The following is a 230,686-nucleotide window of genomic DNA, read 5'->3' as shown; positions in this document are numbered from 1 at the left end:
CCAATAATTATTCACAATGCCTATTACGATGCGCATGGCATTACAAAGCGTTTTAATCTCAATTTACTAATCCGAATTAATAGAGAGCTGGATGCCGATTTTAAAATTGATGATTTCGATTTCTACAGTTATTACAATCCTGCAACTGGAAATGTGAAAAGTTATCTGGTAAGTTTAAGAAAACAGACCGTGGAACTGAAAGCTTTAAATAAATCCATAGATTTTGATTATGACGAATTAGTATGGACTGAGCTTTCAAAAAAATATGCTATTGAAGAAATCCATAACTTAGCAAAGCAAACGGATTTTGCATTAAACTCAAATTTCTTGGATTGTAAACACTACTTCACTGATAGTCTTTGGGAAAAAATGGCATAAGGATTAATATCGGTAGGAATATGGCTAAGAAACTAACTCAAAAAAAGGGTTATTTACGACAAAAATTAAAATATGATTAAGTTATACAAAATAGCGGTATTATTTATTGCTGTTGCTTTCTTAATAGGTTGTGCCACTTCTAAGGCACAATATAAAGAAGAAGCTGATAAAACCAACGAATTACCAGATAAAGACATAGAGAAAACCTTTTATTTAATTGGTGATGCTGGTAAGTCGCCACAAGGTGGTATGTCTAAAGCCTTAACAGCGTTTAAGAATCATACGGCTGATAAAAATACAACCGAAGACTTTGTGCTCTTTTTAGGAGATAATATTTATCCAGATGGATTGCCAAAGAAAGGTGAAAAAGGGCGTTCGGAGGCGGAAAATGCTTTAGATGGACAACTGAAATCCATTGAAGGTTTTAATGGTGAAGTACTCTTTATTCCAGGAAATCACGATTGGTATGCTAACGGCCTTAAAGGTTTGAAACGCGAGGAAAAGTATATTGAAGATGCTTTAGTCAAGAAGGCTTTCGAACCTGATAATGGTTGTCCTCTTGAGGATTTTGACATCGGAGATGATATTAAGCTTATTGTCATAGATACACAATGGTATTTAGAAAATTGGAACAATCATCCCACCATGAATGACGAATGCGAAATAAAGACGAGGGAGCGGTTCTTCCTAGAGTTAGAGGGCGAACTGAAAAAAGCACAAAACAAAACTATAGTATTTGCCATGCATCATCCTATGTATACCAATGGTGTTCATGGAGGTCAGTATGCATTTTCCAAACATTTGTTTCCAACACAGAAAAAATTGCCGCTGCCTGTTTTAGCCTCATTGGCAACTCAGATTAGAACACAAGGCGGTGTTTCTATTCAAGACCGTTATAATGAGCGTTATAACAACCTGATGAACCGTTTGGAGACGATGACTTTAGATACGGAAAACGTCATATTCGTTTCAGGCCATGAGCATACACTTCAATATTTGGAAAAAGGAAAGATTAAACAAATCGTTTCTGGTTCTGGAGCCAAAGAAGGGTATGCATCCCTAAAGAATACTGGTTTATTTAGCTATGGAAAACAAGGTTTTGCAGAGTTAACCGTTTTTAAAGATGGTAGTAGTTGGGTTACCATGTATGGCGCAGAAAATGGTAATGCCACCAAGCTCTTTGTAAAAGAAATTTTTCCACCAACAGCGCAATATGATGTATCTCAATTACCAGACAGCTTCCCTCAAGAAATTGAAACTTCGGTTTACACAAAGGAACAAACTGAAAAAACCGGCTTTTTTGAATCTATTTGGGGAGATCATTACAGAGATGTTTACAGTCAGAAAATTAAAGCAGATGTTACCACTTTAGATACGCTTTATGGTGGTTTGGAAATTGTAAGAACTGGTGGAGGTCATCAAACACGCTCTATAAGATTAAAAACAAAAGATGGCAGAGAGCTCAATATGAGAGCGCTTAAAAAAAGTGCCACACAATATTTACAGACCGTTTTATTTAAAGACACTTACATACAAGATGAGTTTGAAAGAACGGCTGTTGAAGGTCTGATTCTTGATTTTTACACCGCAGCGCATCCCTATGCATTTATGGTGGTACCAGATTTGTCTGATGCTGCCGAAATATATCATACCAATCCTAGGATTTTCTATATTCCAAAGCACAAATATTTAGGGAAATATAATAAGGATTATGGAGATGAACTCTACATGATTGAGGAGCGTCCGGAGGAAAACTATACCGACGAGCGTAATTTTGGTTATGCTGATGATATTGAAAGTACGCATGATATTATAGAAAAGGTACGGGAAGATGAAAAGTATAAAATAGATGATAATGCTTATGTAAGAGCACGTTTATTTGATATGCTGATTGGCGATTGGGATCGCCACCAAGACCAATGGCGTTGGGCGCAATTTGACCAAGAAAATGGCGATAAGCTCTTTAGGCCAATTCCAAGGGATAGAGACCAGGTGTTTTCAAATTTTGATGGTGGTTTATTGGATGTGATGAGAGTCATTGCAGGTCCAACAAAACAGCTTCAGGTCTATGATGAAACATTGGAAGATATTAAATGGATGAATTCCGCAGGTATAAAATTAGATCGTGTATTGGTGCAACAATCAACTAGGGAACAATGGTTAAAACATGCTAAATTTCTCCAAGATAATATTACGGACGATGTCATTGAAGAAGCATTTTCTAAGGTGCCAGAAGCTGCTCAAGATGAAACACTTGACGATATAAAAAAGAAACTTAAAGGACGACGCGGTAACCTTGTGGATATTGCCACACGATATTACGAATACTTAAACGGTTTGGTGATCCTTACAGGTACAGATAAGGATGATTACATCGAAGTAACTAGAATTGGGGACAACGAAACCCATGTTAAGATATCTAGAATTAAAGATGGTGAAAAAGGGGAAGTTATTGTCGATAGAACTTTTAATAAAGAAGTGACTAAAGAAATTTGGGTCTACGGTTTGGATGACAAAGATATATTTGAAGTGAGCGGCAAAGCCAATAATTTAATATTTACGAGATTAATTGGCGGACAGGAAAATGATACGTACATCATTAATAATGGAAGACGTATTAAAATATACGATCACCAAAGTAAACCTAATACCATACAGGAGAAGAAAGGAGGAACACTAAGATTGACTGATGTTTATAAATTGAATCTTTTTGATTACCAAAAAAACATAGTAAACACTGGTGTAATCACGCCAGCCATCGGCTTTAATCCAGATGATGGTTTTTCTTTGGGCTTATCTTATGTTTCAACCATAAATGGTTTTCAGCGTAATCCGTTTTCGCAACAACACCGTTTTAAAGGTGGTTACTTTTTTGCTACAAGCGGATTTTCCCTTAATTATGATGGCGAATTTGCTAATATAAAAGACGATTGGAATTTACACGTTGGCGGTCAATTTACCTCAGAAAATTTCGCCAATAATTTTTTCGGTTACGGTAATGAAACAGAGAATTTGGACGATGAATTAGACTTAGATTATAATCGTGTAAAAACCAGTATTTATATGGCTAAAGTCGGAATTTTGAAGAAAGGTAATTTTGGTAGTGATTATGGTTTCCGAGCAATAATAGAAGGTATTGAATTAGGTGAAACGCCTGATAGATTTATAACGAGTTTTACTAATGCTTCAGAAGATGGTTTTTTCGACCGTAGAATCTTTGGAGCACTTGAAGCAGAATACAATTATGAGAGTTTTGATAAAAAACTTGCGCCAACGAGAGGGATGACCTTTCTTTTAAATGTAGGAGCAAAAACTGAAATTGACAACACTAAATATACTTATGGTTATATCAATTCCAATTTAGGATTTTATAATGCGATTTCCAGAAATAGAAAATTAGTTTTGAAAACCGATTTACGAACACAGTTTAGGATAGGTAATGATTTAATATTTTATCAGGCTGCAAATATTGGAGGGCAAAACGGACTAAGAGGTTTTAGAACAGAACGCTTTACCGGTCGAAATTCTTTAGTCGGAAGTACGGATTTGAGATATGCCTTTAATCAATTCAAAACAGGTATATTGCCATTGCAAGTCGGCGTTTTTGGTGGTTTCGATGTCGGAAGAGTTTGGCTTAAAGACGATTTTTCAGATAAATGGCACAACGATTATGGAGGTGGTTTTTGGGTAACGGCCGCAGATAGCCTTTCAGGTACATTTAACTTATTCAATAGTGTGGAAGGCTTGCGTTTTTCATTTGGATTTGGACTCAATTTTTAATTCGGTAATGTGAAAAACTATTTTTATAGAATTTGGAATTCACTAGGTAAACTAGAGAGCAATATTGCTTTCTATCCTTCAATTATTAGTCTTTTTGGATTGCTTTTTGCTTTTTTTATGATTTATTTAGAAAGCAAAGGTGTTTCTAAATATTTGGTGGAAAACGCACCGATTTTAGTAGTTAATAACACCGAAACAGCAAGGGCACTTCTTACAACATTTGTAGCAGGTTTAATCTCCATTATGGTGTTTAGTTTTTCGCTGGTAATGATTTTGCTGAATCAAGCGTCGAGTAATTTTTCGCCAAGGGTACTACCAGGATTGATTTCCAACAGAAGGCATCAGATTATACTCGGTATCTACAACTCCACATTGTTGTACTGTATTTTCACACTGGTATCCATTACACCAAATGGCGACAAATATCAAATGCCTGGTTTTTCAGTGTTATTGGGAATTATTTTCATGACTGTCAGTTTGGGTGCTTTCATTTATTTTATCCATTCCATTTCGCAAGAGATTCAAGTGAATACCATAATGGACAAAATCTTTAGAAAGTCTAAAGCACGTTTAGAAAAGTTGGTGGAAGCTGAAAAACATATTGACACTGACTTTGAAGATTCGTCAGATTGGAAAAGCATCATGGCAAATACTACAGGTTACATGCAAGATGTAAGCTTAAAATCACTTGCTGGTTTAGCAGAAGAACATAATTTGAAAATAGCAATTGTTCCTATAAAAGGTGCATATATCCTAAAAGGGATTCCCGTACTTAAATACAAAGGCGAACTGAATGAAGATATCGATGGTAAAGAGGATTTAGAAACACAGTTAATAGAAGCATTTACATTCTCCAATAATGAACTAATTGAAGATAATTATATCCTTGCCTTTAAGCAAATTACGGAAATTGCACTGAAGGCTATGTCGCCAGGTATAAATGATCCAGGCACATGTATCAATGCCATTGATTACCTAACGGAACTTTTTGCATTACGAATGACTAAAAAAGACAATAGCTATTATTTTAATGACGATAAAAAAGCAGTTATCCATATTAAAACCGTTAGTTTTGAAGAGTTGTTATATAACGTTATGGCAGCTATGCGTAATTATTGTAAACACGATATTATTGTAGTTCAAAAATTATTTATTATGTTTCAATATTTACTTCAACAGAATAATGTATTGAATGAAAACTATAAAGAAGTCCTTATAAAAGAAGTGATCAACCTTAAAAAAGATGCTCTAAATAATCATAGCAACGAGGCAGATATCAAAACCATAGAAGATTATATGGCCAAACTTCAAAATGTAAATCCTTCGGAATATACTTTTGAAACTTAACATAAAGGATTTTAAAATCAGTAACCTTCAATTCATCATGTCGAATTTAATTACCGAATGGCAAACCATAAAGATATCATTATAATTGGAGGAGGCGCAGCAGGTTTTTTTGCCGCTGTCAACATCGCAGAACAGCACCCAGAACTATCAGTTGCTATTTTGGAACGCGGAAAAGAAGGCTTGCAAAAAGTCAAAATCTCAGGTGGTGGACGATGTAACGTTACACATGCCGAGTTTATCCCTTCGGAATTAGTACAGAATTATCCAAGAGGAGAAAAAGAGCTTTTGGGACCCTTTCATAGTTTTATGACAGGCGATACCATTGCTTGGTTCGAAGAACGCGGTGTAGAGTTGAAAATTGAAGAAGATGGAAGAATGTTCCCTGTCTCAAATTCATCACAAACTATTATTGATTGCTTTTTAAATGAAGCCGAAAAACATCAGGTTGAGGTATTGTATAACCATGCTGTGAAAACTATTCATCCTTTAGAAACTGGCTTTGAAATTGAAACTTCACAAGGCCTTTTTCAATCCAAAAAACTATTGGTCGCCACCGGAAGCAATCCTAAAATCTGGAAGTTGCTTGAGAATTTAGGCCACACTATTATTCAACCAGTTCCATCTTTATTTACTTTTGATATTAAGGATAAACGCATCAAGAATATTCCCGGAGTCGTTGCTAAAAATGTTGACATTAAAGTCGTAGGAACCAGTTTAGAATCCAATGGCCCATTATTAATTACGCATGTCGGCATGAGTGCGCCTGCCATTTTAAAACTATCAGCTTTTGGAGCTGTTGAGCTGGCCAAACGCAAATATAATTTTAAGATTGAAGTGAATTTTATTCAACTGGATTTTGAGATGTGTTTAGAAGCACTTAAAAATTTTAAACAAGAGTTTGCTAAAAAATCAGTGGTCAAATCCGCGCAATTCGATTTGCCAAAACGCCTCTGGAAAACGTTGGTTTCAGCTTCAGACATAGCCGACATAGAACGATGGGCAGATATCAATAAACAACAGTTAGAAGCCTTAAGTTCTCAATTAACCCAAGCTATTTTTCAAGTGACGGGAAAAAGTACATTCAAGGAAGAATTTGTGACAGCAGGCGGTGTAGATCTAAAAGAAGTAAACTTTAAAACCTTTGAAAGCAAACGAATTCCCAATCTTTATTTTGCGGGTGAAGTGATAAATGTAGATGCCGTTACAGGTGGATTTAATTTTCAGAATGCATGGACAGGCGCTTATATTGCGGCTCTGTCTATTATGCTACAATAATTTTCGTTATTTCCTGCATAAGTCAAAATGATGGCTTTAAAATCTTCAAAAATATAAGGTTTGGTAATAATCTGATCAAAACCTGCTACTTCAGCTTTAGTGGAAATTTCGGACGAATTTAGAGCGGTTAGTGCCAGTATAGGAATATGAGAATTAAACATTCTAATATGCTTGGTCACTTCATAACCGTCCATGTCTGGCATATTAATATCCATTAGAATCATGTCAAAATCCTTCTGTTTCACTAGAGATATCGCTTCTCTGCCATTGGCAATGGTTTCACAACTAAACCCGTTTATTTTTTCGATGTTCTTTTGTGTAATCAGCAGATTGATTTTGTTATCATCGACGACTAAAACGCGTACATCACGTTTCGGTAAAATTGATGCTCCTATACGTTGTTCTAACGCTTTTGATAGTTTAAATTCTATGTCAAAGAAAAAACAGGTGCCTTCATTTGGTGTGGATACAAAATCGATATCGGCATTATGGCTTTCCAATAGGGTTTTTACAATATATAAGCCCAGACCAGAACCACTACTGTTCTTATTTAGAAACGCTTTGTTTTCAAACGCACTAAATACTATTGAGCGATGCTCCTCTTTTATGCCAATACCAGTATCTTTAATTTCAAAACGTAATGTGACGTCATCGTTAGTTCTTTCCTGTTCAAAAACGTTTATGGAAATAGACCCTTTTTTAGTATAACGGATGGCATTAAAGGCCAAATTGATGAGTATTTGACTAAACGCCACTTTATCGATCAAGATATATTCGTTATCATCAGATGCGTCAATATGTACTTTGAGTTCTAAACCTTTGTTTTCTGCTGCTATCGCTACTGTGCTTAGAACATGACCAACAATTTTCTTGATTCTATCTGGTTTTAATCGCAGGTTTTTTTTCTCAAATTTAAGTCGGTTGGCCTGTAAAATGTTATCGATTAAAATGGACATATAATTACTTGATGATATCAGCGAGTCCAAATAAGACTGTTTTTTAGTATCGTCATTTTCTTGATCTATAAGCGTTGCCAAACCACTAATACCATAAATCGGTGTACGAAGTTCGTGACTTAATACGGAGAAAAATTCAAGTCTATCTTTATCAATAGCCTTAAGTTTAGAGTTTGAGGCTTTTAACGCTTCATTGATATTAACAATATTCTTTCTTGCTTTAAAATAGAAGTAAAAGATGGTCAAAATTACAATCAAGGCTATACTCATCACAATTGTACTTATTAAGAATATCTCTGAATTTCTAGCATTTTGATTTCTTACTTCATTTGATAATTTTAGTTCTTGTTCAGCATTTATAATTTTAGAAATCAGCTCACCATTTCTGTTATTTTGTTTTTCAACATTTGTAAGTGCTTTATATTTATATGCGTCAGATTTTAAGAGATATTTAGTAGCCGAATCTAAATTTTTAATATTGTTGGTGTAATAGATGTATTTATAATAGTTAAAAGTGGCTAATTTGCGGTAAGAGTTGACATCTGTACCCAATGATGTTTTAAGTTTTTCTTCATTGATTAAAAATAGCAGATCATAACCATTGGCTTTGAATTTGGATAATTTTACCTTTGCCAAGGCTCTGTGGTATTGATAGGATTGGAATAAATTCTTTTTTAAATTTTCAGTACGGTAACTTTTGGAGTAATTGAGTTTTTCAAAATCTGTGGAGTTTAAAGCTTCTAGACCTATTTTACTATAGGCTAACATACTTTTGTTATCATTACTGAAGTAGTCTTTTTTTATTTTATATTCCAGATTGATGAAATAAATCTCACTATTTAGAGCTTTGGAAACCGCTTCGGCTTTAGGAAAAATACTGTCAAATTTCTTGTAGTTCTTTTCATAAACATAAGTATATAGCAAACCAGATAATGATCGGTCTATTCCTTTTTTGTCGTTAAGGGAATCGTATATTTTAAAGGCTTTTTTGTGGTAGGATTCAGCAGTTTTGAAATTAGACAATTTTGCCAACACATTGCCTAATGCATTATAAGATTTAGCTTCCGTCGGTTTTAAGTTATATTCTTGTGAAAAGCTAATTGCTTCGTTAAGTAATAGTGTGGCTTTATACAAACTGTCGTTTTTTACCAATAAATCAAGTTTATAGGTGTCAAAGGTACAATTAGAACTGCTATCAGCTTTTGTAAGTGGTTCTTGTGCGCACACAATTAAGCCATTATATAGTAGGCAAACAAACAAAATAATAACAGTGTTCGATTTGGGAAAACACATGACATTATAGTATTAATGCAGTAAAACTACACCATTTCTTTAATTCAGCAACGTTTTGTCGTGTTTATTTGCGTTTGGTGGATTTTATTTATTAGGTTGCTTTTATCAGATAGCAGTTAATTTAAAGATTTTGAATGGGTTAGAATGAATTGTTAAATTTTGAAAAAATTATATATACAATATATATATTTGATATATAAAAAATGTATTAATGATGGGAAAGACAAAAAAATTGATAGAGTTAGACGATAAAGCCATCGCTATTTTAGAAAAACAAGCTAAACTACAAAAACGCTCGTTAAAAAATTATATTGAGTTTACGCTTGAAGATATTGCCATGCGCTACAGCGAACCATCAGAAGAATATAAAAAGATGATGGATGATATGTTAGATAGAGTAGATAGGGGAGAAATAGAATTTATACCAGTACAAGACTTTAGGAAAAAGTATGATTTATAAACTGATTATTAGTCCTGAGGCTTTTCGTGAAATTGAATTAGCAGAATGTTTCTTTAAAATTAAAGGCGTCGAACAATCATTTTTAAATGACTTAAACAAACAGTTTTTGTTCTTGGAAAAAGCACCATTATCTCGCCAAATTAGGTACAGGAACATTAGAATTTATCTTTTAGAAATCTATAATTACGCTATTCATTATAAAGTTAACGAGGGACAAGTTATGATTTTACATATTTTCAATCAATCTCAAGATTATTAAATGAAAACCTACATCGCACTTTTAAGAGGTATCAATGTTGGTGGCCATAAAAAAGTCCCAATGGCAGAGCTCAGGGAATTATTAGAGAAATCGGGATTCGAAAATGTAAAAACCTATATTCAAAGTGGCAATGTTATTTTCCAATCTTCGGAAAACGAAGTCAATGCACTAGAAGACAAAATCAAAACCTTGATATTAGACTACTTTGGTTTTGAAGTTCCGGTTTTAGTAAGAACGCGCCAAGAATTGCTAACTATTTTTAATAATTGCCCTTTTAGTGAAGCAAAAAAGGTAGAAAGCTACTTTATAATGCTTAGTAAAATGCCACAAAAAGAGGTGACAAAAGAAGCATCTCAAAAAACATATCCAGATGATGAGTATGCCATTATAAACGCTTGTATTTATTTGTTTTGCGCCAAAGGCTATGGACGTGCAAAATTCAATTTGGGGTATTTTGAAAATAAATTGAATGTCAATGCGACTGCTAGAAACTATAAAACCATGGTAAAACTACTCGCATTGTCAGAAGAATAAAGTAAGACAAATTCAAAAAAGTTTGCGAAGCAGAAGAATATAAAATTATAAATGATTGTATTTATTTCTTCTCTGGATATGGGTATCGAAAGGCCATAATTAGTTCTAAGTTTTTGACGTAAACTAAAAGCAGATGCCACTGCTCGAAATTTTCGAAGAATGGCAAAGCTATTAGAATTACTATTGATTAATTCCCACTATATGATATAGTGATCAGACTACTAGAAATAGAATTACCCCTAATATTCTTATCAATTAATCTTTGTTTTTATAAATAGAACGTCTGAGATCAACTGAATAATCAATTAAAAAGAAACGATTAGTTCTGCTTCACCTGTAGCAGAGCTCATTTCATTTACGTAATAATCGTATGAAATCGTATTCAAGGTATTTACGGATGCGCTAGCGAATCTAATAACATATTTATCAATAGATGCCACATATTCAATAGGGCCAGTATGTGTCTGTGAATCATTAGTCCAAGTGTAAATGTTTCCGGCAACATAAGTATTACCTTCATAGACAAATCCATCTTGAGATACTTCGACTTGATATAATGTTGCATCATCATCTACAGGAATTTCAAAACCGCAACCTAATATGACACGTTCTCCATTACCCTCAGGAAAACGATTCTTTTCCCAATAAGAAATATTTATAGTTGATATTACGGTCTCAGGTTCTGTTTCAAAAAAGAAAGCGGCTTCAGAAATTCCACCTTTACCATCGTCAGCAATAATATAACCATCATAACTGGTTTCTGGTTCTAAACCTGTAAAGTTATAAGATAATGCAGTACCTCCTGTTGAGATCAGCTGATCTTCTAAATAAATTGAATAGGTAATAGGGTCATCGTCAATATCAATGGCTTCTGTCCATTCTATATTGGCGCCGTCCATACGTGTTTCTAAGATGGTTACAGAAAATGGACCTGGATCAAGGTTATCTGGGTCGTTTTCTTCAGATGAGCAATTAAATACTAAAAATAGTATAGCGAATACATAACTGAATTTTTTCATAATATTTTGGTTTAATTAGATTATTTGTTTAGACATCGAAAATTTTAAAGAATGTCATCCTATTTTTTAATTTTTAACCGAATGAGAAAATCATAATACTATTTTTAAACATTATAAAACCATTATCTTTGTCAGATATCTACAAGTAATGACAGAACAAGATTTTATCCTCAAATCCTACAATACCAATATTGAAAACGGTACCGTAAAATGGGAATCACCAAGTAATATTGCTTTGGTAAAATATTGGGGAAAAAAGGCACATCAAATTCCAGAGAATCCATCGATAAGTTTTACGCTTTCCGATTGTAAAACCATAACGGAAATCTCATTTGCTAAAAGAGACCTTTCGACTGGTTTTAGCTTCGAAGTATATTTTGAAGGAAAGAAAAACGAAGCTTTCAAGCCAAAAATTCAAACCTTTTTTGAACGTATTGAAACCTATATGCCATTTTTGAGGGATTACCATTTCAAAATTGAAACCTCAAACACATTTCCTCATAGTTCAGGAATTGCCTCTTCAGCATCTGGCATGAGCGCCATAGCACTTTGCTTAATGAGTATTGAGCGGTCGCTGAGTGAAGTCGAAGTGACAGATAAGTCATTTAACCAAAAAGCCTCATTTCTAGCGCGTTTAGGTTCAGGAAGTGCGTGCAGAAGTATAGAGGGCGAACTCGTGGTATGGGGAAAAAATGAAAGTATTCCTGAGAGTTCAGACTTATATGGTGTAAAATTTGAAGGCGATGTGCATTCAAATTTCAACAATTTCCAAGACACTATTTTATTGGTCGATAAAGGCGAAAAGCAAGTCAGCAGTACTGTTGGTCACCAATTAATGTATGGTCATCCTTTTGCTCAAGAGCGATTTATGCAAGCACATGAAAATTTAGCGCAGCTGAAAACAATTCTAGCTTCTGGCAATTTAGACGAATTCATAAAAATTGTGGAAAGTGAAGCCTTAACGCTACATGCCATGATGATGACGAGCATGCCTTACTTCATTTTAATGAAACCTAACACCCTGGAAATCATCAATAAAATTTGGTCCTATAGAGAAAAAACCAATTCTAAAGTCTGTTTTACACTTGATGCAGGAGCAAATGTCCATGTGTTATATCCGCAAAAAGAAAAGGAATCGGTTCTCGAATTTATTAAGAATGAATTGATTAGGTATTGTCAAAATGAGCACTATATTTGCGACCAAATTGGCAAAGGGGCTTTGCAAATTAATAATTAATAATGACAAAGTAATAATTTATAATTTGGAATTAAAAACCTATATTACAGGGGTTTAACTTAAATTATTCATTATGAAACCAAATATCATTAAAGAAAAGAGTTTTGATTTTGCTGTTAATATCGTAAATCTGTACAAAGATTTGGCATACAACAAAAAGGAATTTGTAATGTCGAGACAACTATTAAAATCGGGAACATCGATAGGAGCAAATGTCCGAGAAGCCGAGTTTGCCCAGAGCAAATTAGATTTTATTAGCAAAATGTCAATTAGTTTAAAAGAGGCTAATGAAACAGACTATTGGCTAGACTTACTTCATGCAACAGAATTTTTAAGTGAAGACGAATTCGATAAATTTAAGCCTAAATCGCAGGAAATGTTACGATTATTGGTTAGTATTGTAAAAACATCTAAAGAATAATCATTAACTTTGCATTATTAATTTTTCATTATACATGAAGGGACCATTATTTTACTCAAAGATTCTTTTATTCGGAGAATACGGAATCATCAAAGATTCTAAAGGCTTATCTATTCCATATAATTTTTACAACGGCGCTTTAAAAGTGGATGAAAATCCTAATAAATTGGCTCAAGATTCTAATGCCAGTTTAAAACGTTTTGTAACGTATTTAAAAGGTTTGGATAAAGAATTGGTAACTTTTGATATTGACAGCTTACAACAAGATGTGGATACCGGAATGTATTTCGATTCTTCAATTCCACAAGGCTATGGTGTAGGAAGTAGTGGTGCTTTAGTTGCTGCGATTTACGATAAATATGCCATCGATAAAATTACCGTTTTAGAAAATCTGACTCGTGAGAAACTCTTGAAGTTAAAAACAGTTTTCTCTGAAATGGAATCGTTTTTTCATGGAAAATCTTCAGGCTTAGACCCATTGAACAGTTATTTAAGTCTTCCTATTCTAATCAACTCTAAAGACAATATTGAAGCTACAGGAATTCCTTCTCAACAAACAGAAGGAAAAGGAGCAGTTTTCCTGTTGGATAGTGGAATTGTTGGGGAAACGGCACCAATGGTCAGTATTTTTATGGAAAGTATGAAGAATGAAGGGTTTCGTAGCATGCTTAAAGATCAATTCATAAAACACACCGATGCTTGTGTAGATGATTTCTTAAAAGGCGATATAAAATCCTTATTCAAAAACACTAAGCAACTCTCAAAAGTGGTGCTTAATAATTTTAAGCCAATGATTCCTGCCCAGTTTCACGAACTTTGGAAAAAAGGCATTGACACAAACGATTACTACTTAAAACTTTGTGGCTCTGGCGGTGGAGGCTATATTTTAGGCTTTACCGAAAATATCGAAAAAGCTAAAGAAGCATTAAAAGGACAGAAATTGGAAGTGGTATATAGCTTCTAATACGAATGATATAATATACAGACCTCACAGGTTTTTATAACTTGTGAGGTTTTTTTAATTAAAGCCATGTTAACAAGACGGCAGAAACACATTCTTCTAAAATTTTTCAGCCTGTTCTCGGTCGTTCGAGGTTATAATATTCTTGTTATCGTTATTGCCCAATACTTAGCTTCCGTTTACATTTTTGGTCATGATAAACCGGTAAAAGCTGTACTGTTAGATGTCAACCTCTTAATGTTGGTATTAGCGTCTTCAGCGACGATAGCAGGTGGTTATATTATCAATAATTTCTACGATTCTGAAAAAGACCTCATTAATAAACCAAGAAAAACGATGTTAGATCGTTTGGTAAGTCAGAATACCAAATTGTCGTTTTATTTTGTGCTGAATTTCTTATCTGTAGTTTTTGCGAGTTATGTGTCATTCAAAGCGGTTATCTTTTTCGCCATTTATATTTTCGCCATTTGGTTCTATTCGCATCGTTTAAAGAAACAACCGATGGTTGGTAATATAGTGTCTGCCATATTAACGGTAACGCCATTTTTTGTCATTTTTATCTATTATCAGAATTTTGAAAAAGTCGTTTTTGCCCATGGTATATTTTTGTTTCTATTGATTTCCATGCGCGAACTCACAAAGGATTTAGAGAACATAAAAGGCGATTTGGCCTTAAATTACAGAACGGTTCCTGTAGTTTATGGCGAAAAAGTATCAAAAACGATGCTAACCGTTGTTGGTGTTTTAACCATGGTTTCGGCCGTGTTACTTATTTCGTTTTTCAAGATTGGACACATGTATTATTACTTCTATCTTAGTATAGGCTTATTGTTTCTCTATCTCATTTTACTGTTAAAATCAAATAAGAAAACCCATTATTTGATTCTTCATAATATCTTAAAGTTTATCATTGTCGCTGGTGTATTCTCCATACTATTGATTGATGTTTCTATTGTTTTGAATAGGATATAGATACACGTTTTATGGTTTCGAGTTGTTTCACTCAAACAAGTTAAGGATTTACGTAGATGCTATTATCTAAAATTATACCTTTGCATCTTATATCATTAGTGTTTAACACAATGGTAGAATTTATAGTAATAATTAATAAAATTCCCGTTTTCACGGGGAATGTATATGAGCAGACATCAAGATAGCAAAGGAAAAGGAAAAGGGAAAACTTCAGGAAGAGGAAATGCTAATAGCAAAACCAAAAGTTATGCTAGAGGAAACGCTCCTTCTAAAAAGAAAAAACAACCAGCAAAGCAAACCTCAAATCCAGATGAGATGCGTTTAAATAAATACATTGCCAATTCTGGTGTGTGTTCGCGTCGCGAAGCGGATGAGAATATTGCTATTGGCTTGGTATCCGTAAACGGTAAGATCATTACCGAAATGGGCTATAAAGTAAAACGAAGCGACGAAGTGAAGTTCGATGGGCAACGCATTACTCCAGAACCAAATGTCTATGTGCTATTGAATAAGCCTAAAGGCTTTGCGACCACAACAGCTGAAGGAAAAGGTAGAACCGTTATGGATTTGGTGGCCAATGCGACCAATGCCAGCATAAAGCCAATAGGGCGTTTAGGGCGTAATTCGTTAGGATTGTTGTTGTTTACCAATGACGATAAGGTGGTACAGAAATTTACCAATTCCAAAAAAGGCGTTGAGCGTTTATTCCAGGTAGAGTTGGATAAAAACCTAAAATTTGAAGACCTTAAAAAGATTCAAGAAGGTTTTAAGGTCGAAGGGAAGTTAATCACGGTTGAAGAAATTAGTTATATACAAGGGGAATCTAAAAACCAAGTCGGCATTAAAATCAAAAACACAGGGAACACCATTCTACGAACCATCTTTGATGAGCTTAATTATGATTTGGTGAAAATCGATTGCGTTGCCATTGGTCATTTAACCAAAAAGGATATTCCTCGTGGGCACTGGAAACATTTAACGGAGCAGGAGGTTAGTACTTTAAAGATGCTTTAGCGAAAAGATTTATACTTTACCGCCATAGATTGTTGTGCTGAGTTATCTCCAACTTTAAAATCTATTCTTAAATTTTATTTGTTATATCCGGATGTTACCTGCTGGCTTTTTTCAAATATTCAATTCCATAACGTTTATAATTTTCCGAAAAGTCAGTTGAATCGGAATTCAGTAAGCCATAGGAACCATCCCAAAATGAGTCAGTAAATCCACCGAATTCAGATTTGAAAGAAACAGGTCGTTTTATTTTTCCACCTATTTTCCAATTTAGTAATTCACCAATTTTTTCAACTTGTTTTTCGATTCCAATCAAGCTACTTTTCTCGATTAATTTATTTTCAACATGTATTGTTATGGATTGGTCAATGATTGTTTTTTCTTTTTCTGTTAAATTTTCATTGTGAACTGAAATAAATAATTTTGGATTTATATTGTTTTTATGGCAATTACTCCTTGTCGGAAAAGCAATTTCAGTATCAAAAAATGTCCATTTGTCTTTGTCAGCATATTTAGTTGTCCATTTTTTATTGTTGGATTCATTCCAAATCATTCTTCCAAACCTTAACGAACCTTTGTCATACGACACGTTCTTGTTGTCTTTTCCATATTTCACAGGTATGCTTTGAGAAGATTTAATAAATGGCAATTCAGGACTTAAATCAATTATTGGCTGTAATAATTCAGCAACATGTTTCCAATTATTCCATTCCCAAATTGGTTTGTCAATTGATTTTCCAAAAATGTAATAACTATAAAACATATCAGTCTTTTCATTTTTAGAATTAACTCCAATTTTAGACATCAAGTTATTAATTAGTTCCATAGTTTTTTCAGCTTGCAGGTAACGTGTTCGTGTATGGCTTGTTGCGGAAAATTAGTATGATTTTCCGATTAAGGAAACAAGATAGCAAATTGCGCAAGAATTTCCGAGTAGGAAATTCAGAAGCAATGAGCTATACACATCTTAAGTTTACAATTCATTAAATTAGAGCATAAATCAGAAAAGACAAAAGAGAGGTATAAGGTTAATATACACGCAGAGACTTTAGATCTCGTCAACATTGAAAATCCCCTCTCTTTTCTACACAGATTTCGAACAGTTCCCCGCCTGAACGGACGGGCAGGTATGAGGCTTTTAGACCTCGATTTTAAGTCGTTGAAACTCGCGTAGATTGTCCTTTCATAAAAACATTTTCTTATGAATAAAGATATTAAATATTTTGGGATGACATCAGTCATTTAGTTTTCGATGTCACCGATTCTGATGGTAATTATTATCAGTTTAAAAACAATGAATTTGGCTTTAAAAAGTTCACGAAACTTTTAAATAATAAGAGTCATTGCGTCATGGAAGCCACAGGTTATTACCATTATCAGTTGGCTTATCATTTACTGGAATCTGGTATAAAAGTATCGGTGGAAAATCCATTGTCAGTGAAACGCTTTATCCAGATGGGACTATCAAAAATTAAGACGGATAAGAGCGATTCAAAACTTATATGTGCTTATGCTAAGCAAGTAGAATTAAAGCTTTGGAAAGGCAATTCCAAGAATGAGATAGAATGCCTCCAAATCGTCAGAACCCTTTCTGTGTATACAAAACAAAGCACTATGCTAAAAAACAAAATACACGGTGAAGCTGTTTTGGGCAATCCAAGTAAGATTGTTGTAACGTCTTTAAAACGTAGCTTAAGGCAACTGACAAAAGAGATAAAAACCTTAGAGGAAATGCTTTTGGTTTTAGTAAAACAATCGCATCAGGATCTGTTTACACGTTTAAAGACTATTCCAGGTATCGGTCCAAAAACAGCTATTATGTTGGTGGTTTTAACAGGGGGTTTTGATCGTTTTACAAGCGCAAGTGAGCTGTGCAGTTACGCAGGTCTAACCCCTATAATTAGGAAAAGTGGGAGTAGTGTAAGTGGACGACCGCGAATCAGTAAAATAGGAAACCAGAAACTGAGAAATTTATTATTTATGTGCAGTTTTAATGCATGTAAATACAACAAGGCTTGCCGAGATCTTTATGAGCGAATCGTAGCCAAAGGAAAGAGCAAAAAATTAGCATTAATTGCCGTGTGTAATAAACTACTAAAACAGGCCTTTGCAATCGCAAAATCAGTCTTGATATATGATGCAGAATATAAAAGTACTTTAGTGAAAAAATTTTGGTTTTTCACTTTTCTTTAAGGCCTGTAACTTATTTAGCAAGTCCAGCTCTGTTCTTAACAAATAATTAACCAATAAATAGTTTCTCTTCACGAATTAAGTGTTTGGTGGTCTTCTTTTTAATCTCTAATCTAGCAATAGTAAATACATGCTCTATTATCTTACAATGTTTTAAAAACTTGGCTTATTTATTAGTGGTGTTTTTTATTATCACTTCTCTATGTCTAATATCAATTGTTTGATACGTCTAATTTCATTTTCATTTGAATTAAATTCCAACGATTTTTTGAAGTACTTTAATGCTTCTGGAGACTTGCCAGCATTGCTATATGCATAAGCTAACATTTCGTAAACTGTATTTGATGTTGGGTAGTTATTAATATTTAATTGAAACAAAGTATATGCTTCTTCTCGTTGATTATTATTAAATTTTGCCCAAGCAACCCTATTGATGACATTTTCTGGTGGTAAAAAACTAACACCTAAGCTACTTGATATATCTTTATAATGCTGTTTTATTTGAGCCATAGTTTTGGTTGTTATGTCTTCTAAAACATAGTCTTGAAAAATAAATAGTAAACCATAATAGAGGCTTATAAGCGGTATGCTATTGTGGTTTTCATCTTTATAAACATCAAACTTTACGTTTTTATGAGAAATGCCAGCGTTTTTGAGTGATGATATAAATAGTTCTTGACTATTTCTCATATTAGTTATCATTCCTTTAGTTTTCTCATAACTATTCGCACCAGAAAAATAGAATTTTTTATTTTTTATATTCTTGGATAATACGGTGTCTATTTTTTTTACTATGTAATGCTCGTCCCACCAAAAACTGGGATCCATTGCTATGTACGATTTAAAAACGCTATTATTCAAATAAGCCTCTGCAGCCATCAATCCGCCTAATGAGTGGCCAACTAACATAGCATAATCTTTTGTCCTATAGTTTATTTTAACCTCAGGCAATACTTCTTGTTCTAGGAATTTTAAAAATAATTTTCCTCCACCACTCGTTTCTTGCCATTGGGAGTTATCCTTACCATTATAGCCAACAAGAGATTTTGTTGGTGATAAATCTCTTGTTCTATTTTTATCTGTATTTACGGCAACAACAATCATTTCTGGTATTTGCCCTTCTTTACTCATTACTTCTATTGTAGTCATTGCATGGTGTAAGTGATAGTTACCATCAAGAATTAGCATTATTGGGTAATCATTCTCTGCACTATTATAAGATGGAGGTAAGCCTACTGTAAACGATCTTTTTTCTTTTAATTTTTCAGATTTTATAGTGTGTTTAATTGTAGGTAAAAATATATCTGTTTCGTTTTGCTTACTTATGTTTTCATTAATACTATTTGATTCTGAAGTCCTTAGCTCTAGTGTCTTTTTATAATTTATTTCTGAAAAGTTATCATTACCCAACGCTTTATACGCCTCACTTAACTTTTCATAATTAATAGATGAAGGGTAATTTAAGGTATTCATTTCTAAAAGGGAGATAGCGCCATTATTATCATTACCTACATTTAACTTGTATTCTGCAATTTTCTGTATTAATTGATCGGGTGGTAAAATCTCTTTTCCTTTTTTTATTGATAACCGGCTGTAATGATCTGTAATTTCGTCTGATGTTTTGTTGTAGATGTTATCGAGCATAAAATCTTTAAAAACAAATTTGATACCGTTGTACCAGCTCATATAAGCAGATGTGCCATGGTTTTCATTTTCAAAATAGTCGAACTTAATATTTGAGTTTGCAACACCAAGTTGTTTTAAATGTGCATAGAACAATTCTTGTGCATTTCGCATAAAAGTGACCACGCCCTCATTTCTTTCATAATTATCTGCACTTGAAATGTATATTTTTTTGTTTTTAATTTGTTGTACCACATCACTATTAATTTCATTTACGACATATTGATTATCCCACCAAAAACTGGGGTCTGAAGCTATAAATCCACTAAATGAATTATTAGTTATATAACTATATCCTACCAAAAGCCCTCCCAACGAATGTCCTGCTAGTACATTATAGGAGTTAGTTCTAAATTTACTGTCTACTTCTGGTAACAGTTCGTTTTCTATAAACTTTAAAAAGTTTGCTCCACCACCACCACCCATATTATTAAAGGTTATTGAAGTTGGAGTTAAATCTCTTGTTCTATCTATATTGGGTATAGCTACAATAATGGTTTCTGGTATTTCATTATGCTTGCTTAAAAATTCTATAATTCCAGAGGTGTATAAAAACCTATAATCTCCGTCAGTTAATACTAATACAGGATATTTTGTTGATGATTCACTATAGGTCTTTGGTAAGGCTACGATATAACTTCTTTTTTCATTTAAAATCTTAGAGCTTATACTGTATTCTGTGCCTATTTTTAATTTATTATCATTGTTTTTTTGACCAAACGTGTAACTTACTACTAGTAAAAACAAACAGGTTATTTTAGCTTTCATATTTAGTTGTTATTATTAGCTAGTAAAAATTCTAAAGGAATATATAATCGTCTACTCCATGATGCTTCAGAATGGTCATCTCCTTTAAATTCTTTTGTAATCCAATTCTTAGTTGTGTAACCTTTCTTGCTCATAGTCTTGTCTATTATAGTTTGATATGGTTTATATAAGCTATCAAGCCCTACAGTACCATAATCAAAATAAAATTTATGATTCTTTGGTTCTGGCAAATTGTTAATTAAGTATTGATTGAACGCTAATGGAATCTTATCTCCCTTTACATTTACATCTCCAACCCAATGTGTAGATAAACAAGCTGCTCCACCATACACATCTGGATATTCGGACATGGCGTACATGGATATTAACCCTCCCATACTAGAGCCTGCAATAAAGGTATTTTGCACATTTGTATGGGTTGAATAATTTTTGTCTATGTATGGTTTTAGCTCTTCTACTAAAAATTTTAAATAATTATCAGCTTGCTGCTTTCTTTTCAAGTCTGTTTTAATAAGATTGCCCTTTAATTCCCTATCAAGATAGCTGATTGGTTTTTGGGGAAAATATTCTGAATGCCTATACGCTCCATTATTCCAAACACCTACTACTATTGTATTTCTTATTTTTCCGTCAAAGATTAATCTTGCTATAGTTTCGTCCACTTTCCATTCTTGATTATTCCATGTTCGGGTAGAATCAAAAAGCATTTGTCCATCGTGCATATATAAAACAGCACATCTTTCAGAATCATTATAATTTGGAGGTAACCAAACATCTATATTTCTAGAGTCAACATAATTAGATTGAAAGTTTTTTACTCTATCTACCTTACCATAGGTAACCGTTAAGTTGGGAATTCTAGTTATGTCCTTGTAACGTTCTTTAAGCTTTATTTTCGCTATTGTAGCTTCCCAATATTGTTTTTTTGTGTCATATGGTTTATGCCAATATGGGTCTGGTATTTGCTTTTTTATTTCATTCCACGATTTATTTTTAAAAAAATCTTCATCGATTGTGCAATCTTCCATTTTTTGAAACGGAACTAAAAAAATATATCCATCAAACAAATCTCCTATTGTAAAATCATTGTAGCAATTACTAAACCAACTATCTTCTTTTAACTTACCTATAGGGCTTTTTCCTAAATCGAAACCTAACGGTTCGTTGGACATTAGTTTAAAAACATTTTCAATCTCACCATTTGCTGGAGATAAAAAGAAAGGCGATTCATTGGGAAAATTATATATAGGTCCATGTAAAAAAATAGAAAAAACTTGATCTTTATACTTATCTAAAAGTAAGTTACCTAAACTTACGCTTCTATATGTACAATTACCCTTAGCATCTTTAACACCTTGTGAATATTTTGTAAAAGCATGAGGGAGTCCGCATAATATCAGACCTTTTTCACCTTTCTCTAAAATTTCATTTATAATAACTTCTTTTCTAAACTGATTGACTTCTCCTTTATGAAAAACACCAGACATATCTTCCCTAGAACCATTATAAGCAGTCCAATCATATTGATAGCTTATATTAACTATTCTAAATTTTTTTGAGTTTTCTGGCAAGGTGTTATTAAATGCCCAGGCAGCTTTTAATATGTCCTGATACTCTTGGTAAGGCCATCCTACGTTATAGAAAAACATTAAATCTCTTGATACCTGAGCGTCAAAATTTTCTCCTAATATTAAGTTGTCTAATTCTTTTTGCTTCTCATAGGCTCCAAATTCCATACCTATGTTGTAAACTCCGGCTTTATATAATTTTGGAATTATCTGGGCAACAAAATTCAAATTGTTTTTAACCACATGGTCTTCACCTAGAAGAATTAAACTCTTATCTCCAAACTTATTGATAATGTATTCTGATGGTTCTAAACCGTTATCCTGAAGATATTTTAATTCTTTATGGTAATTGGCTTCTTGTGAACGAGCAATTAAACAAAACAGGATAGAAACAAAGAGAAATTTATATTTCATGATAACTAGTTTTTATTTAGAACAATGATTTAACTCTAATACAATCCTATAAAAAATTAAGCGCTATTCAAAAAACAAACAATCAAATAGCTTAACAATAAGGACAGACAACAGCTAATACGCAATTAAAAGGCACACCTTGCATTATAGACGATTTACACACTACAAAGTGCTTTATTCATAATATAAAATGTTGTTTGTCCTTATTGTTTTCATTCATTGATTAAATTTAGAGTTTTACTATTAAATACATAATACATCATATGAATTATTTAATTGAGAATGGCCTATTGAAAAATAGAATATTAAGACATGTTCTTTATTGGGTGGCGTTTAATTTATTCTTTGGTTTTATTTGGGGAACTTACGATAGTAATTTTTCTAAATCCATTATCATACAACTATCTTTATTACCATCAAGGATTTTACTTGTATACATCACGCTTTATTACTTAATCCCTAAATTTATTTTAAAGAAACAAATAGTCTTATTCTTATTTTTTTATAGTGCCCTTTTAGTTTTTATTACTATTTTCATTCAAAAACCTATTCTTTGGTATTTTGTAAGACCCTATTACCTTGTTGACTGGCAAGAAGAAGATTATTTATCGATTATTAGTGTAGTGAATACACTTTTTGAAATAAATCGTGCCGCTATTATTCCTATGGTTATAGCATTTTATAGAATATATTATACTAATCAAAAAAAACTATTGATGTTAGAAAAGGATCAATTAAAATCTGAATTAACTCATCTCAAAAATCAAATACACCCACATTTTTTATTTAATACATTAAACAATTTATATTCTTTAATCCTTAAGAGATCTGATAAAGCAGAAGATGCCATTTTAAAACTCTCAGATTTAATGAGGTATATGCTATATGAAACAAACCCGAACAGAGTTTCACTTTACAAGGAAATCAATTATTTAAAAAATTACATAAACTTGGAAAAGCTACGTTTAGAAGAAGGCAGTAACATTAATTTTATAACAGAGATTGATAAAGACTATAGGATAGCTCCTTTTATCTTAATACCTTTTATTGAAAATGTTTTTAAACATGGTGCTATAAACCATAAGATCAATGGGCCCTCTATAACTGTAATTGCAAAACACAACACCCTTACACTGCATACGGTAAATTACAAAAGAACAAAAAACTATTATGATAAGGGTGTTGGGCTAGAAAATGTAAAAAAACGTTTAGGTTTGTTGTATACAGACAAGTACACCCTAGAAAAAAAAGAAACTGAATTTCAATTTGAATTAACTTTAAAATTACATCTTATTTAAAACGTTATATGAAAAAAGTAAATTGCATTGTTGTAGATGACGAACCTTTGGCCAGAGATGTAATTGAAAATTATATTTCAAGAATTGAGAGCGTAAACTTAATAGCTTCTTGTAAAAATGTTTATGAAGCTTTTAATATACTTCAGAAGCATAAAATAGACTTAATTTTTCTTGACATTCACATGCCAGAAATAAAAGGAACAGATTTTTTTAAAGAACTCAATCAAGCACCTGCAGTCATATTTACAACAGCATATTCAGATTATGCAGCAAAAGCTTATGATTTAGGTGCCATAGACTATTTAGTTAAGCCTATTGAGTTCACAAGGTTTTTAAAGTCAATTGGTAGAGTGTTAAAGCACATCGATTATCCAGTGATAATGAATAATAAAAAACCTCATGGAATTGAAGATTTTATTTACCTTAAAATAGAAAAAAAATTGCAAAAAATATTTTTAAAGAATATTCTATATATTGAAAGTTCTAATAATAACATTAAGGTGAAAATGATATATAGAGAAGTTATTGCTCATAAAAAAATTTCAGAAATTTATGAATCACTACCAAAACATAAATTCATAAGAGTACATAGATCTTTCATTATATCAATAGACCATATTGACTCTTTTTCACCAGTTGAGATAGAAATAAAAAAAATAAAAATACCTGTAGGTAGAAAATATCGAGAAAATGTTAAAACTCAGCTTGGTTATTATTAAAGTTATTTATGTAAGAGAGTATAATTGTCTAGTTCTAAAATATAGATATAGGTTGAAATTGATTTTAAGCTGATAACTCATATTCCATAATGATAATTTATCTCATTGCAGTATCCAACGGATATTATTCTACTCTAAATATTTTATTTTTAACTGCAGATCCACTTTTCAATATGAGCTAAAAAACACTAAATCTCAACACCTCAATAAACAATTCAAAAAAAATAAAAAAAAGTACAGCATATTAAAAAATAATATACATTTGTATTGAAAATTGGTGTCCATCTAACCAGATGATAAAGCCAATTTTAGCTGAACACATTGAAACATGTTTTTATGTTCGGGCTTTTGAAAATTAGGAAGTCATATTCAAAAGCAGCTTACAGGTTAAGTAACCGAATTTTAGAGCTAACTTCCGCTTCTGTAATTGCTGCCAGCCAGCATATCTATGGTTTTGTACCTACTACTCAAAGCCAAATCCAAGTATGATATTATGATATAACGTAATCTTAACATAATTTACGCTTATAATCTTTATTTTACACCTTCATTTCTCGTGAAAACGGAATCCATTTAAATACATCACATGAACAATAAATATATTGATCTCATCGATCAATCCTTTCACTTTCCACAAGACGAATTTAAACTTGAGGACAAAGCGCTGCAATTCCATGATATCGACTTAACGCAATTAATCGAAGACCATGGCGTACCGTTGAAATTCACCTATTTACCGCAAATATCCAATAACATCCAGCGTGCCAAAACATGGTTTGCAGATGCCTTTAAAAACCATAAATATAAAGGCAAATACAATTATTGTTATTGTACTAAAAGTTCGCACTTTAAGCATGTGTTGGATGAAGCCTTAACCAATGACATTCATATTGAAACCTCTTCGGCTTTTGATATCGATATTGTAAAAGCACTAAAAAAGGAAGGTAAAATCACGGATAAAACGTTTGTGTTGAGCAATGGTTTTAAACGTGAACAATACATTAGCAATATTGCGGATCTTATCAATGATGGTCACAAAAATGCGATTCCTATTATAGACAATTATGAGGAACTCGATTTATTGTCGCAGGAAATTAAAGGCAAGTTTCAAGTTGGAATTAGAATCGCTTCAGAAGAAGAACCAAAATTCGAATTCTACACTTCGCGTTTAGGTATTGGATATAAAAATATTGTGCCTTTTTATAAAAGTCAGATTCAAGACAATAAAAAAGTAGAGTTAAAAATGCTGCACTTTTTTATCAATACGGGAATTCGTGACAATGCCTATTATTGGAACGAATTGCACAAATGTCTGAAGGTCTATACAGCGTTGAAGAAAATTTGTCCAACATTGGATAGTCTGAATATTGGAGGCGGTTTCCCAATAAAGAACTCGTTGGCTTTCGAATTTGATTACGCCTATATGGTCGATGAAATCGTGAACCAGATAAAATTGGTTTGTGAAGAAGAAGAGGTGGATACACCAAACATTTTTACGGAGTTCGGTAGTTTTACCGTTGGCGAAAGTGGTGGCGCACTCTATAAAATCCTATACCAAAAACAACAGAACGATCGCGAAAAGTGGAATATGATCAATTCCTCTTTTATCACAACCTTACCAGATACTTGGGCCATAAACAAACGTTTTATCATGTTGCCCATTAACCGTTGGCACGATAGTTACGAACGTGTGTTGTTAGGTGGTTTAACTTGCGATAGTGACGATTATTACAACAGTGAGCAACACACCAACGCCATTTATCTACCAAAATACAATAAGGATAAAGATTTATACATCGGCTTTTTTAATACAGGTGCATACCAAGAAACCATTGGTGGATTTGGAGGACTGCAACACTGCTTAATCCCAACACCAAAGCATATTTTAATTCAAAAAGATGCCGAAGGCAACTTAACCACTGAGGTTTTCGCAGAGCAACAGAAGAGTGAGAATTTGTTGGGTATTTTGGGTTATAGTTCTTGAATTAAAAATGAAGAATTAATAATTAAAAATACTGAGTTACAAAATGAAATCTCAATACTAAACCAAGATATAATTTATATAAAAATGGTTCTCGTTTAAATTGTCCCCTCGAGGATTATTGAAATAAAAGCAGTAGCTTTTGTTGAAGATACCGAGCGTAGCTCATTAGGGGAGTTTTAAAATAAAGTCTAACAATTAATAAGATTCCTGCTTTCGCAGGAAGTAAACATGAAAACAAAAACTTACGCTGGAATCCCAGAAGAATTAGCAAAATTAGAAACTGCTAAAATCGTATTAATTCCTGTACCTTATGATGGTACAAGCACATGGCAAAAAGGTGCCGATAAAGGCCCTGAGGCTTTTTTAGACGCTTCAGCAAATATGGAGCTTTATGATATTGAAACCGAATCTGAAGTTTACCAACAAGGGGTATTTTTAGCAGATGCGGTAACTGAAAATTCATCACCAAAAGCGATGGTAGAAGCGGTTCATCAAGCTACAAAACGCTATATTAAAAAAAATAAATTTGTGACGATTTTTGGTGGCGAACATTCAATATCCATCGGTACCATTAGAGCATTCAACGAAATGTTCGATGATATTACGGTGTTGCATATTGATGCGCATGCCGATTTACGCGAAAGCTACGAAGGATCGAGCTGCAATCACGCTTGTGCAGTATATGAAGCGAGCCAAACCACGAATTTGATTCAAGTCGGTATTCGTTCAATGGATAGCATTGAAAAAACCGTTATGGACGAGGAGAAAACTTATTTCGCTCACGAAATGGCAGTCGATGATAGTTGGATGGATTCAGCTATTGACCAAATGACGGACAATGTATTCATTACATTCGATTTGGATGCTTTAGATCCTTCAATTATGCCAAGTACAGGCACACCAGAACCAGGCGGTTTGTTGTATTACGAAACGCTGGAATTCTTAAAGCAAGTGTTCGCAGAAAAAAATGTGGTTGGATTTGATATCGTGGAATTATGTCCAAATAAAAACGATAAATCATCAGATTTCTTAGCGGCTAAATTGTATTACAAAATGTTGAGTTATAAATTTCAAGATGAAAATATAGAAGACGGTTTTGAAAGTAACTTTAACGATTCAACAAACTCAGGAAACAAAAAATCTAAATTTGATACAGAAGATGACTACTAATAAAGGAGAGATTTCAAAATTTATAGAAAAATATTATTTACACTTTAATGCAGCAGCGTTGGTTGATGCGGCCAAGGGTTACGAAGCGCAACTCAATTCGGGTGCAAAGATGTTAGTGTCTTTGGCTGGTGCGATGAGTACGGCAGAATTAGGTAAAATATTTGCCGAAATGATTCGCCAAGATAAAGTGCAAATCATATCGTGTACAGGAGCAAATCTTGAAGAGGATATTATGAATTTGGTAGCACATTCGCACTATAAGCGAGTGCCAAACTACAGGGATTTAACACCTCAGGATGAATGGGATTTGCTGGAAAAAGGCTTAAACCGAGTAACGGACACTTGTATTCCGGAAGAGGAAGCGTTTAGAAGAATCCAAGAACATATCGTTAAAATTTGGAAAGATGCCGAAGCCAATGGTGAACGTTATTTGCCACATGAATATATGTACAAATTATTATTATCTGGTGTTTTAGAAGAATACTACGAGATTGATTTGAAAGATTCTTGGATGTATGCTGCCGCAGAAAAAAACCTACCGATTATTTGTCCAGGTTGGGAAGATAGCACCATGGGAAATATTTTTGCAAGCTACGTGCTTAAGGGCGAATTGAAAGCTAGCACCATGAAATCCGGTATTGAGTATATGACCTTTTTAGCGGATTGGTACACGGATAACTCTGAAAATGGTATTGGCTTTTTCCAAATAGGAGGAGGCATCGCAGGCGATTTTCCAATATGTGTGGTACCTATGTTATATCAAGATATGGAACGACCAGAAACACCATTCTGGAGCTATTTCTGCCAAATCAGTGATAGTACCACCAGTTACGGATCGTATTCTGGAGCTGTTCCAAACGAAAAAATTACTTGGGGAAAATTGGATATTAACACGCCAAAGTTTATCATAGAAAGTGATGCAACTATTGTAGCACCATTAATTTTTGCTTATCTCTTAGATATGTAATGGAAGAACAGAAAATTGAAAATATAGAATTACAGTATTTAACGGTTGATGATTACGCAGAACTAAAATCGGCAACCTTAGAATCCTATGGCGGTGTATTAAATTCCTATTGGAAAAAGCATCACATAGAACGCTTGACCTCCATTTTTCCGCAAGGTCAGGTGGTCATCAAAATTGATGGTGTAATTGCTGGATGTGCGTTGTCGTTAATTGTAGATTATGATAAGGTAGAAGATAACCATACTTATGCCGATATTATTGAAGGCGATAAATTTAATAATCACGATGAATTTGGCGATGTGCTCTATGGTATCGATGTTTTTATTAAACCTGAATTCAGAGGTTTAAGATTAGGAAGACGTCTGTACGATTACAGAAAAGAGCTATGTGAAAATTTGAATCTTAAAGGCATTGTATTTGGAGGACGAATGCCAAACTATCATAAGTTTCAAAATGAACTGACACCAAAAGAATATATTGAAAAAGTTAAGCATAAAGAAATTCATGATCCGGTTTTAAACTTCCAAATATCCAATGACTTTCATCCCTTACGAATCATAAAAGGTTATTTGGAAGGTGATACGGCATCAAGCGAATATGCGGTTTTGATGGAATGGGATAATGTGTATTATACCAAAAAAAGTAAAAAAGCGAGCAGTGTAAAAACCATCGTAAGATTAGGTTTGATCCAATGGCAAATGCGTACCTATAATAGTTTGGAAGAACTGATGCAACAGGTAGAATATTTTGTAGATAGTGTTGCCGCTTATCGATCGGATTTTGCGTTGTTCCCAGAGTTTTTCAATGCACCATTGATGGCAAAGTTCAATCACATGTATGAGCCAGATGCTATTAGGGAATTGGCAAAATATACCGCTATTATCGTTGAAAAAATGCAGCAATTATCAATCTCGTATAATATCAACATCATTACAGGTAGTATGCCAGAGCTTATTGATGATAAACTTTTTAACGTCGGATATCTTTGCAGAAGAGACGGAAGTTTGGAACGTTATGAAAAAATTCACGTTACACCAGATGAAGCCAAAGTTTGGGGTATGCAACCTGGACACCAGCTAAAAACCTATGATACCGATTGTGGTAAGATAGGCGTTTTAATTTGTTACGATTCTGAATTCCCTGAGCTATCACGATTATTATCCGATGAAGGTATGGATATTCTATTTGTGCCATTTCTAACAGATACACAAAATGGCTATTCGAGAGTTCGTTTGTGCGCTCAAGCCAGAGCCATAGAAAACGAATGTTACGTGGCCATTGCTGGAAGCGTAGGAAATTTGCCAAATGTGAATAATATGGACATTCAATATGCACAATCAGCCGTGTTTACACCATGCGATTTTTCATTTCCTAGTAATGGAATAAAAGCGGAAGCCACAACCAATACTGAAATGATATTGGTTGCCGATGTGGATTTGAGCCTGTTAAGGGAATTACACGCTTTCGGAGCCGTGAAAAATTTAAAAGATCGCAGAAAAGATGTTTATGATGTTATTCGAGTAAATAAATAAGTATTATATTTAAAAAAAAATAGCTACAGAAATATTATTTAAACAATGAAACCAAAAGACGCACATTTAAAACGAGTAATAGTTGACTTCAAAAAATTAACCCCTGAGATTTTAGCCCTTTTAGTGGAAAAATATCCAGATGGTTATGATGATGGTCAAATAGTTTCGTTTAAGAATGCAAAAAATGAAACCGTTGAAGCTGTTGAAGTCACTACTGAAGATACCAAGTATTTGGTAAAAGTGAGTACAAAGCTAGAACAGACCATGGAAAATTATGACGAAGAGGATTATGAAGACTTTGAAGATGATGATCCAGATGCTGTAGTGGATCCAGAATTGGAACCAGGCGCTGAGGACGAAGATTTTGATTAAATCTTAGCGATTAGCTCAATTATTTTGTAATTTACTGTATAATAAAGGGTTATAAATTTAAAATGGTTGAATTATGAATACTTCATTTCACATGTCCTTACCGTGTTTAAATGTAGAAGAAACCAAAAGCTTTTACGTGGATAACATCGGCGCTTCCTTGGGAAGAACAAACGATAATTGGATAGATATCAATTTATTCGGTCATCAACTAACATTTATTCAAGCTGAAAAATTTAACTTCAATAGTCCAAATTATGTATTTGAAGGTAAAATGCTACCCTCATTTCATTTTGGCGTTATTGTAGATGTTGACCAATGGGGAGAACTCTATGCAAAATTGAATCATTTAAACTTAAAAGTGGTCACCCAAACCACATTCTTAAAAGATAAAACGGGCGAGCATTTGTCTTTTTTCATTAAAGATTCTAACGATTATATGTTGGAATTTAAAAGCTTTAAAGACGCTGACGAAATGTTTAAAGCCTAATATATCGAGATTATTTTTAAACGGAATAACTAAAAAAATTCTTCAAACGTATCCACAGTAATTATAACCAAGAGGTTGTAATCTAAAAGCATTTGGGCTTGAGGTGGCAAAATCCCAAAACCACAAATCAAAAAATTTAATTAGTGTCGGATTATTTCGACATAAAAATGTAATGCGATGAATGCTAAAAAAATAACAGTATTTGTGCTTATGGTAATGGTTTTAAGCGCAAATGCAATTTCAATTTCTAAAGGGAAAACTCAAGATAAAATGAAGGTAACATCAACCGCTACCTTTGATGGTTACGATGAAGACGATGGTTATGCTTTTATATTACAATCAGATATGGATGATGAAGACAGTGAAGAAACCATCTATTTTTCTGAAATTACTGAGGAAGCATTAAAAGCAGGAAACCTTAAGTCTGAAGAGATGATCGGTAAACGCTTTGAGATCACTTATGAAGTGACCGAATACGAAGAGGAAGATGAAAATGGTTATAAAGAAACTTTTGAGAGCTTTAAAATAATTGAGGTAAAGAAGTTATAAATTAATTTCAAGTCGAATTAAATAATTAGACTGCTGGGCGACTGGCAGTCTTTTTTTTGATAATAACTTCCCATACGAAAAAGGATAACACAACGGCATATTCCAAAGCAATAACCCAAAGATTTTCAGAATTATCAGTATTTGAATACGCTAAATAACTTAGAACAACCACTATAGACCAGACCAATGGAAATTTGTAATTGGTAAACACAACCAATAGGACTAAAGTTGCAATATACCAAGGATGAACGGTTGTGCTCAAAAGCAAATAAAAGGTGAATACCAATACCATCGATGTGATTAATTTAGGTAAACTATTGTTCCTTTTGAAAAACGAAAACCCAAGAATTATAAGTACTGAAATTAGAGGTAGAATTTTACCGATAATGGCAATTTCATTATAGCCAGTTATGGCATAACCGATAGCTCTTGCGAGATAATAAATACTCGCATTAAACTCAAAATTTCCAAACCATAGACCCACTGTTTTTGAATAGTTATCGACGAATTCCATGGAAAAGAAAGGGAGGAAGAGTAGGATTGTGGTAACTCCAGTTATTGCATAGAATTTGATTAATTTCCTGAAGTTTATTTTTTCATAAATGTTACCTTGAATGCAGTCGAAAGAACCTTTAGATTTCTCAACTGTACTCGAAATGACTTGAGAGGTCCTAAACCAACCAAAAAACAAAGGCAAAAACATCAGCGGAATCAACTTCACGGAAATAGAACAAGCCAAAACCACAGCTGCCCCTTTCCATTTTCCAGCATGTAATAAATACAATGACCAAACTAAGAAGAAAATCATAATTCCTTCAAAATGAAGATTACCTGTTAATTCTATAATAATAAATGGATTTAAAATGTACCAAAAGATTCTGTTTGAAGGCAGTTTGAGACGTTCCAATAGCTTTTTACCGAAATAGAGTATGCCAATATCAGCCGCAATTATAAGCAATCGCATGCCTATTACTGAACTTAAAATACTGCTTCCAGGAAATAGATTTCCTATAACAAAGCAAAGTTGTTTTAAAGGTGGATAATTGGTGTAGTGGGAAGCACTTAATGCTCCCATGCCCTTGTATAGTTCTACTTGATTTGGAAAACCCGAAAGGATGCCCATTTCCATTTGAAAATCAGGTGTGGTCAAGTAAGGATTGAAACCACTCATGATCATTTGACCATCCCAAATAAAACGGTAAAAATCCTGTGATAGATTCGGAATGGCAAACAGAAACAAAAGCCGAAATAGAATGGCTGAAATGGCAAGTATCCTAAAACCTGAAATTTTTATAATTTGAAAAGCAAAGACAAAAAGTGCAACATATAACAATACTAATTTTGACATATCTGTACGAACCAAATCATAAGCAAATGACACATAAAATAGACTGCTCAACATCATGAAGAGGAGAGGTATTTTATGATATTTAAATACGTTGGTTAATGCTTGCATGAAATCAAAGATATAATTAATTAGAATGCGCAAAAACCAGTTACGAAAAAGATTATTTGGAAAATGGAAGTATTATTCCGTTTGAAAATAGAAACTAAATCTTAGAACTTAAGGATTTAAAAAACACATAGCCAAAACCAATAAAGAGCATAAGGTGAAACGGAAACAACCCAAAATCACCACCTTGATCACCAACAATAAATGCACTGTACATGCCAAAGCCAAAATAAAGCATCAGAATACCTTCTATAACCACATTAGGAGAGAGGTTTTTTCGTAAGTATTTATTGTTTTTCCAGTTGTCTTTGTACTTACTTAAATTGAATTTTGGCGTACGTACAAAATCACTGCGTTTACCTGCATGACCTTCAATAACTGCAATGGAATTATGTAACGAAAAACCCATAGCTATGGAGAAAAAGGTAAAGAACATACCTATATAGCCGAAAAATCTTTTGAAGCCACTGCCATAAATACTTTTGTACATAAACCAATAGCACACAAAAAATATAATTGTACTCATTACAAAGAAGCTCATCACATAAAAATAGTTACGCAAATGGGCATATTCATTCTTAATATACAACATTGGGATACTCAAAACAGCAACGGTAAATATGCTCAAAAACATGGTACTGTTCAAAAGATGCAATAAGCCATGAATTTTTGTTTTGGTAGAAATATTATCTGATGTGACAACCCGTTTCAACATTTTTCGAAAGTTCTCCGCACCACCTTTATTCCAGCGAAATTGTTGCGAGCGTGCGGCACTAATAACTATTGGTAATTCTGCAGGCGTTTCAACATCTTCAAGATATTTGAATTCCCAATTTTTTAATTGTGCCCTATAACTTAAATCTAAATCTTCCGTAAGTGTATCACCTTCCCAGTTCCCAGCATCGAGAATACATGTTTTTCGCCAAACACCAGCTGTACCATTAAAATTAATGAAGTGACCTTTGCTATTTCTCCCGACTTGCTCTAATGTGAAATGTGCATCCAAAGCAAACGCCTGAATTTTTGTCAACAATGAATAATCTCTATTGATATGTCCCCAACGTGTCTGTACAACACCGATTTTTTCATTCTTAAAATAAGGAATCGTTCGTTTTAACCAATTGGGCTGAGGTAAAAAGTCGGCATCAAAAATGGCTATATATTCACCTTTCGCAATTTTTAGACCTTCTTTTAGTGCACCAGCTTTGAAACCACTTCTATCTGTTCTGGTAATATGTGTAATATCCAAACCAGTTTTGGCCAATGTATTTATGTGTGCTTTTGTAGTCTCAATCGTTTCGTCAGTTGAATCATCTAAAACCTGAATTTCTAATTTGTCCTTAGGGTAATCCAACAACGCTATGTTGTCTAGCAAACGCTCCATGACGTACATTTCGTTAAATACGGGAAGCTGAATGGTAACCATTGGAATTTCTTCAGCATTTGAAAAATCGAAGGTATCACAATCTTGGCGTTTCTTTTTTGAAGACAGATAGTTGTAGAGTAGATTTAACTGCGCCAAAGCATACAAGAAAATAAGTACTATGGCAATTGTATAAATTACAATTATGGTATATTGAAGGTAGATCACTTAAAACTATATTTAAAAATCCATATCAAGATTTTTATGCCTGCAAAGATAGCACCTTTTATGGTTCCTGAAACTTTTGAGACACCTATTCTATTTCTATAATTTACAGGGATTTCCCTATAAGTTAGGTTTTGTTTTAAAGCTTTCAATTGCATTTCAACCGTCCAACCATAAGTTTTATCTTCCATCTTCAGGTCTAGGAGCTTATCGTATTTAATGGATCTAAAGGGTCCTAAATCTGTAAATTTTGAACGGAAAAAAAGTTTCATTAAACTTGTTGCTAGCCAATTACCAAATATTTGTGGTGTGGTCATTGAACCCGCGTCACGTAATTCTTTTGTACGGGCACCAACTACAAAGTCAATATTTTCTTCTAAGATGGGTTGGACTATTTTGGTTAATTCTTCAGGATAATCGCTGTAATCACCATCTAAAAAAACAATAATATCTGGTTTAATTTCTAGTTTGGAAATATAATCCATTCCTTTCAAGCAGGCATAGCCATAGCCTTTTTGTTGCTCTGCCAACACAGTTGCACCAGCATTTTTGGCGTTAATTTCTGTATGATCTGTAGAATTATTGCTCACTACAATAACTTCATCAACAATTTCAGGAATGTCCTTAATGACTTTTGAAATGGAATCCTCTTCATTAAAAGCAGGAATTATAACTACGATTTTCGCCATTAAATTAATTTGAAGCTGCAAAAGTACAACTTTGAAAGTGTAATTTGTCTCTTATTTTTTTGAGCGTAACTATCTGTGCTAATTGGTGTAATTTCCGAAAGAATTGGGACAAGCTATGTTTATTTTTTATTCTTTTACTGCGACTGCGACTGCGACTGCGACTGCGACTGCGACTGCGACCCGCCCGAACGTATCTTTTCGGTGCGGGCAGGCTGCGACTGTGAACTATTTCTCATTTACCAAATCCATCAAATCCACATCATTTCCTAATAGAATTTCATTCGCATTAATACGTCCTTTCAAACTATCATTTTCCAATTTCAATACGCCTCTCGGGCAGACTGCAGAACAAATGCCACAACCCACACAACTAGAGCGTACAATATTTTCGCCTTTCTGCGCATAGGCCCTTACATCAATTCCCATTTCACAATAGGTAGAACAATTACCGCATGAGATACATTGACCACCATTGGTCGTAATTCTGAATCTTGAAAATAAACGTTGCTGAAAACCAAGAATAGCAGCCATAGGGCAACCAAAACGGCACCACACACGATTACCAAAAATAGGATAGAATCCAGTGCCAATTACGCCAGAAAATATAGCACCAATTAGAAACCCATAACTCTGACGTAATGTCTCCGCTTTAAATAAAAATAAATTGGATCCGTTAAAAAAGTGAATCGCCAACAAAACCAATATGATCACAAAATAGCCAATGGCACCATATTGGGCATCTTTAGCTAATTGCTCTCGTTTAAAAATCATGACCCAGGCAAAAACTACGGTTAGAAGCGCTGCCACACCAATTAAAAACGTATTTTTTGTCAGCCAATATTTGCTAGAATCATCTCCTAAGTACGAATAAACAACTGCAGTAGTCATTAACACGACAAAAACCACAACACTGTGTACAACCCAACGTTCTATTTTCCATGCAAACTGTCGCTTGTCGCTTAAATGCCTAAAAGAATCTCCTGCGGTCTCAGCCAAACCTCCACAGCCACAGACCCATGAGCAGTACCATCGTTTGCCGTACTTAAATGTGAGAATTGGTGTAATGACAAATATGGATAGAATTCCAAAAATTAATAATGCTAAACCAATATCGCCTGCTTCGATAAAGGAATTTACTCGGTATTGTTCAAAATTATAATAATTGAGCGGCCAAATATTCTTTAAATCATAATAGGGTAAACTGAACGAATCTGAATTCAAACGTGCCATAAACTCAGGAATTAAAAACGCAAATGCCAGTTGAAAGAACATTACTGAAAACGTACGTAAGCGTTCATATTTATTGTGACGGTATTTCAATAAAAATTTATACCCAAAAACTAAAATCGCAATGGTGTACAATGTACCATATACAAACCACTGACTGGCTTGTCCGCCATTCAAGAGTCGGCTCAATGGGTCAAAAAGGGCTACTAAACCTGTGTTTTCTGCACCATCAGTTCCAAGGCCGAGCCAAGTTGCCTTAAAATAAAGAAGAATATAAAATCCCGTAAATGCTAGTCCTGAAACCCAAGCCCAAAGGCCTCGAGAGGATATGGACTTAAACATTACACCATCGTTTTTAATGCCTGGAAGTTTTTTAATATACATATCATTTGCAAACAAAACAACACCAATACTAATGGATAGCAATGCGATAGATAGTACTATGGTTCTATAGGGAAACGTGACATTGAAGGTCGCTAATGCTAAAATTATGAGTCCAATCATTCCAATAGCAACATAGATACGCTGCTTGGTAGTTAAATCAAACGCCTCTGGTTTTGTAAGCGACATGCTTGGTTTTGGTGTGTTCATAGTATGGCCTGCGAAAGCAGGTAGCCTTTAAATTTATTATTATATTTTTCCTGACCTCACAGGTTTTCAAAACCTTTGTGAGGTCTTTACGTTATTAAACAAGCAGTGATTGCCTCTTATATGCAGCTAGAATCTCATCTTCATGTCTTGCATAAAATTCAGGATCAAAATTGGCGTCTTTTAAATTTGATATGACATAATCCACATCACGTTTTTCCGTCAACCATTTGTCAAAAGTTTCATGTTTTAGTCGTATCCCAAACGTATTGATTCCTAAAAATTCATTGGTGTCTTTATGATACGCAACGGTAATACATTTAGTGTCATCGCTGTGTTTCCAATGAAAATGTTGTTCATAATCTGGTCGTCCTTTTTCGCCAAATACCCAACCATAAGTCTGATATTCGATATCCATAAATTTTGCAGAATTGAACCAATGCCCTGGATTGTAAGGCATTCTATTGCCACATATGGTTTGCGCTAAAACCTCGCCCATCATTCGTCCTGTGTACCAAACGGCTTCAACCGGTCTGCGATTTCCAGAAGGTTCTTGCTGTTCGGCGCAATCACCAATGGCATACACATCTGGTATATTGGTTTCCAAAAAACGGTTTACTTTTACGCCTATATCAGTTTCAATTTCAGAATCTTTAAGAAAATCAATATTTGGTGTCACACCTGCTGTTAGTCCAACAACATCACACGATATTTCCTCGCCTGTTTCTTCAATAATTATAGATTTTACTTTTCCGTTCTCGTCCGATTTTATTTCTTTTAAGTTAGTGGAAAGGCGCAAATCTATATGATGTGCCTTAATATGTCTGTTTATCATTTGGCTTTCGCCTTCAGGCAAAATACCATTCCAAAAACTGTCTTCCCTTACTAAAAATGTGACAGGAATGTTTCTGGAATTAAGCATTTCAGCCAGTTCAATACCGATTAATCCACCACCAACAATTACAGCGTGTTTACAGACGTTATTATTTGGTGCATGTTTTTCAAGATTATCTAAATCTTGTTTGTGGTACATGCCCATAACACCTTCCAAATCTTGTCCTGGCCATCCAAATTTATTGGGCTTACTTCCTGTTGCAATCACTAACTTATCGTATTGCAAGGTGTCGCCTTCGGCAAAGTGAATTGTTTTAGATTGGGTTTCCACCTTTTTCACATAGCCTTTTTTTAGTTCAATTCTATTCTTTTCCCAAAACCAATTTTCGTAAGGTTGGGTGTGTTCAAAGGTCATATGACCCATATAAATGTACATTAATGCCGTACGTGAGAAGAAATAATCTGTTTCTGCTGAAACAAGGGTGATTTTTTTACCTGCCTGTCCCTTAGGCTGGCCGGATAGCTTTCGGATATGTCTGGCTAGTGTAACCCCAGAAATTCCATTGCCAATAATGACGATGTGTTCCATATTTATTATCCGAGAAATCGGATATCTTTTTAAATAGTTAGTCGATCTTTATGTCGAAGCTTTTGTTAAAACCTTAAGCGATTCACCTAATTTCTTTAAATTTAGGAATAAATTTCAACGTATGCGACCTTTTTTACATGGGCTTTTAGTTCTTATTTTTATAGGTTGTGCTGCCGCTCCTTATAAAACTGGAAAAATCAAAGGTGTGAGTTTCGTCGCTGCTAGAAGTGCCATCGACACGACACATACCATACCTGTAGTTGACATTAATGCCAATGCGGCTGCGATAATGCCTTTCGGTTTTGTTAGGGATAAAAGTCGTCCTGAAATAATACATAACTCAGACCGACAGTGGTTTGGCGAAACTAGAGCTGGTGCAAAGCAGTATATTGAAGAACTCAGAAAACATGATATAAACATCATGATAAAACCTCAATTATGGCTTTGGCACGGCGAGTTTACAGGGTATTTAAAGATGGATTCTGAAGCTGATTGGACACGACTTGAAAAGTCTTATTCGGATTTTATCTTGGAATATGCAGCATTGGCAGAAGAGGTCAGAGCAGAAGTTTTTTGTATTGGCACCGAACTTGAAGAATTTATTAAAAACAGACCAGCATATTGGTTGGCGCTTATTAAGGATATTAAACTAATTTATACAGGTAAACTGACCTATGCGGCCAATTGGGATGAGTTCTGGCGAACGCCTTTTTGGACAGAATTGGATTATATTGGCATCGATGCTTATTTTCCGGTAAGCGATATGCAAACACCAACTATTGAAGATTGCCTAAAGGGTTGGGAAAAACACAAACAAGGTTTAAAAGGCTTTTCCGAAAAACTTAACAGACCAATATTGTTTACGGAATATGGGTATAGAAGTGTGGATTATACGGCAAAAGAACCTTGGAGATACGACCGTTCTATGACGTCTGTTAATCACGAAGCTCAAAATAATGCGACGCAAGCTTTATTTGATGCGGTTTGGAATGAAGATTGGTTTGCAGGAGGCTACTTGTGGAAATGGTTTGTGGAACATCATAATGTTGGAGGTATGGAAAATAATCAATTTACACCACAGAATAAGCCTGTAGAGCAAATAATCAAAGCACATTATAAACAAGAATAAATTTAGTTTTCAGTGTCAAGCACCTTAAAATCCTTTAGTGCTTTATTGGGCTCAATGATATTATAACCTTTCCAGAACTCAGGATCATATTGGCTTAAATGTGTTGGTGTCACCAATACTTTTTCTTTAAAATTGGTATAATCTGATGCTGTAATAATATCTGTCTCAAAAACAACCAGTTCTGTTTTTTCAATATTTCTACCTATAAAATGAATCTCAGCTTTTATTTCATTTTGTTTGCGTCTGCCACGAACATTTTTATTTTTTTCGACAATTTTAAGCGGTCTTTTAATGCCGAATTGTTCGCCTAAAGTTTCATCTCTATATTTCAGTACATACTTCTCATTGTTATTTTTACGAAAGATGATCGTCCCTTTTTTCAAGTATTTTTTACTCGAAATCCCGAGTAATGAAAAATCACTTAGGGATTCTACATTATTATAGTCCACTCTCACTACGGCAAAATCTTCGGTATTCACATACATAGTGCCAGCAAAATCCTCACGTCTTTTGGGCTCAAAAGTGATGACATATACAAACATATCATCGATATACGCATAATCCGTAATTTCAAATTCGTAACGTCTCGATTTATGGATAAAGTTGAGGTCGTTATCGTCATCAATAAAATTGTTGTTTTCAAATTGATGGATCATTGTTTTTTTCTCAGGTAAAAAATTGAGTTTTTGAATGGAATCCCTTTTGTTTTGTTCGGCAAGTAGCGGTTTGGAAACTGTTTTTTCTTGATTTTCGTCAAATAACGTCGTATCTATATCCTGTTTTACACTAAACCATCCCGATTTTATTTTAAAATAAGAATCCCGTTTAATGTGCTTTTTAAGAATGCCGTTTAAGCGTTCCGCATAATTATTCAGATCCACTTCTGTAGATTTATCAAAAAGCCGACTGGCTTTTAAAATTTCCATCTTTTGAGGTTTACCTCGCGTAATCTCACCATATAGTTCGCCAAGAATCTCTGTGTGGTTATCGATGCTTTCTGGTATAATCTGAATTAAACTATCTACAAAATGCTGATTGATTTCTGGAATGGTCGATTCTTCGAGATCCACATAGCGCTTGTCCATATGAATATATTTGGAAGCCCTGAAAAAGAGTTTCCGTTTTGCATAACCAAAATCGTAATTAGTATAAAGTCCTTCCTCTATTTTATCTAAAATCTCGTCGATGGTGTAGTTTTTATTCGTGACTAAAACTTCCGAAAGGTCTACGGTTTTAGGTTTTAGATAGATGTTGGAATTATCAAAGTTAATTAATGGAATTCGTTTTTCTTCGTAGCCCAAGCAACTTATCATTAGTGAATCGGTTGCGTTGACATCACGTTTTATGGTAATATTGAATTCGCCGTTATCATTACTGATTACACCAGTTTTGTAATTAAATTGAATGGTAGCAAAAGCGATAGGTTCCTCGGTTTTGGAATCCAATAATCGTGAAGAGAACGTTTCCTGCCCATAGGAATACGATAGGGTAAATAAAATTATGGCAATGATGATACTTTTGAAATAGATTAATATAGGCTTCACGATACCGTATAAGTTTGAATAATTAGGAAATTCAATTTAAACTATTATTAAGTAAGAATTGTTCTAAGTTCAAAAACTTTAAGAAAAATTAAGAGATAATTGCTAACTTTAATTAAAAATAAACAAAAGATAGATGCGAACATTAGTGATTGGAGATATTCATGGAGGATTGAGAGGGTTAATTCAACTTTTCGAAAAGGCAGATATAACAAAAAATGACACTTTGATTTTTCTTGGCGATTATGTGGACGGATGGAGTGAGTCTGCTCAAGTCATTCAATACCTGTTAGAGGTTTCAGAGAAAAACTCATGCGTATTTATAAAAGGAAATCATGATGTTTGGTGTGAGGAATGGTTGGCATCTGGTACACTAAACGACGTGTGGTACAATCATGGTGGAAAAGGAACTATTGAGAGTTATCACGGTTATTCTAAACCAGAAAAAGCAAAACATCTTCAATTTTTTGAGGCCATGCCATTATATCATATTGACAATGAAAATAGACTTTTTATACATGCAGGTTTTACTTCTATGCATGGTGTTGAAAAGGAGACCGACATTAGAAATTTTTATTTTGATAGAACCCTATGGGAAATGGCTTTAACAATGGACAATCGTATTAAAAAGGACTCCGTAATTTATCCCAATCGATTAAAACATTATTCTGAAATTTATATTGGACATACACCAACGATAAATTTTAATAAACATATACCAATGAATGCCATTAATGTTTGGAATATTGATACAGGTGCTGCATTTACAGGACAATTATCTGCTATAGATGTTGAAACGAAAGCAATTTTTCAGAGTGATGGTTTGAAAGATTTGTATCCTGAAGAAAAAGGACGGAATTAAATTGATCTAACAAACATACTTACTATAATAAGCCAACAAGTCGTCAGCCGAAGCACCAAACCATTTTTTTACATAAATGGTCCAAAAGTGATATTGCAATTTCCAAACGCCATGTTTGCGATACAGTCGTGCTGAGGTTTTAAGTTTTTTATTGATGACTATAAATTCTTTACGAGCATAGAGCTCGTTGATTAGCATATTGTCCTCATAAATGATATAATCCTCATCATAACCACCAATAGCATCAAAAAGTGCTCGCGTAACAAACTGGCTTTGGTCACCACCTCTGCAAGCGCGCCAAGAAAACTGCGTTAACCAACTCGCCAATCGTAACCACCAATGGTTGCTGTCAAACTGCATTCTAAAACAACCTGCTTTGTTGCCTTTTTTGACTTCATTAATTAGGAGTTGATCAAAATCTTTAGGAGGCAAAGAGTCCGCATGAAGAAAGTATAAAATTTCACCTTTGGCATGTTTTGCACCTGTGTTAAGTTGTTTTGCTCTTCCTTTATCTGATGAAATTAGTCTGACTTCAGGCCGTGTGTTGAGACTTTTCCGTCGGGATGTATCAAGAATAGTCGTACGGTCTTCTCTATCGTTCTGCCAACCTAAACTAAAGCGCAATTCTGAGGTAGGTTCAGAATCTTTTGAAGTGATAAAATCCTTGACCACAGTCATGGTTCCATCCGTACTGCCACCATCAACCACAATAATTTCTGAAATATTCGACGAAGTTCCATTGTCATTGAGGTGATTGAGTAAATCACCAATAATTTCAACTTCATTTAAAACAGGAATAATTATGCTTATCATATAGTTATTTACGGAAAATATAAAATAAGGGTTTTAATCGTTTAAATCCCAATTATAATCTGTGTAACTTTTTTTAGCAGATTCTGAAATGGCAACCGTTGCGTATTGATTTAAAAAACCAATTAAACTTCCATTTTGCTCAAAGTCTTTTTTAAACCATTTAAAAATTTTAGAAATCTTAATGTTATCTTTAGAAAGTTGATTTTTAGACGTATCAGCCAAAAATTCTTTAGTAGCATTGGTTAATTGCGCTTCTAAGTTTGAAGCTGTAAAAGCTTCATTCTGTAATTTTGGACAGGAAACCGATGCACAAACAATAGCAAAGTGGATTCGAGGTTCATCCATCTTTCTTAAGATGTCGTGTTCAATAGCATTAAGATTCTGCCAGTTATTTCCAAACTGCCATAAACGCTGATCCCAAGGATCTTTAATGTCCTTGATACTCTTTGTTGGGTAGTTACGTAGAATTAAATCCACAGTTAATGCATTGTAGGCGTTAATCCAATAGGCTAGTTTATCTTCTTTAGACCAGTCATCTTTAGGTTCATATGTTTTGAGTAAGTCTATATAATTTTGTAAGGTCTTAGAGTCATTTTTGAAACCTTTATAATCTACATTTCCATTTTTAGAGACGTGCTTTTTGAGTAATGCGTTGAAAATAGAATGATCAAATGCTTCAGTATAAATTACCTCAGTGGTTATTGAAATACCATCATCGCTCACAGTTCCGTCTTCACTTAAACTTATCTGAACAGAATTATCTTCTTTAGGAAATTGTAGAGATTCGCGAATTACAGCTGTTTCAATCGTATTTGGTAATTCAGTTGCAGCAACTATTTCTTTTGTTTGCTGAGGTTGATTATCAATGACTTTATTTGTTCCACAACATGATGAAACTATAAAAGTAAATACGAATAATAAAATCGCTTTCATTTTTTTAATGGATATAATTCCTGACTCAAAAAATCTTTGGGAAATTTATCATCACCATCAAAACCCAATTCAATATCCCTTCCGTTGTGTGGCACATAGTCGGTTTTAAAAATATAATCCCAAAGACTTAATGTTAGTCCATAGTTTACGCCATACCTTACATGCTGAGGTAGTGCTTTAGCATGATGCCAAATATGCATCTTTGGATTGTTGAAAATATACTTTAAAAAGCCATAGTCCCAACCCAAATTGGCATGATTCAAATGGCCAATAGCAATGCTAAAGAAATAAACAATAGCGACATCTTGTGCATCAAAACCACCAATGATAGCAATAGGAATATACAAAATGGATTTATAAACCACTGGTTCCATCCAATGGTAGCGCAAATGTGCAGCAAAGCCCATTTCTTTTACGGAATGATGGACTTTGTGGAAATTCCATAGCCATGGCACGCGATGTAATAGGCGATGTGTATTCCATTGCACAAAATCTGAAACTATAAAAAAGATAAATAAGCCTAACCACTTCGGAAGTTCATCCACATCGAACAATTGAAAATTTGAAATTGATAAACCAACAATTCCCAAAATATCATTAAACAGTTCTGAAGCTGTATTGGATAAGGCAATAAAAACGATGAGGTTCAACAAAAAGAAATTAAAGAACATGTAAAATGTATCCAACCAAAAATCCTTTCTAAAAATCGCTTGACCTTTTCGCCAAGGAAAGGCGATTTCAAGTAGCCATACCGCAATTGAGATTACAATAAGGCCATAAAAAAAGTTGTCCCAATGATTGAGGTCAATGAGTTCGTGTTTGAGATAATTCCAATATCCCGAATAGGAGTTTTTTATGATGTCTAGGTACTTCTGCATGTTAATGTTGTTTGACCTTTCAGATTTTCAAAACCTGAAAGGTCTCTATTTATTCTAACCACAATTTATTAGTTTCGACAGCATTGGTTTTATTCATTATATACCTTTAAGATCGAAAAAAGTCCTTGAAGAGTATTTCTCGATATAAATTTAGATCCAATTAAGGGATTCCTGCCTTCGCAGGAATTTAACAACATCCTCCACCATCATAGTGAAAGGTAGATTCACTGATAAAAATGTCATCCCTTCCTAAAGTTGCCAGCGCACCAGCAGTTTTATCACAAACCGCCATAGGTTGATTCTTTAGTAAAACATGTCCTATTTTATCATCAAAATAATCTTCGTCGCCATAATAAATAGCTGCTTTGCCAGTAAAAATACAAGGACCATCTGCTGGCATAGGATCTTTTATGGCTGCTACTTCTATGGATTCGATATAAATCAATTCGTCGGTTGGATAATGCTTCGGGTCAAGAATTCTATAGGGTTTACGAGCTCTGATTTCAATAGTTCCAAAACCAGCATCAGTTAAAGCTTTTACATAGTCAGCAATGGGTAAACTTCCACTTAAACATAGCGCACGTAATCTGTCATCGTTCCGAAGTTCTTCATTCATAGGTTGCTCACAAGTAGGATCGCTCATTACCAAACGACCATGCGGTTTTAAAACACGATACATTTCTGCAATGGCTTTCTTCAAATCTTCAGCCTTAAAAATGTTGAATAAGCAGTTTTGAGCGGCAACATCGATACTATTATCTTCAACAGGAAGATGCATAGCATCACCTTTCTTAAGGTCTACAAACTCTGATTTAAACCAATCGTTTTGTGCTTCGGCTTCCTTAAAGTTTCTACGGGAGGCTTCTAGCATTTCTTCCACAACGTCAACTCCAATAACACCACCTTTTTGTCTATTAAAATATGAGAATTGTAATAATTCCATACCGCCACCAACACCAACATAAAGCATTTTTGGATTGTTGGTTAAATCACGAGCATGAACCGTAGAGCCACAGCCATAGTTCATTTCTTGCATGATTTTGGGGATTTTTAATCCTGGTAATTCCCAAATCGGATTTGTAGTACAGCATAATCCAACATCTGGTGTTAGTGCTGCTTCTTTGTATAGGTCGTTTGTAGCTTCTAAGTAACTCATTTTTTTTAGTATTCAGTCTCAGTCTCAGTTTGCAGCAACAGTAAGCCTGAAAATTGCGACTGCGACTGAAAACTTGTTATATGCTTTTTATCAACTCTTTAAATAATGTAATCATATTCGGTTCGGCTTTTTCGGCCATGGCAATAATCTCTGAAATATCTACAGGTTTAAGGTTATCTGGATCACATTCGTCCGTAAGCACGGAAACTGCAGCTGCTTTTAGATTCAAATGATTTGCAACTATAATTTCTGGAACTGTACTCATGCCAACAGCATCTGCACCAATAGTTTTCAGCATTCTGTATTCCGCTCGTGTTTCGAGTTGAGGGCCAACGACAGATGCATAAACCCCTTTATGTAATGTCATGTTGTGATCTTTAGCGATACTTTCAAATTTCGAATTGATTTCAGCATCATATGGTGCGCTCATATCGGTAAAACGTTCACCCAATTCCGAAACACCTTTAAAAGCTAATGGCGAACCGCCTTGAAGATTAATATGATCCTCAATAAGCATTAATTCGCCTTTCTTAAAGTTGAGATTAATAGCGCCTGAAGCATTGGAAACCAAAAGGGTTTTTATGCCCAATTTTTCCATAATACGAACAGGAAACGTGACATCTTGCAAGGTATAACCTTCATAAACATGAAAACGCCCTTGCATCACAACAACTTTTTTACCTTCTAGAATGCCGTAAATCAATTTGCCTTTATGAAACTCAACGGTTGCTGTTGGAAAGTTAGGTATGTGGTTATAACTTGCTTCTGCTAAGATCTCAATTTCATCAATCAATTGTCCTAATCCTGTACCTAAAATGATACCGATTTCAGGATTTTCAAAACCTTTGCTTTGTAAGTATGCTGTGCTTTCAGTAATAAATTTAATCATATATATCTTCCTTGAAAAAGGAAGTCTGTTTTATGGGTTAAAATTTCTACTTGTATTTTTTCTTGTAATTTTAAGTTGGATTTATAAAAATCTGAAGCAATTAAATCTTCATAATTGTCTATGTCATTTAGAGTGTCCAAGGTACTAACTGCAATATTATTTTTATGTAACTCTTGTAACGTTTCTGCTAATAGATGAGGTTGACTCCAAGGTTTATTCGTAAAAATTGAAGAATTCATTTTAGACAAACCGACTAAATAATATCCACCATCTTCCGCTGGTCCGAAGACGACGTCGTTGGTTTCTAAGGCTTTCAATCCATTGGTAATATGAGTAGAATTAATATCAGGTAAATCGGAACCAATCAAAACAATTTTTTTATAACCTGAATCAAATCCATCTTTAAAAGCATTAAGCATGCGTTCGCCTAAATCCTTTCCTTTTTGAACGGTTTTAAAATCGTTTTTCCACTTGCTTTCGACCACGGCATTTGAGAAATAAATACGTTTGTCAACCGTTAATGCTTCAGTGGCGTTTTCTGTAATCTTAACCAATTCCGAATACACCTCAAAAGCTCCAAAGTCTCCAATGGTTTTAGCAAGTCGTGTTTTTACAGTACCTAATTTTATGTTTTTTACAAACACAATTACAAGCGAATCAGTCATATATTTTATTGCCTTTTAGGAGCCACTGGCTCCAAGTTTTTGAAAATGCATGGACATTTTCTGTGGGTTCATCTTTGTTATTATAAACCTTAAATTCATTATTTTTCCATTCAAAAATACCACCAAATAAATTAAAAACATTCGTGTAGCCAGCTTTCTCAAGTTGTTCAGCAATGTTTTCAGAACGTATGCCTAAGGAGCAATACACAACTATCGTTTGTTGTTTGTCGTTAAGTTGATTTGTTGTTTCCTGTAAATCAAAATCATTATAACCAACATGAATGGCATCTTTTAAATGACTTACATTATATTCTTCAGCTTCTCGAGCATCTAAAAGGATGGCTTCCGTTTTTGGCATCGCCAATTCCTTCACAGAGATATAAGGCACGCTTTCAGAATTATGTCTATCCAATAATTCAGTAAGTGTCTCTTGCGAAAAACCGAACGCAGTAAAAAATAGGAATATGTATATAATTTTCGTTTTCATAATTATGAGATTCCTGCTTCCGCAGGAATTGTATTTCCCTGACAACTACTTCCTGCACCAGCCGTACAGCCATAACAATGTTGCGAGATGACAATATTTCGACCTTCAAGCAGTTCTTCATTATATTCTGAAATATGTTTAACCTTGCTATTCACAGGTAATTCCAACATTTGGTTAAAATCACAATCAAACAAATAACCATCCCAACTTATGGATAATGTATTGGTACACATCACATTTTTTACAGCCGCAGGATTATAAGCTTCTACTAGTGAAAACATATAATCCTCATAATTTTCAGAAGCGATTAAGTAATCCAGAAAACGTGCAATTGGTAAATTAGTAATGGCAAATAGATTATGAAATTGAATATTAAAATCTTCAAGTAAAGCTTTCTTAAAATCCTTTTCCATGGAAGCTTGGTCTCCAGGTAAAAATGCGCCTGAAGGATTATAAACCAAGTCCAATCGTAAATCAGAATTGGGCATGCCATAACCCACTGCATTTAATTCTTGTAAAGCTTTTATGGATTTGTCAAAAACACCATCGCCACGCTGTTTGTCAGTTTTACCTCTTGTCCAATGTGGCATTGAGCTCACTACATGAACATTATGCTTCTTGAAGAATTCGGGTAAATCGTAATATTTTTTATTGGCACGGATAATGGTCAAATTAGAACGGACTATAAAGTCCTTGATGCCTACTTTTGCAGCCTCTTCAACAAACCATCTAAAATCGGGATTCATTTCCGGTGCGCCACCAGTTAAATCTAAGGTATGGGCTCCAGAATTTTTAATCACTTCGAGGCATTGTCGCATGGTGTCCCGTGTCATTATCTCTTTTCGGTCTGGACCAGCATCTACATGGCAATGATCGCAAACTTGGTTGCACATATAACCCACATTAATTTGAAGAATCTCTAATTTTTTGGCTTTAAGTGGAAACTGATTGGTTTCAGAAATCTTATTTTTAAAAGTAGGCAATTCACCACTTTGAAAAATTCCATTCGAGAGAATTTCGAGTTGTTTGTTGCTCTGTGCTAAATCGCTTCCTTGTTTTTTTAGTGATTTTACTGCCATATTTTGATTTATGAATTACAATTTACGATTTACGAATTATGGAAAATCTAGAATCGTAAATCTGCAATCGTATTTCGTGTTTATCCATCCAGTTTATTAACCTTATTCATCATTTGGACACCATGAACAAGTGTCGCTCCACTTTTTATCGCAGCTCCAACATGAATAGCCTCCATCATTTCTTCTTTAGTAACGCCACGTTGAAGCGTATCTTTAGAATAAGCATCTATACAATAAGGACATTGTTCGGTATGTGCAACTGCTAATGCAATTAATGATTTCTCTCGTGCGGTTAACGCACCTTCTTCAAACACTTTTCCGTAATACTCAAAAAACTTATTTCCAAGTTCTTCACTCCATTCGGTAATGTTTCCGAATTTTCTTAAATCTGCAGGATCGTAGTATGTTTTAGACATTTGTATGGTTTTTCAGTTCTTTATATTACTTACGTAAAAAATACGTATTGGGTTTTTGTCGAAAAATAAACTCAAACTTAACAGAAAAAATAGCAGAAAGCTAATTTAATTTAAGGCAACAATTGAAATATAGAATACACTAAAAAAGTCTTACTTTTAATTCCTGTTTTTAAATAAATGAAACACTGGATTGAACTTTTATCAGAATTTAAAGCGAAACAAGAACCTGTGGCATTATTAACAGTTTCAAAATGCTTAGGGTCAACACCTTGTAGGGTTGGTTCGCGAATGCTAGTGAGGAAGGACAAAGAAACTTACGGGACCATAGGAGGAGGGAAGCTAGAGTTTAAAGCTATTGACGAGGCTATTAGGGCATTAAAAGAGAACAGAATTATTGAATCTACATACACTTTAGGACCTGAATTTGAACAATGCTGTGGCGGAAAAGTTGAATTTATAATAGAACCCATGAACCAATCACCAGAATTATACTTATTTGGCGCGGGACATATTGGTGTTGAAATTGCCAAATTGTTAGTCGATACACCTTTTGAAGTCCACCTTATAGATTCTAGAGAAGATTGGTTTTCTAATTTAGATTTGGATGAAAGCATTAAGACACATCAAGCCACGGAAACCGATTTTAAAACCTTCAGTGATATTGTAAAATGGGGAAATCGTTGTTATATTTTAGTGCTCACACATAATCATGCGATTGACTTTGATATTATTGCGATGGCCTTGCAAAACGAAACCAAGTTTTTAGGATTAATAGGTAGCAAAACCAAAAAAGTGCGTTTCAATAATATGTTAATTAAGGACATGAATATGGAAGACGGTATGAAAAATGTGGTTTGCCCAATCGGGTTGAATATTGGAGGCCATACACCAAAAGAGATTGCGATTAGTGTGGTGGCACAGTTGCTTCAGGTTCATTATAAAAACTCAGTTGATTTGTAAGATTGTCTTTTTAATGCGATATTCAACTCATTTGAATCTAAAGATTCGCCACTTGAAAGGATGTGAGGGATGTTCGGAATGAATTTATTATTTATCACATCAAGTTTTAATACTGAAAATTTGGGAGTTAAGTGTTAATTATCTTCCATAAATATAAGGTCGAAAAAAGACTGTTCAGGCTATTTCGTTTAGACCTTTCAGGTTTTTGAAACCTGAAAGGTCTGCATTTGTTCATCAAACAAAAATCACCTCACTCAAAGCATAATAAATAGCCATAATCGCGGAAAAAACAGCAGATCCCAAAAACCGCCATTTAATCTTAAATCGATTTTGAATGATATAATTCGCCAAAAACGAAATAGGAATATTAACTAAAAATGACCAAAAAGCAATTTCTAAAAGACTAAAGTTAATATCACTAAACTGACCAGAAAACAATTGAATAAAGAATAAATGCCTAGCAATCCAAAGTGGATTAAAATAAGCGATAGCTAATAAGGTTTTAGCCAATGTCGCTTTTAGACCTTTTAGATGGATGGTTTTTTTTACAATCCAATCGAAATAATTTGGGATTTCAAACGCATAGAATGTGGCACCAATGAACATCATTCCTAACAATCGATATATGGAAAATTCATCCAATAACAATGCAGCAATGGTATCACCAGCACTGTAGATAAGTGCGCCTTTGATGATGTTTTGTTTTTTGTAATGTAGTGCGATGATGTGTTTGATATTAGTTGTGATTTTTTTTGAACGCTGATGACGCTGATTTTTTAAGATTAAATATGATTTCTTTATCTGCGAAAATCATAACAATCTGCCTCATCAGCGTTCTATTTTTTATCCGCATAAATCATATAAATCTGCGTCATCTGTGTTCTTATTTCCCATACAATCCCATCAAAACCTTCTCAGGTGTCATTGGTGCATGAAACTTCATATCATATTTAGGATTAAAAGCTTTTATGGCATTCTGAATCGCAAAATAAGCGCCAATACCATACATTAAAGGTGGCTCACCAACGGCTTTCGATTTTAAAATGGCCAAGTTATGACCTTTGGTTTGTAAGGGTAAGGTTTCTACACGTTTTGGAACTGAAAAAATATCAGGGATTTTATAAGTCGATAAAGCATTGGATAATAATTTTCCCTCGTGATTATAGGCTATTTCTTCCATCGTCATCCAACCAATACCTTGAACCAAAGCTCCTTCAACCTGACCTAAATCAATGCCTTCACTCATACTTTTACCATAATCATGAACGATTTTTACCGAATCAAATTCATAAGTGCCACGCATACAATCTACTGTGGTTGTAATGATGGAAGTTCCGTAAACATGATAAGCAAACGGATGGCCTTTTTCCTTGGTTTTATCAAAATGGATTTCTGGTGTGGCATAGTGTGCGTTTTCAGTTAAAGCCACACGTTTCAACATGGCTTTACTGATGAGTTCTGTCCAAGACAATTCCGATTTTTTATTATTGATATGGACAAATTCATACCGTAAAGTGATATCCTCATTTTTAGTTTTTAATTCTTCTTTCGCAACTTTTTTCAAGCGTTCCAAAAGTGCCTTGCAGGCTTTTAAAGTCGCTTTTCCATTTAAATCGGCAGTAGAACTAGCAGCAGAAGGCGAGGTGTTGGCGACACGAGTGGTATTAGTCGTTTCAATCTTAATTTTTTCAATAGGAATCGAAAATACATCGGCCGCAATTTGCATCATTTTGGTATTGACGCCTTGTCCCATTTCTACAGCAGCTGTGCTAATCCCAACGCTGCCATCCAAATAAATATGAACTAAGGCACGTGCATGGTTCATTGGTGTGTTGGTAAATGAAATGCCAAAGCAAATTGGCATAAAAGCAATGCCTTTTTTAAAGCTTGAGTTAGTTTTATTGAAATTTTCAACCTCTTGTTCTAAGGTTTCAATATCAAATACATCTTTAGCCGAATGCCATGAATTTTTGGCCTCTACCAATTTGGCAATTTGTCCATAAGAAAAACTATCATTTTCACCCAATAAATTTGCTTCTTGAATCTGTCTTGGACTCACACCTATTTCATGAGCTGCCTTTGCTATGGCAGACTCAATAACGAACATCCCTTGCGGACCACCAAAACCTCGAAAAGCGGTGTTCGGTGGTAAATTGGTTTTACAACTTGCTACGGAAACGTTCACATTGGGAACAAAGTAACTATTTGTGGCGTGGAATAAGGTTCGCTCAGCAACGGCAGGAGACAAGTCGGCTGCAGCACCCGCATTTTGTAGAAATTCAGCTTGATAAGCCAATATTTTTAAGTCTTTGGATAAGCCGATTTTATAGGTGCTTTCATAAGGATGGCGTTTGCCTGTCATGCGTAAATCGTCGTGACGGTTCAATACTAATTTTACGGATTGATTGAGATGAAACGTTGCTAGAGCAGCCATCACAGCCCAAGGTGTTGCTTGGTCTTCTTTGCCGCCAAAACCACCACCAAGACGTGTGACATCTACTTCAATTTTGTGCATCGCAACACCCAAAACTCTGGCCGTTGTAGCTTGTACAGCGGTTGGCCCTTGTGTTGACGAGGTGATTTTTATATGGCCATTTTCCATCGGTTCAGCGTAAGCACCTTGCGATTCGATGTATAAATGTTCCTGTCCGTTTGAAAAGGTTTCGCCTTCAAAAATATAATCGCAATTCTTAAACGCCTCTTCTGCATCACCTAAGGAAAATGAACGTGGTTTGTTAATTAAACTGCCTTTGGCTTTGGCATCTTTGGCAGTAGTAATCACAGGGAGTTCTTCGATGTCGATGTCTATCAATTCTCTTGCTTTTCTGGCAATAAATTCGGTTTCTGCAACAATCAAAGCAATAGGCATACCCCAAAAATGGACTTCGTCTTCTGCAAATAATGGTTCATCTGCAATGATACCACCAATTTCATTTTTGCCAGGAATATCTTTATAAGTAAAAATACGTTGCACACCTTCCAAAGCTTCGGCTTTGGAATAATCGATGCTTTTTATTTTTCCATGAGCTTTTGGCGAATCAAAAACCACAGCGTGAAAGGTGCCTTGTCTAATATTTACATCGTCAACATAGAGAGATTCGCCACGAACGTGCGTGTAAGAATCCCTGTTTTTAATGCTTTTTTTGAGGGATTTTGAAACCGCATCCAATTCAGAATTCAACGTGTTTTTTGATTTGTTTTTATGCATGTTGAACAAAGTGGTTTAAAGTGAATTGCTCTGGAAATAATTCCGTAAAATGCGCAAAGAATAATTGTCTTGCCAACAACCGTTTATAATCGCTTGTACCGCGAACATCGCTAATTGGTGAAATTTCATTTTGAAGGCTGTCATTGGCTTCCAATATGATTTCAGAAGTCAATGATTTTCCTATTAAAAATTTTGAAGTTTTATGTAAATACTTCGGAATTGCAGCAACACCTCCAACAGCCACATGTGCTTCCGAAATGGTATTATTTTCTATAGAAATATGAATGGCAGAATTGACACTGGCAATATCTAAATGGGTACGCTTACAGACTTTTTCAAAATTGAAATAGGATTGATTTGTTGGTAATTTGAACTTGATATCTTGGATAAGTTCGCCTTCGCTTAAATCGAATTTTTTATAATCTTGATAGAAATTTTTAAGTGCAACCGTTCTTTCGTTTTGGTTCTTGTCAATGATTGTAATGTCACTATTTAAAGCTAAAAAGAAAATCGTCATATCGCCAATTGGCGACGCATTGACTAAGTTGCCACCAAAGGAAGCCATATTTCTAATTTGCTCTGAAGACACTAGCTTTAGATGCTTTTTGAGATTTGGAAAATAGCTGTTCAATTCAGAATGGTTCCATAAATCGGAGACGGTTGAGTTTGTCCCAATCGTGCATATCTCATTTTCAATTGTAATACCTTTTAAATACTCTTTTTCAGCAATAAGATGGACTGAATTAGCGATGAGATTATCAGCTTGTTGAACGTATAAATCCGTTCCACCTGAAACATATTTTCCTTTGGGTTGGCTTAAATCTTTACGTTCTAAATCTTTCACTCGTTCAGGAATAGTTTCAAAATACTCTGGAATAAAGCCATTATCAATCAACCAACCAAAGGACTGAAAATCCTTATGTCCCTCCAAATTCTCAACCAATTGATGCGCTGCTCTTTCAATCGATTTATAGCCTGTACATCTACAAATATTTCCGCTAATGGCATCTAAAGCGTTGCTGTAATTCTTCTCGGAATTCGATAAGGCAAAACCAGTTAATGCGACTACAAAACCTGGTGTGCAAAATCCGCATTGTGTGGCGTAATTGGCTTTCATAGCTTCTTGCGCTGCGGTTAATTTGGTTTTTAAATTGGTGCCTTCAACGGTCACAATATGTTTGCCATGTGCATTTCCCAATGGCGAAATACAAGAAGTAATGCTTTGATATTCTATAATCCCGTTCGCTTTTAATGTACCCACTAAAACTGTACAAGCACCACAATCGCCTTCACGACAACCAATTTTGGTTCCTGTGAGGCGTTGTTGGTAACGCACAAAATCCAATAAGGTCATTCCAGAATTTTCTGATGTTTTTATGGTTTTGTTGTTTAGGATGAAGGTTATCAATTTTTTTATTATTTTTTTCGTCTAATTTCATTGTTCCGACGTTATCGGAAATTAGGACTTGCATTTTTGCTTTCTCTTCGCTTATTCCTAGTTTTGTTCAGTTGATAAGTATTGAAAAGAAAGAAATATTATCTCTAGATTTGTTTGCTATTACATCTGAATTAATAAATATTAATTCAATACTCAGTCTTATCTTCTTTCTTACTCCATTCTTGAAAAGGCTCCAAAGCAATTTCATGTGCCAATTGTAAAAATGGAATTTTTCGCTCCGCATACGGCAAAGGAATTTCATCATAAATAAATTGATCATCGAAGCCAATATTGGCGGCATCAACTTGGGTACTTCCATAGTAAACCTTATCTACTCTAGACCAATATATGGCTCCCAAACACATAGGACAAGGTTCGCACGATGTATATAACTCACATCCATCTAATTGAAAGCTATTGAGATTTTTGCAGGCATCGCGGATTGCCATGACCTCACCATGTGCAGTGGGATCGTTGGTTGAAGTGACCTTGTTGTTGCCTCGTCCTACAATTTCTCCGTCCTTTACAATCACACAGCCAAATGGACCACCTTCGTTATTATTCAATCCTTTTAGTGCAGCATTGACTGCTTCTTGCATGTATTTTTCTTTATCTGTCATGTATAATTAGTGTCTATTTTTTAAATTTTGATTTCAATAAAGGTATTAAATTCAATCAAAATAAAAGAGTTAGTCTATTTGAAAAGTTTGTTGCATAATTAGCTGTTGACTTGCCTTGCAAGGTGCTTTCAATAAAATATGTTATATTTCAACCAATGCTCAACCATACAGGCGATATTAAAACGAATATCCAATGGCAAAGTTCAGCACAGGTTCATCAGCTTTAAAATCCCAACGTTGTCCTTCCGGCAATGATGGGTCATGAAAAGGTGCGGCCAAATCAAACCGAATAACGAAACCTTGCACATCTACTCGTAATCCAAAACCTGCTCCCATCCCTAATTCGTTTATAAAATTGGATGTAAATTTATCTGGTGCAGTACCATCTTCATCCTCAAAAGTCGGATTTGCTACGGAGTTCCAAACATTTCCTGCGTCAGCAAAAACAGCACCCTTAAAAAACGAAAAAATAGGAAAACGGTATTCTATATTGGCTTCTAGTCGTATGTTTCCAGTTTGGTCAAAGAACGTTCCATCACTATCTGGATCGGCATCCTCATCGTAAGTTCCTGGTCCCAATGAACGAATCCTAAAAGCTCTCACGCTATAGGGTCCTCCAGAAAAATATTGCTTTACAAACGGAATCACATCAGAATTACCATAAGCTAACCCGTAACCAGCAAATAGTCTTGTCGCTATAGTTTGTTCTCTGTTTTTTCCGAAATTTAGATGAAATCTGGCATCAATATCCGCTTTGGCATATTGGGCATATTCTAAACCTAAAAACTCCTTGGGTTCTCCTGCGTTTTTTTCTTGTCCGAAAAGACTAATTGAGTTTCCAGCGACATCTAAGGTGGAATTTACATAAAACTGGTTAGGATCTTTGGCATCGACCATGCCATTATATGTGAATGAAAATGTCAATCCTGAAATAAACTGTTGGTCAAAACTGCGTTGTAAAAAGGGATTGTCATCTAAAATTTCCTGAAACTCTTCAGTTGTATTCGATAAGCTTGTATAGTTAACTGAGATCGGGTTGAGCTCATAAGTGATGTAACGATTGGCATTCCATACATAGCCAAATAGCGCATTTCCGGAAAGTAGGGAATATAATTTGCTTCGGTTTAAGAATGTAACGCCCAAACTGGTCTTGGTCTTGGGAATGGAATACTCGAAAAAATCGTCGTTGATATTAAAAGGCGAAATTACCCTTGGAAAAATGAGTTCGCCTTTCAGTCCTACTTCCAAGCTGCTCAATCCTGCGTTTTCTCCACTTCCAAATTGTGTTTCGTAACCAACATTAGTACTAAGGTTAAGCGTTTCACCACCTTTAAAAAGGTTTCTGTTGCTATAGGTCAATGCCAAATTTGGACCTGTAAAATTGTTGGATTTTGTAACTGCTTGTAGTTCGGTCCTCAAAGCACGTTTGGTCAATGGTGATAAGAAAATATTGGCTTCCAAAGCCCCTAAACTATCCGTTAAGGCCGAATCGATTTCTTTATATTGAATGTTTACATATTTATAAGCACCAATGGTGGATAAACGTCTCGCTGTGTTTTTTGAAGTTTGTGGATTGTAGAATTCTTCTTCTTCTAAAGTAATAAACTTATCGAGATATTTTGGCTTGAAAAACAACGAATCCTGAATATAATTTTTCTCATTAAAACGTTCTGGTGTTGCCCGTGTGGAATCTTGCAGGTCATGATTAGGGTAAATATTGACCTGTTTTATAATATAAGGCACTAAGGCTTTTTTAGGGACTTCGGCTTTTAACTTCAAGAACAAATCAAACCGTTTGTTATTGTACTGATTGGTGTCTGCTTGAAAAATGAAAAAATCAGGATTGAAATTGTAATAACCTTTTTTCTTTAATTCTGAATCTATACGTTGGCGTTCCAGTTTCATATTGGATAAATCGAAACGCTTTGTCTCTTGAAAAGCCGCGTTGTTTGTTACCTGTTTTACATCGTTTTCAATTGGTAATGGCATCGAATCCAACTGGAAGCTAGCCATCGTATAAGGTTTGGGAACTTTTAAATTATAAGTCGCAGAGGCTTCTATTTCCTTTTCTTCAAATGAAGAGCTTGCCGTACTGTAAAAAAAGCCGTTGTTTTCTAACCTGTTGCGCAAAATCTCTTCAACTTCAAAAGTTTCCACATCTGATTGATACACTGGTTTTTCGCCTACTTGTTTGAATAACCAGCGGTTAATAAATCCTGGTTTCTCTTTTTGGTTTTTGTAATAAAAATACAAACCTGGACGCACGCCCAAGAATTTTGAATTCGGCTCTGGGCGTAAAACCGTTTCCAATTCGCTTTTTAAATCTTCAAGATTCTGAACCGTGGAATCTGCATCAATCTCTATCGTGGCGCCTGTGTATAAACGTTCGTTTTCAGGAATGTATTTTCTAATGCTACATGAGTATAAAAACAGTCCTATAATGGAGATGATGGTTATGTATTTCGTTTTTAAGTTCAAGTTTTAATTCTTTTTCTGTTCAATGCTTTTATCTGTTGCTTCTTCTTTGGCTTTTAGTTTTTCCTCAGCTGCTTTTTTATCAGCTTCCAGTTTTTCTTCTTTCTCATTTTGTGAACGGAAAATAGCATCCCAAAGTTCGTTAAATTGGTTGAATTCCTGTGTAAAAATAAGGGCTATTCCACTTACAATGGTTTGGCCATCAATTACGTTTTCAAATTCACTTTTTCTGAAACCTTTTAGTCGGTATCTTCCATCCTCAGAAAGGGTGTATTCTAAACTCACATTACCAATTAATGGTGTTTCTTCTTCTGTAGAACCACTACCTTCAATGTCAACTTCACTACCAACTCTTACCGTTAATCTATCATTAAAAAGTTTCTTTTGGGCTGCGACATCCAATTGTGTTCGGTTGGTTGGCGTATCTCCTTGGTAATCCGTATAACTATCAAGTCCAAAATCGAGCTCAATACCTGTGTTGCCTAATATTTTATCTGAAAATGCATTTAGTTGTTCAGAAACGGCATCGTTAAGGTTGTCTCTAGCAATGGTTGCGAATCCTCCAGTACTTCCGTCACTTCCGGGTTCTGGGTAAAAACGGTTAAGCACTAATAATGAAAACACTTGTCGGTTAAGTTCACCTTCTTGTGAGTTAACTTGTTGTACTCTCCCATAAACTTGGCCACCAATGGCACCTTGTTCTTCTTCCGGCATATCCAAAGCAAAAGAGATTTTAGGTTGTAATAATTCGCCATCAATATTAAGATATACTTTAAACGGTAAAACCTGTCTGTATTTACTTTTCACGGATGGATCTGCTCCAGAAATTTGGGGTGCCATAAGTGCTGAAGCCGAAGTTTCTAAATTGTAAATGGCGCGGACATCCAATTTCGCATCAAATGGATCTCCAGACCATGTCACGCGACTTCCAGGTGCAATTAAAAATTTTCTGTTGACCAGATTATAAAGATTAAGTTCATAATGGCCATCTGATATTTCATAACCACCTGTAAGTGTAATGCGTCCGTTTGGTACCATAGTAAATATGAAATCGCCCTCTCCTGAAACCCTGAAATTATCACCAGTTTCTTCATCTATAATAATGGTAACTGCGGCTTCTTTCCCAACTTTAATCTGTGTTGAAATATCAAAACCTTTAATGGTTGCCGTTTGTTCTTCGGTTTGTGTAAGAATGGCATCAGGATTTTCACGATTGACAAAAACAACGACACCATCCCGTTCCTCAACACTAGCGAGACTTGAAGGTAATACATAGGTAAGGTCAGTTTTAGAACCTAAAGTCAATTTAGCGCTTAATTTTGGTATTTGTAAATCACCAGTAAGAGTGGCATTGGCGTCAAAGGTCACTTTTCCGTAAAATTCTTCATTATCTTCTTGTGTGGCATTTAGTACTTGGAAATTTTTTGCCTGTACCTTTAAATTAAATGTTGGATTAATAAAACTTTCGGTACCTATGTCACCAGATAAGATCAGATTATTATTGTTCTCGTCGCTTATGGTAAAATTGGACATGGAGAGGCCATCGTTATTGATGTTTAGCGTTTCATTGGCCATCGTGAATTTTGTATTCAGTTTTACGATATTGAAATCCGCATTATTAAACGTTACTGAACCATTATATTGTGGGTCAGTAGTGGTGCCTGTAACCTTAAAAGCACCAGAAAAACTCCCATCTGTCTCTTTTATTTCACCTAACGAAAGGGTGTTGAGCGCTTTCATTTTAAAGGTGTTGATATCTAAATTCAAATCGAGATTGGTTATGTTATTATTGACCATATAATCGCCAACCAAATCAAAATCGATATCACCTCCTTTTAATCCTGCGTTAAAGGCATAACTACCTTCTCCAAGAGAGTTTCCATTGACGCTCAATATGCCTAAATCTGTGTTGAGAACATTGAATTTTTCAATACTTAAATCTGCAACAAGACCCGTGTTTGTAAAAGGATCTTCGAGAATAAAACTGCCATTGAGTTTTCCTGATGCTATTTCAGATTCAGGATTCAAATAATTGAAGACCTCATTGATTTCAAAATTAGCAAACTCAACAGCTATATGTTGCTTTGAAAAGTTGGGCAATTTATCCGTAATTTCAATGGTTTGATTGTTTTTAGTGATTTTAAAATCCGTAAATTCCAGATTTTCGTCCTCATAAACAATTTCATTTGACGATGGAATCATCCATTTTTCCTTATTCAATATTAAACTATCAGGATTAACTGAAAATTGTAAGCGTTCACGATTTCCCGTAATTTTTGTATTGACATTCATCAGTTTTTCATCATCGTGAAAGCCTAAAAAATTCAATGATAATTCATTATTGGTCTGATTTCCCGTAATGATGGTTTTAGGTATGTCTAAAGGTCCAGCGGTTATATTTTTAAAGCCAAGATTAAATTTGAAATTGTCCTTATCCGTATTCATGGAAAACGCTAAACTATCGAGTTCATTACCACTATAATTTATATGTGGTGCGGTGATATTAGCCTTTAATTTTCGAGCTTTTTCGTTAAAATCTATGGAAATATCAATAGTGTCCAAATCCTTTACATTTACCAAAAACACATCATTTAGTAAGGGCGATTCTGAAACTTTACCTTCAAGTTTTAGATTGACGAATTGGGTAATGGAATCTGGGAGTTTCTCATCGCGATAAAAATAACTGGACACATGACGTCTTAAGGCATTACTAAAAGTCGCGGGATCGGCATTTGACTTTAAGTCTAAATCAATCATTTTATTGCTTAAAGACACAGAAGACGTGTCCGTTCTAACATGGGCCAAAGCCTTAAGTGAACCCAATAAATAGGTTCTGTTATCATAGACTACAACACCATCATTAACAATTGCCGACACGTCATAACTCTCGCTATTTCCTTTGAAATCTACATATATGTTCATACCAGTTTTTACGTTGCGACCCATTAGACCAAGTGCTTGCAAATTGGCGCCAATGACGTTCAACTCTAATGTGGCTTCTGGTGCAACAGAATCTAGAACTACAAAAGCATCTAGATTTACATTTAGATTTTCGTCTTTGTATTTTGAAATCACATTACCACTGCCATCTTTTATATTTCCTTTGATATTAAGATCTTTAATGGCATAGTCATTAAGTTGGAATTTTGAAACGGTCGCATCCAAAGAGGCATCCAAAGTGTTGATGGTTTTTCCGCTTCCTTTGGAATCAATAGTTAAGCTTAATGCTCCAAATTGAGGATTGTTAAGCAATTCGTTGACTTTATAATCTTCAATGGTAAGAGTAGCATCGTAAGCGATGGTATTTGCATTTTTGAAATTCCCATCTATAGTCGCAATACCTTGGGTCGTTGTTAGTTTTGCTTTTGCTGAAATATCATCTGGACTTCCGTTGAAATTACCTGCGAGTTGAACGTCGTTAGGTAAACTCACTCCTAAATCTTTTTCGCTTACAAATTGAATTAAATCCGAACGTTTTGTTTTTGCAGAAAACTGCGGAATGTTGAATTGAAGAGTTTCAGGATTTGTAACATTTTGAATGGATCCTGTAGCGGAAATTTGGGTTGATTTTCCCCAATTGACTTCAGCTTTCGTTAGATTTATGGACGCTAAAGTTCCTGAGGCATTGAGATATCCTTTAAACGGTTTTTCGCTTATTTTTTTTAGGTATTCGTTATTTTTTAAATCAGGTTGAAATTTGAAAAGTTCTGATAATGATAATCGAAACGCTGGCAAATTCAATTTCACTTTGGTGGTTTCAGGTGTAGCCATTAATTGCGAAAGCGACTGGTAATCTAAATGCGCATAACCCGAAATAGCATTATCGTTTAATTGGAATTTTAAATCCTCTAGACGCATATTTTGGTCCGTAGCCTTAAAATTAACAGCCAATTGCTTGAGGTTAAATCCCGAGATTTCATTAAATTTTAGTTGCGCTAAGTTGAGTGTTGCTTTTTTATTTTCTAACAAAATGTCTTTGGCTTGAAGCGTTAAGTTAGAAAGTGAAATAGCGTTTGGATTAAAAACATCTGATTCCGATTCTGCATTGCCGACACGATAATCAAATTGATTGTTTTCAAAATCTATTTCGGAAACATTTAGTTTTATTTGAGGCCATTCAAATTTATTGATATCACTTTTGGCATCGTCTTTTATTTCTTCTAATTTTTGTGTGAGTCCATTGATATCGGCTTCTGTTGTTAAGCTGATTCTAGAGTTTTTGAGTGTTATTTTTTTAAGGTTGAAATCACTAGCTTCTAGATTGATAATTGGAACTTCCGTAGCAAACTCCGAAATGTCTACATCTGCGATGATTCGGTCGGGTTGGGATTCGTAATAAGCGACCACATTATTCAAGCTTAAATTGTCAAACGAGAATTTTGGCAAAGGCACGTCTGAAGCTGTTGAATCAATCGCTACAGGTTTTTGGATAAATTTAATATTGGCATCGCTAAGATTAATGGTTGAAGCCTTAAAAACCATATCCTCTACATTGGTGGTTTCCATATCAGCTTCCAGATTGCCGATTTTAAATCTGGAATCGATGCCTGCAACCACATCATCAAAAATGATATCAAAATTGTTAAAGTTTAAGTTGCCAAGAACAAGGTTCAGTGGTGTTGAAGTTGTATCTGTAGCAACAGTTGTACTGTCTGTTGCTGCAAAAGCATCAATCAAAAACTGAAAATTATAGCCTTCGATGGAATCTTTTCTAATAATATTGACGCGCAAACCGTCCCAATCAAGAGCATCGACACCGACGGCTTCGCCTCTTATCATTTTCCAGAGTGGAATATTGGCTTCTAGGGATTTGGAATAGACCAAGGTATCGCCTTTTTTGTCTTCCAAATAAAGGCCGTCGAGTTGCACGTCGCCATCGAAAGTGATAAAAAGTTTCTCTATGTCAACTTTAGTATTGGTTTTATTGGAGATATAGTTTACAACTTTGTCCACAATTATACTTTGTCCCCAAGGACTTCTTACAAAAAGAATAACCAAAAATAAAAATATAAGAATTCCCAACAACACGCGTAGAGTTCTGCGTATCCAACGATAGTCTCGTTTTTTGGATGTTTTGGGTTCTATGTTTTCGGTGCTGTCCAAGTCTCAAAGATAAATGGACAAATGTATTATAATTGTCTTTATTGCTATTAATATTAACGCTGACACTCCAATATTTTAACTAAAAATAAATGCTGTTCAGTTAAAATTTCGTTTCAAAAATTCATCAGGATTAATAAACATCAAGCGATCAATAATTTCCACAGCAGAAATTTGATGTTTAGCTATAATTTTGAAGCATTTTACTGAAGATGCTTTTCCACTTTTTCGATGAGATACGATTTGATGTTTTCAATGTGTTAAGCAGTACAAAGCCCTTTTATCGAATCAACAATGCCATCAAAATCTGATGCGATTACCATGGTTTCCCAACAAAACGACCTGTTTATGTCGAGCGTTACTGCCGTTTGCTGCAGCTGGTTTCAGATTAATTGGGACTTGAATCTAGAGTCCAAAATCTGATTTAACTATGCCACTTGCTTATCTGAAGTTTCAGAAGTTTTTACTTTAACTTTAAAAATAGGTTTTAAAAAACGCTCTAACTGATCAAATTCAATTAGAAAGGCATCATGGCCATGAATTGATTTTATCTCATGAATATGGACATTTTCTTTTCTACTCTTCAGTTCAACAAAGCTATTCCAGTTTTCTTCGGCTTTAAAAAACAAATCGGAATTGATGGTAATGATATGTACATCGGATTCAATTTTTGCAGCTACGTCTATAAAATCACCTCGTCCTTCAGTAATATCAATAGTGCGTAAGATTTGATTCATCATTTTATAAGCCGATAGGTTAAAACGATTATTCAACGCATTACCATGATAATTTAACCAAGATTCGATGTTAAAAAGGTCCTTGTTTCTTTTAGTTCTTTCAAACTTCTGCTTTAATGATTCTGGTGTACGATATAACGTCATAGCATGCATTCTAGCATCTGCCAGTGGATCACTTGAATGATTGAGAATTGCATCTTGAATATGGCAATTAGCAATCAACCAATCCGTAGATTTCCAATCGGTTGCTATTGGAATTAAATGTTCTATAAGTTGAGGTTTTAATGCAGCCAATTCCCATGCAATACCACCTCCTACAGAACCACCAATAACCGCAAAAAGCTGTTCTATATTTAATTGCTCTAATCCCAAGGCAAACAATTTAGCGATATCGCGAGCCGTGAAATCTTTGTAGTTTTCGATTAAGTTTTCGGCATTAGTGTCGTAGCCATTTCCAGGAATATTGAATGCTAAAATGCTATATGAATTGGTGTCTATACATTTGTTTGCTCCAATTAAATCATTCCACCAACCATGTTCTCCAATCACATTAGAATTAGCGGTAAGGGCATGATTTACCAAAACAATAGGAGCTTCATGTAGCGCCTTTCCAAATGTTTGGTAAGATAGATTTATAGCATAAGCCTTTCCGGATTCGGTATTAAAATCTGATAGATATATATAATTTAATTTTCCCATCTCTTAGCTCCCATGACAATGGGAATCCTTTTAAATTTTTAAGCGATTAAACAGATACCTCTATGAAAGAGATATCTGTTTTTTTAACATCAACTGTGTTTGTAAAGACTAATTTTGAAGTGCTTGCTTCTCTTTTACAGCCGCAAATGCTTCTTTTAAGTCTGCTTTTAAGTCCTCAATATTCTCTAGTCCAACAGATAGTCTAATTAAATCCTTAGTCACGCCAGTCGTTTCTTGTGCTTCATCACTTAATTGTTGATGCGTCGTACTTGCAGGATGAATAATTAATGATTTTGTATCACCAATATTGGCTAATAGAGAAAATATTTTGGTGGTATCTGCGATGGTTTTTGCGGCTTCGTAACCGCCTTCATATCCAAAGGTAACGATACCACTTTGTCCTTTTGGCAAGTACTTCTTGGCAAGGGAATTATATTTGCTAGATTCTAGACCAGGATAATTGACCCATTTCACTTCGGATTGTGCTTGTAACCATTTTGCTAATTCCAATGCGTTTTCACTATGTTTTTGAATACGTAATTCTAAAGTCTCCAAGCCTTGAATAATTTGAAATGCATTAAACGGGCTCAATGCACCACCATAATCACGCAAGCCTTCAATTCTGATTTTTGCAATAAAGGCAGCAGGACCAATGACTTCACTATATACTAAGCCATGGTAACCTGCAGAAGGTTCTGTGAATTCCGGGAATTTACCGTTAGTCCAATCAAAAGTTCCAGCGTCAATAATAATTCCACCTAAGGACGTTCCGTTACCATTGATATACTTGGTCAACGAATGAATGACAATATTGGCGCCATATTCAATTGGATTTAAAAGCGAAGGCGTTGCCACTGTATTGTCAACAATTAAAGGTACTTTATGTGCTTTTGCTGCTTTTGAAATCGCCTCTAAATCTAAAACATCGAGTTTAGGGTTTCCTAAAGATTCAACAAAAATGGCTCTTGTGTTTTCCTGAGCGGCTTTCTCAAAATTTTCTGGGTCAGAGGCGTCTACAAACGTCGTTGTAATACCATGTCTTGGTAGTGTAACGCTTAATAAGTTGTACGTTCCTCCATACAAACTACTAGATGCCACAATATGGTCTCCAGCACGTAAAAGTGTTAGTAATGTCGTTGAGATGGCTGCGGTTCCGGAAGCTGTTGCAACAGCGGCAATGCCGCCTTCCAATGCTGCCAATCGTTGCTCTAGAATATCGTTTGTTGGATTATTTAATCGTGTGTAAATAAATCCAGGAACCGATAGATTGAATCGCCCTGCAGCATCATCCGAATTATCGAAAACATAAGATGTAGTTTGGTAAATAGGAACAGCTCTTGTTCCTCCTGTTTGACTAACGTCGTGTCCTGCGTGCAACGCTTGTGTTGCGAATTTTTGTGTACTCATTTTTCTTGTTTTTGAGTTAATAATAATTAAGTCAAACCAATGATGAAATAAAATTCCATGAATGGAAACACCAATTAATGGCGTTTATACTAGAAAAATGTTATAAAGAAAATGCTAATTACAGATGGGTAATTAGTCTTGAGTTATCTATCCGAATATGCAAAAAATGACTTGCACTTTCAAGTAGAATTTAGCACCTTCATAGTAAATCTAAGGGTTGCTAAGGCTTCGTCGAGTCTATCTCTCCGCCTTTCTTGATAACATTTTAAGAACAATTTTAAAAGCAAATTTCTGCGTTACTTCAAAATTTTTAAATCTTCATTTGCATATGCAAACTGCGGTTTATAAATTTTTTGCGCCTTGAACTTTATTTTTAAAAGTTATTCTTTTTTCAGTAAGTGTTTGAACTTTGTGAATACAAATATTGCAACACAAAAGTTAGAATTCCAAATTTATTATGACTTTTTATGGGTTTTTTATGAAATTCCGCTAATTAAGAAGGATTTTTTGCCAAATATTTGGCTTTAATTATTTCGCCAACAGGCTTGTTTTCAATTTTGCTTTCCAACCAAGAAATAATATCTAGATATAAGAATGCTCTGCGTTCGTAAGGATGGTCTTCGTATGTTTTTAATGTTTTATGAAGTTCCTTAAACGCATTTTTAAGATCGTGTGGGTAAATATATTGAAGTCCTCTAATAAATTTTATCATTTCTTTCTGCACTTCATGCAAGTCATTCATCTTTATCAAAAACTTGTAGGTACTTCTTAAAAGCGTTTCTAAATGATAATCTAATCCAGCTTCATAATGAGCCACAAGATTTAATACTCTAGAAAAACAGAGTAAGTCCTCTCGCATGGAAAGCGATTTGTTGGAAATAATCTTGTCTAAATATTTTATACAAGCTTTATTGTTTCCTGCGCCAAAATGTAAACTGGCAAATTTGTAATAAAAAATCATTTTATGATGCGGATCAATTCGGTCTTTGAATTGAATGAGTTCTTTTTCAATTTGTGGAATTAATGCCAGTCCATCTTCAAAACTACCATCAATAAAGTGTTGATTAATGCTATGGAAATTGGTATAAAGAAACACCAAGGTTGAAACATTTTCATCTTTATTGAATTTTGAATTGTTTACGGTAGCTTTAAAATGCTCTAATTTCTTTACAAATTTTTGTTTGTTTCCAATGAAAAATAAGGATTCCAATAGGTAATTGTTCCCTTTGAGATAAAAAACCGGATTTAGGTTGATCATGCTAGGATTTTGATGAAATAAATCCACCCATTTTGAAGCGTATTTATAGCAGTTCAAAAAATCCTGAAGTAAAAAACTTTGCCATAAGTTGGCTTTGTAGAGCCAAAGCTTTTCACGAAACCCTAATTTAGCCAAGTTAATTTTAGGTAAACGGTCATCAAAATATTTAGTGACCATTTGGCTCTCTTGTTCATTTTTTACATAGCCCGTTTTAAGAATGGTACTGTATAACTGTAAGGATAAGTTAGAGAGTTTACTAGCAATGACATTGAGTGAACTTAGTTCTTTAGCTTGTATGGCCAACTCATCGGCACGTGTACTGATGCTACGCGTTATGTATTGTGATTCAATTACTTTTTCAAGTTCTACAATTTCAAAAGCTGAATTTTTTTCTTCATACGAAATCGCTAACTCCTTCGCTTTGTCTAATATTTTTAAGCTTTGTTTATATAAGCCTTTGTGATATAGAATAGAAGCAAAATCGAGTTGTTCCCTAATTTGTAAGCGCACATTTTGATGCGAAGGATTCAATTTCAAACTAATTAATATCTGTTTGTACAAATGCGCTTTTACATTGGCAAGTTGCTGCTTTTTTACAATACCACTTTTTATGATCGACGCTTCATTATAGCCTTTTGCTTTATCTAAAAAACTGAAAAGTTTCATGAATTTTGAATCAGAATTCACACCAAGCCGCCCTACATAAAGTTTGAATTGTCGTTTTTCAGACTTTGTTAAGGACTTTACGAGTGAAAATAAATTATCTTTTTGGTCTTTAGTTGTCAATATAAAATAGATTTATTGTGTTGATAATCAATAAAATAGTAACTCTTTTTGCTTTTGAACATCGTAAAACAATGCAATCGGAAACAGATTATTCAATTTCAAAATATAAATTCGTAAGACAATACTATAAATATATTTTGATATATGTCTGATAACAATATACAAATCTTCGATACAACTTTACGTGATGGTGAACAAGTTCCGGGTTGCAAACTTAATAAAGAGCAAAAAGTTATTATCGCAGAACAATTAGATGTGCTTGGTGTCGACGTGATTGAAGCTGGTTTCCCTGTGTCAAGTCCTGGTGATTTTGAATCGGTTGAAGCGATTTCAAAAATTGTAAAAAATGCAACGGTCTGTGGATTGACACGATCAGTTCGAAATGATATAAAAGTGGCTGCAGAAGCGTTGAAATATGCAGCAAAGCCAAGAATCCATACTGGAATCGGAACTTCAGAATCACACATTATCCATAAATTTAAAACGACTCAAGAGGATATTTTGGAGCGTGCGTTTGCTGCTGTAAAATATGCAAAGTCCTTTGTTGAAGATGTTGAATTCTATGCTGAAGATGCTGGTAGAACGGATAACGAATATTTAGCAAGAGTCTGCGAAGCGGCGATTAGAGCTGGTGCAACTGTATTGAATATACCAGATACGACAGGTTATTGCTTACCGAGTGAATACGGCGCAAAAATTAAATACCTAAAAGAAAATGTAAAAGGTATTGAAAAAGCGATTCTTTCGTGCCATTGCCATAATGATTTAGGTTTGGCAACGGCCAATTCTATTGAGGGCGTGATAAATGGTGCAAGGCAAATAGAATGCACAATAAACGGTATTGGTGAGCGTGCTGGTAACACAGCTTTGGAAGAAGTGGTAATGGTATTAAAACAACATCCTTATCTTAATTTAGATACCAATATTAATACGTCGTTGCTTTATGGAATGAGTCAACTTGTTTCGGATAGCATGGGTATTTATACGCAACCAAACAAAGCCATTGTTGGGTCTAACGCTTTTGCGCATAGTTCTGGGATTCATCAAGATGGTGTCATTAAAAATCGTGAAACTTACGAAATTATTGACCCTAAAGATGTTGGTGTCACTGAGTCTGCAATTGTTTTAACCGCAAGAAGCGGTAGAGCTGCTTTAGCATACAGAGCTAAAATTGTAGGTTACGAATTAACAAAACTTCAGCTAGATGATGTCTATTCCAACTTTTTAAGATTTGCGGACAGAAAGAAAGAAATCAATGATAGCGATATCCATCAAATTATTGAAACCAGTAAGGTTTACGAACAGATAATTTCTGCATAGTTCATCAACGAGCCTTTAGTAAAAATGAGATTACCGCTTTCGCGGAAAATAAATATGACAACAAAAAAAACACTATTCGATAAAGTCTGGGATTCACACGTGGTCAGCACCATAGAAAATGGGCCTCAGATTCTATATATTGATAAACATTTAATACACGAAGTTACAAGTCCGCAAGCTTTCAATGAATTGGAAGATCGCGGAATTCCTGTTTTCAGGCCTGACCAAATTGTGGCAACGGCAGATCATAATACACCAACTTTAAATCAAGATCAGCCCATTAGAGATGCGCTTTCTAGAAAACAGTTAGAGCAACTTTCTGAAAACTGTAAAAAAAACAATATTACATTATATGAGTTAGGACATAAATATAATGGAATTGTCCATGTGATGGCTCCTGAGTTAGGAGTGACGCAACCAGGCTTAACCATGGTCTGTGGAGATAGTCACACGTCAACACATGGTGCCTTCGGAACCATTGCATTCGGCATTGGCACAAGTCAGGTCGCACAAGTCTTTGCAAGCCAATGCTTGTTGCTTACAAAACCAAAAAGCTTAAGAGTTTCCGTTAATGGGAAATTAAAGAATGGTGTGTTACCAAAAGATGTCATTCTTTATATCATTTCAAAACTAGGAACCAATTCAGGTACAGGTTATTTCTGTGAATATGCAGGAAATGTGTTCGAGGACATGAGTATGGAAGGTAGAATGACGGTTTGTAATATGAGTATTGAAATGGGAGCACGAGGCGGCATGATTGCCCCAGACGACACCACTTTTGAATACGTAAAAGGACGAAAATTTGCGCCGCAAGGTGACGATTTTGATAAGAAAGTGGCCTATTGGAAAACCTTGCCAACGGATGAAGGCGCACAATTTGATAAGGAATATAGTTTTGATGCCGAGGATATAGAACCGATGATTACCTACGGAACGAATCCTGGAATGGGAATTAAAATTTCTGAAAACATTCCGGTTGATGAGAATCCATCATTTAAAAAATCATTGGCTTATATGAATTTTGAAGCTGGAGAAAGCTTAATCAATAAGCTCATTAATTTTGTGTTTATAGGAAGTTGCACCAATTCTAGAATTGAAGATTTTAGAGTGGCAGCAAATTACATAAAAGGTAAAAAGAAGGCTGAAAATGTTACGGCTTGGTTAGTGCCAGGAAGTAAGCAAGTTGAAGCCCAAATTATAGAAGAAGGCTTAAAAACGGTGTTTGATGACGCAGGGTTTGAGTTGCGTCAACCAGGTTGTTCGGCATGTTTGGCTATGAATGATGATAAGATTCCAGAAGGAGAATATTGTGTTTCTACCTCAAATAGAAATTTTGAAGGTCGCCAAGGCCAAGGATCCAGAACAATATTAGCCAGTCCTTTGGTTGCTGCGGCAACTGCGGTAGAAGGAAAAATAGTTGATATTACTAAACAATTGAATTAAAGAATGTTTAGCCCTCAAAGGTTTCAACAACTTTTGAAGGCTAAACGTATATGCTGCGAGGCCTGTGCTGAACTTGATTTAGTATCTAAACCTTATAGGTATGAATAAAAGAATAAAAAAGTTTAATTAAAAATAGGACAGTGGATTCCGAATACTTTCGGAACTGCTTTCCTGTCTGCCGACATGCAGGCGCAGGAAGTATCATGGAAAAATTCACAAAATTACAATCTAGAGCCATTCCTCTAAACATAGAGAATGTGGATACAGACCAAATAATACCAGCACGTTTTTTAAAAGCCACGGACAGAAAAGGATTTGGTGACAATGTTTTTAGGGACTGGAGATATCATAAAGATGGAACCGTTAATTCTGATTTCGTTTTGAACGATTCAAAATATTCGGGAAGTATTTTAGTTGCTGGCGATAATTTCGGTTGTGGATCGAGTAGGGAACATGCGGCTTGGGCCATTACAGATTTTGGATTTAAAGTCGTGGTGTCTAGTTTTTTTGCAGACATTTTTAAAGGCAATGCGCTCAATAATGGTTTGTTACCAGTGCAGGTTTCAAAAGAATTTCTAAGTGACTTATTTGAACAAATAGTGTCCAATCCAAATACAGAATTAGTGGTTGATCTCGAAAAACAAACGATTTCTGTAAAGAATTCCGAATTATCTGAGAATTTCGAAATTGATGCCTATAAAAAGACCTGTATGATCAATGGTTACGATGATATTGATTATCTTGTAAATAATAAAGAACAAATTGAGGCTTTTGAAGCCCAAAAAATATATTAATTGAACTGCGTTAAGGATAGAAGCGACATCCTCTGACATTTTTCGTCAGAGATATAGCGGATAGCCTGACTTTTTGCAATCTTTTTAGGTTTTATTGCAATTGAAAGGTATATGCAAAAAGTAACGCCATAAAAAATAATAACGAAAAGTTTTTTCGATGAAATTAAACATTGCAGTTTTGCCAGGTGATGGTATCGGTCCAGAGGTGACCTGCCAAGCCGTAAAAGTTCTAAAAGCGATTGCTTCAGAATTCAATCATAATTTTAAGTTTACCAATGCCGATGTTGGTGCTATAGCCATAGATAAGCACAATGATCCGTTGCCAGAGGAAACCTTAGATTTGTGTCGTTCTACGGATGCTATTTTATTTGGTTCTATTGGTCATCCAAAATATGATAACGATCCTTCTGCGAAAATACGACCAGAACAAGGATTGCTTAAGTTGAGAAAAGAATTAGGTCTTTTTGCTAATATTAGACCCGTAAAAGCTTATGAAGCGCTGTTGGATAAATCGCCATTAAAAAAGCATATTATTAAAGGCACAGATATTAGTATTTATCGCGAACTGACTGGTGGAATCTACTTCGGAGAAAAACAATTAAGTGACGATGGAAATGTGGCTTCAGATTTATGTGAATATTCACGTGAGGAGATTGAACGAATTTCACATTTAGCCTTTAAAGCGGCGCAAACCAGAAGACGCAAAGTAACTTTGGTTGACAAAGCCAATGTTTTGGAGACGTCGAGACTTTGGAGAAAAGTGGTAACTGAAATTGCAGATAACTATAAGGACGTAACATTAGATTTCTTATTTGTAGATAATGCGGCCATGCAAATGATATTAAACCCTAAACAGTTCGATGTGATTTTAACAGAGAATTTGTTTGGTGATATTATTAGCGATGAAGCTAGCGTTATTGGAGGTTCCATTGGTCTTTTGGCTTCGGCATCAGTTGGAGACAAATATGCGATGTTTGAACCTATTCATGGTTCATTTCCACAAGCTACAGGAAAAGGAATTGCTAATCCGGTAGCCTCTATATTATCTGCAGCGCTATTATTAGACCATTTTGGTTTATTTGCTGAAGCTGACTTGGTAAGACAAGGCGTTGATAAATCGTTAAAGCTGAATATTTCTACGCCAGATATAAATACAAAATACGATAACATCACTACAGGGAAAGTCGGCGAGTTTATTGAAGATTTTATCAATAATCCTGACGACACCAACATGAATTTCACTAATATCCATTTAGGACAATCAACAATCATATAAATTATATGCCTACACAACCAAAGCTTACAAGATTCAATCAAAACGTAATGTCAAAATATCAGATATACAATAGTATATTTATGACTTTGCCGTTTGATAGCATCACGAAAACAGGAGCATTATTACCATTATTTCACGAGACTTGTCAAAAAGGATTTGCTAATAAAGAAAATCCCACGGCTATAGTGGAATCATTTTTTAAGAAATATCAAGCAAGACGCTCGCCTGAAAGTCAGATTAATTTGTTGTTTCGATTTATTCAATATATAGAAAGACAAGTAGTTTTGTTTGACGCTATTGAGGATGCAGCTTTTCCTATCGTAAATAATATGGATGGAATTGGGACGTTGCGAAGTCTGAAAGAATCCACAACGGCAGAAAACAAACTCGATACGCTACAGAAATATCTCGAAGAATTTAAAGTGCGAATCGTTTTGACGGCGCATCCAACACAATTTTATCCAGGTTCTGTACTAGGAATTATTACAGATTTAACCGAAGCCATTCGTGAAAATGATTTGTTGAGAATCAATGATTTATTAGCACAATTGGGAAAAACACCATTTTATAAACAAAATAAACCATCACCTTTTGATGAAGCCGTGAGTTTAATATGGTATCTGGAAAATGTGTTTTATAAATCATTTGGTACGATTTTCGATTATATACAGCAGAATATATTTGATGGTAAGCAAATTGATAACGATATCATAAATATTGGATTCTGGCCAGGTGGAGATAGAGATGGAAACCCATTTGTAACACCAGAAATTACCTTAAAAGTTGCTGGTAGATTGCGACTTTCAATTATTAAGAATTATTACAGAAATGTCAGACAATTAAAACGAAAGTTGACATTTACTGGAGTGGAGGACCGCATGATGAATTTGGAGCGTGAACTTTATAATATCATTACTAATGAACCTTCCGACTTAACGTTGGATTATTTTATATCTGAATTAAAAGCGGTAAAACAGGTTATTATTGATAAGCATCAGTCACTTTATTTGGATGAGATAAATAGTTTAATCAATAAAACACACCTATTTGGATTTCATTTTGCGAATTTAGATATTCGTCAAGATAGCAGAAAACACAACCAGTTTTTTAATGATATGGTAGACGCTTTAATTGAAAGTGGAAGCGCTATTTTTCCAAAGAATTATCACGATTTATCAGAAAAAGAACAAGTTCAGATTTTATCCAAGGTTGAAGGAAAGGTCGATTTGTCTTTAATTAAAGATGATGAAACTTTAAAGGCTTTAAATACAATGATAGCTATTAAAACCATTCAGGAAACTAATGGTGAAAAGGCAGCAAACCGTTATATTATAAGTAACAACCAAACCACGCTCAACGTCATGCAATTATTTGCCATGTTGAAGTTAGTGGCATTTCAAGAAGATTTAACCGTAGATATTGGGCCCCTTTTTGAAACGATAACGGATTTGGAAAATGCACCTACCGTGATGGAGGAATTATATACGAATCCAGAATACGCAGCACATTTAAAGTCAAGGGGAAATAAGCAGACGATAATGCTTGGTTTTAGTGATGGCACAAAAGATGGTGGGTATTTAATGGCTAATTGGGCGATATTTAAAGCAAAAGAAGCACTGACTACAGTATCTAGAAAATACAATGTAAAAGTGATTTTCTTCGATGGACGTGGCGGACCACCTGCACGTGGCGGTGGAAAAACCCATAATTTCTATGCCTCTTTAGGGCCAACGATAGAAGATGAGGAAGTGCAGTTGACCATACAGGGACAAACCATAAGTTCTAATTTCGGAACTTTAGAATCGTCCCAATATAATCTGGAACAGTTAATAAGTTCTGGAATTGGAAATAGTATAAGCGACAAAAATTTGACCATGTCGGATGAAAATAGGGAAGTAATGACAGATTTGTCTAAACGCAGTTACAAAGCCTATTCAGATTTCAAGGCACATTCAAAATTTATTCCCTATTTGGAACATATGAGTACCTTAAAGTATTATGCAAAAACCAATATTGGTAGTCGTCCATCTAAGCGAGGTAAATCTGAAGGTTTAGTTTTCGAAGATTTAAGAGCCATTCCATTTGTTGGGTCTTGGAGTCAGTTGAAACAAAACGTACCAGGTTTTTTCGGAGTGGGAACAGCCTTGAAACATTATGAAGATTCCGGCGAATTCGAAAAAGTGCAAAACTTATTTAAAACTTCAGACTTCTTTAAGACACTCATTGAAAATAGTATGATGTCCTTGTCCAAATCCTTCTTTGATTTAACAAGATATATGGCAGAAGATCCTGAGTATGGAGAATTTTGGACCATAATTTATAACGAATATGAAACTTCAAAGCGTTTAATATTAAAGTTAACAGGATATAAAGAATTAATGGAGGAAGAACCAGCAGGCAAAGCGTCCATTGCGGTTAGGGAATCCATTGTATTGCCATTGTTAACCATTCAGCAATATGCATTGAAGAAAATTCAAGAGCTTGAAAAATCTGGTGTCAAATCAAACGATGCCCAAATGAAGATTTTTGAAAGTATGGTAACCCGTTCATTGTTTGGTAATATCAATGCTAGTCGTAATTCGGCTTAATTTGTTATTCCTATGAAGGCAGGAATCTAATTTATATAAACCTGACAGGTCTTTTGTTTTAAAAAAAACCTTATTTAACTAAAAACAGAACTAGTTTTTATAGCTAAAAAAAACCCTTCAAGCAATAGCTCAAAGGGTTTTTACTAACAACTAGTTATCTAAACAACAATTAACAATTCTTAGTTTTTAGTGTTCATTTAATCTAAAGTCTGGATAAGCATCCATTCCATGTTCGTGTGCATCCAATCCTTCTAACTCTTCACGTTCAGAAACTCTGATACCAACTACTTTTTTCAGGATGAATATGATTAAGAACGAAGATACGATGCATAAACCAGCATAAGAAGCGACACCAATAAGTTGACTCACAAATTGTGCTCCACTAGCTAAAGCACCAAAGATGCCCACGGCTAAAGTTCCCCAAATACCACAGGCTAAATGCACAGCAATGGCACCAACCGGATCATCTAATTTTATCTTATCAATTAACGCGACAGCAAATACGATAATAACGCCTGCAACAGCACCAATAATGATGGCATCTGTTGGGCTCATTTGATCTGCTCCAGCAGTAATACCAACAAGACCTCCTAATATACCATTTAGAAACATTGTTAAATCTAAATTTTTATACTTCAATGTAGAAACTAGAGAAGCAACCACACCACCAGCTGCAGCAGCTAAACAAGTTGTTACTAAGGTTAATGACGTCAATGCAGGATCAGCTGATAGTACCGATCCACCATTAAATCCAAACCATCCTAACCAAAGTATAATAACGCCAGCAGTAGCTAATGGGATATTATGGCCAGGAATAGCCTGTGGTTTGCCATCTTTAAATTTGCCAATTCTAGACCCTAAAAGAGCAACGGCAACTACAGCAGCCCAGCCACCAACAGAGTGCACTAATGTAGAACCTGCAAAGTCATAAAACGGTGTTTCTAAAGTTTGTAAAAATCCGCCTCCCCATTTCCATGAGCCTGCGATTGGATAAATCAATCCAACATAAATTACTGTAAAAATCATAAAAGGCCCAATTTTCATACGTTCTGCTACGGCACCAGAAACGATTGTTGCTGCAGTGGCCGCGAACATGCCTTGGAATAAGAAATCCGTCCAATACGTATAACCTTCGTTATAAGTTAGATCTAAAGCGCCGTCTGCCGTTAGCGGCGAATCTAAACCGAAACCTGCGAATCCTAAAAAGCCGTTGAATTCTCCTGGATACATAAGGTTGAAACCTACCAAGGCATAAAGTAGTAGGCCAACGGTAATTATAAATATATTTTTAAATAAAATGTTAAGCGTATTTTTTTGACGTGTCAATCCAATTTCTAAAAATGCAAATCCTAAGTGCATAAAGAAAACCAGTGCTGTACAGATCATCATCCATACATTATTTGTAGTTAATAATTCCATGTGTTTTATTTTAAAGTTTGTGCTCCTTTTTCTCCTGTTCGTATTCTATAGCATTCTTCAATATTGGATACGAAGACTTTACCATCGCCAACATCTCCCGTAGATGCAGACTCCAATATGGCTTTGATGGCTACTTCTTCAAAATCGTCATTAACGACTATTGATAAGTAACGTCTTTGTATGTCACTTGTGCTATAAGACACGCCTCTGTAGACATGACCTTCTTTTTCATTGCCGAGTCCTGTAACATCCCAATAAGAGAAAAAGTTTACACCAACTTCATGAAGGGCATTTTTCACTGTAGAAAATTTTGATTTTCTAATAATTGCTTCAATTTTTTTCATTGTATTATTGATTAGTTAGAATTTAGTTAATATCTAATGCTATTAGATAATTAAATATGGGTTAATTCGCTTCAAATCTATATAATATTAACCTATACCCTATAAAAAAATAGGGTTAAAATGTAATTTTTGTGAATTTCTGAATTTATACCCTATAAAATTTAGATTTAAATTCTAAACATTCCTTTTTTTGAAAAGCTTGTAAAAACAAAAACCTTCAGAACTTAAGCTCCGAAGGTTTTCTTTCTAACAACTAAATTATACAATAATCAATTTTAGAATTTATATGAAAGAATTACTGATTATCCTCTATCTCGTTTTCCTGGATAGGCAATTTCGCCATGTTCAGAAAGGTCGAGACCTACTTCTTCTTCTTCTTTACTAACGCGAAGTCCCATTGTAGATTTCAATATCTTAAAAACAATGAAAGATAGTACAACGGCCCAAACGGCATAAGCCAAGCTTCCTAATGCTTGTACGCCTAATTGTGCAATTCCTCCGCCATTAAAAAGTCCGATACCTGTATCTCCATCGACTCCCCAAAGACCAATAACCACAGTTCCCCAAACACCAGCAACACCGTGCACAGAAGCAGCACCAATGGCATCATCAATTTTTAATTTCTTTTCAATAAATTCAATTGAGAATACCACGATAATACCACCTATTAGTCCTGCGACAATGGCACCAACTGCAGTCATGTTTCCACAACCAGCTGTAATACTTACTAGTCCTGCCAAAGCGCCATTTAAAGTTTGTGGTAGATTAGGTTTTCCATACCATATCCAAGTGGTTATTAATGCTCCTAAACCACCTGCTGCGGCTGCTAAATTTGTAATCAAGACAACATTTGAAGCTCCGATGGCATCAGCGCCTCCCCAAGCTAGTTGAGATCCACCGTTGAAACCAAACCAACCTAACCATAGAATAAAGACCCCTAAGGTTGCAAGAATTTGATTGTGACCAGGAATCGATACTACTTTTCCGTCAACATATTTACCCAGTCTTGGGCCGACCATAAAGGCAGCGACCAATGCAGCCCATCCACCAACAGAGTGTACAATAGAAGAACCAGCGAAATCAATAAATCCTAGATTCGTTAACCATCCAGATCCTTGCCACTGCCATCCGCCCGCGATTGGGTAGATTAAGGCAGTCATTACAATTGAGAATATGACGTATGTTGAGTATTTAGTTCGTCCAGCAATAGCTCCAGAAACAATTGTAGCAGCGGTAGCGGCAAACATAGTTTGAAAGAATAAATCCGCGCCTTCACCTTGCATTAAACCGCTCCAGAAAAACCATCCGTTAGAAGTGTCGCCATACATTAATGAGTATCCGACTAACCAGTAGGTTAAAGATCCTACACAAATATCTAGCAAGTTTTTCATTGCTATGTTGGCAGCATTTTTAGAACGCGTCATTCCAGTTTCCACTAGTGTAAAACCAGCTTGCATAAAGAATACTAAGATACCAGAAAGTAACATCCAAAGCATTCCTAAATCGCCGTTTATTGCGCTTACCGCATCTTCAACGTCTTTTGTGGTTGCAGCTACTGTGTCTTGTACAATAGCTAGATTTGGGAGTATAGTTAAAAAATTATCTATCATAATAGTTGGTGTTAGTTAGTATTGGTTTAGAACGAGTAGATTGCAGCAAGTACAAAAGACCCTAAGCTTTTGGAAGGCATCAAATCTGTATCAACAAATGCATTATCCGAAGCGCTATCTAATCTAATTTCAGGCTTAATAATCAAGTTGTCTATAGTAAAACTACCTGTTAATGTTGCAGCAAAAACACTAGAGTCTTCAACAGGGTTACCGAATTCATCATAAGTTCCAATAGCTCCAAAAGCTTTGTCTTCCTTAAAATATTCACCTCTAAGACCAAGTGCAAATGAATCTGATATGGTGTACTGTGGGTAAAGTGCGCCTCCCATGAAGCCTCCTGCATCATCTTCAAGACTTAAATATGCGGCGTTAATTCCCAAGAAGAAATCTTCTGATAAATCAAATCCTCCAGTAAAGTCAATTTCAAAGAAAGAAGGGTCGTATAGAACATTTAAATATTGTCCTTTGTAACCTATTTGAGCACCAGCGGCATAATCACCTGTGGCATTGAATTCTGTTAAATCAGTATCGTTAAATACGCCTACCATCAAACTTAAGTCATCTGATAAAGCAAAATCTGCTTTTAGACCTGTATGACTAAAAGGGCCATAAGAAAACAAGTAGGAGGTGCTGTAATTGAAATTAGCAACTGGGGAAATTACTTCGTAGCCTAAAAAGGTATTAAAATTACCCATGGTTAAGGTTACACTCTCGGTTACATTCCAATAAGCATATAATTGATTGACGATGTCTCCAGTATTGGAATACATAGGTGATGCAAAAATGGCATCGGTTCCTCTTGGGCCAAATACTAAATCAGCGACAAATCCTACTTTTTCGCCTTCGTAAGAAGCGACTAAGTTTGCCATACCAAGTGCAAAACCAGGTAAGTTAGCAAAGGATGTTCCTGGAGCAATCGCATTTTCGTCATTTGGTGCGGTAAAATTTGTTCTGTAATATGCATCAATACTTCCGCTAAACGTAAAAGACTTTTCTTTTTTAACTTCTGCTGTAGTTTCTTCGGTTTCTTGAGCCGTTAATACTATTGAGATCAGTAGTAATGTTAGAGTAAAAAATTTTTTCATAATAATATTAAATTTAAAACAGTTAGTTCGAGCCAAATCTATATAATATTAATTTGTACCCCCTAAAAAAATAGGGTTAAAATTTAATTTTTATGAATATGAAATTTTACACCCCTAAAATTTCAGGGTTAAAATTTATTTCAGCTGTTTTTTTGTTATATCAATAATTTTTATTTTGATAAAATGATTGATAAATAAACATTTTGTTAAATTATTTTCATTAGTTAATCCTTTTCGAAAACGTTTTCGCAGTAAATACGCTTTTTTGTTAAATATTATTCATTAGCTAATTATTAGTAAATCCCGTTATTATTGCAAAATTTTCATTTAGAATCCACATTACTATCGATATGAAAAAAGTGTTTCAACAATTTTATAAATCAATTATTTGCGTCTATATTAGAGCATAAATAAGGTGCAAAACCTTTAAATTTTAATCGAATATGTTTAAGCAACAAGGCCTCTATTTACCAGATTTTGAACACGAAAATTGTGGTGCAGGATTTATATGTAATCTAAAAGGTGAAAAGACGAACCAAATTATTCATGACGCTCTAGAAATATTAGTAAAACTAGAGCATCGTGGTGGCGTAAGTGCAGACGGAAAAACTGGTGATGGTGCTGGTCTTTTAATAGATATTCCTCATGCTTATTTTAAAAGGGTTTGTGGTTTCAAAGTTCCTGTAAAAGGAAAGTATGCCGTAGGAATGGTGTTCTTACCAAAAAATAGAAATCAGTACAAATTCTGTAAAGATACGTTCGAGAAAGAAATCATCGCCCAAGGACTTACTGTTATAGGATGGAGGGAAGTTCCGGTGGATTCTACGCAACTGGGAGAGATAGCTGCAGCTTCAGAACCTAATATAGAGCAACTTTTCGTCGGAAAATCCAATGAAGTTTCAGAAGCGGATTTTAAAGCGAAACTCTATGCTGCTCGAAAAATAACAGAGCACACGGTTCGGAAATCCAAAATGTCACAAAGTTCTTATTTCTATGTGTCCAGTTTATCCATGAATACCTTGATATATAAAGGGATCATAATGCCCGAAGATATCGGCCCTTATTATAAAGATTTACAAGAAGATGATTTAGTGACACGTTTGGCATTGGTGCACCAACGATTTTCAACCAACACTATGCCGACTTGGGAATTGGCACAGCCATTCCGATTCATGTGTCAGAATGGTGAAATAAATACACTTCGTGGAAATGTGAGTAGAATGCGTGTGCGTGAAGAAATCATGAAAAGTGATGTCTTTGGTCCTCAAATCGATAAATTGTTCCCAATCATTTTACCAGGAAAATCAGATTCGGCATCCATGGATATGGTCGTCGAATTATTAACACATACAGGACGTTCGTTACCAGAAGTGATGATGATGATGATTCCTGAAGCATGGGAAAAACATGCAACGATGTCTCCAGAACGTAAAGCGTTCTACGATTACAACGCTTGTATCATGGAACCTTGGGATGGACCCGCTTCGGTGCCGTTTACAGATGGCAACTATATTGGTGCATTGTTGGATAGAAACGGATTAAGACCTTCAAGATACACAGTTACTAAAAGTGGGAAATTAATAATGTCTTCTGAAATTGGAGTTGTTGACATTGATCCAGAGGATGTGGAAAGTCATGGTCGTTTAGAACCTGGAAAAATGTTTTTGGTAGACATGAATCAAGGACGAATCATAAATGACGAAGAAATTAAAAGTAAAATTGTTAAGGAAAGACCATATCAAGAATGGTTAGATAAAACAAGATTGCACCTGAAAGATATTCCATATACTGGCGAAACTTGTCCGGTGGAATTGTTAGATATAAAAACGAGACAACGTTTATTTAACTACACGTTCGAAGATATTCAAGAGGTTATTACTCCAATGGCTCAAAAGGCTAAGGAAGCTTTGGGCTCAATGGGAATTGATACGCCATTGGCCGTTCTATCTAACAAACCTCAGATAATTTCGAACTATTTTAAACAATTATTCGCACAGGTTACAAATCCGCCTTTAGATGGAATTCGTGAAGAAATTGTAACGGATATCAGTCTCTCTTTAGGCAAGGATAGAAATATTTTCAGCATAACAGAACGGCAATGTAGAAAACTGAAAATTCAGAATCCTGTAATTTCTAATGACGATTTAGCTAAAATTAGAAATATTCAGGTGGAAGGGTTTAAGGCCGAAACCGTTGAATTATTATACCAAAAAGACAAAGGTCTTAATGGATTGGAGGATGCTTTGGATGACATTATTGTTCAAATTGAAAAAGCCTTATTACGAAAAACAAACATTATCATATTATCAGATAGAGGTGTAAGTAAAGAGATGGCACCAATTCCGGCGTTATTGGCGTGCTCTTATGTCAACCATCAAATGAACCGTTTGCGAAAGCGTTCTTATTTCGATATTATCATCGAATCTGCAGAACCACGAGAGCCGCATCATTTCGCTACATTATTCGGCTATGGAGCAAGTGCCGTAAATCCTTATATGGTAAACGAAATCATCCGAGCACAAGTGAAGGAAGGTTTTATTACTGATATGGATGAGCAAAAAGCTGTGGATAACTTCAACAAGGCTATTGGAAAAGGTATCTTAAAAGTGATGAACAAAATTGGGATTTCTACTTTACATTCTTACAGAGGTTCCCAAATATTTGAAATCGTTGGTTTCAATTCGCAATTTGTTGAAAAATATTTTCCATATACAGCTTCAAGAATTGAAGGTATCGGCTTATATGAAATCGAAAAGGAAATCGATAAACGATATAAATATGCTTATCCAAATACCGAAGTAGATAAACGATTAGGTCTAAATATTGGTGGCGATTACCGTTGGAGACGTAATGGCGAAAAGCATTTGTTTAACCCAACAACGGTTGCAAAATTACAACAAGCCGTTAGATTGAGCGACCAAGCGAGTTATAATCTATATGCGAAAACGATAAATGAACAGTCTGAAAATTTAATGACCATTCGTGGGTTATTTGAATTTAATAATATCGACCCAATTCCGATTGAAGAAGTGGAGCCCTGGACAGAAATCGTAAAACGTTTCAAAACAGGTGCCATGTCTTATGGTTCGATTTCGCGTGAAGCACATGAAAACTTAGCCATTGCCATGAATAGGATTGGAGGGAAATCCAATTCTGGAGAAGGAGGAGAGGACCGAAAGCGTTTTCAGCCTGATGTTAATGGCGATAGTAGGAATTCTGCGATAAAGCAGGTGGCTTCTGGTCGTTTTGGAGTAACATCCCATTATTTAACGAATGCAAAAGAGATTCAAATAAAAATGGCTCAAGGTGCAAAACCTGGAGAAGGTGGTCAATTACCAGGCGAAAAAGTGTTGCCATGGATTGCAGCAGCCCGAAATTCAACACCATTCGTTGGACTGATTTCGCCACCACCACATCACGATATATATTCCATTGAGGATTTAGCACAATTAATTTACGATTTAAAAAATGCCAATCGTGAAGCTAGAATAAATGTAAAACTAGTGTCTGAAGTTGGCGTAGGTACTATCGCAGCTGGTGTGGCTAAAGCAAAAGCAGATGTTGTTCTCATCGCTGGTTATGATGGTGGAACAGGTGCTTCACCGTTGACCTCATTAAAACACGCAGGTTTACCCTGGGAACTTGGTTTGGCAGAGGCACAACAAACACTTGTACTTAATAATTTAAGAAGTAGAATCGTAGTCGAATGTGATGGGCAATTGAAAACAGGTCGCGATGTGGCGATAGCTGCTTTATTGGGAGCAGAAGAATTCGGATTTGCCACAGCACCTTTAGTAGCTTCGGGCTGTATAATGATGCGTAAATGTCATCTGAATACCTGTCCTGTTGGTATCGCCACACAAGACAAAGAGTTGCGTAAAAACTTTAAAGGTACACCAGAACATGTTATTAATTTCTTCTATTATATCGCTGAAGAATTGAGAAGCATTATGGCGGAATTAGGTTTTAGGTCCATGGCCGAAATGATTGGTCAAACCCATAAGATAAACGCGAATAAAGCTATTAAACATTACAAAGCTAAAGGTTTGGATTTATCCTCCATTTTGTACCGACCAGAAGCATACAGTAAAATGACCGTTAAGAATACTGAAAAGCAAGATCATAATTTGGACAACGTATTGGATTTTCAAATCCTGAAAGATTCGCATCGTGCTTTATATCGAAAAGAGCAAATGACGTTGTCTTATCCAATCAAAAATACAAATCGTACCGTTGGCGCTATTGTGAGTAATGAGATTTCAAAAATATATGGGCATTTAGGTTTACCGGAAGATACTTTGAATATCAATTTCACGGGTTCTGCAGGTCAAAGTTTCGGAGCTTTCGGAGCGCATGGATTAACGTTTAAACTGGAAGGTAATACCAATGATTATTTAGGAAAAGGGTTGTCTGGCGCAAAGCTGATTGTTAAAAAACCAGTAAAAGCAGATTTTAAAGCTGAGGAAAATATCATAGTTGGTAATGTCTGTTTGTTTGGTGCTGTGGAAGGACAAGCCTACATTAATGGTATCGCTGGAGAACGGTTTGCCGTTAGAAATTCGGGATCAATAGCAGTAGTGGAAGGTGTCGGAGATCACTGTTGTGAGTACATGACTGGTGGAAAAGTGGTTGTTCTTGGTAAAACAGGACGAAATTTCGCAGCTGGTATGAGTGGTGGAATCGCTTACGTTTATGATCCGGAAAACAACTTTGTCAACGGCTTGTGTAATATGGAAACGATAGAGTTTGAAAAGATTCTTAAAAAAGATGCTAATGATCTTAAGGGCTTAATTGAGAAGCATGTGAAATATACGGACAGTCAATTGGGTAAATCGCTATTGGCAGATTGGGAAACAAGCTTAAAGAATTTTGTTCGCATCATGCCGACGGAATACAAACGTGCTTTAAAACGTTTAGAGACAGAAGAACAAATGGTAGAAGAATTAGAAACAGTATAACATTAGTGTTTCCAAAAAATAAAATAATAGTACAATAAAAATTTAGAAAGACGGGAAGAGATTCCTGCTTTCGCAGGAATAACATGGGAAAAGTAACAGGTTTTAAAGAATTTGAAAGAAAAGATGAGCCATACAAGCCAGTAAAGGATCGTGTAAAACATTACAATGAATTTACTGTGCCTTTAAAGGAGGATGACATGCGAAAACAAGGCTCGCGTTGTATGGATTGTGGCATTCCATTTTGCCATAGTGGTTGTCCATTGGGAAATCTTATTCCAGATTTTAATCACATGGTACACCAAGGCGAATGGCAAAAGGCCTCATGGATTTTACATGCTACAAATAATTTTCCGGAATTTACTGGTCGTTTATGTCCTGCACCATGCGAGCAGTCATGTGTATTAGGAATTATTGAAGATCCGGTATCTATTGAAAATATCGAAAAAAATATTGTCGAACGTGCATTTAAGGAAGGTTGGATAAAACCACAACCACCAAAAACCAGAACAGGAAAAACAATTGCTGTTGTCGGTTCTGGACCAGCAGGTTTGGCCGCTGCCCAACAATTAAACAGAGCAGGTCACACAGTTACCGTTTTTGAACGTGATGATGCTATTGGAGGCTTGTTACGCTACGGAATCCCGAATTTTAAAATGGAAAAAGGCATCATCGATCGTCGATTAAAGATTTTAGAAGCTGAAGGTATTGTGTTTAAAACCAATGTTAATGTCGGTGTGAATTACGATGTGAAGGAACTTAAAAAATTTGATGCCGTTGTCCTTTGTGGAGGTTCTACTGAAAGACGAAGTTTGCCAACACCAGGCATTGATGCCGATGGTGTAGTGCAGGCTATGGACTTTTTAACGCAACAAACTAAAGTGGTTTTCGGACAGAAAGTAAAAGATCAGGTTTTAGCAACAGGTAAAAATGTGATAGTTATTGGAGGTGGAGATACAGGTTCGGATTGTATTGGGACATCCAATCGTCAAGGTGCAAAATCGGTTGTTAATTTTGAAATTATGCCTAAACCACCAGGACATCGCTCACCAGCTACACCTTGGCCATATTGGCCGTTACAATTAAAAACATCGTCTTCCCATAAAGAAGGTGTTGAGCGTAATTGGTTGATTAACACCAAAGAATTTGTAACGAATGCAAAAGGAAAATTAACAGCTTTAAAAACCGTAAATGTAGAATGGGAAATGGTGCCTGGCGAACGCCCTAAACTAAAAGAAATTGCAGGAACAGAAAAGACTTGGAAATGTGATTTAGCTCTGTTAGCACTTGGTTTTACAGGGCCAGAGTCAACAATTGCGGATAAACTGGGTTTAGATAGAGATGTTCGTTCAAACTACAAAGCGACTTACGGAAAATACCAAACCAATGTTCCAAATATTTTTACGGCAGGCGATATGCGAAGAGGACAATCCTTGATTGTTTGGGCAATTTCTGAAGGAAGGGAAGCCGCACGTCAAGTGGATATTTACCTGATGGGTAAATCGGATTTGGCGACTAAAAATGAAGAAGGCGATTTGGTGGCGTTGTAAAAATGAATCAATGTGTATATATATTCTGCAAGGTCAAAAAAAGACCTTGCAGAATTGTAACATTAGACTTTTGAATAAAGTATAAAACATTGGGGAATTGATAGTGGCTTTTTTAGAAGAATAAACTTATTAATGCCTACCCTTCAAAACACCCTCAATATCTTCAAGTGTAAACCCTTTAGCTTTCAATAAAATTAAATAGTGATACATTAAATCAGCAGCTTCGTTTTTAAACAAATCATCATCATTATCTTTGGCTTCAATAACCAATTCTACAGCTTCTTCGCCTACTTTTTGAGCGACTTTATTAATGCCACTTTGGTAGAGTTTGTTGGTGTACGAATTCTGGTCGTTGGTATCAATACGGTCATTGATGGTTTGCTGCAATTCATATAAAAAACCTTTAGCGGTTTCTTCTTTAAAACAAGAGGTGCTTCCTGTGTGGCAAGTTGGTCCTTTCGGTTCTGCTTTTATTAAAATGGTATCGTTATCGCAATCGATTTGGATATCTTTGACCGTTAAGAAATTACCAGATTCTTCACCTTTTGTCCAGAGTCTGTTTTTACTTCTGCTGAAAAAAGTGACTTTGTTTTCTGCTTTGGTTTTGTTGAAGGCTTCCAAATTCATGTAACCTAACATTAACACTTGTAATGTGTTGTTGTTTTGAATGATAACAGGAACCAGTCCATCTCCTTTTGAAAAATCTATGTTCATCGTATTGCTATGTTTTCGTTTTTTAAATACTGTTTTAATTCCGGAATTGGTATTTCGCCATAATGAAAAATACTGGCAGCCAATCCTGCACTAGCTTGTGTCGTTTCAAACAAGGTTTTGAAATGTGTTTTAGTTCCTGCGCCTCCTGAAGCTATAACGGGAATATTAACCGATTCACTCACGGCTTCCGTAATATCAAGAGCAAAACCAGCTTTGGTGCCATCATTGTTCATGGAAGTAAGTAAAATTTCGCCAGCGCCTAAAGCTTCCACTTGCTTTACCCAATCTAATGTTTTTAATGCTGTTGCGGTTCGTCCGCCATGTACAAATACTATCCATTCATTATCTACAAATTTAGTATCAATGGCAACGACCACGCATTGACTACCAAATTCTTTAGCGATTTGGGTGATTAACTCAGGATTCTTAACGGCTGAAGAATTCACGCTCACTTTATCCGCACCAGCTTTTATAATTGCGGAAACATCTTCAATGGAATTGATGCCACCTCCAACTGTAAATGGAATATTGATTTCTTCGGCAATATGAGTTACCAATTCCACTAATGTTTTTCGCTTTTCAACGGTTGCTGTAATATCCAAAAATACCAATTCGTCTGCTCCATGTGCCACGTATTGTTTGGCGAGTTCAATTGGGTCGCCAGCATCTCTGATGCCGATAAAATTAATGCCCTTAACCGTTCTGCCATTCTGAATGTCCAAACATGGTATAATTCGTTTTTTTAGCATAGTTTTTGTAATTCTTTTAGTGATATGTTGCCTTCATAAATGGCTTTTCCGAGAATGACGCCTTCGCAACCTATAGCTTTTACGTGTTCTAAATCGTGTAAAGAAGATACGCCACCACTGGCAATTAATTTTACATTCGATTTTGAAATGATTTCTGCGTATAATTCATTTGAAGTGCCTTGTAACATGCCATCTTTTGCAATATCTGTGCAGATGACATACTGAACACCTTTAGATTCATAATCTTTTATAAAATCAACAACATCCAATTCAGAAGCTTCCAACCAACCATTGGTGGCAATTTTTCGGTCTTTGCAATCGGCTCCTAAAATTATTTTTTCAGAACCATAGGTTTTTAACCATTCTAAAAACACTTTGGGATTGTTCGCTGCGATACTTCCACCTGTAATTTGATTCGCACCACATTCAAAAGCGATTCTCAAATCATCGTTAGATTTTAATCCGCCTCCGAAATCGACTTTTAAGTTGGTTTTAGAAGCTATGCTATCTAAAATGTCGTGATTCACGATGTGCTTCGATTTGGCGCCATCCAAATCCACTAAATGTAAATATTGAATGCCATTGTCTTCAAATTCTTTCGCGACTTCTAAAGGGTTTTCGTTATAGACTTTTTTAGTGTTGTAATCACCTTTTGTAAGTCTTACACATTTTCCGTCTATGATATCTATTGCTGGTATGATTCTCATCTTAGTTCCTGCGAAAGCAGGAATCTATTTCCATACTTTCTTGTTTTTTTATTTTAATACTATTGCTTTTCCATTTCATAAGGGTTGATAGATTGATAATCCATAAAAACACCCCTAAGAGCTTCGCTCGGTAATTTCTAAACAAAAGATATTTTGTTTCTCATTAATCCTCAAGGGGACAATCTAAGTAATGAACTTTTTTTAGTATTGATTAAAATTCATTATTGTTTTAACTTAATTCCAAAAAATTCTTCAACAACCTAGTTCCAACATCAGCCGATTTCTCTGGATGAAATTGGGTCGCATAAAAATTATCATGCTGCATGGCTGTTGCAAAGGGCAAAATATAATCACAAGTTGCAATGGTTTGCTCATTTTTTTCAGCATAATAACTGTGGACATAATACATGTCATTATCCGTATTTATATGTTGAAAAAGTTCACCTTTTACTTCAGAAAAACTATTCCAACCCATATGTGGTACTTTTTCTTTTGGTGGAAATTTTTTTACTCGGGTGTTGAAAATCCCCAAACACTTAGTGTCGCCTTCTTCACTATAATCGCACATTAATTGCAGACCTAAACAGATACCAAGCATTGGTTTTTCGATAGACCGAATAACGTCGTCAAGACCTTTGTCTTTTAAATATTTCATGGCAGAACTCGCTTCGCCGACACCAGGAAAAATGACTTTGCTAGCATTTAGTATTTCGGTTTTATCATCAGTAATAATACTTTCATAACCCAAACGGTTTAAAGCATTTTGAACTGAACGAATATTGCCAGCGTTGTATTTTATGATTGCAATCATTTTGACTTACGATTTTAGATTTACGATTTATGAATTTTAGTTTATGATAACAATTATTTATTTCTCAATTTTCGTCCCGTGAGGGACTTTATATGGGTAATAACTTGTAATACTCATGGTCAAGTGTGCCTTTAGGTACACCTTATGCAATACCCAAAGGCATTGTGGATAAAAAACTAAAGCTTTTTTACCCATATTTTGTCCATAAATGGACAATTTACGATTAAAAAAAGATTGCGAAACCAACCATTTAAATGTCTCTCTTGCATCGATTTTTTCGTGAACTATTATTTGTTTCATCTGATACTTTAATTAAATCTGATATCGTAATTCAAAAATCATAAACTTCCTTTCGTACTTGGAATGGAAAAATTATTGGTTTTTGAAACTGCCATTTTTATTGCTTTTGCAAAAGCCTTGAAAATAGATTCGATTTTGTGATGTTCGTTATCGCCTTCTGCTTTTATATTTAAGTTACATTTAGAGGCATCGCTAAAGGATTTAAAAAAGTGCATAAACATCTCTGTTGGCATTTCTCCAATCATTTCACGTTTAAATTCTGGTTCCCACACCAACCAAGGTCGTCCGCCAAAATCAATAGCAACTTGCGCTAAACAATCATCCATTGGCAATAAAAAACCATAGCGTTCAATGCCACGTTTACTTCCTAAAGCCTCAATAAATGCTTCTCCAAATGTTATGGCAACATCTTCTATGGTGTGGTGTTCGTCTATTTCTAAATCGCCTTCAACGTTTACAAACAAATCGATATTCCCATGTTTTGAAATTTGCTCTAACATGTGATCAAAAAATCCTAATCCCGTGGAAATATTACTTTTTCCAGAGCCGTCCAAGTTGATTTCGACCTCAATATTCGTTTCATTAGTTTTTCTAACAACAGTAGCCGTTCTCGGAATCGCTTTTAGATAATTGTAAATTTCCTCCCAAGATGTCGTATTTAAAATGGCATAATCGCTGCCTTCTACATTCATAAAGATGCCTTGACTTCCTAGGTTTTTGGCTAACTCGATATCTGTTGCTCTATCTCCAATGACAAATGAATTCTTTAAATCGTAATTCCCGTGAATGTATTTACCTAATAATCCTGTTCTTGGTTTTCTGGTAGGTGCATTATCTTCTGGGAAACTCTTATCGATTAATATTTCCGAAAATTCCACACCTTCATTTTTAAAAGCTTGAATTAGTTTGTTTTGCGCAGGCCAAAAGGTGTCTTCGGGAAACGAATCTGTACCCAAACCATCTTGATTGGTTACCATGACCAATTCGTAATCGAGTTCTTTGGCGATTCGTGATAACCATTGAAAAACACCAGGATAATATTCCAATTTCTCCAAACTATCAAGTTGAAAATCGATTGGTGGTTCTATGGCTAAGGTTCCGTCTCTATCTATGAATAGTACTTTTTTCATTTAACTTTAGTTAAATGTCCTGAATTTATTTCAAGACCTGATTAATTTATATCTGTTGTTTTTAATGATGGATTAGTTGCTTTTATAAGATTCCATTTCCATTCTTTATGCCAATTTTTTAATTGTCGTTCTCTTTTTTTTGCGACTTGTATATCTTCATATTTTTCAAAATATACAAGATATGAGATGTTATATTTTTTTGTGAACAGAGCTCCTTTTCCTGCTTTGTGTTGTTTCAATCTAATATTTAAATCTTCTGTATAACCAGTATATAGAACGGTTCTATTTTTATTGGTCAATATATAACAGTAATAAGATTTAAGAGTCATGGTATTTTAATTTAAAGTTCCTGAAACAAGTTCAGGATTTCGAAATTGATAAAAGGCTTTTTATCAATTTCTCATTCTCTTCAGGTTTCCCAACTGTAATTCTAATACTGTTTTTTACCAAGCTATTCCGGTTCCGAGTAATCACTTTTTGTTCCACTAAATTCAAATATATATGATCGGCATCGTCAACTTCAACTAACAAAAAGTTCGCATCCGAAGGATATATTTTCTTTATGATGTCCATTTTTTGCAATGCTTGAATTAACTTCTCTTTTTCTTCAAGAATAATTTGCTTGTTGGCTTCAAAAGTTGTTCGATTTTCTATGGCTTCAATAGCTGCAGTTTCATTCAGTTTACTAATGTTGTATGGCATTTTTACTTTGTTCAATAGTTTAATAACTTCTTGGCTAGCATAGGCAATTCCGATTCGTGCAGCCGCCAAGGCCCAAGCTTTACTGAAGGTTTGCGTGACAATTAGATTTGGATACGTTTCAATGGATTGACTCCAAGAAAGCTTGTCACTAAAATCAGCATAGGCTTCATCAATAATCACCATACCGTTAAAATTCTGTAATATAAATTCAATATCAGATTCGTTAAAACAATTTCCGGTAGGATTATTTGGCGAACAGATAAAAATGAGCTTGAGAGTTTCATCCTTAAAATAGGGTTTCAAATTATCTGTATTAATCTGAAATTCGTCATTTAGCGGAAGCGTTATTAATTCAATAGCATTGATATCTGCAGCGACTTGATACATACCAAATGTTGGTGTAAACGTGAGTGCTTTATCTTTTCCAGGAGTACAAAAAATACGATAAATTAAGTCGATAATCTCATCGCTACCATTACCTATAAAGATGTTTTTACTAGCAATTCCATTATATTGAGATAGCTTTTCTTTTAGTAATTTTTGGTCTGAATTTGGATAGCGATTTAAGGTGCCGAAGGGATTTTCATTGGCATCTAAAAACACACCTTCGTTACCTTTAAATTCATCGCGAGCACTTGAATAGGGTTTAAGTCCTAAAATATTTGGTCGAACTAAAGTTTTTAAATCAAACATTGTTAATGGCTTTTAGTCGTAATGTTACGGCATTTTTATGTGCATCCAATCCTTCGGCATCAGCCATTAATTCTATTGCTGGTCCAATATTAATGATGCCTTCTTCGTTTAAATTTTGAAATGTGATTTTCTTTACAAAACTATCTAAAGAAACGCCACTATAATTTTTAGCATAACCGTTTGTAGGTAAGGTATGATTAGTACCACTTGCATAATCACCAGCACTTTCGCAACTGTATTTTCCTAAGAATACAGAACCTGCATTTGTAATTTGGTCTATATAATTTGAAGCATTAACGGTTGCGATGATTAAATGTTCAGGTGCATATAAATTACTGAAGTCGATGCATTCGTTCATTGAATTTAGCAGAATAGCACGACTATTTTTTAAAGCTTCTGAAGCCATATTTTGTCGAGATAATTGATGCAGTTGCTTATCTAATTCTTGTGTCGTTTTATTTATGATTTCCGCATTGTCAGACAACAAAATCACTTGACTATCGGAACCATGTTCTGCTTGTGACAATAAATCTGATGCTACAAATGCAGGATTACTAGTGTTGTCGGCAATAACTAAAACTTCACTTGGTCCAGCAGGCATATCTATAGCAACACCTTGCTGTTGAATTAATTCTTTGGCTTTCGTCACAAATTGATTTCCTGGCCCGAATATTTTATAAACTTGAGGTACAGATTCCGTACCAAAAGCCATGGCCGCAATTGCTTGTGCGCCACCAACTTTATAGATTTTTGAGATACCAACCAGATTAGCCGTATATAAAATGGCGGGATGTATGTCGCCTTTTTTATTTGGAGGCGAACATAAAATAATGTCTTTACAACCAGCTAATTTGGCTGGAATTCCGAGCATTAAAATTGTTGAAAATAAAGGTGCCGAACCGCCTGGAATGTATAAACCGACTTTCTCTATACCGACAGATTTTCGCCAGCATTTAACTCCTTTCGTGGTTTCTATAACTTGTTCTTTTTCTCTTTGTGCTGCGTGAAACGATTCAATATTTTGCTTTGCAAGATTGATAGCTTGTTTTAAATCCTCAGGAACTTGATTAATTGCTGCTTCAATTTCAGGAATTTCAACTTTAAGTGACTTTAATTTAGTGTTGTCAAACTTCTCAGCATATTTAAATAGAGCTTTGTCTTTATGCATTTTCACGTCCTCTAGAATATCTTTAACTATTGTATCTAGGGTTTGCTGTTCTAAAACTGGTCGTTTTGCCAACGCATTCCATTCGGACTTATTTGGATTTTTATAGACCTTCATTACATTACCATTTTATCAATTGGAACGACTAAAATACCTTCTGCTCCTGCATTTTTTAGGGCGTCAATGCTATTCCAAAATTTATCTTCATCAATTACAGAGTGCAAAGAACTCCAGCCTTCTTGTGCCAAAGGCAGAATTGTTGGACTTTTTAAAACAGGTAGAATTGCTGTGACTTCGTCGATTTTATTGTTTGGAACATTCATGAGAACGTATCTTGAATTATTAGCTCTTAAAACGGCCTGAATTCTGAATATGAGTTTTTCGAGAATCGCTTCTTTTTCAGCATTCAGATTACTGTTTTTTGCTAAGACTGCTTCCGACTTTAGAATCACTTGTGTTTCCCGTAAGCCATTTTTAAAAAGCGTACTACCAGAACTCACTATATCGCAAACGCCATCTGCCAATCCGATATTTGGTGCAATTTCCACAGAGCCAGAAATCACATGAATATCGGCTTCAATACTATTTTCGTCTAAATAAGTTTGAAGTGTGTTAGGGTAGGAAGTGGCAATTTTTTTGCCGTCGAAATAGGATGCATTATCTGTTTCCACACGTTTTGGAACCGCTAATGAAACACGACATTTCGCAAAACCAAGTTTTTCAACAACTTCGGTTTTTTTCTGTTTTTCGATAAGTATGTTCTCTCCAATAATGGCAATATCGACGACACCATCTTCGATATATTGTGGAATATCTGAATTCCGTAAATACAAGACTTCTAATGGGAAGTTACGCGCTGCAACTTTCAATTGGTCTTTGCCATTATCTATTTTAATGCCGCAATCCTTTAAAAGTTTTAACGAATCTTCATTTAATCGACCGCTTTTCTGAATGGCAATTTTTAGTTTACTCATTTTTAATTTTTTTAATCTGAATAAACCAAACGTGAGGAAATAAAAAACCCGTCTGATTTATTCAGACGGGTTTTGAAATATATTAAACTACATATATCAATTCCAGCTCGCCTGAATGCAAGTATGAAAATGATGATGATGTATTTGACTAAAAGTCATTTGTTTCTTATTTGAGAACCAAAGGTAACATTAATTTTCAACTAAGGAAATTATTCAAAATCATTTTCAAAATATTTAACATCAATTAGGAAACTTTGCCCGAATATCTTCCAAACACAAATTATGAATACTCCCAATATGTGAGTGTTCTTTTCCTAAATCTGGTTGGTAAGTTCCTGCTTGCACTTGACTTCCAATTTTTTGATAGGCTTCCCTAAAGCTCATACCTTCAACTACAAAATTGTTTATACTATCTACTGTAAAAAGGTATTGGTATTTTTCGTCGTTGAGGTCAATATCTTTTACGATGATTTGTTGAATGGAATAATTAAAGATGTCTACAATATCTTTTACATCTTCAAAGGCATTGATGATGTTTTCTTTCAACAATTGAAAATCCCTGTGGTAACCACTTGGTAGATTATTTGTGATTAATAACATTTCAGAATGTAAAGCCTGAATTTTATTGCACTTACCTCGTATTAATTCAAACACATCAGGATTTTTCTTGTGTGGCATGATGCTACTTCCTGTGGTCAATTCATCTGGAAACGTAATAAAGCCAAAATTCTGACTCATATACAAGCAAATATCCATAGCAAAACGTGCCATGGTATTGCATAAACCTCCTAATGCACTTGCAATGGCACGTTCACTTTTCCCTCTACTTAATTGTGCTGCAACCACATTATATTTTAAAGTTGAAAACCCTAATTCTTTGGTTGTGATATTTCTATCAATAGGAAAAGAACTACCATAACCAGCAGCAGAACCTAACGGGTTTTGGTCCGCAATTTTTGAAACCGCATTTAGCACATAAACATCATCTATTAGCAATTCAGCATAAGCAGAAAACCATAATCCAAATGAAGAAGGCATAGCGACTTGCAAATGTGTGTAACCAGGTAATAATTGGGTTTTGTGTTTTTCTGCTAAATTTAATAAGGTGTCAAAAAATGTTTTTGTTTTGTTATTAATGATTTGCAAATTCTCTTTATAGTAGAGTTGAAGTGCCACTAAAACCTGGTCATTTCTAGATCGTGCGGTGTGGATTTTTTTACCGACTTCGCCTAGAGTTTTTGTAAGTTCATGTTCAATTTTAGAATGGACATCTTCAAAGGAGTCTTCAATATTAAAAGTGCCATCTTCAATAGATTGGGCTAAAATCTTTAATCCTGATTTCAATTGTTCTAACTCATCAGAATTTATAATTCCGATAGATTCTAACATAATAGCATGCGCTAAGGATGCTTGCACATCGTACTTGGCAATATGCATATCGATTTCTCTGTCGTTGCCAACGGTGAATAATTCTATTTTTTTATCTATTGAATAGCCTTTGTCCCACAATTTCATAATATAAATTTTAATTCTTAAAATTTAGAACCAAGATGCTAGACCGCTTCGCTGTTAGAATATAGACGGCTCATTCATGTTTTTGAGGTTTTAGTCTAGATTCTAGTCTCTTGATTCTCCTGTTTTTTTTACAATACCTTTTTTAACAATTTAATATACAACTCAACACCTTCTTCAATTTCAGCAAGATAAATAAATTCATCTGCCGTGTGAGATCGTGTGCTGTCGCCTGGTCCTAATTTTAATGATGGACAAGTTAAAACGGATTGGTCCGAAAGTGTTGGCGAACCGTATGTTTTTCTTCCAAGTGCAATACCGGCTTTTACTAAGTCGTGATTAATTGGAATAGACGACGAATTTAACCGTAAGCTTCTTGCCGTAATACTCGTACAAGGCGATTTCTGTGTTAAAATATCTGCAATCTCTTTATTAGAATATTTATCATTCACACGTACATCAATTACCAAATCAACTTCAGCGGGAACAGCATTATGTTGTTTACCAGCATTGATTTGCGTAACGGTCATTTTTACATCACCTAGAACTGGCGATTTTCGTTCAAACTTATAATCTTTAAACCATTTTAAAACATCAATTGTGTTGTAAATGGCATTATCAGCATTTGGATGCGCCGCATGGCTAGCAGTTCCTTTTACCTTCGCATCAAAAACAACTAAACCTTTTTCGGCAACGGCTAACTGCATTAAGGTTGGTTCACCAACAATCGCTACATCAATTTTTGGGATGATACTTAACATGCTATTCAATCCGTTTGACCCACTGCTTTCTTCTTCGGCAGAAGCGACAATGACCAGGTTATAATTCAGATCTTTTTTGTCGTAAAAATAAGTGAACGTAGCAATTAAAGACACCAAGCATCCGCCTGCATCATTACTGCCCAGACCATATAATTTACCATCTTCAACAATGGCTTTTAAAGGATCTTTGGTATAGCCACTATTTGGTTTTACAGTGTCGTGATGAGAATTTAATAAGAGCGTCGGTTTACTCTTTTCAAAATATTTATTGGTCGCCCAAATATTGTGATGGTCTCTTTTGAAAGGCATATGATGTGTAGTAAACCAATTTTCAATAAGCAATGCTGTATTGTCTTCTTCCGAAGAAAACGACTGTGTCTCTATCAATTGCTTTAGTAAAGCAATGGCATCTTGCGTTAGTTTTTCAATCATTGTGTTATGGTTGTATGTTTGTTTTTGGTATTGAAAAGCATATTTGATGTTCCGATACAAACTTTTTGAACGTTTTGATTTATTGCATGAAAACAGTTATTTAATTTGGGTAACATGCCTTCGTAAATAATACCGTTTTCGATTAGTGTTTTATAAGTTTCAGTGTCGATGTGTTCTATCACAGAATCATCATTATCGACCTCTTCAAGAACACCATTTTTTTCGAAACAATAATATAGTTCTGTGTTATAGGTCGACGCAAAACCGATGGCTATTTCAGAAGCAATAGTATCTGCATTGGTGTTTAGTAATTGACCTTTTTTATCATGAGTTATGGCGCAAAACACAGGTGTGATATTGTTTTTTAGTAGTACCTCTAAAGTGTTTGTATTCACTTTTTTAACATCGCCAACAAAGCCATAGTCAATAGTTTTAATCGGTCTTTTTTCAGAAATAATGGTATTACCATCTGCACCAGAAAAACCAATCGCATTACAGCTATTAGCTTGTAGTTGCGCCACAATATTTTTGTTGATTTTCCCAGCATAAACCATAGTGATGATATCTAAAGTGTCTGCATCTGTAATACGTCTGCCCTCATTCATTTGCACAGGAATATTCATTTGAGTCGCTAATTTGGTCGCTAATTTTCCACCTCCATGAACTAGTAGTTTAGGACCTTTTAGAGTTGAAAAATCTTTAATGAATGCTGCCAATGCATCTTCATTATCGATGATATTTCCTCCTATTTTTATGACTTTTAGTGTTTTCATCCCATCCTAACCTTCCCATATTTCGATTGCGCTCAGCACAAGCGTGAAGGAATTTCTATTTTTTTGAGACCTGCTAGGTCTTATTTGAAAATTATAAATTTTCTAAAATTTGCTTCAATACTACTTGTGCCGCATAGGTTCTATTATTTGCTTGCTGTATAACCACAGATTGTTCGCTATCTAAAACGGCATCTTCAACGACAACATTTCGTCTCACTGGTAAACAATGCATAAATTTTGCATGGCCTAATTTTGCTTTCGTCATCATCCAATTTTCATCTTGGTTAATTACTTTCCCATAGTCATTATAACTGCTCCAGTTTTTTACATACACAAAATCAGCATCTTTTAATGCATCATCTTGATTGTAATTAATAGGTGTATCTTTTGTAATTGCTACGTTTAACTCGTAACCTTTTGGATGTGTAATGGTTAAATCGATCTCAAGGTGTTGCATCATTTCTATAAACGAATTTGGAACCGCTTGAGGCAAAGCTTTGGGATGTGGTGCCCAAGAAATAACCACTTTAGGCTTTGCTTTTTCTGTTAATTCTGATATTGTAATGGCATCAGCTAAAGCTTGTAGAGGATGCGCTGTCGCACTCTCCATATTTAAAACAGGAACCGTTGCGTATTTTTTAAAACTATTAATCACATATTCTGATTCGTCTTTAGCTTTATTTTTTAATGTAGGAAAGGCTCTAACCGCAATAATATCGGCATATTGTGAAATAACCTGAGCAGCTTCCTTAACGTGCTCTGATTTATCCAAGTTCATTATGGTGCCATCTTCAAATTCTAAATTCCACGCGTCGTTCACGTTTAAAATCATGACTTCCATGCCTAAGTTTTTTGCTGCTTTTTCTGTGCTTAATCGCGTTCTTAAACTCGAATTAAAAAAAAGCATTACTAAGGTTTTGTATTTTCCTAAATCTTGAAATTCAAAAGGATTCATTTTTAATAAAATGGACTCCTTTATAGTTTCCGAAAGGTTAGAAATATCTTTTATTTTGGTGTAATTTTTCATGTTTAGTTCCCGCGAAAGCGGGAATCTGTATTTAATTAAACTTAGTTTAAACCTACAAGGTTTTTAAAACCTTGCAGGTTGCCTCAAAAAACAAATCAATATGCTTTTTCTGAATAGTTAAAGGTGGAAGAATTCTCAGTAAATTAGGATTCTTAGCACTTCCTGTAAATATATGATGTTCAAAAATGAGCTTTTTACGTAAGTCTGTAATCGGAAAATCAAACTCTAAACCTATCATTAATCCTCGTCCTTTAATGGATTTTAAATTTGGTAATGTTTTAGCCTTTTCTTGAAAATAGTTTGACATGTTTTTTACATTTTCCATTAACTTTTCCTCTTCCAAAACGTTTAAAACTGATAGTGTTGCAGCACATGCTAAATGATTTCCACCAAAGGTAGTACCCAGTAAACCAAAGGATGCTTCAATGGATGGATGAATTAAAATGCCACCAACGGGAAATCCATTTCCCATGCCTTTGGCGATAGAAATAATATCTGGTGTAATGTTGTGTTTCTGAAAGGCGAAAAAGTCGCCTGTTCTACCAAAACCCGATTGAACTTCGTCTGCAATTAAGGCTGTATTGTATTGCTTGCAAAGTGTTTCTAGTCCTTTATAAAATTCTGTAGTGCTTTGATCTAATCCGCCAACACCTTGAATACATTCTACAATTACAGCACAAGTGTCGTTTTGTTTTAAAATGGTTTCAACAACATCTAAATCGCCTAAGTCCACAAAATCAACCTTTTGTTGCGCATTTATTGGTGCTACAATCTTTGGGTTGTCGGTGGCAGCTACAGCAGCAGAGGTTCTACCGTGAAACGAATTTCTAAAAGCTAAAATTTTCTTTTTCCCATTATGGAATGAGGCTAATTTTAAAGCATTTTCATTAGCTTCTGCACCAGAATTACATAAAAACAGTTGATAATCTTTACAGCCAGATAATGCTTCAAGTTTATCTGCTAATTCAACTTGCATCGGATTTTGAATCGCATTACTGTAAAATCCCAATTTGCTAACTTGGTCCGAAATCGCTGCAACATATTTCGGATGTGAATGCCCAATGGAAATCACGGCATGTCCACCATAAAGGTCTAAAAATTCCAAACCTTTGTCATCATAAACGTAAACGTCTTTTGCGCTTACTGGTGTGATGTCGTATAATGGATAAACGTTAAATAAACTCATTTGTTTTATAATTTTCTTTGTTGTCATTCAGAGGGAAGAATAACCGAAGAATCTAAATGATTAAGAGATTCTTCGCGATGCTCTGAATGACAAATTGTAATCTTAAATCTGTTCCTTTTTGATATTACTAATTTTATTATAGGATGCCACCATACCTTGAATTAAAGACGAACTCAATCCTTTGTGCTCCATTTCATTCAATCCAGTAATGGTGCAACCCATTGGTGTGGTTACTCTGTCTATTTCTTCTTCTGGATGATCTCCGTTTGTAATTAATAAATTGGCAGCGCCTTCACTTGTGTACATCGCCAATTCCTGAGCTTCTTTAGCGTCAAAACCTAATTGAATTGCGGCTTGAGTTGTCGCACGAATCAGTCGCATCCAAAACGCTATGCCACTGGCACAGACGACTGTTGCTGCTTGCATTTGAGATTCAGGAATCGCCAAAGTATGGCCCAATCTATTGAAAATGGCTTCTGCGATTGGTATACGTTTTTTACCTTTTTCATTACTACACATACATGTCATAGATTTACCAACGGCAATTGCAGTGTTTGGCATAGCACGAATGATAAAGTTATCCTCACCAACCTGTGATTCAATTTTTGGAATGAGGAATCCTGTAATGGTTGAAATCAACACGTGATTTTCTGTTAAATACGGTTTTATATCATTTAGAATATTTTCAAAATGTGCTGGTTGAACTGCAAATATTAATATATCTGATTGCTTTACGGCTTTAATATTATCGGTGGTTAGAAACACATTTTTGTAACCATCAAATTCCTTGATGCCTTCTAAGTTTCTTTTGGTTAAGTATAATGTTGTTATGGCATTGTTAGTGATAAGTCCTTTGGCTATGGACTTCCCTAAGTTTCCTGTTCCTATTATTGCTATTTTCATCTTTAGTGACCGCGAAAGCGGTTATCTTTTTAATTAAACTTTCTTTATCTAAAAGCATTTCGCCTGCGCTCTTAATTCATACCTAACAGGTCTGAGTATATGTTAAAAATAATTAGCTTTCAATTGTAAGCCTTCGGTTTCCTTAAATCCGTACATTAAATTCATGTTTTGAACTGCTTGTCCTGATGCGCCTTTGAGTAAATTATCAATAATGCTTGTCACTAATAATTTGCCTTCATGTTCATGTAAATGCAGGATACATTTATTGGTGTTTACGACTTGCTTTAAATGAATGTCTTCATCTGAAATCAAAGTAAAAGCAGCATCTTTATAAAAATCGGAATACGAGGTTTTTGCGTCTTCGATTGTTCCTTCATATTTTGTGTAAAGTGTAGCAAAAATTCCTCTTGAAAAATTCCCGCGATTTGGCATAAAATTGATGTCAGATTTAAAATCAGTTTGTAATTGATTTACGGTTTGATTGATTTCACCTAAATGCTGATGCGTAAAAGCCTTGTAGTGTGAAAAATTATTATCTCTCCATGTAAAATGTGTGGTTGCTGATAAGGAAGTTCCAGCTCCAGTTGCACCCGTAACAGCATTAATATGGACGTCGTTTTTTAAAACTTCAGCCTTAGCTAACGGTAATAATGCTAATTGAATTGCTGTGGCAAAACAACCTGGATTCGCCACGTAATTTGCCTTTTTAATGGCTTCTTTGTTCAATTCTGGTAAGCCATAAACAAAAGTTTCTCCATTAAATCTTTCATCTTTTGTTAATCTGAAGTCATTGCTTAAATCAATAATTTTTGTCGTATCAGAAAAAGTATTTTGTTCTAAAAATGATTTTGAATTACCATGACCTAAACACAAAAACAACACATCAACATCAGGATTGATTGTACTTGAAAATTCTAATTCAGTTGACCCAAATAAGTCTTGATGTATTTGATAGATTTTGTTTCCAGCATTTGATGTGCTGTAAATAAAATCGATGTCTACTTTAGAGTGATGGATCAATAGTCTAATCAATTCTCCTGCTGTATAGCCTGCGCCTCCAATGATTCCTGCTTTTATCTTTTTCATCTTAGTGACCGTGAAAACGGTTATATTATAAATTGAACCTTTATTTAAAACTACTAGGTTTTTTAAAACCTGCTAGGTCAAGTCAGTCTTAATTATTTACTTGTTGATATATCTTATTTTGATTTCCAAAGATTTTAATAAACCCTTTAGCTTCTTCAGCCGTCCAACCTTTGTTTTCTTCGCCATAACTTCCGAATTTAGCGTTCATTAAATCGTGCTTAGACTTAATGCCATCTAATGAAAAATGATAAGGTTTTAAAGTCACGATAACATCGCCCGAAACTTTATCTTGACTACTTTGTAGAAAAGCTTCTATGTCTCGCATCACAGGATCTAGATATTGACCTTCGTGCAAATGCATGCCGTAAAAACTTGATAAATAATCTTTATGTTGCAATTGCCATTTGGTTAAGGTGTGCTTTTCTAATAAATGATGTGCTTTGATGATGATTATAGCAGCTGCAGCTTCAAAACCAACACGTCCTTTGATGCCAACAATTGTGTCTCCAACATGGATATCCCTTCCAATAGCATAAGCTGACGCCAAATTGTTTAAGACTTGGATATTGATTTCAGGATCGTTTCCAATCCCATTAATAGCGACTAATTCTCCTCCAGAAAATGATAATACCAACTTTTCAGGGTCTGAGTGTTTTAATTGTGAAGGATAAGCCGAATCTGGTAAGGGTTTTTCAGACGTTAAGGTTTCTTCTCCACCAACACTTGTTCCCCAAAGTCCTTTGTTAACTGAGTATTTGGCTTTGTTCCAAGACATGTCTATTCCGTTTTCAATGAGGTAATCAATTTCTTGTTGTCGTGTTAATTTGCCGTCTCTAATAGGTGTAATGATTTCAATGTCTGGTGCTAAAGTTTGAAAAATCATATCAAAACGTACCTGATCGTTTCCTGCGCCTGTACTTCCGTGTGCAATATATTTTGCATTAATACTTTTAGCGTATTGGACAATTTCGATGGCTTGGATAATGCGTTCTGCACTTACAGACAAAGGATAGGTATTATTTTTAAGTACATTTCCGAAGATTAAATACTTGATGACTTTGTCATAATATGACTTAATGGCATCAATATTTTTAAAAGTCGAAACGCCCATTTTATAGGCATTACTTTCAATACTTTTAATTTCTTCAGTTGTAAACCCACCTGTGTTTACACTTACTGCATGGACATCGTAACCAGCTTTTGATAAACTTACAGCGCAGTACGATGTGTCCAATCCTCCACTATATGCTATGACTAACTTTTTCATTTTTTATCTTTTTTTAGGAACATGTTTTGTTTTATGAGTTTCAATCTTGTCCATACTTTTTTATCGTAATTATGCTCATGTGATTTTGTTGTTTCTTTTTTTAAAGGATCATAGAGCATACCTGTACATAAGCACATTTTTTGTTCAGTTCTTGTTAGAACGTCGAAATTTTTGCAGGTTTGGCAACCTTTCCAGAAGGATTGATCATCTGTTAATTCTGAAAAGGTCACAGGCTTGTATCCCAATTCACTATTCATTTTCATAACCGCCAACCCTGTTGTGATACTGAAGATTTTAGAATCGGGAAATTTAGTTCTAGAATGTTCAAAAATCACTTGTTTTATCTGTTTGGCAAGACCTTGATTTCTAAAATCGGGATGAACAATGAGACCGGAATTGGCCACAAATTTCCCATGACTCCAGGCTTCTATATAACAGAACCCTGCAAATTTATCGCCATCTAAAGCGATCACAGCATTACCATTTTCCATTTTTGTAATGATGTACTCTGGTTTTCGTTTAGCAATACCAGTTCCTCTGACCTGTGCGGCTTGTGCGATAGTTTCGCAAATGAGTTCTGCGTAAATGCTATGTGATTTATCAGCAATTACAATTTTCATTGTGATTGTTTTTATTAATTATGTATTTTTTTATTGTCTTGGAATGAAGAACTGGACACACCTTAGTTCCTAATATAAATCGTACCCAAAAGGGCGACGACTGCGACTATTGCGCAAAGCAGGTCGGTTAGTAATTGAAAATACTAAAACTAAAAGTGGTAAAAAATGTGATGAATTGTTCAATGTAAAAAAATTAAAATTGATTAACTAAATGGTTTAAAGTAGATCCATTAGCGACGGCGCCTGTTGATGAACAAGCGTGTGGGTCTTTCAATTCTATTTCTTTGAATTAACATACTGTAAATTTATAATTATTATTTAATAATGTCCTTAGTATCATTGATTTTTTTAAAAGATTTACGAAATTCTTAATTGTTTCAATTAAAATTGTAAATATTTCACTGATAAGCGATTTCCATCCCATTCCATTAAAGAATGTAATCCGTACTCACAAAATTGGAAGCTTTAGAATCCATTAAATCCTTTAAAATAGCATTGTTATAATCGTTGTCTTTTGAAGCAACGAAAGTTCTGATTGAAAACGATCGTAAGGCATCATGTACACTTAAAGTTGCAACTGCTGAATCTTTCCGTCCTGTAAAAGGGTAAACATCTGGTCCACGTTGACATGAACTGTTTAAATTCACACGACAAACTAAATTCACTAATGTATCAATTAAAGGTGCTAAGGTTTTTACGTTTTTACCAAACAAACTCACTTGTTGTCCGTAATTGGATTCTGCCATATCATCTAAAGGCTCTTCAATGTCTGAAAATGGAACGACAGGAATCACAGGTCCGAATTGTTCTTCTTGAAACACCCGCATATCCTTAGTAACAGGATATAAGACGGCAGGGAAAATATAGTTTTCTGTAGTTTCTCCGCCTTTGTCATTTATGACTTTTGCGCCTTTTTCAGTTGCGTCGTCAATTAACCCTTGAATATAGATCGGTTTATCTGGTTCTGGTAAAGGTGTTAATTTTGCGCCATCTTCCCACGGATTTCCGAATTTTAAAGCATCAACTTTAGCAGAGAAACGTTTGTTGAATTCTTCAACAATGACTTCATGAACATACAATACTTTTAATGCTGTACAACGCTGACCGTTAAAAGAGGTTGTTCCTGCAATACATTCGTCAATAGCTAAATCCAAATCCGCATCAGGTAAAACAATGGCTGGATTCTTGGCTTCCAATCCTAAAACTAAACGCAATCTATTACTTTTTGGATGCTGATTCTGTAGGGCATTGGCAGATTTGCTGTTACCTATTAAAGCTAAAACATCGACTTTTCCAGATTGCATAATAGGTGCGGCAACGGTTCTTCCACGTCCAAAAATAATATTTACAACACCTTTTGGGAAACTATCCCTAAATGCTTCCATCAAAGGTGAAATTAATAAAACACCATATTTTGCAGGTTTAAAAATAGCAGTATTTCCCATAATCAAAGCTGGAATCAACAGCGCAAAAGTTTCATTTAAAGGATAATTATAAGGCCCTAAACATAATACAACGCCTAAAGGTCCTCTTCTAATATGTGCGTAAACGCCAGAATTTTTTTCAAATTTAGCGCTATTACGATCCATTTGTTTGTAATCTTCAATGGTATCGTAGATATATTCGACTGTTCTATCAAATTCCTTTTCAGAATCTGGAAGATTTTTGCCGATTTCCCACATTAATAGTTTGACGACTTCGTCACGTTTGGTTTTCATTTGCGTTACAAACTTTTCCATACATGCAATTCTGTCCACAACTTTCATAGTTGGCCATAACCCTTGTCCTTTATTGTAAGCGGAAACCGCAGAATCCAAAGCCTTTAAGGCTTCTTTTTTTCCTAAAGTTGGAATAGACCCTAGAAGTGTAGGCTTGTAATCTTCGGTAGAAGAAATTGTGGAATACACATTAGAGGTTTCTCCTCGCCAAGGTATCAGTCCTCCATCTACTAGATACGTATCTTGGTTAACTAAATTTTTAATTTGAAATTGCTCTGGTATCTCCACAAAGGTTGAAGTCATAATAACTTATTTTAACTATTAATTATTAGTAATAAAGGTACCAATAACATTTTTTGATTCGGTTAAGTCTATGTTAAGCTATACCAAAAACTGAAATAAATCTGGCTTATCATTAAGATAATCTCCAAAGAAGTTATGAAGCTTCATTTTAGTAATGAGCGGCTCCAAATCTTTAGGGGATTTTAATTGTAAACCAACAACCGCAACATCATTTTCACGATTGGCTTTTTTGGTGTATTCAAAATGGGTAATATCATCTGTAGGTCCTAAAATATCGACAACAAATTCTCTTAAAGCGCCTGCACGTTGCGGGAATTTAATGATAAAATAGTGTTTTAAGTTGGTGTAAATAAGAGCGCGTTCTTTGATCTCAGCCATTCGAGTGATATCATTGTTGCTTCCACTAATAACACAAACTACATTCTTACCTTTTATTTCATCTTTAAACTGCTCTAACGCACAAAGGCTCATAGCGCCTGCTGGTTCTACAACGATGGCATCCTTATTATAAAGGTCTAAAATTGTCTGACAAATTTTACCTTCATCAACCGTAACCACGCGATGTAGGGTTTCTTTACAAATAGCAAAGCTTAAATCGCCAACACGTTTTACAGCAGCACCATCTACAAAGTTATCTATAGACTTTAAAGTGATATTTTTATTGTTTCTGATGGAGTTCAGCATTGCTGGAGCACCTTTTGGTTCTACGCTGATAATTTTGGTTTGTGGTGATAAAATCTTGAATACTGAGGATAAACCAGCCGCTAATCCACCACCACCAACAGGGACAAACACATAATGAATAGGATGCGTTTTGGCTTGGTCTATAATTTCCAAACCAACTGTTGCCTGACCTTCAATAACCTTTTCGTCATTAAAAGGATGTACAAATGTTCTGTTGAGTTCTTCGCTTTGCTGCATCGCTGCATGGTAAGCATCGTCAAAAGTATCTCCAATTAAAACTACATCCACATATTCTTCGCCAAACATTTTTACCTGCTCAATTTTTTGATTAGGTGTTGGTGAAGGCATAAAAATAGTACCTTTTATTTTTAAAAGTTTACAAGAAAGTGCCACACCTTGTGCATGATTTCCTGCACTAGCACATACAATTCCGTTTTCAATTTGATCACTGGTTAAGGACGAAATTCTATTATAAGCACCTCTAATTTTATAGGAGCGTACTTGTTGAAGGTCTTCTCTTTTAAAATAAACGTTTGCATCAAATTGCTTTGAGTAACGTGCATTTTTAATTAAAGGTGTTACCGAAGCCACACCGTTTAGTTTTTCAGCGGCAGCTTCAATACCTTTTAATGTTGGTCTGTATGTGGTTTTGGTTTCTTTCATTCCCCTAAATCCCCAAAGGGGACTTTTTTGTTTTAATAAGACCTGTCAGGTTTTTAAAACTTGACAGGTTTGAAGCATTTAGGCTAAAACAGATGTTTTGGCATCCTCAGTTTTAATCACTTTCATGGCTGTCATTGCCGCACGTAAACGTTGGCCAACGGCTTCGATAGGATGATTTCTTATCGCATCGTTTATGGCAATTAACTCTATATTATCAACACCATTTGAATTTGAAAATGGCTTTCCAATAATAGATGTGTCAACGGTTGTCATGAAATCCGTTAATAACGGTTTACAAGCATGGTCAAATAAATAGCAACCATATTCAGCCGTATCTGAAATCACACGATTCATTTCGAATAATTTCTTTCTGGCGATGGTGTTCGCGATTAATGGTAATTCATGTAAGGATTCGTAATAAGCAGAATCTTCAATAATACCTGCAGCAACCATGGTTTCGAAGGCTAGTTCTACACCAGATTTTACAAAAGCAACTAATAAAACACCATTGTCAAAATACTCTTGTTCAGAGATATGATCTGAAGTTAACGCTGTTTTTTCAAAAGCTGTTTCACCAGTTTCTGCTCTCCATTTTAATAAGTTGACATCATCATTTGCCCAATCTTCCATCATGGTTTTTGAGAAATGCCCGGAAATAATATCGTCCATATGCTTTTCAAACAATGGACGCATAATTTCTTTTAATTCTTCAGAAAGGTTATACGCTTTGATTTTTGCTGGATTAGATAAACGATCCATCATGTTGGTAATACCACCATGCTTCAATGCCTCGGTAATGGTTTCCCAACCGAACTGAATTAATTTGGCAGCATAACCAGGTTCAATACCTTCTTCAACCATTTTGTCAAAAGATAAAATAGCACCTGTTTGTAACAAACCACAAAGAATGGTCTGTTCTCCCATTAAATCAGATTTTACTTCGGCAATGAATGACGATTCCAATACTCCGGCTCTATGCCCTCCAGTGGCAGCAGCATAAGCTTTTGCTTGTGCCCAACCTTTTCCTTCTGGATCATTTTCTGGATGTACCGCTGTTAATGTAGGAACTCCAAAACCGCGTTTGTATTCTTCTCTAACTTCCGTTCCAGGACACTTAGGTGCGACCATAATTACGGTTAAATCTTCACGGATTTTTGTGCCTTCTTCAACTATATTAAAACCATGCGAATAGCTCAAGGTTGCGCCTTTTTTCATTAAAGGCATCACAGCTTTTACAACGCTTGTATGTTGTTTGTCTGGTGTTAAGTTTAACACCAAATCAGCCGTTGGAATTAATTCTTCATAAGTCCCAACAGTAAATCCATTATCAGTTGCATTTTTGTAAGATGCACGCTTTTCGTCAATGGCCTTTTGTCTTAGGGCATAAGAAATATCAAGTCCCGAATCGCGCATGTTCAATCCTTGGTTAAGGCCTTGAGCTCCACAACCTACGATTACGATTTTCTTTCCTTTTAAAGCGTTTACGCCATCTTCAAATTCTGAAGCGTCCATAAAACGACACTTTCCCAATTGCTCTAATTGTTCTCTTAATGGTAATGTGTTAAAATAATTTGACATTGTTCTTCTTTTAGAAAATAGACAATAGACAACTAGAATATAGACTTATTATGGTAAATTTTAAAATCTTTCCTGTTGTTTAAAATCTGTTTTTATTTATAACCTTTTAATTTATTCCTCTAAAATCTAGCTATCTCTAATCTAGACTCTTATTTTTTAATCTTGAAATGCTTTTAGCAATGTTGATATTTTCATTTCGTCTTTAGTGACCGCAATTCTACCTGAACGTGTAAATTGCATAATACCAAATACGGATAATTCCCTATGCAATAAATCTATTTCTTCTTTTCTTCCAGATTTTTCGATGGCAAAAAATTCTTTGTTAACGGTTACAATTCTGGCATTGCTTTCTTTGATGATATTCTGAATCTGACGTTCATCGAATAATAATTCGGATTTAATTTTGAATAAACACGATTCCTGATAAATGATTTCATCTTCTGTATGATAGAAAGCTTTGATGACTTCAACCTGCTTTTCAATCTGACCGATAACCTTTTTCATTTGAGACTCGGTAATATTAACAACCAAAGTGAATCTTGAAACGCCGTCAATTTCAGAAGGCGAGGTGTTAAGACTCTCAACATTCATGTGTCTTCTTTGGAAAATTGCCGAAATTCTATTCAACAATCCAATGTTATTTTCCGTATAAATTGAAACGGTATATTGTTTGTTTTCGCTCATTACTTTGAGATTATAGTTGATTTGAGAAGAAAATAGATAATAGAATCTAGAACATAGACGCCATCTCGTTTCGTTTCAAATTATTTACTATTATTTATCTTATTTTTAATTGTTTAGTCTTCAAACCTTTTTAATACTTTTTATTTCACGACTCACGACTCACGACTCACGACTCACGACTCACGACTCACGACTCACATCATTCTAATCTTATATCTGAAACACTTGCTCCTGTTGGGATCATTGGGAAAACATTATCTTCCTTTTCAACTCTAACCTCTAGAAAATAGGGACCTTCGCAATCGATCATTTCTTTGACGGCAGCTTTTAAATCTTTTCGCTCTGACACTTTTTGAGCTTCGATATGATACCCTTTTGCAATGGCTACAAAATCTGGATTTACCATTTCTGTTGATGCGTAGCGTTTCTCAAAAAATAATTGTTGCCATTGCCGAACCATACCTAAAAATTCATTGTTCAGTACCACAATTTTTACAGGTACTTTTTGTTGAAAAATAGTACCCAATTCTTGAATATTCATTTGATAACCACCATCACCAGCGATCATAATCACCTCGCGTTCTGGTGCTGCCATTTTGGCTCCAATGGCTGCAGGTAATGCAAATCCCATGGTTCCTAAGCCACCAGATGTAATATTACTTTTTGTTTTATTGAATTCCGCATAACGACAAGCGATCATTTGGTGTTGACCAACATCACTAACAATTGCCGCTTCGCCTTTGGTCTGGAGGTTGATTTCTTTCAACACCTCGCCCATAGTCAAACCTTCCTTTGTAGGATGTAAATCATTTTTAATGACTTTTTCGTATTCAATTTTATATAAATCCTTGAATTTTTGATGCCAATCTGTATGTGAATTCGGGTGTAGTAATGGTAATAGATCTGTTAAGCTAGTCTTAGCATCGCCAAGAACAGCGATATCAGTTTTTACGTTTTTATCAACTTCCGCAGGATCAATTTCAAAATGAACAATTTTTGCTTGTTTTGCATAAGTTGCTAAATTTCCAGTAACACGATCGTCAAAACGCATGCCTATGGCAATCAAAACATCGCAATCGTTAGTTAGGACGTTTGGTGCATAATTACCATGCATACCAACCATTCCCACATTTAATGGATGTGAGGTCGGAATAGCAGAAGCTCCCAATATTGTCCAAGCCGAAGGAATACCAGCTTTTTCAATAACCGCCTTAAACGCATCTTCCGCCTTACCTAAAATAACACCTTGTCCCCAAACTATTAGTGGTTTTTTGGCATTATTAATTAATTCTGCAGCAGCTTTGAGTGAATTTTCATCGGTAGTAGGTACAGGTTTGTAACTTCTTACGCCTTTACATTTTTCGTATTTAAAATCAAACTCCTCAAATTGCGCATCTTTGGTAATGTCAATTAAAACAGGTCCTGGTCGTCCGCTTTTAGCAATGTAAAAGGCTTTAGCGAAAACCTCTGGAATTTCTGAAGCTTTAGTAATTTGATGATTCCATTTCGTTACAGGTGTCGAAATTCCAACAATATCAGTTTCTTGAAACGCATCACTTCCTAACAAATGCGAACCTACTTGACCAGTGATACAAACCAAAGGCGTAGAATCTATTTGTGCATCAGCAATTCCAGTAATTAAATTAGTCGCTCCTGGACCAGAAGTTGCCATAGCAACACCGACTTTGCCAGAAATTCGAGCATAACCTTGTGCAGCGTGTGCGGCACCTTGCTCGTGACGTGATAAGACATGGTGAATTTTATCTTGATACTTATACAATTCATCATAAACTGGCATAATCGCTCCGCCAGGATAGCCATAAAGGATATCAACTCCTTCGGCTAATAAACACTTTATAACGGCTTCACTACCAGAGATACGCTCAGTAGTTTGGCTGGTGTGAGTGTTGTTTTTAATGGTTTGAGTTTCTTTCATCTCATATTTTTATTGAGATCCTTTGATACTTTGACTGCGCTCAAAACAGGCTTTCTCAGGATGACATTTTGGTAATAATTTATTTAGTCTAAAATTCATCAGTTACACAGCCTTTTGATGCTGAGGATACTGTTTTTGCATATTTATATAAAACACCACGTTCGAATTTTAATTCTGGTGCTTTCCATTTTTCTCTTCGTTTTTGAAGTTCTTCTTCAGAAACTTCTAATGATATGGAGTTGGTTTCAGCATCAATGGTAATAATATCTCCATCTTTCACGACGGCTATTGTTCCGCCTTCTTGTGCTTCTGGCGTGATATGTCCAACAACAAAACCGTGGGTGCCTCCTGAAAATCTTCCGTCAGTAATTAAAGCCACATCTTTACCTAAACCTGCTCCCATAATGGCAGCCGTTGGCTTTAGCATTTCGGGCATTCCTGGGCCACCTTTTGGACCTTCGTATCTAATGACAACGACATCTCCTTTTTCAACTTTTCCGTCTCTTATGCCATCATTTGCAGCATACTCTCCTTCAAAGACTTTCGCCTTTCCTCTAAAACATAAGCCTTCTTTACCCGTAATTTTGGCAACACTTCCTTCGGTTGCTAAATTGCCATAGAGCATTCTTAAGTGTCCTGAAATTTTGATAGGTTCTTCAATAGGTTTGATAACGTCTTGGCCTTCTTTTAAATCATCAACATCCAATAAATTTTCAGCAATTGTTTTTCCTGTAACGGTTAAACAATCGCCATGAATCAACCCTTTTTTCAAAAGATATTTTAATACCGCAGGAATTCCACCGACCGCATGAACATCTTCCATTAGATATTTACCACTTGGTTTTAAATCGGCTAAAAACGGTGTGTTGTCACTAATATCTTGAAAATCCTTTAATGTAAAATCGATTTGTGCAGCTCTTGCAATGGCTAAAAAATGTAATACTGCATTTGTCGAACCACCTAAAATTGTTACTAAACGAACGGCATTTTCAAGCGATTTTCTTGTGATAATATCCGAAGGTTTTATGTCCTTTTCCAACAATAAACGCAGCGCTTCACCAGCTCTAACGGATTCCTGTTTCTTGTCATCACTTAATGCAGGATTTGAAGAGTTGAAAGGCAACGTCATACCCAAAGCTTCAATTGCTGAAGCCATAGTGTTTGCCGTGTACATGCCGCCACAAGCTCCAGCTCCTGGACATGCTTTTTCAACGATATTTTGGAATTCGTTTTCGGTCATAGTACCAGCAACTTTACTTCCCCAAGCTTCAAAAGCAGAAACCACATCTAATTTTTTTCCATTATGGCAACCAGAGTCAATAGTTCCACCATAGACCAATATAGAAGGACGATTCAATCGAATCATAGCCATTAAAGCACCTGGCATGTTTTTGTCGCAGCCAACAACTGTTACCAATCCATCATAACTCATAGCTTGCACTACTGTTTCCATAGAATCGGCAATGATATCACGGGAAGGTAATGAGTAACGCATTCCTGGCGTTCCCATGGAAATACCATCACTTACACCAATGGTATTGAATATTAATCCGACGACATCTTCATTCTTTGTACCTTCCTTTACCAATTTAGCCAAATCGTTAAGGTGCATATTACAAGGGTTACCTTCGTAACCTGTACTTGCAATGCCGACAATAGGTTTAAAAAAATCTTCCTTTGTTAATCCAATGGCATGCAACATGGCTTGAGCAGCTGGTTGTGTAGGGTCTTGAGTAACCGTTTTACTGTATTTGTTTAATTCACTCATAGTCTTATTTAAGCATTTCTACTGCGCTCCTTGTGGCACAAAATTGATTTGCAGAAACTAAATTACTTGATATACTATGTTTCGATTATAACTTTCTTTTTCTTAATCTAAATCCAATTATAAAAGCACTGGTTTAAAAGAATGATATACAGTGTTTTGCGTCTAAATAAATATGATGTTCAAGTGTGTTAAATTTTCGTTTAAAAAAAAGCTTTTGACTTTTTAAGCAATGCTTAAATTCTGAGTTTATTTTTTGATCGTGTTATACTAACCTATTATCATTTAAATCCAAAGACTCATATTGCCGTATTTATTATAAACAATAAATAAATTTTTATTTTGAAATTTAAATGAACACAATATTAGAAACAGTGATGTGTATGCTATTTGTAGCAATAACTGCATGTAATGATGGTAGAAAAGAAAAAGAGCAAATGAAGATGGAAGCTGGGAAAAAGGAGATGGAAGCTAAAGAGAAAAAAGAAATGGAAATGAAAAAGATGGAGGAAGAGAGGAAAGCTATCGCAATGAAAAATTGTATTGCAGGAAAAGCAATGGCTACTGAGTATCTATTTACTTTAGTTGCAGCTTTAATAGTGGCGGATTTGGCAAATATGTTGTCAGAACCAGTTGATTTTACGGTTTTCACCATCAAATAATGCTTTTTATAAATTACCAGAAGGTAGAGTGTATTGCTTATTGAATCCAGAAAACAAAGACACGCCTCAAAAAGTTCTAAAATAACATGTGGTATCAGGAAAAATAACCACAGAGAAATTGATGGCAGCAATTAAAGGAGCAAAAGGAAAATATACTTTTAAAACGATTTCTGGAGAAGAATTAACAGCGATGATAGATGGAGACCTATTTCTGATAAAAGATTTTAGAAGAAAAAAATCTCAAGTTGTTCAAGGCAATGTTGATGCGTCAAACGGAGTTGTTCATATCATTAATGATGTATTGATGACTAAAAAGTAATTATCAGAACTTACAGTTAATAAAAGGCTTAACTTTGGTTGAGCCCTTTTTATGGTCGAATTTTAAGGATAAGATGCGTTGCTTTGGATCAAATTGTTAATTTTAAACAATTTCATTAAAAATTTATGTGTTATTTCAAGATGAATAAGTGTTTATCTTTTTTACTATTATGCTTTATTTTTTCATCGGAATGTTTCGGCCAATTCTCACCTAGTGTACACAATTATACATTGGCAGAGTATAAAGCAGGTAACCAAAACTGGGATATTTCTAGAGCTAAAGATGGTAGGGTTTATGTTGCAAATCATAGCGGCTTATTAGAATATGACGCCTTAATTTGGAAGTTTTATCAATTACCGAATAAAACCACGGTTCGATCGGTTTTAGCAGAAGATGATGTGGTCTATACAGGATCTTACGAGGAATTCGGATATTGGAAACGAGACAATTTCGGTTTACTAAAATATTATTCCCTAAGCGATTCGATAGTGGATTTAATTTCCCCAAATGAAGAAATTTGGGAAATTGTGAAATTTAACGACAAAATTATTTTTCGCTCCTTTTTAAATATATACATATACGATTACAAGAATGTAACACTATTAAAGCCAGAGTCTATAGTGATTTCTTGTAGTGTGGTTGAAGATAAGCTATATGTAAGCACATTAAATAAAGGTATATTTTTATTGAAAGACAATGGGTTGGAACCGTTTTATTTCGATGATTCTCTGCTCGACACTAAAATTATTTCTATTGATAAATACCAAGGCAACCTCCTTTTAATGACGTCTTTGAAAGGAAGTTTTTTCTTAAAAAACAGAAAACTGACGCCGACTAAATTTGAAATCAACGAACCTATAAAATTACATCAGCTAAATACGTTCTCAAAATTAAGAAATGGGAAAATGGTATTTGGCACCATTAAAGACGGCGTTTTTTTAACCGATGCTAAGGGAAAATTAGAATTTCATGTCAGCAAGGAAAATGGGTTGTTAAATAATACTGTTTTGGGTCAAACATTAGATGAATCAGATAATCTTTGGCTGGGTTTAGATAATGGTATTGCCAACATAGAGCTCAACAGTAGCAATTATTTTTTTAACGATGTTTCGGGTAAATTGGGTGCGGTTTACGATATTATAGAATATCAAAATGTCATTTATATTGGAACCAACACAGGTCTTTTTTGGTTAAATGCCAATGATAAATTAGAATTTCTAGAGGGTTCCCAAGGTCAAGTCTGGGACTTAAAGATTTTAGAAGGTGATCTTTTATGTGGTCATAATGAAGGTACATTTTTGGTGAATAAGGATAAACTTGAATTGATTTCTAGCCATACGGGAGGTTATACCATTAAAAAAATACCAGAAAAGAACCATACCTATATACAAGGTACTTATTCAGGACTTGTGAAATTTGAAAAGGTACTTGGCGAATGGAGCGCAAAACACCTTGGTGAAACTACAATTCCGTCTCGATTCTTGGTGTTTGAAAACGCCTCTACTGCTTGGGTAGCTCATGCCACAAAGGGCATATATAGGGTTAGATTTGATACTAATTATGATACCATTATTAGTATCAAGAATTACCAAGATAAAGGTATAAATTCAAATTATAATGTTAGGGTTTATAATATAAAGAACATTATAACTTTTAAAACGAATGAAGGTTGGCAGAAGTATGAACCTATTTTAGATTCTATAGTTCCATCAAAGCTGCTCAACGAAAAATTGGGAAAAGAAAACTACATCATTTCAGAAGAAGATGCCTCACTTTTTGCTTTAAAAAATAAAAATGGATCTATTAATTTCAAATCATTCTCAAGTGATGAGGACTTGGTGTTAAGCGACGGATTTTTGAAAAATAGATATGTAGTAGGATATGAAAATGTTTCTAAACTAAAGGATTCAATTTATGCTTTAAATTTGGATAACGGTTTAATGATTGTCAATGGGAATTCCAAATCCACCATAAATCTAAATAAACCGAGTATAGACGCGGTTTTTATAGGAAATGAGCGCATCAATATTTCAAATGTAATTTCAGAAGGGGTGAGTTTTAAGTATGGAAAAAATATGATGGTTGCGTTGTCCTCTCCAAATTCAAAAAATCATTTTTTTGAGTATAATATTTCCGAAATTAATAATTTGTGGTATAGAGTTGATGGCAATATAATTGATTTTTCAAGTCTGAAAGATGGTGATTATACCATTGATTTTCGGACCAGTGACATTTCGGGCAATATGTCCCATAGTCAAACATTAATGATAGAGATTTTGCCACCTTGGTACCGAGATATATGGGGTTTTTTACTGTATCTAATATTGGCCTTGGCTCTCGTGCTGGTATTTTATGCCATGCACCATAAAAAAATTGCGAAAGAACAGCGACTCATCAAAATTAAATATCAAAGGGAGCAACAAAAGTTATTAAGGGAAAAAACATTAGAAAATGAGAAGCAAATTGTGCAACTTAAAAATGAATCCTTACAGAACGAAATAAAACTTAAAAGTAAGCAGCTGGCGAATAACGCCATGGCTTTAGTTAAGAAAAACGAAACCTTACAAGATATTAAAAAAGAGCTTACTGTCAATAAAGATGGGTTTAATAACTACTACGTCTTTAAAAAACTGTTAAAAAAATTAGATAATTCCATTTTGCACAAGGACGAATGGGAAGTCTTTGAAAATAATTTCAGTCAAGTGCACGATGAGTTTTTCGAATTATTAAAGGCCAAGCATTCAAAACTGACTCCGAAGGATTTAAAGATTTGCGCCTACATTAAAATGAATTTATCCTCTAAGGAAATTGCGCCACTTATGAATATCTCAATAAGAGGCGTTGAAACCCACCGATATCGATTGAAAAAGAAATTAGATTTAGAAAATGATATTTCTTTAGTGGATTATTTGTTAAATATTAAAATTTAAACACATTTTCTTACCAATTTCTTGTTTTTTACTACGTCATTACTACGTCATTCTGTTAATTTTATTTCGACTACAACGTTTTTTTTATAGCTTTATAGTACGTCAAAACGAGTTTTCTTAACATTTCTTAACCTTCTACATACTTAATGGCGTATTTAAAATGTAAAAGGATGTTAAATTAAATTGATATAAGATTATAACTTGGGCTTGTAAATAAACTAACAAATTAATCAAATAATTAATCAATTTTTATGAAAACAAAAATCAGTCTATTGTTGATGCTCTTTTTTTCAATTTGTGCTATTGCCCAGCAGATTGAGGTCAATGGAGTTGTAACAAGTGAAAGTGATGGAATGCCATTGCCAGGTGTTAATGTCATTATTCAAGGAACAAGTAGGGGAACTTCTACTGACTTTGATGGTAAATACACTATTCAAGTCAGTCGTGGCGAACAAATTGAGTTCAGTTACGTGGGTTTTATAGCACAAACAGTTACGGTTGAAGATCAAACAGAAATAAATGTTATCCTTAAAGATGATATTGCCTCATTAAACGAGGTTGTTGTGGTTGGTTATGGTACTGCCAAAAAACGGGACTTAACAGGTTCTATCTCAAGTGTCAATGGGGAAGAGGTCGCGGACAAACCTGCTAGTAACCCTTTAGCATCCCTTCAAGGTAAGGTTTCTGGGTTATCAGTAGTAAATTCTGGACAACTTGGTCAAAATCCAGATATAAGGATTAGAGGTACAAGTAGTAGATATAATGTAAGTCCATTATTTGTTGTGGATGGTATATTTGCAGATAACATAGACTTTGTAAACCCAAATGACATTGAGTCCATTGAGGTTTTAAAAGACGCTTCATCTTTAGCAATCTTTGGTGTAAGAGGTGCAAATGGCGTTATAATTGTGACTACGAAAAGAGCTAAAAACGGCGAATTTACTTTAAATTTTACATCTTCAATAGGGGTTAAAAATATTACGGATGCACCAGATATGGCTGATGCAGCTCTGTTTAGACAACTTTATGATGAACAATTGGTGAATGAAGGAGTGGCACCTTTTTCATATTATGATGAGTTTACTGGAGATACCGACTGGGTGGATACAATTTCAAACAAGTCAGCATTTATACAAACAAATAATTTAAGTATCCAAAATGCTACGGAAAAAAATTCCCTGTCTTTTGGGCTGGGCTATCGTTTAGAAGAGGGGCTTGTTAAGGATGAGGAATTACAAAGAATTACCTTTAACCTGAATAATGAATATAAGATAACTGATAGTTTTAGGATGGGTTTAACTATCAATGGTTTACAAGACAAACTCCCAAATACAGGTGGTTTTGGATCCGCATTGAATGCAACTCCTATTGTTGATCCTATACATTATGACGATCGACCAGAATTCAACGGGTTGTATAACCAATTACCTATACAAATTGGTGGACCTCAAATCGGAAATCCAGCATTGGTCGCAGAAGTAACTAAAAACAAAAATATAGGTGAGCGATATCGTTTTGTAGGGAGTCTGTTTGCAGAAGTCGATTTTCTTAAGCATTTTAATTTTAGGGCTAATATATATGGGGACTATAATAATTTCAGGGGTAGGGCTTACACGCCTATTGTTCCTATATATGTATCTGAAACGGATGAAATTGATAATTTTAATGGAAATCAAATAACAAGGGTAAACCAATCAAGTACAGTAGTATTTAATTTTCAGCAAGAATATTTGTTGACCTTCAAAAAAGAATTCGGAAAACACGATGTTAACGCAGTGACAGGTTTTACCACTACTCAAACGGCTTTCGAAAGCATTTCAGGTAGCGTGGCACACGATCCTAATTCTGCAGTAGGTATCATCCCTGATGATTCAAGGTTTTGGTATCTTAATGTTTTCCCTTATGGGGATCCTTCAACTAGAACTTCCAATTCAAGTCAATCAGAGAGGGCAACGTCATCATTTTTAGCTAGGGTGTTGTATAATTATGATGGAAAGTATTTATTGAACACCTCTTATCGTAGAGACGCTACTTCCCAGTTGGCTCCTGATAACAGAGCACAGAACTTTTGGTCTGTTGGTGCTGGTTGGTTGGTTACTGAGGAAGGATTTATGGATAATTTTAGTAGTTTGAACAATTTGAAATTAAAGGGGTCTATTGGTGAATTAGGAAATCAAGCTTTGCCAGGTGGTACCAATTATCCCTATTATCCTGGTGTAAGCCAAGGTGCTACTGCGGTTTTTGGAGATCAGGTTTTCCCAGGTTTTATTCAAAAGTTTGAGGAGAATCCAAATTTGAAATGGGAAACCGTAAATATGTGGGAAGCAGGTTTTGAATCCACATGGTTAGATTATAGATTAACTTTTAATGCTACTTACTACAATCGGAAAACTGAAAATTTATTGGTTTTTGTTGATACAGGTGTCCAAACATTTTTTGATAATTTTGGCGAGATTAGAAATAAGGGGTTCGAGTTTGAAACTTCTTGGAGTGATGAATTTAATGATAATTTTAGTTATTCCATTGGTGGTAACCTTACAACGGTAAATAACGAAGTGTTATCTACTTTTGAGGATGCCGCAATATTTGCCAATGGTTCTGCCTCTAGAACTATTACAGGACAACCGATAGGGAGCTTCTATGGCTACATTGTAGATGGTATTTATCAATCTAATGCAGACATCGCTGCACTACCTCCGAGTACCTTAGGTAGTTATGCGCCAGGTGATTTTAAATATAGGGATGTTAACGGTGACGGTGAGATAACCCCAGATGATAGAACCAAAATAGGAAATCCAACTCCAGACTTTACATATGGTTTTTATCTCAACCTTAAATATAAGAATTTTACTTTAGGTATGGATTTTCAAGGCGTATATGGAAATGAGATCTACCGTAATTGGGGTAATGGAAATTCTTTCACCCAATTTAATTTTCGAACAGAAAGAGCTGGCAGATGGAATGGTTCAGGAACTTCGAATTGGGAACCAAGGCTGTTTTCTACAGAGTATAACAGTTTACCGTCGACTTATATGATTGAAGACGGTAGCTACATAAGATTACGAAATATTCAATTGGGTTACACGCTTCAAAATAAGTTGCTCGAAAAGTTGAAATTACAACAAGTGAAAATATATGCTAACGTCCAGAATTTATATACTTGGTCAGATACATCTGGTTTTACGCCAGAGGCTGGAGGTTCTCCAACATCTTTTGGTGTTGATACTAGTGGTTATCCATTACCTATTATATCGACTGTTGGTGTAAATTTAACATTCTAAAAAAAAAATATTATGAAAAATATAAAACGTATGTCAAAACTTAAAGTGCTGTGCTTAATAGCTTTGCTGACAGTTTCTTTTTCTTGTCAAGATGACTTTTTGGACAGGTTACCACAAGGCGAAGTAGCAAATAATGAAGAATTAGGTGTCGGTGGCGAAGAAGCTGCCGTATTTGGAATTTATTCCTTAACGAGAACCACTAATATAGGAACTTGGAACAGATACTGGTTTGGAAGCATTAGATCAGATGATGCTAAAAAGGGTAGCACAGATGGTGATTCGGCGGCCAATGGCACCGCATTCAACGATTTCCAGTATATCGCTACAAACGGGTTAAGTACAGGTTGGTGGAATTCTCATTATGAGGTTATTTTCGCATGTAACGAGGTTATTAATAATGTACAAGAATCTGGGTCTACAGACGAAGGAAGTCTTATAAATGAAGCAGAGGCAAGGGCGATAAGAGCATTAATGTATTTTGAACTTAGAAGAGATTATGGTGAAGTTCCTATAATAACGGTTACTATCGATGTACCTTCAGATGCCTTTGCACCAAAATCTTCTATAGCAGAGATAGATAACTTTGTCATTGCAGATTTGATGATTGCCGAAGAAAACCTACCACTTACGTGGCCAAATTACCCTGGAAGAGCAACTTCAGGTTTTGCAAAATCACTATTAGCGAAATTGTATCTGTATAAAGAAGATTGGTCAAACGCGTATAATAAATGTATGGAGGTCATTGATTCAGGGGTTTATATGTTGGACCCTAGTTTGGTAAATTTGTTTGAAAGGGAAGGTAATAACGGTGTTGGTTCTATTTTTGAAATTCAACAAACTATAACCGATAACGGCGACCAGTTTAACAATAACTATTTTATTTCACAAGGCGTCAGGGGAACTGGTGATTGGAACTTAGGTTGGGGCTTTAATGTACCCACACAAAATCTCGTAGATGCTTTTGAACCTGGTGATTTAAGAAAAGCCAATACAATTTTAGAGTCTGGTCAAGACGATGGAGGCTTTGGTGGCGGTACTTTACCAGATTTTCCGCCATTGGCTCAGCCATATTGGAACAAAAAAGCTTATACCGATGAAAGTATTCGTTCAGATTTAGGAGTAAACGGTAACAGGTGGGAGAATATTAAAATCTTTAGATATGCAGATATTCTTCTTATGGCTGCAGAAGCTGGTAACGAATCTGGATTAGCTTCTTCAACTGAGGTAGCTAATCTTATAAATCAGGTTCGTACAAGAGCTGGACTTCCAAATACGTCTGCCAATTCTCAAAGTGCTTTGAGAGATGCCATTAAGCAAGAAAGACGAGTGGAATTTGCATTAGAAGAGTATCGATTTTACGATTTGGTTCGATGGGGAGATGCGTCTTCAGTATTAGGGAGTTTGGGTTATTTGCCTAAGCATGCATTGTATCCAATTCCTCAAGATGCCATTGATCAATCAGGTGGAGTAATTGTTCAAAATCCTGATTACTAATTAATATCATTATAACAAATAAAAAGCATAGAAATGATGAAAAATAAACTTTTAAACTATTTGGGCACCATATTTATAGGAATACTATTATTGGGTTGCCAAGATTTGGAGCAGCCTGGATTTAGTGATTTTCCTTATGACGGTCCTGTTATTACACTTTCAAGCCCTATGGATTCTGGTGTTATCACTTCACAGGAAGAAATGGCAACTGTCGTCATCCAATTTCAAATTGAGGATGATTTAGGAATTGCTGATGTTTCTGTACAAATTGATAATGTTGAGATAGTAAACATTAGTGAGTTTACAAACAATAGATTACTGGTTGTTGATGATTTGACAACAGAGGTGTCAACGGGAATCCATACATTAACAATTACGGCTACTGACATCAATGATGTTGTAGTGATGGAAACTGCTGTTTTCGAAAAAATAGATGTACCACCGTACACGCCATTATTTGACGGCGAACAGTTTTATATGGCTTTTGAAGGGGACTATTTAGAAGCTATCAGCGGAATTAGTGCAACTGCTGTAGGAAACCCAGGTTTTACAGCTGATGCTAAAGTGGGCACAGAGGCTTATGAAGGTGCAGCGGATTCTTACTTAACATTTCCAACCACGGGATTATTAGGGGCTCAGTTTAGTGCTTCATTTTGGACTAAGGTTAATGCAACTCCAGACAGAGCAGGTGTTTTAGTTATTGGCCCTCCAGATGCTGATAACCCTGATGCTCAAAACAATAGAACAAGTGGTTTTAGATTGTTTCGTGAAAATGCAAATGGAATGCAGCGTTATAAACTAAATGTAGGAAATGGAACGGCAGATTCATGGTTTGATGGCGGAGCGGCAGCTGATGTAGACCCTACAACTAATGAGTGGGTGCACCTAGCATTTACAATTTCAGAATCTGAAGTGGTTGTTTATATCAACGGAGAAGTAGTTAGTCAAGGATCTTTTAGCGGTATAGACTGGACCGGTTGTGATGTGCTTTCTATTATGTCTGGAGCACCTCGATTTTCAGGTTGGGGACATTTATCTGATAGCAGTTACTTAGACGATTTAAGGTTATTCAATACGGCATTAACTCAGAATGAAATTCTAGCAATGGTAGCTCAAGGTGATGAAATTTTTAAACTTGGGTTTAATGGCAACTACACGGACAGATATAGTGGTGAAGATTGCACTGAGGTAGGAAACCCTTCATTTACTGGTATGGCTGGAGCTTTTGAGGGTAGTAATGCCTATTTAGGAGCCACAGATTCATATCTTACATTTCCTACCGATGGTTTACTAAACGAAGAATTTTCAGCAATCTTTAGATATAAGGTTAACGCAATACCGGATCGCGCAGGGATATTGGTGGTTGGTCCTCAGGACACTGACAATCCAGATGCACAAAATAATCGTACTAGTGGGTTTAGATTATTCAGAGAAAATGCAGGAGGCATGCAACGTATTAAGTTAAATGTTGGTAACGGAACTGGAGATAATTGGTTTGATGGTGGTGCAGCTGCTGACATTGACCCAAATAGTAGTCAATGGACTCAAATAGCATTTACAATTTCTGGAACTGAAGCTGTAGTTTATATCGATGGACAAGTTGTAAGACAAGATGCTTTTGCAGGAGTTGATTGGACAGATTGTAATATACTTTCCATTATGTCAGGTGCTCCTAGATTCACAGGTTGGGGGCATTTATCAGATGAAAGTGCAATGGACGATTTAAGAATTTATAAAAAAGCACTGTCCCAAGCTGAAATTCAATCAATGCTTTAAATATAAATTCAACTTAAATTAATGTAAAATGTTTTGAATTAGTCTTCAATACTCTAGCTGCATTTATGTATCATAAGTGCAGCTAAAGTTTATCTAAAATTTACGTTCTTAAATGAAACAATCAAATCACGTGATTCTTCTGGTGTAATGGCGTCGCTATTCTTATTGATGAGTTGCAATTCGTCTAAAGAAGATAAAACAATTACGGATGTTCTACCAAAAGAAAAAACGATTAGTGGCACAGGGTTATTGGATACAATCCAAAAACAGACTATAAGTTATTTCTGGGAAGGTGCGGAACCCAACTCTGGTTTAGCTAGAGAACGTCTGCATATGGATGATAGTTATCCTACTTCGCCTAAAAATACCGTAACAACAGGTGGAAGTGGTTTTGGCCTAATGGCCATTTTAGTAGGAATCGAAAGAGGTTTTATCCCAAAAGAAGAAGCGCTTAATCGCTATTTAAAAATTGTAGATTTTTTAGAGGAAGCCGATCGTTTTCATGGGGCGTGGTCACATTGGATAGATGGAGAAACAGGTAAAGTATATCCGTTTGGTAAAAAAGATAACGGAGGTGATTTGGTTGAAACGGCTTTTTTAATTCAAGGATTATTAACAGTTTCAGAATATTTTGATGGGGAAAACACCAAGGAAAAAGAACTTCGTGGCAAAATAGATAAACTTTGGAGAGAAGTTGAGTGGGATTGGTACACTAAAAATGGTGAAAATGTTTTGTACTGGCACTGGTCGCCTGAATTTGGTTGGGAAATGGATTTCCCAGTTGGTGGTTATAACGAATGTTTAATTATGTATGTTCTAGCTGCTGCTTCTCCAACACATCCAATTAGTAAATCCGTTTACGAGAAAGGTTGGGCCAAAAATGGAGCCATTGTTTCAAATGAAACGTATTACGATGAAGATTTAGTTTTAAATTATTACGAACACAGTGATGCTAAAATCGGTCCTTTATTTTGGGCTCATTATTCCTATTTAGGCTTAAATCCAAAAGGCTTATCAGATCAGTATGCTGATTATTGGAAGCTCACTCAAAATCATGCGAAAATCCACTATAAATACGCTGTAGATAATCCGAAGGATTTTGAAGGTTATGGCGATAGTCTATGGGGTTTAACATCAAGTTATTCTGTAAAAGGTTATAAAGGTCACAGACCTGGAAATGACTTTGGAGTCATTTCACCAACGGCAGCTTTATCGTCATTTCCATATACGCCTAAAGAGAGCATGAATATGTTGGCTAACCTCTATAAAAATCACGATAGTCTTATCGGTAAATTTGGACCTTATGATGCGTTTAGCTTTGAACACAATTGGTCAACTCCAAGATATTTAGCAATAGATCAAGGCCCAATTCCAGTAATGATTGAAAATTATAGGACGGGTTTAATATGGAATCTATTTATGCAAAATATAGATATACAGAAAGGATTAAAAAAATTAGAATTTAGAATCGATAACCAATGAAAAGAAAAATCGGCATATTTTATTTAGTAATGACTTTATTTCTTGTTGGGTGTTCTAGTAGTGATTCAGGAGATACTAATAACGAACCATCTACAGGTGATCTCAATATATCTTATGTGCTATTTGGAAATGTAACACTCTCAAACAATTTAGAGTTTGATTTAGCTAATCAGTTTTTCATAAAATTTAATAAAAGTATAAGTCCAAATTCCTCGATGTTTGCATTGACCCACTTAGACTCCAATATTCCTTTAACAGTTGAGCAAGGTCAAAACAATGATGAGCTCATTATTACACCAAGTATAATATTAGAACAAGGAGAAAGTTACATCTTCTCAATATCAGATAATCTCATGGCAAATGATGGTTCTACCTTTGATGGTAGGACTTACGCATTTTCAATAAAGCTTGATCCTTTAGAGTTATTAGAAGCTCGTATAGGGGATGAAATATTAAATCTAGATCAAAGAAATTTAGAAATTCCATTGAATGAAAATTTTAATTTTGTTTTTTCTCATTCTGTTTCTGCCTCAGATTTTCAGGCTAATACCACCTTTTCACCAAGTGTGCCTTTTTCTGTAGAGCAGGTCAATGATGTCACCATCAAAGTTGTTCTTTCTGAAATTCTAGATTATTGGAAAAAATATGAAATTATTATTGATCAGAACATAGGAGTTAATATTGGTAGAAATTTTGAGTCGGAATATATTGAATTATTTACAACTTTTGATAATACTGACAAGTTCCCTCTAATATCTGACGATCAATTGTTAACATTAATACAGGAAGAAACCTTTAAGTATTTTTGGGATTTTGGACACCCTGTTTCAGGAATGGCTAGAGAGCGTAACACCAGTAATGATATAGTAACAACTGGAGGTACAGGTTTTGGGCTTATGGCAATGATTGTAGGTGTTGAAAGAGGATTTATAACAAGAAGTGAGGCCATTGCACGTTGGGAAACTATCGTGAATTTTCTAGAAACAGCAGATAGGTATCATGGTGTTTGGCCGCATTGGTTGAATGGTAATTCGGGAAGTGTTGTGCCTTTTTCTGAATTCGATGATGGTGCAGATTTAGTAGAAACGGCTTTTTTGATACAAGGGTTGTTAGCAGTGGATCAATACTTAAATGCTATGGATGCCCAAGAAAATTTATTAAAAACAAAAATTACGACTTTATGGCATGAAGTAGAATGGAATTGGTTTACAAAAGGAGGTGAAAACGTTTTGTACTGGCATTGGTCTCCAAATTATCAATGGCAAATGAATCTTAAGATTCAAGGGCATAACGAAACACAGATTGTTTATGTTCTTGCAGCTGCATCACCTACGCACTCAATAACACAATCAGTATATGATGAAGGCTATGCTTTTAATGGAAATATGTTAAATGGAAATGTGTATTACGATTATACACTTCCTGCGGGAGGTAATTTTGGTGGCCCGCTTTTCTTTTCGCATTATTCTTATTTGGGGCTAGACCCTAGAAACCTCCAAGATCAATACGCCAACTATTGGACTCAGAATGTAAATCATACTTTAATAAATCGTTCATACTGTATTGATAATCCAGAAGACTATGTAGGCTATTATGCGAATAGTTGGGGTCTCACAGCTAGTGATAGCAATAACGGATATTCTGCTCATAGTCCAACAAATGATTTGGGAGTAATTACTCCAACGGCAGCCATATCCTCGTTGCCTTACGCACCAATTGAGTCTATGAATGCTATACGTTTTTTTTATTATAAGATTGGAGATAGAATATGGGGTGATTATGGGTTTATAGATGCATACAATCCCACTGAAGAGTGGTATGCAAGTTCGTATTTAGCCATAGATCAAGGTCCTGAAATTATTATGATAGAAAACTATAGAACTCAATTATTATGGAATCTCTTTATGCAAAATGAAGATGTTCAAAATGGATTGGATGCACTAGGATTTAGTTATTAACAAATGAAATTTAATCACAACATACTCATTTTACTCACCCTAAGCTGCTTCGCTTGTAACCAGGCAGAAAGCTTTGAGTTTGTTGTATTACCAGATACCCAAACCTATGTAGAAGAATTTCCTGAGGTTTATATGAAACAAATGGAATGGATTGCTGAGCAAGATGATCGTTTTTCTTTTGTTCTACATGAAGGAGATATAACCCAAAATAATTCTGAAAAAGAATGGGAAATAGCGATAAAAGGTTTGGCGCTTATTGATGGAAAAGTGCCATATAGCCTATCACTTGGCAACCACGATATGGGAAGTGAAGCAGGTAAATTTGCCGACACCAGAAATACGACTCTTGCAAATACGGTTTTTCCGCATTCAAAATACACAGCACAATCTAAAAGCATCGCCACATTTCCTGAGGATTCAATTGATAATAATTGTTCAGAATTTACCATCATTGGAAAAGAATGGTTAGTGTTTTCCTTAGAATTCGGACCTAGAAATAAAACCGTCGATTGGGCAAATTCATTAATTGAGAAACATCCAGATCATAATGTGATTATAAACACACATTCGTATATGTATAATGACAATACCTTGCAGGATGGCGAGGATTGGTATTTGCCTCAAAAATACGGAGTGGGAAAAGCGACAGGTCATGATGCCGTAAACCATGGTGGTAATTTATGGGAAAAACTCATAAAACGAAATAAAAATGTGTTAATGGTTTTTTCTGGACATATTTTAGGGTCTGGAGTAGGTCAATTGGTTTCAGAAAATGATTTTGGAACTGACGTTTATCAAATGTTGGCCAATTATCAAAAGAATGTCAAAGGTGTAGAAAAAGGGGATTCAGGATATTTACGTATCATAAAGGTCGATAAAAAAACAAAATCAATTTCAGTTAAAACCTATTCGCCTTGGTTAGATACATTCAGAACAGAACCAGAACATGAATTTAAGTTTACTAATGTTAAAATTTAAGAAATGACAACGAATTCAAAATATATTCAGTTTATCATATGTTTGGGCTTCATTTTAAGTAGTTTGAGCATATCAGCACAGCAAAAAGATTTATTCTCAAAAGAATATCATGTTCAAAAAGAGGATACTCTAAGGTACAGAATGCTATTGCCTAAGAACTTTGATGAATCCAAACAATATCCACTGGTTTTGTTCCTTCACGGCGCAGGGGAAAGAGGAAGTGATAATAAAAAACAACTGGCGCATGGCAGTAGTTTATTTCTTAATGAAAAACATCGCGATTCCTTTCCTGCAATAGTCATTTTTCCACAATGTCCTGAACAGGATTACTGGTCTAAGTTAGAGGCAGATCGCTCCACAAAACCAATCACATTTAAGTATAAATATGATGAACCTCCTACAACAGCAATGGCTTTAACTATGGATTTAATGGATGAGATGGTCACTAAACCGTATATAAAAACAGATCAGGTTTATGTGATGGGATTATCAATGGGAGGTATGGGAACTTTTGAAATTATCCATAGAAAACCCGAAATGTTTGCAGCTGCCATTCCCATTTGTGGAGGTGGAGATCCTGATTCGGTCACCAATTATGCCCAAAAAATTCCATTATGGATATTTCATGGCGCCAAAGATGATGTGGTAAATCCATTATTATCAATCAATATGGCAACTGCTATTCTAAACGCTGGTGGATTTCCAAAACTTACGATATACGATTTTGCAAATCATAACAGTTGGGACCCAACATTTGCGGAACCAGAATTATTAACTTGGCTTTTCTCTAAAACAAAATGATACAATGATAAAAAACGTCAACTTTAAATTAATAAGCATAGCAATAATTGCTTTCATATTTACGAGCTGTAAAACTGAATCAAAATCTAATTCTAATAGCAATCCATTTGAAGCACAGGTAGATTCTATTTTAGGTTTAATGACGATAGACGAAAAAATTGGACAACTTAATCTTCCTGTTTCAGGTGATATTACCACAGGTTTGGGCAAAAGCTCTGACGTGGGTAAAAAAGTTCAGGAAGGAAAAGTTGGAGGTATGTTCAATATTAAATCTGTTGAAAAAATTAGAGCAGTTCAAAAAATTGCGGTTGAAGAAAGCCGATTGGGTATCCCATTACTATTTGGAATGGACGTAATCCATGGCTACGAAACAACATTTCCTATTCCATTGGGACTCTCCTCGACTTGGGATATGGAACTCATTGAAAAAACAGCCCAAATGGCAGCCACCGAAGCAAGTGCAGATGGTATCAATTGGACGTTTTCTCCTATGGTAGATATTTCTCGCGATCCACGTTGGGGAAGAGTGTCTGAAGGCAACGGTGAAGACCCTTATTTGGGAAGCAGAATTGCTGAAGCTATGGTTAAAGGATATCAGCAAGATGATTTGAGTCAAAATAATACGTTGATGGCTTGTGTAAAGCATTTTGCTTTATATGGAGCACCAGAAGCTGGTCGTGATTACAACACGGTCGATATGAGTAAAATTAGAATGTACAATGAGTATTTAGCACCATATAAAGCGGCTGTAGATGCTGGCGTAGGTTCTGTAATGGCATCGTTTAATGAAATTGATGGTGTACCAGCAACAGGCAATAAATGGTTATTGACAGATTTATTGCGAGATGATTGGGGTTTTGATGGGTTTGTAGTTACCGATTATACAGGTATTTGGGAAATGATGGCTCACGGCATGGGTGACGAAGAAGACGTTGTCGCTTTAGCTCTAAACGCAGGTGTCGATATGGATATGGCTGGCGATTCTCCCTCAGCTGAAGCCGGATTTATAAAATCCTTAAAAGGCACATTAGATAAAGGAATGGTGACGGAAGCAGATATCGACACGGCTGTAAAACGAATGTTAACCGCAAAATACGAGTTAGGCTTATTTGATGATCCTTATAAATATTGCGATAGTGATAGAGCAAAAAGCGAAATATTTACTGAAGAGAATAGAGCATTTGCCAGAAAAGTAGGTGCAGAGTCAACCGTATTGCTCAAGAATGAAAACAATTTACTACCCTTAAAAAAAGAAGGAACCATTGCATTAATCGGTCCATTAGCAAATAATGCGGTGAATATGGCTGGTACGTGGAGCGTTGCAACAAAACAAGAAAAATCAAATCCGTTTTTTGCAGGATTAAAAACTGTTGTAGGCGATAAATCCACTATTTTATATGCCAAAGGAAGTAATGTGGATTACGATTTAGATTTTGAAAAACGTGTTACTATGTTTGGTAAGGATATTCCAAGAGATGGTAGAACGGATAAACAGCTATTGGATGAAGCGTTAGCAATCGCTAATAAATCGGACGTTATCATTGCGGCTATCGGTGAATCTGCAGAACTCAGTGGCGAAAGTAGCAGTGTAACAAATCTTCAAATTCCACAGGCTCAAAAGGACTTATTAAACGCTTTATTGAAAACAGGAAAACCTGTGGTTTTGGTATTATTTACTGGAAGACCTCTCGCTATTGTCGATGAGAATGAAAATGTCCCTGCAATACTAAACGTTTGGTTTCCTGGAAGTGAAGCTGGTTTGGCAATTTCAGATGTGCTGTTTGGAGACGTTAACCCATCTGGAAAGTTAACAGCAACGTTTCCGATGAATGTAGGACAGGTGCCAATTTTCTACAACCATAAAAATACAGGTCGCCCTTTACACAATAAGGAGGGTAAATTTGAAAAGTTCAAATCCAATTATTTAGATGTTCGAAATGAGCCGTTATACCCATTTGGATATGGACTTAGTTACACAACATTCGATTATTCGAACTTCAAATTAGATAAAACAGCCATCAACTTCGATGGTGAAATCACAGTCTCAGTAGATGTTACCAATTCCGGTGATTATGACGGAAAAGAAGTGGTACAACTGTATATCAGAGATATTGTCGGTACAGTGACGAGACCTATAAAAGAATTAAAAGGTTTCGAAAAAGTGAACATTAAAAAAGGGGAAACAAAAACCGTAACCTTCAAGATAACTATTGAAGACTTAAAATTCTATAATTCAGATTTAGACTTTGTAGCAGAACCAGGAAAATTCCACGTTTTTGTGGGTACAGACTCTACTACAGAAATGATGAAAGAATTTGAACTTACAAAATAAAATACATCATGAAAATTAGATTTCTTTTTGTGGATTTGGATTGTCCCCTTGAGGGGACTTTAGGGGTGTTTCTGAATAAATTTAATTATTATAAAATGAATGCTAGAATCGTTTTTTTATTAGCTTTTTTTGCTGCTAACTTCAGTTTTTCACAAAATTATGAAGCTAAAGTAGATTCTATAATGCGATTGATGACACTTCAAGAAAAGATTGGGCAAACGGTAATGTATGGTGGAAGTTGGGATCAAACAGGTCCAATTGTAGGTTCAGATAACGGCAAATATATTCGCGAGGGTAATATGGGAGCGATGCTAAATGCTATGTCAGTAAAAGGGACTCGCGATTTACAAAAAGTAGCTCTAGAAGAATCCCGTTTGGGCATTCCATTATTGTTTGGATATGATGTGATTCATGGTCACAGAACAATTTTTCCAATAAACTTAGGCTTATCCGCAAGTTGGGACCTAAAAATGGTAGAAGAAAGCTCACGCATCGCAGCCGAAGAAGCCTCAGCAGAAGGCATCCATTGGACGTTTGCACCAATGATCGATGTGTCTAGAGAACCGCGTTGGGGACGGATTTCCGAAGGTGCAGGAGAAGATGTTTATTTAAACAGTGAGATAGCTAAAGCCTACGTTCGAGGGTTTCAAGGAGAAGATTTATCGCAACCCAACACCATTTTGGCCTGTGCGAAACATTATGTGGCTTATGGGGCAGCTCAAGCAGGAAGAGATTACCATACCACCAATATGAGTGAAGGAGAGTTAAGAAACGTCTATTTACCACCTTTTGAAGCTGCTGTCGACGCTGGCGTAGAAACCTTTATGTCTGCTTTTAACGAACTAAACGGAGTACCGACTTCGGGCAATAAATATACCTTAAGAGATATTCTTCGTGGCGAATGGAATTTCGAAGGCTTTGTCGTTTCAGATTATACTTCTATTAATGAAATGGTTCAACATGGTTTTGCAAAAGATAGTATTGATACGGCAAGAATAGGAATGAACGCTGGCGTAGATATGGATATGATGGGAGAGGTTTACCGTAAATATCTAAAAACATTAGTTGAAGAAGGTAAAGTACCAGAACAATATATCAATGAATCCTGCAAAAGAATTTTAATTGCAAAGTACAAATTAGGCTTGTTTGACGATCCGTATCGCTATAGTGATGAAAAACGAGAAAATACAACTAAATATAAACCAGAATTTTTAGAAAAAGCAAGAGAAATTGCAGCAGCTTCGTCTGTGTTATTACAAAATAAGAATGAAGCCTTACCGCTTTCAAACACGTCAAAATCGATTGCGTTCATTGGCCCGTTAGTTAAGGATGAATACGACATTATAGGAAATTGGGCAGCAAAAGGGGACCGAAATGGAAAAGCGGTTAGTGTTTTTGAAGGTGTTTCAGAGTATTTAAAACCAAATCAAATACTTTATGCCAAAGGCTGTGAGATTTTAAAGGATGACACTTCGGGATTTGATGAAGCCATTTCAGCTTCAAAAAAAGCAGACGAAATTGTTTTAGTGATGGGAGAAGGTCATCACATGAGTGGTGAAGCCGCTTCGAGAACTAATTTAAGAATCCCAAGAGTTCAAACAGCGTTGATAAAAAGAATTCGTGAAGCCAATCCTAATAAAAAAATTACTTTAGTTTTAATGAATGGTCGTCCTTTAAATTTGTCTGAAGAGATCAATTTAGTGGATGCCATTTTAGAAGTTTGGTTTCCTGGTACTATGGGAGGCGCAGCAACAGCAGATTTACTATTTGGAAAAGTGAACCCTTCAGGAAAATTGACCGTTACATTCCCAAGAAACGTTGGTCAGGTGCCAATTTATTATAACATGAAAAATACAGGACGACCAATTCCTGAACACTATCCTAAAGCTGATTATAAAAGTAATTATATCGATGTACCAAACACACCGTTATTTGTCTTTGGGCATGGCTTAAGCTATACAAAATTTGAATATTCAGACTTTAAATTATCTTCAAATACCTTTAGTTTTTCTGATGAAGTTACGGCATCTGCAACAATAACGAATACAGGTAATTTAGATGGGCATGAAATTGTTCAACTCTACATTCATGATAAAGTTGGAAGTATCACTCGACCTGTAAAAGAACTTAAAGGATTTCAAAAAATCTTCTTGAAAAAAGGAGAAAGTAAAACCGTAACCTTCACCATTTCCGCTGAAGATTTAAAATTCTATAACAACGATAAGAAATACACCGTTGAGCCTGGCGAATTTGAAATAGCCATAGCACCGAGTTCAGACTTTAAATTTAAGAATACCATTACCCTAATTGATTAATAGCTAGATATGCCACATACAATTCGTAAAATATTACCCCTTTTTTTATTGATGTGTGTGGCTTTATCGTTTCATTCCTATTCACAGTCTAAAGTTATTAATTCGGGTTGGCAATATTCAGAAAATAAAACAGATTGGCAAACCATAAACATTCCGCATACCTGGAATAGTGAAGATGCTTTTGATGATGTATCAGGTTATCGTCGAGGCTTAGGATATTATAAAAAACAGGTTTTTATCGCATCTGATGAAAGTGATAAAATTCATTACTTGAAATTTAATGCTGTAAACCAAGATGCTACCATTTTTGTCAATGGAACAGAAGTAGGTAACCATAAAGGAGGTTATACCGCTTTCAATTTCGACATCACCGAATTTGTAAAATACAATGCTTATAATCTCATTGAAGTTACAGTAGATAATACACACAATATCGATATTCCACCTTTGGATGCCGATTTTACCTTTTATGGCGGTATTTATCGTGATGTGGAATTAATTTCAGTTCCAAAACAACATTTCAGCTTAAAGGATTTTGCTTCAGACGGCTATTACGTCAACTACTATAACGTTTCTGAAGATAAAGCAGGTGTTGAAATAAAGCTTTTAGTAGATAATTATGAAATTTCAAAATCTAAAAATCATTTATATCTAAAAATTTTAGATGCTCAAGGCAATTTGGTGTTAGAAGAACATCAAGGGATTTTACTTGATAAACGTTCTTCCGAAGTTATTGAGGTTAAATTTCCAGAAATTAAAAACCCAAAACTTTGGTCGCCAGACAGTCCTTATTTGTATCAATTAGAAATTACCTTAACAGATAAAGACGGAATTGTTTTAGATTCAAAATTCTCAAACCTTGGTTTCCGTTGGGTATCTGTAGATTCAGAAAAGGGTTTCTTTTTAAACGGGAAATCTATAAAATTAATAGGTGTAAATCGTCATCAAGATTATGAAGGTTATGGAAATGCTGTGCCTTTGGCTTTGCAGAAAAAGGATATTCATATCATAAAGGAAATGGGTTCGAATGTGATTCGTTTTGCACATTATCCGCATGCGAGAGAATTATATGAGCTTTGCGATGAACTTGGAATTTTGGTGTGGAGCGAAGTGCCAATAGTTAATTTAGTAACTAATTCTGATACTTTTTTTACTACAGCACTACAAATGCAAGAAGAGCATTTAAAACAATATTATAATTTCCCTTCTGTGGTTATGTTTGGGTATATGAATGAGATCTTTTTACGTCTGCAATTTGATAAAAAAATGTCGCAACCTGATCGCGAAAAGCTAAAAAAAGACACCTATAGACTCACTGAAAAGTTAGAAAAATTGACCAGAGATTTGGCACCAAACCACATTACGGTTATGGCACTGCATTACAACGAAATATATAACGAGACCAAAATTGCAGATATACCCATGTTAATCGGTTGGAATCTTTATTTTGGTTGGTATTACGAAACCATTGAAGATTTAGGGAGATTTCTGGACGACCAGCACAAACGTTTTCCAAACCGTTCACTTTTAATTTCTGAATATGGTCCAGGATCAGATGTTAATATTTCCACCAAAAGTCCAATGACATATGACTACTCGCAAGAGTATCAACTTAAACTTCACAAAAGTTATTATGAGCAAGTCCAAGATCGCGAATTTGTAACAGGCATGACCGCATGGAATTTTGCAGATTTCGGTTCCGAATTTCGTGGAGAGTCGAGACCACATGTCAACCAAAAAGGACTGGTGCAATACAATAGAGAGCCTAAAGAAATTTATTATTGGTACCAATCGATTTTACGTAATGATAAGCCTATTATTCACATAGCAAATTATCAAAAAGAGTTGGCATTAGTTAATGAGGCCACACATGAATTCACCATATTTTCAAATCAGAAATCAGCTAAAATTTTCTTGAATGACGAATTTATTGATACATTGAATTTCGCTTCTGGAGTTGCTAAAATTGAAATTCCTCTCAAGGCAGGAAAACAAACTATAAGCGTTGAAGCTGATTTGGCAAATGATACTTCAAGTTTTGAAGTTAAAAATCTCAGCAACTTAAAGTCTTTAAAATTTGAAACATTAGCCATTAATCTCGGCACTTACATTAATTTCTACGACGAGGAATCAGGAACAACGTTTTTAGCCGATAGAGCTTATCAAAAAAATCAATTTGGTTATGATGAAAATTCTGGAAAATGTAAACGGCAATTAATCGCCAATAATATTAAAAATTCCCATCTCGAAGGAGTTTTTCAAACCATTCTTTCAGATTGTGGAAGCTATAAAATTGATGTGCCTAATGGAAAATACAAAGTGAGCCTGTACTTTGTGGAGCCAAAGTTGAAGAGCAAAGAACAAATTATTTTCAATCTTAAATATGATGTTGATAGTGATGAGGATGAAGAGCAACGCATATTTGATATTTACTTAAATGAGAAGTTAGTCGAAAAACACTTTGATATGGCTAGTAATTATCCAGATAAATACGGAATAACACTAAGTTATGACCTTAAGATAATTAATGATAAAGGCTTAACAATTTCATTAAAGCCAATCGAAGGAGAACCTGTAATTAGCGGCATTTTAATTGAGAAAATAAATTAAATGAAAAACATAATTCTAATACTTGTAATATTCATCTCATTTGGTCTTTCTGCCCAAAACATGGAAACGATTATTTATTCCATAAAGGGAAACGATACCTTACGAATGGATATTTTTACGCCTGAACAAATTAAAAAAGACGAAAGGTTACCCGTGTTATTGTGGATGCATGGTGGAGGGTTTTCAGGTAGTCATCGTGCGCATCCAGAGGATAATAAATTGGTGAAATATGCAGCCAAAGAACAAAATTATATAGGTGTTTCCATAGACTACCGTTTACTAAGAAAAAATACAACAACTGGTTTTGGTTGCGATTGCACCAAAGATGAAAAACTGGAAACCTTTAAGCAAGCTAGTATAGATTATTTGGATGCTGCCAAATTTTTGATTGATCGTGAGGAGATGTTTCAAATCGATTCTACTAAAATCATTGCAGGTGGAAGTAGTGCTGGAGCAGAGGGAAGCCTTAATGCCGTGTTTATGAGAGATTACTTTGTCAATGATAAAGAAAATTATAAAAACGTAAAGTTTGCAGGTATGTTTTCTTGCGCAGGAGCTGTAGTTGATGCAAGTTATATTACCGAAGAAAATGCAATTCCTTCAGTTTTATTTCATGGCACCGAAGATCAATTAGTGCCATTTGGTAATGCGCCACATCATTATTGTGAGCCAACTAAAGATGGTTACATCATGCTTGATGGTTCCAAAGTTATTGCAGAAAAACTTGAACATTTTGACACCTCTTACTACTTCAATATAGTAAAAGGAGGAAGACATGAGATTTCGCGAATCCCATTTGAAGATTTAGAAAAAGTGTTCCAGTTTTTTGAACAAACTGTGATTAACGATGAAGTGATTCAAACTAAAATTATAAAAACCGAGTAACCATGAGGTATATAGTACTTACATTAGTTATGCTTTTCGCATTTCAATCCTGCAAAAATAACGTGGAAGAGAAGAAGGAAGATGTAAAACCTAAGCCACGCCCAAACATCGTGTACATCATGGCAGATGATCATGCGGAACAGGCAATAAGCGCTTACGGACATCCTATTGGCAAATTGGCACCGACACCAAATATCGATAGAATTGCCAATGAAGGCGCACTCTTTAAAAATAACTTTTGTACCAATTCCATTTGCGGACCAAGTAGAGCTGTTGTTTTAACGGGTAAATTCAGTCATGTCAATGGATTTAGAATGAATGGTGATCAATTTGATGGCAGCCAACAAACATTTCCTAAGTTATTACAGAAAGCAGGTTACAATACCGCAGTTATAGGGAAATGGCACTTACATGGATTGCCACAAGGCTTTGATTATTGGAAAATTCTAACCGATCAAGGCAATTATTATAATCCAGATTTTATCTCTGTCAACGAAGAAACAAAAGTAGCCGACACCACTCGAATCGAAGGTTATGCTACGGATATTATTACTCAAGATGGCTTGGCTTATCTCAACTCGGTAAAGGATAGCGATAAACCTTTCATGCTAATGCTACAACACAAAGCACCACACAGAAATTGGATGCCAGCTTTAAGACATGCCAATAAATTTGACAATGTAGAATTTCCACTACCAGATACTTATTTTACCGCTCACGAAGGCTCATTAGGTTCGCAAGACCAACAGCAAACCATTTATAAGGATATGTATGAAGGTCATGATTTAAAATTGACCAAAAGGAAAGGTAGCCCTGAATTGGCATGGAATCCTTGGAAAACAGATTTTGAACGCATGACACCTGAACAACTAACGGCTTGGGATAAAGCCTATCAAGCTAAAAATGATGCATTTCATGATGCGAATCTTTCAGGGAAAGAACTAGCAAAATATAAAGGACAACGTTATTTACAGGAATATTTGGCAACAATTGCTGCTGTTGATGAAGGTGTAGGACAGATTTTATATTATCTTGAAGAAAATGGTTTAGCTGAAAATACCATTGTCATTTATACGACAGATCAAGGATTTTATTTAGGAGAAAAAGGCTGGTTCGATAAACGTTATATGTATGAAGAGTCTTTGGCAATGCCATTAGTAGCAAAATATCCTGATGTTATAAAACCAGGTACAGTCATTGATGCCATGACACAGAATCTAGATTTTGCTGAAACGTTTTTAGATTATGCACAGGTTGAAATTCCAGAAGATATGCAAGGAAAATCACTTCGACCTTTATTGGAAGACACTTACGATGGTGACGAATTTAGAGATGCAGTCTATTACCATTATTACGACTATCCAGCATTTCATATGGTGAAAAAACATTATGGAGTTCGTACCGAACGTTATAAGTTGATGCATTTTTATGATGATATTGATACTTGGGAATTATATGATTTGGAAGAAGACCCAAAAGAAATCAATAACCAAATCGATAATCCAAAATACGACGATATTGAAGCCAAACTGAGAACAAAATTGGCTGAACTTCAAAAGAAGTATGAGGTCACACTAACTGATTTCGAACGTGCACCGGAAGAACAAGTAAAGCGAGCTTACAAACAATTTGAAAAGCTTCGTGGTAAAACTGGAACGGCTTATGATCCAGTGACTGATAAGGATACGAAACTATAAAAGAATATTTTAGACCCTTCAGGTTTTCAAAACCTGAAAGGTCTGAAAGCGAATTTTAAATATGAAAAACATATACATTCTAGCATTAATTTTACTCGCTTTTTCATGCAATAATACAGCTGAAAAAACTGAGGTTGGCTCTAATGCAAGTGACAAAACAGAAAACCAAAACAAAGAGCAGACCTATATCAACCCATTGGATATAGACTACACGTATATGGTTTACAATTCAAGCAAAAACAAATCGTACCGCTCTGGTGCAGATCCTGCAGTTATTGAATTTAAAGGTGAATATTATATGTTCGTAACACGGTCTTTTGGCTATTGGCATTCTACCGATTTGGTCAACTGGAAATTCATCAAACCAAAACAATGGTTTTTCGAAGGTAGTAATGCACCAACAGCTTTCAACTATAAGGATTCGTTAGTTTATTTTGCTGGTGATCCGGCGGGTTATGGTAGTATTCTTTACACAGACGATCCTAAGAAAGGCAAATGGACACCAACCGCTTCGATTTCCAATAATATTCAGGATTCAGAATTGTTTATTGATGATGATGGCAAGACGTATTTGTATTGGGGAAGTTCTAATGTGCACCCACTTCGTGTGAAAATGCTGAATAAAGATGATCGTTTTTTAGAAACAGGTGAAAGAAAGGAATTATTTAATCTTAACGAAGAAGAACACGGTTGGGAACGTTTTGGAGAAAACAACTTTCATCCGACGTTAAAGGAAGGTTACATGGAAGGGGCTTCCATGACCAAACACAACGGAAAATATTATCTGCAATATGCAGCACCAGGCACACAATTTAATGTATATGCGGATGGCGTTTATGTAGGAGAAACACCACTCGGACCTTTTGAATATATGAAAAATAATCCCATGAGTTTCAAACCAGGTGGATTTACAAATGGTGCTGGTCATGGTATTACGGTAAAGCAAACCAATGGTCAATATTGGCATTTTGCGACGATGGCATTAGCGTCTAATGCACAATGGGAACGGCGTCTTTGTATGTTTCCAACGTATTTTGATGATGAAGGCTTAATGTATACGAACACGGCTTATGGTGATTATCCACGTTTTGGACCAAGCCATTCAACCAAAGCAGGACTTCATAATGGATGGATGCTATTGTCTTATAAAGGTGATGTCACCGTATCTTCTTCTTTAAAGCAAGTGATGAAATTCACTTCTAATGACGATGAAGTTGAAGTCACCGAGTTACCAGTTGAAACCAATGCTAAAGGACAAATAACGTCTAAAGTATTAACAGACGAAAACCCAAAAACCTTTTGGGTTGCGGAAGCGAATGATGGTACTCAATGGGTAACTATTGAGATGCAGAATGAAGGAACTATTCACGCTTTACAACTAAATTTTCACGATCACGAATCTGGTATTTATACACGTGTTGAAGGCTTAAGACATCGTTTTACGATTGAAACGTCCGAAGATGGTACTAACTGGCAAACCGTAGTTGACCGAAGTAAAAGTGATATTGATGCACCAAATGCCTATATTGTGCTAGATAAGCCTATCAAGGCAAAGTACGTACGTTATAAGAATCTGGAAGTGCCAGGTGCTAACTTTGCGATGTCCGAAATTAGAGTGTTCGGATTAGGCTTAGGTGATCGACCAGAACAAGTTTCAGGATTTGAAATAAATAGAGAAAAAGACCGCAGAGATGTGTCATTCTCTTGGAATCCTATAGAAGGCGCTCAAGGTTATAACATACGTTGGGGAATTGCTAAAGATAAGTTATACCAATCTTGGTTAGTATACGATACCAACGAGCATTTTATCCGTTGCTTAGATCGAGATACGCCTTATTATTTTAGTATTGAAGCGTTTAATGAGAATGGAATTTCAGAAAAAAGTGAAATTGTATTTGTTGAATAAATTAAAAAAAAATGAAATATTTAGTAGTTATAGTTTTAGTCATTTCAAGTTTTGGTTTTGCTCAAGATTTTTCAGTAATGTCTTATAATATCAAATTAGATTACCCAAAAGAAGGTGAAAATAGTTGGACCAATAGAAAACCGTTTTTTTTCAATCAAATAAAGTTTTACGAACCTGATGTTTTAGGCGTGCAAGAAGCGATGCCAAACCAAATGAAAGACATGGACAGTCTTTTGGTAGATTATAGCTATGTTGGTGTTGGACGTGATGATGCTAAAAGTGAAGGCGAATTTTCAGCTGTATTTTATAAAGCGGATAAGTTCAACGTTATTAATTCGGGTACGTTTTGGTTATCTGAAACGCCTGATAAGGTCAGTATGGGTTGGGATGCAGTGTGTAATAGAGTGTGTACGTATGTATTATTGGAAGATAAAAATTCTGGTAAAAAGTTTTGGACATTCAATACGCATTTCGATCATGTAGGCAAAGAAGCTCGAAAGAACAGTGCAACCCTAATCATTGAAAAAATAAAGGAGCTCAACACAGCCAATCATGCAGTAGTATTAACAGGCGATTTTAATATGGAGCCAGACCATGAAAGTATAAAATACATAAAAACAGAATTGAAAGATTCAAAAGAAATAGCAAAACTCGATTTTGGTCCAGAAGGTACCTTTAACGGTTTTCATTTTGACAAGCCTGTAACAAGACGCATCGATTTTGCATTTGTAAGCGAAAATGTTGAGGTTTCTAAGTATGCGGTTTTAAGCGATAATTGGAATTTGCATTATCCTTCAGATCATATGCCTATTTTCATTAAAATAAATTTTTAAAAATCCTTATCTATATTAAATCATTAAACTAACTAATATTAAAATAAATACTAAAAGATGAAAAAAGGTGCTTTCTTATTATTAATTGCGGCAGTCTCAGCTTTAGGAGGCTTACTATTTGGTTACGATACAGGTGTTATCAATGGCGCCCAGTTTTACCTCACGGAATATTTTGATTTAAGTGATGGGTTAAAAGGTTGGGTCGTAGGAAGCGCTCTTTTAGGGTGTTTTGTAGGTGCTATTATTGCTGGGCCGTTGAGTATAAAAATAGGAAGAAAATGGTCTCTGATTATTTCGGCAATATTCTTTACGGTTTCGGCCTATGGATCTGGATTGCCAGAGATTTTTCCGCAATCGGTAACCATGCTAGTGATTTTTAGAATTATAGGTGGTTTAGGTATTGGTGTAGCATCAATGAATGCGCCCATGTATATCGCTGAGATTGCACCTTCAAATATTAGAGGTCGCATGGTGACCTATTACCAACTGGCTATTGTAATTGGCTTTTTTGTGGTATTCTTAGCAACCTATTTTATTGGAAATGACTTAAGCGTAGCAGAAAATATAGAATTCGGCTGGCGTCGTATGTTTTGGTCAGAATTAGTACCAAGTATTTTGTTTTTGGTACTATTATTCCTTGTTCCCAAAAGTCCAAGATGGTTAGCTTTAAAAGGAAAAGACGACGAAGCTCTAGCTGTTTTACAAAAAATTAATGGAGAAGAAATGGCATCAAAAGAAATCCTTTTGATTAAAAATTCATTGAGCGAAAATAATGATGGTATAAAGGTTGACTATTTTTCTAAAGCCATATTAGCCATTATTGTAATAGGCACTGTACTTTCTGTGTTACAACAATTTACAGGGATTAACGCTGTATTATATTATGGCGCAGATATTTTTGAAAAGTCTCTTGGCTTCGGAAAAGAAGATGTACTTGCGCAACAAATACTTTTAGCTTTTGTGAATTTGGTATTTACTTTTGTGGCGATGTTTACTGTCGATAAATTTGGTAGAAAACCATTACTTTATATTGGATCTGTCGGAATGATTATTGGGTTTTTGCTTTTGGCCATAACGCTTCAACAAAATAGTGTTGGTGTTTTGTCTTTAATAGGTGTATTGGTTTTTATTGCATCTTTCGCATTGTCTATGGGACCAGTGGTTTGGGTGTTGCTATCAGAAATGTTTCCAAATAAAATACGAAGTGTTGCCATGTCGGTAGCAGTGGCAGCACAATGGGCAGCCAATTATGTAGTCTCTCAATCGTTTCCTGTAGTTATGGGCAGTGAAATGAACAATAGTGCCACTTGGAATGGATCATTGCCTTATTATATATTCATAGCATTTATACTTGTTATTGTATTTATAACCTATAAGTTTATACCTGAGACTAAAGGGAAGAGTTTAGAAGAAATAGAAGAATTCTGGGAATAATAAAATTTCTAAAATAGTATAAAAACCAAAAAACCCGATTCAAACGAATCGGGTTTTTTATGGTGGTGCCTCCAGTACCACTTTTTACTTTAATCTATGTTATTCTATTTTAACTCAAAATATATGAATCCCTTATTATTTCTGGTTTTATTTGGTATATAAGATAATTTATCTACTTTTGAATTAACAACAGTTAAACATTATTTTGTCCCTATTGTTGTCTCTTATATGTTGAAAGAATAGATAGATAAATGACTAAAGTAATAAATTCAACTTCAGGTACAGTCAAATACAGATTGAAAGATACTAAGGCTAGAAACGAAACATCAATTGTATTAGATTATAGTTTCGGAAGAAAAAACCGAATAAAATTTTCAACTGGCTATAAGGTTAATCCAAAGAATTGGGATAAAGCTAACCAAAGAATACGAGCAGTCTCAACGATTAAGAATCGCGAAAAAGTAAATAGTGATTTACAACATTTCTCTTCAGAGTTTACTAAAAGTATAACTGAATTAGAGGAGGGCCAAAAAGACGATAAAAATATACTCAAAGCTCTTTTGCAAAAGATTATTAGGGGAGCGGAAAATTCACAAATTGAATTGAAGTCCTTTTTTAATTACGCAGATGAATTTATTAGTCGAAAGGAAAATCAGTCCAAAAATATAAGAAATGTAAAATTAAGCCCAATTACAGTTAGGTCTTATAAACAAACTGTGAACAGATTAAAAGATTTTGATAAGGAATTAAAATATCAGCTAGATTTCAATAAGATAGACCTAAAATTCTATTATGCTTTTGTTCAACATTTGGAACAAAAAAATTATTCCACAAATACGATAGGAAAGCACATTAAAAATCTGAAAACTATTTTAAATGCAGCAACAGAAGATGGGTTTAATACAAATTTTAAATACAAGCATAGAGATTTTAAAGCCGTTAGCAAAGAATCAGTATCTATTTATTTAACAGAACCTGAAATTGACGCACTTTACGATGTTGATTTATCAAAAAATAAAGATTGGGAACTGGCAAGAGATATTTTTCTGGTTGGGTATTATACAGGACAACGTGTGTCAGACTACAACGGTTTAAATGAAAATCAGATAAAGGAATTTGATGGTATTGAGGTTATCGAATTCAATCAGAAGAAAACTGGAAAAAAGCTATATGTGCCTATGCATCCAAGGTTAAAAGAACTATTTAAAGTTCGTCATAATGGTAGCCCACCAAGGGAGCTAAACGCGCCCGACATTAATGAATATATCAAAGAAGCTGGTCGCATAGCAAAGATTGATGATGAAATTATTGTAGAAAAAGTCACCGATTGTAAAGTACAGAATGTCAATGTGCCAAAATATAGTCTTATAATGTCGCATACTGCTAGACGATCCTTTTGTACCAATGCGTATTTAGCTAAAATGCCAGTAATTGATATAATGGCTATTAGTGGGCATTCTACCGAACGAGAATTTTACAAATATATTAAGATTACTCCAAAAGAGAGAGCTGTGAAAATTTCAGAATCGAGTTTTTTTAAAAATTAAATAGCTAACATATGAATTTCAAAGATACTTTTGCGATTAACGAAGTAGAATATAATAAACTCAACGATAACACTAGTTCATCACATACTTTTATATTGAACAATTACGATTATTATCAGCCTAAACTACCGCAAGATTTCTATCTTGGATACTTTATTCATGATTTACTTTTTCAAATAGATATTTTGGAATTAAGAGAATTCCTGTTTTTTCACCTCGATAATTGTCACAAGCCAGACGACTATCTATCAGTTATTGATCTTAAGGTAATTCCTATAATGAAGGATGTTATAAAAAATGCGGAAGTTAGTTGGAGCGGTAGACCTAGTGGTGAAATTGAACTTGAGGATGGATTCCGTGAAAATAATGGGATAGTCAATAAATGGGGTTTCTATTATAGTGACATGAAACATATTGCTGGGTGGTTTAATCCCAAAGAAAGTTTAGTAAAAAAAATAAGTATTGTAGAAAAATTTATGGAATCCAACGAGATTTCTTACGCAAAATTAGACAACTTGAAATGGCTTGGTAAGCCTTCGCATTTAGCCTACTTAGTTAGCATTTTAGAAGATAGAGGTTTAATAGACTCTCCCAAAAATAATAATGGTGAAACTAATTATTCGCAACTTTCTAGACAGCTCAAAATTTCATTTAATTTAAAAACAGATGTAAAAGTTGATTCCCTTCGACGTTACGCAAATCCTGTCGATGAAAAATATACTTTAATTAAAAATAAACTGAAAGAGGATATTTTTAGAATCCCAAATATTAAATTGTGGAGTTGAGTACCAGCACTCATTGGTACCAAATAATTAAATTTATATATTCAAATTTGAGCTGTAATTAAATCCATATACAGCTCATGAAGTCAAAAGAAATAAGAATATATAACATTACACCACAAGGTTTAAAGAACGTGGTGGAAAATGCCATAAATCTTGCTTTAGAGAAAGCGACTTTAAATAGCCTTCCAGAATCAACTTCAAGTGACGAACTCTTAACAGTAGAAGAAACCCTGAATTATCTAAAATGTTCCAAACAAGCTTTATGGAACTGGCGCAAAAATGGTATTCTTCCTAGCTATCGCATGGGTAATCGTGTGTACTATAAGAAATCTGATATTTTATCAAAACTGGTTAAACAAGGATAGTTATGGCTGGGTTTGTGATTATACATCGCGATATTATAGAATGGGAATGGTATCAATCGCCAACGGTTTCTAGACTCTATTTCCATTTAATTTTAAAAGTAAACTACTGTGACAAAAAATGGCAAGGAATTTTAGTTAGGCGTGGGCAATTAATTACTTCTACTAAACATTTGGCTATAGAGTTAAACTTGTCAATTCAACAGATTAGGACTGCGCTACAAAAACTTCAAGATAGCGGAGATATAAAAGTTCATTCAACAAACCGATTCACGCTCGTAACAGTTGTAAACTATGATGAATACCAAACTGCTAAAACTAAAAACAACAAACCAACTAACAGTCAAACAATAAATGCGCAACAATCAAATAACAATCAATCAACAACAACTAAAGAAAGAAATAAGGAAAAGAAGTTTAATAAAGAAAAAATAGAGTTAAGACGTCAAAAATTCAAAAATCAAGTTTTTGAACACTCTCAATATGATTTTAAAATTTTAAATGCTTTTTATGATTACTGGAGTGAGCTTAATTCAAATAAAACAAAAATGAGATTCGAAAAAGACGATTACTTTGATACTGATATAAGGCTTAAAAAATGGGTAGAAAATGAAAAACCAATGACCAGTCAAAATAAAGGTAAGTCATTATTAACTAATAGATAAATTGCTATGAGAACCAATAAAACGAGAGATATAGGAAGTTTGTTAAGCTACTTCCCTAAATCCATTCATAACACCCAACCTCAAAACGTTATGCAAAACAGGACCGTTATTGACAGAAGACATTTGTGGAATATTTTTGAAAAAACTTTTTATAAAATACACGGTAAGAAGTTAAAGCAAAATCCTGATGCAATAAATAATCTCAAAGTACTTTTTTATTATTTTTTACAAGAAGATGAATTTTTTAAATGTGAAAATTTAAGAAATGACATATCAAAACCTTCATTCCAAAAAGGACTTTTAATAATTGGTGGTTTTGGCTTGGGAAAAACAGACTATTTTAAGGTTTTTGAAATTATTTTTCAACGGATTAATCATCTCAGATTTAAATATTATACTTCTAAAAAATTGGTAACAGACTATGAGAAATGTCAAACACCATTTGATAAGGACAGTTTATTTAGAGATGCAGAACGAAAGCTGATGTTTATAGATGATATAAATTCTGAAAGGGAGGCAAGTAATTATGGTAAAGTGGATGTCATCGAGGAAATTTTATATAGAAGATATGATAATCGATTAAAGACTTATACAACTTGTAATTATACTACACGAGATAATTGTGCCAAGCAAACATTAGAAGACTTGGGCAAACGTTATGGAGGGCGAATTTATGACCGATTTTTTGAAATGTTCAACATTATTGAATTTAAAGGAACGAGTTTCAGGTAAGTATAAAAGGTTAAATAAAACCTTATTTAACGTATTAAGAAGCAAAAACACCCCAAAAACTATGAAAACTAATAAAAACTGTAAACATTGTAATCAATTATTTGAATCAAGAAGAAGTAATCATGTGTATTGCACAACGAGTTGTAAAACAAAAGCAAGTTATAAGCGAAACAACTATAGATACGTACCTGGTCACTACGAAAAATCAGAAGAAACAAACACGGACAAGTTAGCTTTACCTGCAAACCAAGACGTCCTATCAGCAGTACAAGCGCTGGAAGATAAAATAGAGAGGTTTATCCAAGACAAAAGTATCAATACTAACTCTATTAAAGAAGCTGCACTTGGCAGCATTGCTGCCGATGCAGGTGCATACGCTGCCAAACGAATTTTTGCACCAAAAACGTTGCCTGCTACAAAGGGTGATATTGTGAGTTTGAGAGAAGAGTTACAACAATTAAAAAATGCACTCAACATTTACAAGATAAGTAAATTTCCAACTAATTTTTAAAAGAAGATTTAAGTATGAATTTCTTTTTAATTGTTATTTTTAAAAACTAAAGAATTTCCTTCTAAATGGCATTATTTCAAACATCAGTATTAAAAACATACCTCACACAGCAAGACAGTAATATAGTAGAGCGTGCCTATAAAAAATACACCAAATATTTTCACAACCTTACCATTCAAGAAAATATTAAAAACTCTAAAGAAGAGCAATACCAAGCCAAGTTTTTAGACGAGTTGTTTGTAAATGTCTTGGATTATACGCTCAATCCAAAGCCTGATTTCAACATTACTACCGAGTTTAAAAACCAAAAAGGAGCAGGTAAAGCAGATGGAGCTATCTTAAAGGAAGCCAAAGCTATTGGAGTTATTGAACTAAAGGGAACCAATACCAAAGATTTAGAAAGCATCCGTAAACAGGCATTCGACTATAAAGCCAATCAAAAAGGCTGTGTGTATGTTATTACGTCCAATTTTGAGAAGTTGCGGTTTTACATCAACGATGCTACCGAGTTTTTAGAGTTTAATCTCTTTCAGTTAGCGCCCGAAGAATTTGCTTTAATGTACCTATGCTTACAAAAGGATAACATTCTTAACAATCTACCACTAACAATAAAAGAAGCCTCTTTAGTTGAGGAAGACAAGATTACCAAACAGTTCTACAACGACTATTCCGTATTTAAACGCGAACTCTTTAGAGACCTCGTAAAACGAAATGCCAAACGCATTAAATCCGAAGCTGTCAATGCGAGCGCAGTCGAGATGTCTCAAGAAACAGACGAACTAAAAGCACTCGAAAAAAACGTAAAATTATCCCTATTCAAAAAATCACAGAAACTCATAGACCGTTTTCTGTTTATTTTCTTTGCCGAAGATAGAGACCTGTTACCACCAAACTCAACCATCCAAATTCTGGACAAGTGGAAAGCCGACATCGATTTTGGAGACGAACGCCCATTATATAACCTCTTTAAACAATACTTTCATTTCTTGGATGAAGGCAGAAAAGGCACAACCTCAAGAGCTGAAATTTATGCCTATAATGGCGGATTGTTTAAACCAGATGCCATTTTAGATAGTTTGGAGATTGATGATGATTTGCTGTACAAACACACCTACAAACTCGCTAAATACGATTTTAGCTCACAAGTAGATGTCAATATTTTAGGACACATCTTTGAAAACTCACTTAACGAGATTGAAAGTGTTAATGCCGAAATTGAAGGTGGCGAGTTCGATAAGCAAAAGAGTAAGCGTAAAAAAGATGGCGTGTTCTACACACCCAAATACATTACCAAATACATTGTAGAAAATACTGTTGGTAAACTCTGCCAAGAGAAAAAAAACCAATTAGGTTTTAAGGAAGAAGCCTATTTCGAAATAAAAAAGGGGACACACCAAAGTACCAAAAAGCAACTATTAGAGGTTTTAGATAATTACAGAGCGTGGTTACTGCATATAACCATTTGCGACCCAGCTTGTGGCTCTGGAGCATTCTTAAACCAAGCGTTAGATTTTCTTATTAAAGAACACCGTTACATTGATGAGCTAAAAGCAAAAGTATTAGGTGGTGGCCTTATATTAAGCGATATAGAAAACACCATTTTAGAAAACAATATTTATGGTGTGGACCTCAATGAAGAATCTGTAGAAATTGCTAAACTATCGCTTTGGTTACGTACAGCACAACCACGCCGAAAACTAAACGATTTAAGCAACAATATTAAATGTGGTAACTCATTAATTGATAGCAAAACCGTAGCAGGAGATAAAGCCTTTAATTGGCAACAAGAATTTCCACAGATATTTGATAAAGGTGGTTTTGATGTAATAATTGGAAATCCGCCTTGGGGAGCTAAATTTCCCGAATTAGATTTGAAATTTGTTAAAAGCAAGCATCAAGCTATAATAGTAAGAATGATAGATTCATTTATGTTCTTTATGGACAAATCTATTGACTTGATTACCAAAGATGGAGTTATTGGAATGATTGTTCCTGATGTTATCCTATATCAAAAGGATAATTCAAAACTTCGAGAAAGAATATTAGATGAAACACATCTAAATATCGCTTTAAATGTTGGAGATGGAATTTTTGAAGATGTAGCTCGACCATCAGCTATTTTAATTTACGAAAAAACGGAATCTATAGAGCCTATAATAGTAGGTAATTTTAATAAATATAAGGATGACGACATTACTGTTATAAAAACCTATGAAGTAGAGAAAGACTTATTTTATTCTATTCCTAATACAGTAATCGCAACACAAAATTTAAAGGGATATGAACTTTTAAAACGTTATAAGAAGTGTACTTTAAAAGATTATATTGATGATGATGGAATACAAAGAGGTGTTAGTCCAGATTTAAAAGATGCATTTATTGTTACTGAAGAAATAATTAAAGAAAGAAAATTAGAAGTAGATTTTATTAAAAAAACTGTTACAGGTGGTGTAGATGTAAAACGCTATTATACTATTGATTCAGATAAATATTTGTTTTACCTAACAAAGGAAGATAATCCTTCAGATTTTCCTAATATTTATAAATACATTGAGGAGTATTTACCAAGAATTACTTGCAAAGAAGTTAAACAGGGTAAACATCCATTTTACACTTTACACAGAGCAAGAAATAAAAATATATTTGAGAAAGAAAGTAAAGTTTTAGGTGTCATAACAGGAGACAGTATAATTACTTCAATCGATGAAGAAAAAATATATCCTACCGATGGGTTATACTTATTCAATAGCAATTCAAAAATTTCAAATAAATATTTATCTGCATTTTTAAATTCAAAAATTTCAACTTACTTATATAGACTTCTTTCCTCTGAAACAGGAAGAACTTTAGCACAAGTAAAACCTGTGTTGTTATCGCAATTACCATTTGTTGAACCTGATAAGCAAACAGTATCAGAAGTTGAAAATGTCTATGATAAGATTTCAAAGGAAATTAAGGAGTTTGTCATTATTAAGAAAAAATTCATAACCTATTTATTGCACCAATACAATGAATTAGTTGTAACCCGCAAACTCGATAACTGGCACGAGTTAGACTTTGCAGACTTTATAAAAGTACTCAACAAAGCCATTAAAAAAGCAGCTGGCACACCGCTTACCAAAAAAGACGAGTTTGAGTGGTTAGAACTCTTCGAGGATAACAAGAAAAAAGCCCAAGAGTTACAAACCCAAATCACCCAAACAGAAAAAACAATTGATACGATGGTGTACGATTTATATGGCTTAACAGAAGAAGAACGAAACATTGTAGAAAATAGTTAAAAGTAGTTATGTTTAAGGAAAATAAATATTTCGGTGAAGTATGGTTTAAGGATTCAGAGGATACTAAATGCTTCTGTGTTCTTGAATTGATAGATGATAAAATATTTATTACTACAAACCTCACCGAAAAATATACAGCTTATCAAATAGACGTGATTTATGGTATGTTCACAGGTTTGGGCTATGTAACCTTTGTTAACTGTAATATTCAGCACAGTAGTACTGGCATTGTTGAAACTAAAGTTTATAGACCTAAATACACTTTTGTTTGTGCCTATCATCTAATAGACCCTATAAACCTCAAGACAAATGAGTTTCAAATCGATAATGCAGCAATTGTCAAATGGGTAAGAAAAATGAACTGGTATAATTCAATCGAAGATAAGGTTGAAAAACAAGAGGACATAAAACACCAAACAGTTATTTCAGAAGACTTAACGCTAACAATAACAAAATCTACTACATACACTTCCAATCACGACTTTTTAAGAATGGATAACGTAGGCTATGTAGATTTCAAGTTAGGAAAGAATTTGAGTATTCTGGAAAGCATAGAGCTTTACAATTCATTCCAAAAATTATTTCATTTCATTTATGGTAAATCTGTTCAGTTTAAGTCCTTTAATTTTAAATGTTTAAGTTGTGGTAAGTGGGCTTCATTATATTATAAGGATGATTTTAATAAGGAGAATATTTCAGGTTTTATTACACTCGATTATGATACAATTAATGAAGATTTATCTAAAATAATTAATCATTGGTTTACGAATCCAGATATTACGTATTGTGCAGATATAATTATTGAAAATTTACTATCTGTTAAAACAAGTCATAGTAGAAGATTTACAAATTCATACTCTGCTTTTGAAGCCTATAGTTTTAAATTCGGTAAAACATATAAAAATCCAACTGTAGAAAAGTATTTATTAGAGCATAAAGAGTTAATTCATAGAATTACTTCAATTCCTGAAAATGAAATCAAAGGATATGTTTCTAAAATTGTGAGACATAGGGATTATCTAACTCATCGAAATAAGATTAAGAATAACATTTTTTCTCAATTTGAGTTGCTATACATTTCCTTTTTATTGGATTATATAGTTGGTATTGGATTAATGCGCAAAATGGATGTTTCAGCAGAAGTTATAGATAAGATAATGTTAAGAGCAAAATCTACTTATCAAGATATGCAATCAGTCAATAAACTTTTAAATAAAGATGTTTTAGATAACTCATAAGTGACTACAAAACCAAAAAATATGGTAAAAAATAGTAAAATATGGTATAAAGTTTGTACTTTTGCAGTAACAGTACACACCACGCTACCCATTAGAACAGCGTCCCAGGGTGTGTCTTTTGCTTTATATACCTTCCTTTTGTTAAACAGTAATACAACTTTCAATGTTTAGCAAAAAGCCAATTACCATACAACAACAGATTGCTCAATTACAAAAAAGAGGTTTACAAATCTCTAATGTACCATTGGCAGAAAAATACTTGGCTAATATAAGTTACTACCGTCTTGGGGAGTATTGGTATGTAATGCAAGCAGATAAGGAGCAACATATTTTTAAGCCCAAAAGTAGATTTACAGATGTCGTAGCCTTATATAATTTTGATGCAGAATTACGCCTATTGTTATTTGATGTCATTGAAAAAATAGAAATTAGTTTACGAACCAAACTCATTTATAATCTTTCACACGAAATTGACCCTTGGTGGTTCTGTAATTCAGAGATTTTTATTGATAGATTACAATTTACACGAACACTTGCAAAAATTGAAGAAGAAATCACCAGAGCAAGAAGCAAGGACATAACTATTAAAAACCATTTTAAAAAACATAAAGACGATTTAAGGTTTCCACCATCTTGGAAGAGTTTAGAGCAAGTAAGTTTTGGGAACTTATCAAAACTATATGGTAATTTAACACATAAGGTTAATTCTAAAGATAGTATTGCACAAGAATTTGGTGCAGTTAACCATACCTATTTACCAAGTTGGTTACAATCTATTGCACAAATACGCAACTTTTGTGCGCATCACTCACGTCTATGGAATCGTAATCTTCCAGGTACGGTAAAGCTGTTGCCAAAACCACCTAATCCTTGGATTACAGATATAGATAATGTACCAAAACAGCACGAGTTTAGTAAGCTGTATGTACATATGTGTTTAATGAAGTATTTATTAAATACCATACAACCTAACAACCAATTTACAACCCGTTTAAATGACCTATTTGTTAAATATCCTAATGTAGACCCTAATGCATTGGGAATGAAGCCAGATTGGGACAAAGAACCATTATGGCAATGAAATACCCAGAAATGGTAGCACAAATAGCACCACGATTTAATAATGGTGTTCCAGATGATGCTAAAGATGCGTTATGGTTTTTATAAAAGAATGATATGTCAAGATTAAGAAGAAAAGAAACACTTGCATCTATAATGGGATTTGGCTTTATCCATTTTGAGTTCCATCTTATTGAAGATTATATGAATCATATGGAAACTCATTTTGAAATGGAATTGAAAAACATTGAGGTAGAATATGATAATTTTCAAAATTCCAAAGAGGTAGATAAATCAGAATATTCAGAAGAATATTTAGACCACATACAAGATTCCTTTATTGACAATGTTTTTATGTTTAATGATGTTTACATCAAAAATTATAGAAACGCTCAAATCATACAACTGTATTCTTTTTTTGAAGATGTTTTAAAACGTGGCTGTGATAGGTTCGCATCCTATAAACAAACAGACTATAGAGTAGATGACCTAAAAGGTAACAATGATATTGATAAAGTAAAAAAGTTTTTAAAGCAGTCTGCTAAAGTTGATTTTTCGATACTAAATCCTGAATGGAGTTTTATTGATAATTTTAGACAAGTACGTAATTTAGTTGTACATCACAAGGGGATAATTAAAAACAACGATACTGTTAACAATAGCGATAGAAAGTTCAACAATATTAAGAGTTTTAGTGATAATAGGTTTACTCTAAAACAATATGTGTCTTCAGAAAATAGGTTTGAAATAGTATTTGATAATCCAGAGTTTTTTAAAGAGATAATTAAGAATATAGAAAGTTTATTAGATAAAATAGGAAGTAAAGAAATGCCATTAAGCGAAGTATAAAAAATACCTTCTAAAATGGGTAAATGGTGATTTATCTAATTTTCTAACCACTAAACTTCTGTTAAACAAAATAACGAGTTGTTAAAATTTTATACCTTTGCCAATGGATATGAAGCAGTTTTTCCATAAAATAATGTCTTTAGCAATGGCTTTTGTAGTGTTATTCTCTACAATGTCATTTACTGTGAATATGCATTATTGCGGAGATACTTTAGTAGAAACTGCTATTTTTCATAAAGCCAAAGGTTGCGGTATGGAAATGGAAAAGCCTTCAACCGAAGGATGTTCTATTACCAAGAAAAATTGTTGTGATGATAAACAATTAGCAATTGAAGGTCAAGACGAATTACAATTGCAAGTTGACAAAATCACATTTGAGCAACAAGTATTTATAGCTTCATTTGTTTATACTTACATTAATCTTTTTGAAGGTTTAGACAATAAGGTATCTTCTTACGAAGAATACAAACCGCCACTCGTCGTCAGGCAACTCTACAAGATTGACGAGACATACTTAATTTGATTTTTAAACAATAGACTCTTTTATCCTATGACTGCAATGTCGTAAGGATAATTTGCTGTATTCGGTGTTTTCCAAACACCAATGTCTAACTGTTTAATTATCAAAGCCAATGCTCAATAAAAGCATCAAATTTTTAATAGAAAATAAACTCGTAGCAGTTTTATTATTAGTTCTCTTTATAGGTTGGGGAACAGTCAACGCACCTTTCAATTGGGATACAGGTTTCTTACCAAGTAATCCAGTTGCTGTAGATGCCATACCAGATATAGGTGAAAACCAACAAATAGTATTTACTAAATGGGATGGTCGTTCGCCACAAGATATAGAAGACCAAATCACCTATCCACTCACAACATCTTTACTCGGTATTCCGGGTGTAAAAACCATTCGTAGTTCCTCTATGTTCGGTTTTTCAAGTATCTATATCATTTTTGAAGAAGACATAGAATTTTACTGGAGTAGAAGTCGTATTCTCGAAAAACTTAATTCCTTACCAAGTGGTTTATTACCTGAAGGTGTTAATCCTGCATTGGGTCCCGATGCCACAGGATTAGGACAAATATTTTGGTACACGCTTGAAGGTCGTGATGAAAATGGAAATGTTACTGGTGGTTGGGATTTGCAAGAGTTACGCAGTATTCAAGATTACTATGTAAAGTATGCGTTGTCCTCTGCAAGTGGTGTTTCAGAGGTTGCTTCTATTGGTGGCTATGTTCAAGAATATCAAGTGGACGTGAATCCAGAACTAATGCGTCAGTATAATATTGGATTACATCACGTTGTAAAAGCAGTTAAGGAAAGCAATAAAGACATTGGTGCACAGACTTTGGAAATTAACCAAGCCGAATATTTAGTTCGTGGTTTGGGTTATGTGAAATCCATTTCAGACATCGAAAATGCAGTAGTCACTTCAGAAGATTATACTTCAATTAGGATAAAGGATATTGGTGAAGTTTCATTAGGTCCTGCAACAAGACGTGGTTTATTAGATAAAGAAGGTGCAGAGGTTGTTGGTGCTGTTGTGGTGGCTCGTTATGGCGCAAATCCAATGGAAGTCATTAATAACGTAAAGGAAAAAATTAACGAGTTAAGCGCAGGATTACCTTCGAAAGTATTAGCGGATGGTAGAACATCACAAGTAACCATAGTGCCTTTTTATGACAGAACAGAATTGATACAAGAAACTTTAGGCACACTTAACGAAGCCTTAACTCTTGAAATATTGATTACCATTTTAGTAATAATTATTATGGTGTTTAATCTACGAGCTTCCGTATTAATTTCTGGACTATTACCTGTTGCAGTTTTAATGGTATTTATTGCAATGAAACTCTTTGGTGTAGATGCCAACATTGTCGCTTTATCAGGTATTGCTATTGCTATCGGTACAATGGTCGATGTTGGTGTCATACTATCAGAAAATATCATTCGGCATTTAGATGAAGATGATGGAACTCAATCCATTAATACGGTAGTTTATAAAGCAACAGCTGAAGTGTCTGGTGCAATCGTAACCGCAGTAATGACTACGATTATCAGTTTCATTCCTGTATTTACAATGATTGGAGCGGAAGGAAAACTATTCAGACCATTAGCCTTCACAAAAACTTTTGCACTAACAGCTTCTATAATCGTAGCGTTGTTTTTAATTCCACCGTTTGCTGCATTTTTATTCAGAAAGAAAAACATCAAAAACACTTTTAAATATGTTTTAAATGGTGTTTTAATAGCATTGGGAATCGTAGCCATAGTCTATGGATATTGGTTAGGATTAATTTTGATAGCGTTTGGGATTACAGCATTTCTCAATCTTCAAAGTAAGATAACAGACAAGCAAGCTAATCTTATCAATATCATTATTTCGGTATCAGCTATTGTGTTCTTGTTAGCCGAATATTGGAGACCATTAGGCGTTGATAAAAGCATTTTCTGGAATCTCATTTTTGTTAGTGTTATTTGCTTTGGTTTATTGGGTGTTTTCTCATTATTCATCAAATATTACACACGCATTTTAAAGTGGTGTTTAGATAATAAGTTGCTCTTTTTGTCTATTCCAACAGCAATTGTGATTGCAGGTTTTTTCATTATGAAAAACACAGGTAAAGAGTTTATGCCATCATTAAATGAAGGCTCATTTTTACTAATGCCAACCTCGATGCCTCATTCTGGTATAGAAGAAAATAAAAGGGTTTTACAACAATTGGATATGGCTGTCGCCAGTATTCCAGAGATTGAAACCGTAGTTGGTAAAGCAGGTCGTACAGAATCAGCTTTAGACCCAGCACCACTATCAATGTACGAGAATATGATTCAGTACAAACCAGAATATATGCTGAATGAAAACGGAGTACGCCAACGCTACAAAGTAAATGATGATGGCTTCTTTGAATTGAAGGGTGGTCGTTTGGTTTCTAATCCTAATAATTCCGAAAACGTCATTTTTAGCATTATAAAAAGGTCTCAATTAATTGAAGATGATGATGGCGAGTACTATCGTAATTGGCGACCAGAAATACAGTCACCAGACGATATTTGGAATGAAATCGTAAGAGTTACAAAGTTACCAGGTGTTACATCTGCACCAAAACTACAACCTATTGAAACCCGATTAGTAATGCTTCAAACAGGAATGCGAGCACCAATGGGAATTAAAGTTAAAGGTCAAGACTTAAAGCAAATAGAAGCGTTTGGAGTGCAATTAGAAAACATCATCAAGGAAGCTGAAGGTGTTAAAAAAGAAGCTGTTTTTGCAGACCGTATTGTTGGTAAACCCTATTTGTTAATTGATATTGATAGAGAGAAAATTGCACGTTATGGCATTTCGATACAAGATGTTCAAGATGTATTAAAAGTAGCAGTTGGCGGTATGGTATTAACGCAAACGGTAGAAGGTCGTGAGCGATATGGTGTACGAGTACGATACCCAAGAGAATTACGAGCAAACCCAACAGACTTACAACAGATTTACGTTCCAGTTGAAAAAGGTAGTCCTGTGCCATTAAGCGAATTGGCAACTATAAGATACGAACAAGGTCCACAAGTCATTAAAAGTGAGGACACCTTTTTAGTTGGCTATGTCTTATTTGATAAATTAGATGGTTTTGCAGAAGTCAATGTCGTAGAAAATGCACAAGCATTGATTCAAGAAAAGATAGATTCTGGTGAATTGATAGTTCCAAAAGGAATCAACTATGCATTCACAGGAACGTATGAAAATCAGTTACGAGCAGAAAAAACCTTGTCGGTTGTTGTACCGTTAGCATTGGTCATCATCTTTTTAATTCTGTATTTCCAATTCCGTTCTGTAGGGACATCACTAATGGTATTCACAGGAATCGCAGTAGCGTTTGCAGGTGGTTTTATAATGATTTGGCTCTATGGTCAAGGTTGGTTTTTAAACTTCAATTTCTTTGGCGAAAATATGCGAGACTTATTCCAGATGCATCCTATTAATTTAAGTGTAGCAGTTTGGGTTGGATTTATTGCGCTCTTCGGTATTGCAACAGATGATGGTGTAGTAATGGCAACCTATTTAACGCAAACTTTTGATAGAAATACACCAGAGAATAAAAAGGAAATTAGAGCATCCATAGTGGAAGCAGGAGAAAAACGTATCAGACCCTGTTTAATGACTACAGCTACTACAATTTTGGCATTATTACCAGTATTAACCTCTACAGGACGAGGAAGTGATATAATGATACCTATGGCAATACCAAGTTTTGGTGGAATGCTTATAGCCTTAATAACCTTATTTGTAGTTCCAGTATTATATAGCTGGAAAGCCGAATTTCAACTTAAAAGAACTGTAAAATGAAACAGATAAAATCACACATAAAAACAGTCTTTATTCTTTGTTCGTTATTCTTGAGTCTCTTTGCAAATGCACAGCAATTAGAAACGTTAATCAATGAAGCAGTAGCGAACAACCCAGAAATTCAAAAGTTTGAGTTACAATACAAAAGAGCTTCCGAAAAGGTAAACGAAGTCAATACTATTCCTAATACCGAATTTGGTGTTGGTTACTTTGTAAGTGAACCGGAAACCAGAACAGGTGCACAACGCTTTAAAGTATCTGCTAAACAAATGTTACCGTGGTTCGGAACCATTACATCGAGAGAAGACTATGTGAGTTCATTGGCAGATGCTAAATACGAGGACATTGTTATCGCAAAGCGAAAACTAATTGCTTCGGTATCACAATCCTATTATAATCTATACGCCAATAAAGCAAAGCAAGAGGTCTTAACAGAAAACATCAAACTATTAGAAACTTATGAGACGTTGGCATTAACTTCTGTTGAGGTTGGTAAAGCATCCGCAGTAGATGTATTACGTTTACAAATGCGCCAAAATGAAATGCAACAATTAAAAGACGTATTGCAACAACAATTTTTAGCAGAACAAACTAACTTCAATAATCTATTGAATAGAGATAATGATGTTACCGTGAATGTGGTAGATAGTTTAATGATACCTTCTGAAGACTTTGATATTACTTCTGAAAATTTAGCATTACATCCTGAATTACTGAAATATGATAAACTCTATCAATCCATAGAGCAATCAGAATTATTAAATCAAAAAGAAAGCAGTCCAATGATTGGTTTTGGATTAGATTATATCAATGTTGCTCAAAGACCAAATATGGATTTCAGCGATAACGGAAAGGATATTGTAATGCCAATGGTTTCGGTATCTATCCCAATTTTCAATAAAAAATATAAATCGCAAACCAAACAAAATGATTTGCAACAGCAAGAAATAACAGCTCAAAAACAGGAACGTTTAAATGCATTGGAAACACTTTTAGACAAAGCGAATAACGAACGCATTTCTGCAAGAATAAGTTATGCTACCCAAACAAAAAACCTACAGCAAGCTAAAGATGCAGAAGACATTTTAATCAAAAGCTATGAAACAGGAACGATTGATTTTAATGATGTTTTGGATATTCAAGAGTTGCAGCTAAAGTTTCAAATGAACCAAATAGAATCTGTAAAGACCTACTATGTGCAGACAACGATTATCAATTATTTAATCCGTTAATATTCAGTTGATTTTGGTTAAAAAAGAAATGAAATAACTATTAAATTGATTATTAACATTTAACACATAAAAACATAAACATTATGGACTATTATTTTAATACCACCATAAAAGGTGATTTTAACGAAAGTATAGAAAAAGTAACGGAAGCCCTAAAAGCAGAAGGCTTCGGTGTATTGACTGAAATTGATATCAAAGCAACTTTAAATAAAAAGCTGGATGTTGATTTCAATAACTATAAAATTTTGGGTGCCTGCAATCCACCTTATGCACATAAAGCTTTATTGGCTGAAAATAAAATAGGCACCATGTTGCCATGCAACGTAATTGTACAAGAATTAGATACTGGTGAAATAGAAGTTTCAGCTGTAAATCCCATGGCATCAATGCAGGCGGTAGACAACGTTGAATTAAAAACAATAGCTGAAGAAATTACAGAAAAGCTAAAAACCGTTATAGAAAAGCTTTAAAAAGATTTGCTGATTTATATAAATCTAATAGATGTCTTTATAATCTATTAGGTCTAAAATAAAAACAATTAATGGACAACTTTTTAAAACTATGAAAACATTTAACACAATACTTCTATTATTCTTAACTTCAATTACATTCGCCCAAGTTGGTACAAATGGTGAAGATAGAAAGGAAGAAGGTCGAAACATAAAAGAGTATAACCTTACTTTAGAAGAAAATGAAATAACCCTTGCAGGTGTAACCGCAAACGGAATGACAATTAATGGTGGGATTCCAGGTCCTACATTAGAATTTAATGAAGGTGACCTCGCTATTATTAATGTAACCAATAAAATGGATGAAGAAACATCTGTACATTGGCACGGTTTAATACTTCCTAATTTTTATGATGGTGTTCCTTATTTGACAACACCACCTATAAAACCAAATACTACATTTCAATATAGAATACCTATCAACCAATCTGGTACATATTGGTATCATTCCCACACGATGTTGCAAGAGCAAAAAGGAGTTTATGGCTCAATAGTAATTCAGCCTAAAGAAAAGACGTTGGACTATGATAAGGATTTAGTCGTAGTCCTTTCCGATTGGACAAATGAAGAACCAATGAATGTACTGCGAAACCTTAAACGAGGAAACGAATGGTATCAGGTTAAAAAAGGGACAGCAGTACCATTAAGCAGAGTTATTAAAGAAGGTGCATTAGGCGCACAATTCAAATTTTGGCGCGATAGAATGGAAGGTGCAGATATTGCAGACATCTACTATCCTGCGTTTTTAGCCAATGGTAAAAAAGTTGCAGAATATCCGAAGTTTAAAACAGGTGAAAAAGTACGACTACGTTTTATCAATGCATCTGCTTCATCTTATTATTGGGTGGATTTTGGTGGTGGTAACCCGATGATTGTTGCGAGTGATGGTGTGGATGTAACACCAGAATATAAAAACCGATTTCTTTTTGCAATTGCCGAAACCTATGATGTGATTGTGACCATTCCAGAAGGTACATTGGAAATAACCGCAACAGCACAAGATGGTTCTGGTAATACGTCCATTAACTTGGGTAGCGGAAAATTGTATCCAGCAACTGTAATAGACAGGCCAGATAAAGTGGCTATGATGAAGCAAATGTCAAAAATGGATATGAATATGGGTGCACCTGCTTTAGTAGGAAATAAAAACAGAAACACACCAGAAGTCCTAATGCAGAAATATGGAATGAAGATGAATATGAAAGACGGACAGATGAAGGTGAAGAATGAAATGAAAAAGGATGTGATGCCAATGAATCATAAGATGTCTATGATGCAAAAGGACACCAGTTCGTTTAATTATGATACACGTAAAACTTATTTCAATTATGATTTTTTAAAGGCAAAGGAAAACACCACTTTTAAGACAGATGCGCCAGTAAATGAAATTCTACTTAATCTAACTGGTAATATGCAACGCTATGTTTGGAGTATGAATGGTACACCATTGTCCGAAACAGACAAGATTAAAATTAAAAGTGATGAGGTTACAAGAATCACCTTAAATAATCTGACAATGATGCATCACCCAATGCACTTGCACGGTCATTATTTTAGAGTGATTAATGAAAATGGAGAGCGTTCGCCATTAAAGCACACGGTTAACGTGCCACCAATGCAAAAAGTGGTCATCGAATTTTATAACGAAGAATATGGTGACTGGTTCTTTCATTGTCACGTATTGTATCACATGATGGGTGGTATGGCAAGAGTATTTAGCTATGATACACCGCGAGATGAAAGGATGAAGCCTTATCCAGTACAAAAACTAATTGACGAGACAGACCATTATTATTCTTGGGGAATGGCTCGAACAGGTTCAAACTTCAATGAACTTTTTTTAACCACAAGTAATATCAGAAATGAATTTGGTTTAAGAGCCGAGTTGGATTATTATAAAAATCTTGAAGCTGAAGTTAGTTACAATAGATACCTAAATGATTGGGTGCGTTTATATGTAGGTGTAAATACTGAAACCGAAATTCCAAATTCGTATGATGAGCTTAATACTGTAGGGTTGATTGGTATAAAATATTTTACACCCTATAGATTTAATGTAGATGTGAGTATGGACCATCAATTGCGCCCAAGAATACGTCTGGACAGGGAATTATTGATTTTTCCAAGAATTTTCTTGGAAGGAGAATACGAGTACAGAGCAGATTTTGGATGGGTCAATGAGTTAGAAAATGACAAATCTTATGAAGGTGAAACTCAATGGTTAGTTGGAGCGTCGTACATCTTATCTCGAAATTTTTCAATTCAAGGGAATTATAACAACCGATATGGTTGGGGTGGTGGACTTTCAATTAGATTTTAAATAAAAATTAAAACAATGAAACACACATATGATATACACGGAATGACTTGTAACGGTTGTCGCAGTCACGTTGAAGAAACGCTCTCTAAAATAGAAAGTGTTTTAAAAGCAACAGTCGATTTAGATAAGGCAGAAGCTATCATCGAAATGGAATCGCATATTCCTATAGAAAAGTTTCAAGAAGCTTTAAAAAAGGATGGTGATAGATACAGTATTCATAAACAAGGTGAACAGCATCAACATTCAAATGATAAAAAGAAAGAGCAACCCAAAGGAAAAGGTACAGGCACATTTTATTGTCCTATGCATTGCGAAGGCGATAAAACTTATGATGAACCAGGCGATTGTCCTGTTTGCGGAATGGATTTGGTGGAAGAACAAAATCTATCAGCAACTTCAAAGGAACAATGGACGTGTCCTATGCATCCAGAAATTGTCAAAGACGAAGCAGGTTCGTGTCCTATTTGTGGGATGGATTTAGTGCCAATGGAAGCAGATAGTTCAGCAGAAGAAAAAACATATAAGAAGCTATTAAAGAAATTTTGGATAGCATCTGTATTCACATTACCCATTTTCTTAATTGCTATGAGCGAAATGCTTAATAACAATCCATTGTATGATATAATGGAACAGAAAAATTGGAACTGGATTCAATTTGCATTATCCATTCCAGTTGTCTTTTACGCTACGTGGATGTTCTTTGAGCGTGCTTATAGAAGCATAAAAACGTGGAATCTCAATATGTTTACACTCATTGGAATTGGTGCAGGTGTGGCTTGGTTATTTAGTGTATTTGGGATGTTGTTTCCAGATGTATTTCCTGAACAATTTAAAACTGAATTAGGCGCAGTTCACGTCTATTTTGAAGCAGCAACGGTAATTCTAACATTGGTGCTTTTAGGTCAATTGTTAGAAGCTCGTGCGCATAGTAAAACCAATTCGGCAGTAAAAGAGTTATTAAAGTTAGCACCTAATAAAGCCATAAAAATAGTAGATGGTGAAGAAATTGAAGTCAGCATTGACGAGATAGAACTCAACGATATTCTCAAAGTAAAACCAGGCGATAAAATTCCTGTTGATGGTGTGATAATCGAAGGTGAAACAACCATTGACGAATCTATGATTACAGGAGAACCTATTCCTGTAAACAAATCTCAAGAAGATAAAGTAAGTAGCGGAACAATTAATGGGAATAAAACCTTTTTAATGAAAGCTGAAAAAGTAGGAAGTGACACGCTTTTATCACAAATCATTCATATGGTTAATGATGCCAGCAGAAGTCGTGCACCTATTCAAAATTTAGCAGATAAAGTTTCAGGCTATTTTGTGCCAGTTGTAGTTCTTATTTCTATTATCACATTTATTGTATGGTCTATTTGGGGACCAGAACCAGTTTATGTGTATGCGTTTGTCAATGCAATTGCAGTACTAATCATTGCGTGTCCTTGTGCTTTAGGTTTGGCAACGCCAATGTCTGTAATGGTTGGTGTGGGTAAAGGTGCTCAAAATGGTGTATTGATTAAAAATGCTGAAGCTCTTGAAAAAATGGATAAGGTAAATACGCTTATCGTTGACAAGACAGGAACAATTACCGAAGGAAAACCAACAGTTGAAACCGTTGGTGCTTTTAATGATGCTTTAAGCGAAAAAGAAGTGTTACAGTACATCGTGTCATTAAATACCAATAGCGAACATCCTTTGGCAGAAGCGACAGTTAAATATGGCACAGAACACAACGCAGAAATTTTAAAGTCCGAAGATTTTAGTGCAGTCACAGGAAAAGGTGTTGAAGCGACCATAAAAGATAAAAAAGTAGCATTAGGTAATCCTAAAATGATGGAATATGCTAAAGCGGACATTACTTCTAAAATGATAGACGAAGCTAAATCTTACCAAAAACAAGGCAAAACAGTTTCTTATTTGTCAATAGATGAAACCGTTGTTGGGTATGTAGTTATAGGAGATAAGATAAAAGAAACAAGTGCTAAAGCCATTAAAGCACTTCAAGATAAAGGCATTGATGTGATAATGCTTACAGGCGATAATCACGATACAGCACAAGCAGTAGCATCAGAATTGAATCTGGCAGATTTTAAAGCCAGTATGTTACCAGAGGACAAACTCAAAGAAGTTGAGAAATTACAAAAAAACGGAAAAGTAGTTGCTATGGCAGGTGATGGAATTAATGATGCACCAGCATTGGCAAAAAGTGATGTAGGTATAGCAATGGGAACAGGAACAGATGTAGCGATAGAAAGTGCTATGATAACTTTAGTAAAAGGCGATTTACACGGTATTGTAAAAGCAAAAAATTTAAGTAATGCTGTAATGAAGAACATTAAGCAAAACCTATTTTTTGCACTTATCTACAACACTTTAGGTGTACCTATTGCAGCAGGTGTGTTGTTTCCATTCTTCGGAATACTACTCTCGCCAATGATAGCAGCTTTAGCAATGAGTTTTAGCTCTGTTTCGGTAATAGGTAACGCATTACGATTAAGAACAAAAAACATTTAATTATATGCAGAAAACAGTTTTCAAAATATCAAAAATGGATTGTCCTTCTGAAGAAAATCTAATTAAGATGAAGCTATCTGATATAGATGGTATCAAACAACTTGATTTTAATTTAGAAGAAAGAATCTTAACACTATATCATAATTCAAATGTAAATGAAATTGGTAATGCCTTAAATGAATTAAAATTAAATGAAAGTTTAATCAGTTCAGAAGATACAGCCACAATTATTACTGAATCTACAAGGAGTCAATCCAAACTGTTGTGGACAGTTCTAATCATCAATTTTGCATTTTTTATTATTGAAATGAGTACAGGTATTATTTCAAAATCTATGGGATTAGTTGCTGATAGTTTAGATATGTTGGCAGATTCATTTGTTTATGGATTGAGTTTAATAGCGGTTGGTGGTACAGTTTTAAAAAAGAAACGTATTGCAAAATATGCAGGCTATTTTCAGATAACACTTGCAATTATCGGAATCGTTGAGGTAATACGTCGGTTTTTAGGCTATGAATCGCTACCTGTATTTTCAACAATGATTATCGTTTCAGTATTTGCTTTGATTGCAAATGGCATTTGCTTGTACCTCTTACAAAAATCTAAAAGTCAAGAAGCACATATGCGTGCCAGTATGATTTTTACATCTAATGATATTATAATAAATCTTGGCGTAATTACAGCAGGCGTTTTAGTCAATTGGCTGCATTCTGGTATTCCAGATTTAATTATAGGAATCATTGTATTTGGATTGGTGATACAAGGTGCATTCAGGATATTAAAATTAAGTAAGTAAAAAGTTTAACTATAAAATCAAAAAATATGGAAAATTCAAAAGAACACTCAAACAAAGGAAATTACAAAACCTTCTTTATAATGTTGGCTTGCTCATTTGTAGCAATGTACATCACAATGTATTTAAACACCTATTCCATAGACCACGTATGGTTTAGTTTAACACGATTCTATATGACGTGTTTAGGAATTTCAACAATGGCAGTAATAATGTGGTTTTTTATGCGAAAAATGTATAATGATAAAAAGAAGAATATCGCCATACTCGCAGGTAGTTTTATTCTGTTTGTAGGTGCATTAGGGTTGGTAAGAACACAAGCACCAATTATTGGTGATGTCCTTTGGATGAAAGCAATGATACCACACCATTCTATCGCTATTTTAACAAGTGAAAGAGCAGATATTCAAGACCCAGAAGTTAAGAAATTAGCAGAAGACATTATAAAAGCACAACGTAAAGAAATAGAAGAAATGAAAGCAATGATAAAACGATTAGAGAATGAAAAATAATAAAATAGTCATATATATTGGCATACTCGTAGTAGGTGTGTTATTGGGTTGGTTGCTTTTTGGTGGCTCATCAAAAAAAGATACAGAACATAATCACGATGCCATTTCAGAAACCAATCAAATGTGGACGTGTTCTATGCATCCACAAATTATGCAACCAGAATCAGGCGATTGTCCTATTTGTGGTATGGATTTAATTCCTGCTGAAAGTGGAAGTGATGGTTTATTAGCAGACCAATTCAAATTGACTGAAAACGCAATGGCTTTAGCTAATATTCAAACATCTATTATTGGTAAAGGCAATGTTGAAGGCAATACTATCAAATTATCTGGTAAAATTGCTGAAAACGAAGAAGCCAATGCAGTACAGGTAAGTTATTTCGCTGGAAGAATTGAACGTTTGAATGTGAGTTTTACAGGCGAAGAAGTTCGTAAAGGTCAGTTATTGGCAACCATTTATTCGCCAGAACTCTATGCAGCACAACAAGAATTAATTACAGCAGCATCTTTAAAAGAATCACAACCTGCTTTATACAAAGCAGTCCGTAATAAACTGAAATTATGGAAGCTCTCTGAAAATCAAATCAATCAGATTGAAGAAACAGGAAAAGTGAAAGAAAATTTTCCTGTTTATGCAACCTTTTCGGGTACTGTTACAGAAAAATTGGTAGAGCAAGGTGATTATATCAAACAAGGTCAACCCTTATTAAAAATCGCCAATCTCAACACAGTTTGGGGAAATTTTGATGTGTATGAAAATCAGATTGACCGCTTTAAAAAAGGACAGGAAGTGGAAATAACAACCAATGCTTATCCTAATAAAGAGTTTAAAGGTAAAGTTGATTTCATTGACCCAGTTTTAAACACAAAAACAAGAACTGTAACCTTACGTGTTGTTTTAAGCAATAAGGACGATGTATTTAAACCAGGGATGTTTGTAACCGCAAATATTGAAGGCAGTACAGCTAAAAATGACGAAGTATTAACAATTCCTGCATCTTCTGTGTTATGGACAGGTGAACGTTCTGTGGTGTACCTTAAAACGAATCCAGACCAACCTATTTTTGAAATGCGTGAAATTAAATTAGGCAATCAAATTGGTAATGAATATGAAGTTGTAGAAGGTTTATTTGTTGGAAATGAAATAGTGACTAACGGTACATTTACGGTTGATGCAGCAGCTCAATTACAAGGAAAAAAGTCTATGATGAATAAAAATGGTGGTAAAGTAATGACAGGTCACGAAGGTCATTTAGGTATGGCTAACAATGCATCTAACAAAGAAAATGACCACACTAATATGAATGAGCGTTTGAAAGTATCAATAAAATTTCAAGAGCAGTTAAAAGCTGTTTTCAATGAGTATATCAATTTAAAAGATGCTTTAGTAAAAGAAGATTCAAAAAGTACTTCAGCAAACGCAACAACTTTATTAAATAAATTGAATAAAGTAGATATGAAATTGTTGTCAGATAATAAGGCGCATAACCATTGGATGTCATTAGAAGGCGAAATAAAATCTTCTGCAACTTCAATTTCTGAAACGTCCGATATAAAATCACAAAGAGACCATTTTAAACATTTATCATCACATCTAATCAATGCTGTACAACTATTTGGTGTCAATGAAAAGGTCTATGTAGAATTTTGCCCAATGGCAGATAACAACAATGGTGCATATTGGTTGAGTAAAGAAGAAAAAGTAATCAATCCATACTTTGGCAGCGCCATGCTAACCTGTGGTGAAATAAAACAAGTAATAGAATAAAAAATCAAGTAATAACAATTAAATTTTAAACAATGAATTTTTCAAAGAAAAATCACGAACACAAAAACAAAAATGCAATCGACGTGAGTAAAAAAGTAATTTTAAGTGTAGCTGTAATAGCAGCATTAGGTTTAACAAGTTGTAAAAACGAAACCAAAAAAGAAACAGAAACCACAACTACTGAAATGTCAAAAGATATGGCAATGACAGACCTGTCTTTTGGTGTAAGAGGAAATTGCGGAATGTGTAAAAACACTATCGAAAAAGCAGCTAACGGTGTTGAAGGTGTAGCAAGTGCTAATTGGGATGTCGATAAAAAGAAGATTGATGTGTCTTTTGATGATACAAAAACCGATGCAATGGCAATCCATAAAGCAATCGCAGCTTCAGGTTACGATACCGAAAAAGTAGCAGGTGATGAAGAAGCATATGATGGTTTACCAGGTTGTTGTAAATACGACCACGAAATGATGATGAATCAATCTGGTGAAGAAGAAAGTGATGACCATTCAAATCACGACCATTAAACAAAAATGAAAGAGTCTTTTTCGGAAGGCTCTTTTTTATTTATTTAGAAATGCATAAATTATTTGCACTACCATTGCATTTGATAATTTGTATATTTGTCTAAATTATATGAAAATATTCGTTTCCATATCAATGTCTATTTTATTCTTTTTTCAAGGGATAAGCATAGATTTGGACTTTTGTGGTTCAATTAAAGAAATTTCAAACCTTATTACCCATTATCAAGACCATAAAGTTTATGGAGACTCTTTCTATGAATATGTAGTTGAAGACTACATTGGTAGCGATGCTAAAAATAAAGAGCATCATCACAACCCAGATAAGGAGAATACACCATTCCATTCCCATAATCAATGCTGTCACCCTTTAGTTTTAATTATTGCTAACAATAATTTGGCTTTAACCAATCGACTAAAGTTTGAAGAGAAAAAACAATATAATTTACATAAAGTAAACTTCACTTCCAGATATTTGGAATCACTTTTCCAGCCACCTAAAGTATAGTTCAGTTTTTTAATGGATAACTATATCCAATTTTGAGCCTAAAGGGTTCTTTTCATTTCGTGTAATTCTATTTCTTATATCAGAATTGTATCGAATAGTTTAACTGAATTAATACATTTTCTATGATTAATAAAATCATTGATTTTTCAATCAATAACAAATTCATTATTGGTTTGCTCACGCTTACCATAATTGGAGCAGGTATTTGGAGTATGACAAAAGTACCAATCGATGCTGTTCCAGACATTACCAATAACCAAGTACAGGTTATTACACAAGCACCCAATTTAGGTACAGAAGATATTGAACAGATTGTTACCTATCCTATCGAGGTGGCAATGAGCAACCTTCCTGATGTACAGGAAATTAGGTCAATTTCCCGTTTTGGCTTATCTGTGGTTACTATTGTATTCGATGATGATATGGGAACCTATCTGCCTCGACAATTAGTAGCTGAAAAACTAAACGAAGTCAAAGAGCAAATTCCTGCTGGTTTTGGCGAACCTAATATGGGACCAATTTCAACAGGGTTGGGAGAAATTTACCAATACACTTTAAAAGTAGCACCAGAGTACAAAGACAAATATACCATCACAGATTTACGCTCAATCCAAGATTGGATTGTACAGCGTCAAATGGCAATGGTAGAAGGTGTGGTTGAGGTGAACGCCATAGGTGGTAAAATAAAACAATACGAAGTAGCGGTTGACCCAAACGATTTAAACGCCATTGGTTTAACCATTACAGATGTGTTTAATGCACTCGATGCTAATAATCAAAATACTGGTGGAGCATATATTGAAAAGAGCCATCAAGCCAATTTTATTCGTGGAGAAGGCTTGGTTCGCAATTTAGAGGATATTAAAAATATCACAGTAAAGAATATTAATAATATTCCTATCACTATTGGCGATATTGCTACGGTACAATTTGGTTCTGCAATTCGTTATGGTGCATTAACACAAGATGGTGAAGGCGAAGTCGTAGGTGGCTTGGTAATGATGTTAAAAGGTGCTAATTCTAATGATGTTATCGCCAATGTAAAAGAGCGAATGGCTCAAATAGAAAAGTCATTACCAGAAGGTGTCATTATAGAATCCTTGTTAGACAGAAGTAAATTAATTGGAGAAACAACTTCTACAGTTACCACCAATCTTATTGAAGGTGCATTGATAGTCATTTTTGTCCTTATCTTCTTATTGGGTAATTGGCGAGGTGGTTTAATCGTAGCTTCAACCATACCATTATCCTTATTATTCGCCTTTATTTTAATGAACGTGTTCGATGTTTGGGTAAACTTAATGAGTTTGGGAGCTATAGATTTCGGAATTATAGTTGATGGCGCTGTAATTATTGTAGAAAGTACAGTATTTCTAATTGCATCTCAAGTCCTAAAAAAGAAACAGCTTACATCAAAAGAACGTGATAAAGTGGCGTCAAATGCTTCAAAAAAGATGATGAATGCTGCGTTCTTCGGTCAGTTGATTATCCTTATTGTTTTTCTACCCATTTTAGCTTTACAAGGTATAGAAGGAAAGATGTTTAAGCCAATGGCGTTGACATTTATTTTTGCTATGATTGGTGCAATGGTACTTTGTTTAACGTATGTACCAATGATGTCTGCTTTGGTGTTAAGAGCACCAAAAAACGATAAAAAATCTTATGGAGATAGATTTGTGCATTGGGTTGAGGATAAATACCAACCTTTATTGGTTAGAGCATTGCGAAAAGGAAAATGGATAATCGGGATTGCAGTTGTCTTGTTCGGGATAACCGTTTTTATGTTTTCAAGAATGGGTGGCGAGTTTATCCCGCAACTCGATGAAGGTGATATTGCATTTCACGCTATTTTAAAACCAGGTAGTTCACTTACCGAAACTATTGAAACTACTACCAAAATAGAACAAATAGTAAAAGCCAAATTTCCAGAAGTCGAAAAAATTGTGAGTCGTATTGGTGTTGCCGAAATACCAACCGACCCAATGCCAATGGATTTAGCTGATGTATTTGTAATACTGAAACCTAAAAGCGAATGGACAACAGCAGAGACAAAAGATGAATTGATTGAGAAAATGAAAGAAGCGGTTGAAATCGTTCCTGGTGTTAATTATGAATTTACCCAACCTATCGAAATGCGTTTTAATGAGTTGCTTGAAGGTGTGCGTGAAGATATTGCCATAAAACTCTATGGTGAAGACATTGACATACTATCCCAAAAAGCTGAAGAAATATCTAAAATTATTGCAGGTACTGAAGGCATTGGTGATATGAAAGCCGAAGCAACAACAGGTTTGCCACAAATGACCATTAATTACAACAGAAACAAATTAGCACAATACGGACTTCAAATAAATACGCTCAATCAAACCGTACAATCTGCATTTGCAGGTGGTACAGCAGGTGTGATTTTTGAAGGTGAAAAACGCTTCGATTTAGTGGTGCGTTTAAGTTCTCAAAACCGAAAGGATATTACAGATGTTCAAAATCTATACATCAATTTACCTTCAGGTGCTCAAATTCCTTTGCGTGAAATTGCAGATGTAAGTTACAAAGCAGGACCAATGCAAATCAGTAGAGACAATACCAATAGAAGAACATATGTAGGTATCAATGTAAGAGGTCGTAATGTCAAATCTTTGGTGACTGAAATAAAATCAAAATTAGATGCAAAATTGGAATTACCATCAGGTTATTTTATTCGCTATGGTGGTGCATTTGAAAATCTGGAACGTGCCAGCAACCGATTACAAACCGTTGTTCCTATTGCATTGTTGCTCATATTTATATTGATATACTTTGCATTAAAATCTTTACCACAAACCTTAATGATTTACATAGCCATTCCAATGGCAACCATTGGTGGTGTTGTAGCCTTATGGTTGCGTGATATGCCATTTAGTATTTCAGCAGGTGTTGGTTTCATTGTATTGTTTGGCGTTGCGGTATTAAATGGATTGGTAATGATAAGCGGACTCAACGAATTAAAAGACGAAGGAGTAACCAACCTAAAAGACAGAATTGTTGAAGGCACTAAACGAAGAATCAGACCTATTATGTTAACTGCTTTTACAGATGTGTTAGGCTTTCTGCCAATGGCGATTTCGTCATCAGCAGGTGCAGAAGTACAACGTCCATTGGCAACCGTTGTTATTGGTGGTTTGTTAACTTCTACTTTGCTAACGCTATTCGTATTGCCCATTTTATACCATTGGGTAGAAAACAAATCATTTACATTTAAACCAAATAAAAAGTTGGTTACAGCAACAGCAGTATTTCTTTTACTGTTTGGTTTTTCAGCACAAAGTAATGCACAAGAGAAAAACGATACAATTCCCGAAATTTCATTACAGGAAGCGATAAAACTTTCCAAAAGTAATTATCCATTATTAAAACAAAAGCAGTTGGAAATTACAAAGCAAGAGCAATTAAAAGCGACTGCTTATGATTTTGGAACAACACAAATTTTTACTGGAGGAGAAGAAATTAATAGTGGTAATGGCATTTATACAACCATTGGTATTGGTCAATCTAATATTGATTTATTTGGTATAGCTTCTAAAAAGAAGTTACAAGAACAACGCATTCAATTGGCACAAAAAGCCTTTCAACTTTCCGAATTGGAATTAGAATTAGAAGTAAAAAAGGCTTGGTCAAAATGCTATCAAATGAAAAAAAACTATGATTTGTATAAAGAACTGGATTCCATTTATTCCAAATTTGAACAAGCAGTAGCTTTAAATTATGAAGTCGAAGCTATTTCTAAATTAGAATATTCGGCAGCAAAAAATCAAGCGTTTCAAATTCAAAATAAAAAAGCGCAAGCCTATAGTGATTACCTTATTGCCTTACAGCAATTCAATTTGTGGTTGGTATCAGAAGAAATTTTTACAGTTTCAGATGAATTTGAGGTAGCGATGGATATACCTATGGAAATGTTCACTATTGAAAACCATCCGTTGTACAGTATGTCGCAGAACATTGTAGATGAAGCGGAAGCCAAATATAAAGCTGCAAAAGCAGATAATTTGCCAAAGTTCAATCTTCAAGGTGGTTTACAACAAGTAAATGGCAATTCAGGATTTTACACGTATCAAGCAGGAATTTCCATTCCGTTTTTATCAGGTTCTAACAAAGCACAAGTTAGAAGTGCCAGAATTGATAAAGAAATAGCAGAAACCAATGTAGCGTTCAAAAAACAGGAAGTACAATCAAGGTTTGTTCAGGCTAAAGAACATTATATGAAATGGAAAACATCTTGGGAGTTTTACAAAGACCAAGTTTTACCATTAACAAAAGAGCAAAAAACAGGTGCATTACTGGCATACAGAGAAGGCGAAATAGATTATACTGCATTTACGCAGTTGATAAAAGAGGCCATTCAATCGGAACTTGAAGCACAGACTGCATTAGTAAACTATTTAGAAAGCACATTTCAATTACAATATTTTAATCAATAAGACAATGAAAAATAAAATATATAAAATTCTTACCGTAATGGTGTTAACCATTTTTGTTTCAGCTTGCGGAAATAAAGAAAATCATAACGAGAATGATGGTCATTCCCACGATGAGGAAGAAAAAACAGAAGTTAATGAAGAACATAATGAAAGCGAAGAAGTAATGCTATCACAACAGCAATTCGATGCTTTAAAAATGAAAATAGATACGTTGGCATTACGTAATATGAGCGGTTATGTAGAAGCTAACGGAACGTTAGAAGTACCGCCACAAAATGAAGCTGCCATCACTACTGTTGTTGGTGCTAATGTCGTTTCAATTGAAGTGATTGAAGGTGATAAAGTAAATAAAGGTCAAGTAGTAGCGTATCTATCGCACCCAAATATTATAAAATTACAAACGGATTATTTAAACGCTTATAGTAACAGTAATTTTTTGAAAAAGAATTACGAACGTCAACAAAAATTGTATGAAGCAGGTGTTGGTTCTGGTGCTAATTTTCAAAAGGCGGAAGCAGAGTATGATGCATCAAAAGCTATGGTTAATGGTTTAGAAGCGCAATTAAGAATACTCAACGTTAACACTACATCAGTTCGCAATGGAACAATTGCACAGCGCATAGCATTGCGAAGTCCAATAGAAGGCTTTGTGCAAAAAGTTGAAGTAAAAACAGGTCAATATGTAGAACCACAAACCGAATTATTTGATATTGTAAATACGCATCACGTTCACGCAGATTTAATGGTTTTTGAAAAAGATGTCTATAAAATAAAAAAAGGTCAAAAAGTTAACTTTACAGTACAATCTATACCAGATACAGAGCTTACCGCAGAAATCTATTCCGTAAGTAAAACCTTTGAGGATAATCCAAAAGCAGTTCACGTTCACGCAGAAATAGAAAACAAAAAAGGTAACTTAATTCCTGGAATGTATATTCAAGGTAAAATTCAAGTAGATAATAACCAAGCAAAAGCCTTACCAGAAAGTGCAGTTATAAAAGAAGGTGATAGATATTATGTGTTTGCAGTAGAAAAAGAAAATGACGATTGGAGTTTTAAACCTATCGAAGTTGTTATAGGTACTAAAGATGGTGATTGGGTGTCAATTCAATTTACTGATAACATAGACAGTAATACACAGTTTGCTTATAACAATGCTTATTACCTTAACGCAGAAATGAAAAAAGGAGAAGCAGAACACGCACATTAATTATGGATGCAACAAGACAACAAGATTTAAAAAAGGCAAGAACACTTCAAATATGGAATGTCATTTATGATGTTATTGAAGTAGTTGTATCTCTTATTGCAGGATTTGCTTCAAACAGTTCAGCTTTGATAGGTTGGGGATTGGACAGCACTATCGAGGTGATAAGCGCAGCAACTTTAGGTTGGCGATTACACGGGGAGTTAAAAGGTATTGATAAAGAAAAAGTAAAAAAACGAAAGAAAATTACACTCTACGTCATTGCAGCATCTTTTACATTAGTCTGTATTTTTATTACCTATGATTCTTTTACAAAACTTATAAATCAAGAAACTGCCAACTGGAGCACTATGGGATTAATTATTTTATTGGTTTCATTGGTGGTAAACCCTATTCTTATTTATTTCAAAAGAAAATACGGTAAAAAACTTGATAGTCCCGCAATGTTGGCAGACGCCAAAGATACATTTATTTGTCTTTACCAAACCGTTGTTGTACTTATAGGTTTGCTTTTGGTCAATCAGTTCGGTTGGTGGATGGCAGACCCTATTGCAGCACTTCTTATTGTTCCTTATGCTCTAAAAGAAGGATGGGAAGCATTAAGTAAAGCGAGAAATATTAATATTAATGAGGCTGAAAAATGAAAGAAGTAGAACAGGTATTAGAGTCAAAACAAATTCGTATTACAGCAATGCGTATGTTAATTTATAAGTTTCTTGCAGAAAAAGAGGTCGCTGTTACTTTAAGTGACATAGAAAATGCGTTTGCAAAAGCAGACAGAACTACTTTATACAGAACCGTAAAAACATTTGAAGATAAAGGAATAGTTCATCAAATAGATGATGGCACAGGAATTACCAAATATGCATTGTGTGAACAAGGTTGTAGTTGTGATATAAAAACAGATTTACACTTACATTTCCATTGTAATAATTGCAATGCAACCGTTTGCTTAACAGAACATAAAATCCCTCAAATAAAAGTACCAGATGGTTTTGTGTCTGAAAACGTCAACTTGGTTATAAAAGGTATTTGTGATAAGTGTAGTAGTTAAAAATGCACTTCCATTGCACTTTATTTATCAGTATTTTAGATTCAATAATTTAAACTATATAAATAATGATACAATTAATCAATACAGACAAAGACAATTTAATATCAGCAAAAATTAGCGGTAACATATCAAAGAGTGATGTGGAAAAGATACATCCACTTATCCATAATATTATCGAGCAAAGTAAAAAGGTAGATTTCTATTTTGAAATGGAAGATTTTACAGGTTATACCTTAAAAGGGTTTTGGGAAGATATAAAGGTAGATAGCGCACACATTTCCGATTATGGGAAGATGGCTTTTGTTGGTGAAAAAAAATGGCAGGAATTTGCAGCAAAAGTTACTGACTTTTTTACAAGTTCAGAGGTAAAGTATTTTGATTTAAAAGATAAAGAATTGGCTAAAAATTGGATTTTACAATAGATGAAAAAAAAGAAAGTTAATTTAAGAGATTTAAAACCAAATTCGGAGAAACAACATAGTCACGATAATGGTCATAATCATAACAATCCTAAAAGTGTTTCAAATTTAAAAACCTATTTACCAGCTATTTTCAGTTTTGTAATGTTAATAGTAGGTATTGCTGTAGATTATTTTGAAGCATTTCCTCATTTTTCTGGCTGGATTCGTATTCTTTGGTATGTAGTGGCCTATATTCCTGTTGGTTTCCCTGTAGTTAAAGAAGGTTGGGAAAGTATTAAAAAAGGCGATTTCTTTACAGAATTCTTTTTAATGTCTATTGCTACAATTGGTGCATTTATCATTGGTGAATATCCAGAAGGTGTTGCTGTAATGCTATTCTATGCAGTAGGGGAATTATTTCAAAACGCAGCAGTCAACAGAGCAAAAGGTAATATAAAAGCATTATTAGATGTTAGACCAAAAGAAGCCAATGTACTTCGTGATGGTGATTATAAAAGTGTTTCGCCAGAAGATGTAAACATTGGAGAGAAAATTCAAATTCGTGTTGGTGAAAAGATTCCATTGGATGGTGTTTTATTATCTGAAAAAGCATCATTAAATACCGCAGCTTTAACAGGCGAGAGTAAACCTGATTCCATTCTGAAAAAAGCAAAAGTTTACGCAGGTAGTATTAATTTAGAAAGTGTTATTGAAGTTGAAGTAACCAACAAGTTTGAAGATAGTTCTATTGCCAGAATATTAGATTTGGTTCAAAATGCTACAGCACGCAAATCTAAAACAGAATTATTTATCAGACAGTTCGCTCGTATCTATACACCAATAGTAGTGTTTTTAGCGATAGGCGTAACATTCATTCCTTACTTTTTTGTAGATGATTATGCGTTTAGAGATTGGTTGTACAGAGCCTTAATTTTCTTGGTAATATCTTGTCCTTGTGCATTGGTAATTTCTATTCCATTGGGTTATTTCGGTGGTTTGGGGGCAGCATCAAAAAATGGAATATTGTTTAAAGGTGCTTCATTTTTAGATGCAATGACCAAGATAAATACATTGGTGATGGATAAAACAGGCACGGTTACTAAAGGTGTTTTCAAAATCAAAGAAGTAAAAGCAATTGGTTGGAAAGAAACCCAATTTATGCAATATTTAATGGCGATGGAAGAACAATCCACGCATCCAATTGCTAAAGCAATTTTAGAGTATAAATCAGAAGGAGAAGATTTTGAAGCTCAAGAGGTTTCTGAAATTGCAGGTAAAGGATTAAAAGGCATTGTGAATGGTAAAATAGTTTTAGTAGGAAATAAAGCCTTAATGCTTGCAAATAATATTGAGGTACCAAATGAAACAGAAAGTATTGTGGAATCTATTGTATTGGTTGCAATAGATAACAAGTTTGCTGGTTATGTGGTAATAGCAGACGAATTAAAAGAAGATGCCAAACAAACAATTGTCAATTTACAAAAAGTAGGAATCAACAATATTATGATGCTTTCCGGTGACAAAGATTCCATTACTCAACAAGTCGCCAAAGAGTTAAATATTAAAAATGCTAAAGGTGGATTATTACCAGAAGATAAATTAAACGAAGTCGAAAATTTAAAGAAGAATCCTGAAAACAAAGTGGCTTTTATTGGTGATGGTATTAATGACGCACCTGTATTGGCAGCAAGTAATGTAGGTATTGCAATGGGCGGTTTAGGGAGTGATGTCGCCATAGAAACCGCAGATGTCATCATTCAAACAGACCAACCTTCAAAAGTAGTTAGAGCCATTAAAATAAGTCGTTCCACAAGAAAAATTGTTTGGCAGAATATCATTTTAGCATTTGGTGTTAAAGTTATTGTCTTGATTTTAGGAGCAGGTGGTTTAGCCACAATGTGGGAAGCTGTTTTTGCAGATGTTGGTGTTGCACTTTTAGCAATATTGAATGCTGTAAGATTACAAAGGATGCGTTGGGATAAAAAATAAAGTGTCTATGGGTATCATATTTTGTAACCACGTTGCCCCTAATGTTGTCCCCTAACAACCAAAAAACCCTATAAAACAACGTCTTACAGGGTTTAAAAGTGGTGCCTCCAGGAATCGAACCAGGGACACAAGGATTTTCAGTCCTTTGCTCTACCAACTGAGCTAAGGCACCAGTCGCCGTTTATAGCGGATTTTTCCACCGAAGCAACATCGTTGCAAAGGCGGATGCAAATATAGTTGCATTTTTAATATTCGCAAAAAGAAATTGCTAAAATTTGATTTTATAAATTTGTAATTCCAAATGAAAGATTAGAATACATATGAATCTTATTGTAGATGTGGGAAATACGTACGTTAAGTTTGCTGTTTTTGATGACACAAAATTAATTTATAAGGTCAGTTTTAAACTTGTTGAGTTTCAAAATCAATTCAGAACACTTAAAAACGATTTTCCCAATTTAAAGAATGCCATAATTTCTTCAGTTGGGCACTTATCTAAGGAACAGGTCGGATTTATAGCTTCTGATCTAAAGGTTATTGAATTAAATTCAAATACAAAATTGCCTTTTCAGAATCGTTATACAACTCCAAAAACGCTAGGAGTAGATCGAATGGCTTTGGTAAGTGCTTCCGTTCAACAGTTTTCAGATAAAAATGTTTTGATTATAGATGCAGGAACCTGTATAACTTATGATTTTATTACTTCAGGGAATCATTATCTTGGAGGTGCGATTTCTCCAGGCATTAGGTTGCGCTATAAATCTTTAAATAATTTAACCGCAAATCTTCCGTTATTAGAGACGAAGAAGCCTAGATGTATTATTGGCGATTCTACAGAAGAATCCATTCATTCAGGTGTTGTCAATGGTGTCGTTAAAGAAATTGATGGAGTTATTGGTCAATATCTTGAGGATTACATAGATTTAACAGTTATTTTAACAGGTGGAGACACCAATTTTTTGTCAAACCAATTAAAAAATACCATATTTGCGAATTCAAATTTTCTATTGGAGGGTTTGAATTTTATTCTAGAATATAATTCAAAATAATGATAAAAAAATTCATTGTAATTTGTATTACAATTATAGGTTCCGTTGCTTTTGCACAACAAGGAACTGGTTCACCATATTCATTTTATGGTATTGGAAGTCTAAAATTTAAAGGTACTGTAGAAAATCGTAGCATGGGAGGTATTGGTGTTTACTTAGATAGTATTCATGTTAATTTAAAGAATCCCGCTGCTTATGCTGGTAAAAACTTGGAGTCTTTTGGCTTTGAAGGCGAAAGTAGACCAGTAAAATTTGCTGTTGCAGGAACCATGTCTGACGCAACCTTAAAAAGCAATTCAGGTGAGGCTGAAACCAATAGTACCATTTTTGATTATATCGCCATATCAATACCAGTAGGTAAATTTGGGTTTGGTTTTGGAGTATTGCCTTACACTTCTGTGGGTTATAGGCTTAATGATATTGATGCGGACAACGTTTTAACGAACCGATATACAGGTGAAGGCGGTGTAAACCGAGTTTTTGCAGGTCTAGGTTATCAAATTAATGACGAATGGAGTGTTGGCTTGGACTTTAACTATAACTTTGGGAATATTCAAAATACAGCACTCGAAATAGAATACACTCCTGAAGGTAATGTTGTACAATATCAAACAAGAGAGTTTAATAGATCTGATCTAAGTGGTTTAAATTTAAATTTCGGAGTCGCGTATAAAACCATGATTAACGATAAGTTTGAACTATCTGTAACAGCGACTTATGCACCGGGAAGTAAGCTTAGTTCGGATAATGTTAGAACTTTTTCTACCGTTTCTTTAAATTCATCTACGTTAGAGATTTCAAACATTTTCCAAACAATTGATGCTGTTTTGGCTGATGAAAATCTTGAGCAAACCGATCTCACATTACCTTCAAGATTATCGCTTGGTGCTGGAATTGGAGCGCCTAGATCTTGGTTTGTAGGAGCAGAATATACCTTTCAAAATACCAGTGATTTTTCTAATCCAGTATTTCCCAATGATAATTCTACCTTCGAAAATTCATCCCAAGTGTCTATAGGTGGATTTTATATTCCAAACTATAATGCCTTCTCAGGTTACTATAAACGAGTTGTTTACAGGGCTGGTTTTAACTTTGGAAATACAGGTTTAGTTGTAAAAAATGAATCGATTAAAGAGTTTGGCATATCTTTTGGATTAGGTTTACCAGTAGGAAACCGAAATTTATTTTCTAATGCCAATTTAGGCTTAGAATTAGGAAGAAGAGGCACAACGAATCAAAATTTAATTCAAGAGAATTTTGTAAACTTCAATGTAAGTTTATCTTTGAACTCTAGATGGTTTCAACAAAAGAAGTATAACTAACAAAATTAATAAAAGATGAAGACGAGAATTACTGCCCTTTTTGTGGCTCTTTTAATGAGTGTAAGCACAGGTTTTGCTCAAGACGATAGTCAGGAAGAATGCATGAATAATCTATCTATGTTCGATAGTTATGTAAAGAGCAAGAAATATGATGATGCTTATGAGCCATGGAAAATTGTAAGGGAAAAGTGCCCTAAGTTCAACAGAGCGATCTATGCTTATGGAGAGAAAATATTAACACATAAGATAGAAAATTCAACAGGAGCAGAGCAGGTAGCATACATTAAGGACTTAATGTTGTTACATGATCAAAGTAGACAGTATTTTGAGTCTAAATACGATCTAGGAGAGGTTTTAGCGGACAAAGCGAATTTAGCTTACAAGTATAGAACGGAGCTCAATATGTCTGATAAACAAGTCTATGATATGTTTGATGAAGCTTACAAGAAGGATGCTAAGAACTTTACAAGCGCCAAAGGCTTATATACTTATTTTTCATTAGCAGTAGATTTGTATGACGCAGGATCTAAGTCACCTGATGAAACTCAGAAAATGTTTGATAAATACGATGATGTTAGCGCAATTATAGAAGATTTAATTGCAGGTTATACAACAAATCTGAATAAATATGCGGAAAAAGAAGAAGCGGGACAAACATTAACTAAGAAAGAAGAAAGGTATAAAGGGAGTTATGAGTCAAATATTGAGGCTTTCGAAAATCAGATATTGGGAAGTATGGACAAAAAGTTAGGTGATAGAGCTAACTGTGAGGTATTGATTCCTTTATATCAAAAAGATTACGAAGAGAATAAGCAAGATGCCCTTTGGTTACAACGTGCCATGAACAAAATGGGCGAAAAGGAATGTACTGATGACCCTATGTTTGAAAAATTAGTAGAACAAAAGAATAGAGTAAAACCAGATGCTAAAACAGCTTTTTATTTAGGAGTCTTAAAAGAAAAGCAAGGAAAAACAGCTGAAGCGGATAAATACTATAACCAGTCTTTTGAATTGGAAACAGATCCGCTTAAAAAATGGAAACTTGTAATGCGAGTAGCTGAGAAAAACTATAAAAGAGGGAACTATGGTAAAGCAAGACAACAATATATGGAAGCATTAAAGTTGAACCCCTCTAATGGAGGTCCATATTTAAGAATTGCAGCTATGTACGCCAAAAGTGCAAATAACTGTGGTGATACTAACTTTAATAAAAGAGCAGTATTCTGGTTAGCAGCTAATGAAGCAGAAAAAGCAGGACGAGTTGATGGAAGATTGAAATCTACAGCGGCGAAAACAGCAGCGAGTTATAGAGCTAGCGCGCCTTCTAAAGCGGAAATTTTTAGTGCAGCAAATGCAGGCGAAACGATCTCAATAGGTTGTTGGATTGGACGTTCAATAACCGTCCCAAAAGGTTAATGATAAAACATAATTTACATATTATAAGAAACTTAGTCACAGCAATTGTTGTGACTTTGTTTTTTTCTTGTAAAAATGATTTTGATGAGGTGCAGAAAGTAGGTGTATTACAAAATCAACCAATTGGTGAAGCTAAAGATATTGATTTAAAATATACGGAGTTTAAGGAAGATACGGTAAGGTTAATTGCCAATCTTCTCAGTCCTAAAATGTTGGATTATTCTAACAGGAATTTTGCATTTAACGAATTTCCAGAAGGTATTGAGCTCAAGATTTATGACGCCAACAAAAATAAAACCACCATAACTTCCGATTACGCCATTGTTTATAACGAAACCAATATTATTGATTTGCGTGGTAATGTGAAAATTGCAACACACGAAAAAGACACCTTATTTACGGAGCAACTGTATTACAATCAAAAATTGGAATGGGCATTTACAAACGAACCTTGGTTGTTTAAGCGCGCCGTGGGACCTTTACATGGTATTGGCTTTGACTCGGATAAAGAATTCAAGAACTTTCAAATGTTGGAAATGGGAGGCCAGTTTGAACTCGATAATTAGTTATCTTTGCCCAACAACCATTTTATTAAACTTGAAGATGAAAATACAGAAGATTTTTCAATACGCATATATAGTTTTTGCAGTGCTGTTTTTATACGATGCCATTACGAAATGGTCCGAGGATAGAACAGGTGCTTACATATCCCTAGGACTTTCGGCTTTGGCAGTATTTATGTTTTTCTTTAGAAGACGCTTCGGTAGAAAGTTTGACGACCATAACAAGAACAGTTAATTTATGACTGCTGACTTAGTCATTATAATTACAACACTTATACTTTCAGCTTTTTTTTCTGGAATGGAAATCGCTTATGTGTCTTCCAACAAAATCCATATAGAGATTGAAAAGAAACAAGGTGATTTCTTAGGAAACATCTTGGGCAAATTAACAGCAAAGCCTTCCAAATATATTGCTACCATGCTTATAGGTAACAATATCGCTTTGGTTATCTATGGTTTTAAAATGGGTGAGGTTTTGATACGCTGGTTTCAGTCTATGTTACCTTCAGATAGTACAACTTTAACCTATTTGTTTACAGATTTACAACTGTTAACCCAAACGGTAATTTCTACCTTGGTTATTTTAATTACAGCAGAATTTTTACCAAAAGTATTTTTTCAAATTTATGCCAATACCTTGCTGAAGATTTTAGCATTGCCAACCTATATTTTCTACCTGCTATTTTTTTGGATTTCAGATTTTATCATTTGGATTTCAGATGCGGTTTTAAAATACATCTTTAGAGCAGAAGGCGAGGACGTTGTTTTAGCAATGACCAAAGTGGAACTGGGAAATTACATTACAGAACAAATGGAATCGGTGGATGACCATGATGATATGGATAGTGAAATTCAAATATTTCAGAATGCTTTGGATTTTTCAGAAGTAAAAGCACGTGAAGTTATGGTACCAAGAACTGAGATAACTGCGGTAGAGATTTCAGATAGTATTGAAAATTTAAGACAGCTTTTTATAGATTCTGGGCGTACTAAAATTATTGTTTATAAAGATAACATTGATGATATTTTAGGCTATGTGCATTCTTTCGAACTATTCAAAAAACCAAAAACAATCAAATCGATCATAATCAGGGTAGGATTTGTGCCAGAAACGATTTTGATAAAGGATGTTCTTAATATTTTGACCAAAAAACGTCGCAGTATGGCAGTGGTTATAGACGAATATGGAGGAACCTCTGGAATTATGACCGTTGAAGATATCATCGAAGAATTATTTGGGGAAATTGAAGATGAACACGATACGGTTGAGATGATTGAAGAACAAATCAATGATAATACTTATAAGTTTTCAGCACGCTTGGAAGTCAATTATATCAACGAAACCTATAAACTGAACCTTCCTAAAGGAGAAAATTATGAAACATTAGGAGGTTTAATTGTGCACGCCACAGAAGGAATTCCTGAGGAAAAAGATGATGTATTAATCGATAATTTCAAGTTTACGGTTACCGAAGTATCTTCGACAAAAATTGATGAGGTGATCTTAAAAATCCTTGAAGTAGATTGATACTTCACTAACACTTATAAAAACTACACTTCTCCTTTTATTATTAGCTAGAAAATACTATTTTCGCAGACTTATTTAAATGAAAATTATACAATACAATAAAGACTATGGCAGTTTTAAATAAAATTAGACAACGCTCATTGATATTAATCTTTGTAATTGCGATGGCGTTATTTGCCTTTGTAATCGGTGATTTATTCAAAAATTCTACGGCATTTTCAGGTGGTTCACAAGATGTGGTTGCTACAATTAATGGCGAAGATATCAACCGTAATGAGTTTCAACAAAAAGTAAAAAACTATCAAGATAGATCTGGTGGAAGACAAACGTCAACACAATCGATGAATGCGATTTACAATCAAGAGTTACGTAAAATTGTTTTACAAACTGAAACTGATGAATTGGGTTTGTCTGTTGAAAAGGATGAAATGAGAGATTTATTGAAGAATAGCTTTTCTTCTTATCCTGAATTTCAAGATGAAAATGGAAATTTTGATGTTAACCGTTTAAATGCCTTTATCGCCAATCTTAAAGACCTAAATGGCGAAGCTGCACCATTGGGCAATTTTATGGTTAACTATGATAGTTGGACAAACAACGAGCAGGCCATAGCAGCCAATGCCGTTCAGCAAACTTATTACAATATGATCAAAGCTGGTGTTGGCACAACCATCGCAGAAGCTGAAGATGAATATTTAGCTGATGCAAAAACCGTTGATATTCGTTATGTGCAAATACCTTATACAACAATCGCAGATAGTTTAGTTGAAGTTTCAAAAAGCGATATTAAGGCCTATATGGACAAACATAAAGACACTTATAAAACTGAGGCAACGACAGAAGTGGTTTACGTTGAGTTTAAGGAGGAAGCATCTAAGGCAGATGAAGAGAAAATTAAAGCGGATTTAATGGCTTTAAAATCAGATAAACAAGAATATAACGAGAGCAGCAAGAATACAGAAACCATTCCTGGATTTGATTCTGCTACTGATATGGAAGAATTTGTAAATTCAAATTCAGATATTAAATACAGCGATTCATATTTAAGAGCAGCTGAATTACCTGCTACAGTAAAAGATACGCTACTTAAATTGAACGTTGGCGATTATTACGGACCATATAAAGATGGAGAATACTATAAATTATCTAAAGTAGTTGCTAAAAAGCAAATGCCAGATTCAGTAAAAGTACGTCACATCTTAATTCCAAATGTTGGAGGTCAACGAGCAGATCCTTCAGTAACCAAGACGCCAGAAGAAGCAAAGAAAACAGCAGATAGTATTTTAGCTAAAATTAATAGCGGCACTAAATTTTTGGATTTATTGGATTTATCTTCTGATAAAGTCAGTAATGAAAAAGATGGTGAAATAGAGTTTGATTACAAAGCAGGAATGGCACCAGAATTTAAAGCCTATGCTTTTGAAAATGAAGTTGGTGATATTGATGTGGTACAAACTTCTTTTGGATACCATATTATTGAAATATTAGATCAAACGAGTTTTAACCAAACGGTGAAACTGGCAACTTTAGCTGATGAAATTGAACCTTCAGACGAAACGTTACAAGAAGTGTTTAATAAAATGTCCAAATTCGAAATTGCTGCAAAAGATGGTGATTTTAATGAATTGGCAAAAGAACGTGATTTAACGGTTAAGCCGATAACGTTTAAAGAATTGGATGAAAATATTCCAGGTTTAGGAAGCCAAAGAAATGTGGTACGTTGGGCTTTTGAAGACGATACTGAAGTAGGTGATTTTAAGAATTTTCCAATTTCTAATTTTGGATTTATCGTCGCTAAGGTCGTAGATAAAAGAGAAAAGGGAATGATGAGTACGGAAGACGCTTCCATTACAGCATTACCAGAAATAAGAAAAGAGAAGAAAGCGAAGATGATTCGTGAAAAGATCACTGCAACAACTGTGGCTGACATTGCTAAAAACCAAGGTCAGAGTGCCAGAAACGCAGCAGCAGTTACGCTTAGCAATACAACCTTGTCAGGCGCTGGTGTAGAGCCTAAAGTTGTAGGTGCGGCATTTGGCTTGGAAGAAGGAGAAACATCTAAGCCAATTGATGGTGAAAAAGGTGTTTATGTTGTGGAAGTAACTAAGATTAACGAGGCAACGGAATTAGACAATTATACCTCTATTATGAACAGATTAAATTCTGAACGTAGAAATGCAGTTCAGAGCAAAGTATTCACAGCTTTGGAAAAGGCGGCAGAAATAGAAGATAATAGAGCAAAAACGGTTTACTAACCGAATTTAAATAAATAGATTTGAAATGGCTTTGCAGTCCCGATTAATATCGGGAGTGAAGCCATTTTTTTTATGCTGAATTGTGGTTTCAGCATCTCATGCTCTATGAAGTTTCAAACTTCCCAGAACTATCAAATAACTTCGTGATTTTATTATTAATTTGTTTACTCCCCTAAAGTCCCCTTAAGGGGACAATTGTCCAATTCAACTGAGTGGATTGTCCCCTTGAGGGGACTTTAGGGGTGTTTTTTCATTAAACATGAGATTAATTCCGAAAATAGATGTTTCCAAAACTTGTTAGGTAATTTAGACGAATTTAAAAGTTTTTGACAGTAATTTTAAACCATATTCTCATAAGGAATAACAACGTCAAATCCTTTGGCATTAAAATAAGAAGTCGGATTATCCTCAGAAGCCACCAAAACAAAATCGCCTCCCCAAGCTCCCAAACTTTTTACAGCGCCATTGAAATCCGAAAATAAGCGGGTTTTAATCGGTACTTGCTGAATAAGTTTTGAAATAATAGTTTCATGAGTATCGATCAAACTTTCAAATTCTGAAAGGGATTTACAAGCAATCATAGTGTCCGTTATACTGTTAATTTGCTCAATGCTGTCCGAAGTGATTTTACCAAGCTTCTTATAACTAGAAATCCCATCGCGACTATTTTGTTTCTGGTTGAGATATACAAAATATAAATGTTGTTTAAATTCAGGTTGAAAATTTACCGTTTCCACCATTGGTTTTTGATGCTGTTGAAGTTGAAATAAAATCGGGTTATCATTTTGCGCGCAAGCAATATCATAACCACTACCTCCAAATGTTTGTTCCAATAGTTGATAAGCATCAACACTGGCCCAATTGGCTACATTATTGATTAAAGTAGAGGAAGTGCCTAAACCCCAAAGCCGATTAAAATCTTGATGTGTGATAATATTAAAACCTTGATTTGAGCTTAAAAAATCAGGATTTAAACTTTTTGCAGCTTGTAATATTTCAATAAGCCGCTCTTTTATATCATTGCGAGACTGACTTTTTCTGTCAGTCGTGGCAATCTCATCAAATGGAAGTGTGCATTCAAACCACACCTTGCCCAATTCATTGTAACTCTGCCAATAAATATTATTAGTATCATTCGCTTCAACAGTCAAGCTTTGTCCATATTTTGTTGGAATCGCCAATGCCTTTGCGCCATCTAAAACGGCATACTCTGCAGTGAGTAGTAGTTTTCCGTTGCTTCGGTATGTTCTTGGATTGTTGTTCAAAATTCAGTATTTAGATTATACTTTTATAATTCTATTAAAAAAAGGATAGTAGATTATGTCCAATTTTCTGTTTTTCTAAAATTATTTATTGTGTTTTGTATCCAATCAAAATCATTTAGTTGTTTGAGCTTATTTAATAGATGTTCCGGAATCTCGTCTATACCAATAAATGTTCCAGCAATTTGTCCCGCTATAGAACAATTAGTGTCAGTATCTCCACCAATTTCAATGAGTTTAGAAAACATTTCTTCAATTCCAAGGTCTTTTATTCTATTTGCAGCTGCTATAGCTAATGGAACAGAATTAACAACGTAACCATCATTTCCTATTTCACCAATTTCTTCGAGACTTTCTATGTTTTTAATTTTGATTAATCTATCTCTAACTCTTGTATCTGGAATTTGACCGATTACTTTATCAATTAGATTTGTTTTACCATTCCAGTTTTTATATAAAATTTCTCTTAAAGCAATTATGACGCTTAGGGCTCCAATATAGGCTTCATCATTATTATGGGTCATAATGCAAATATCTCTAATTTCGGAATTAGTTATTTTGCTTCTAAAAGCAAGAGGCGCTATTCGCATTGCTGCACCATTTCCAGCTGCAAATTCTCCACGTCTTCCTGTTTGACTCCAATGACCACCAAAATCGAGTTCTTGAATTGCCTTTAGTGTACTTGATCCTATTCCTTTTAATTTTCTATGCCTATAATACTTTAAGAATTGATTAGCTATTGGTTCAGGTTTCAAAGCCTTATTTAAAGTCATTGCCTCAATAGTAGCAAGTGTTAATTGAGTGTCATCTGTAATTCCCCATGTTGTTGTTTTTATATCTGAACTTCCAAATAAGTAGAACGTGTCATCTTCTTGTTTAGATTTATTTTCAAAACCACTTCCCCAAGCATCTCCAATTGCTCCACCAATTACACATCCTTCAAATCTTTTGCTTTTATTCATTTTTTATATCAACAAACCTTTGCGTCTTTTGCAACTCTGCGAGAGCATTCTCCGTTCGAGTTAGCCTTTGGAATTTGTTATTTAAAATATTGAGTTTAACTATGCTCTTAATTTTCCTATCTCCTCAACAACCGCACTATGAGTAACAACATTTGTCTTAAAATGTTCGATAAGTTTTACTTTTTCGTCCTCAGTAGCTTCAAATTGATTCAATATATTCATCAAGTGCATTTTCATGTGGCCTTCCTGAATTCCTGTTGTCGTTAACGATTTTACGGCGCCAAAATTTTGAGCTAATCCTGCAACCGCTACAATTTTCATTAAATCTTTGGCTGTTGGTTTTTGTAACATTTCCAAAGAAAATTTTACCAAAGGATGTAAGTTGGTTAGACCACCGACGGTTCCTAAAGCTAATGGAATTTCTATCCAAAATTTAAAAATACCATTATCAACAGAACAATGCGTTAAACTAGAATATTGACCATCTTTTGCCGCATAAGCATGTACGCCAGCTTCAACGGCTCTAAAATCATTGCCTGTGGCCAATACAACCGCGTCAATACCATTCATAATGCCTTTGTTATGTGTTACGGCTCTATAAGGTTCAACTTCAGCAATAGTCACGGCTTGTTTGAATTTCTTTACAAACGCTTCGGGATTAGGAATGTCCTTACTTTTTAATTCTTCAACTTTACAAGACACTTCCGCACGCACCAAACATTGTGGGACGTAATTGGAAAGGATACTCATAACAATTGAGATGTTTTTCTCTTCAGCATTAAAACGTTCAAACTTTTCAGCTTCGGTTTTAAAGGTCGTTGCAAATTGTTCCAAGCAGGAGTTGATAAAATTTGCGCCCATCGCATCCAAAGTTTCAAAAGTCGCGTGAAGCTGATAATAATTTGGTAAATCTTCGGCTTTGTTTCGTAATTCAATATTTAAAATCCCACCGCCTCTGCGCTCCATACTTTTGGTCATGGCAGCAGTATCGCTGATTAATTTGGGTTTTACATCGTTAAAAAAGGCTTCAAGTTTACCATAATCGCCTTTATATATAAAATGAACCTGACCAATTTTTTCAGTCGATAAAACTTCAGCCCTAAAACCACCACGCTCCAACCAGAATTTAGCGGCTTTACTGGCAGCCGCAATAACTGAGCTTTCCTCAATCGCCATTGGAATCGTATAAAAAGTGTCATTAATCAAAAAGTTAGGCGCAACACCTAATGGCAAATAGTAATTGGTAATTGTATTTTCTATAAATTCATCGTGTAACTTCTGCAATTTTTCATCAGAATTCCAATAGCGCTGAACAAGGTTTCTTGCACTGTCTTTATCCGTGAAATACGTGTCTAAAAGCCACTCAATCTTTTCGGATTTTGAAAGCTTGGAAAAGCCAGTAATGGTATTTGGCATATTAGTTTTAGTTTTAAAAAAAACAAAGATACTAGGATTGGTATAAAAAGTGCTTATATATAGATTGTAAATGCCGATTTACTGTTAATAATGACTATTTTTTGCATAATTTTTAGTAAACTTGGCATTGCTTTATTAAAACAAAAAATTTATGAATTTTAGACAGGTTGTGGCTGTTTTTGGCTTTTTAATGACTTCAATGGTTTTTTACCAAGAAAAACAAATCACGCTTCAAGACATTTGGAGTGGTCAGTTTAGAACAGAAGGGATGCAAGCCTTGCATTCTATGGATAATGGAACTCAGTATTCAGTCTTAAATTTTGATAAGAAAACGAGAATCTCGACCATAGATATTTACGATTATAAAACCTTGGAAAAAGTCAAAACCTTGGTGTCTTCAGCTGATATAGCTGAGATTCAAGGTTTTCTTGATTACGCATTTAGTGCTGATGAATCAAAAGTGATTCTCACTACAAAATCGGAACCAGTGTTTAGACGTTCCACTTTGGGCGAATATTATGTATATGATATCGCTTCAAAAAAAGTGACCAAAGTATCGGATGATTTAGTGCAAGAACCCACCTTATCACCAGATGGTACAAAAGTAGCTTACGGATTAGAAAATAATTTATTCGTTAAGGATTTAAAATCTGGAAATGTTGAACAAATCACAACCGATGGTGAAAAAAATAAAATCATCAATGGAATTACGGATTGGGTTTACGAAGAGGAATTTGCTTTTGTAAGGGCTTTCGATTGGAACACGGATAGCAACAAAATCGCTTTTATAAGATTTGATGAAACTGATGTGCCAGAATTTTCAATGGATGTTTATGGTTCAGATTTATACCAAACCCAACATGTATTTAAATATCCTAAAGCTGGTGAAGCCAATTCTAAGATTTCTTTGCACTTGTATGATTTAAATTCCAAAAGCCTTAAGGAATTAAAAGTTGATAAAGCTTATGAAGATTTCTACATCCCAAGAATAAAGTGGACTAACGATGCGGAAGTTTTAAGTGCACAATACATGAATCGTCATCAAAACGAATTAGACCTTTGGATGATTGATACCGAATCGATGACCTCTAAAAATGTTTTAGCAGAAAAAGACAAGGCCTATATCGATGTCACTGATAACTTAACGTTTCTAAAAGATAATAGTTTTATTTGGACGAGTGAAAAGGACGGTTTTAATCATATTTATCATTATTCCAATGATGGAGAATTGATTAATCAAGTTACGAAAGGCAACTGGGAAGTGACGAGTTACTATGGTTTTAATGAAAAATCTAATACCATTTATTACCAATCCACTGAAAATGGTTCTATTAATAGAGCTATTTATTCTATTAAATTAAACGGGAAAAACAAGAAGAGACTTACTGAAACAGAAGGGACAAATAGCGCATCTTTTAGTGCTGACTACACTTATTTTATAAACACACATTCTAGTGCAACATCGCCTCAAGAATATACGCTTTATGATGCCAATACTGGTGATGTGATTAAGCTTATTAAAGATAATGATCAGTTGGCACAGAAAGTGGGGAGTTATGTCACCTCTAAAAAAGAGTTTAGTACTATAAATGTCAATGGCAACGATTTGAATATGTGGATGATAAAACCAGCAGATTTTGACCCAAATAGGGAATATCCACTTTTTATGTACCAATATTCAGGTCCAGGTTCTCAGCAAGTCGCCAACCGCTGGAATAGCGCCAATGATTATTGGTTTCAAATGCTGGCACAACAAGATTATATTGTGGTTTGTGTAGATGGTAGAGGAACAGGATTTAAAGGCGCAGATTTCAAAAAGGTAACCCAAAATGAATTGGGGAAATACGAAGTGGAAGACCAAATTGAAGCGGCGAAACAACTCGGAAATCGAGATTATATTGATGCATCACGAATTGGAATTTGGGGCTGGAGCTATGGCGGCTTTATGAGCAGTAATGTATTGTTCAAGGGAAATGATGTATTTAAAATGGCTATTGCCGTTGCGCCTGTAACGAGTTGGAGGTTTTATGATACTATTTATACTGAACGCTACATGACCACACCTCAAGAAAACCCGAGTGGTTATGATGAAAACTCCCCAATCAATCATGTCAATAAACTTAAAGGTGATTATCTATTAATCCACGGAACAGGTGATGATAATGTACATGTGCAAAACACCATGCGCATGGTTGAAGCCTTAATCCAAGCCGACAAACAATTTGAGTGGATGATATATCCAGATAAAAACCACAGTATTTATGGTGGGAATACAAGATTACATTTATATAAAAAGATGACCGATTTTATCCACAGAACTTTAGGTGATAAACTTGAAACAAGTGATAAGGAAGAATAGGAATCATCAAAAATAAAAGGCTAAACTAACTAACACTAACTAATTATTAAAATTATGTCAACAGCAATTAAAAAACCGCATCAAAAAGAACTATTTGGGCAGCCAATAGGGCTTTATATTTTGTTCCTAACAGAAATGTGGGAACGTTTTTCGTATTATGGTATGAGAGCCTTATTAGTATTGTATATGACAACGGCTACAATTGGAGATGACAGAGGTGCAGGTTTAGGTTGGACAAGTAAAGAAGCATTAGCACTTTATGGGTGGTACACGATGCTAGTATATGTGATGTCAATTCCTGGAGGAATGATTGCAGATAAACTGATAGGACAAAAGAAAGCGGTTCTATTAGGTGCTATCATTTTGTGTTTAGGACACGGTGTCTTAGTTATGACCGATATTTGGGCATTTTACACAGGATTGGGTCTCGTAATTTTAGGAGTTGGTTTGTTGAAACCAAATATTTCGACAATGGTCGGAGGCCTTTACAAAGAAGGAGACATTAGAAGAGATAAAGGTTTCAGTATTTTTTATATTGGAATAAACTTAGGATCTTTATTAGCAACTATGATTGTGGGATTAGTGGTGGCCGAATGGGGTTGGCATGCTGGGTTTGGTCTTGCAGGAGTTGTGATGCTCATAGGATTGATTAACTATATATTTGGGCAAAAATACTTAACTCAAGTTGGAAACTTTGTGCCAGCTAAAAAAGATGATCCAAATGAAATTTCTTATGGAAAGCTTTATGGAAAGTTATTTAAATCACCAAAACAATTAATGTTTGCAGTTATTTTATTCGCTGCATCTATTTGGGGTTGGTACACCTTAGAATGGGGTTATGGCTTATTGTTTTTGTTTCTTACAGCAGTAGTCATTCTATTAATGATGATATATAAAGAGTTGGAATCTAAAGTATTTAAAGACAGGTTCATGGTACTGTTATTATCGTTTATTATGGTCATTGTTTTCTGGGGTGCATTTGAGCAAGCTGGTGGATTAATGAATTTATATACAGAAACAAATACAGATAGAATGTTATTCGGTTGGGAAATACCTACGGTTATGTTTCAAAGTTTAAATGCTGGGTTCATAATTTTATTTGCCACGGCTGTCGCCTCTTTTTGGGCTAAACGAAAGTTAAAAGGAAAAGAAGCCTCCTCATTATTTAAAATGGCGCTTGGTATTATCATAATGGGCTTTGGTTTTCTGTTTATGGTGTTTGCAGCTATGGAATTTGAAAAATCAGGTGCGTCAAGTATGATTTGGTTAGTATTGGCTTATTTATTCCATACTATTGGAGAATTATGTTTGTCACCCGTAGCCTTATCGTTTATAACAAAATTAACGCCCGTGAAATATGCTTCGCTAATGATGGGTGTTTATTTCGCCGCCACTGGTCTGGGTAGTAAAGTAGCTGGTATTGTTGGTGAGGCAGCTAGTGATTTTGGGGAGTATACAATATTTCTAGGGATACTAATATTTACAGTTATTGTTGGGACATTATTTATTTTAATATTGAAACCACTTAAACGTCTGACTCATGGCGCAGAAGATAATGAGCGCATGATGCACAATGATGAAGCCGAAGGTTTTGAATTAGCAGATCCAGATATTAATAACTAAAACCTAAATATAAAGCCTTTACATGATTGTATCATGTGAGGGTTTCTTCTTAACTAAATTAACTTTTTATTCATGAATAGTTCATCCGAAAATTTTTTCGCTACAAAAGTAATGGGACATCCAGCAGGATTGTTCGTTTTGTTTTTTACTGAAATGTGGGAACGTTTTTCCTATTATGGAATGCGTGCGATTTTGGTAATTTTTCTAACTGGCGCAGTCGCTGGAGACAATCCTGGTTGGGGTTGGGATAAGCCTGCTGCATTGTCTTTATTAGGTACTTACGCCATGTTGGTTTATTTGACACCTATTATGGGCGGATGGTTAGCAGATAACAAAATTGGCTACCGTATGGCTGTAGTTATTGGTGCGTTACTAATGACTCTTGGGCATGCTTCAATGGCTGTTGAAACTCCAACTTTTTTATATATAGGAATTGCATTTTTGATTTTAGGAAATGGTTTTTTTAAGCCAAATATGACTTCAATTATATCCAAAATGTATGAGGGCCATGATGAGAAAAAAGATGGTGCTTACAATATTTTTTATATGGGAGTGAATGCTGGTGCATTTTTAGGGATTATGCTATGTGGATGGCTTGGTGAAAATGTTGGATGGAGTTATGGCTTTGGTTTAGCAGGTATATTTATGTTTTTAGGAATGGTACAGTTTTACTACGCACAGCCACTTTTTGGAGATGTTGGTGCAAAACCGAATAATGAAAAGAAAGACTTAATTGATACGCTTGTTGATGACTTAGATACTTCTAAAGAAAAAATAAGCAATAAGCTGAATCATTTTATAATACTTGATTATGTGTTAATTGCCATATTTATTATTTCGGCATTAATTTTTATTATCAACGACCCACTAAGTAAAATAGGTCAAATAGATACGTTTAATTTTGCAATAGCAGGAATGACGGACTCTTTATTTTTTGCGCTACTTGCTGCAATAATATTTATCATAATCCTTGTTGTTAGAATTCCGCGCTATGAAAAAATTGTAAGGGACAGAATGATTGCTTTTACTATTTTTTGTATTTTCACCATATTCTTTTGGGCTGCATTTGAACAGGCTGCCGGTTCATTACCAATATTCACACGGGATTTTACAGATAGAGTTTTAGAAGGAAATGCAGCCTCTGTTTTTAAGATAATAGATTTAATAGTTACTGTTGTACCTATAGGAATTATTACCTATGTGTTATTTAGTCTATTCAAAAAAACCTTTAGCAAAATTAGCTTGTCTAATATTGTTTTGGCTATTAGTTTTGTTCTTATTTGGGCATTAGTTATTTACAAACTATACATTAATTTTAGTGTTGAAGCTAAGGAGGTAGAAATTACTTGGTTTGCGATTTTAAACTCTTTATTTATAATAGTTTTTGCACCTTTATTTACCAAATGGTGGGATAGTAAATATAACCCTCCAGCTGCGGTTAAGTATGGGTTAGGGCTTATTATAATGGCAATAGGATTTGGTTTGTTGGCCTTCGCCACAAGAATTGTTCCTTTAGGAGCAGAAACTGCTAAATTGAGTATGATGTGGTTAGTATTAGCATATTTATTTCATACACTAGGTGAGCTTTGTTTGTCACCAATGGGATTATCTTATTTAAGTAAGTTAGTTCCTGCGAGAATGGTAGCTTTTATGTTTGGGGTTTATTATTTAGCTATAGCAATAGGAAACAAAATGGCGCATTATGTAGGTGGTGATATTGAAAAGATAACACGAGAAGACGGATTGTCTTATTTCTTCTTAATATTTACAATTGTTCCAATAGTGCTTGGATTAGTGTCATTTGCATTGCACCCATTATTAAAAAGACTTATGCACGGCGTTCGCTAAGAAAACCGTTAAATATATCTAAAATGCTCCGCTTTAGGAGCATTTTTTGTAAGTTCGGCTTATTATTTGCAACAAATCGGATATGATGAAAAAATTGACCTTTGGATTAATAGCTGTTTTTGCTTTTTCGATAACAGCAGTGGCACAAGAAATTAATTGGGTAACCATGGACGAAGCTTTAGAGCTTCAGAAAAAAGAACCTAAAAAGATTTTTATGGATGTTTATACCAATTGGTGCGGCCCTTGCAAAATGTTAGATAAGAATACATTTCATAATAAAGATGTTGTAGCGTACGTCAATGAACATTATTACGCTGTAAAGTTTAATGCTGAGGGGAACGATGAGGTAACTTACAAAGACCAGACCTTTGGAAACCCAAATTACGATGCTACAAAAGCCAACAGACGAAATAGCGCACACGAGTTTTCAAGATTTTTAAAAGTTAGAGCCTATCCAACAATGGTGTTTTTTGATGAGGAAGGTGGATTTATCTCGCCTATTCAAGGGTATTTAAAACCACAGCAACTGGAGTTGTATTTAAAATTATTCAAAAGTGATGAGCATAAAGAAATGACGACCCAAGAACAGTTTAATGAATATTACAAAGCGTTTAAACCTGAGTTTAAGGAATAAAAAAAGATTATTTTATAATAAAAGCTCCCTTTTCATTTGTTTGATGGAAAGGGATTTTTTTATACTCACATGTGGCTTTCCACCGTTTTAAATACGATTTGTAATTACTGGCATCGGCTATAATTTGATCAGGTTTTAAACTGTCTATGACTCTATTGAGATTAAGTCTTGGCGAATTTCGCAATAAAATATAATTGGGTCGAAACGAAATGCCTTTATAAACCGCTAAACTATCAATGGCTAATATAATATTGTTCTTATATATATAAACCGATTGTAAACTGTCTGTTGTAATAAGGTCAATAGATTCACCAACTTTGTAGTTTTTAATGGCTTGATTTGACTGGAACTGAACCGAATCCAAATTATGGAATAAGGTTAATTTGTTGTTCGTTTTTATACCAATCATCGAAAACCGACTCTTATTAAAAATAACAAGCGCCTCATATTGAGTTTGCTGTTTGTTATAAAAGTAAACACCTTGAAGTCCAATTATTGCGATTAAGCTCATTGCTGTCCACTTAAAATTTCGGAATTTATAAACTTGAATCAAAGCTAACACTATAAGATAGGAAACTATAACTTGAAGCAGCGTAAACGGAATGTCTCTAAAAAGAAAGCTTTCAAATTGAGCAACCCATGCGATAAAGTTATTCAAACTATCAATGATAAAACTATAGATGTCCACAATTGGTTTGGGTAAAAATCCAAGGAGTGCAAAGGCAATTACAAGCAATCCAAAACCAAGAATAAGGCCTAAAAACGGAATCACCACTAAGTTCGAAATAAAAAATAAGCCAGGGAACTGATGAAAATAGAATAGACTTATAGGCACCACACCTAATTGTGCAGCTAATGTTACCGTGAAAATTTGCCAAGGTTTATCAAGTATCCAATATTTTGGCTGCCAAAGCTTATAAATAATAGGTTGTACGCTGACAATTCCTAAAACAGCCAGGTAGCTCATCTGGAATCCAACGGCAAACAAAAATGCCGGCTCAACCAATAAAATCACAAATGCTGAAATGACCAATGTGTTATAAATATTTGTACGTCGTTTTAAATGCATCGCAATACTAATAATACTAAACATGGATACAGCTCTGGTTACTGAAGGCGACAAACCAGCTATAATAGCAAAACTCCAAAGTATAGTAACTAATATAAAAGGTCTTATAAAATTCCCATGTTTCAAATAGAGTAGAGGACTAAATATAAAATTAAGAATCCATAAAATAATTCCAACATGCAATCCTGATACGGCCAAAATATGGATAGTGCCAGAATTCACATAATTGTTATAAATGGATTTGTCAATGGTTTGTCGTTGACCAAGCAATAAGGCATTCATAATGCTTAGTGCTTCTTTTTCAAATCCTGCTTCAATAAGTTTTAAATTGATAGTAGTTCTCAAAGCATCAGCATAACCGTAAATAGTAGATTTTGAATCTGAAAGTTGTAAAATAGTAGCCGAATCGAGATAAAGTTGATGATATACCTGCTGCAATTCTAAATACTTACTATAATCAAATTGATAAGGGTTTAATGGTTTTTGAATCACTTTCAGTTCCGATGAGGTTAAGAATAAATCATCAACATTTAGACGTTTTGAAACACTATCTTTTTTAATATTAATCAATAAATGACCAAGTGCTTCCTCATCATTAAATGATTTTACTGCAGCAATATATTTTTCATTATAAGTGTCGGGTTTTAATCGTTCTTTAATTTGGAAAACAATGGTATTATAATTTCCAGAAGAATTGAGATGTATGTAATGTTTAGATCGTAAAGTTTCATCTTGAAGGTGGTATGAAATTATTCCAATTCCAACCATACAAAAGCAAGCTAGAATTCCAAAATAAGGAGAACGGTTGATTTTAGATTTTAAGGCTAACCAATACACACCAATTAATAGCACTAAACCGATGGTTGCATATAAAATCGTATGGAAATCTAACTTTAGATAGTGCGCCAAAAGGATTCCCATAACCAAACAAATGGTCAATTTTATGATGGTAAAATTTAGTAACTTCATAATATAGAGTAAGTTACTAAAAATATTGGTTCGATTTACGTATCGAAATGAATATCTATTTTATACGATTTAATGTCTTGGAATACAAAACAGAACAACTCAAATTGGATTGAATGTCTATCCTAATTTAATTCTTTTATTTTTGAGTTTATCTGAAGAGGAAGTTTGTGTTTAGATAATGAACCATTTGATTCCAAAGTATTAATTGCCTTTAGGTAAAATAGATAGCTGAAAAAATACTCAACGGTATCTAGCGTGCCTTTTAATACGCGATATGTTTTTTGTGATAGACTTATAAAAATCACAACACACGTCTAGCCTGCACAAAAGAGAAGTACCAATATTTTTCTGCCAAAGAGGAAATCATCACACCTCTGCTACTAGAAGCATGAATAAACTCAACATTGCCAGTTCTTACATCGGTAACAATGCCAACATGATTTACCTTTCGGCTGTTTTTCTTAGTGGCAAAAAATACCAAATCTCCAACATTTACTTCCTTGATATCTACCCAATCGCCAGTGCCTTGAAGTCCAGATGTGGTTCTTGGTAAGTTAACATTGTGCCTTTTGTAGGTTGTATATATTAAACCCGAACAATCCATACCTTTTTTTGTGGTGCCACCATATTTGTAACGCGTACCGTCAAAAGTTTTGGCGTATTTTACAATGGTTTCTGCTTCGGCTGTAGGTTTTGCTGTCGTATTAACTTTTACAGTATGGGTTTGTCTTTTTTTACTGGAATATGATTTTTTGGATTTGCAGCTGCTGGCAAGTAAGAGAAGAAATAGTATTGGTAATAATTGTTTCATTTTAAAATTCAGAGTTACAGTTTCTCGTTTGATTTTGGCTTTTGCAATTTAGTTTTTGTTATTTGAAATTTTCGACACAATTAATTTAGCAGCATTGTCACTAGCGCCTCTACCTCCGAGTTTCTTCTCTAGTTCATAATAATCTAAAAACAATTGTTCTCTTTTTTTAGTATCTAAAATAGCCGTTAATTCTTTTTTAAGTCGTTTTTTGTTTAAGTCACCTTGAATCAATTCTGTAACCACTTCTCGATCCATGATTAAATTTACCAATGATATATATTTTAAGGTAACTATTCGTTTAGCAATTTGGTACGAAATAGCACTTGCCTTATAGCAAACAACTTGTGGCACTTTAAATAAGGCAGTTTCAAGCGTTGCAGTACCAGAGGTAACTAAAGCAGCTGTGGATATACTCAGCAAATCATAGGTTTTATTCGAAATAAATTTAATGTTTTTCTTCTTTATAAAACCTTTGTAAAATTCAAAATCTTGACTTGGCGCTCCAGCAATAATAAACTGGTAATCTTTAAAATCATCGACCAAACTCAACATCACACCAAGCATTTTAGTGATTTCTTGCTTTCTACTTCCAGGTAATAAAGCTATGATGGGTTGGTCGCTAAGCTGATGGTCTTTTCTAAAATCCCTAACGTCCACTTGAGGTCTATCTGCAATGGCATCAATGAGTGGATGTCCTACAAAATTAACATCATAATCATAAGTTTTATAAAAGTCTTTTTCAAATGGTAGGATGCAATACATAGCATCAATATCGCGCTTTATTTTTTTGACTCTATTTGCTCTAGATGCCCAAACTTGAGGTGAAATATAATAATGAGTTTTAAAATTATGCGCTTTTGCCCATTTAGCAATTCTAAGGTTAAAACCCGAATTATCAATAAAAATAATCACATCGGGCTGAAATGATTTAATATCTTTTTTGCAGAGTTTTATATGGGCAAAGATTTTTCTGATATTTATGGCAACTTCAGCAAAACCCATAAATTGACGTTCTTTATAGTGCATTACCAATTCTCCTCCTACACTTTGCATAAGGTCACCTCCCCAAAATCTAATGTCTGCCTGTTCATCTTGTTTGAACAAAGCTTTCATAAGATTGGAACCATGAAGATCTCCAGAAGCTTCTCCTGCAATGATATAATACTTCATTCTTTACAATACGTTTTTAGGGTTTTTGGCTTCAAATCGTCATTTTTTTAGATTCAAGATTCAAGTTAATTAAAATGTTTTTCAATTCGTAAAAATTAGTCTTGATACTTATAACGTAGCGGTCTCAGAATCATTTTTTAATCATTCAATTTCCAAGTATTCAATGCTTGAATGGTATGGTGGGCTGTTAAATCAAAATGTACAGGAACTACGGAAACATAACCATGCTCCAAAGCCCATTCGTCTGTATCCTCGCCTTCATCCATATTAACAAATTTGCCTGTTAACCAGAAATAATCACGACCCATTGGATTGGTGCGTTTGTCAAATTCTTCTTTCCAATTTGCTCTTGCTTGTCTACAAACTTTAATTCCTTTTATATCTTTTTTCTTAAGATTAGGAAGATTGACATTCAATACCACACCATCTGGCAAGCCATGTTCTAAAACTTGCTTGGTAATAGTTGCTACAAAAGATTTACAGTGCTCAAAATTAGCATTCCAATTATAGTCTAAAAGTGAAAAACCAATGGCAGGAATCCCTTCAATCCCAGCTTCAAGTGCTGCACTCATGGTACCAGAATAAATAACATTTATTGAAGAATTAGAACCATGATTAATACCTGAAACACAAATATCTGGCCGTCTTTCTAAAATTTCATTAACAGCAAGTTTTACACAGTCTGCTGGAGTTCCAGAACAACTATATTCAGGTTGTTTACCGTCAATGGTCACTTTCTCCATATGTAAGGTGGAATTAATGGTTATGGCGTGTCCCATGGCACTTTGCGGACTATCTGGTGCCACCACCACTACATCTCCGATGGTATTCATTACGGAAATTAAGGTTCTGAGACCTGGTGCTGTGATGCCATCATCATTGGTAACTAAAATTAAGGGTCGTGTGGACATTTCGGACAAAAGTTTAAGGTGATGTAAAAATACTAAAAATGCTTGTGTAATAAAGGTATTAATAGGTTTAACAAAAAATTAGTGCCTTGTTTTTTTATGGCACGGTTTTTTCTTCTATTTTAGTGAAATATTGAAAGCCTACTAAATAACAATTTGATAAAAAGAAAAATGCGCCAAGCCTTTTTATTGTTTTCAATGGAACATTGTATGTAAAATGCACCGAGCCTTGTTACTGTTTTCAATTGGAACACTGTTTATCAAAGGCGAACACATTTTTACCGAATTAATAAAATAAAAAAAGAAAAATGAAAGGGAATTATAAGTTTTTACTGCTGGCATTGTTGATTGCATTTGCCTCATGTAGCTTTACAAGCAAAAAATTTGAAGATCCAGATAAAGATAAGTTGCTTATACAGCTTATAACGTATCTGTTAGATCAAGGTCATTTTGACCCAAAAGATATTAATGATGGTTTTTCATCACATGTGTTTGATACTTATTTAGATAATATCGATCCATTTAAACGCTATTTTTATGCATCGGACATTAAGGAGTTCGAAGCATACAAGAATAATATTGATGATCAAATCAAGGCCTACGATGTGTCATTCTTTAATCTAACACACGAGCGTTTATTGCAACGAATTGCAGAATCGAAGACTATTTATTCTGATATTTTAGAAAAACCTTTTGATTTTTCGAAAGAAGAGGACTATAATTCGGACTATGAAAAATTAGCCTATGTAAATAATAAGCAAGAAATGAAAGAGCGTTGGAGACAGCAGCTAAAGTTTTCAACCATTGCGAATTATGATGATGCCATTGCCCAGAAATTTTCAGAAAAAGAAGACGCTGAAAAGTCCAAAACTGTTGAAAAAAAATCTAAGAAAAAGATAGAATCTGAAGCAAGATTAGCAACCAAAAAGTCATTGGATGAGCTTTACGATTATATTGATGATAGAAGACGAGAAGATTGGTTTTCAGTTTATATAAATGCTATTGTTGAAGAATTTGATCCGCATACGTTTTATTTTGCCCCTGATGATAAGGAACGCTTTGATAGAGATATCTCTGGTAAATTTGAAGGGATTGGCGCACGTTTGCAGAAGAAAGTAGATGGTATAGTCGTCAATGAAATTATTAGTGGTGGGCCTGCATGGAGAGCCGATGAATTAGAAGTGGGTGACCAAATATTAAAGGTGAAACAAGAAGATGAAGATGAGCCTATTAATGTAGTCGGTATGCGATTGGATGATGCCATTAAATTTATTAAAGGACCAAAAGGAACTGTAGTGACATTAACTTTAAAGAAAGTAGATGGTACTATTCAGGACATATCTATTAAACGCGATGTTGTAGAGTTAGAAGAAACTTATGCAAAATCGTCTATTGTGGAAAAGGAGGGGAAAACCTTCGGAATTATTAATCTGCCTAAGTTTTACATCAGCTTTGAAGACTATAACGAACGTAATGCCGCTTCAGATATCAAACAAGAAATTTTAAGATTAAAGAAAGAAGGTGTTGAAGGTTTAGTAATGGATTTAAGAAATAACGGTGGCGGCTCGCTACAGACCGTTGTAGATATTGCTGGTCTGTTTATAGAGGAAGGACCAGTGGTACAAGTAAAAACTACTGGTGAAGCAAAAGAAGTCCTTAGTGATAGAGACAAATCCATTGTTTGGGATGGCCCTTTAGTTATTCTCGTGAATGAACTGTCTGCTTCTGCTTCGGAGATTTTAGCTGCTGCAATGCAAGACTATAAACGTGGTATCGTCATTGGTAGTAAACAAACTTACGGTAAAGGAACAGTTCAAACTGTTATGGATTTAAACCGAATGGTAAGAAATAATACCCAAGGTGATATGGGTGCCTTAAAATTTACTACTCAGAAATTTTATAGAATAAATGGCGGCTCAACGCAATTAGAAGGCGTAAAGAGTGATGTCGTTGTACCAGACCGTTATAGTTATATTAATATTGGAGAAAAAGATCAAGAAAATCCATTGCCATGGGATAAAATAGATGCAGCCGATTATGAGGTTTGGGGAGATTATTTTGATTATGATACTACGATTAGTAAGAGTAAAGCGCGTATGGCGGCTAATGAGCAATTAAAGCTTATTGATGCCAATGCGCAATGGGTCAAGAAAATCAGAGATCGTGAAACCTATTCGTTAAACTATGATGATTATAAGAAGGAAATGGAGATCAATGAGGAAGAAGCAAAACGTTTTTCAAAGCTTTCAGAATATCAGACAGATTTAACATTCAGTTCTTTGCCTTACGAGCTAAAATTAATGGATGAAGATTCCGTTTTAATGGAAAAACGTAACCGTTGGCACAAGGCTTTAGCCAAAGATGTTTATGTTGAAGAAGCTATAAATGTGCTTCACGATTTAAAGATGACCTATGCTATAAAAAACAAGGTTGCTAATTCTGATTCTGTGAAGAATTAAAGTAAAGATGAGTTCATTATCAAATTTAGCGCTTCAAAAGTTTAAAAAGAACTTTTGGGGCGTTTTTAGTTTGTGCATTATTGGCAGTATTGGATTGATTTCCATTTTTGCCTATCTATTTGCACCAGATGCTTCAAAAAATGCGAACCAGATGCACTTGGCCATTCATTCTAAATCACCAGGTTTTGAAGTTCAAATGTTGACCATCCCTTCAGGAATTGAATCGAAGCAAAACGTCTTTTCAAAATTATTCTTCGGAAAAGATAATACAGATACTGAAATTCCAATTCAATCTTTTGAGGTTAAAAATGAGGTTTTACATTACGTGGAATATGCTTCTGATGGATTAGAAGGTCTTGAAAAACAAATCGAATTATCAAGATTCCCGAATTCAAATTATAAAGATTACATAGATAATAGAAGCTTCGTTTTCGGAACAGATAAATACGGAAGGGATTATTTAAGCCGAATTTTAATCGGCTCGCGCATCTCGTTTTTTATTGGTTTTGTGGCTGTTTTTATTTCATTGATTGTTGGTCTTTTAATGGGAAGTTTAGCGGGTTATTATGGAGGCAAGATAGATGCATTTATCATGTGGGTTATCAATATCACATGGTCCATTCCTACATTATTATTGGTTATTGCCATAACCTTGGCTTTAGGAAAAGGCTTTTGGCAAGTGTTTATTGCTGTAGGTTTAACCATGTGGGTAGAAGTGGCAAGAGTGGTGCGCGGACAAATTATTAGTGCCAAGGAAATGCAATATGTAACTGCAGCTAGAGCATTGGGATTTAACGATTATCGGATTATCACAAAACATATTTTACCTAATATTTTTGGCCCTTTAATAGTCATATCTGCCGCGAATTTTGCGGCTGCCATTTTAATAGAAAGCGGACTCAGTTTTTTAGGGATTGGCGCACAACCACCAATGGCAAGTTGGGGCGCGATGATAAAAGACCACTACAATTATATTATTCTTGGGAAACCGTATCTAGCCCTAATTCCAGGAATTTGTATTATGTTACTGGTTATGGCTTTTATGTTAGTTGGGAATGCGTTGCGTGATGCATTGGATGTGAAGTCTTAATTAATTGACTGTCATTTCAATTTTTAATTAGTTTTCGATTTCAACTTCTCAATCTCATCATTTGTAGCTTGTATGAAGCCTAAAACTTCTTCTTGCCCAATGCCTTTAGAAGATGAGGTCACGAAATAAGGAGGTAACTCTTCCCAAGTTTTTAGTAACACTTCACAGTAGGCTTCCACATGGCGTTCAATGGCCTTAGGTTTCAATTTGTCGGCTTTGGTAAAAATAATCGCAAACGGAATGCCACTTTCGCCCAAATACTGCATAAACTCTAAATCTATAGGTTGCGGTTTGTGTCTAATATCTACAAGCACAAAAGCCGAAAGTAATTGCTGGCGTTGTTCAAAATAATTGGTAATAAATTTCTGGAATTTCTTTTTAGAAGATTTTGAAACACGCGCATAGCCATATCCAGGCAAATCTACCAAGTACCAATTGTCATTTATGATAAAATGATTGATTAACTGCGTTTTCCCAGGCCGTCCAGAGGTTTTAGCTAAACTTTTTCTGTCGGTAAGCATGTTGATCAATGATGATTTCCCAACATTACTTCGTCCAATAAAAGCATATTCAGGTAAATTATCCTTAGGACATTTTGCCACTTCAGAATTACTAACTACAAATTCGGCTGATTTTATTTTTCCCATTTTTAGTTCCCACGAATGAGGGAATCTCGTTTAAGTTCAACTTAGTTTTACATGAAGCCAATGCGACAAATAAAACGACATCAAGTTAAAATGCTAGAAGCGCGTTTTAACCAGTTTTACTTTGTGACTCTGCGGCTTTGCGAGTTTTTTTCTTAAAACCCACGCTTATCAAGCCACTCACTCAAAATCTCATTAAATTCATCAGGATGTTCCATCATTGCGGCATGACCGCATTTGTCAATCCAATGCAATTCAGAATCTGGTAATAAATCATGAAATTCTTCTGCAACTTCAGGAGGCGTCACGGTGTCATTTTTTCCCCAAATAATACAAATCGGTGTGTTCATTTTAGGTAAATCCTTAGCCATATTGTGTCTTATGGCACTTTTGGCAATCGCTAAAGTTTTTACAAGTTTATTACGGTCGTTAACGGTTTCGTAAACTTCATCTACAATTTCTTTGGTCGCCACTTTAGGGTCGTAAAAGACATCCTGAGCTTTCTTTTTTATAACCTCATAATCGCCACGTTTGGTATAACCGCCACCCATCGCGCTTTCATAAAGTCCAGAGCTACCCGTAATAATAAGTGCTTTAACTTTTTTAGGATTAAGTTTTGTGTAATACAAGCCAATGTGTCCACCAAGGGAGTTGCCTAAGATAATCACCTCGTCTAGTCCTTTAAACTCAATGAAATCTTTTAGGTATTTAGCGAAACTTTTGACATTAGTTTTCAATAAGGACATCGTGTAAATAGGCAATTCAGGAATAATAACTTTGTAGCCTTTTGCGCCAAAATGTTTAGTTACGGCATCAAAATTACTCAATCCGCCCATCAAGCCATGCAACACAATTATTGGTGTGCCTTCGCCTTCTTCAATATATCTAAATTCCTTTTCTTTTTTTAAAAGGTGTGCCATGTGCAAGTTAGTGCTAGTGTGTTAAAAACAAATATAACCAAATCCTTTAGAATATAAATAATATGGAAAAAATATCGATTTATTTATACAAAGCATTTTGAAGTTTGTGATGTTAACTATTCCCACTTACAGACCCTTCGATTAAATGTTGAATTCATTGATGTAGAAATACTTCTTACACATTTTAATCAAAAACTTATCAACAAATGTGGTAAAATGTGGTAAAATGTGGTGTTTTTTTCAATATATTTGAATCTTAATCGTTGAAGTGGTAATTAAAACAGATTGAATTCATTTATAGGAACATACGAATGTAAAGCGGATGCCAAAGGAAGGCTAATGATACCTGCCGTGCTTAAAAAGCAGTTGTCATCGGCTTTACAAGATGGTTTTGTTTTGAAGCGTGCTGTTTTTCAACCGTGTTTAGAGTTGTATCCTATGTCTGAATGGAACAAAATGATGGAGAAGATTAACAAACTCAATCGTTTTAAGAAAAAGAACAATGATTTTATCAGACGCTTTACGGCTGGAGTTAAAATGGTTGAAGTAGACAGTACTGGACGATTATTGATTCCGAAGGATTTAATCAGCTTTTCAGGTATAAGCAAACAAGTGGTTTTGGCTTCTGCAGTGAATATTCTTGAAATCTGGGATAAGGATAAATACGAACGAGCTATTGATGATGCGGCTTCAGATTTTGCGGATTTGGCCGAAGAGGTAATGGGACAAGAGGAGGAAGACAATGGATTATCATAATGCAGTTTTACTGAAGGAAACGGTTGATGGTTTAGCAATTAAACCAAATGGTGTTTATGTCGATGTCACTTTTGGAGGCGGCGGACACAGTCGTGAAATTTTATCGCGATTAGGACCAAACGGGAAATTATACGCTTTTGACCAAGACAAAGACGCATTGGCAAATTCTATTGATGATGAGCGATTTGTACTCATCAATGAGAATTTCAGGTTTGTAAAACGATTCTTAAGGTTTTATGGCGTGAAAGAAGTGGATGGTGTTTTGGCGGATTTCGGAGTATCATCGCATCAGTTCGACGTTGCGGAACGTGGTTTTTCCACGCGTTTTGAAGCCGATTTAGATATGCGAATGGACCAAGATAGTAAGCTATCGGCTTTTGAAGTGGTTAATAAGTATGACGAAGAGCAGCTTAGAGCGGTTCTATTTCAATATGGTGAATTAAGACAAGCACCAGCAATGGCAAGAGTAATTGTTGATGCACGAAAGGATGGCGAAATAAAAACGAGCGAACAATTGAAAGCAGTTTTAAAGAAATTCTTGAATCATCAAAAAGAGAATAAGGTGTTGGCACAAATATATCAAGCCATCCGGATTGAGGTCAATCAAGAAATTGAAGTTTTAAAAGAATTACTACTTCAAATGCCTGAAATCCTTAAAGAAGACGGTCGCTTAAGTTTCATCTCATACCATTCATTAGAAGATAGATTGGTAAAACGCTTCATTCGAAATGGTTTATTTGAAGGTGAGCCAGTACGGGATGTATTCGGAAACTTTGAAGTGCCTTTAAAAAAAGTCGGAGGATTAATAGTGCCTTCAAAAGAAGAAATAAAAGCTAATAACAGAGCTCGAAGTGCAAAACTAAGGGTTGCTGAAAAAATATAATTGAAAATGGAGACTGAATTTAGTCTTTAGGTGAAGTAAATGGTGGCTAGCGTTGGTCGCTGAGCGAAGTCGATGTGAGTCGAAGCCACGTCGAACAAAAAAATAGATTCCTGCTTTCACAGGAAGTAAGATGAAAAATAATATATACCACATATTAAGAGGCAAGTTTCTAATCAGCGATGATTCGTTCAAAAATTGGCGCATCATCATTTTGATTTCGGTTTTGGCGATCATCATGATAGCGAGTTCGCACAAAGCAGATCAAAAAGTCTATGAAATCGCAAAACTGACGAATGAAGTAAAGGAATTGCGTTCTGCATTTGTGGATAAAAGAGGGCAGCTGATGCAACTGAAAAAAGAGTCTTTTGTCGAAGCAGAAATGAAAGAAAAAGGAATTGGGATTTCCTTAAACCCACCAACAAAAATAATAGTAAAAACACAGCAACAAGATCAGTAGGCTTTGGCAATAACAGAGAAGAACATATTAAAAAGATTATACTTCGTGGCAGGCAGCTTGTTTGTGTTTGCCATCGCTGTGGTGTTTAAGCTGGTTGATATTCAGTTTGTTCAAGGCGATGCATACCGAGCTCTTGCGGAAAAAAGTACTACACGGGATTTTCCTATTCCTGCAAATCGCGGTAATGTGTACTCGGCTGATGGTAGTTTGTTGGCGACTTCGATTCCTAAATATGATATTAGAATAGACGCCATCCAAGCGAAGGAAGCCACTTTCGAAAAATATATTAATGCGCTAGCGGATTCACTTCATGTCTATAAAGGAAAGCCGGTTTCTTATTACAAAAATGTGATTCGAAAAGCCAGAAAAAACAAAAACAGATATTTTCTATTAGCACGAAATATTAGCTATTCCGACTATATCCGAATGCGCAATTTCCCTTTGCTCAATCTTGGCGCTATTAAAGGCGGTCTAATAGTAGAACAAACCACACGGCGTGAGCATCCAATGGGAGGCATTGCAGAACGAACAATTGGATATGAGCGGCAAGATGAAGATGGAAATTATACAAGGCCAGGCATTGATGGTGCATTTGGCGTTAAATATTTACAAGGCAAAAATGGCAAGCGTCGTAAACAGAAAATTGGCAATGGTCAATGGAAACCCATAGCAGATTACGACCAGGTAGAACCGAAAGATGGTTACGATGTTTACACGACCATTGAAGTGAATATTCAAGATATAGCACATCATTCATTATTAAGACAATTAGAACTTTACGAAGCTGATCATGGCTGCGTGGTGGTTATGGATGTGAAAACAGGAGAGATAAAAGCCATTTCTAACTTAGGAAGAAACAAAAAAGGCAACTATTATGAACGGTTGAATTACGCTGTTGGCGAAAGTCATGAGCCAGGCTCAACATTTAAGGTAATGGCTATGATGGCAGCTTTGGAAGATAAGGTCATTGATACAGCAACTGTTGTTGATACCAAAAAGGGACGAAAGAAATTTTATGGTCGGTACATTACTGATTCTGGTAATGGTTATGGCGAAATCTCAGCGGCAAGAGCTTTAGAGGTGTCTTCAAATATTGGTATGGCAACTATTATTGACGATCATTATGCTAAACAGCCTGAAAAATTCTTAAACCGTTTGAGTTCATGGCGACTCGATAAACCTTTGGGTGTTGCTATTATTGGCGAAGGAAAACCAGATATTCCGAAGCCTGGTGCTTCCAATTGGAGTAGAAATGCTTTGCCGTCCATGGCTTATGGCTACAATCTGGAAATGACACCATTACAGACCTTGGCGTTTTACAATGCCATTGCAAATGATGGCGAATTGATAAAACCACGTTTTCTTAAATCCGTAAAGTCATTCGACAAGAATATTGAAGTGTTTGAAAAAGAAGTGCTTGTTGAAAAATTATGCTCTAACAAAACCTTAGCCGAAATTCAAGATATATTAAAGAACGTCGTTATTCGTGGTACTGGAGAGCGCATGTATTCTGAAACCTTTTCTATGTCTGGTAAAACAGGCACAGCAAGAACGGATTATGCTGACCTTGAAAAATGGTATAAAGATAAAAAGTATGTGTCGTCCTTCGCTGGTTATTTTCCTGCTGATAATCCGAAATATTCTTGCATCGTCGTTATCCATGAACCTAGTACAAAAGTTGGCTACTACGGAGCTGATGTTTCTGGTCCAGTTTTCAAAAGAATTGCACAAAAAATATATACTGATACACCAATTATCGATGCGATTAAAACACTCGATTTTCAAAATAAGTTAGTTGAAGAAGATTTCGAAAGCTATTTCGAAAATGCCCGAAAATACAAGGAATTAATGCCAAGTGTAGTTGGCATGCCAGCAATGGATGCGATTGCGTTGTTAGAAAACTTACAAGTTGATGTTAAGGTCAAATTAACAGGAAGTGGTATCATAAAAAAACAATCTGTAGAAAAACATCAAAAATTACAAACTAATCAAACCATCATTTTAGAAGCATCATGATGGTATTGAAAGACATATTATATAAGGTTACAATAAATGCAGTCGTTGGTAGCACTAGCATTACTGTGGGTAAAGTTGAATTCGATTCGCGCCAAATCAAAACCAATGATGTTTTTGTTGCTATTTCCGGAACGCTTACAGATGGTCATAAATTTATAGAAAAAGCCATAAATGATGGCGCAACTGCGATTATCTGCGAAATACTTCCTGAAAATCTTCAGGATAATATCACGTATATAGAAGTGGCGAATTCTAATCAGGCATTGGCTTTTATGGCCAATAATTTCTATGGTCAGCCGTCTGAAAATTTAAAACTAGTTGGCGTTACGGGAACAAACGGTAAGACAACGGTTTCCAGTTTGTTATATCAGTTATTCAAAAAAGCAGGTTATAAAGTCGGACTCTTATCTACCGTAAAAATAATGGTAGATAATACCACTTACAAAGCCACACATACCACACCAGATTCGTTAACCATCAATAAATATTTACAAATGATGAATGATGAAGGTGTCGAGTTTTGCTTTATGGAAGTGAGTTCACACGGCATTCATCAAAGTAGAACAGAAGGTTTAAGGTTTGAAGGCGGTATTTTCACCAATCTATCTCATGACCATTTAGATTATCACGCCACATTCGCAGAATACAGGGATGTTAAGAAAAAGTTCTTTGACCAGTTGCCAAAAGACGCGTTTGCATTATCTAACATTGATGATAAAAATGGTTTGGTTATGTTTCAAAATACTCAAGCCAAGAAATATACTTACGCTCTAAAAAACTATGCCGATTATAGAGCTCAGATTTTAGAAAATGAATTCAGCGGTTTGTTATTAAAGTTGAATGACAATGAATTGTGGACACGATTAATAGGGAGTTTTAATGCTTACAATATTCTTGCTATTTACGGAACAGCCGAGATATTAGGTTTGGACAATGTTGAAATTTTAAGACTCATTAGTGAGCTTGAAAATGTAGCGGGACGCTTTCAGTATTTTATTTCGGAAGAAAAAATCACAGCGATTGTTGATTATGCACATACACCAGACGCCTTAAAAAATGTCTTGGAAACCATAAACGATATCCGAACGAAAAACGAAGAACTTATTACGGTTGTGGGTTGTGGCGGAAACAGAGACAAAACGAAACGACCAAAAATGGCACATATCGCTTCAGCATTAAGTACAAAGGTGATTTTAACAAGCGACAATCCAAGAAACGAAGTGCCTGAAACCATTATCGAAGACATGGAAAAAGGAGTGGAGCCTCAAAATTTCAAAAAAACATTGTCCATAACCGATAGAAAGCAAGCTATTAAAACCGCTTGTCAAATGGCTGGGCCGAAGGATATTATTCTAATTGCAGGAAAAGGACACGAAAATTACCAAGAAATTAAAGGCGAACGCTTTGATTTTGATGATTATAAAATCGTTCAAGAATATTTAAAACAATTGCAGAAGTAGAGCTTGAAATACAAAACAAGTCAATCTGTTGGTTTAAAGAAAAAACTAATAACAACCAAGAATGCTGTATTACCTATTCGAATATCTAGAAGCACAGTTCCAATTACCTGGAGCATCACTTTTTGGGTTTATAACCTTTAGAGCAGCTATGGCAATTATATTGTCGTTGTTAATTTCTACAATATACGGGAAACGCATTATTCGGTTTTTACAAAAACAGCAAGTTGGCGAAACCATTCGTGATTTAGGATTGGAAGGACAGGTTGAAAAAGCAGGGACACCAACAATGGGTGGAATCATCATTATTCTAGCGACATTGATTCCTGTGTTGTTGTTAGCAAAGCTTGAGAATATTTATATCATCCTATTGATTGTCACTACGCTTTGGATGGGAACTATTGGATTTATTGATGATTACATTAAAAAATTCAAAAATGATAAAGAAGGTTTAAAAGGACGATTTAAAGTTTTGGGTCAAGTTGGATTAGGCATTATCGTAGGAGCGACTTTGTTTTTCCATAATGATGTGACTATAAAAGAAAAATTACCAGTTCAGGAACAACGACAATTGTTGGCAGAAAATCCCGATTTACCAGCAGCCAAATTATTTGACATCGAAGAAAAATCAACAAAAACAACAATCCCTTTTGTAAAGGATAATGAGTTTGATTATTCAGATTTAATCACATGGATAAGTCCAGACTTAGAGAAATACGCATGGCTAGTATTTATTCTAGTTAGTATCATCATCATCACGGCAGTTTCAAATGGTGCCAATCTCACGGATGGAATCGATGGACTTGCGGCAGGAACATCAGCCATAATTGTATTGACCTTAGGAATTTTTGCTTGGGTGTCAGGGAACATAGTTTTCTCGGAGTACTTAGATATTATGTATATCCCAAGAGTTGAAGAGATTACTATTTATATCGCTGCATTCGTAGGTGCATTAATTGGTTTTCTGTGGTACAATACCTATCCAGCGCAAGTATTTATGGGAGATACTGGAAGTTTAACTATTGGTGGAATTATCGCTGTAATCGCTATTGCAGTGAGAAAAGAATGGTTGATTCCTGTGTTATGTGGCATTTTCCTAGCCGAAAATTTATCAGTGATAATGCAAGTCAGCTATTTCAAGTACACCAGAAAAAAGTTTGGTGAAGGTCGACGTATTTTCAAAATGTCGCCTTTACATCATCACTATCAAAAATCAGGCTATCACGAAAGTAAGATTGTAACCCGCTTTTGGATTATTGGAATTTTATTGGCAATAATTTCAATTGTCACCTTAAAAATTAGATAAGTATTGTAATCCTGCATGGTTTCAAAAACCTTGTAGGTCTTTGAGATAATGAATAAAAAAAATAAAATCCAGCAGAGTGAGAAGTCCTTCCCTTCTGGGGAGGGATTTAGGAAGGGGCTGCTTTTAGTAATTCTTGGTGGAGGCGAAAGCGGAGTAGGAACAGCATTACTCGGAAAAGCAAAAGGATTCAAAGTTTTTGTATCAGATAAAGGTAAGATTAAGCAAAAATATAAAGACGTTCTTTTAAATAATGAGATTGAATTTGAAGATGAACAGCATACAGAATCAAAAATTCTGAATGCAGACATCGTCATGAAGAGTCCTGGTATTCCAGAAAAAGTAGCATTGGTAAAACGCATCCGAGAAGCAGGAATCAAAGTTGTTTCTGAAATCGAATTTGCTTCAAAATTTACAGATGCCACATTAGTAGCGATAACAGGAAGCAATGGTAAAACCACAACAGCAACGTTGACGCATCATTTGATAAAGCAAGAATTAGATGTGGGATTGGCAGGAAATATTGGAGATAGTTTTGCAAAGCAAATTCTGGAGAAAAACCATGAGAATTATGTGTTGGAAATTAGCAGTTTTCAATTGGACGATATAATCGATTTTAAACCAAAAATAGCTGTTTTAACCAATATCACGCCAGACCATTTGGATCGGTACGATTATAAGTTTGAAAACTATATCGCTTCAAAATTTAGAGTAGTCGAGAATCAAACAAAAGACGATTATTTCATATATGATGCCGATGATGAGGTCATTTCAGAGTATATGAAAACGCATCAAATTCAATCCAAAAAATTACCTTTTTCATTAACAAAAGTTATTGAGCAAGGCGCCTATTTAGACGACAATAAGATAATAATAACAATAGATAACAATCAAATCATTATGCCAACAAATAATTTAGCATTAGAAGGAAAACACAACGTGAAAAACGCAATGGCAGCTTCTACTGTTGCGCATTTACTGAAAATCAGAAAGCAAACCATTCGTGAAAGTTTAGAAAATTTTCAAGGCGTGGAGCATCGTTTAGAGCACGTATTAAAAATTAATAAAGTGCAATACATCAACGACTCAAAAGCGACGAATGTAAACGCTACTTATTTCGCATTGGAAAGTATGGACGCACCAACGGTTTGGATAGTTGGAGGTGTAGACAAAGGCAATGAATATAAAGAGTTGTTTCCATTTGTAAACGAAAAAGTAAAAGCCATCATCTGTTTGGGTGTAGATAATGCAAAGTTGATGGAATCATTCGGAAAAATGGTAGATGTGATTATTGAGACACAATATATGAGCGAAGCGGTAAAAATCGCCTACAAATTGGCCAAAGCAGGAGATAACGTCTTGTTATCGCCAGCTTGTGCGAGTTTCGATTTATTCGAAAATTATGAAGATAGAGGACGTCAGTTTAAGAATGCTGTACGTAATTTATAAAAAAATAAAATATGAATTAGGGACTCATCTATAAAAGGTTAAGCATGCAGAATTTATTCAAGCAAATAAAAGGAGATAAAGCCATTTGGGCCATAGTTGCGCTTTTGGCTATATTCTCATTTATGCCTGTTTATAGTGCGGCGAGTAATTTGGCTAATAGTGGGCACACCAATACGTTTTCCTTGTTAGTTAAGCATTTTATGCACTTGCTTTTAGGCTTTATCATTATGTTTGGAATTCATAAAGTACCTTATAAATATTTTCGTGGATTGTCCATGATTATGATTCCAATAGTGTTTGTTTTATTACTGGTTACAATGCTTCAAGGTACTACAATTGATGGCGCCAATGCCAGCCGTTGGATTCAAATTCCTATTGTAAATATGTCATTTCAAACATCAACGTTGGCAGCAGTTGTTTTAATGGTTTATGTGGCGAGGTATTTATCTAAAATCAAGGATAAAGAAATCAAGTTTAAAGAAACAATTTTACCACTTTGGACACCAGTTTTCTTAATTCTGATTCTCATTCTGCCTGCCAATTTCTCAACAACGGCCATCATATTTACCATGATTATGATGTTGGCATTTATAGGTGGTTATCCTCTGAAGTATCTGGGATTAATGTTATTGTCTGGATTTGCAGCATTAGCACTATTTGTATTGGTAGCAAAAGCATTTCCAGAAGCCATGCCAAATAGAGTCGATACTTGGATGAGTAGAATCGAAAATTTTGCCAATGGAGAAGATACGGAAGCCGATTATCAAATTGAAAAAGCAAAAATCGCCATTGCTACAGGAATTACACCTTTGGGACCGGGAAAAAGCGTACAAAAGAACTTTTTACCGCAGTCATCTTCCGATTTTATTTTCGCCATTATTATTGAAGAATACGGTTTGTATGGTGGTTTATTTATTTTGGTTTTATATATGTGGTTATTGTTTAGAATTGTGATTGTGAGTCATAAGTCAGATACAGTATTTGGAAAATTATTGGTTTTAGCCGTTGGCTTGCCAATCGTGTTTCAAGCCTTAATAAACATGGCAGTTGCGGTTGAATTATTTCCGGTTACAGGGCAAACCTTACCATTAATCAGTAGTGGAGGAACATCCATTTGGATGACCTGTTTAGCGATAGGAATTATTCTAAGCGTAAGCGCAAAACGCGAAGAATTAAAAGAACAAGAAGAATCAAATGACAATCCTTTAGCTATTTTAAGTGAGACGATTTGAGTTTTTATTTGTACTACTAAAGTTAGTTGAATGGATTGTCCCCTTGAGGGGACTTTAGGGGTGTTTTTAATGAATAGTGAATTTTAAAAGTTGAAGCAAAATAAGACATATCGATTTATCCTTTCAGGAGGAGGTACAGGAGGACATATTTATCCTGCAGTTGCTATTGCAGACGAATTAAAATCTCGCTACCCAAGTGCCGAATTCCTATTCGTTGGTGCTTCAGACCGAATGGAAATGGATAAAGTGCCACAAGCGGGTTACAAAATCGAAGGTTTATGGATTTCCGGGATTCAACGAAAACTAACATTGAAGAATTTAGCATTCCCTTTTAAGTTAATGAGCAGTTTATTGCGTTCAAGAAAAATTGTAAACACATTTAAGCCTGATGCTGTGATTGGAACTGGTGGTTTTGCAAGTGGGCCATTATTACAAGTGGCATCTTCAAAAGGAATTCCGAGCTTAATTCAAGAACAGAATTCGTTTCCAGGAATTACAAATAAATTGTTGGCAAAAAAGGTAAATACCATTTGCGTAGCCTATGAAGGTTTGGAAAAATACTTTCCAAAAGATAAAATCAGATTAACAGGAAACCCTATTCGAAAGGATTTATTAGAAGTAAAAGATAAGCTTATAGAAGGGAAGGACGCGTTCAAATTAAAACACAATAAACAGACACTTTTAGTTTTAGGGGGAAGTTTAGGCGCAAGACGAATCAACCAATTAATAGAAGTAAATATTGAGTTTTTTGAAGCTCAAGATATTCAAGTGCTCTGGCAATGTGGAAAATTGTATTATGACCAGTACAAGTCATACAATGATTCAAAAAACATCCAAGTCCACGCGTTTTTAAACCAAATGGATTTGGCTTATGCAGCGGCTGACGTTATTATTTCTAGAGCAGGAGCCATTTCTGTTTCAGAATTATGCATCGTTGGGAAACCAGTAATTTTCATTCCGTCGCCAAATGTAGCTGAAGACCATCAAACCAAAAATGCAAAATCGGTTGCAGATAAAAATGCAGCTATTTTAATACGGGAAAAAGATTTGGATACTGATTTTCAAAATGAATTTTCAGAATTAATTACAAACGAAGACAAACAAAAAGAATTAAGTAAAAATATTAAAGCCTTGGCATTGGTTAATGCAACAAATGCTATTGTGGATGAGGTTGAGAAATTGTTAAAATAAAAGCCCATCTTCATCTTCCCAGAGGGAAGAAACTGAGACGAAAACAGAAATGAATAGTTATAACGAATATATTAGCAACCGTGAAAAGGCCCTTCCTTCTGGGAAGGGTTTGGGATGGGCTTCTTCCATCTATTTCATCGGCATTGGCGGCATAGGAATGAGTGCTCTAGCACGTTATTTTATCGCCAATGGTAAAGAGGTGGCTGGTTATGACAAAACACCAACTGGAATTACAAAGTCCTTAGAAGATTTAGGAATCGCCATTCATTTTGAGGATGATATTAAAAAGGTTTCAAATGAATTTCTGAACCCTGAAAACACATTGATTATATATACACCAGCAATTCCTAAAAATCACGATGAATTCAACTATTTTAAGGAGAACAATTTCAAAATTTTAAAACGCTCTACTGTTTTAGGCGAAATTACAAAGCAAACCGTTTGTTTGGCAGTTGCTGGTACACATGGAAAAACAACAACGACCAGTATTTTAGGCCATCTATTGAATGTTTGTGACGTACCTGTGACAGCATTTTTAGGTGGGATAAGTGAGAATTATAATTCTAATTTAATAATAAACGGCACCGAAGTTACGGTGGTTGAAGCTGACGAATTTGATCGTTCGTTTTTAACCTTGTCACCAGATTTGGCATGCATTACATCAATGGATGCTGACCATTTGGATATTTACGGAAATGCCGATGAATTGATTAAAACCTTCAAGGATTTTTTAGAACGTATAAAACCAAACGGGAAATTATTTGTAAAAAACGGTTTGCCATTAAAAGGCATTACCTATGGAATTGAAGATGAGTCTGATTATAGTGCCCAAAATATAAGTATTGAAAATGGCAGTTATGTGTTTGATATAAACACACCGAATGGTATCTATAAAAATTTCAAATTCAGTTTGCCAGGAAGGCATAATCTATCAAATGCAATAGTTGCATTGGCAATGGCTGCAGAATATGGATGTTCTTTTGATGAATTAGCTAGAGGCTTAGAATCTTACAAAGGCGTAAAACGCAGATTTACCTATCAAATTAAAACCGAAGATTTTGTGTTTATAGATGATTACGCGCATCATCCGGAAGAAATCAATGCCGTACATCAAGCGGTTAGGGAAATGTATCCTAATAAAAAAGTGTTAGCGATTTTTCAGCCACACCTATTCAGTCGAACTAAGGATTTTAGTGATGGATTTGCAGAAAGTCTTTCAAAATTCGATGAAATATTGCTTTTAGATATTTATCCAGCAAGAGAAATACCCATTGAAGGTGTGACTTCAAAATGGTTATTAAATAAAATTCAAAATTCAAATAAAAAATTAATTCAAAAATCAGAAATAATTGATGAAATCAGAAAATCCAAGGCTCAAATCATTTTGACCATTGGAGCAGGAGATATTGGAGCAGAAGTGAAATATATCAAAGAAGCGTTCCATGTTTAAGACTAATTATAACTTCATAAAAATCATTGGGTTAATTCTAGTAATTGGTTTTTTGTTTGCGTTTTCAAATCAAAGAAACAAAAACAGAATCGTTGGCGAACCTCATATAAAATTCTTAGGCGAAAACGAATTATTCATTACAGATGCGAATGTTAGTAAATTGTTAATACAAAATCTCGAACCTGTTTCAGAACAGCCTAAAGAAATTATAGATTTGAACAAATTAGAATCTGCCCTGAATTCTAACCCAATGATAAAAGAAGCGGAAGTGTATATGTCAGTAAACGGTACGCTTTCAGCTGAAATTGAACAGAAACGACCTATTGCAAGAGTGAACACTAATGCATCGTATTATATAGATGACGAAGGTGGCTATATGCCTTTGTCCTATAATTATGCGGCAAGAGTGCCACTTGTTACTGGAAATATTGAGAAAAATAAGCTCGAAACGGTCTTTCAATTTGCAAAAGCTGTGGATGAAGATGATTTCTTAAAGAAATATGTCATTGAGATTCGTCAGAACGACGACAATACCATTGATTTTAAAATTCGAAAAAGTGATTTTACGGTCCATGTTGGATCTTTAAATCAACTCGAAAAAAAGATAAATAATTTTAAGGCGTTTTACCAAAAGGCTTTAAAAGACCAAATTTTAGATAACTATGCATTAGTGAATTTAAAATTTGACAAACAAGTTATTTGCACCAAAAAGTAAACCATGGACAAACAAAATATTTCGGTAGGTCTAGATATAGGAACCACAAAAATTGTGGCCATGATTGGTCGCAAGAACGAGTACGATAAAGTTGAGATTTTAGGTTTGGGAAAGGCTAAAAGCATGGGTGTGCATCGTGGTGTGGTTAACAACATTACCCAAACTATTCAGTCCATTCAACAAGCGGTTCAGGAAGCAGAAGCTGCTGCATCAGAAAAAATTGAAGATGTAACCGTTGGTATCGCAGGTCAGCATATTCGAAGTTTACAGCATAGCGATTATATCACGCGCCCAAATTCGGATATGGTCATTGATGAGGAGGATATTGACCGTTTAATCAATCAAGTGCATAAATTGGTCATGTTGCCTGGTGAAGAAATTATTCACGTTTTACCTCAGGAATTTAAGATTGATGGTCAAGCTGAAATCAAAGAGCCGATAGGGATGTATGGTGGACGATTGGAAGCTAATTTTCATGTGGTTGTTGGCCAAGTATCATCAATCCGAAATGTTGGCCGTTGTATAAAAAGTGCAGGATTAACGCTTGAAGGTATTACGTTGGAGCCTTTAGCTTCAGCAAATGCAGTACTGAGTCAAGAGGAGAAAGAAGCTGGTGTGGCGTTGATTGATATAGGAGGTGGAACGACGGATTTGGCGGTTTTTAAAGATGGAATTATTCGACATACTGCAGTCATTCCTTTCGGTGGAAATGTAATTACCGAAGATATAAAAGAAGGTTGTTCCATTATTGAAAAGCAAGCCGAACTTTTAAAAGTGAAATTTGGTTCGGCATGGCCAGGCGAAAACAAGGATAACGAAATTGTGTCTATTCCAGGATTAAGAGGAAGGGAACCAAAAGAAATTACATTGAAGAATTTGTCTAAAATTATTCACGCAAGGGTTGTGGAAATTATAGAACAAGTTTATGTTGAAATAAAAAATTACGGTCACGAAGAGCAAAAGAAGAAACTGATTGGTGGAATTGTTTTAACAGGCGGAGGAAGCCAATTGAAACATTTGAAGCAATTAGTAGAATATATTACGGGAATGGATACCAGAATAGGATATCCTAATGAGCATTTAGCAGGAGATAGTGATGAAGATATTGCAAGTCCATTGTTTGCCACAGCAGTTGGTTTGGTGATGGACGGCTTAAAACGCCAAGAACGAAAAAAGGCAGAAGCGATTGAAGAGGAAATGATTATTCAGAATGAAGCCGAGGAATTGTCAGAGCCAGAAATAGAAGAAAGAGTAGAAGAGAAAGTAAAAGAGCGTCGTTCATTTTTAGATAAGTTAACGGAGCGTGTAAAGGATTTTTTGGATAATGCCGAATAAAGCAATTATCCAAACCATAATTAAAATAGAATTGAAAACCCATAATCATAATTATCATGAGTAATAGCAACGAATTTGGAAATATTTCATTTGATTTGCCAAAGCATCAATCGAACGTCATCAAGGTTATTGGTGTCGGTGGAGGTGGAAGCAACGCCATCAATCACATGTTTCAGCAAGGTATAAAAGGCGTTGATTTTGTCATTTGTAACACTGATTCACAAGCGCTTCAAAGTAGTGGAGTTCCAAATAAAATTCAATTAGGTGTTGCCTTGACTGAAGGTTTGGGAGCTGGTGCTAATCCAGATGTTGGAGAAGAAGCAGCGATTGAAAGTTTAGAAGACATTCGCAGAATGTTGGACACCAATACAAAAATGATATTTATCACAGCAGGAATGGGCGGCGGAACAGGAACTGGAGCTGCACCAATCATTGCGAAAATGGCGAAAGAACTCGATATTCTTACCGTCGGAATTGTAACGATGCCATTTCAGTTTGAAGGTAAAATGCGTAATGCTCAAGCCCAACGAGGTATCGAAAAATTGCGTTCGCATGTAGACTCTCTGGTGGTGATAAACAACAATAAATTACGTGAAGTTTACGGAAACCTTGGTTTTAAAGCCGGTTTCTCTAAAGCAGACGAAGTATTATCTACCGCATCTCGAGGAATTGCAGAAGTCATCACACATCACTACACACAGAATATTGATTTACGTGATGCTAAAACCGTATTGAGCAATAGTGGAACCGCGATTATGGGTTCAGCAACAGCTTCGGGCCAGACAAGAGCGCAAGAGGCTATTATGAGTGCATTGGATTCGCCATTACTTAACGATAATAAAATCACAGGAGCTAAAAACGTATTGTTGCTCATCGTTTCCGGTTCCCAAGAAATTACTATTGATGAAATCGGGGAAATCAACGACCACATTCAAAACGAAGCAGGTCATGGTGCAAACATCATTATGGGTGTTGGCGAAGATGACGATTTACAAGAATCGATTTCAGTAACTATTATCGCTACAGGATTTGATATGGATCAGCAGAATGAAATTTCCAACACTGAAACCAAAAAAGTGGTTCATGCCTTGGAAGAAGCTCCTGAAACAGGAATCAGTACGCAAGAAAAAGATCCAGCCATCATTACGCCAGATATCGTTTTAGAGAAAGAAAAGGAAGTGCCAATTGTTCGTCATACATTGCTTGAGGATGAGGACGAAGAGGGAAAAATTAAAGCTAAAGCTGAAGAGCATAAAGGCACAGATTTAATCGCGACTACAGACTTCTTAAAGAACATGAACGTTGTTTATGATGAAGTATTAGATAAAAAACATGAACCTTTAGTTGAGCCAGAAGATTTTGTGATTACACCCATTGTAAATAAAGCGGAGACAATTGAAGAAACACCAGAAGAACAAATTACGTTCTCATTCGATTTACCCTTAGCTAACAAAAAAACTGAACAAGAGGAAGCACCAAAAGCTGAAGAAGAAAAAATGTTCTTTAGTTTAGAGGAAGAGGTAAAAGACATAGATGTCAATCAGCCTGTTGAGATTATTGCAGTAACAGAAGTCAATGAGAAAGGCGAAAAACGCTATGCCTTAGATGATTTTGAAACCTTTGAATCGTCTATTAATACTAAAAAGGAAAAAACAGAAACAAAAGAAGAAATTGTTTTTGAAAAGAAAACGATTCCTACAGACGAAACTGTTGAAGCTCCTGAAGAGATTGACCCAATGAACAGTCCAATCTCTGAGATGCTTATCGCTCGTGCCGATGAGCGCAGAAGAAAAATGAAAGATTTCAATTATAAATTCAATGATGCCAAAGTAAACGAAATCGAAAAAGTACCTGCTTACAAAAGACAAGGTGTTAACCTGGAAGATGCGCAGCATTCTTCTGAAACCAAAGCTTCTAGAATGTCTGTCGGAACAGATGAAAATGACGACATTCAGTTAAGAAGTAATAATTCTTTTTTACACGATAATGTAGATTAATAGCAAGTTTAACTATTGTGTTTAAACACTAATGTCGAGCCCAAAAAGTTTCCCAGCTTTTTGGGTTTTTGTATATAAGGGTCTTATTTTTGTTGTAATTTCAAATGATAAATGGTACAAATCTTATGTGTCGAGAGCGAAACTTTTCACTATCTTCGCACTTCATAAATAGAATCAAATTATGAGCTTACAAGTCGAAATAATGACTGCTATGAAAGCAGCAATGAAAGACAAAGACCAAACAGCCTTAGCGGCTTTAAGAGCTGTAAAATCAGAAATTTTATTAGCGCAAACCTCAGGTACACAAGAGGGTTTGTCCGAAGATGAAGAAATAAAAATATTATCCAAGTTGGTAAAACAACGTAAGGATAGTGCTGCTATTTTTTCGGAACAAAACCGAAACGATTTGGCTGAGCCAGAATTGGCACAAGCAGAAGTTATCAGTCAGTTTTTACCTGAGCAATTGTCTGAGGAAAAGATTTCCGTCGAAGTCATGAAAGTTATCGCTGCAGTTAGAGCTGAGGGTATGAAGGACATGGGAAAGGTTATGGGTATTGTGAGTAAAAAATTAGCAGGTCAAGCAGATGGAAAAACAATTTCTAATATTGTTAAAGCTAAATTGTCATAAATTAAATATAATTAAGATTCCTGCTTACGCAGGAACTATGGCTGCGTAGTTCAACTGGATAGAATATCAGATTTCGGCTCTGAGGGTTGGGGGTTCGAATCCCTTCGCGGTCACGAATAAATCAAAAAGCTGTACGTCAAATCAAGCTCGCTTGAATTTGTAAGTGCAGCTTTTTGATTTTCAAAGCGGAGCTTTAAGGGATCCACAACAATCCTTTAAAGTTTCGTTTATATATAATAAATTATGATAAGCTAGCTTGAGCGTTTTTTTGTTGAAACTATTGTCAAAACGGAGTGTTGAAAGATTCAAAACAATCCTACAGACTACTCTATTTTCCAAGTTTCATTCAAATATTTATTTTCCGTCCTTAGAATTATTCTCAGAAATATTATAATTTAGAACATTAATAAAAATCAAATTAGCTCTTAGAATTCAAAATTTTAAAATAGAGTTTAATGGGGCAAAAATCTTACTCTAAATAAAATAAGCATGTCAAAAAAAGTAAATATAGAAGCAATGATTAACGCAGATTTACAGCAGGTTTGGGATTTCTACACAAATCCAAAACACATAATCAATTGGAATTTTGCGAGCGATGATTGGTGCTGCCCAAAAGCGAGTAACGATTTAAAAGTTGGTGGCAAATACAGCGCAAGAATGGAAGCCAAAGACGGCAGTTTTGGTTTCGATTTTGAAGGTATATATGATGAGGTTGAAGAGAAAAACAAATTAACCTATTCTTTAGAGGATGGCAGACAGTCCACCACGATTTTTGAGAATAAAGCCAATGGAACATTAGTAAAAACTACTTTTGATGCTGAAACCCAAAATTCAATAGACCAACAAAGAGACGGTTGGCAAGCCATTCTTAATAACTTTAAGTCGTATGTAGAAGCTAATTAATAAGTTTGAAAATGGCAGATAAAGCAAAAGCAATAGATGCTTATATTTCAAGATTTCCTGCGGACAAACAAGAGATTTTAAAAAACGTCAGAGACGTCATTCGTAAAGCTGCACCAAATGCTGAAGAAATCATCAACTATGATATTCCCACGTTTGTTCTCCATGGAAATCTGGTACATTTTGGTGGCTTTAAAAAGCATTTGGGATTTTATCCCACACCTTCAGGAATTTCCGAATTTACCAATGAACTTTCAGAATATATAACCGCCAAAGGGTCTGTAAAATTTCTCTATACCAAACCCATTCCTTACGAACTAATTGGAAAGATAACTCAGTTTAGAGTTAAGGAACAGCTGGAAGAATAAAATAATCTTCATTTACTTTTTTTCTTTCGGCTTTTATCCCAATAAACATAAATACCAAAAGCCACAAGACATACAATCGATCCCCAAAGTAAACTAGATTTTAAACTGTCCGTGTTTTCGCCAACAATGGCAATAAAAATTGTTAGTGGTAAAATTCCAATGAGTGTAGCTCCAATAAATCGCCAATAACCCATTTTAAGCATGCCACCAACAAAGCTGATGGCATCATTGGACAAAAATGGATTTAATCGGGTTACAATGACTGCCCAAAATCCATAGTTATCGATAAAGGCTTCAATTTTGTCCTCTGTTTTTTGTCCCAATAATTTAAGGACAATATTTTTCCCAAAATAGTTACCAATAAAATAGCCCACAGTTGAGGCGGAAAATACAGCGGCCAATACAATAAGACTACCCCAAATGGGACCATAGGCCAAAATGGAAACAACCATAAGCAATACCGTTGGTATAATTATCAGAAACATCTGTACAATCATCGCCAAGATTAGCACCACAGGACCAAACCATCCAAAACCATTGACCCAAGTTGTGATGCGTTGTTCATCATCGCTAGTTAAAACGTCCCAAGCATTATTCATAAACTCTTTAACATCCGAAACCAAAAAATAGCTTACAATAAGACCTGCTATTATAATTAATGAAACATATAAAGGCCACTTGTTTTTTGAAATGTTTTCATCGTTTTTAGCCATTTCTCAATTGTACTTCTAAGATATTTGCACTTTCATCCGTCGCTTCGTTAGAAATAAATAAACGTCCATCCTTGCTAAAAGTTATACCTTCTGGTTGTGCAAATTTGCGCTTGTCTAACTCAAATACTTTTAAAATTTCGCCTTTACTATTTAATATTAAAAGTTTGGGATCCTTACCATCTATAACATAAATATCCTTCGTTTTAGGATGTATGGCGATATCCGAAGGATTAAACGTCTTTTCAATTTTTTTATGCTGAAATTTCTCCAAAACTTTTGCTTTCAAATCAATATTTACAATGGATTTCTCATCCATTTTTTTTGTACTCAATGGTATTTGATAGATACTTTTTAAATGTTTGTCGCCTAAATCTTCATCTTTAGTTGCCGTAAGTAATCGGTTGTTTTGTTTATCAAAAACCAGACTTTCTATATTGTTCTTTTGTTTGAAAGGGGTTTTAAATTCTGAAACTTCTAAACTATCCGATTCGTAATTTTTAATCTCATAAATAAGTCCGTCACTTTTTATGACATAAGCATCCTTGCCGTTGATGGCAATACCCTCATAATCTCCAGAATTTGCGAATTCGATTTTATTAATTACTTCATTTTGTTCAACATTATAGATATAAATAAAACCATTTTCATCCTGTACACATGCAAATACATTATTACTAAGCCATGTAATCCCACTGACTTCGTTTAAAACTTCGGGTAGAAGATAGGTATTCTGAATAGTGTAAAATTTTGAAAATTTGGCATCGAGTCGATTACTTTTTTTAACAAGTGCATTCGTCACAGGTATTTGCAGAGCCAATAATACTATACCACAAATAACGGTTAATATTGCTATGCTGTTGGATTTTGTAATTTTCATAAGTCTTTTGGACATAAACGTAATTTAATAAATTCAAACCAAAAAGCGATTCAACACCTATAGATATTGAGATTAAATTAACATTTTAGGTGTTTTGGATGGTAACAAATTCTTCTATGTATATGTATGCTATACATTAAATTTATACGTCAATTTCAGCATTTTTTCACTTAGGCTGAATAGCCAGTATAATTGTTCGCTAATCAAATGAGCTTCTTTATGGGTACGTTCACTCTCTGTCTGTAAAATTCCGTCATTATTTATAAAATTGGCTGGAAACGTAAATGGTTCTGATTTGAATGTTGAACTATTTGTCGGGCCTTCAAAATTCATATGCTTTAAATGCACGCAAACTTTATCGAGATTGTCATTTATTCTATCTGAAATTAACTTGAAATCTTCAGATGCTTCCGTTGTCCTATGGTTTTGAATATAAGTGCTCAACGAGGCCAAAGACGCTAAAAAACTATGGTTTATAACTACGAGTTCGTAAATGTCATCAATATGATTTTGTTTCGATTCTGGTTCTTGCGCCATACGCTGAAATGCCGAACTTAAATTAGAGGTCTGCAAAAAGGCTTCTTTTCGATTTACCTTTAAGCTTGTCGGTATGTTTCCTTTTGTTTTGTAATAGGTGCTTATAGATTTGAAGAATGCCGTATTTGCCTTTAAACTATCCTTAATATTATCACCAATTTCCATAAAAGACCAAGCTGGCAAAAGCCATCGCATAGCCAGAAATGAAATTGTCGCACCAATCATAGTATCCAAAACCCTAAATTGTATCACTTTTAGAACATCGGGTTGCAAAATGGCATAAATAAAAATGACACTCAGCGTTATAAACGTTGCCGAGGCTTTGTAATTTTTTTGAACCATGGAAAATGCTATCACCAAAGAAAGCACGCCTAATGCACCATAAACATAAGGATTACTGATTAAAAACACCAGGCCTGATGCTAATGCAGCACCAATAAGTGTCCCAATTATACGATCTTTAGAACGTGTTTTTGTAAGGCCATAACTTGGTCGCATGATTACTATTATGGTAAGTATTATCCAATACGGATTCTGAAAATCGAAAAACAGACCTATGCCATAACCAAGCATTACCGCCACAGCTAAACGTAAGGAATGCTTAAAGATAGTAGATCTAAAACTGAGATTTCTCAGTAATAACTTTGGATTATAATCTTGTGAAACTATAAAACGTTTCAATTTTTCATTTTTAATGAAATCGTCAGAGGTCAATTCAGGATTGCCCAATAACCATTTAATTTTCTTTAATTTTTCAAATTGCTTTTTCTGATAGTCCAAAAAATTCTGAAGCATTAAATAATACTCATAATCTTCAGCATGATTCTCATTTTTGAGTTTTAAGATATCAGTTTCAAGCGTTTTAAAAGCTTCTGAAAGCATGCTGTTAGATGGAAACTGTTTCGACTTGCTCATGTTTTGGGCAATAGCACGTAATTGACGGGAAAATTCAGAAATCAACTTTTGGAAGTCCGTTTTAAACTCAGGATGGACTTCAAAAAACGTATCCATTTTAGTATAGTTTACTGGATTTGCAATCGCAGTTTCCAATAATTCAACCAATTGAATAAAGACCAATAAACGTCTGCTATGGTAATTGGATTTACCAGAGCTCTTTCGAGATGAAATTAATATTTCGCGGAGCGTTTCGTGATGTTCCGTTAATTCGCTCTGCAAGGTCATAAGTTGCGTCTGTAAACTTTCCCTATTGGGTTGTTCGCCAATGAGCTGCCTTCTGGTATCTAAAAAATCAGCGGTGAGAAAAAAGGTTTCGTTTAAGGTTTCTTTGGTTTGCGCTTTTGGATTGATATAAAACCACAAAGATGAGAGTACTAAATACCATAAACCACCAGTACCGATTAATAAGGCATATTGATAAACCTCTAGGTTTTCTAAAGTATGTGCAAAGCTTAGCACCAAAGCCAACAATCCTGAAAAACTAATTAAAGAAGCTCTAAAACCGTAAATGGAAATAAAGGCTATACAAAACGTCAAAACACCTAAAATAGGAAAGAGTAGGTAGTTTGAAATGTCAAGATATCCAGCAATAAAACTAATAACGACCACTAAAAGTGCAGAAAACAGAATCCCAATTTGTTTGTGTTTTAAGCTGCCGCTAACATCGCTTGGTGAGCACCAAAAGGCGCCAAAACATAGCGCCAGACCTATTTCTAAGCGGTTATTTGCTATTCCCAATATAATTGGCGTAGTCACTGCAACACCGATTAAAACAGCCTTTGAAAAGCTGGTGCTTTTAAAGAATTCAAATAATTCTTTGACGTGTCTGGATATAAAATTTAAAATGGGATTTTAGGTTTGTATTTCCGTACAAAGATACGATTTGAAAAGCATTGCCTACTTTATTAAGTTAACATATATCAGTTGGAAAATGATTTATATTTATTAGGAAACCATAAGCTTTAAATTTTAAACTTTAAACCATAACAGTGTATTTCAAACTATTTCATAATACGGGTCAACTGAAAAAACTTCTTATAATCTTCAGGAATCGTATCAATGTTTAATAAGGAGCCTTCTTCCATTGGAGGATAAATATCATGATACGTTTTTACAACGTATAGTCCAACTCGTTTACTAATATGGTCTCTTGTGAGTTCGTCCGGACCATTAAGTCCTGCAGCTGCAATTAGTTCTAAAAAACTCTGAATAGTGGCTTCGTGATAGCGATGAGCTCTAGGCGCTTTATCTTCGACCACCAAACCTCTAACTAATGACGCGTTTTGGGTGGTTACACCAACCGGACAGGTATTGGTATTGCACTGCAATGCTTGGATACAACCAATAGACAGCATCATGGCTCGCGCACTGTTACAACCATCTGCACCTATTGCCAATGCTCTGGCCATATGGAAACCTGTAATTATTTTTCCTGCAACAATGACTTTGATATCTTTTCGCAATCCAAAACCAACCAAGGTGTCGTGCACAAATATTAACCCTTCGCGTAAAGGCATTCCCATAGAATTCGAAAACTCAACAGGAGCTGCACCAGTACCTCCTTCTCCGCCATCTACGGTTATAAAATCGGGTTGAATTCCAGTGAAAATCATCGCCTCACAGAAATCCATAAATTCTTGCTTTCTTCCTAAACACAATTTAAAACCTATAGGTTTTCCGTCTGAAAGTTCCCTTAGTTTTTTTATGAAATGCATAAATTGAATGGGATCTGAAAAAGCCGAATGAGATGGAGGAGAGTGGACAGCAATACCAGGTTTTATGTGTCTAATTTTTGCAATTTCCTCAGTGTTTTTGGATGCTGGTAATATACCGCCATGACCTGGTTTTGCACCTTGGGATAATTTTATTTCAATCATTTTTACTTGTGGACGTTTAGCATTCTCCCGAAATGTATTTTCGTTGAATGTGCCATCATCATTTCTACAACCAAAATAACCCGTTCCTACTTGCCATATGAGATCGCCACTATGTTCCAAATGGTAATCGCTAATGCCACCTTCACCAGTATTATGGGCAAAATTTCCCATTTTTGCGCCTTTGTTCAAGGCTAAAACTGCATTTTTACTGAGCGAGCCGAAGCTCATCGCAGAAATATTCAATAAACTGGACGAATAGGGTTGTTTACAATCTTTACCGCCAATTAATAATCGAGGGAATTCGCCAATATGCTTTGGATTGTGCTTGGCATACATAGAATGTTCTAACCACTCGTAACCCGAATGATAAAGATCCATTTGCGTCCCAAAAGGCTCAGTATCGTTTTCGCCTTTTGCCCTTTGATATACTAAAGATCTTAAAATACGGTTCAATGGTCTTCCTTCCGTATCCGTCTCAACAAAGTATTGCATGATTTCAGGCCGAATAGATTCTAAAACATATCTAAAGCGTCCAATTAATGGAAAGTTTCGTCTTATAGTGTGTGCGGTTTGAAAAATATCGAAGAATCCCATAATAATTAACGGCCCAAAAAATAGAAATAACCATAAGGCTGCTGTCCAAAATTGAGCAAGTGCTATTATTGATGCGATTAGTGCAATTGAAATTAGAATAAAATACTCACGAACTTTCATAATGTAAATTGTTTATTATAGATCGGATTTCTGTAAGAATCCGCTGCAAATTTAAGGATTAAGATTATACGAATTGATATTTCGATATTTTACTGAAAATGACTCATAAGTATAGCAAAGTTTGCTAACCTTTAAAATTCAAAAATTAATGGATTTTGCGGGCCGTTACTGTAAAAAAATTAGGCAAAACGATAAAAATAGTAAGTAAAACCACACGCGTATTGAAAAATTTCGTAACTTAGGTAAAGAGCAACCTGTTCATTAACAAATATTTAAGATAAATATTGAAGATTTAACCACACTTTAATTTTTGTTTTTTACGTGAATTCAATTTTTAATTGATGCAAATCGAACCTTTAAAAACAAAAGCTATGATAACGATACGAAAAGCCACACTAGACGATTTAGA

Annotated in this window: 177 protein-coding genes, 2 tRNA genes, 1 pseudogene and 1 riboswitch (2 of these 181 running past the window's edge); of the genes and pseudogenes, 108 read left to right on the top strand and 72 right to left on the bottom strand. The window is 34.9% G+C overall.

Annotation, left to right across the window (positions count from 1 at the left end; all coding sequences use genetic code 11):
• The 4 genes from HM990_RS16910 to HM990_RS16895 form a co-directional block, all read left to right on the top strand.
• On the top strand, positions 1–378 hold the 3' portion of the coding sequence (locus HM990_RS16910; RefSeq protein WP_229719301.1) for an L-histidine N(alpha)-methyltransferase. Its footprint begins 597 nt before the window's first position; the window shows 378 of its 975 coding nt (coding positions 598–975); its start codon lies off the left edge, out of view; its stop codon occupies positions 376–378.
• Between the two features lie 72 nt (positions 379–450).
• Complete coding sequence (locus HM990_RS16905; RefSeq protein WP_178990640.1) at positions 451–4,158, top strand: metallophosphoesterase; 3,708 nt, start codon at positions 451–453, stop codon at positions 4,156–4,158.
• A 9-nt stretch (positions 4,159–4,167) separates the two neighbouring features.
• On the top strand, positions 4,168–5,505 hold the full coding sequence (locus tag HM990_RS16900; RefSeq protein ID WP_178990638.1) for a DUF2254 domain-containing protein: 1,338 nt from the start codon (positions 4,168–4,170) through the stop codon (positions 5,503–5,505).
• A 57-nt stretch (positions 5,506–5,562) separates the two neighbouring features.
• Positions 5,563–6,780 carry a BaiN/RdsA family NAD(P)/FAD-dependent oxidoreductase gene (locus HM990_RS16895; RefSeq protein ID WP_178990636.1) on the top strand — a complete coding sequence of 406 codons (1,218 nt, stop codon included), beginning with the start codon at positions 5,563–5,565 and terminating at the stop codon, positions 6,778–6,780.
• Here the strand turns inward: HM990_RS16895 and HM990_RS16890 are convergent.
• Positions 6,747–8,963: a response regulator gene (locus tag HM990_RS16890; protein ID WP_178990634.1), complete on the bottom strand. Its 2,217-nt coding sequence runs from the start codon at positions 8,961–8,963 to the stop codon at positions 6,747–6,749. The two genes, HM990_RS16895 and HM990_RS16890, sit on opposite strands and share 34 nt — an antisense overlap.
• A 277-nt stretch (positions 8,964–9,240) precedes the next feature.
• Between HM990_RS16890 and HM990_RS16885 the strand changes: the two genes are divergently transcribed.
• Genes HM990_RS16885 through HM990_RS16875 form a run of 3 tightly spaced genes read left to right on the top strand, consistent with a single transcriptional unit; the run spans position 9,241 to position 10,282 of the window.
• Positions 9,241–9,489 carry a hypothetical protein gene (locus HM990_RS16885; RefSeq protein WP_229719300.1) on the top strand — a complete coding sequence of 83 codons (249 nt, stop codon included), beginning with the start codon at positions 9,241–9,243 and terminating at the stop codon, positions 9,487–9,489.
• Positions 9,479–9,748, top strand: coding sequence for a type II toxin-antitoxin system RelE/ParE family toxin (locus HM990_RS19985; protein ID WP_178990632.1), 270 nt, complete (start codon positions 9,479–9,481; stop codon positions 9,746–9,748). Before HM990_RS16885 ends, HM990_RS19985 begins: the two co-directional genes overlap by 11 nt.
• Complete coding sequence (locus HM990_RS16875; RefSeq protein WP_178990630.1) at positions 9,749–10,282, top strand: DUF1697 domain-containing protein; 534 nt, start codon at positions 9,749–9,751, stop codon at positions 10,280–10,282.
• 305 nt (positions 10,283–10,587) lie between these two features.
• Here HM990_RS16875 and HM990_RS16870 read toward each other — a convergent pair whose 3' ends face one another.
• Complete coding sequence (locus HM990_RS16870) at positions 10,588–11,301, bottom strand: fibronectin type III domain-containing protein (protein ID WP_178990628.1); 714 nt, start codon at positions 11,299–11,301, stop codon at positions 10,588–10,590.
• 148 nt (positions 11,302–11,449) lie between these two features.
• Between HM990_RS16870 and HM990_RS16865 the strand changes: the two genes are divergently transcribed.
• The 5 genes from HM990_RS16865 (at position 11,450) to HM990_RS16845 (ending at position 15,906) form a co-directional block, all read left to right on the top strand.
• Positions 11,450–12,538, top strand: a complete 1,089-nt coding sequence (locus HM990_RS16865) for a diphosphomevalonate/mevalonate 3,5-bisphosphate decarboxylase family protein (RefSeq protein WP_178990627.1) — start codon at positions 11,450–11,452, stop codon at positions 12,536–12,538.
• Between the two features lie 73 nt (positions 12,539–12,611).
• Positions 12,612–12,959: a four helix bundle protein gene (locus HM990_RS16860; RefSeq protein ID WP_178990625.1), complete on the top strand. Its 348-nt coding sequence runs from the start codon at positions 12,612–12,614 to the stop codon at positions 12,957–12,959.
• A gap of 34 nt (positions 12,960–12,993) precedes the next feature.
• Positions 12,994–13,923, top strand: a complete 930-nt coding sequence (locus HM990_RS16855; protein ID WP_178990623.1) for a mevalonate kinase family protein — start codon at positions 12,994–12,996, stop codon at positions 13,921–13,923.
• Positions 13,924–13,989: 66 nt separating this feature from the next.
• Entirely contained in the window at positions 13,990–14,892 is a 903-nt protein-coding gene (locus HM990_RS16850; RefSeq protein WP_178990622.1) for a geranylgeranylglycerol-phosphate geranylgeranyltransferase, read from the top strand.
• Positions 14,893–15,057: 165 nt separating this feature from the next.
• A complete protein-coding gene (locus HM990_RS16845; protein ID WP_178990620.1) occupies positions 15,058–15,906 on the top strand; it encodes a pseudouridine synthase in 849 nt (282 codons plus the stop codon).
• 94 nt (positions 15,907–16,000) lie between these two features.
• Here the strand turns inward: HM990_RS16845 and HM990_RS16840 are convergent, their stop codons facing one another.
• On the bottom strand, positions 16,001–16,729 hold the full coding sequence (locus HM990_RS16840) for a hypothetical protein (protein ID WP_178990618.1): 729 nt from the start codon (positions 16,727–16,729) through the stop codon (positions 16,001–16,003).
• A 375-nt stretch (positions 16,730–17,104) separates the two neighbouring features.
• Between HM990_RS16840 and HM990_RS16835 the strand changes: the two are divergent.
• Positions 17,105–18,096, top strand: a pseudogene (locus HM990_RS16835) (IS110 family transposase).
• A gap of 189 nt (positions 18,097–18,285) precedes the next feature.
• On the opposite strand, the gene HM990_RS16830 reads toward HM990_RS16835, so the two are convergent.
• Complete coding sequence (locus tag HM990_RS16830; protein ID WP_178990616.1) at positions 18,286–20,544, bottom strand: alpha/beta hydrolase-fold protein; 2,259 nt, start codon at positions 20,542–20,544, stop codon at positions 18,286–18,288.
• A 2-nt stretch (positions 20,545–20,546) separates the two neighbouring features.
• The gene (locus tag HM990_RS16825) at positions 20,547–22,526 is read right to left on the bottom strand and encodes an alpha/beta hydrolase (protein ID WP_178990614.1); all 1,980 of its coding nucleotides are present in this window, start codon (positions 22,524–22,526) and stop codon (positions 20,547–20,549) included.
• A 263-nt stretch (positions 22,527–22,789) separates the two neighbouring features.
• Here HM990_RS16825 and HM990_RS16820 point away from each other — a divergent pair, with 263 nt between their 5' ends.
• The 9 genes from HM990_RS16820 (at position 22,790) to HM990_RS16780 (ending at position 31,604) form a co-directional block, all read left to right on the top strand.
• A complete protein-coding gene (locus HM990_RS16820; RefSeq protein ID WP_178990612.1) occupies positions 22,790–23,824 on the top strand; it encodes a sensor histidine kinase in 1,035 nt (344 codons plus the stop codon).
• Positions 23,825–23,832: 8 nt separating this feature from the next.
• Positions 23,833–24,543, top strand: coding sequence for a LytR/AlgR family response regulator transcription factor (locus HM990_RS16815; protein WP_178990610.1), 711 nt, complete (start codon positions 23,833–23,835; stop codon positions 24,541–24,543).
• 586 nt (positions 24,544–25,129) lie between these two features.
• Entirely contained in the window at positions 25,130–26,527 is a 1,398-nt protein-coding gene (locus tag HM990_RS16810; protein ID WP_178990608.1) for a type III PLP-dependent enzyme domain-containing protein, read from the top strand.
• 228 nt (positions 26,528–26,755) lie between these two features.
• A complete protein-coding gene (gene speB, locus HM990_RS16805; protein WP_178990606.1) occupies positions 26,756–27,697 on the top strand; it encodes an agmatinase in 942 nt (313 codons plus the stop codon).
• Positions 27,687–28,664, top strand: coding sequence for a deoxyhypusine synthase family protein (locus HM990_RS16800; protein ID WP_178990604.1), 978 nt, complete (start codon positions 27,687–27,689; stop codon positions 28,662–28,664). The genes speB and HM990_RS16800 overlap by 11 nt, the downstream gene beginning before the upstream one ends.
• Positions 28,664–30,196 carry a carbon-nitrogen hydrolase family protein gene (locus HM990_RS16795; RefSeq protein ID WP_178990602.1) on the top strand — a complete coding sequence of 511 codons (1,533 nt, stop codon included), beginning with the start codon at positions 28,664–28,666 and terminating at the stop codon, positions 30,194–30,196. Before HM990_RS16800 ends, HM990_RS16795 begins: the two co-directional genes overlap by 1 nt.
• 45 nt (positions 30,197–30,241) lie before the next feature.
• Positions 30,242–30,568, top strand: a complete 327-nt coding sequence (locus HM990_RS16790) for a hypothetical protein (protein ID WP_178990601.1) — start codon at positions 30,242–30,244, stop codon at positions 30,566–30,568.
• A gap of 73 nt (positions 30,569–30,641) precedes the next feature.
• The gene (locus HM990_RS16785; protein ID WP_178990599.1) at positions 30,642–31,055 is read left to right on the top strand and encodes a VOC family protein; all 414 of its coding nucleotides are present in this window, start codon (positions 30,642–30,644) and stop codon (positions 31,053–31,055) included.
• A gap of 177 nt (positions 31,056–31,232) precedes the next feature.
• The gene (locus tag HM990_RS16780; RefSeq protein WP_178990597.1) at positions 31,233–31,604 is read left to right on the top strand and encodes a hypothetical protein; all 372 of its coding nucleotides are present in this window, start codon (positions 31,233–31,235) and stop codon (positions 31,602–31,604) included.
• A 25-nt stretch (positions 31,605–31,629) separates the two neighbouring features.
• On the opposite strand, the gene HM990_RS16775 is transcribed toward HM990_RS16780, so the two are convergent.
• The 5 genes from HM990_RS16775 to HM990_RS16755 all read right to left on the bottom strand — a co-directional run bounded on the left by HM990_RS16775 (position 31,630) and on the right by HM990_RS16755 (position 38,572).
• Complete coding sequence (locus HM990_RS16775; protein WP_178990596.1) at positions 31,630–33,060, bottom strand: mannosyltransferase; 1,431 nt, start codon at positions 33,058–33,060, stop codon at positions 31,630–31,632.
• Between the two features lie 94 nt (positions 33,061–33,154).
• Entirely contained in the window at positions 33,155–34,645 is a 1,491-nt protein-coding gene (locus HM990_RS16770) for a cellulose synthase family protein (protein WP_178992065.1), read from the bottom strand.
• Positions 34,645–35,334 carry a glycosyltransferase family 2 protein gene (locus HM990_RS16765; protein WP_178990594.1) on the bottom strand — a complete coding sequence of 230 codons (690 nt, stop codon included), beginning with the start codon at positions 35,332–35,334 and terminating at the stop codon, positions 34,645–34,647. Before HM990_RS16765 ends, HM990_RS16770 begins: the two co-directional genes overlap by 1 nt.
• Positions 35,335–35,559: 225 nt before the next feature.
• Positions 35,560–37,152: a 4Fe-4S binding protein gene (locus tag HM990_RS16760; RefSeq protein ID WP_178990592.1), complete on the bottom strand. Its 1,593-nt coding sequence runs from the start codon at positions 37,150–37,152 to the stop codon at positions 35,560–35,562.
• A gap of 94 nt (positions 37,153–37,246) precedes the next feature.
• Positions 37,247–38,572: an NAD(P)/FAD-dependent oxidoreductase gene (locus tag HM990_RS16755; RefSeq protein ID WP_178990590.1), complete on the bottom strand. Its 1,326-nt coding sequence runs from the start codon at positions 38,570–38,572 to the stop codon at positions 37,247–37,249.
• A 121-nt stretch (positions 38,573–38,693) separates the two neighbouring features.
• Between HM990_RS16755 and HM990_RS16750 the strand changes: the two genes are divergently transcribed.
• Complete coding sequence (locus HM990_RS16750; protein ID WP_178990588.1) at positions 38,694–39,701, top strand: glycoside hydrolase family 113; 1,008 nt, start codon at positions 38,694–38,696, stop codon at positions 39,699–39,701.
• A gap of 2 nt (positions 39,702–39,703) precedes the next feature.
• On the opposite strand, the gene HM990_RS16745 is transcribed toward HM990_RS16750, so the two are convergent.
• The gene (locus tag HM990_RS16745; protein WP_229719299.1) at positions 39,704–41,245 is read right to left on the bottom strand and encodes a carboxypeptidase-like regulatory domain-containing protein; all 1,542 of its coding nucleotides are present in this window, start codon (positions 41,243–41,245) and stop codon (positions 39,704–39,706) included.
• A 133-nt stretch (positions 41,246–41,378) separates the two neighbouring features.
• Between HM990_RS16745 and HM990_RS16740 the strand changes: the two genes are divergently transcribed.
• Positions 41,379–42,104, top strand: coding sequence for a metallophosphoesterase family protein (locus HM990_RS16740; protein WP_178990586.1), 726 nt, complete (start codon positions 41,379–41,381; stop codon positions 42,102–42,104).
• A 6-nt stretch (positions 42,105–42,110) separates the two neighbouring features.
• On the opposite strand, the gene HM990_RS16735 is transcribed toward HM990_RS16740, so the two are convergent.
• The 9 genes from HM990_RS16735 to HM990_RS16695 form a co-directional block, all read right to left on the bottom strand.
• Entirely contained in the window at positions 42,111–42,917 is an 807-nt protein-coding gene (locus HM990_RS16735) for a TIGR04283 family arsenosugar biosynthesis glycosyltransferase (protein ID WP_178990584.1), read from the bottom strand.
• Positions 42,918–42,950: 33 nt separating this feature from the next.
• Complete coding sequence (locus tag HM990_RS16730) at positions 42,951–43,850, bottom strand: DUF547 domain-containing protein (RefSeq protein WP_178990581.1); 900 nt, start codon at positions 43,848–43,850, stop codon at positions 42,951–42,953.
• Positions 43,847–44,728 carry a sterol desaturase family protein gene (locus HM990_RS16725; protein ID WP_178990579.1) on the bottom strand — a complete coding sequence of 294 codons (882 nt, stop codon included), beginning with the start codon at positions 44,726–44,728 and terminating at the stop codon, positions 43,847–43,849. The genes HM990_RS16730 and HM990_RS16725 overlap by 4 nt, the downstream gene beginning before the upstream one ends.
• Positions 44,729–44,915: 187 nt before the next feature.
• Positions 44,916–45,884 carry an arsenosugar biosynthesis arsenite methyltransferase ArsM gene (arsM, locus tag HM990_RS16720; RefSeq protein ID WP_178990577.1) on the bottom strand — a complete coding sequence of 323 codons (969 nt, stop codon included), beginning with the start codon at positions 45,882–45,884 and terminating at the stop codon, positions 44,916–44,918.
• Between the two features lie 76 nt (positions 45,885–45,960).
• Positions 45,961–46,773 carry a purine-nucleoside phosphorylase gene (locus HM990_RS16715; protein WP_178990575.1) on the bottom strand — a complete coding sequence of 271 codons (813 nt, stop codon included), beginning with the start codon at positions 46,771–46,773 and terminating at the stop codon, positions 45,961–45,963.
• Positions 46,770–47,438 (bottom strand): TIGR04282 family arsenosugar biosynthesis glycosyltransferase, encoded by a 669-nt coding sequence (locus HM990_RS16710; protein ID WP_178990573.1) that lies wholly within the window; start codon positions 47,436–47,438, stop codon positions 46,770–46,772. The genes HM990_RS16715 and HM990_RS16710 overlap by 4 nt, the downstream gene beginning before the upstream one ends.
• Complete coding sequence (locus tag HM990_RS16705; protein WP_178990571.1) at positions 47,431–47,925, bottom strand: rhodanese-like domain-containing protein; 495 nt, start codon at positions 47,923–47,925, stop codon at positions 47,431–47,433. The genes HM990_RS16710 and HM990_RS16705 overlap by 8 nt, the downstream gene beginning before the upstream one ends.
• A 2-nt stretch (positions 47,926–47,927) precedes the next feature.
• Positions 47,928–49,004, bottom strand: coding sequence for an arsenosugar biosynthesis radical SAM (seleno)protein ArsS (gene arsS / locus HM990_RS16700; RefSeq protein WP_178990569.1), 1,077 nt, complete (start codon positions 49,002–49,004; stop codon positions 47,928–47,930).
• 80 nt (positions 49,005–49,084) lie between these two features.
• Positions 49,085–49,420, bottom strand: a complete 336-nt coding sequence (locus HM990_RS16695) for an arsenosugar biosynthesis-associated peroxidase-like protein (RefSeq protein WP_178990567.1) — start codon at positions 49,418–49,420, stop codon at positions 49,085–49,087.
• A gap of 177 nt (positions 49,421–49,597) precedes the next feature.
• On the opposite strand from HM990_RS16695, the gene xdhC reads away from it, so the two are divergent.
• Positions 49,598–50,380 (top strand): xanthine dehydrogenase accessory protein XdhC, encoded by a 783-nt coding sequence (gene xdhC, locus HM990_RS16690; RefSeq protein ID WP_178990565.1) that lies wholly within the window; start codon positions 49,598–49,600, stop codon positions 50,378–50,380.
• A gap of 234 nt (positions 50,381–50,614) precedes the next feature.
• On the opposite strand, the gene HM990_RS16685 is transcribed toward xdhC, so the two are convergent.
• From HM990_RS16685 to HM990_RS16645, 9 genes are all read right to left on the bottom strand, one after another.
• Positions 50,615–50,989: a hypothetical protein gene (locus tag HM990_RS16685; RefSeq protein ID WP_229719298.1), complete on the bottom strand. Its 375-nt coding sequence runs from the start codon at positions 50,987–50,989 to the stop codon at positions 50,615–50,617.
• Positions 50,990–51,263: 274 nt separating this feature from the next.
• On the bottom strand, positions 51,264–53,588 hold the full coding sequence (locus HM990_RS16680) for a xanthine dehydrogenase molybdopterin binding subunit (protein WP_229719297.1): 2,325 nt from the start codon (positions 53,586–53,588) through the stop codon (positions 51,264–51,266).
• A complete protein-coding gene (locus tag HM990_RS16675; RefSeq protein ID WP_178990563.1) occupies positions 53,581–54,996 on the bottom strand; it encodes an FAD binding domain-containing protein in 1,416 nt (471 codons plus the stop codon). The genes HM990_RS16680 and HM990_RS16675 overlap by 8 nt, the downstream gene beginning before the upstream one ends.
• 176 nt (positions 54,997–55,172) lie before the next feature.
• Complete coding sequence (locus tag HM990_RS16670; protein ID WP_178990561.1) at positions 55,173–55,646, bottom strand: nucleoside deaminase; 474 nt, start codon at positions 55,644–55,646, stop codon at positions 55,173–55,175.
• Positions 55,647–55,823: 177 nt separating this feature from the next.
• Positions 55,824–58,124, bottom strand: a complete 2,301-nt coding sequence (gene tamL / locus HM990_RS16665) for a translocation and assembly module lipoprotein TamL (RefSeq protein WP_178990559.1) — start codon at positions 58,122–58,124, stop codon at positions 55,824–55,826.
• 3 nt (positions 58,125–58,127) lie between these two features.
• A complete protein-coding gene (locus HM990_RS16660; RefSeq protein WP_229719296.1) occupies positions 58,128–63,224 on the bottom strand; it encodes a translocation/assembly module TamB domain-containing protein in 5,097 nt (1,698 codons plus the stop codon).
• 425 nt (positions 63,225–63,649) lie between these two features.
• Positions 63,650–64,657, bottom strand: coding sequence for an alpha/beta fold hydrolase (locus tag HM990_RS16655; protein WP_178990557.1), 1,008 nt, complete (start codon positions 64,655–64,657; stop codon positions 63,650–63,652).
• Between the two features lie 108 nt (positions 64,658–64,765).
• Entirely contained in the window at positions 64,766–66,064 is a 1,299-nt protein-coding gene (locus tag HM990_RS16650) for an O-acetylhomoserine aminocarboxypropyltransferase/cysteine synthase family protein (protein ID WP_178990555.1), read from the bottom strand.
• Between the two features lie 140 nt (positions 66,065–66,204).
• Positions 66,205–66,328: riboswitch (SAM riboswitch) on the bottom strand.
• Positions 66,329–66,557: 229 nt separating this feature from the next.
• Positions 66,558–68,108: a hypothetical protein gene (locus HM990_RS16645; protein ID WP_178990553.1), complete on the bottom strand. Its 1,551-nt coding sequence runs from the start codon at positions 68,106–68,108 to the stop codon at positions 66,558–66,560.
• Positions 68,109–68,252: 144 nt separating this feature from the next.
• Between HM990_RS16645 and HM990_RS16640 the strand changes: the two genes are divergently transcribed.
• From HM990_RS16640 to HM990_RS16620, 5 genes are all read left to right on the top strand, one after another.
• Complete coding sequence (locus tag HM990_RS16640) at positions 68,253–69,428, top strand: 2-isopropylmalate synthase (protein WP_178990551.1); 1,176 nt, start codon at positions 68,253–68,255, stop codon at positions 69,426–69,428.
• Between the two features lie 54 nt (positions 69,429–69,482).
• Positions 69,483–70,871, top strand: a complete 1,389-nt coding sequence (gene leuC / locus HM990_RS16635; protein ID WP_178990549.1) for a 3-isopropylmalate dehydratase large subunit — start codon at positions 69,483–69,485, stop codon at positions 70,869–70,871.
• A 203-nt stretch (positions 70,872–71,074) separates the two neighbouring features.
• A complete protein-coding gene (leuD, locus tag HM990_RS16630; protein ID WP_178992056.1) occupies positions 71,075–71,665 on the top strand; it encodes a 3-isopropylmalate dehydratase small subunit in 591 nt (196 codons plus the stop codon).
• Positions 71,666–71,822: 157 nt separating this feature from the next.
• On the top strand, positions 71,823–72,941 hold the full coding sequence (gene leuB, locus HM990_RS16625; protein WP_178990547.1) for a 3-isopropylmalate dehydrogenase: 1,119 nt from the start codon (positions 71,823–71,825) through the stop codon (positions 72,939–72,941).
• Positions 72,942–72,946: 5 nt separating this feature from the next.
• Entirely contained in the window at positions 72,947–75,529 is a 2,583-nt protein-coding gene (locus tag HM990_RS16620) for a phosphoenolpyruvate carboxylase (protein ID WP_178990545.1), read from the top strand.
• A gap of 186 nt (positions 75,530–75,715) precedes the next feature.
• On the opposite strand, the gene HM990_RS16615 is transcribed toward HM990_RS16620, so the two are convergent.
• The 4 genes from HM990_RS16615 to HM990_RS16600 form a co-directional block, all read right to left on the bottom strand.
• A complete protein-coding gene (locus HM990_RS16615) occupies positions 75,716–76,948 on the bottom strand; it encodes an ammonium transporter (protein WP_178990543.1) in 1,233 nt (410 codons plus the stop codon).
• Between the two features lie 5 nt (positions 76,949–76,953).
• On the bottom strand, positions 76,954–77,292 hold the full coding sequence (locus tag HM990_RS16610) for a P-II family nitrogen regulator (RefSeq protein WP_178990541.1): 339 nt from the start codon (positions 77,290–77,292) through the stop codon (positions 76,954–76,956).
• Between the two features lie 302 nt (positions 77,293–77,594).
• The gene (locus tag HM990_RS16605) at positions 77,595–78,899 is read right to left on the bottom strand and encodes an ammonium transporter (protein WP_178992054.1); all 1,305 of its coding nucleotides are present in this window, start codon (positions 78,897–78,899) and stop codon (positions 77,595–77,597) included.
• Positions 78,900–78,928: 29 nt separating this feature from the next.
• Positions 78,929–79,987 (bottom strand): porin, encoded by a 1,059-nt coding sequence (locus HM990_RS16600; protein WP_178990539.1) that lies wholly within the window; start codon positions 79,985–79,987, stop codon positions 78,929–78,931.
• Positions 79,988–80,430: 443 nt separating this feature from the next.
• Here HM990_RS16600 and gltB point away from each other — a divergent pair, with 443 nt between their 5' ends.
• On the top strand, positions 80,431–84,945 hold the full coding sequence (gene gltB, locus HM990_RS16595; RefSeq protein WP_178990537.1) for a glutamate synthase large subunit: 4,515 nt from the start codon (positions 80,431–80,433) through the stop codon (positions 84,943–84,945).
• Positions 84,946–85,028: 83 nt separating this feature from the next.
• Positions 85,029–86,492: a glutamate synthase subunit beta gene (locus HM990_RS16590; protein ID WP_178990535.1), complete on the top strand. Its 1,464-nt coding sequence runs from the start codon at positions 85,029–85,031 to the stop codon at positions 86,490–86,492.
• Between the two features lie 129 nt (positions 86,493–86,621).
• Here the strand turns inward: HM990_RS16590 and hisIE are convergent, their stop codons facing one another.
• From hisIE to ilvD, 25 genes are all read right to left on the bottom strand, one after another.
• Positions 86,622–87,206 (bottom strand): bifunctional phosphoribosyl-AMP cyclohydrolase/phosphoribosyl-ATP diphosphatase HisIE, encoded by a 585-nt coding sequence (gene hisIE / locus HM990_RS16585; RefSeq protein WP_178990533.1) that lies wholly within the window; start codon positions 87,204–87,206, stop codon positions 86,622–86,624.
• Complete coding sequence (gene hisF, locus HM990_RS16580) at positions 87,203–87,955, bottom strand: imidazole glycerol phosphate synthase subunit HisF (RefSeq protein ID WP_178990531.1); 753 nt, start codon at positions 87,953–87,955, stop codon at positions 87,203–87,205. The genes hisIE and hisF overlap by 4 nt, the downstream gene beginning before the upstream one ends.
• Positions 87,949–88,662 carry a 1-(5-phosphoribosyl)-5-[(5-phosphoribosylamino)methylideneamino]imidazole-4-carboxamide isomerase gene (gene hisA / locus HM990_RS16575; protein WP_178990529.1) on the bottom strand — a complete coding sequence of 238 codons (714 nt, stop codon included), beginning with the start codon at positions 88,660–88,662 and terminating at the stop codon, positions 87,949–87,951. The genes hisF and hisA overlap by 7 nt, the downstream gene beginning before the upstream one ends.
• A gap of 229 nt (positions 88,663–88,891) precedes the next feature.
• A complete protein-coding gene (gene hisH / locus HM990_RS16570; RefSeq protein WP_178990528.1) occupies positions 88,892–89,473 on the bottom strand; it encodes an imidazole glycerol phosphate synthase subunit HisH in 582 nt (193 codons plus the stop codon).
• A 57-nt stretch (positions 89,474–89,530) separates the two neighbouring features.
• Complete coding sequence (locus HM990_RS16565; protein WP_178990525.1) at positions 89,531–89,773, bottom strand: hypothetical protein; 243 nt, start codon at positions 89,771–89,773, stop codon at positions 89,531–89,533.
• Positions 89,774–89,811: 38 nt separating this feature from the next.
• The gene (gene hisB / locus HM990_RS16560; RefSeq protein WP_178990523.1) at positions 89,812–90,903 is read right to left on the bottom strand and encodes a bifunctional histidinol-phosphatase/imidazoleglycerol-phosphate dehydratase HisB; all 1,092 of its coding nucleotides are present in this window, start codon (positions 90,901–90,903) and stop codon (positions 89,812–89,814) included.
• Between the two features lie 41 nt (positions 90,904–90,944).
• Positions 90,945–91,232 (bottom strand): GIY-YIG nuclease family protein, encoded by a 288-nt coding sequence (locus HM990_RS16555; protein WP_178990521.1) that lies wholly within the window; start codon positions 91,230–91,232, stop codon positions 90,945–90,947.
• A 31-nt stretch (positions 91,233–91,263) separates the two neighbouring features.
• Positions 91,264–92,298, bottom strand: coding sequence for a histidinol-phosphate transaminase (gene hisC / locus HM990_RS16550; protein ID WP_178990519.1), 1,035 nt, complete (start codon positions 92,296–92,298; stop codon positions 91,264–91,266).
• Complete coding sequence (hisD, locus tag HM990_RS16545; RefSeq protein ID WP_178990517.1) at positions 92,291–93,580, bottom strand: histidinol dehydrogenase; 1,290 nt, start codon at positions 93,578–93,580, stop codon at positions 92,291–92,293. Before hisD ends, hisC begins: the two co-directional genes overlap by 8 nt.
• Positions 93,580–94,437, bottom strand: a complete 858-nt coding sequence (hisG, locus tag HM990_RS16540) for an ATP phosphoribosyltransferase (RefSeq protein WP_178990515.1) — start codon at positions 94,435–94,437, stop codon at positions 93,580–93,582. The genes hisD and hisG overlap by 1 nt, the downstream gene beginning before the upstream one ends.
• Before the next feature lie 240 nt (positions 94,438–94,677).
• Positions 94,678–95,952: an argininosuccinate lyase gene (gene argH, locus HM990_RS16535; RefSeq protein ID WP_178990513.1), complete on the bottom strand. Its 1,275-nt coding sequence runs from the start codon at positions 95,950–95,952 to the stop codon at positions 94,678–94,680.
• Between the two features lie 128 nt (positions 95,953–96,080).
• A complete protein-coding gene (locus tag HM990_RS16530; RefSeq protein WP_178990511.1) occupies positions 96,081–97,142 on the bottom strand; it encodes a M20 family metallo-hydrolase in 1,062 nt (353 codons plus the stop codon).
• A complete protein-coding gene (argB, locus tag HM990_RS16525; protein WP_178990509.1) occupies positions 97,139–97,915 on the bottom strand; it encodes an acetylglutamate kinase in 777 nt (258 codons plus the stop codon). Before argB ends, HM990_RS16530 begins: the two co-directional genes overlap by 4 nt.
• Positions 97,916–98,006: 91 nt before the next feature.
• Complete coding sequence (locus HM990_RS16520; protein ID WP_178990507.1) at positions 98,007–98,942, bottom strand: Rossmann-fold NAD(P)-binding domain-containing protein; 936 nt, start codon at positions 98,940–98,942, stop codon at positions 98,007–98,009.
• Positions 98,943–98,994: 52 nt separating this feature from the next.
• Positions 98,995–100,128 (bottom strand): aspartate aminotransferase family protein, encoded by a 1,134-nt coding sequence (locus HM990_RS16515; protein WP_178990505.1) that lies wholly within the window; start codon positions 100,126–100,128, stop codon positions 98,995–98,997.
• A gap of 102 nt (positions 100,129–100,230) precedes the next feature.
• Entirely contained in the window at positions 100,231–101,031 is an 801-nt protein-coding gene (proC, locus tag HM990_RS16510) for a pyrroline-5-carboxylate reductase (protein ID WP_178990503.1), read from the bottom strand.
• A 102-nt stretch (positions 101,032–101,133) separates the two neighbouring features.
• Positions 101,134–102,117: an N-acetyl-gamma-glutamyl-phosphate reductase gene (argC, locus tag HM990_RS16505; RefSeq protein WP_178990501.1), complete on the bottom strand. Its 984-nt coding sequence runs from the start codon at positions 102,115–102,117 to the stop codon at positions 101,134–101,136.
• 88 nt (positions 102,118–102,205) lie between these two features.
• Positions 102,206–103,384, bottom strand: a complete 1,179-nt coding sequence (locus tag HM990_RS16500; protein ID WP_178990498.1) for an argininosuccinate synthase — start codon at positions 103,382–103,384, stop codon at positions 102,206–102,208.
• Positions 103,381–104,004, bottom strand: coding sequence for a GNAT family N-acetyltransferase (locus tag HM990_RS16495; protein ID WP_178990496.1), 624 nt, complete (start codon positions 104,002–104,004; stop codon positions 103,381–103,383). Before HM990_RS16495 ends, HM990_RS16500 begins: the two co-directional genes overlap by 4 nt.
• Before the next feature lie 428 nt (positions 104,005–104,432).
• Positions 104,433–106,025 carry an NADP-dependent glyceraldehyde-3-phosphate dehydrogenase gene (locus tag HM990_RS16490; protein WP_178990493.1) on the bottom strand — a complete coding sequence of 531 codons (1,593 nt, stop codon included), beginning with the start codon at positions 106,023–106,025 and terminating at the stop codon, positions 104,433–104,435.
• A 78-nt stretch (positions 106,026–106,103) separates the two neighbouring features.
• A complete protein-coding gene (ilvA, locus tag HM990_RS16485) occupies positions 106,104–107,372 on the bottom strand; it encodes a threonine ammonia-lyase IlvA (RefSeq protein ID WP_178990491.1) in 1,269 nt (422 codons plus the stop codon).
• Between the two features lie 78 nt (positions 107,373–107,450).
• Positions 107,451–108,950, bottom strand: coding sequence for a ketol-acid reductoisomerase (ilvC, locus tag HM990_RS16480; protein WP_178990489.1), 1,500 nt, complete (start codon positions 108,948–108,950; stop codon positions 107,451–107,453).
• Positions 108,951–109,106: 156 nt separating this feature from the next.
• Complete coding sequence (gene ilvN, locus HM990_RS16475) at positions 109,107–109,634, bottom strand: acetolactate synthase small subunit (RefSeq protein WP_178990487.1); 528 nt, start codon at positions 109,632–109,634, stop codon at positions 109,107–109,109.
• A gap of 199 nt (positions 109,635–109,833) precedes the next feature.
• A complete protein-coding gene (gene ilvB, locus HM990_RS16470) occupies positions 109,834–111,570 on the bottom strand; it encodes a biosynthetic-type acetolactate synthase large subunit (protein ID WP_178990485.1) in 1,737 nt (578 codons plus the stop codon).
• An 88-nt stretch (positions 111,571–111,658) separates the two neighbouring features.
• Positions 111,659–113,338, bottom strand: coding sequence for a dihydroxy-acid dehydratase (ilvD, locus tag HM990_RS16465; protein ID WP_178990483.1), 1,680 nt, complete (start codon positions 113,336–113,338; stop codon positions 111,659–111,661).
• Positions 113,339–113,688: 350 nt separating this feature from the next.
• Between ilvD and HM990_RS16460 the strand changes: the two genes are divergently transcribed.
• From HM990_RS16460 to HM990_RS16240, 45 genes are all read left to right on the top strand, one after another.
• Complete coding sequence (locus HM990_RS16460) at positions 113,689–113,997, top strand: hypothetical protein (RefSeq protein WP_178990482.1); 309 nt, start codon at positions 113,689–113,691, stop codon at positions 113,995–113,997.
• A 121-nt stretch (positions 113,998–114,118) separates the two neighbouring features.
• Positions 114,119–114,316: a fasciclin domain-containing protein gene (locus HM990_RS16455; protein ID WP_178990480.1), complete on the top strand. Its 198-nt coding sequence runs from the start codon at positions 114,119–114,121 to the stop codon at positions 114,314–114,316.
• Positions 114,317–114,546: 230 nt separating this feature from the next.
• Positions 114,547–117,246 carry a helix-turn-helix and ligand-binding sensor domain-containing protein gene (locus HM990_RS16450; protein WP_229719295.1) on the top strand — a complete coding sequence of 900 codons (2,700 nt, stop codon included), beginning with the start codon at positions 114,547–114,549 and terminating at the stop codon, positions 117,244–117,246.
• A 251-nt stretch (positions 117,247–117,497) separates the two neighbouring features.
• The gene (locus HM990_RS16445; RefSeq protein ID WP_178990476.1) at positions 117,498–120,527 is read left to right on the top strand and encodes a SusC/RagA family TonB-linked outer membrane protein; all 3,030 of its coding nucleotides are present in this window, start codon (positions 117,498–117,500) and stop codon (positions 120,525–120,527) included.
• 12 nt (positions 120,528–120,539) lie between these two features.
• Complete coding sequence (locus HM990_RS16440; protein WP_229719294.1) at positions 120,540–122,021, top strand: RagB/SusD family nutrient uptake outer membrane protein; 1,482 nt, start codon at positions 120,540–120,542, stop codon at positions 122,019–122,021.
• A gap of 33 nt (positions 122,022–122,054) precedes the next feature.
• Positions 122,055–123,797, top strand: coding sequence for a LamG domain-containing protein (locus tag HM990_RS16435; protein WP_229719293.1), 1,743 nt, complete (start codon positions 122,055–122,057; stop codon positions 123,795–123,797).
• A 147-nt stretch (positions 123,798–123,944) separates the two neighbouring features.
• Positions 123,945–125,279 (top strand): glucoamylase family protein, encoded by a 1,335-nt coding sequence (locus HM990_RS16430; protein WP_178990474.1) that lies wholly within the window; start codon positions 123,945–123,947, stop codon positions 125,277–125,279.
• Entirely contained in the window at positions 125,276–127,237 is a 1,962-nt protein-coding gene (locus HM990_RS16425) for a glucoamylase family protein (protein ID WP_178990471.1), read from the top strand. The genes HM990_RS16430 and HM990_RS16425 overlap by 4 nt, the downstream gene beginning before the upstream one ends.
• Before the next feature lie 3 nt (positions 127,238–127,240).
• Positions 127,241–128,215 (top strand): metallophosphoesterase, encoded by a 975-nt coding sequence (locus HM990_RS16420; RefSeq protein ID WP_178990469.1) that lies wholly within the window; start codon positions 127,241–127,243, stop codon positions 128,213–128,215.
• Positions 128,216–128,218: 3 nt separating this feature from the next.
• Positions 128,219–129,016, top strand: coding sequence for a carboxylesterase family protein (locus HM990_RS16415; protein WP_178990468.1), 798 nt, complete (start codon positions 128,219–128,221; stop codon positions 129,014–129,016).
• A gap of 4 nt (positions 129,017–129,020) precedes the next feature.
• Positions 129,021–131,348 carry a beta-glucosidase BglX gene (gene bglX / locus HM990_RS16410; RefSeq protein ID WP_178990466.1) on the top strand — a complete coding sequence of 776 codons (2,328 nt, stop codon included), beginning with the start codon at positions 129,021–129,023 and terminating at the stop codon, positions 131,346–131,348.
• An 8-nt stretch (positions 131,349–131,356) separates the two neighbouring features.
• Positions 131,357–133,663: a beta-glucosidase BglX gene (bglX, locus tag HM990_RS16405; protein ID WP_178990464.1), complete on the top strand. Its 2,307-nt coding sequence runs from the start codon at positions 131,357–131,359 to the stop codon at positions 133,661–133,663.
• A 9-nt stretch (positions 133,664–133,672) separates the two neighbouring features.
• Positions 133,673–136,273, top strand: a complete 2,601-nt coding sequence (locus HM990_RS16400) for a glycoside hydrolase family 2 TIM barrel-domain containing protein (protein WP_178990461.1) — start codon at positions 133,673–133,675, stop codon at positions 136,271–136,273.
• A 60-nt stretch (positions 136,274–136,333) separates the two neighbouring features.
• On the top strand, positions 136,334–137,158 hold the full coding sequence (locus HM990_RS16395; protein WP_229719292.1) for an alpha/beta hydrolase: 825 nt from the start codon (positions 136,334–136,336) through the stop codon (positions 137,156–137,158).
• A gap of 2 nt (positions 137,159–137,160) precedes the next feature.
• The gene (locus HM990_RS16390) at positions 137,161–138,855 is read left to right on the top strand and encodes a sulfatase family protein (protein WP_178990457.1); all 1,695 of its coding nucleotides are present in this window, start codon (positions 137,161–137,163) and stop codon (positions 138,853–138,855) included.
• 61 nt (positions 138,856–138,916) lie between these two features.
• Positions 138,917–140,761, top strand: a complete 1,845-nt coding sequence (locus tag HM990_RS16385; protein WP_178990455.1) for a family 43 glycosylhydrolase — start codon at positions 138,917–138,919, stop codon at positions 140,759–140,761.
• A gap of 11 nt (positions 140,762–140,772) precedes the next feature.
• The gene (locus HM990_RS16380) at positions 140,773–141,594 is read left to right on the top strand and encodes an endonuclease/exonuclease/phosphatase family protein (protein ID WP_178990453.1); all 822 of its coding nucleotides are present in this window, start codon (positions 140,773–140,775) and stop codon (positions 141,592–141,594) included.
• A gap of 57 nt (positions 141,595–141,651) precedes the next feature.
• Positions 141,652–143,028, top strand: a complete 1,377-nt coding sequence (locus HM990_RS16375) for a sugar porter family MFS transporter (RefSeq protein WP_178990451.1) — start codon at positions 141,652–141,654, stop codon at positions 143,026–143,028.
• A 251-nt stretch (positions 143,029–143,279) separates the two neighbouring features.
• A complete protein-coding gene (locus HM990_RS16370) occupies positions 143,280–144,575 on the top strand; it encodes a site-specific integrase (protein WP_178990449.1) in 1,296 nt (431 codons plus the stop codon).
• 11 nt (positions 144,576–144,586) lie between these two features.
• Positions 144,587–145,360 carry a hypothetical protein gene (locus HM990_RS16365; RefSeq protein WP_178990447.1) on the top strand — a complete coding sequence of 258 codons (774 nt, stop codon included), beginning with the start codon at positions 144,587–144,589 and terminating at the stop codon, positions 145,358–145,360.
• Positions 145,361–145,437: 77 nt separating this feature from the next.
• Positions 145,438–145,725 (top strand): helix-turn-helix domain-containing protein, encoded by a 288-nt coding sequence (locus tag HM990_RS16360; protein WP_178990445.1) that lies wholly within the window; start codon positions 145,438–145,440, stop codon positions 145,723–145,725.
• A gap of 2 nt (positions 145,726–145,727) precedes the next feature.
• On the top strand, positions 145,728–146,387 hold the full coding sequence (locus HM990_RS16355; protein WP_178990443.1) for a hypothetical protein: 660 nt from the start codon (positions 145,728–145,730) through the stop codon (positions 146,385–146,387).
• Between the two features lie 6 nt (positions 146,388–146,393).
• Complete coding sequence (locus HM990_RS16350) at positions 146,394–147,119, top strand: P-loop NTPase family protein (RefSeq protein WP_178990441.1); 726 nt, start codon at positions 146,394–146,396, stop codon at positions 147,117–147,119.
• A 61-nt stretch (positions 147,120–147,180) separates the two neighbouring features.
• Complete coding sequence (locus HM990_RS16345; RefSeq protein WP_178990439.1) at positions 147,181–147,630, top strand: hypothetical protein; 450 nt, start codon at positions 147,181–147,183, stop codon at positions 147,628–147,630.
• Between the two features lie 65 nt (positions 147,631–147,695).
• Positions 147,696–150,911 (top strand): Eco57I restriction-modification methylase domain-containing protein, encoded by a 3,216-nt coding sequence (locus tag HM990_RS16340; protein WP_178990437.1) that lies wholly within the window; start codon positions 147,696–147,698, stop codon positions 150,909–150,911.
• Between the two features lie 8 nt (positions 150,912–150,919).
• A complete protein-coding gene (locus HM990_RS16335) occupies positions 150,920–152,149 on the top strand; it encodes an ApeA N-terminal domain 1-containing protein (RefSeq protein ID WP_178990435.1) in 1,230 nt (409 codons plus the stop codon).
• A 163-nt stretch (positions 152,150–152,312) separates the two neighbouring features.
• Positions 152,313–153,230, top strand: coding sequence for an Abi family protein (locus HM990_RS16330; protein ID WP_178990433.1), 918 nt, complete (start codon positions 152,313–152,315; stop codon positions 153,228–153,230).
• Between the two features lie 95 nt (positions 153,231–153,325).
• Positions 153,326–154,057 (top strand): hypothetical protein, encoded by a 732-nt coding sequence (locus HM990_RS16325; RefSeq protein WP_178990431.1) that lies wholly within the window; start codon positions 153,326–153,328, stop codon positions 154,055–154,057.
• A gap of 109 nt (positions 154,058–154,166) precedes the next feature.
• Positions 154,167–154,580, top strand: coding sequence for an HYC_CC_PP family protein (locus HM990_RS16320; RefSeq protein ID WP_229719291.1), 414 nt, complete (start codon positions 154,167–154,169; stop codon positions 154,578–154,580).
• Between the two features lie 109 nt (positions 154,581–154,689).
• Positions 154,690–158,397 (top strand): efflux RND transporter permease subunit, encoded by a 3,708-nt coding sequence (locus tag HM990_RS16315; protein WP_178990429.1) that lies wholly within the window; start codon positions 154,690–154,692, stop codon positions 158,395–158,397.
• Positions 158,394–159,629 carry a TolC family protein gene (locus HM990_RS16310; protein WP_178990427.1) on the top strand — a complete coding sequence of 412 codons (1,236 nt, stop codon included), beginning with the start codon at positions 158,394–158,396 and terminating at the stop codon, positions 159,627–159,629. Before HM990_RS16315 ends, HM990_RS16310 begins: the two co-directional genes overlap by 4 nt.
• Before the next feature lie 83 nt (positions 159,630–159,712).
• A complete protein-coding gene (locus tag HM990_RS16305; protein WP_178990425.1) occupies positions 159,713–160,099 on the top strand; it encodes a DUF302 domain-containing protein in 387 nt (128 codons plus the stop codon).
• A gap of 91 nt (positions 160,100–160,190) precedes the next feature.
• Positions 160,191–162,458: a multicopper oxidase domain-containing protein gene (locus tag HM990_RS16300; protein ID WP_178990423.1), complete on the top strand. Its 2,268-nt coding sequence runs from the start codon at positions 160,191–160,193 to the stop codon at positions 162,456–162,458.
• A gap of 15 nt (positions 162,459–162,473) precedes the next feature.
• On the top strand, positions 162,474–164,975 hold the full coding sequence (locus tag HM990_RS16295; RefSeq protein WP_178990421.1) for a heavy metal translocating P-type ATPase: 2,502 nt from the start codon (positions 162,474–162,476) through the stop codon (positions 164,973–164,975).
• A 4-nt stretch (positions 164,976–164,979) separates the two neighbouring features.
• Complete coding sequence (locus HM990_RS16290) at positions 164,980–165,771, top strand: cation transporter (RefSeq protein WP_178990419.1); 792 nt, start codon at positions 164,980–164,982, stop codon at positions 165,769–165,771.
• 26 nt (positions 165,772–165,797) lie between these two features.
• Positions 165,798–166,280, top strand: a complete 483-nt coding sequence (locus HM990_RS16285) for a DUF305 domain-containing protein (protein WP_178984908.1) — start codon at positions 165,798–165,800, stop codon at positions 166,278–166,280.
• Positions 166,270–168,048: an efflux RND transporter periplasmic adaptor subunit gene (locus HM990_RS16280; RefSeq protein WP_178990417.1), complete on the top strand. Its 1,779-nt coding sequence runs from the start codon at positions 166,270–166,272 to the stop codon at positions 168,046–168,048. The genes HM990_RS16285 and HM990_RS16280 overlap by 11 nt, the downstream gene beginning before the upstream one ends.
• Positions 168,049–168,080: 32 nt before the next feature.
• Positions 168,081–168,575, top strand: coding sequence for a heavy-metal-associated domain-containing protein (locus HM990_RS16275; RefSeq protein ID WP_178990415.1), 495 nt, complete (start codon positions 168,081–168,083; stop codon positions 168,573–168,575).
• A 109-nt stretch (positions 168,576–168,684) separates the two neighbouring features.
• Positions 168,685–169,080, top strand: coding sequence for a hypothetical protein (locus HM990_RS16270; protein WP_229719290.1), 396 nt, complete (start codon positions 168,685–168,687; stop codon positions 169,078–169,080).
• Positions 169,081–169,202: 122 nt separating this feature from the next.
• Positions 169,203–173,537: a CusA/CzcA family heavy metal efflux RND transporter gene (locus tag HM990_RS16265; protein WP_178990413.1), complete on the top strand. Its 4,335-nt coding sequence runs from the start codon at positions 169,203–169,205 to the stop codon at positions 173,535–173,537.
• A 4-nt stretch (positions 173,538–173,541) separates the two neighbouring features.
• Complete coding sequence (locus HM990_RS16260) at positions 173,542–174,747, top strand: efflux RND transporter periplasmic adaptor subunit (protein WP_178990411.1); 1,206 nt, start codon at positions 173,542–173,544, stop codon at positions 174,745–174,747.
• Between the two features lie 2 nt (positions 174,748–174,749).
• Positions 174,750–175,388 carry a cation transporter gene (locus HM990_RS16255; RefSeq protein ID WP_178990409.1) on the top strand — a complete coding sequence of 213 codons (639 nt, stop codon included), beginning with the start codon at positions 174,750–174,752 and terminating at the stop codon, positions 175,386–175,388.
• Complete coding sequence (locus HM990_RS16250; protein WP_178990407.1) at positions 175,385–175,798, top strand: Fur family transcriptional regulator; 414 nt, start codon at positions 175,385–175,387, stop codon at positions 175,796–175,798. Before HM990_RS16255 ends, HM990_RS16250 begins: the two co-directional genes overlap by 4 nt.
• Positions 175,799–175,863: 65 nt before the next feature.
• A complete protein-coding gene (locus HM990_RS16245) occupies positions 175,864–176,220 on the top strand; it encodes a SpoIIAA family protein (protein ID WP_178990405.1) in 357 nt (118 codons plus the stop codon).
• Positions 176,221–178,188: a heavy metal translocating P-type ATPase gene (locus HM990_RS16240; protein WP_178990403.1), complete on the top strand. Its 1,968-nt coding sequence runs from the start codon at positions 176,221–176,223 to the stop codon at positions 178,186–178,188.
• A 99-nt stretch (positions 178,189–178,287) separates the two neighbouring features.
• On the opposite strand, the gene HM990_RS16235 is transcribed toward HM990_RS16240, so the two are convergent.
• Positions 178,288–178,360: transfer RNA gene (locus HM990_RS16235), tRNA-Phe, on the bottom strand.
• Between the two features lie 148 nt (positions 178,361–178,508).
• On the opposite strand from HM990_RS16235, the gene HM990_RS16230 reads away from it, so the two are divergent.
• From HM990_RS16230 to HM990_RS16200, 7 genes are all read left to right on the top strand, one after another.
• Positions 178,509–179,237, top strand: coding sequence for a type III pantothenate kinase (locus tag HM990_RS16230; RefSeq protein ID WP_178990401.1), 729 nt, complete (start codon positions 178,509–178,511; stop codon positions 179,235–179,237).
• The gene (locus HM990_RS16225) at positions 179,237–180,559 is read left to right on the top strand and encodes an outer membrane beta-barrel protein (protein ID WP_178990399.1); all 1,323 of its coding nucleotides are present in this window, start codon (positions 179,237–179,239) and stop codon (positions 180,557–180,559) included. Before HM990_RS16230 ends, HM990_RS16225 begins: the two co-directional genes overlap by 1 nt.
• A 15-nt stretch (positions 180,560–180,574) precedes the next feature.
• Positions 180,575–181,975: a tetratricopeptide repeat protein gene (locus tag HM990_RS16220; protein ID WP_178990397.1), complete on the top strand. Its 1,401-nt coding sequence runs from the start codon at positions 180,575–180,577 to the stop codon at positions 181,973–181,975.
• Positions 181,975–182,541: an LPS export ABC transporter periplasmic protein LptC gene (gene lptC, locus HM990_RS16215; protein WP_178990395.1), complete on the top strand. Its 567-nt coding sequence runs from the start codon at positions 181,975–181,977 to the stop codon at positions 182,539–182,541. Before HM990_RS16220 ends, lptC begins: the two co-directional genes overlap by 1 nt.
• Before the next feature lie 37 nt (positions 182,542–182,578).
• A complete protein-coding gene (locus HM990_RS16210) occupies positions 182,579–182,773 on the top strand; it encodes a hypothetical protein (protein ID WP_178990393.1) in 195 nt (64 codons plus the stop codon).
• Between the two features lie 3 nt (positions 182,774–182,776).
• On the top strand, positions 182,777–184,066 hold the full coding sequence (locus tag HM990_RS16205) for a hemolysin family protein (RefSeq protein WP_178990390.1): 1,290 nt from the start codon (positions 182,777–182,779) through the stop codon (positions 184,064–184,066).
• A gap of 107 nt (positions 184,067–184,173) precedes the next feature.
• Positions 184,174–186,321, top strand: a complete 2,148-nt coding sequence (locus HM990_RS16200; protein WP_178990388.1) for a peptidylprolyl isomerase — start codon at positions 184,174–184,176, stop codon at positions 186,319–186,321.
• 338 nt (positions 186,322–186,659) lie between these two features.
• On the opposite strand, the gene HM990_RS16195 is transcribed toward HM990_RS16200, so the two are convergent.
• From HM990_RS16195 to HM990_RS16185, 3 genes are all read right to left on the bottom strand, one after another.
• On the bottom strand, positions 186,660–187,586 hold the full coding sequence (locus HM990_RS16195; RefSeq protein ID WP_178990386.1) for a GYDIA family GHMP kinase: 927 nt from the start codon (positions 187,584–187,586) through the stop codon (positions 186,660–186,662).
• Positions 187,587–187,639: 53 nt separating this feature from the next.
• The gene (locus HM990_RS16190) at positions 187,640–188,545 is read right to left on the bottom strand and encodes an ADP-ribosylglycohydrolase family protein (protein WP_178990384.1); all 906 of its coding nucleotides are present in this window, start codon (positions 188,543–188,545) and stop codon (positions 187,640–187,642) included.
• 99 nt (positions 188,546–188,644) lie between these two features.
• Positions 188,645–189,961 (bottom strand): hydroxymethylglutaryl-CoA reductase, degradative, encoded by a 1,317-nt coding sequence (locus HM990_RS16185; protein WP_178990382.1) that lies wholly within the window; start codon positions 189,959–189,961, stop codon positions 188,645–188,647.
• A gap of 151 nt (positions 189,962–190,112) precedes the next feature.
• Here HM990_RS16185 and HM990_RS16180 point away from each other — a divergent pair, with 151 nt between their 5' ends.
• The 4 genes from HM990_RS16180 (at position 190,113) to HM990_RS16165 (ending at position 196,425) form a co-directional block, all read left to right on the top strand.
• Positions 190,113–192,320 carry a S9 family peptidase gene (locus HM990_RS16180; RefSeq protein ID WP_178990380.1) on the top strand — a complete coding sequence of 736 codons (2,208 nt, stop codon included), beginning with the start codon at positions 190,113–190,115 and terminating at the stop codon, positions 192,318–192,320.
• A gap of 54 nt (positions 192,321–192,374) precedes the next feature.
• Positions 192,375–193,943, top strand: a complete 1,569-nt coding sequence (locus tag HM990_RS16175) for a peptide MFS transporter (protein WP_178990378.1) — start codon at positions 192,375–192,377, stop codon at positions 193,941–193,943.
• Positions 193,944–194,015: 72 nt separating this feature from the next.
• Complete coding sequence (locus tag HM990_RS16170; RefSeq protein ID WP_178990376.1) at positions 194,016–195,791, top strand: peptide MFS transporter; 1,776 nt, start codon at positions 194,016–194,018, stop codon at positions 195,789–195,791.
• Between the two features lie 85 nt (positions 195,792–195,876).
• A complete protein-coding gene (locus tag HM990_RS16165) occupies positions 195,877–196,425 on the top strand; it encodes a thioredoxin family protein (protein ID WP_394351757.1) in 549 nt (182 codons plus the stop codon).
• A gap of 7 nt (positions 196,426–196,432) precedes the next feature.
• Here the strand turns inward: HM990_RS16165 and HM990_RS16160 are convergent, their stop codons facing one another.
• The 4 genes from HM990_RS16160 to surE all read right to left on the bottom strand — a co-directional run bounded on the left by HM990_RS16160 (position 196,433) and on the right by surE (position 201,355).
• Positions 196,433–198,463, bottom strand: a complete 2,031-nt coding sequence (locus HM990_RS16160; RefSeq protein WP_229719289.1) for a ComEC/Rec2 family competence protein — start codon at positions 198,461–198,463, stop codon at positions 196,433–196,435.
• A 301-nt stretch (positions 198,464–198,764) separates the two neighbouring features.
• Complete coding sequence (locus HM990_RS16155; RefSeq protein ID WP_178990372.1) at positions 198,765–199,274, bottom strand: C40 family peptidase; 510 nt, start codon at positions 199,272–199,274, stop codon at positions 198,765–198,767.
• A gap of 48 nt (positions 199,275–199,322) precedes the next feature.
• Positions 199,323–200,444 (bottom strand): lipid-A-disaccharide synthase, encoded by a 1,122-nt coding sequence (gene lpxB / locus HM990_RS16150; protein WP_178990370.1) that lies wholly within the window; start codon positions 200,442–200,444, stop codon positions 199,323–199,325.
• A gap of 137 nt (positions 200,445–200,581) precedes the next feature.
• Positions 200,582–201,355 carry a 5'/3'-nucleotidase SurE gene (surE, locus tag HM990_RS16145; protein ID WP_178990368.1) on the bottom strand — a complete coding sequence of 258 codons (774 nt, stop codon included), beginning with the start codon at positions 201,353–201,355 and terminating at the stop codon, positions 200,582–200,584.
• Between the two features lie 305 nt (positions 201,356–201,660).
• On the opposite strand from surE, the gene HM990_RS16140 reads away from it, so the two are divergent.
• On the top strand, positions 201,661–203,811 hold the full coding sequence (locus HM990_RS16140) for a carboxy terminal-processing peptidase (protein WP_178990366.1): 2,151 nt from the start codon (positions 201,661–201,663) through the stop codon (positions 203,809–203,811).
• A gap of 7 nt (positions 203,812–203,818) precedes the next feature.
• On the top strand, positions 203,819–204,901 hold the full coding sequence (locus HM990_RS16135; RefSeq protein ID WP_229719288.1) for an ABC transporter permease: 1,083 nt from the start codon (positions 203,819–203,821) through the stop codon (positions 204,899–204,901).
• A gap of 23 nt (positions 204,902–204,924) precedes the next feature.
• On the opposite strand, the gene yihA is transcribed toward HM990_RS16135, so the two are convergent.
• Together yihA and HM990_RS16125 are read right to left on the bottom strand one after the other, a co-directional pair.
• Positions 204,925–205,548, bottom strand: coding sequence for a ribosome biogenesis GTP-binding protein YihA/YsxC (yihA, locus tag HM990_RS16130; RefSeq protein ID WP_178990364.1), 624 nt, complete (start codon positions 205,546–205,548; stop codon positions 204,925–204,927).
• Positions 205,549–205,700: 152 nt separating this feature from the next.
• Positions 205,701–206,465: an alpha/beta fold hydrolase gene (locus tag HM990_RS16125; protein ID WP_178990362.1), complete on the bottom strand. Its 765-nt coding sequence runs from the start codon at positions 206,463–206,465 to the stop codon at positions 205,701–205,703.
• 285 nt (positions 206,466–206,750) lie between these two features.
• Between HM990_RS16125 and mraZ the strand changes: the two genes are divergently transcribed.
• From mraZ to HM990_RS16040, 17 genes are all read left to right on the top strand, one after another.
• The gene (mraZ, locus tag HM990_RS16120) at positions 206,751–207,221 is read left to right on the top strand and encodes a division/cell wall cluster transcriptional repressor MraZ (RefSeq protein ID WP_178990360.1); all 471 of its coding nucleotides are present in this window, start codon (positions 206,751–206,753) and stop codon (positions 207,219–207,221) included.
• On the top strand, positions 207,208–208,104 hold the full coding sequence (rsmH, locus tag HM990_RS16115; RefSeq protein WP_178990357.1) for a 16S rRNA (cytosine(1402)-N(4))-methyltransferase RsmH: 897 nt from the start codon (positions 207,208–207,210) through the stop codon (positions 208,102–208,104). Before mraZ ends, rsmH begins: the two co-directional genes overlap by 14 nt.
• A gap of 130 nt (positions 208,105–208,234) precedes the next feature.
• A complete protein-coding gene (locus tag HM990_RS16110) occupies positions 208,235–208,561 on the top strand; it encodes an FtsL-like putative cell division protein (protein WP_178990354.1) in 327 nt (108 codons plus the stop codon).
• Between the two features lie 3 nt (positions 208,562–208,564).
• Positions 208,565–210,577 (top strand): penicillin-binding protein, encoded by a 2,013-nt coding sequence (locus HM990_RS16105; protein WP_178990352.1) that lies wholly within the window; start codon positions 208,565–208,567, stop codon positions 210,575–210,577.
• Positions 210,574–212,037: a UDP-N-acetylmuramoyl-L-alanyl-D-glutamate--2,6-diaminopimelate ligase gene (locus HM990_RS16100; protein ID WP_178990350.1), complete on the top strand. Its 1,464-nt coding sequence runs from the start codon at positions 210,574–210,576 to the stop codon at positions 212,035–212,037. The genes HM990_RS16105 and HM990_RS16100 overlap by 4 nt, the downstream gene beginning before the upstream one ends.
• A 61-nt stretch (positions 212,038–212,098) precedes the next feature.
• Complete coding sequence (gene mraY / locus HM990_RS16095) at positions 212,099–213,340, top strand: phospho-N-acetylmuramoyl-pentapeptide-transferase (protein ID WP_178990348.1); 1,242 nt, start codon at positions 212,099–212,101, stop codon at positions 213,338–213,340.
• Between the two features lie 48 nt (positions 213,341–213,388).
• Positions 213,389–214,786, top strand: coding sequence for a UDP-N-acetylmuramoyl-L-alanine--D-glutamate ligase (murD, locus tag HM990_RS16090; RefSeq protein ID WP_178990346.1), 1,398 nt, complete (start codon positions 213,389–213,391; stop codon positions 214,784–214,786).
• Between the two features lie 44 nt (positions 214,787–214,830).
• On the top strand, positions 214,831–216,018 hold the full coding sequence (locus tag HM990_RS16085) for an FtsW/RodA/SpoVE family cell cycle protein (RefSeq protein ID WP_178990344.1): 1,188 nt from the start codon (positions 214,831–214,833) through the stop codon (positions 216,016–216,018).
• A gap of 90 nt (positions 216,019–216,108) precedes the next feature.
• Positions 216,109–217,209, top strand: coding sequence for an undecaprenyldiphospho-muramoylpentapeptide beta-N-acetylglucosaminyltransferase (gene murG, locus HM990_RS16080; RefSeq protein ID WP_178990341.1), 1,101 nt, complete (start codon positions 216,109–216,111; stop codon positions 217,207–217,209).
• 157 nt (positions 217,210–217,366) lie between these two features.
• On the top strand, positions 217,367–218,659 hold the full coding sequence (gene murC, locus HM990_RS16075) for a UDP-N-acetylmuramate--L-alanine ligase (RefSeq protein ID WP_229719443.1): 1,293 nt from the start codon (positions 217,367–217,369) through the stop codon (positions 218,657–218,659).
• Positions 218,652–219,374, top strand: a complete 723-nt coding sequence (locus HM990_RS16070) for a cell division protein FtsQ/DivIB (protein ID WP_178990337.1) — start codon at positions 218,652–218,654, stop codon at positions 219,372–219,374. Before murC ends, HM990_RS16070 begins: the two co-directional genes overlap by 8 nt.
• Positions 219,375–219,377: 3 nt before the next feature.
• On the top strand, positions 219,378–220,709 hold the full coding sequence (gene ftsA / locus HM990_RS16065) for a cell division protein FtsA (protein ID WP_178990335.1): 1,332 nt from the start codon (positions 219,378–219,380) through the stop codon (positions 220,707–220,709).
• Positions 220,710–220,765: 56 nt separating this feature from the next.
• Positions 220,766–222,706 carry a cell division protein FtsZ gene (gene ftsZ, locus HM990_RS16060; RefSeq protein WP_178990333.1) on the top strand — a complete coding sequence of 647 codons (1,941 nt, stop codon included), beginning with the start codon at positions 220,766–220,768 and terminating at the stop codon, positions 222,704–222,706.
• A gap of 181 nt (positions 222,707–222,887) precedes the next feature.
• Positions 222,888–223,334, top strand: a complete 447-nt coding sequence (locus tag HM990_RS16055; RefSeq protein ID WP_178990331.1) for a GatB/YqeY domain-containing protein — start codon at positions 222,888–222,890, stop codon at positions 223,332–223,334.
• A gap of 39 nt (positions 223,335–223,373) precedes the next feature.
• A tRNA-Arg gene (locus HM990_RS16050) sits at positions 223,374–223,447 on the top strand.
• 376 nt (positions 223,448–223,823) lie between these two features.
• The gene (locus tag HM990_RS16045; protein ID WP_178990329.1) at positions 223,824–224,237 is read left to right on the top strand and encodes an SRPBCC family protein; all 414 of its coding nucleotides are present in this window, start codon (positions 223,824–223,826) and stop codon (positions 224,235–224,237) included.
• A gap of 11 nt (positions 224,238–224,248) precedes the next feature.
• Positions 224,249–224,602 carry an iron chaperone gene (locus tag HM990_RS16040; RefSeq protein ID WP_178990327.1) on the top strand — a complete coding sequence of 118 codons (354 nt, stop codon included), beginning with the start codon at positions 224,249–224,251 and terminating at the stop codon, positions 224,600–224,602.
• An 8-nt stretch (positions 224,603–224,610) separates the two neighbouring features.
• Here HM990_RS16040 and HM990_RS16035 read toward each other — a convergent pair whose 3' ends face one another.
• The 4 genes from HM990_RS16035 to HM990_RS16020 form a co-directional block, all read right to left on the bottom strand.
• Positions 224,611–225,315 (bottom strand): TVP38/TMEM64 family protein, encoded by a 705-nt coding sequence (locus HM990_RS16035; RefSeq protein ID WP_178990325.1) that lies wholly within the window; start codon positions 225,313–225,315, stop codon positions 224,611–224,613.
• On the bottom strand, positions 225,308–226,207 hold the full coding sequence (locus HM990_RS16030; protein ID WP_178990322.1) for an SdiA-regulated domain-containing protein: 900 nt from the start codon (positions 226,205–226,207) through the stop codon (positions 225,308–225,310). The genes HM990_RS16035 and HM990_RS16030 overlap by 8 nt, the downstream gene beginning before the upstream one ends.
• Positions 226,208–226,321: 114 nt before the next feature.
• On the bottom strand, positions 226,322–228,442 hold the full coding sequence (locus tag HM990_RS16025; RefSeq protein ID WP_229719287.1) for an FUSC family protein: 2,121 nt from the start codon (positions 228,440–228,442) through the stop codon (positions 226,322–226,324).
• Between the two features lie 245 nt (positions 228,443–228,687).
• On the bottom strand, positions 228,688–230,277 hold the full coding sequence (locus tag HM990_RS16020) for an FMN-binding glutamate synthase family protein (protein ID WP_178990320.1): 1,590 nt from the start codon (positions 230,275–230,277) through the stop codon (positions 228,688–228,690).
• Positions 230,278–230,648: 371 nt separating this feature from the next.
• On the opposite strand from HM990_RS16020, the gene HM990_RS16015 reads away from it, so the two are divergent.
• Positions 230,649–230,686, top strand: partial view of a GNAT family N-acetyltransferase gene (locus HM990_RS16015; protein WP_178990318.1) — the beginning only. 466 nt of this gene lie beyond the right edge of the window; the window shows 38 of its 504 coding nt (coding positions 1–38); the start codon lies at positions 230,649–230,651; its stop codon lies off the right edge, out of view.

Source organism: Winogradskyella schleiferi (assembly GCF_013394655.1).
GTDB classification, from domain to species: domain Bacteria; phylum Bacteroidota; class Bacteroidia; order Flavobacteriales; family Flavobacteriaceae; genus Winogradskyella; species Winogradskyella schleiferi.
This window is presented reverse-complemented; position numbering and strand designations above follow the sequence as displayed.

Excerpts from the sequence above, each read along its gene's own strand:
- HM990_RS16905 (WP_178990640.1), top strand. The coding sequence starts at position 451 with ATGATTAAGTTATACAAAATAGCGGTATTATTTATTGCTGTTGCTTTC.
- HM990_RS16895 (WP_178990636.1), top strand. The coding sequence starts at position 5,563 with ATGGCAAACCATAAAGATATCATTATAATTGGAGGAGGCGCAGCAGGT.
- HM990_RS16885 (WP_229719300.1), top strand. The coding sequence starts at position 9,241 with ATGATGGGAAAGACAAAAAAATTGATAGAGTTAGACGATAAAGCCATC.
- HM990_RS19985 (WP_178990632.1), top strand. The coding sequence starts at position 9,479 with ATGATTTATAAACTGATTATTAGTCCTGAGGCTTTTCGTGAAATTGAA.
- HM990_RS16875 (WP_178990630.1), top strand. The coding sequence starts at position 9,749 with ATGAAAACCTACATCGCACTTTTAAGAGGTATCAATGTTGGTGGCCAT.
- HM990_RS16870 (WP_178990628.1), bottom strand. The coding sequence starts at position 11,301 with ATGAAAAAATTCAGTTATGTATTCGCTATACTATTTTTAGTATTTAAT.
- HM990_RS16865 (WP_178990627.1), top strand. The coding sequence starts at position 11,450 with ATGACAGAACAAGATTTTATCCTCAAATCCTACAATACCAATATTGAA.
- HM990_RS16860 (WP_178990625.1), top strand. The coding sequence starts at position 12,612 with ATGAAACCAAATATCATTAAAGAAAAGAGTTTTGATTTTGCTGTTAAT.
- HM990_RS16855 (WP_178990623.1), top strand. The coding sequence starts at position 12,994 with ATGAAGGGACCATTATTTTACTCAAAGATTCTTTTATTCGGAGAATAC.
- HM990_RS16850 (WP_178990622.1), top strand. The coding sequence starts at position 13,990 with ATGTTAACAAGACGGCAGAAACACATTCTTCTAAAATTTTTCAGCCTG.
- HM990_RS16845 (WP_178990620.1), top strand. The coding sequence starts at position 15,058 with ATGAGCAGACATCAAGATAGCAAAGGAAAAGGAAAAGGGAAAACTTCA.
- HM990_RS16840 (WP_178990618.1), bottom strand. The coding sequence starts at position 16,729 with ATGGAACTAATTAATAACTTGATGTCTAAAATTGGAGTTAATTCTAAA.
- HM990_RS16830 (WP_178990616.1), bottom strand. The coding sequence starts at position 20,544 with ATGAAAGCTAAAATAACCTGTTTGTTTTTACTAGTAGTAAGTTACACG.
- HM990_RS16825 (WP_178990614.1), bottom strand. The coding sequence starts at position 22,526 with ATGAAATATAAATTTCTCTTTGTTTCTATCCTGTTTTGTTTAATTGCT.
- HM990_RS16820 (WP_178990612.1), top strand. The coding sequence starts at position 22,790 with ATGAATTATTTAATTGAGAATGGCCTATTGAAAAATAGAATATTAAGA.
- HM990_RS16815 (WP_178990610.1), top strand. The coding sequence starts at position 23,833 with ATGAAAAAAGTAAATTGCATTGTTGTAGATGACGAACCTTTGGCCAGA.
- HM990_RS16810 (WP_178990608.1), top strand. The coding sequence starts at position 25,130 with ATGAACAATAAATATATTGATCTCATCGATCAATCCTTTCACTTTCCA.
- speB (WP_178990606.1), top strand. The coding sequence starts at position 26,756 with ATGAAAACAAAAACTTACGCTGGAATCCCAGAAGAATTAGCAAAATTA.
- HM990_RS16800 (WP_178990604.1), top strand. The coding sequence starts at position 27,687 with ATGACTACTAATAAAGGAGAGATTTCAAAATTTATAGAAAAATATTAT.
- HM990_RS16795 (WP_178990602.1), top strand. The coding sequence starts at position 28,664 with ATGGAAGAACAGAAAATTGAAAATATAGAATTACAGTATTTAACGGTT.
- HM990_RS16790 (WP_178990601.1), top strand. The coding sequence starts at position 30,242 with ATGAAACCAAAAGACGCACATTTAAAACGAGTAATAGTTGACTTCAAA.
- HM990_RS16785 (WP_178990599.1), top strand. The coding sequence starts at position 30,642 with ATGAATACTTCATTTCACATGTCCTTACCGTGTTTAAATGTAGAAGAA.
- HM990_RS16780 (WP_178990597.1), top strand. The coding sequence starts at position 31,233 with ATGAATGCTAAAAAAATAACAGTATTTGTGCTTATGGTAATGGTTTTA.
- HM990_RS16775 (WP_178990596.1), bottom strand. The coding sequence starts at position 33,060 with ATGCAAGCATTAACCAACGTATTTAAATATCATAAAATACCTCTCCTC.
- HM990_RS16765 (WP_178990594.1), bottom strand. The coding sequence starts at position 35,334 with ATGGCGAAAATCGTAGTTATAATTCCTGCTTTTAATGAAGAGGATTCC.
- HM990_RS16760 (WP_178990592.1), bottom strand. The coding sequence starts at position 37,152 with ATGAACACACCAAAACCAAGCATGTCGCTTACAAAACCAGAGGCGTTT.
- HM990_RS16755 (WP_178990590.1), bottom strand. The coding sequence starts at position 38,572 with ATGGAACACATCGTCATTATTGGCAATGGAATTTCTGGGGTTACACTA.
- HM990_RS16750 (WP_178990588.1), top strand. The coding sequence starts at position 38,694 with ATGCGACCTTTTTTACATGGGCTTTTAGTTCTTATTTTTATAGGTTGT.
- HM990_RS16740 (WP_178990586.1), top strand. The coding sequence starts at position 41,379 with ATGCGAACATTAGTGATTGGAGATATTCATGGAGGATTGAGAGGGTTA.
- HM990_RS16735 (WP_178990584.1), bottom strand. The coding sequence starts at position 42,917 with ATGATAAGCATAATTATTCCTGTTTTAAATGAAGTTGAAATTATTGGT.
- HM990_RS16730 (WP_178990581.1), bottom strand. The coding sequence starts at position 43,850 with ATGAAAGCGATTTTATTATTCGTATTTACTTTTATAGTTTCATCATGT.
- HM990_RS16725 (WP_178990579.1), bottom strand. The coding sequence starts at position 44,728 with ATGCAGAAGTACCTAGACATCATAAAAAACTCCTATTCGGGATATTGG.
- arsM (WP_178990577.1), bottom strand. The coding sequence starts at position 45,884 with ATGAGTTACTTAGAAGCTACAAACGACCTATACAAAGAAGCAGCACTA.
- HM990_RS16715 (WP_178990575.1), bottom strand. The coding sequence starts at position 46,773 with ATGATTAAATTTATTACTGAAAGCACAGCATACTTACAAAGCAAAGGT.
- HM990_RS16710 (WP_178990573.1), bottom strand. The coding sequence starts at position 47,438 with ATGACTGATTCGCTTGTAATTGTGTTTGTAAAAAACATAAAATTAGGT.
- HM990_RS16705 (WP_178990571.1), bottom strand. The coding sequence starts at position 47,925 with ATGAAAACGAAAATTATATACATATTCCTATTTTTTACTGCGTTCGGT.
- arsS (WP_178990569.1), bottom strand. The coding sequence starts at position 49,004 with ATGGCAGTAAAATCACTAAAAAAACAAGGAAGCGATTTAGCACAGAGC.
- HM990_RS16695 (WP_178990567.1), bottom strand. The coding sequence starts at position 49,420 with ATGTCTAAAACATACTACGATCCTGCAGATTTAAGAAAATTCGGAAAC.
- xdhC (WP_178990565.1), top strand. The coding sequence starts at position 49,598 with ATGAAACACTGGATTGAACTTTTATCAGAATTTAAAGCGAAACAAGAA.
- HM990_RS16685 (WP_229719298.1), bottom strand. The coding sequence starts at position 50,989 with ATGATGTTCATTGGTGCCACATTCTATGCGTTTGAAATCCCAAATTAT.
- HM990_RS16680 (WP_229719297.1), bottom strand. The coding sequence starts at position 53,588 with ATGCATAAAAACAAATCAAAAAACACGTTGAATTCTGAATTGGATGCG.
- HM990_RS16670 (WP_178990561.1), bottom strand. The coding sequence starts at position 55,646 with ATGACAGATAAAGAAAAATACATGCAAGAAGCAGTCAATGCTGCACTA.
- HM990_RS16655 (WP_178990557.1), bottom strand. The coding sequence starts at position 64,657 with ATGGGAAAATTAAATTATATATATCTATCAGATTTTAATACCGAATCC.
- HM990_RS16650 (WP_178990555.1), bottom strand. The coding sequence starts at position 66,064 with ATGAGTACACAAAAATTCGCAACACAAGCGTTGCACGCAGGACACGAC.
- HM990_RS16640 (WP_178990551.1), top strand. The coding sequence starts at position 68,253 with ATGTCTGATAACAATATACAAATCTTCGATACAACTTTACGTGATGGT.
- leuC (WP_178990549.1), top strand. The coding sequence starts at position 69,483 with ATGACAACAAAAAAAACACTATTCGATAAAGTCTGGGATTCACACGTG.
- leuD (WP_178992056.1), top strand. The coding sequence starts at position 71,075 with ATGGAAAAATTCACAAAATTACAATCTAGAGCCATTCCTCTAAACATA.
- leuB (WP_178990547.1), top strand. The coding sequence starts at position 71,823 with ATGAAATTAAACATTGCAGTTTTGCCAGGTGATGGTATCGGTCCAGAG.
- HM990_RS16620 (WP_178990545.1), top strand. The coding sequence starts at position 72,947 with ATGCCTACACAACCAAAGCTTACAAGATTCAATCAAAACGTAATGTCA.
- HM990_RS16615 (WP_178990543.1), bottom strand. The coding sequence starts at position 76,948 with ATGGAATTATTAACTACAAATAATGTATGGATGATGATCTGTACAGCA.
- HM990_RS16610 (WP_178990541.1), bottom strand. The coding sequence starts at position 77,292 with ATGAAAAAAATTGAAGCAATTATTAGAAAATCAAAATTTTCTACAGTG.
- HM990_RS16600 (WP_178990539.1), bottom strand. The coding sequence starts at position 79,987 with ATGAAAAAATTTTTTACTCTAACATTACTACTGATCTCAATAGTATTA.
- gltB (WP_178990537.1), top strand. The coding sequence starts at position 80,431 with ATGTTTAAGCAACAAGGCCTCTATTTACCAGATTTTGAACACGAAAAT.
- HM990_RS16590 (WP_178990535.1), top strand. The coding sequence starts at position 85,029 with ATGGGAAAAGTAACAGGTTTTAAAGAATTTGAAAGAAAAGATGAGCCA.
- hisIE (WP_178990533.1), bottom strand. The coding sequence starts at position 87,206 with ATGAACATAGATTTTTCAAAAGGAGATGGACTGGTTCCTGTTATCATT.
- hisF (WP_178990531.1), bottom strand. The coding sequence starts at position 87,955 with ATGCTAAAAAAACGAATTATACCATGTTTGGACATTCAGAATGGCAGA.
- hisA (WP_178990529.1), bottom strand. The coding sequence starts at position 88,662 with ATGAGAATCATACCAGCAATAGATATCATAGACGGAAAATGTGTAAGA.
- hisH (WP_178990528.1), bottom strand. The coding sequence starts at position 89,473 with ATGATTGCAATCATAAAATACAACGCTGGCAATATTCGTTCAGTTCAA.
- HM990_RS16565 (WP_178990525.1), bottom strand. The coding sequence starts at position 89,773 with ATGAAACAAATAATAGTTCACGAAAAAATCGATGCAAGAGAGACATTT.
- hisB (WP_178990523.1), bottom strand. The coding sequence starts at position 90,903 with ATGAAAAAAGTACTATTCATAGATAGAGACGGAACCTTAGCCATAGAA.
- HM990_RS16555 (WP_178990521.1), bottom strand. The coding sequence starts at position 91,232 with ATGACTCTTAAATCTTATTACTGTTATATATTGACCAATAAAAATAGA.
- hisC (WP_178990519.1), bottom strand. The coding sequence starts at position 92,298 with ATGTTTGATTTAAAAACTTTAGTTCGACCAAATATTTTAGGACTTAAA.
- hisD (WP_178990517.1), bottom strand. The coding sequence starts at position 93,580 with ATGAAGGTCTATAAAAATCCAAATAAGTCCGAATGGAATGCGTTGGCA.
- hisG (WP_178990515.1), bottom strand. The coding sequence starts at position 94,437 with ATGAGTAAACTAAAAATTGCCATTCAGAAAAGCGGTCGATTAAATGAA.
- argH (WP_178990513.1), bottom strand. The coding sequence starts at position 95,952 with ATGAAATTGTGGGACAAAGGCTATTCAATAGATAAAAAAATAGAATTA.
- HM990_RS16530 (WP_178990511.1), bottom strand. The coding sequence starts at position 97,142 with ATGATTGAAAAACTAACGCAAGATGCCATTGCTTTACTAAAGCAATTG.
- argB (WP_178990509.1), bottom strand. The coding sequence starts at position 97,915 with ATGAAAACACTAAAAGTCATAAAAATAGGAGGAAATATCATCGATAAT.
- HM990_RS16520 (WP_178990507.1), bottom strand. The coding sequence starts at position 98,942 with ATGAAAAATTACACCAAAATAAAAGATATTTCTAACCTTTCGGAAACT.
- HM990_RS16515 (WP_178990505.1), bottom strand. The coding sequence starts at position 100,128 with ATGAGTTTATTTAACGTTTATCCATTATACGACATCACACCAGTAAGC.
- proC (WP_178990503.1), bottom strand. The coding sequence starts at position 101,031 with ATGAAAATAGCAATAATAGGAACAGGAAACTTAGGGAAGTCCATAGCC.
- argC (WP_178990501.1), bottom strand. The coding sequence starts at position 102,117 with ATGAAAAAGATAAAAGCAGGAATCATTGGAGGCGCAGGCTATACAGCA.
- HM990_RS16500 (WP_178990498.1), bottom strand. The coding sequence starts at position 103,384 with ATGAAAAAGTTAGTCATAGCATATAGTGGAGGATTGGACACATCGTAC.
- HM990_RS16495 (WP_178990496.1), bottom strand. The coding sequence starts at position 104,004 with ATGAAAATTGTAATTGCTGATAAATCACATAGCATTTACGCAGAACTC.
- HM990_RS16490 (WP_178990493.1), bottom strand. The coding sequence starts at position 106,025 with ATGACTTCAACCTTTGTGGAGATACCAGAGCAATTTCAAATTAAAAAT.
- ilvA (WP_178990491.1), bottom strand. The coding sequence starts at position 107,372 with ATGAAAGAAACCAAAACCACATACAGACCAACATTAAAAGGTATTGAA.
- ilvC (WP_178990489.1), bottom strand. The coding sequence starts at position 108,950 with ATGTCAAATTATTTTAACACATTACCATTAAGAGAACAATTAGAGCAA.
- ilvN (WP_178990487.1), bottom strand. The coding sequence starts at position 109,634 with ATGAGCGAAAACAAACAATATACCGTTTCAATTTATACGGAAAATAAC.
- ilvB (WP_178990485.1), bottom strand. The coding sequence starts at position 111,570 with ATGAAAGAAACTCAAACCATTAAAAACAACACTCACACCAGCCAAACT.
- ilvD (WP_178990483.1), bottom strand. The coding sequence starts at position 113,338 with ATGAGTGAATTAAACAAATACAGTAAAACGGTTACTCAAGACCCTACA.
- HM990_RS16460 (WP_178990482.1), top strand. The coding sequence starts at position 113,689 with ATGAACACAATATTAGAAACAGTGATGTGTATGCTATTTGTAGCAATA.
- HM990_RS16455 (WP_178990480.1), top strand. The coding sequence starts at position 114,119 with ATGGCAGCAATTAAAGGAGCAAAAGGAAAATATACTTTTAAAACGATT.
- HM990_RS16445 (WP_178990476.1), top strand. The coding sequence starts at position 117,498 with ATGAAAACAAAAATCAGTCTATTGTTGATGCTCTTTTTTTCAATTTGT.
- HM990_RS16440 (WP_229719294.1), top strand. The coding sequence starts at position 120,540 with ATGAAAAATATAAAACGTATGTCAAAACTTAAAGTGCTGTGCTTAATA.
- HM990_RS16435 (WP_229719293.1), top strand. The coding sequence starts at position 122,055 with ATGATGAAAAATAAACTTTTAAACTATTTGGGCACCATATTTATAGGA.
- HM990_RS16430 (WP_178990474.1), top strand. The coding sequence starts at position 123,945 with ATGGCGTCGCTATTCTTATTGATGAGTTGCAATTCGTCTAAAGAAGAT.
- HM990_RS16425 (WP_178990471.1), top strand. The coding sequence starts at position 125,276 with ATGAAAAGAAAAATCGGCATATTTTATTTAGTAATGACTTTATTTCTT.
- HM990_RS16420 (WP_178990469.1), top strand. The coding sequence starts at position 127,241 with ATGAAATTTAATCACAACATACTCATTTTACTCACCCTAAGCTGCTTC.
- HM990_RS16415 (WP_178990468.1), top strand. The coding sequence starts at position 128,219 with ATGACAACGAATTCAAAATATATTCAGTTTATCATATGTTTGGGCTTC.
- bglX (WP_178990466.1), top strand. The coding sequence starts at position 129,021 with ATGATAAAAAACGTCAACTTTAAATTAATAAGCATAGCAATAATTGCT.
- bglX (WP_178990464.1), top strand. The coding sequence starts at position 131,357 with ATGAAAATTAGATTTCTTTTTGTGGATTTGGATTGTCCCCTTGAGGGG.
- HM990_RS16400 (WP_178990461.1), top strand. The coding sequence starts at position 133,673 with ATGCCACATACAATTCGTAAAATATTACCCCTTTTTTTATTGATGTGT.
- HM990_RS16395 (WP_229719292.1), top strand. The coding sequence starts at position 136,334 with ATGGAAACGATTATTTATTCCATAAAGGGAAACGATACCTTACGAATG.
- HM990_RS16390 (WP_178990457.1), top strand. The coding sequence starts at position 137,161 with ATGAGGTATATAGTACTTACATTAGTTATGCTTTTCGCATTTCAATCC.
- HM990_RS16385 (WP_178990455.1), top strand. The coding sequence starts at position 138,917 with ATGAAAAACATATACATTCTAGCATTAATTTTACTCGCTTTTTCATGC.
- HM990_RS16380 (WP_178990453.1), top strand. The coding sequence starts at position 140,773 with ATGAAATATTTAGTAGTTATAGTTTTAGTCATTTCAAGTTTTGGTTTT.
- HM990_RS16375 (WP_178990451.1), top strand. The coding sequence starts at position 141,652 with ATGAAAAAAGGTGCTTTCTTATTATTAATTGCGGCAGTCTCAGCTTTA.
- HM990_RS16370 (WP_178990449.1), top strand. The coding sequence starts at position 143,280 with ATGACTAAAGTAATAAATTCAACTTCAGGTACAGTCAAATACAGATTG.
- HM990_RS16365 (WP_178990447.1), top strand. The coding sequence starts at position 144,587 with ATGAATTTCAAAGATACTTTTGCGATTAACGAAGTAGAATATAATAAA.
- HM990_RS16360 (WP_178990445.1), top strand. The coding sequence starts at position 145,438 with ATGAAGTCAAAAGAAATAAGAATATATAACATTACACCACAAGGTTTA.
- HM990_RS16355 (WP_178990443.1), top strand. The coding sequence starts at position 145,728 with ATGGCTGGGTTTGTGATTATACATCGCGATATTATAGAATGGGAATGG.
- HM990_RS16350 (WP_178990441.1), top strand. The coding sequence starts at position 146,394 with ATGAGAACCAATAAAACGAGAGATATAGGAAGTTTGTTAAGCTACTTC.
- HM990_RS16345 (WP_178990439.1), top strand. The coding sequence starts at position 147,181 with ATGAAAACTAATAAAAACTGTAAACATTGTAATCAATTATTTGAATCA.
- HM990_RS16340 (WP_178990437.1), top strand. The coding sequence starts at position 147,696 with ATGGCATTATTTCAAACATCAGTATTAAAAACATACCTCACACAGCAA.
- HM990_RS16335 (WP_178990435.1), top strand. The coding sequence starts at position 150,920 with ATGTTTAAGGAAAATAAATATTTCGGTGAAGTATGGTTTAAGGATTCA.
- HM990_RS16330 (WP_178990433.1), top strand. The coding sequence starts at position 152,313 with ATGTTTAGCAAAAAGCCAATTACCATACAACAACAGATTGCTCAATTA.
- HM990_RS16325 (WP_178990431.1), top strand. The coding sequence starts at position 153,326 with ATGTCAAGATTAAGAAGAAAAGAAACACTTGCATCTATAATGGGATTT.
- HM990_RS16320 (WP_229719291.1), top strand. The coding sequence starts at position 154,167 with ATGAAGCAGTTTTTCCATAAAATAATGTCTTTAGCAATGGCTTTTGTA.
- HM990_RS16315 (WP_178990429.1), top strand. The coding sequence starts at position 154,690 with ATGCTCAATAAAAGCATCAAATTTTTAATAGAAAATAAACTCGTAGCA.
- HM990_RS16310 (WP_178990427.1), top strand. The coding sequence starts at position 158,394 with ATGAAACAGATAAAATCACACATAAAAACAGTCTTTATTCTTTGTTCG.
- HM990_RS16305 (WP_178990425.1), top strand. The coding sequence starts at position 159,713 with ATGGACTATTATTTTAATACCACCATAAAAGGTGATTTTAACGAAAGT.
- HM990_RS16300 (WP_178990423.1), top strand. The coding sequence starts at position 160,191 with ATGAAAACATTTAACACAATACTTCTATTATTCTTAACTTCAATTACA.
- HM990_RS16295 (WP_178990421.1), top strand. The coding sequence starts at position 162,474 with ATGAAACACACATATGATATACACGGAATGACTTGTAACGGTTGTCGC.
- HM990_RS16290 (WP_178990419.1), top strand. The coding sequence starts at position 164,980 with ATGCAGAAAACAGTTTTCAAAATATCAAAAATGGATTGTCCTTCTGAA.
- HM990_RS16285 (WP_178984908.1), top strand. The coding sequence starts at position 165,798 with ATGGAAAATTCAAAAGAACACTCAAACAAAGGAAATTACAAAACCTTC.
- HM990_RS16280 (WP_178990417.1), top strand. The coding sequence starts at position 166,270 with ATGAAAAATAATAAAATAGTCATATATATTGGCATACTCGTAGTAGGT.
- HM990_RS16275 (WP_178990415.1), top strand. The coding sequence starts at position 168,081 with ATGAATTTTTCAAAGAAAAATCACGAACACAAAAACAAAAATGCAATC.
- HM990_RS16270 (WP_229719290.1), top strand. The coding sequence starts at position 168,685 with ATGAAAATATTCGTTTCCATATCAATGTCTATTTTATTCTTTTTTCAA.
- HM990_RS16265 (WP_178990413.1), top strand. The coding sequence starts at position 169,203 with ATGATTAATAAAATCATTGATTTTTCAATCAATAACAAATTCATTATT.
- HM990_RS16260 (WP_178990411.1), top strand. The coding sequence starts at position 173,542 with ATGAAAAATAAAATATATAAAATTCTTACCGTAATGGTGTTAACCATT.
- HM990_RS16255 (WP_178990409.1), top strand. The coding sequence starts at position 174,750 with ATGGATGCAACAAGACAACAAGATTTAAAAAAGGCAAGAACACTTCAA.
- HM990_RS16250 (WP_178990407.1), top strand. The coding sequence starts at position 175,385 with ATGAAAGAAGTAGAACAGGTATTAGAGTCAAAACAAATTCGTATTACA.
- HM990_RS16245 (WP_178990405.1), top strand. The coding sequence starts at position 175,864 with ATGATACAATTAATCAATACAGACAAAGACAATTTAATATCAGCAAAA.
- HM990_RS16240 (WP_178990403.1), top strand. The coding sequence starts at position 176,221 with ATGAAAAAAAAGAAAGTTAATTTAAGAGATTTAAAACCAAATTCGGAG.
- HM990_RS16230 (WP_178990401.1), top strand. The coding sequence starts at position 178,509 with ATGAATCTTATTGTAGATGTGGGAAATACGTACGTTAAGTTTGCTGTT.
- HM990_RS16225 (WP_178990399.1), top strand. The coding sequence starts at position 179,237 with ATGATAAAAAAATTCATTGTAATTTGTATTACAATTATAGGTTCCGTT.
- HM990_RS16220 (WP_178990397.1), top strand. The coding sequence starts at position 180,575 with ATGAAGACGAGAATTACTGCCCTTTTTGTGGCTCTTTTAATGAGTGTA.
- lptC (WP_178990395.1), top strand. The coding sequence starts at position 181,975 with ATGATAAAACATAATTTACATATTATAAGAAACTTAGTCACAGCAATT.
- HM990_RS16210 (WP_178990393.1), top strand. The coding sequence starts at position 182,579 with ATGAAAATACAGAAGATTTTTCAATACGCATATATAGTTTTTGCAGTG.
- HM990_RS16205 (WP_178990390.1), top strand. The coding sequence starts at position 182,777 with ATGACTGCTGACTTAGTCATTATAATTACAACACTTATACTTTCAGCT.
- HM990_RS16200 (WP_178990388.1), top strand. The coding sequence starts at position 184,174 with ATGGCAGTTTTAAATAAAATTAGACAACGCTCATTGATATTAATCTTT.
- HM990_RS16190 (WP_178990384.1), bottom strand. The coding sequence starts at position 188,545 with ATGAATAAAAGCAAAAGATTTGAAGGATGTGTAATTGGTGGAGCAATT.
- HM990_RS16185 (WP_178990382.1), bottom strand. The coding sequence starts at position 189,961 with ATGCCAAATACCATTACTGGCTTTTCCAAGCTTTCAAAATCCGAAAAG.
- HM990_RS16180 (WP_178990380.1), top strand. The coding sequence starts at position 190,113 with ATGAATTTTAGACAGGTTGTGGCTGTTTTTGGCTTTTTAATGACTTCA.
- HM990_RS16175 (WP_178990378.1), top strand. The coding sequence starts at position 192,375 with ATGTCAACAGCAATTAAAAAACCGCATCAAAAAGAACTATTTGGGCAG.
- HM990_RS16170 (WP_178990376.1), top strand. The coding sequence starts at position 194,016 with ATGAATAGTTCATCCGAAAATTTTTTCGCTACAAAAGTAATGGGACAT.
- HM990_RS16165 (WP_394351757.1), top strand. The coding sequence starts at position 195,877 with ATGAAAAAATTGACCTTTGGATTAATAGCTGTTTTTGCTTTTTCGATA.
- HM990_RS16160 (WP_229719289.1), bottom strand. The coding sequence starts at position 198,463 with ATGAAGTTACTAAATTTTACCATCATAAAATTGACCATTTGTTTGGTT.
- HM990_RS16155 (WP_178990372.1), bottom strand. The coding sequence starts at position 199,274 with ATGAAACAATTATTACCAATACTATTTCTTCTCTTACTTGCCAGCAGC.
- lpxB (WP_178990370.1), bottom strand. The coding sequence starts at position 200,444 with ATGAAGTATTATATCATTGCAGGAGAAGCTTCTGGAGATCTTCATGGT.
- surE (WP_178990368.1), bottom strand. The coding sequence starts at position 201,355 with ATGTCCACACGACCCTTAATTTTAGTTACCAATGATGATGGCATCACA.
- HM990_RS16140 (WP_178990366.1), top strand. The coding sequence starts at position 201,661 with ATGAAAGGGAATTATAAGTTTTTACTGCTGGCATTGTTGATTGCATTT.
- HM990_RS16135 (WP_229719288.1), top strand. The coding sequence starts at position 203,819 with ATGAGTTCATTATCAAATTTAGCGCTTCAAAAGTTTAAAAAGAACTTT.
- yihA (WP_178990364.1), bottom strand. The coding sequence starts at position 205,548 with ATGGGAAAAATAAAATCAGCCGAATTTGTAGTTAGTAATTCTGAAGTG.
- HM990_RS16125 (WP_178990362.1), bottom strand. The coding sequence starts at position 206,465 with ATGGCACACCTTTTAAAAAAAGAAAAGGAATTTAGATATATTGAAGAA.
- rsmH (WP_178990357.1), top strand. The coding sequence starts at position 207,208 with ATGGATTATCATAATGCAGTTTTACTGAAGGAAACGGTTGATGGTTTA.
- HM990_RS16110 (WP_178990354.1), top strand. The coding sequence starts at position 208,235 with ATGAAAAATAATATATACCACATATTAAGAGGCAAGTTTCTAATCAGC.
- HM990_RS16100 (WP_178990350.1), top strand. The coding sequence starts at position 210,574 with ATGATGGTATTGAAAGACATATTATATAAGGTTACAATAAATGCAGTC.
- mraY (WP_178990348.1), top strand. The coding sequence starts at position 212,099 with ATGCTGTATTACCTATTCGAATATCTAGAAGCACAGTTCCAATTACCT.
- murD (WP_178990346.1), top strand. The coding sequence starts at position 213,389 with ATGAATAAAAAAAATAAAATCCAGCAGAGTGAGAAGTCCTTCCCTTCT.
- HM990_RS16085 (WP_178990344.1), top strand. The coding sequence starts at position 214,831 with ATGCAGAATTTATTCAAGCAAATAAAAGGAGATAAAGCCATTTGGGCC.
- murC (WP_229719443.1), top strand. The coding sequence starts at position 217,367 with ATGAGTGCTCTAGCACGTTATTTTATCGCCAATGGTAAAGAGGTGGCT.
- HM990_RS16070 (WP_178990337.1), top strand. The coding sequence starts at position 218,652 with ATGTTTAAGACTAATTATAACTTCATAAAAATCATTGGGTTAATTCTA.
- ftsA (WP_178990335.1), top strand. The coding sequence starts at position 219,378 with ATGGACAAACAAAATATTTCGGTAGGTCTAGATATAGGAACCACAAAA.
- ftsZ (WP_178990333.1), top strand. The coding sequence starts at position 220,766 with ATGAGTAATAGCAACGAATTTGGAAATATTTCATTTGATTTGCCAAAG.
- HM990_RS16055 (WP_178990331.1), top strand. The coding sequence starts at position 222,888 with ATGAGCTTACAAGTCGAAATAATGACTGCTATGAAAGCAGCAATGAAA.
- HM990_RS16045 (WP_178990329.1), top strand. The coding sequence starts at position 223,824 with ATGTCAAAAAAAGTAAATATAGAAGCAATGATTAACGCAGATTTACAG.
- HM990_RS16040 (WP_178990327.1), top strand. The coding sequence starts at position 224,249 with ATGGCAGATAAAGCAAAAGCAATAGATGCTTATATTTCAAGATTTCCT.
- HM990_RS16035 (WP_178990325.1), bottom strand. The coding sequence starts at position 225,315 with ATGGCTAAAAACGATGAAAACATTTCAAAAAACAAGTGGCCTTTATAT.
- HM990_RS16030 (WP_178990322.1), bottom strand. The coding sequence starts at position 226,207 with ATGTCCAAAAGACTTATGAAAATTACAAAATCCAACAGCATAGCAATA.
- HM990_RS16020 (WP_178990320.1), bottom strand. The coding sequence starts at position 230,277 with ATGAAAGTTCGTGAGTATTTTATTCTAATTTCAATTGCACTAATCGCA.